The organism is Roseivirga misakiensis (assembly GCF_001747105.1).
Lineage (GTDB): Bacteria > Bacteroidota > Bacteroidia > Cytophagales > Cyclobacteriaceae > Roseivirga > Roseivirga misakiensis.
Genome location: NZ_MDGQ01000004.1, coordinates 57,672 through 288,357 on the forward strand (window position 1 = coordinate 57,672; position 230,686 = coordinate 288,357).

The 230,686-nt window shown below is 40.1% G+C and carries 209 protein-coding genes, 3 tRNA genes, 1 pseudogene and 1 riboswitch (2 of these 214 only partly in view); of the genes and pseudogenes, 111 read left to right on the plus strand and 102 right to left on the minus strand.

All coding sequences use genetic code 11. The features are described from left to right. From BFP71_RS06195 to BFP71_RS06210, 4 genes are all read right to left on the minus strand, one after another. Positions 1 to 1,104, minus strand: the 5' portion of a protein-coding gene (locus BFP71_RS06195; protein WP_069834627.1) for an efflux RND transporter periplasmic adaptor subunit. 648 nt of this gene lie to the left of the window's left edge; only the first 1,104 of its 1,752 coding nucleotides appear in the window; it begins with the start codon at positions 1,102 to 1,104; its stop codon lies beyond the left edge, outside the window. Next, the gene (locus BFP71_RS06200; protein ID WP_069834628.1) at positions 1,101 to 2,339 is read right to left on the minus strand and encodes a TolC family protein; all 1,239 of its coding nucleotides are present in this window, start codon (positions 2,337 to 2,339) and stop codon (positions 1,101 to 1,103) included. Before BFP71_RS06200 ends, BFP71_RS06195 begins: the two co-directional genes overlap by 4 nt. Then, positions 2,336 to 6,091 carry an efflux RND transporter permease subunit gene (locus tag BFP71_RS06205; protein ID WP_069834629.1) on the minus strand — a complete coding sequence of 1,252 codons (3,756 nt, stop codon included), beginning with the start codon at positions 6,089 to 6,091 and terminating at the stop codon, positions 2,336 to 2,338. Before BFP71_RS06205 ends, BFP71_RS06200 begins: the two co-directional genes overlap by 4 nt. Before the next feature lie 147 nt (positions 6,092 to 6,238). Then, positions 6,239 to 6,649 carry an HYC_CC_PP family protein gene (locus BFP71_RS06210; RefSeq protein WP_141719698.1) on the minus strand — a complete coding sequence of 137 codons (411 nt, stop codon included), beginning with the start codon at positions 6,647 to 6,649 and terminating at the stop codon, positions 6,239 to 6,241. 147 nt (positions 6,650 to 6,796) lie between these two features. Here BFP71_RS06210 and BFP71_RS06215 point away from each other — a divergent pair, with 147 nt between their 5' ends. The 4 genes from BFP71_RS06215 (at position 6,797) to BFP71_RS06230 (ending at position 9,612) form a co-directional block, all read left to right on the plus strand. Beyond that, positions 6,797 to 7,372, plus strand: a complete 576-nt coding sequence (locus BFP71_RS06215) for a hypothetical protein (RefSeq protein WP_069834631.1) — start codon at positions 6,797 to 6,799, stop codon at positions 7,370 to 7,372. A gap of 61 nt (positions 7,373 to 7,433) precedes the next feature. Further along, complete coding sequence (locus tag BFP71_RS06220) at positions 7,434 to 8,063, plus strand: ABC transporter ATP-binding protein (protein ID WP_069834632.1); 630 nt, start codon at positions 7,434 to 7,436, stop codon at positions 8,061 to 8,063. Further along, complete coding sequence (locus BFP71_RS06225; protein WP_069834633.1) at positions 8,060 to 9,154, plus strand: hypothetical protein; 1,095 nt, start codon at positions 8,060 to 8,062, stop codon at positions 9,152 to 9,154. Before BFP71_RS06220 ends, BFP71_RS06225 begins: the two co-directional genes overlap by 4 nt. 80 nt (positions 9,155 to 9,234) lie before the next feature. After that, positions 9,235 to 9,612 carry a glyoxalase superfamily protein gene (locus tag BFP71_RS06230; RefSeq protein WP_069834634.1) on the plus strand — a complete coding sequence of 126 codons (378 nt, stop codon included), beginning with the start codon at positions 9,235 to 9,237 and terminating at the stop codon, positions 9,610 to 9,612. A 12-nt stretch (positions 9,613 to 9,624) separates the two neighbouring features. Here the strand turns inward: BFP71_RS06230 and BFP71_RS06235 are convergent, their stop codons facing one another. Next, positions 9,625 to 10,521 (minus strand): DUF72 domain-containing protein, encoded by an 897-nt coding sequence (locus BFP71_RS06235; RefSeq protein WP_069834635.1) that lies wholly within the window; start codon positions 10,519 to 10,521, stop codon positions 9,625 to 9,627. A gap of 209 nt (positions 10,522 to 10,730) precedes the next feature. On the opposite strand from BFP71_RS06235, the gene BFP71_RS06240 reads away from it, so the two are divergent. From BFP71_RS06240 to BFP71_RS06260, 5 genes are all read left to right on the plus strand, one after another. Continuing rightward, a complete protein-coding gene (locus BFP71_RS06240) occupies positions 10,731 to 11,471 on the plus strand; it encodes a lysophospholipid acyltransferase family protein (RefSeq protein ID WP_141719699.1) in 741 nt (246 codons plus the stop codon). Positions 11,472 to 11,525: 54 nt separating this feature from the next. Then, the gene (locus BFP71_RS06245) at positions 11,526 to 12,674 is read left to right on the plus strand and encodes a hypothetical protein (protein WP_069834637.1); all 1,149 of its coding nucleotides are present in this window, start codon (positions 11,526 to 11,528) and stop codon (positions 12,672 to 12,674) included. Positions 12,675 to 12,774: 100 nt separating this feature from the next. Continuing rightward, a complete protein-coding gene (locus BFP71_RS06250; protein WP_069834638.1) occupies positions 12,775 to 13,770 on the plus strand; it encodes a hypothetical protein in 996 nt (331 codons plus the stop codon). A gap of 65 nt (positions 13,771 to 13,835) precedes the next feature. Next, positions 13,836 to 14,600, plus strand: coding sequence for a hypothetical protein (locus BFP71_RS06255; protein WP_069834639.1), 765 nt, complete (start codon positions 13,836 to 13,838; stop codon positions 14,598 to 14,600). Positions 14,601 to 14,687: 87 nt separating this feature from the next. Continuing rightward, positions 14,688 to 17,486 carry a T9SS type A sorting domain-containing protein gene (locus BFP71_RS06260; RefSeq protein ID WP_069834640.1) on the plus strand — a complete coding sequence of 933 codons (2,799 nt, stop codon included), beginning with the start codon at positions 14,688 to 14,690 and terminating at the stop codon, positions 17,484 to 17,486. A gap of 93 nt (positions 17,487 to 17,579) precedes the next feature. On the opposite strand, the gene BFP71_RS06265 is transcribed toward BFP71_RS06260, so the two are convergent. From BFP71_RS06265 to BFP71_RS06290, 6 genes are all read right to left on the minus strand, one after another. Next, complete coding sequence (locus BFP71_RS06265) at positions 17,580 to 18,956, minus strand: pyridoxal-phosphate dependent enzyme (RefSeq protein WP_069834641.1); 1,377 nt, start codon at positions 18,954 to 18,956, stop codon at positions 17,580 to 17,582. A gap of 163 nt (positions 18,957 to 19,119) precedes the next feature. Further along, positions 19,120 to 20,094, minus strand: coding sequence for an alpha/beta hydrolase (locus tag BFP71_RS06270; protein ID WP_069834642.1), 975 nt, complete (start codon positions 20,092 to 20,094; stop codon positions 19,120 to 19,122). A 6-nt stretch (positions 20,095 to 20,100) separates the two neighbouring features. Next, positions 20,101 to 21,027 carry an aspartate carbamoyltransferase catalytic subunit gene (locus tag BFP71_RS06275; RefSeq protein WP_069834643.1) on the minus strand — a complete coding sequence of 309 codons (927 nt, stop codon included), beginning with the start codon at positions 21,025 to 21,027 and terminating at the stop codon, positions 20,101 to 20,103. Further along, positions 21,028 to 21,579, minus strand: a complete 552-nt coding sequence (gene pyrR / locus BFP71_RS06280) for a bifunctional pyr operon transcriptional regulator/uracil phosphoribosyltransferase PyrR (RefSeq protein ID WP_069834644.1) — start codon at positions 21,577 to 21,579, stop codon at positions 21,028 to 21,030. A 53-nt stretch (positions 21,580 to 21,632) separates the two neighbouring features. Further along, entirely contained in the window at positions 21,633 to 23,225 is a 1,593-nt protein-coding gene (locus BFP71_RS06285) for a hypothetical protein (protein ID WP_069834645.1), read from the minus strand. After that, positions 23,222 to 23,629, minus strand: coding sequence for an EVE domain-containing protein (locus BFP71_RS06290; RefSeq protein WP_069834646.1), 408 nt, complete (start codon positions 23,627 to 23,629; stop codon positions 23,222 to 23,224). Before BFP71_RS06290 ends, BFP71_RS06285 begins: the two co-directional genes overlap by 4 nt. 95 nt (positions 23,630 to 23,724) lie before the next feature. On the opposite strand from BFP71_RS06290, the gene polX reads away from it, so the two are divergent. From polX to BFP71_RS06305, 3 genes are read left to right on the plus strand one after another with little or no spacing between them, the layout of a single operon-like run. Further along, positions 23,725 to 25,437 (plus strand): DNA polymerase/3'-5' exonuclease PolX, encoded by a 1,713-nt coding sequence (polX, locus tag BFP71_RS06295; protein ID WP_069834647.1) that lies wholly within the window; start codon positions 23,725 to 23,727, stop codon positions 25,435 to 25,437. Beyond that, the gene (locus BFP71_RS06300; protein ID WP_069834648.1) at positions 25,430 to 26,443 is read left to right on the plus strand and encodes a glycosyltransferase family 9 protein; all 1,014 of its coding nucleotides are present in this window, start codon (positions 25,430 to 25,432) and stop codon (positions 26,441 to 26,443) included. Before polX ends, BFP71_RS06300 begins: the two co-directional genes overlap by 8 nt. After that, positions 26,440 to 26,709, plus strand: a complete 270-nt coding sequence (locus BFP71_RS06305; protein WP_069834649.1) for a hypothetical protein — start codon at positions 26,440 to 26,442, stop codon at positions 26,707 to 26,709. The genes BFP71_RS06300 and BFP71_RS06305 overlap by 4 nt, the downstream gene beginning before the upstream one ends. On the opposite strand, the gene BFP71_RS06310 is transcribed toward BFP71_RS06305, so the two are convergent. From BFP71_RS06310 to BFP71_RS06360, 11 genes are all read right to left on the minus strand, one after another. Then, on the minus strand, positions 26,706 to 27,644 hold the full coding sequence (locus BFP71_RS06310; protein WP_069834650.1) for a M23 family metallopeptidase: 939 nt from the start codon (positions 27,642 to 27,644) through the stop codon (positions 26,706 to 26,708). The genes BFP71_RS06305 and BFP71_RS06310 overlap by 4 nt on opposite strands. A 12-nt stretch (positions 27,645 to 27,656) precedes the next feature. Beyond that, the gene (locus BFP71_RS06315; RefSeq protein WP_069834651.1) at positions 27,657 to 28,598 is read right to left on the minus strand and encodes a peptidoglycan DD-metalloendopeptidase family protein; all 942 of its coding nucleotides are present in this window, start codon (positions 28,596 to 28,598) and stop codon (positions 27,657 to 27,659) included. Positions 28,599 to 28,674: 76 nt separating this feature from the next. After that, positions 28,675 to 30,009, minus strand: a complete 1,335-nt coding sequence (gene argH / locus BFP71_RS06320; protein WP_069834652.1) for an argininosuccinate lyase — start codon at positions 30,007 to 30,009, stop codon at positions 28,675 to 28,677. Positions 30,010 to 30,051: 42 nt separating this feature from the next. Then, complete coding sequence (locus BFP71_RS06325) at positions 30,052 to 31,113, minus strand: M20 family metallo-hydrolase (protein ID WP_088124916.1); 1,062 nt, start codon at positions 31,111 to 31,113, stop codon at positions 30,052 to 30,054. Beyond that, positions 31,113 to 31,901: an acetylglutamate kinase gene (gene argB / locus BFP71_RS06330; RefSeq protein ID WP_069834653.1), complete on the minus strand. Its 789-nt coding sequence runs from the start codon at positions 31,899 to 31,901 to the stop codon at positions 31,113 to 31,115. Before argB ends, BFP71_RS06325 begins: the two co-directional genes overlap by 1 nt. Next, positions 31,898 to 32,839, minus strand: coding sequence for an N-acetylornithine carbamoyltransferase (locus BFP71_RS06335; protein WP_069834654.1), 942 nt, complete (start codon positions 32,837 to 32,839; stop codon positions 31,898 to 31,900). Before BFP71_RS06335 ends, argB begins: the two co-directional genes overlap by 4 nt. Further along, on the minus strand, positions 32,836 to 33,957 hold the full coding sequence (locus BFP71_RS06340) for an aspartate aminotransferase family protein (RefSeq protein ID WP_069834655.1): 1,122 nt from the start codon (positions 33,955 to 33,957) through the stop codon (positions 32,836 to 32,838). The genes BFP71_RS06335 and BFP71_RS06340 overlap by 4 nt, the downstream gene beginning before the upstream one ends. Further along, on the minus strand, positions 33,957 to 34,910 hold the full coding sequence (argC, locus tag BFP71_RS06345; protein WP_069834656.1) for an N-acetyl-gamma-glutamyl-phosphate reductase: 954 nt from the start codon (positions 34,908 to 34,910) through the stop codon (positions 33,957 to 33,959). The genes BFP71_RS06340 and argC overlap by 1 nt, the downstream gene beginning before the upstream one ends. Further along, on the minus strand, positions 34,907 to 36,103 hold the full coding sequence (locus tag BFP71_RS06350; protein WP_069834657.1) for an argininosuccinate synthase: 1,197 nt from the start codon (positions 36,101 to 36,103) through the stop codon (positions 34,907 to 34,909). Before BFP71_RS06350 ends, argC begins: the two co-directional genes overlap by 4 nt. Next, on the minus strand, positions 36,093 to 36,770 hold the full coding sequence (locus BFP71_RS06355) for a GNAT family N-acetyltransferase (protein WP_069834889.1): 678 nt from the start codon (positions 36,768 to 36,770) through the stop codon (positions 36,093 to 36,095). The genes BFP71_RS06350 and BFP71_RS06355 overlap by 11 nt, the downstream gene beginning before the upstream one ends. A 389-nt stretch (positions 36,771 to 37,159) precedes the next feature. Next, on the minus strand, positions 37,160 to 38,266 hold the full coding sequence (locus BFP71_RS06360) for a TolB family protein (protein WP_069834658.1): 1,107 nt from the start codon (positions 38,264 to 38,266) through the stop codon (positions 37,160 to 37,162). Between the two features lie 68 nt (positions 38,267 to 38,334). On the opposite strand from BFP71_RS06360, the gene BFP71_RS06365 reads away from it, so the two are divergent. The 7 genes from BFP71_RS06365 (at position 38,335) to BFP71_RS06395 (ending at position 43,438) form a co-directional block, all read left to right on the plus strand. Next, positions 38,335 to 39,579, plus strand: coding sequence for a M20/M25/M40 family metallo-hydrolase (locus tag BFP71_RS06365; RefSeq protein ID WP_069834659.1), 1,245 nt, complete (start codon positions 38,335 to 38,337; stop codon positions 39,577 to 39,579). Next, on the plus strand, positions 39,576 to 39,890 hold the full coding sequence (locus BFP71_RS06370; RefSeq protein WP_069834660.1) for a potassium channel family protein: 315 nt from the start codon (positions 39,576 to 39,578) through the stop codon (positions 39,888 to 39,890). The genes BFP71_RS06365 and BFP71_RS06370 overlap by 4 nt, the downstream gene beginning before the upstream one ends. 100 nt (positions 39,891 to 39,990) lie before the next feature. Then, positions 39,991 to 40,743, plus strand: a complete 753-nt coding sequence (locus tag BFP71_RS06375; protein WP_069834661.1) for a glucose 1-dehydrogenase — start codon at positions 39,991 to 39,993, stop codon at positions 40,741 to 40,743. A 98-nt stretch (positions 40,744 to 40,841) separates the two neighbouring features. Next, positions 40,842 to 41,423 (plus strand): TetR/AcrR family transcriptional regulator, encoded by a 582-nt coding sequence (locus BFP71_RS06380; RefSeq protein WP_069834662.1) that lies wholly within the window; start codon positions 40,842 to 40,844, stop codon positions 41,421 to 41,423. Between the two features lie 62 nt (positions 41,424 to 41,485). Then, positions 41,486 to 42,451: a YpdA family putative bacillithiol disulfide reductase gene (locus BFP71_RS06385; RefSeq protein ID WP_069834663.1), complete on the plus strand. Its 966-nt coding sequence runs from the start codon at positions 41,486 to 41,488 to the stop codon at positions 42,449 to 42,451. A gap of 54 nt (positions 42,452 to 42,505) precedes the next feature. Further along, the gene (locus tag BFP71_RS06390; RefSeq protein WP_141719700.1) at positions 42,506 to 42,793 is read left to right on the plus strand and encodes a hypothetical protein; all 288 of its coding nucleotides are present in this window, start codon (positions 42,506 to 42,508) and stop codon (positions 42,791 to 42,793) included. Then, positions 42,794 to 43,438 carry an ATP-binding cassette domain-containing protein gene (locus tag BFP71_RS06395; protein ID WP_069834665.1) on the plus strand — a complete coding sequence of 215 codons (645 nt, stop codon included), beginning with the start codon at positions 42,794 to 42,796 and terminating at the stop codon, positions 43,436 to 43,438. A gap of 34 nt (positions 43,439 to 43,472) precedes the next feature. On the opposite strand, the gene BFP71_RS06400 is transcribed toward BFP71_RS06395, so the two are convergent. Then, complete coding sequence (locus BFP71_RS06400; protein ID WP_069834666.1) at positions 43,473 to 44,030, minus strand: thioredoxin family protein; 558 nt, start codon at positions 44,028 to 44,030, stop codon at positions 43,473 to 43,475. Between the two features lie 189 nt (positions 44,031 to 44,219). Here BFP71_RS06400 and BFP71_RS06405 point away from each other — a divergent pair, with 189 nt between their 5' ends. The 6 genes from BFP71_RS06405 to BFP71_RS06430 all read left to right on the plus strand — a co-directional run bounded on the left by BFP71_RS06405 (position 44,220) and on the right by BFP71_RS06430 (position 48,769). Further along, positions 44,220 to 44,753 (plus strand): Spy/CpxP family protein refolding chaperone, encoded by a 534-nt coding sequence (locus BFP71_RS06405; RefSeq protein WP_069834667.1) that lies wholly within the window; start codon positions 44,220 to 44,222, stop codon positions 44,751 to 44,753. A gap of 85 nt (positions 44,754 to 44,838) precedes the next feature. Next, a complete protein-coding gene (locus BFP71_RS06410) occupies positions 44,839 to 45,420 on the plus strand; it encodes an RNA polymerase sigma factor (protein ID WP_069834668.1) in 582 nt (193 codons plus the stop codon). 47 nt (positions 45,421 to 45,467) lie between these two features. Beyond that, positions 45,468 to 45,800, plus strand: coding sequence for a hypothetical protein (locus tag BFP71_RS06415; protein ID WP_069834669.1), 333 nt, complete (start codon positions 45,468 to 45,470; stop codon positions 45,798 to 45,800). 1 nt (position 45,801) lies between these two features. Beyond that, positions 45,802 to 46,329, plus strand: a complete 528-nt coding sequence (locus tag BFP71_RS06420) for a Spy/CpxP family protein refolding chaperone (protein WP_069834670.1) — start codon at positions 45,802 to 45,804, stop codon at positions 46,327 to 46,329. A 52-nt stretch (positions 46,330 to 46,381) separates the two neighbouring features. Next, positions 46,382 to 47,533, plus strand: a complete 1,152-nt coding sequence (locus BFP71_RS06425) for a cytochrome-c peroxidase (protein WP_069834671.1) — start codon at positions 46,382 to 46,384, stop codon at positions 47,531 to 47,533. Positions 47,534 to 47,623: 90 nt separating this feature from the next. Continuing rightward, on the plus strand, positions 47,624 to 48,769 hold the full coding sequence (locus BFP71_RS06430; RefSeq protein WP_069834672.1) for an amidohydrolase: 1,146 nt from the start codon (positions 47,624 to 47,626) through the stop codon (positions 48,767 to 48,769). A gap of 68 nt (positions 48,770 to 48,837) precedes the next feature. Here the strand turns inward: BFP71_RS06430 and BFP71_RS06435 are convergent, their stop codons facing one another. From BFP71_RS06435 to BFP71_RS06445, 3 genes are all read right to left on the minus strand, one after another. Next, positions 48,838 to 51,402, minus strand: a complete 2,565-nt coding sequence (locus tag BFP71_RS06435) for an ATP-dependent Clp protease ATP-binding subunit (protein ID WP_069834673.1) — start codon at positions 51,400 to 51,402, stop codon at positions 48,838 to 48,840. Between the two features lie 96 nt (positions 51,403 to 51,498). Beyond that, positions 51,499 to 52,134 carry a WbqC family protein gene (locus BFP71_RS06440; RefSeq protein ID WP_069834674.1) on the minus strand — a complete coding sequence of 212 codons (636 nt, stop codon included), beginning with the start codon at positions 52,132 to 52,134 and terminating at the stop codon, positions 51,499 to 51,501. Then, positions 52,134 to 52,757: an L-threonylcarbamoyladenylate synthase gene (locus BFP71_RS06445; RefSeq protein ID WP_069834675.1), complete on the minus strand. Its 624-nt coding sequence runs from the start codon at positions 52,755 to 52,757 to the stop codon at positions 52,134 to 52,136. Before BFP71_RS06445 ends, BFP71_RS06440 begins: the two co-directional genes overlap by 1 nt. A 51-nt stretch (positions 52,758 to 52,808) precedes the next feature. Here BFP71_RS06445 and mltG point away from each other — a divergent pair, with 51 nt between their 5' ends. The 5 genes from mltG to BFP71_RS06470 all read left to right on the plus strand — a co-directional run bounded on the left by mltG (position 52,809) and on the right by BFP71_RS06470 (position 55,435). After that, a complete protein-coding gene (gene mltG, locus BFP71_RS06450) occupies positions 52,809 to 53,843 on the plus strand; it encodes an endolytic transglycosylase MltG (RefSeq protein WP_069834676.1) in 1,035 nt (344 codons plus the stop codon). Between the two features lie 2 nt (positions 53,844 to 53,845). Beyond that, a complete protein-coding gene (locus BFP71_RS06455; protein ID WP_069834677.1) occupies positions 53,846 to 54,253 on the plus strand; it encodes an acyl-CoA thioesterase in 408 nt (135 codons plus the stop codon). Further along, positions 54,250 to 55,197: a YihY/virulence factor BrkB family protein gene (locus BFP71_RS06460; protein ID WP_069834678.1), complete on the plus strand. Its 948-nt coding sequence runs from the start codon at positions 54,250 to 54,252 to the stop codon at positions 55,195 to 55,197. The genes BFP71_RS06455 and BFP71_RS06460 overlap by 4 nt, the downstream gene beginning before the upstream one ends. Positions 55,198 to 55,266: 69 nt before the next feature. Next, positions 55,267 to 55,351 (plus strand) — tRNA-Ser (locus BFP71_RS06465). Positions 55,352 to 55,363: 12 nt separating this feature from the next. Next, positions 55,364 to 55,435, plus strand: a tRNA-Glu gene (locus tag BFP71_RS06470). 639 nt (positions 55,436 to 56,074) lie between these two features. On the opposite strand, the gene BFP71_RS06480 is transcribed toward BFP71_RS06470, so the two are convergent. The 3 genes from BFP71_RS06480 to BFP71_RS06490 are packed head-to-tail and all read right to left on the minus strand — an operon-like array spanning position 56,075 to position 60,254. After that, positions 56,075 to 57,235: a TlpA disulfide reductase family protein gene (locus tag BFP71_RS06480; protein ID WP_069834680.1), complete on the minus strand. Its 1,161-nt coding sequence runs from the start codon at positions 57,233 to 57,235 to the stop codon at positions 56,075 to 56,077. A gap of 58 nt (positions 57,236 to 57,293) precedes the next feature. After that, a complete protein-coding gene (locus BFP71_RS06485) occupies positions 57,294 to 59,906 on the minus strand; it encodes an ABC transporter permease (RefSeq protein WP_088124918.1) in 2,613 nt (870 codons plus the stop codon). A 9-nt stretch (positions 59,907 to 59,915) separates the two neighbouring features. Then, the gene (locus tag BFP71_RS06490) at positions 59,916 to 60,254 is read right to left on the minus strand and encodes a PadR family transcriptional regulator (RefSeq protein WP_069834682.1); all 339 of its coding nucleotides are present in this window, start codon (positions 60,252 to 60,254) and stop codon (positions 59,916 to 59,918) included. Positions 60,255 to 60,541: 287 nt separating this feature from the next. On the opposite strand from BFP71_RS06490, the gene BFP71_RS06495 reads away from it, so the two are divergent. Beyond that, positions 60,542 to 62,902 (plus strand): ABC transporter permease, encoded by a 2,361-nt coding sequence (locus BFP71_RS06495; RefSeq protein ID WP_069834683.1) that lies wholly within the window; start codon positions 60,542 to 60,544, stop codon positions 62,900 to 62,902. A 401-nt stretch (positions 62,903 to 63,303) separates the two neighbouring features. Here the strand turns inward: BFP71_RS06495 and BFP71_RS06500 are convergent, their stop codons facing one another. The 7 genes from BFP71_RS06500 to BFP71_RS06530 all read right to left on the minus strand — a co-directional run bounded on the left by BFP71_RS06500 (position 63,304) and on the right by BFP71_RS06530 (position 69,243). Beyond that, positions 63,304 to 64,323, minus strand: coding sequence for a YHS domain-containing (seleno)protein (locus BFP71_RS06500; RefSeq protein ID WP_141719701.1), 1,020 nt, complete (start codon positions 64,321 to 64,323; stop codon positions 63,304 to 63,306). A gap of 76 nt (positions 64,324 to 64,399) precedes the next feature. Further along, positions 64,400 to 65,500, minus strand: a complete 1,101-nt coding sequence (locus BFP71_RS06505; RefSeq protein ID WP_141719702.1) for a helix-turn-helix domain-containing protein — start codon at positions 65,498 to 65,500, stop codon at positions 64,400 to 64,402. A 13-nt stretch (positions 65,501 to 65,513) separates the two neighbouring features. Further along, positions 65,514 to 65,981 carry a Cif family virulence factor gene (locus BFP71_RS06510; protein WP_069834686.1) on the minus strand — a complete coding sequence of 156 codons (468 nt, stop codon included), beginning with the start codon at positions 65,979 to 65,981 and terminating at the stop codon, positions 65,514 to 65,516. 65 nt (positions 65,982 to 66,046) lie between these two features. Continuing rightward, entirely contained in the window at positions 66,047 to 66,748 is a 702-nt protein-coding gene (locus tag BFP71_RS06515; protein WP_176723330.1) for a head GIN domain-containing protein, read from the minus strand. A gap of 111 nt (positions 66,749 to 66,859) precedes the next feature. Then, complete coding sequence (locus BFP71_RS06520) at positions 66,860 to 67,543, minus strand: Crp/Fnr family transcriptional regulator (protein ID WP_069834688.1); 684 nt, start codon at positions 67,541 to 67,543, stop codon at positions 66,860 to 66,862. A gap of 3 nt (positions 67,544 to 67,546) precedes the next feature. Further along, positions 67,547 to 68,170, minus strand: coding sequence for a LysE family translocator (locus BFP71_RS06525; RefSeq protein ID WP_069834689.1), 624 nt, complete (start codon positions 68,168 to 68,170; stop codon positions 67,547 to 67,549). Continuing rightward, the gene (locus BFP71_RS06530; protein ID WP_088124919.1) at positions 68,167 to 69,243 is read right to left on the minus strand and encodes an ATP-grasp domain-containing protein; all 1,077 of its coding nucleotides are present in this window, start codon (positions 69,241 to 69,243) and stop codon (positions 68,167 to 68,169) included. The genes BFP71_RS06525 and BFP71_RS06530 overlap by 4 nt, the downstream gene beginning before the upstream one ends. Before the next feature lie 338 nt (positions 69,244 to 69,581). Between BFP71_RS06530 and BFP71_RS06535 the strand changes: the two genes are divergently transcribed. Then, entirely contained in the window at positions 69,582 to 70,400 is an 819-nt protein-coding gene (locus BFP71_RS06535; RefSeq protein ID WP_069834691.1) for a hypothetical protein, read from the plus strand. Here BFP71_RS06535 and BFP71_RS06540 read toward each other — a convergent pair. Beyond that, positions 70,397 to 72,271, minus strand: coding sequence for a sigma-54 interaction domain-containing protein (locus BFP71_RS06540; RefSeq protein ID WP_069834692.1), 1,875 nt, complete (start codon positions 72,269 to 72,271; stop codon positions 70,397 to 70,399). The two genes, BFP71_RS06535 and BFP71_RS06540, sit on opposite strands and share 4 nt — an antisense overlap. Before the next feature lie 134 nt (positions 72,272 to 72,405). Between BFP71_RS06540 and BFP71_RS06545 the strand changes: the two genes are divergently transcribed. From BFP71_RS06545 to BFP71_RS06555, 3 genes are all read left to right on the plus strand, one after another. Further along, the gene (locus BFP71_RS06545) at positions 72,406 to 72,882 is read left to right on the plus strand and encodes a YHS domain-containing (seleno)protein (RefSeq protein ID WP_069834890.1); all 477 of its coding nucleotides are present in this window, start codon (positions 72,406 to 72,408) and stop codon (positions 72,880 to 72,882) included. A 78-nt stretch (positions 72,883 to 72,960) separates the two neighbouring features. Further along, positions 72,961 to 73,476 carry a hypothetical protein gene (locus BFP71_RS06550; RefSeq protein ID WP_069834693.1) on the plus strand — a complete coding sequence of 172 codons (516 nt, stop codon included), beginning with the start codon at positions 72,961 to 72,963 and terminating at the stop codon, positions 73,474 to 73,476. Further along, the gene (locus tag BFP71_RS06555; protein WP_069834694.1) at positions 73,464 to 74,165 is read left to right on the plus strand and encodes an NRDE family protein; all 702 of its coding nucleotides are present in this window, start codon (positions 73,464 to 73,466) and stop codon (positions 74,163 to 74,165) included. Before BFP71_RS06550 ends, BFP71_RS06555 begins: the two co-directional genes overlap by 13 nt. A 34-nt stretch (positions 74,166 to 74,199) precedes the next feature. Here BFP71_RS06555 and amaB read toward each other — a convergent pair whose 3' ends face one another. From amaB to BFP71_RS06570, 3 genes are all read right to left on the minus strand, one after another. Beyond that, positions 74,200 to 75,750 (minus strand): L-piperidine-6-carboxylate dehydrogenase, encoded by a 1,551-nt coding sequence (gene amaB, locus BFP71_RS06560; RefSeq protein WP_069834695.1) that lies wholly within the window; start codon positions 75,748 to 75,750, stop codon positions 74,200 to 74,202. Positions 75,751 to 75,893: 143 nt separating this feature from the next. Further along, positions 75,894 to 77,342, minus strand: coding sequence for a trypsin-like peptidase domain-containing protein (locus tag BFP71_RS06565; RefSeq protein ID WP_245701824.1), 1,449 nt, complete (start codon positions 77,340 to 77,342; stop codon positions 75,894 to 75,896). A 147-nt stretch (positions 77,343 to 77,489) separates the two neighbouring features. Further along, a complete protein-coding gene (locus BFP71_RS06570; RefSeq protein ID WP_069834696.1) occupies positions 77,490 to 77,915 on the minus strand; it encodes an Hsp20/alpha crystallin family protein in 426 nt (141 codons plus the stop codon). A gap of 204 nt (positions 77,916 to 78,119) precedes the next feature. On the opposite strand from BFP71_RS06570, the gene BFP71_RS06575 reads away from it, so the two are divergent. From BFP71_RS06575 to BFP71_RS06600, 6 genes are all read left to right on the plus strand, one after another. After that, a complete protein-coding gene (locus tag BFP71_RS06575; protein WP_069834697.1) occupies positions 78,120 to 79,373 on the plus strand; it encodes an NRAMP family divalent metal transporter in 1,254 nt (417 codons plus the stop codon). A 200-nt stretch (positions 79,374 to 79,573) separates the two neighbouring features. Then, positions 79,574 to 79,647, plus strand: a tRNA-Asn gene (locus tag BFP71_RS06580). A 764-nt stretch (positions 79,648 to 80,411) separates the two neighbouring features. Continuing rightward, positions 80,412 to 81,029 (plus strand): hypothetical protein, encoded by a 618-nt coding sequence (locus tag BFP71_RS06585; protein WP_069834698.1) that lies wholly within the window; start codon positions 80,412 to 80,414, stop codon positions 81,027 to 81,029. 85 nt (positions 81,030 to 81,114) lie between these two features. Next, positions 81,115 to 81,417: a hypothetical protein gene (locus BFP71_RS06590; protein ID WP_069834699.1), complete on the plus strand. Its 303-nt coding sequence runs from the start codon at positions 81,115 to 81,117 to the stop codon at positions 81,415 to 81,417. A gap of 117 nt (positions 81,418 to 81,534) precedes the next feature. Then, positions 81,535 to 82,170, plus strand: a complete 636-nt coding sequence (locus BFP71_RS06595; protein ID WP_069834700.1) for a hypothetical protein — start codon at positions 81,535 to 81,537, stop codon at positions 82,168 to 82,170. Positions 82,171 to 82,640: 470 nt separating this feature from the next. Beyond that, positions 82,641 to 83,627 (plus strand): aldo/keto reductase, encoded by a 987-nt coding sequence (locus BFP71_RS06600; RefSeq protein ID WP_069834701.1) that lies wholly within the window; start codon positions 82,641 to 82,643, stop codon positions 83,625 to 83,627. A gap of 66 nt (positions 83,628 to 83,693) precedes the next feature. On the opposite strand, the gene BFP71_RS06605 is transcribed toward BFP71_RS06600, so the two are convergent. Continuing rightward, the gene (locus BFP71_RS06605) at positions 83,694 to 84,572 is read right to left on the minus strand and encodes a UDP-2,3-diacylglucosamine diphosphatase (protein WP_069834702.1); all 879 of its coding nucleotides are present in this window, start codon (positions 84,570 to 84,572) and stop codon (positions 83,694 to 83,696) included. A 266-nt stretch (positions 84,573 to 84,838) separates the two neighbouring features. After that, entirely contained in the window at positions 84,839 to 85,165 is a 327-nt protein-coding gene (locus tag BFP71_RS06610; RefSeq protein ID WP_069834703.1) for a hypothetical protein, read from the minus strand. A gap of 491 nt (positions 85,166 to 85,656) precedes the next feature. On the opposite strand from BFP71_RS06610, the gene BFP71_RS06615 reads away from it, so the two are divergent. The 3 genes from BFP71_RS06615 to BFP71_RS19135 all read left to right on the plus strand — a co-directional run bounded on the left by BFP71_RS06615 (position 85,657) and on the right by BFP71_RS19135 (position 91,374). Next, positions 85,657 to 88,578, plus strand: a complete 2,922-nt coding sequence (locus tag BFP71_RS06615; RefSeq protein ID WP_069834704.1) for a sensor histidine kinase — start codon at positions 85,657 to 85,659, stop codon at positions 88,576 to 88,578. Positions 88,579 to 88,620: 42 nt separating this feature from the next. Then, positions 88,621 to 89,274, plus strand: a complete 654-nt coding sequence (locus BFP71_RS06620; protein WP_069834705.1) for a response regulator — start codon at positions 88,621 to 88,623, stop codon at positions 89,272 to 89,274. 120 nt (positions 89,275 to 89,394) lie between these two features. Beyond that, entirely contained in the window at positions 89,395 to 91,374 is a 1,980-nt protein-coding gene (locus tag BFP71_RS19135) for an NHL domain-containing protein (RefSeq protein ID WP_088124920.1), read from the plus strand. 181 nt (positions 91,375 to 91,555) lie between these two features. On the opposite strand, the gene BFP71_RS06630 is transcribed toward BFP71_RS19135, so the two are convergent. The 14 genes from BFP71_RS06630 to BFP71_RS06700 form a co-directional block, all read right to left on the minus strand. Further along, positions 91,556 to 92,218, minus strand: coding sequence for a hypothetical protein (locus tag BFP71_RS06630; RefSeq protein WP_069834706.1), 663 nt, complete (start codon positions 92,216 to 92,218; stop codon positions 91,556 to 91,558). Between the two features lie 212 nt (positions 92,219 to 92,430). Continuing rightward, the gene (locus BFP71_RS06635) at positions 92,431 to 92,682 is read right to left on the minus strand and encodes an Imm32 family immunity protein (protein ID WP_222843471.1); all 252 of its coding nucleotides are present in this window, start codon (positions 92,680 to 92,682) and stop codon (positions 92,431 to 92,433) included. Between the two features lie 99 nt (positions 92,683 to 92,781). Further along, entirely contained in the window at positions 92,782 to 93,171 is a 390-nt protein-coding gene (locus tag BFP71_RS06640) for a DUF7674 family protein (protein ID WP_069834708.1), read from the minus strand. Between the two features lie 70 nt (positions 93,172 to 93,241). After that, positions 93,242 to 93,457 (minus strand): hypothetical protein, encoded by a 216-nt coding sequence (locus tag BFP71_RS06645; RefSeq protein WP_069834709.1) that lies wholly within the window; start codon positions 93,455 to 93,457, stop codon positions 93,242 to 93,244. A gap of 146 nt (positions 93,458 to 93,603) precedes the next feature. Beyond that, complete coding sequence (locus BFP71_RS06650; protein WP_069834710.1) at positions 93,604 to 93,996, minus strand: hypothetical protein; 393 nt, start codon at positions 93,994 to 93,996, stop codon at positions 93,604 to 93,606. Positions 93,997 to 95,070: 1,074 nt separating this feature from the next. Then, complete coding sequence (locus tag BFP71_RS06660; RefSeq protein ID WP_069834712.1) at positions 95,071 to 95,550, minus strand: hypothetical protein; 480 nt, start codon at positions 95,548 to 95,550, stop codon at positions 95,071 to 95,073. A gap of 402 nt (positions 95,551 to 95,952) precedes the next feature. Continuing rightward, positions 95,953 to 96,387: a hypothetical protein gene (locus BFP71_RS06665; RefSeq protein WP_069834713.1), complete on the minus strand. Its 435-nt coding sequence runs from the start codon at positions 96,385 to 96,387 to the stop codon at positions 95,953 to 95,955. A gap of 608 nt (positions 96,388 to 96,995) precedes the next feature. Then, positions 96,996 to 97,427 carry a hypothetical protein gene (locus BFP71_RS06670; protein ID WP_141719703.1) on the minus strand — a complete coding sequence of 144 codons (432 nt, stop codon included), beginning with the start codon at positions 97,425 to 97,427 and terminating at the stop codon, positions 96,996 to 96,998. A 13-nt stretch (positions 97,428 to 97,440) separates the two neighbouring features. Then, the gene (locus BFP71_RS06675) at positions 97,441 to 102,129 is read right to left on the minus strand and encodes a DUF6443 domain-containing protein (RefSeq protein WP_069834715.1); all 4,689 of its coding nucleotides are present in this window, start codon (positions 102,127 to 102,129) and stop codon (positions 97,441 to 97,443) included. Next, a complete protein-coding gene (locus tag BFP71_RS06680) occupies positions 102,129 to 105,374 on the minus strand; it encodes an RHS repeat domain-containing protein (RefSeq protein ID WP_069834716.1) in 3,246 nt (1,081 codons plus the stop codon). The genes BFP71_RS06675 and BFP71_RS06680 overlap by 1 nt, the downstream gene beginning before the upstream one ends. A gap of 18 nt (positions 105,375 to 105,392) precedes the next feature. Next, positions 105,393 to 106,676 (minus strand): GumC domain-containing protein, encoded by a 1,284-nt coding sequence (locus tag BFP71_RS06685; protein WP_141719704.1) that lies wholly within the window; start codon positions 106,674 to 106,676, stop codon positions 105,393 to 105,395. 17 nt (positions 106,677 to 106,693) lie between these two features. Next, positions 106,694 to 107,410, minus strand: a complete 717-nt coding sequence (locus BFP71_RS06690; RefSeq protein ID WP_069834718.1) for a hypothetical protein — start codon at positions 107,408 to 107,410, stop codon at positions 106,694 to 106,696. Between the two features lie 443 nt (positions 107,411 to 107,853). Continuing rightward, positions 107,854 to 108,963, minus strand: a complete 1,110-nt coding sequence (locus BFP71_RS06695) for a helix-turn-helix domain-containing protein (protein ID WP_069834719.1) — start codon at positions 108,961 to 108,963, stop codon at positions 107,854 to 107,856. Positions 108,964 to 108,991: 28 nt separating this feature from the next. Continuing rightward, a complete protein-coding gene (locus BFP71_RS06700) occupies positions 108,992 to 109,681 on the minus strand; it encodes a hypothetical protein (RefSeq protein WP_141719705.1) in 690 nt (229 codons plus the stop codon). Positions 109,682 to 109,907: 226 nt separating this feature from the next. Here BFP71_RS06700 and BFP71_RS06705 point away from each other — a divergent pair, with 226 nt between their 5' ends. Next, positions 109,908 to 110,738 carry a toxin-antitoxin system YwqK family antitoxin gene (locus tag BFP71_RS06705; protein WP_069834721.1) on the plus strand — a complete coding sequence of 277 codons (831 nt, stop codon included), beginning with the start codon at positions 109,908 to 109,910 and terminating at the stop codon, positions 110,736 to 110,738. Here the strand turns inward: BFP71_RS06705 and BFP71_RS06710 are convergent. Next, positions 110,732 to 111,076 carry a YraN family protein gene (locus BFP71_RS06710; RefSeq protein ID WP_069834722.1) on the minus strand — a complete coding sequence of 115 codons (345 nt, stop codon included), beginning with the start codon at positions 111,074 to 111,076 and terminating at the stop codon, positions 110,732 to 110,734. The two genes, BFP71_RS06705 and BFP71_RS06710, sit on opposite strands and share 7 nt — an antisense overlap. 73 nt (positions 111,077 to 111,149) lie before the next feature. Here BFP71_RS06710 and pgi point away from each other — a divergent pair, with 73 nt between their 5' ends. The 11 genes from pgi to BFP71_RS06765 all read left to right on the plus strand — a co-directional run bounded on the left by pgi (position 111,150) and on the right by BFP71_RS06765 (position 121,862). Further along, entirely contained in the window at positions 111,150 to 112,802 is a 1,653-nt protein-coding gene (gene pgi, locus BFP71_RS06715) for a glucose-6-phosphate isomerase (protein ID WP_069834723.1), read from the plus strand. After that, complete coding sequence (locus BFP71_RS06720) at positions 112,802 to 113,791, plus strand: type I phosphomannose isomerase catalytic subunit (RefSeq protein ID WP_069834724.1); 990 nt, start codon at positions 112,802 to 112,804, stop codon at positions 113,789 to 113,791. Before pgi ends, BFP71_RS06720 begins: the two co-directional genes overlap by 1 nt. Positions 113,792 to 113,805: 14 nt before the next feature. Further along, positions 113,806 to 113,994 carry a hypothetical protein gene (locus BFP71_RS06725; RefSeq protein ID WP_069834725.1) on the plus strand — a complete coding sequence of 63 codons (189 nt, stop codon included), beginning with the start codon at positions 113,806 to 113,808 and terminating at the stop codon, positions 113,992 to 113,994. Positions 113,995 to 114,029: 35 nt separating this feature from the next. Then, complete coding sequence (gene lipB, locus BFP71_RS06730) at positions 114,030 to 114,764, plus strand: lipoyl(octanoyl) transferase LipB (protein ID WP_069834726.1); 735 nt, start codon at positions 114,030 to 114,032, stop codon at positions 114,762 to 114,764. Continuing rightward, positions 114,754 to 115,884, plus strand: a complete 1,131-nt coding sequence (locus BFP71_RS06735) for a glycoside hydrolase family 113 (protein ID WP_069834727.1) — start codon at positions 114,754 to 114,756, stop codon at positions 115,882 to 115,884. The genes lipB and BFP71_RS06735 overlap by 11 nt, the downstream gene beginning before the upstream one ends. Before the next feature lie 23 nt (positions 115,885 to 115,907). Next, positions 115,908 to 116,306, plus strand: a complete 399-nt coding sequence (locus tag BFP71_RS06740) for a hypothetical protein (protein ID WP_069834728.1) — start codon at positions 115,908 to 115,910, stop codon at positions 116,304 to 116,306. A gap of 38 nt (positions 116,307 to 116,344) precedes the next feature. Further along, positions 116,345 to 117,052, plus strand: a complete 708-nt coding sequence (locus BFP71_RS06745) for a 3'-5' exonuclease (protein WP_069834729.1) — start codon at positions 116,345 to 116,347, stop codon at positions 117,050 to 117,052. A gap of 68 nt (positions 117,053 to 117,120) precedes the next feature. Then, the gene (gene rnr / locus BFP71_RS06750) at positions 117,121 to 119,286 is read left to right on the plus strand and encodes a ribonuclease R (protein WP_069834730.1); all 2,166 of its coding nucleotides are present in this window, start codon (positions 117,121 to 117,123) and stop codon (positions 119,284 to 119,286) included. Beyond that, positions 119,276 to 120,250: a polyprenyl synthetase family protein gene (locus BFP71_RS06755; protein WP_069834731.1), complete on the plus strand. Its 975-nt coding sequence runs from the start codon at positions 119,276 to 119,278 to the stop codon at positions 120,248 to 120,250. Before rnr ends, BFP71_RS06755 begins: the two co-directional genes overlap by 11 nt. Then, positions 120,251 to 120,856, plus strand: coding sequence for a rhomboid family intramembrane serine protease (locus BFP71_RS06760; protein WP_069834732.1), 606 nt, complete (start codon positions 120,251 to 120,253; stop codon positions 120,854 to 120,856). Positions 120,857 to 120,992: 136 nt separating this feature from the next. Further along, the gene (locus BFP71_RS06765; protein WP_069834733.1) at positions 120,993 to 121,862 is read left to right on the plus strand and encodes a hypothetical protein; all 870 of its coding nucleotides are present in this window, start codon (positions 120,993 to 120,995) and stop codon (positions 121,860 to 121,862) included. 62 nt (positions 121,863 to 121,924) lie between these two features. Here the strand turns inward: BFP71_RS06765 and rpmA are convergent, their stop codons facing one another. Together rpmA and rplU are read right to left on the minus strand one after the other, a co-directional pair. Next, positions 121,925 to 122,203, minus strand: a complete 279-nt coding sequence (gene rpmA, locus BFP71_RS06770) for a 50S ribosomal protein L27 (protein ID WP_069834734.1) — start codon at positions 122,201 to 122,203, stop codon at positions 121,925 to 121,927. A 111-nt stretch (positions 122,204 to 122,314) separates the two neighbouring features. Beyond that, positions 122,315 to 122,617 (minus strand): annotated as a pseudogene (gene rplU, locus BFP71_RS06775) (50S ribosomal protein L21); the annotation flags it as partial. Between the two features lie 472 nt (positions 122,618 to 123,089). Here rplU and BFP71_RS06780 point away from each other — a divergent pair. After that, the gene (locus BFP71_RS06780; protein ID WP_069834735.1) at positions 123,090 to 124,094 is read left to right on the plus strand and encodes a ribonucleotide-diphosphate reductase subunit beta; all 1,005 of its coding nucleotides are present in this window, start codon (positions 123,090 to 123,092) and stop codon (positions 124,092 to 124,094) included. Between the two features lie 34 nt (positions 124,095 to 124,128). Further along, complete coding sequence (locus BFP71_RS06785) at positions 124,129 to 126,498, plus strand: ribonucleoside-diphosphate reductase subunit alpha (protein WP_069834736.1); 2,370 nt, start codon at positions 124,129 to 124,131, stop codon at positions 126,496 to 126,498. Between the two features lie 71 nt (positions 126,499 to 126,569). On the opposite strand, the gene BFP71_RS06790 is transcribed toward BFP71_RS06785, so the two are convergent. The 5 genes from BFP71_RS06790 to BFP71_RS06810 form a co-directional block, all read right to left on the minus strand. Beyond that, positions 126,570 to 127,457, minus strand: a complete 888-nt coding sequence (locus tag BFP71_RS06790) for a cation diffusion facilitator family transporter (protein WP_069834737.1) — start codon at positions 127,455 to 127,457, stop codon at positions 126,570 to 126,572. 57 nt (positions 127,458 to 127,514) lie between these two features. Then, positions 127,515 to 128,750 (minus strand): DUF4221 family protein, encoded by a 1,236-nt coding sequence (locus BFP71_RS06795; protein ID WP_069834738.1) that lies wholly within the window; start codon positions 128,748 to 128,750, stop codon positions 127,515 to 127,517. A 78-nt stretch (positions 128,751 to 128,828) separates the two neighbouring features. Continuing rightward, positions 128,829 to 130,073 carry a DUF4221 family protein gene (locus BFP71_RS06800; RefSeq protein WP_069834739.1) on the minus strand — a complete coding sequence of 415 codons (1,245 nt, stop codon included), beginning with the start codon at positions 130,071 to 130,073 and terminating at the stop codon, positions 128,829 to 128,831. Between the two features lie 76 nt (positions 130,074 to 130,149). Then, positions 130,150 to 130,896: a ZIP family metal transporter gene (locus tag BFP71_RS06805; RefSeq protein WP_069834740.1), complete on the minus strand. Its 747-nt coding sequence runs from the start codon at positions 130,894 to 130,896 to the stop codon at positions 130,150 to 130,152. 80 nt (positions 130,897 to 130,976) lie between these two features. Then, positions 130,977 to 132,002 (minus strand): FAD:protein FMN transferase, encoded by a 1,026-nt coding sequence (locus tag BFP71_RS06810; RefSeq protein ID WP_069834741.1) that lies wholly within the window; start codon positions 132,000 to 132,002, stop codon positions 130,977 to 130,979. Between the two features lie 119 nt (positions 132,003 to 132,121). Here BFP71_RS06810 and ruvB point away from each other — a divergent pair, with 119 nt between their 5' ends. The 7 genes from ruvB to pfkA all read left to right on the plus strand — a co-directional run bounded on the left by ruvB (position 132,122) and on the right by pfkA (position 140,195). Beyond that, a complete protein-coding gene (gene ruvB, locus BFP71_RS06815; RefSeq protein WP_069834742.1) occupies positions 132,122 to 133,150 on the plus strand; it encodes a Holliday junction branch migration DNA helicase RuvB in 1,029 nt (342 codons plus the stop codon). After that, on the plus strand, positions 133,150 to 134,085 hold the full coding sequence (gene queG / locus BFP71_RS06820; RefSeq protein WP_069834743.1) for a tRNA epoxyqueuosine(34) reductase QueG: 936 nt from the start codon (positions 133,150 to 133,152) through the stop codon (positions 134,083 to 134,085). The genes ruvB and queG overlap by 1 nt, the downstream gene beginning before the upstream one ends. Before the next feature lie 416 nt (positions 134,086 to 134,501). Further along, positions 134,502 to 135,905: a BatD family protein gene (locus BFP71_RS06830; RefSeq protein ID WP_245701825.1), complete on the plus strand. Its 1,404-nt coding sequence runs from the start codon at positions 134,502 to 134,504 to the stop codon at positions 135,903 to 135,905. Positions 135,906 to 135,952: 47 nt separating this feature from the next. After that, on the plus strand, positions 135,953 to 137,029 hold the full coding sequence (gene aroC / locus BFP71_RS06835; protein ID WP_069834746.1) for a chorismate synthase: 1,077 nt from the start codon (positions 135,953 to 135,955) through the stop codon (positions 137,027 to 137,029). Between the two features lie 20 nt (positions 137,030 to 137,049). After that, complete coding sequence (locus BFP71_RS06840; RefSeq protein ID WP_069834747.1) at positions 137,050 to 138,444, plus strand: dicarboxylate/amino acid:cation symporter; 1,395 nt, start codon at positions 137,050 to 137,052, stop codon at positions 138,442 to 138,444. 47 nt (positions 138,445 to 138,491) lie between these two features. Further along, positions 138,492 to 139,061, plus strand: coding sequence for a NifU family protein (locus tag BFP71_RS06845; protein ID WP_069834748.1), 570 nt, complete (start codon positions 138,492 to 138,494; stop codon positions 139,059 to 139,061). 150 nt (positions 139,062 to 139,211) lie between these two features. After that, positions 139,212 to 140,195, plus strand: coding sequence for a 6-phosphofructokinase (gene pfkA / locus BFP71_RS06850; RefSeq protein WP_069834749.1), 984 nt, complete (start codon positions 139,212 to 139,214; stop codon positions 140,193 to 140,195). Positions 140,196 to 140,241: 46 nt separating this feature from the next. On the opposite strand, the gene fbaA is transcribed toward pfkA, so the two are convergent. Further along, positions 140,242 to 141,306 carry a class II fructose-bisphosphate aldolase gene (gene fbaA, locus BFP71_RS06855; protein ID WP_069834750.1) on the minus strand — a complete coding sequence of 355 codons (1,065 nt, stop codon included), beginning with the start codon at positions 141,304 to 141,306 and terminating at the stop codon, positions 140,242 to 140,244. 434 nt (positions 141,307 to 141,740) lie between these two features. Between fbaA and BFP71_RS06860 the strand changes: the two genes are divergently transcribed. From BFP71_RS06860 to BFP71_RS06905, 10 genes are all read left to right on the plus strand, one after another. Continuing rightward, on the plus strand, positions 141,741 to 142,766 hold the full coding sequence (locus BFP71_RS06860) for a LacI family DNA-binding transcriptional regulator (protein WP_069834751.1): 1,026 nt from the start codon (positions 141,741 to 141,743) through the stop codon (positions 142,764 to 142,766). 160 nt (positions 142,767 to 142,926) lie between these two features. Beyond that, entirely contained in the window at positions 142,927 to 145,332 is a 2,406-nt protein-coding gene (locus BFP71_RS06865; RefSeq protein WP_069834752.1) for a glycoside hydrolase family 31 protein, read from the plus strand. Positions 145,333 to 145,340: 8 nt separating this feature from the next. Beyond that, positions 145,341 to 146,699 carry an alpha-amylase family glycosyl hydrolase gene (locus tag BFP71_RS06870; protein ID WP_069834893.1) on the plus strand — a complete coding sequence of 453 codons (1,359 nt, stop codon included), beginning with the start codon at positions 145,341 to 145,343 and terminating at the stop codon, positions 146,697 to 146,699. A 6-nt stretch (positions 146,700 to 146,705) separates the two neighbouring features. Next, a complete protein-coding gene (locus tag BFP71_RS06875) occupies positions 146,706 to 148,190 on the plus strand; it encodes an MFS transporter (protein ID WP_069834753.1) in 1,485 nt (494 codons plus the stop codon). 78 nt (positions 148,191 to 148,268) lie between these two features. Next, entirely contained in the window at positions 148,269 to 149,738 is a 1,470-nt protein-coding gene (locus BFP71_RS06880; RefSeq protein ID WP_069834754.1) for a M20/M25/M40 family metallo-hydrolase, read from the plus strand. Positions 149,739 to 149,742: 4 nt separating this feature from the next. Beyond that, on the plus strand, positions 149,743 to 150,489 hold the full coding sequence (locus BFP71_RS06885) for a sulfite exporter TauE/SafE family protein (RefSeq protein ID WP_069834894.1): 747 nt from the start codon (positions 149,743 to 149,745) through the stop codon (positions 150,487 to 150,489). 64 nt (positions 150,490 to 150,553) lie between these two features. Beyond that, positions 150,554 to 151,135, plus strand: coding sequence for a Crp/Fnr family transcriptional regulator (locus BFP71_RS06890; protein WP_069834755.1), 582 nt, complete (start codon positions 150,554 to 150,556; stop codon positions 151,133 to 151,135). Between the two features lie 67 nt (positions 151,136 to 151,202). Continuing rightward, a complete protein-coding gene (locus BFP71_RS06895; protein ID WP_069834756.1) occupies positions 151,203 to 151,781 on the plus strand; it encodes a DinB family protein in 579 nt (192 codons plus the stop codon). A gap of 22 nt (positions 151,782 to 151,803) precedes the next feature. Then, positions 151,804 to 152,010: a hypothetical protein gene (locus tag BFP71_RS06900; protein WP_069834757.1), complete on the plus strand. Its 207-nt coding sequence runs from the start codon at positions 151,804 to 151,806 to the stop codon at positions 152,008 to 152,010. 109 nt (positions 152,011 to 152,119) lie between these two features. Beyond that, a complete protein-coding gene (locus tag BFP71_RS06905) occupies positions 152,120 to 152,953 on the plus strand; it encodes an endonuclease/exonuclease/phosphatase family protein (RefSeq protein WP_069834758.1) in 834 nt (277 codons plus the stop codon). Here the strand turns inward: BFP71_RS06905 and BFP71_RS06910 are convergent. Together BFP71_RS06910 and dusB are read right to left on the minus strand one after the other, a co-directional pair. Beyond that, positions 152,946 to 153,833 (minus strand): DMT family transporter, encoded by an 888-nt coding sequence (locus tag BFP71_RS06910; RefSeq protein ID WP_069834759.1) that lies wholly within the window; start codon positions 153,831 to 153,833, stop codon positions 152,946 to 152,948. The two genes, BFP71_RS06905 and BFP71_RS06910, sit on opposite strands and share 8 nt — an antisense overlap. Positions 153,834 to 153,888: 55 nt before the next feature. Then, on the minus strand, positions 153,889 to 154,884 hold the full coding sequence (gene dusB / locus BFP71_RS06915; protein WP_069834760.1) for a tRNA dihydrouridine synthase DusB: 996 nt from the start codon (positions 154,882 to 154,884) through the stop codon (positions 153,889 to 153,891). A 35-nt stretch (positions 154,885 to 154,919) separates the two neighbouring features. Between dusB and BFP71_RS06920 the strand changes: the two genes are divergently transcribed. The 5 genes from BFP71_RS06920 (at position 154,920) to BFP71_RS06940 (ending at position 158,992) form a co-directional block, all read left to right on the plus strand. Further along, complete coding sequence (locus BFP71_RS06920; RefSeq protein WP_069834761.1) at positions 154,920 to 155,870, plus strand: CPBP family intramembrane glutamic endopeptidase; 951 nt, start codon at positions 154,920 to 154,922, stop codon at positions 155,868 to 155,870. After that, positions 155,863 to 156,075: a hypothetical protein gene (locus BFP71_RS06925; protein ID WP_069834762.1), complete on the plus strand. Its 213-nt coding sequence runs from the start codon at positions 155,863 to 155,865 to the stop codon at positions 156,073 to 156,075. Before BFP71_RS06920 ends, BFP71_RS06925 begins: the two co-directional genes overlap by 8 nt. Then, on the plus strand, positions 156,068 to 156,880 hold the full coding sequence (locus BFP71_RS06930; RefSeq protein ID WP_069834763.1) for a phosphatidate cytidylyltransferase: 813 nt from the start codon (positions 156,068 to 156,070) through the stop codon (positions 156,878 to 156,880). Before BFP71_RS06925 ends, BFP71_RS06930 begins: the two co-directional genes overlap by 8 nt. A 159-nt stretch (positions 156,881 to 157,039) precedes the next feature. Then, complete coding sequence (locus BFP71_RS06935) at positions 157,040 to 158,317, plus strand: Glu/Leu/Phe/Val family dehydrogenase (RefSeq protein ID WP_069834764.1); 1,278 nt, start codon at positions 157,040 to 157,042, stop codon at positions 158,315 to 158,317. 12 nt (positions 158,318 to 158,329) lie between these two features. After that, the gene (locus BFP71_RS06940; RefSeq protein ID WP_069834895.1) at positions 158,330 to 158,992 is read left to right on the plus strand and encodes a phosphatidylserine decarboxylase family protein; all 663 of its coding nucleotides are present in this window, start codon (positions 158,330 to 158,332) and stop codon (positions 158,990 to 158,992) included. Here the strand turns inward: BFP71_RS06940 and BFP71_RS06945 are convergent. Together BFP71_RS06945 and ribD are read right to left on the minus strand one after the other, a co-directional pair. Further along, entirely contained in the window at positions 158,984 to 159,466 is a 483-nt protein-coding gene (locus BFP71_RS06945; protein WP_069834765.1) for a GAF domain-containing protein, read from the minus strand. The two genes, BFP71_RS06940 and BFP71_RS06945, sit on opposite strands and share 9 nt — an antisense overlap. A 10-nt stretch (positions 159,467 to 159,476) precedes the next feature. Next, on the minus strand, positions 159,477 to 160,523 hold the full coding sequence (gene ribD, locus BFP71_RS06950) for a bifunctional diaminohydroxyphosphoribosylaminopyrimidine deaminase/5-amino-6-(5-phosphoribosylamino)uracil reductase RibD (protein ID WP_069834766.1): 1,047 nt from the start codon (positions 160,521 to 160,523) through the stop codon (positions 159,477 to 159,479). A gap of 59 nt (positions 160,524 to 160,582) precedes the next feature. Between ribD and prmC the strand changes: the two genes are divergently transcribed. The 4 genes from prmC (at position 160,583) to BFP71_RS06970 (ending at position 164,282) form a co-directional block, all read left to right on the plus strand. Then, complete coding sequence (gene prmC, locus BFP71_RS06955; protein ID WP_069834767.1) at positions 160,583 to 161,431, plus strand: peptide chain release factor N(5)-glutamine methyltransferase; 849 nt, start codon at positions 160,583 to 160,585, stop codon at positions 161,429 to 161,431. 4 nt (positions 161,432 to 161,435) lie between these two features. Continuing rightward, on the plus strand, positions 161,436 to 162,119 hold the full coding sequence (locus BFP71_RS06960; protein ID WP_069834768.1) for an alpha/beta fold hydrolase: 684 nt from the start codon (positions 161,436 to 161,438) through the stop codon (positions 162,117 to 162,119). Positions 162,120 to 162,213: 94 nt separating this feature from the next. Beyond that, complete coding sequence (locus BFP71_RS06965; RefSeq protein WP_069834769.1) at positions 162,214 to 162,582, plus strand: BlaI/MecI/CopY family transcriptional regulator; 369 nt, start codon at positions 162,214 to 162,216, stop codon at positions 162,580 to 162,582. Further along, positions 162,582 to 164,282, plus strand: a complete 1,701-nt coding sequence (locus BFP71_RS06970) for a M56 family metallopeptidase (RefSeq protein WP_069834770.1) — start codon at positions 162,582 to 162,584, stop codon at positions 164,280 to 164,282. The genes BFP71_RS06965 and BFP71_RS06970 overlap by 1 nt, the downstream gene beginning before the upstream one ends. Before the next feature lie 61 nt (positions 164,283 to 164,343). On the opposite strand, the gene BFP71_RS06975 is transcribed toward BFP71_RS06970, so the two are convergent. The 5 genes from BFP71_RS06975 to pnuC form a co-directional block, all read right to left on the minus strand. Beyond that, entirely contained in the window at positions 164,344 to 164,991 is a 648-nt protein-coding gene (locus BFP71_RS06975; RefSeq protein ID WP_069834771.1) for a hypothetical protein, read from the minus strand. A gap of 2 nt (positions 164,992 to 164,993) precedes the next feature. Beyond that, positions 164,994 to 165,992, minus strand: coding sequence for an ROK family protein (locus BFP71_RS06980; protein WP_069834772.1), 999 nt, complete (start codon positions 165,990 to 165,992; stop codon positions 164,994 to 164,996). A gap of 279 nt (positions 165,993 to 166,271) precedes the next feature. Then, entirely contained in the window at positions 166,272 to 168,890 is a 2,619-nt protein-coding gene (locus BFP71_RS06985; RefSeq protein WP_069834773.1) for a TonB-dependent receptor, read from the minus strand. A 51-nt stretch (positions 168,891 to 168,941) separates the two neighbouring features. Further along, positions 168,942 to 169,056, minus strand: a riboswitch (TPP riboswitch). A 28-nt stretch (positions 169,057 to 169,084) separates the two neighbouring features. Next, positions 169,085 to 169,594 carry an AAA family ATPase gene (locus BFP71_RS06990; protein WP_069834774.1) on the minus strand — a complete coding sequence of 170 codons (510 nt, stop codon included), beginning with the start codon at positions 169,592 to 169,594 and terminating at the stop codon, positions 169,085 to 169,087. Further along, positions 169,594 to 170,262, minus strand: coding sequence for a nicotinamide riboside transporter PnuC (gene pnuC / locus BFP71_RS06995; protein ID WP_141719706.1), 669 nt, complete (start codon positions 170,260 to 170,262; stop codon positions 169,594 to 169,596). The genes BFP71_RS06990 and pnuC overlap by 1 nt, the downstream gene beginning before the upstream one ends. Before the next feature lie 15 nt (positions 170,263 to 170,277). Between pnuC and BFP71_RS07000 the strand changes: the two genes are divergently transcribed. The 5 genes from BFP71_RS07000 (at position 170,278) to BFP71_RS07020 (ending at position 174,905) form a co-directional block, all read left to right on the plus strand. Further along, positions 170,278 to 170,805, plus strand: coding sequence for a thioredoxin family protein (locus BFP71_RS07000; RefSeq protein ID WP_088124924.1), 528 nt, complete (start codon positions 170,278 to 170,280; stop codon positions 170,803 to 170,805). 1 nt (position 170,806) lies between these two features. After that, on the plus strand, positions 170,807 to 171,973 hold the full coding sequence (locus BFP71_RS07005) for an aminotransferase class V-fold PLP-dependent enzyme (RefSeq protein ID WP_069834776.1): 1,167 nt from the start codon (positions 170,807 to 170,809) through the stop codon (positions 171,971 to 171,973). Next, positions 171,966 to 172,379 carry a DoxX family protein gene (locus BFP71_RS07010; protein WP_069834777.1) on the plus strand — a complete coding sequence of 138 codons (414 nt, stop codon included), beginning with the start codon at positions 171,966 to 171,968 and terminating at the stop codon, positions 172,377 to 172,379. Before BFP71_RS07005 ends, BFP71_RS07010 begins: the two co-directional genes overlap by 8 nt. A gap of 128 nt (positions 172,380 to 172,507) precedes the next feature. Further along, a complete protein-coding gene (gene guaB / locus BFP71_RS07015; RefSeq protein ID WP_069834778.1) occupies positions 172,508 to 173,977 on the plus strand; it encodes an IMP dehydrogenase in 1,470 nt (489 codons plus the stop codon). A 43-nt stretch (positions 173,978 to 174,020) separates the two neighbouring features. Next, complete coding sequence (locus BFP71_RS07020; RefSeq protein ID WP_069834779.1) at positions 174,021 to 174,905, plus strand: succinylglutamate desuccinylase/aspartoacylase family protein; 885 nt, start codon at positions 174,021 to 174,023, stop codon at positions 174,903 to 174,905. 84 nt (positions 174,906 to 174,989) lie between these two features. On the opposite strand, the gene secDF is transcribed toward BFP71_RS07020, so the two are convergent. The 7 genes from secDF to BFP71_RS07055 all read right to left on the minus strand — a co-directional run bounded on the left by secDF (position 174,990) and on the right by BFP71_RS07055 (position 182,147). Beyond that, a complete protein-coding gene (gene secDF / locus BFP71_RS07025) occupies positions 174,990 to 178,022 on the minus strand; it encodes a protein translocase subunit SecDF (protein ID WP_069834780.1) in 3,033 nt (1,010 codons plus the stop codon). A gap of 93 nt (positions 178,023 to 178,115) precedes the next feature. Continuing rightward, positions 178,116 to 178,481: a hypothetical protein gene (locus BFP71_RS07030; protein ID WP_069834781.1), complete on the minus strand. Its 366-nt coding sequence runs from the start codon at positions 178,479 to 178,481 to the stop codon at positions 178,116 to 178,118. A gap of 37 nt (positions 178,482 to 178,518) precedes the next feature. Beyond that, positions 178,519 to 179,145, minus strand: a complete 627-nt coding sequence (locus tag BFP71_RS07035; protein ID WP_069834782.1) for a uridine kinase family protein — start codon at positions 179,143 to 179,145, stop codon at positions 178,519 to 178,521. A 25-nt stretch (positions 179,146 to 179,170) separates the two neighbouring features. Beyond that, positions 179,171 to 179,746, minus strand: a complete 576-nt coding sequence (rdgB, locus tag BFP71_RS07040; RefSeq protein ID WP_069834783.1) for an RdgB/HAM1 family non-canonical purine NTP pyrophosphatase — start codon at positions 179,744 to 179,746, stop codon at positions 179,171 to 179,173. Between the two features lie 20 nt (positions 179,747 to 179,766). Next, the gene (locus tag BFP71_RS07045; RefSeq protein ID WP_069834784.1) at positions 179,767 to 180,252 is read right to left on the minus strand and encodes an FKBP-type peptidyl-prolyl cis-trans isomerase; all 486 of its coding nucleotides are present in this window, start codon (positions 180,250 to 180,252) and stop codon (positions 179,767 to 179,769) included. Next, on the minus strand, positions 180,253 to 181,125 hold the full coding sequence (locus tag BFP71_RS07050) for an FKBP-type peptidyl-prolyl cis-trans isomerase (protein ID WP_088124925.1): 873 nt from the start codon (positions 181,123 to 181,125) through the stop codon (positions 180,253 to 180,255). It lies immediately after the preceding gene. Beyond that, positions 181,122 to 182,147: a DHH family phosphoesterase gene (locus BFP71_RS07055; protein WP_069834786.1), complete on the minus strand. Its 1,026-nt coding sequence runs from the start codon at positions 182,145 to 182,147 to the stop codon at positions 181,122 to 181,124. Before BFP71_RS07055 ends, BFP71_RS07050 begins: the two co-directional genes overlap by 4 nt. Positions 182,148 to 182,339: 192 nt before the next feature. Here BFP71_RS07055 and BFP71_RS07060 point away from each other — a divergent pair, with 192 nt between their 5' ends. Next, positions 182,340 to 182,759, plus strand: a complete 420-nt coding sequence (locus BFP71_RS07060; protein ID WP_069834787.1) for a nucleoside-diphosphate kinase — start codon at positions 182,340 to 182,342, stop codon at positions 182,757 to 182,759. Between the two features lie 65 nt (positions 182,760 to 182,824). On the opposite strand, the gene BFP71_RS07065 is transcribed toward BFP71_RS07060, so the two are convergent. From BFP71_RS07065 to BFP71_RS07075, 3 genes are read right to left on the minus strand one after another with little or no spacing between them, the layout of a single operon-like run. After that, on the minus strand, positions 182,825 to 184,288 hold the full coding sequence (locus BFP71_RS07065; protein WP_069834788.1) for a carboxypeptidase-like regulatory domain-containing protein: 1,464 nt from the start codon (positions 184,286 to 184,288) through the stop codon (positions 182,825 to 182,827). Positions 184,289 to 184,329: 41 nt separating this feature from the next. Continuing rightward, complete coding sequence (locus BFP71_RS07070) at positions 184,330 to 185,364, minus strand: lysylphosphatidylglycerol synthase domain-containing protein (protein WP_088124926.1); 1,035 nt, start codon at positions 185,362 to 185,364, stop codon at positions 184,330 to 184,332. 5 nt (positions 185,365 to 185,369) lie between these two features. Then, positions 185,370 to 186,119, minus strand: a complete 750-nt coding sequence (locus BFP71_RS07075) for a segregation and condensation protein A (protein ID WP_069834897.1) — start codon at positions 186,117 to 186,119, stop codon at positions 185,370 to 185,372. 149 nt (positions 186,120 to 186,268) lie between these two features. Between BFP71_RS07075 and dxs the strand changes: the two genes are divergently transcribed. Further along, positions 186,269 to 188,203 carry a 1-deoxy-D-xylulose-5-phosphate synthase gene (dxs, locus tag BFP71_RS07080; protein WP_069834790.1) on the plus strand — a complete coding sequence of 645 codons (1,935 nt, stop codon included), beginning with the start codon at positions 186,269 to 186,271 and terminating at the stop codon, positions 188,201 to 188,203. A 226-nt stretch (positions 188,204 to 188,429) separates the two neighbouring features. On the opposite strand, the gene trxA is transcribed toward dxs, so the two are convergent. Beyond that, entirely contained in the window at positions 188,430 to 188,729 is a 300-nt protein-coding gene (trxA, locus tag BFP71_RS07090; RefSeq protein ID WP_069834898.1) for a thioredoxin, read from the minus strand. A gap of 82 nt (positions 188,730 to 188,811) precedes the next feature. Here trxA and BFP71_RS07095 point away from each other — a divergent pair, with 82 nt between their 5' ends. Both BFP71_RS07095 and BFP71_RS07100 read left to right on the plus strand, forming a co-directional pair. Then, positions 188,812 to 189,600, plus strand: coding sequence for a sterol desaturase family protein (locus BFP71_RS07095; protein WP_069834899.1), 789 nt, complete (start codon positions 188,812 to 188,814; stop codon positions 189,598 to 189,600). A gap of 115 nt (positions 189,601 to 189,715) precedes the next feature. After that, a complete protein-coding gene (locus BFP71_RS07100) occupies positions 189,716 to 190,333 on the plus strand; it encodes a hypothetical protein (protein ID WP_069834792.1) in 618 nt (205 codons plus the stop codon). A 63-nt stretch (positions 190,334 to 190,396) separates the two neighbouring features. Here BFP71_RS07100 and BFP71_RS07105 read toward each other — a convergent pair whose 3' ends face one another. The 4 genes from BFP71_RS07105 to BFP71_RS07120 form a co-directional block, all read right to left on the minus strand. Further along, entirely contained in the window at positions 190,397 to 192,805 is a 2,409-nt protein-coding gene (locus BFP71_RS07105; protein WP_069834793.1) for an ABC transporter permease, read from the minus strand. 500 nt (positions 192,806 to 193,305) lie between these two features. Then, a complete protein-coding gene (locus tag BFP71_RS07110; RefSeq protein WP_069834794.1) occupies positions 193,306 to 194,748 on the minus strand; it encodes an aldehyde dehydrogenase in 1,443 nt (480 codons plus the stop codon). Position 194,749: 1 nt separating this feature from the next. Beyond that, on the minus strand, positions 194,750 to 195,730 hold the full coding sequence (locus tag BFP71_RS07115; RefSeq protein ID WP_069834795.1) for a dipeptidase: 981 nt from the start codon (positions 195,728 to 195,730) through the stop codon (positions 194,750 to 194,752). A gap of 3 nt (positions 195,731 to 195,733) precedes the next feature. Further along, positions 195,734 to 196,522: an SDR family oxidoreductase gene (locus BFP71_RS07120; RefSeq protein WP_069834796.1), complete on the minus strand. Its 789-nt coding sequence runs from the start codon at positions 196,520 to 196,522 to the stop codon at positions 195,734 to 195,736. A gap of 90 nt (positions 196,523 to 196,612) precedes the next feature. On the opposite strand from BFP71_RS07120, the gene BFP71_RS07125 reads away from it, so the two are divergent. From BFP71_RS07125 to BFP71_RS07155, 7 genes are all read left to right on the plus strand, one after another. Then, positions 196,613 to 197,143, plus strand: a complete 531-nt coding sequence (locus BFP71_RS07125) for a 3-hydroxyanthranilate 3,4-dioxygenase (protein ID WP_069834797.1) — start codon at positions 196,613 to 196,615, stop codon at positions 197,141 to 197,143. A gap of 69 nt (positions 197,144 to 197,212) precedes the next feature. Next, complete coding sequence (locus BFP71_RS07130) at positions 197,213 to 197,578, plus strand: four helix bundle protein (protein WP_069834798.1); 366 nt, start codon at positions 197,213 to 197,215, stop codon at positions 197,576 to 197,578. An 11-nt stretch (positions 197,579 to 197,589) separates the two neighbouring features. Next, positions 197,590 to 198,606: an amidohydrolase family protein gene (locus tag BFP71_RS07135; protein WP_069834799.1), complete on the plus strand. Its 1,017-nt coding sequence runs from the start codon at positions 197,590 to 197,592 to the stop codon at positions 198,604 to 198,606. After that, positions 198,606 to 199,100, plus strand: coding sequence for a methylated-DNA--[protein]-cysteine S-methyltransferase (locus BFP71_RS07140; protein WP_069834800.1), 495 nt, complete (start codon positions 198,606 to 198,608; stop codon positions 199,098 to 199,100). Before BFP71_RS07135 ends, BFP71_RS07140 begins: the two co-directional genes overlap by 1 nt. Further along, the gene (kynU, locus tag BFP71_RS07145) at positions 199,100 to 200,377 is read left to right on the plus strand and encodes a kynureninase (RefSeq protein ID WP_069834801.1); all 1,278 of its coding nucleotides are present in this window, start codon (positions 199,100 to 199,102) and stop codon (positions 200,375 to 200,377) included. The genes BFP71_RS07140 and kynU overlap by 1 nt, the downstream gene beginning before the upstream one ends. A 2-nt stretch (positions 200,378 to 200,379) precedes the next feature. Next, entirely contained in the window at positions 200,380 to 201,702 is a 1,323-nt protein-coding gene (locus tag BFP71_RS07150; protein ID WP_069834802.1) for an FAD-dependent oxidoreductase, read from the plus strand. 13 nt (positions 201,703 to 201,715) lie between these two features. Then, a complete protein-coding gene (locus tag BFP71_RS07155; protein WP_141719707.1) occupies positions 201,716 to 202,306 on the plus strand; it encodes a hypothetical protein in 591 nt (196 codons plus the stop codon). On the opposite strand, the gene BFP71_RS07160 is transcribed toward BFP71_RS07155, so the two are convergent. Further along, positions 202,303 to 203,178, minus strand: coding sequence for a helix-turn-helix domain-containing protein (locus BFP71_RS07160; protein ID WP_069834804.1), 876 nt, complete (start codon positions 203,176 to 203,178; stop codon positions 202,303 to 202,305). The two genes, BFP71_RS07155 and BFP71_RS07160, sit on opposite strands and share 4 nt — an antisense overlap. Positions 203,179 to 203,340: 162 nt before the next feature. On the opposite strand from BFP71_RS07160, the gene BFP71_RS07165 reads away from it, so the two are divergent. The 5 genes from BFP71_RS07165 to crtD all read left to right on the plus strand — a co-directional run bounded on the left by BFP71_RS07165 (position 203,341) and on the right by crtD (position 209,812). Next, positions 203,341 to 204,255: a dihydrodipicolinate synthase family protein gene (locus tag BFP71_RS07165; protein WP_069834805.1), complete on the plus strand. Its 915-nt coding sequence runs from the start codon at positions 203,341 to 203,343 to the stop codon at positions 204,253 to 204,255. A gap of 2 nt (positions 204,256 to 204,257) precedes the next feature. Beyond that, positions 204,258 to 205,844, plus strand: a complete 1,587-nt coding sequence (locus BFP71_RS07170) for an aldehyde dehydrogenase (NADP(+)) (protein WP_069834806.1) — start codon at positions 204,258 to 204,260, stop codon at positions 205,842 to 205,844. Between the two features lie 21 nt (positions 205,845 to 205,865). After that, the gene (locus BFP71_RS07175) at positions 205,866 to 206,864 is read left to right on the plus strand and encodes a 4-hydroxyproline epimerase (protein ID WP_069834807.1); all 999 of its coding nucleotides are present in this window, start codon (positions 205,866 to 205,868) and stop codon (positions 206,862 to 206,864) included. A gap of 4 nt (positions 206,865 to 206,868) precedes the next feature. Beyond that, positions 206,869 to 208,119 (plus strand): NAD(P)/FAD-dependent oxidoreductase, encoded by a 1,251-nt coding sequence (locus tag BFP71_RS07180; RefSeq protein WP_069834808.1) that lies wholly within the window; start codon positions 206,869 to 206,871, stop codon positions 208,117 to 208,119. Between the two features lie 229 nt (positions 208,120 to 208,348). After that, the gene (gene crtD / locus BFP71_RS07185) at positions 208,349 to 209,812 is read left to right on the plus strand and encodes a 1-hydroxycarotenoid 3,4-desaturase CrtD (RefSeq protein WP_069834809.1); all 1,464 of its coding nucleotides are present in this window, start codon (positions 208,349 to 208,351) and stop codon (positions 209,810 to 209,812) included. A gap of 1 nt (position 209,813) precedes the next feature. On the opposite strand, the gene BFP71_RS07190 is transcribed toward crtD, so the two are convergent. From BFP71_RS07190 to BFP71_RS07205, 4 genes are all read right to left on the minus strand, one after another. After that, complete coding sequence (locus tag BFP71_RS07190; protein ID WP_176723332.1) at positions 209,814 to 211,226, minus strand: MltF family protein; 1,413 nt, start codon at positions 211,224 to 211,226, stop codon at positions 209,814 to 209,816. Positions 211,227 to 211,354: 128 nt separating this feature from the next. Beyond that, complete coding sequence (locus BFP71_RS07195) at positions 211,355 to 211,693, minus strand: hypothetical protein (RefSeq protein WP_141719708.1); 339 nt, start codon at positions 211,691 to 211,693, stop codon at positions 211,355 to 211,357. A 105-nt stretch (positions 211,694 to 211,798) separates the two neighbouring features. Beyond that, positions 211,799 to 212,581 carry an alpha/beta fold hydrolase gene (locus tag BFP71_RS07200; RefSeq protein ID WP_069834812.1) on the minus strand — a complete coding sequence of 261 codons (783 nt, stop codon included), beginning with the start codon at positions 212,579 to 212,581 and terminating at the stop codon, positions 211,799 to 211,801. A 121-nt stretch (positions 212,582 to 212,702) separates the two neighbouring features. Beyond that, entirely contained in the window at positions 212,703 to 215,927 is a 3,225-nt protein-coding gene (locus BFP71_RS07205) for a TonB-dependent receptor (RefSeq protein WP_069834900.1), read from the minus strand. A 424-nt stretch (positions 215,928 to 216,351) separates the two neighbouring features. Between BFP71_RS07205 and BFP71_RS07210 the strand changes: the two genes are divergently transcribed. Together BFP71_RS07210 and BFP71_RS07215 are read left to right on the plus strand one after the other, a co-directional pair. Continuing rightward, entirely contained in the window at positions 216,352 to 218,916 is a 2,565-nt protein-coding gene (locus BFP71_RS07210; RefSeq protein ID WP_069834813.1) for a M14 family metallopeptidase, read from the plus strand. Between the two features lie 84 nt (positions 218,917 to 219,000). Then, positions 219,001 to 219,510: a hypothetical protein gene (locus BFP71_RS07215; protein ID WP_069834814.1), complete on the plus strand. Its 510-nt coding sequence runs from the start codon at positions 219,001 to 219,003 to the stop codon at positions 219,508 to 219,510. Between the two features lie 2 nt (positions 219,511 to 219,512). On the opposite strand, the gene deoC is transcribed toward BFP71_RS07215, so the two are convergent. The 8 genes from deoC to BFP71_RS07255 form a co-directional block, all read right to left on the minus strand. Beyond that, complete coding sequence (gene deoC, locus BFP71_RS07220; protein WP_069834815.1) at positions 219,513 to 220,166, minus strand: deoxyribose-phosphate aldolase; 654 nt, start codon at positions 220,164 to 220,166, stop codon at positions 219,513 to 219,515. Next, complete coding sequence (locus BFP71_RS07225) at positions 220,156 to 221,370, minus strand: NAD(P)-dependent oxidoreductase (protein ID WP_069834816.1); 1,215 nt, start codon at positions 221,368 to 221,370, stop codon at positions 220,156 to 220,158. The genes deoC and BFP71_RS07225 overlap by 11 nt, the downstream gene beginning before the upstream one ends. A gap of 35 nt (positions 221,371 to 221,405) precedes the next feature. Beyond that, positions 221,406 to 222,503, minus strand: coding sequence for a glycerate kinase family protein (locus tag BFP71_RS07230; protein ID WP_069834817.1), 1,098 nt, complete (start codon positions 222,501 to 222,503; stop codon positions 221,406 to 221,408). A 3-nt stretch (positions 222,504 to 222,506) separates the two neighbouring features. Next, complete coding sequence (locus BFP71_RS07235; RefSeq protein ID WP_069834818.1) at positions 222,507 to 224,063, minus strand: sodium:solute symporter; 1,557 nt, start codon at positions 224,061 to 224,063, stop codon at positions 222,507 to 222,509. Continuing rightward, positions 224,060 to 225,391: an MGH1-like glycoside hydrolase domain-containing protein gene (locus BFP71_RS07240; protein ID WP_069834819.1), complete on the minus strand. Its 1,332-nt coding sequence runs from the start codon at positions 225,389 to 225,391 to the stop codon at positions 224,060 to 224,062. The genes BFP71_RS07235 and BFP71_RS07240 overlap by 4 nt, the downstream gene beginning before the upstream one ends. A gap of 109 nt (positions 225,392 to 225,500) precedes the next feature. Next, positions 225,501 to 226,109: a GyrI-like domain-containing protein gene (locus BFP71_RS07245; protein WP_088124927.1), complete on the minus strand. Its 609-nt coding sequence runs from the start codon at positions 226,107 to 226,109 to the stop codon at positions 225,501 to 225,503. Further along, on the minus strand, positions 226,106 to 226,423 hold the full coding sequence (locus BFP71_RS07250) for an antibiotic biosynthesis monooxygenase family protein (protein WP_069834820.1): 318 nt from the start codon (positions 226,421 to 226,423) through the stop codon (positions 226,106 to 226,108). The genes BFP71_RS07245 and BFP71_RS07250 overlap by 4 nt, the downstream gene beginning before the upstream one ends. A 79-nt stretch (positions 226,424 to 226,502) precedes the next feature. Further along, positions 226,503 to 227,450 (minus strand): helix-turn-helix transcriptional regulator, encoded by a 948-nt coding sequence (locus BFP71_RS07255; protein ID WP_069834821.1) that lies wholly within the window; start codon positions 227,448 to 227,450, stop codon positions 226,503 to 226,505. A 47-nt stretch (positions 227,451 to 227,497) separates the two neighbouring features. On the opposite strand from BFP71_RS07255, the gene BFP71_RS07260 reads away from it, so the two are divergent. The 4 genes in view from BFP71_RS07260 to BFP71_RS07275 are tightly spaced (at most 58 nt apart) and all read left to right on the plus strand, a layout consistent with a single transcriptional unit that may run on beyond the window. Continuing rightward, entirely contained in the window at positions 227,498 to 228,079 is a 582-nt protein-coding gene (locus tag BFP71_RS07260; RefSeq protein WP_069834822.1) for a methyltransferase family protein, read from the plus strand. A 5-nt stretch (positions 228,080 to 228,084) separates the two neighbouring features. Next, positions 228,085 to 228,285 carry a hypothetical protein gene (locus tag BFP71_RS07265; protein WP_069834823.1) on the plus strand — a complete coding sequence of 67 codons (201 nt, stop codon included), beginning with the start codon at positions 228,085 to 228,087 and terminating at the stop codon, positions 228,283 to 228,285. 58 nt (positions 228,286 to 228,343) lie between these two features. Next, positions 228,344 to 230,608, plus strand: a complete 2,265-nt coding sequence (locus BFP71_RS07270) for a CRTAC1 family protein (protein WP_069834824.1) — start codon at positions 228,344 to 228,346, stop codon at positions 230,606 to 230,608. Next, positions 230,601 to 230,686, plus strand: partial view of a VCBS repeat-containing protein gene (locus BFP71_RS07275; RefSeq protein ID WP_176723333.1) — the 5' end (the start) only. The gene runs 3,178 nt beyond the window's last position; only the first 86 of its 3,264 coding nucleotides appear in the window; it begins with the start codon at positions 230,601 to 230,603; its stop codon lies beyond the right edge, outside the window. The genes BFP71_RS07270 and BFP71_RS07275 overlap by 8 nt, the downstream gene beginning before the upstream one ends.

Here is a 230,686-nt window from a genome sequence, read left to right on the forward strand (position 1 = left end):
GGTATCGCCATTAGACTCCCCTAGCGTCACTTCTCTTAATTGAAAACCAGATTCATCTGGGATTTTCACATAAACAATGGATCGTTTGCCAGTCCACAAAACAGCCGATTTTGGAACTTGAAGTCCATCATCTATTCCAGCAAAAATGGTTGCTTCAATGAACATATCGGGCTTCAATTTCTGATTCCGATTTGAAACGTCTGCCCGAACCTCGACGATTCTACTTTTAGGGTCTACATTTGGAGAAATAAACGAAATGGTTCCTACATATTCCTCATTACTTCTTGATGTTGTGAATCTTACTTTCTGACCTACTGATACGGTATTCAAGTCACGTTCATATACCTCAAAAACTGCCCATAATGACGATAAATCGGTGACTTCCATTAAACCACCTCCTTCATGCAGGTGTGTACCATTATTCACAATCTTTTTGGTCACTACACCGCTATAATCAGAGAGCAAATCAAAGTTTCGTAACGGTTCACTGGACTTTTCTATTTCCATTATTTGATCCATAGAAAGTTTCCAATGATGAAGCTTTTTCCTAGCCGCATCTAATAAAACGGGATTAGAATCAGCCAACTTTTTTGCCGCAATCAATTCTTCTTGAGCCGTAACCAATTCAGGAGAATATATAGAAGCTACCTTTTCTCCTTTTTCAACAACGTCACCTTCAAAACCTTTGTACAATGCTTCCACCCGACCTTTGAAATGCGTGGTTTGCAAATTCACTAACCGATCGTCAACCTTGATTTTACCATTCAGGCGAATTGCTGATGCTGTTTTTGACGAGCCTATAACCGCAGTTTGAATATTAGCAAGCTGCATCGCCGCATTCGACATTTTCAAAATGGTTGGGTCACCCGATTCCTCATTTGAGGCAGGAATTAAATCCATTCCACAAAAAGGGCAAGACCCAGCTTCCGACTGACGAACTTGTGGGTGCATGGAACATGTCCACAGACCATTTTCATCTTCTGTATGCCGATGACTCGCCTCTTGCACTTCCGGTCCTTTGTTTCCAAACAAAAGTGCGCCAGCCGTCACACCTATTACAAGTGTCACGCCTATAGTTAGTAGTATACTCTTGTTAAGTTTCATTTGATTTGATTTAAAGTCTGTGATGTTAAATAACTCTTTTTGAAAGCTGCTTTTTCAAGTTGGGCCTTCGCATTAATTTGAGCTAACTGAAGTTGTAGCAATCGTTGTTGTGTGGTCAGAAGCGTCTCAAAATCTTGATTATTATTTGAGTATTCACTTGTCAGCACGCTGAGTAGGGCTTGGACCTTTTCAATTTCAGATTGATATTGATCTAGAGATCTCTTTGCTGATGCTTCCTCAAACGCAACGCTATTCCATTCGTTTTTCAGCTCATTCTTTACGGCAGTAAATTCTGCTTCAAAACTCTCACGTTTTAAAACAGCTTCTTTCTTGAAAGCCCTGTTCTTCTTACCAAAAATGGGCAAGCTCATGGAAATGGTCGGTAATAGAATGTCTTTACCATTGTCTGCCAGGTTTATACCAGAGCGCTTACTTACAAAACCATATTCCAAGCCTAGCCCTATATTCGGCTTTCGCTTTAAATCAGCTAAAACCTCGGCATCTTGCATCGATTGAATATTGGCCTTAATAGCAAGCAACCTCGGTTGATTAAGAAGTTCACGCTGCAAAGCATCATCCTTCGGATTTTCACTTTTCAACATGTCCGTAGTTACCGGGCTTTCCGGTGGTCGGTTGAGTAAGGTGTTAAAATCACTAAGCAAAACACCTTCTTTCAGTTTAGCGATGTCAAGATCAGTTTCTGCATTCTCAATCCTAATCTGCACTCTTATAAGATCGGCCAGCGAAACCAAATTAGCTTCATATTTCGTCTTAGTGACGGGTTCGTAAGACCTTAAAATGTCCAAATTCGAGCTCATGATTTTGAGCTCTTGTCTTATCACATAGATTTCCAACCATTTAGATTGGACTTGTAAGAAAAGCTTGCTCTTAACCTCTTGGAAAGCTTCAAACTCGGCTTTTGCTACATTTGCTGCAGCACTTTCTCTTGCTTTGAGCGTTCCCATCCAAGGAAACATTTGAGCCACCGCCAACCTAAATCTCTGCGTACCAACTCTGGTTTCCACAGGGGAAATAAAGTAGCCAAAAGTAACTGAGGGATCAGGTAAACTCCCTGTCTGATTCACTTTTTCCAAGGCGGCCAAATACATCTTGAATTTAGCCTCTAGCCTCGGGCTCTCCTCAGCGGCAATTCTCAAATAGTCATTAAGACTTGTTTGTGCATAATTCAGCGTCGCACAGACCATCAATATGATTATGTAGTTAAGTCTTCTCATGATTCTTCAGTCGTAACGGGCTTGGCATATTTCAACTTATTCTCTTGATGAAAGGCATAGAGCACTGGCACAACAAAAAGCGTGATGAGTGCTACTGCCATACCTCCAAATATTGGTACGGCCATCGGGATCATTACATCGGCACCTCTTCCTGTCGATGTCAAAATCGGGAGTAAGGCCAGAAGGGTAGTTGCCGTGGTCATAAGGCATGGTTTGACTCTTTTCTTACCAGCCTCAATGATGTTTGCTTTAATGGATTCTCTATCGTACTTACCACCTGGTTTAAATGACTGTTTTAGATAAGTGGCCATTAAAACACCGTCGTCCGTGGCAATTCCAAAAAGCGCGATAAAGCCAACCCAAACCGCTACACTAAGGTTTATACTCGATACTTGAAAAAGCGATCGCATATTGGTACCAAACAAATCGATGTCGAGAAATCCTGTCCTGCCGTAGAGCCATAGCATGATAAAACCACCCCCGAAAGCAACCGCAACGCCACTAAATACCATAAGCGAGACAGATATTGATTTAAATTGGAAATAAAGGATCAGAAATATTAAAACGAGTACAATTGGAATGACCAAGCTTAGCCTTTTTTGGGCTCTTACTTGATTTTGATAATTCCCAACAAATTCGAACGATACACCTTCTGGTACGGTCAACTGACCTGTTTGTATTAATCCATCTAAATAGTCTTGCGCCTCATTGACCACTTGGGTTTCTGACCTTCCCTCCACTTTGTCGAAAATGACGTAGCCAATCAAAAAGGTATCTTCACTTTTGATTACTTGAGGCCCTCTTTCATAGTTTACTGATACCAATTCACTGAGTGGAATAGTGCTGCCCGACTTTATTGGAATCAGAATATTTTCAATAGCGCTTGGACTATCCCTAAGCTCTCTTGGATAACGTACGCGAATTGGATACCGCTCTCGCCCTTCGATCGTCTGGCTTAAAGCCATGCCACCTACCGCCACTTGAATGTATTCTTGAACCGTCTTAACACTTAGGCCATATCGCGCCAAAGCCTCACGATTTAAATCCAGATTCAAATATGGTTTACCAACAATGCGCTCTGCAAAAACTGATTCTTCCTTCACCTCTGGCACTTGCTTAAGCAATGACTCCAACTGTATGCCGAAGGATTCGATAGTTGCCAGATCAGGACCTTTCACCTTAATCCCCATTGGCGCACGCATACCTGTTTGAAGCATGACGAGTCTGGTTTCTATCGGTTGGAGTTTTGGTGCCGAAGTAACGCCAGGAATACGGGTTACTTTCAAAATCTCATTCCAAATATCATCTGGTGATTGTATTTCGTCGCGCCACTGCCGGTAATACTCCCCATTGCTATCTTCAATCAAATGGCCATCAGCATCTCGGGCAAATTCACCACCTGACCTCTTAAACCTGACCCGTCTACCATTCTCGTCTGTTTTATACTCTGACTTATAATTGATCAGGTTCTCGTACATAGAAATCGGTGCGGGATCTAAAGCACTTTCAGTTCGGCCCAGTTTGCCAACAACAGATTCTACCTCTGGAATAGCTGTAACGGCCATATCCAGCATTTTTAGTACCTCCCGATTCTGTTGAATCCCTGCATGAGGCATAGAAGTTGGCATTAATAAAAATGCACCTTCTCCGAGCGAGGGCATAAATTCTTGTCCTATTCCTGGAAATGTTTTAGCCAACTGTTCATATGGCTTTGAGGCTTTTATACTATCGCCTAAAGTATTTGGCAGAAATGAAAAGACGCGGTCAAATCCCATCCAGATGGTCGTGCCTAACAATACGATAGCGATTGGAAAGGCCAAAAACAACAACCTATTCTCTAAACACCAATTCAGTAGTAAGGGGTAAACTTTGATGAATCCTAAGAAGACGGCTAGGGTAATTCCTACCACCAAAGCCACAAATATAAAGTTGGCAATACCACTTACTTGAACACCTAAGGGAAGCCATTCTTGGCTTAGAAAAACCGTGATCCCAAAAAGCGCGAACAGAACATCGCCGTGTTTCAGATATCTGGAAGTATAAGGTTTTAAGGACTGAATAACATTGGTTAACCCTATCCCGATAAGGATAATGGCCGACACCCAATAACCGAAATATAGTACCCCGAAACCTAGGACTAAAGTGATTAAATGGAGTGAAAATCGGGATTTTTTGCCCTTAGGACTGAAACCTAATACCCAATAGGCAAGTGTTGGGAGAATAACTAGCGCCACAAGAATTGCCGCAATCAAGGCGAAGGTTTTTGTATATGCCAATGGAGCAAATAGCTTCCCTTCGGCGGCCTGGAGCGTAAATACTGGAATGAAACTAATGATAGTTGTCAGTACAGCAGTAACGATGGCTGGGGCCACTTCCTTAGAGGCCTTTTGAATAGTTTCGATTAGTTTTTGCCCAGGTAAATGTTTGATGTGTCGTGTTATGTTTTCCGTTAACACAATTCCGACATCAACCATCGTTCCGATCGCGATGGCAATTCCGGATAGCGCCACAATGTTGGCATCAACTCCAAAATATCGCATGGCGATGAAACACATAAGCACTGCGATGGGCAACAGTGACGAAACTAAAATTGATGCTCTCAAATTAAGCAACATCACCAGTACCACTAAAACAGTGATGATCACCTCTAAGCTTAGGGCCTCTTCTAAGGTGCCAATCGTCTCTTTTATCAGTTGAGTTCGGTCGTAAAAAGGTACGATTGTAAGTTTCGATTGAGTACCATCGGCTAGGTATTTGGTAGGCATACCTAGACTTATTTCTTCGATTTTTGCCTTAACGTTATCGATCACCTCTAACGGATTTGACCCATACCGTGCAACAACTACTCCCCCAACGGCTTCCGCACCTGACTTGTCTAATGCACCTCGTCTGGATGCAGGCCCTAAGGCAACACGCGCCACATCTTTAATACGAATCGGTGTGTTATTATTCACACTGACCACAGAATTTTCGAGATCTTTTAAGCTTTCGACATAACCCAAACCTCGGACTAAGTATTCTACTTGATTAACCTCTAAGGTTTTTGCCCCGATGTCTTGGTTACTCTGTTTTACAGCTTTAATAACATCAGCCAAGCTCACATTATAGCCTTCCAATGCTGTTGGATCTACATCAACTTGGTATTCTTTAACAAAACCACCTACTGAGGCTACTTCCGAAACTCCAGATGCTGAAGCCAAAGCATAACGGACTGTATAATCTTGAACCGTTCTAATCTCTTGTGGGTCCCATCCCCCAGTCGGGTTTCCATCCTCATCGCGGCCCTCGATGGTATACCAAAATATCTGCCCAAGCGCCGTAGCATCGGGCCCGAGTGATGGCTGCACACCTTCCGGTAAAAGGCCTTTGGGCAGCGCATTGAGTTTTTCGAGTATTCGACTTCTACTCCAATAAAATTCTACGTCATCATTAAAAATGACATAGATGGAGGAAAACCCGAAAATTGATGAGCTCCTAACCGTTTTTACTCCTGGCACACCTAAAAGTGATGTTGTGAGTGGGTAGGTAATTTGGTCTTCTATATCCTGTGGAGATTGGCCTTCCCATTTGGTAAAAACTATTTGTTGGTTTTCGCCAATATCTGGAATGGCATCCACCGCGACCGCATCTTTAGGCAAAGGCAAAACCCATTGAAAAGGGGCTGTTGCTAATCCCCAAACCACAATGAGCAGTGTAAGGATTAGTGTTATTAGCCTGTTCTCTAAGAAGAACTTTATAATACTATTGAGCATTGATTTTCATTTACAATCCGTTTTGAAAAATTATGTCTGATTGACGTATTCAGACCTTGAGGAACGTTTGGTTAGTAATTGAAAGAGCAGAAAACGCCCTTTCGATGATATCAAATCATCTGGCATTAAGCCGCCAAAACGTTCAAATTAGGATTGTAAATCTGAAGGAATCTTCAGGGAATGGTATAGAATAAAGAGATCAGGTAATTTGATGTCAGGTGGTCCAGTATTTTGGACTTCTACCTCAACGATCGAGGAGACGATCGGCATTACCATTTCGTTGAAAATCGCTTCATTAAGTAGGAAATACTTTGTGTCTGGAGCAGTTTTCGAAGTAGTTAATTGTTGATCATCTTCGACTTTTTTAAGTATTAGCTCATCATGACAGCACCCTTCCATTTCTTGGTGCATCTCTAAACTCATCCCACAATTCTTCTCTACTTTTTTGAATAGCGCTGTTTCTTTCACACGGCCCATACACAAGTGCTGACCGACCAATATGCCAGAAGAGGCTAGTAGGTAAATTGTTGAGAATAATATGATGACGAAGCGTTTCAACCCTCCAAATATACGAGAATATAACTTAAGTGTTCTGAAACGCCATTTACAGGCCTATTTACCGTTTAAAGAAAATTCAATGATATTATTTGCAACAATATTGCACATGCACTAATATTGCATCTTGTTAAAAAACATATAACAATCATGAATTTGCATAAAAGATTAACACTCAAAGTATTAGCAATCTTTGCTATAGGTTTCGCAATCGTGTCGTGTGATAACGATGATCCAGAACCAGTGAATGAAGAAGAATTAATTACCACTGTAAACGTGACATTCACGAACACTGCCAACGCTGCGGATGTTGTGACTGCAACTTTCCAAGATTTAGATGGACCAGGCGGAAATTCACCAGTGCAATCAAACCTCACGCTTTCTGCTAACAGTACGTATACTGTAGCTATCGAATTCCTAAACGAGCAAGAAACTCCAGCTGAGGATATTACTGAAGAGGTAGCTGAAGAAGACGATGAGCACCAAGTATTTTATGTAGCCGCGTCAGGATTGAACTTTACTTACGCTTACACTGATCAGGATGGTGACGGCAACCCATTAGGTTTAGCTGGAACTGCAACTACAGGTGCTGCAAGTACTGGTGGTTTAACCATCTCGCTTATTCATGAGCCAACAAAAACTGCTGCTGGCGTAAGTGATGGTGATCCAACTAATGCTGATGGTGAAACTGACGTAGAGGTTACATTCACAACAACAATACAATAAGCTAGTTCTAGGTTTCCCTAAGGAATCTTTCTTTTAGTTATTTCCGTATGTTAGCATTTGTATGCTAGCGTTAAAATCTTTCAGAAAATCCTTTGGAGACAATCTCGTTCTAGATATTCCTGAGCTTAATTTTGCCCCGGGTATCCATTGGGTAAAAGGTAAGAACGGATCAGGAAAATCTACATTATTTAACTGTCTTGCAGGACTATCTCCCTTTACTGGTGAGGTAGTCCTGAATGACGTTAACCTCCACAAATCCCCTCAGGCATACAAATTAAGGCTAAACTATAGCCAGTCTGAGCCTACTTTCCCAGAGTTCCTTTCTGGAAGTGATCTATTAGACTACTTTGCCCAACTTAAGCAAGCGTTACCAGAACAGGTTAGTGAATTAAAGCAATCCTTGGGTATTTCAGATTACGCAGATCGACCTTCAGGCACCTATTCTAGTGGTATGCTAAAAAAAGTATCGCTTGCTATCGCTTTTCTTGGACAACCAGACTGGATCATTCTTGATGAACCGCTTATTACGCTTGATAAAGAAGCTCAGGACTTGATTGCTGAACTTATTTCAAACAATTCTCAAGCTGGCACTTCCTTCATTTTCGCCACGCATCAGGATTTCGAAAACACCAAAATCAAGGCAAACCATTCCTATGAAGTAAATAACAAGACCGTGTCTATTATTTCATGAAGGTGATCTACAAAGTTTTGATTCGAACCTTGGTTAAAGAATTCTACAAAGAGAATACTGGGTTTCTTTTACTCACCATTGGACTTGGATTCGGTTTCTTAAAAACACCAGAACACATCGCCATAGCTTCGGCACTAGCATTCAATCCAGTGTATTATTTAGTCGTATTGGGGCTTTGGCTTTTCTACACTTTCAAGGCCTATCAGTTTTGCCAGAATGCCAAGCTAAAAACTGAGAACTGGATACTTACAGAGATTATTCTTGTGAGTCCTTTCAAAAGAAAATTGATCTCATTCTATTTACAATGTCTGATTTTAGCACCAATTCTCGGTTATAGTACATTCTTAACCATGCAGGCCGCTCATTTGGGCCAATTTAGCTCAGCTATTTTTGTGGGGCTTGGTAATCTCTCTTTGCTATTGATATCAGGCATAGTACTAGATAAAACCCTCGCAAAACCAACCGACTTTAGCAGATCCATTACTTCGAATACTTGGACACGTTTTTTACCTAAGTCATATTCATTCTATTTCATACATCACCTTTTACATCGGCATGGTTTTCCATTATTACTCACCAAAATCTTCGCTATCGGGCTAATCTTTGGCGCCACCGCTATTTTCAATGTTGAAGGTGTTGATTTAAGGTATCTGAGCTTGGGTATTCTGCTAACTTCTGCTTTCAATGCAAATTTGACTTTAAAGCATAAGCAGTTCGATGTAAACAACTTAAAACTGTTTAGGAATTTACCAGTGTCGAACCTGAGCATCTTCAGCAAAGATTACTTTAGCTATTTAATCATCGCTTTACCCGAAATCCTCGTGTTACTCGGTAATAATGTCGCAACGGTACCACTACTTCATTTGGTGAAACTATCGCTTTTGCTCCCTAGCCTACTTTTGCTTCACAAAGGCGTATCCATGATATATGGTAAGGATATGGAGCAATTCATGAGGTATGTATTCTTTTTGACCGCCATCCTATTCTTTGTAATACTTGGGTATACCGATTTATTGATAATTGAAATCATATCGATAACTATAAGTGCCATTATTTACCTTAAATACTGGCACAAAGCGGAGGTAGACTAACGGACCGCCCATTTTCCACTAGCCAAAGACATCTTTAAAACTTAGGAGAAGTTTTCAGCGTACTGTAAGAAAAAAGTTAGATGTCCGAAAACAAGCCACCACTCCTTTCACATTTTGCCGCCGTTTTCCCTGTAGAAAACGTAACCGACACTTTAGCTTGGTATGAAGAAAAATTGGGGTTTACCATCGACTTCAAATGGCAAAACCCTCCTACCTATGCAGTGATTAGCAGAGAAGAGATAAAAATTCATATCACAGAAAAGGACGATGACTATAAGCCGTCCAAAGAACATACGGCCATTTATATTTTCGTTCACGATGTTGATGCACTTTTTGCTGAATTTAAAGCAGAGGGCTTGGTAAACGGGGAACTACAAAACGCAGAATATGGTATGAGAGACTTTGATTTGATAGACTTAAATGGTTTTAAGCTAAGTTTTGGTCAATCTACTCACTAAACCTAGACCAGTTTAGAACAAATCCTTCTGCCCTCCAAGTTGGTTTGGCACTGGCAAATCATAACCTAATTCCTCGTTAAGTCTATTGATGAAGTAAGCCGATAATAATGGTGATGCCTTCTCTAGATTTTGATGAACGAAGAAATAGATATTCTCAATACCTCCTGTTACGATCCATGATCTGATTCGATCGAACCAATCATCCAGCCGAGAATAATCACTCTCATGATTGGCTCCCACATATCTGATGAAGGCAGAAGGCGTGGTCAAGCGCATGTGCAATAAATCCCTTCTACCCGCAGTATCGGTGATGATATTAATAACATGATGTTTTTCCAGTAAGCTGTAAAACCGCTCTGAAACTTCGGGATCATTCAACCATTCCGTATGTCTCACCTCCACAGACAGCGGAATCCCTTTAGGAAAATTCTCGAGAAAGCGCTCAATTCGATCCCAGTTCTTAGGGGCAAAATTATTGTGCAGTTGAAGAAATACGACCCCCAGCTTATCACCAAAACCAGCCAAGCTATGACAAAACTCATCGGTATATCTACCCACATCTTCGTTGAGCCGCTTTAAATGGCTAATCATACGGTTGACTTTAGGAAAGAACTTAAAGTCATCAGGAGTCTTTTTTCGCCAATTCTCGAATTGCTCTACCCCGTAGAAATTATAAAACGTGGCATTGAGCTCTATGCTGTTAAACTGAGTGGCATAATAAGTCAGCTCATCTTTTGTCCCTCTCGGATAAAACCCTTTTAAATCTTGCCTATTCCATTTGGCACAGCCCACATAAATCTTTGGCTTGCCATCGTAGGGTGATTGCTTCAAAACTCGACTGGTAGACAAGTCATCAGGGGGTAAGGTAAAATCGACTAAAGATGGGTCTTCTACGCTGCCAAATTTCATACCTTATTCAACTGGGTGGTGTGAGAAATGTTCTTACAAATAAAAAAGCCTCGACGGATCGAGGCTTGCAAGCAAAGAGTTAGGTTTCATCCTTTTTAATGATCGAACTTAGGATGAGTCAGTCCGACCAGTTTTCATTAAATTCGAATCAAATCTAAAAAGCAGATTTACTTAAAAAAACATTTTTCGAGAATTCTTGGAAAAAGATCGTGATAGGAAAACTCTTACAATATATCTACACTGGCTGGTGCGGCATTATGTTCGCCATACCCATGATTATTTTCAGTCCTTTCATGGTTATCCCTTTGTTGATTTCACGCAAACTTGAGGGAATCACTTTCTTCTTTATCCGATGCTGGGTTTACATGTTTAGTCTTACCACAGGCATTTGGTTTATAGGCCATAACAAGAAAACAGTTGATACTTCAAAGTCATTTATCTTTTTGATAAACCATACTTCATTTCTCGACGCTTGTGCAATTCCGGTAGCTATTCCTTCGAGTTTAGTGGGACTTGGTAAGAAGGAACTATCGAAGATTCCAGTTTTTGGTTGGGTTACAAGTAGGTTTGCTATCTGGGTAGATCGATCCAGTCCTGAAAGCAGGAAAGAAGGAATCAAACGAATGAAAGACCTGCTGAGTGGCGGCACTTCTGTATTAGTTGCGCCGGAAGGCACAAGAAATAATACTGACGAAATTTTATTACCCTTTCGGCATGGCCCGTTCCGCCTAGCTATTGAATCGAACATTAATATTATTCCAGTAATTATACATCGTGCTTCTAAACTGATGAGAAGAGGAAGTTTACTCTTAAAACCAGGCGTGGTGCATTCTTATGTTTTACCTGAAGTATCCGTACAAGGGCTTACGGAAGACGATGTAGAACGATTAGCAGATGATGTTTATAAAATGATGAAAGATAAGATTGTCGCCCTCGATGAAAGCGCCTAATTTTGTTTGGCATTATTTTTTCAATAACCCTAGTACAACCAAACGATATAGCTTATGAACACGCTCTACAAAAATATATTATTAGGTGCATTAGCCCTTTGCGTAGCAGCATGTGCAACGGGTAAAAATGCCTTCGATAAGGGTAACTACAATACGGCACTCGATCGTGCAGTAAAAAGGCTACAATCAAATCCAAACAATAAGAAAGCGCAAGATGTGCTGATTGATGGCTACAGTGTTGCCTCAGAATTCCACCTTAAAAGGATTCAACAATTTAAAAGAAGTCAAAACGACTTCAAATGGGAATCTATTTATCGAGAATACACCCAATTGAATAACTACTACAGAGATATTCAAAGGTGTCCTTCATGTATGAGCTTAGTATCACCAAAAGAATATTTTACTGAGCAGGAAGAAGCCGCTTCTAGTGCCGCCGAGGTGCAAGTGACGATAGGGAAAGAAAGCTTAGCGCTAAATACTATTGAGACTGCCCGGCAAGCTTATAGTCATTTTGAAATGGCTCTACGTTTTAACAATAACATAGTAGGTATTGATTCTTTATTGACACAAGCTAGACAGATCGGTACGGTGCGTGTTTTAATCGAGCCAATCCCTATTCATTCGCGAAACTTAAAGTTGACCAACGAATATTTAGAAAATAAAATGTTCGAATACCTAGATGCTTACAGTAGAGATAGATTCGTTCAGTTTTTTAGCGCATTGGAATCGGAGCAAAGAGGTATTGAGCCAGATCACATTTTATCGTTAGATTTTGACGATTTCGTTTTAGGACAAGCCGAAATCGTTTCGAAAACTGTTGAAATCAAAAGGGATAGCGTAGTGGTAGGTGAGTACACGGACAAAGACGGTAACAAATTTGATGTTTACAACACCGTCAAGGCAGATTTTACTTCTAACGAAAAAACTCTTTACTCTGCTGGAGTCCTGAACTTTGAGATCAGAGATGCCTATACGAATAAGGTTCTGACACAGCGAAAGCTAAGAAGCGAAGACATTTGGCGACATTCTTGGGCTTCATTCAACGGAGATTCGAGAGCCCTAGATAAAGAGGAAATTCAAATGTCTAAACGTAAAGAACTTCCTCCTCCTGACCCACAGACGTTGTTTATCAGCTTCATTGACAGGGTTTACGGCCAAGTAGAGGGCAACATCAGACAATTCTATCGCAATACAGAATTATAAATAACAACCCTGAAGTATCTTTGCTTAGGCATCGTCACTTCAGGGTTTCTCTTTTTATTGCCCTTTTAGATTTTAGTATCTTTCTTAAAATCGTAGGCCAATGAAAAAGCGATTCCTCGCCCTAAATATTCTCTTCTTTACAGTTGTGGGATGCTTGTCTCCTGAGAAGAAATCAGAAAATCAGCTCCCTGACGAACTGAAAGCCAATTGGACGGCAGCACCAAACATCGACGTAGATAAAATCAATAGTGATTTGGTCGATGGTAAAAAGACAATCGATGTTGGTATATATTTCCCTTCAAATTTTGACCAGAATTTTGAAAAGGTCACGCTAGATAAAATGATGGCTAGTTTTAAAGCGGCCAAGGAAATTTATGCGCCAACTGATGTGCAGCTCAACTTACTATGGGTGAAAACTGGCCCTATAAATCCAGACTACTTTTCGATCGAATCCAACAAAGTACCCACGGTACCGAGAACCGAATATGCCAATATGTATGTGCATAGTAAAAGACACCCTTCGGTTCCAACACAAAGAACCCTTGACGCTTTCAACCACATTATTGAACCCCACAAAGACAATTCAAGAACAATTTATCTTGTGGTGCTTCAAGAGGTCTTCTATCCTTTTTTGGCCGTTGCTGAGGGGAGAAATTGGATGACTAAAGCCGTGAGAACAGGTGGTATGTCATTTCCAACCTATTCTTTCGTTAACACCCTGCCCAAGAGATTTCGTGGAGTGATGACGATTACCAACTTAAGCCGACCTGACCGCCTAAGAAGTACCATAGCCCATGAAATAGGGCATAAAGCCATGAACGTAAGCCATGAATACATGGATACTGACCCAGAGAACGAAATATTCGCCGAAGGTGGACTTATGCTTTATGGTGCTGGGGAGGAAATTCCATCAGGCGAAGCCGGTCGCTGGCATTTAGAAAGGCTTCACCTATCACCTTTCATTTATCGATTAAACAGTGATGGGCAGAAAATATGGAACGAAGACTATCGTGAAGGTGGACATTATTACGACCCTATTTATGGAGATAAAGTGCGCTACTTCGATAGCAAACCTCCGATTAAAGAAGATTGGTAAAACTGGGAGTTTCAAAAATTCAAATCAATTTCTGTTGCTGGCGAGTTAGATTACAAAATTAGATCATGACTACATCTCGCACAAAATTCTGGGCAATTGGCAATGCCCTTGTATTGGCACTCGTCATTTTTTGGAATTACTATGCCAACGCTCAGGGCATCAATGAAAATTCTGTCGGTTCACTCAGCAATCGGTACGATAATTTCTTTACGCCATCGAGCTACGCATTTTCTATTTGGGGCTTGATTTACATCGCTTTATTGATAAACGCCGTCTACCAACTACGCTCTGCTTTCGGTAAACCCGATCAAGCTTTTATCACAAAACTTAGTCCTATGCTCATTATCGCCAACCTAGCGAACGCCGCATGGATATGGTTGTGGCTAACAGAAAGAACCGCAGAAAGTGTATTGGCAATGCTTGTGATCTTAATTGCATTACTATCGGCCAGTCTTAGACTTCAAATTGGAAGAGGAAGAGCGACAATGCCGGAAAAACGCTGTGTATGGTGGCCTACATCCTTATATGCGGGGTGGATTACAGTAGCCACTGTGGCCAACATTTCTGCGTACCTAGCAAAAATAAATTGGCAAATTGGGTTTGGTGAAGTCAACTGGGCAGTAACAATGATTATTGTTGCTACAGGTATCTATAGCTTTGTTTTACAGAAAAGAAGAATGCTCACTTTTGCCTTAGTCGGCGCATGGGCAGTATTAGCAATATCCATTAAACAATGGGGCGCAGAACCCTTAATCCAGTGGGTTGCCTTAACCTGTGCCGTTGTTCTTGTGCTACAAGCACTATTGAAGAAATTTTCTTTAGCTCGCTAGCCATTGGTTTGTAACTTTAGCTTGAAAAAGCGTTAGGATAACACGAGATTCTTACTCGTGATCGTCCAAGTTTCTAAACAAGTTTTGATGAAAGCCAAAATTAGAATTCCCATCGTTGGAGCCCTACTGATACTCTGTGCATGCTTCTTTATTTTTTCTGGAAATACTGTAGATGAGCGTGAAGCTTATGAGGCATTTCTTAAAAAAGAATATGCAAAGTTCAATACTAGCCATCCCACTACTGAAGACGAAGAAGAGCGTCCAGATCAACCTGATCATGCTTATTTTTTGAACCACATTCAGACCTTAGATCCAGCAATAGGACATGTGCCACTAGATGGACTAAATGAAGCCGCTGAGGAAGTACTATCGATTAGACGCAGTGCTAACCTAGGTATGAGTATCTCAGAGACTAATTCTGATTTAGAATGGAACAATATTCCAGCAGATATTGCTGGCCGCGTGAGAGGCATAGTGATAGACCCTGTAAGACCGACAATCAATGATAGAGAAACTACCCGCCTTTGGGCTGGTTCTGTGACAGGTGGTTTATGGGTAAATGAAGATGCAGGCAATCCAGAATCTTCTTGGACGCCAGTAGATGGTCTTATGGCCAACCTTGGTGTCAGTGTAATACGCTTCGATCCTGACAACGATGATGCCATTTACGTTGGAACTGGAGAGTCTTATACAGCTGTGAATATTTATCGTGAATCATCTTCGGTCGGTAATGGTATTTGGCGATCGACAGATCACGGTGATACTTGGGAGCAACTACAATCTACTACTGACTTTCAGTATATCAACGACATTGAGATACGCATGGAAGGCGAAACCAAAGTAATTTATGCAGCCGTTGTGTCGGGGATTTATAAGGGAGCGACTTTCCAATCAACTCCTTCTGATGGGCTTTTTAGGTCTGTCGACAACGGTGATACTTGGACACAAGTTTTACCAAATATCCCGAATACTGACACACCCTATTCCCCATCAGATATCGAAGTTGATGGCATCGGCAGAATGTTTGTCGGCACCATGCGCAACAACGATCTTTTAGGTGCTGGTGTCATTCTTCATTCTGATGACGGCCTAGAATGGACAGTATTTGATGAAATTACCGAAGCGACTTTCGATCCTGCTAACCAATACTACCCTGGTAGGGTAATTATAAAGTCCGCCCCATCCGACCCTAACAGAGTTTACGCCATGATTAGTGGAGGGTTAACTGAAACAAAAACGGGCTGGATAAGAGACGCCGGGAGTAACTCTATCATAATTCAGTCTTTTGATCAAGGTGATACTTGGACACAATTTGCCTTACCAGACCCATCGCTCGGAACTTGGTCGAATATTACTTGGCATGCCGCTACGATAGCCGTAAACCCAACTGATCCGAATGACATCATAATAGGAGCTCTTAATGGTTTCAAATTGGAAAATGCTGATGGGGCATCAATTGTCAGCGGTCTAGACTGGATACCAACAAGTTTTTGGAATCCACCCAATGGTTCTAAGTATGTGCATGCCGATCAGCATGATATAATCTATGACCCCGAAAGACCTGATACGCTTTTTGTATCTACTGACGGCGGTGTGTTTATGGGTACAAATGCACAGGGAGATACTCCTGTATTTAGTGAAATCAATAAAGATTTTAATACGCTTCAATACTATACACTGGATATTTCCGACCAAAGGGGTGAGGAGTTTCTAATGGCTGGTACACAAGACAATAACACTACCCAGCTGTCTAACTCCGAAATAAGTTTTTTCCCTGGTGCTGGCGGTGATGGGGCTTACACTTTCATAGATAAGACCGAGCCAAACCTTGTGATTCATTCATCGCAGTACAATCGTTTCAATATAGTTTTTAATAGAAATGTGCCTTCTAATACGCGAACGATAGCTAACCGTAGCACAGGATTATTTATTAATCCTGCGGACTACGATTCTGATAACAACTTACTTTATGCAAATAGAATTGGCATAGACATCAACAACAATGAGAATAATACAACACCTCTTTTAAGGGTTCGTGTTGGAAATCAGAGTATCACTGAAACAATACTCAACCTTGGCGTCGAAATCAATTCCCCTATTTCTACCATTAAAGTTTCGCCTTATTCCACCTCTACAAGCTCAAACTTGTTTTTCGGAACTCAATCAGGCCGCCTTTACCGCGTATTGAATGGAGGTCAAAGTCCTTTGACGAGAGAACGAACTGGTGCCGATTTCCCGACTTCAAGTATTTCGAGCATAGATGTTGGACGCTCTGAATCAGAGTTACTAGTTACCTTTTCTAATTTTGGGGTCAACTCAGTTTGGTACTCTAGTGACGCTGGCGATACTTGGGTGTCAATCGAGGGCAACCTGCCAGATATGCCTATTAGACATGGTATTTTCAATCCACTTAATAGAGACCAAATCTACTTGGCAACTGAATTAGGCATTTGGTTCTTGGATAGAACTGAAGGTGATGGCCTTACTTGGAGGCAAGAGCAAGTTGGTATTGGTGATATCAGAGTTGATATGATTAAAATCCGTAAAAGTGACGGCTGGTTTGTAGCTGCCACACACGGAAGGGGCATTTATGAAAGTCGAATCAATGTGGACGATTTCATTACGTCAACACCAGAATTACCTGTTTTAGCAGTTGAAGCTTTTCCAAACCCTGCAACTGAAAGTTTGAGAGTTAGGCTCAACGAAAATTGGCAAGGAGAAACGAATATTACCCTTACCGATCTTCAAGGGAGAGACTTTGTTCAGCAAAAATTCTCCTCCTCAGACCTCACTGTTGACGTTTCTACACTACCAAGAGGTGTGTATCTACTCAGAGTTTGGTCCGATAGATTCAAAAGCACCACTAAAAGAATATTGCTACGGTAAGCAGCAAAAAACATGATTTGAAAAGATGAGGTTTGCTTCACCACGGCTTTTTTTAACCTGAAGTGAAGCAAAACTTACCCAAAAAAACAACGACTAGTTAGAAGTCATTGCTTTTAGAATATCGTGTTGGGTAATGATGTGTGGGTTTCTATTTTCATCCCTCACCATTACAGCCGGATTGTCCTTAGTTATCACAGAGGACAACACATCCAATGTATTATCCAAAGGAACAAACTGAAAAGGCTTATCCATCACTTCGGAAACTGGTTTTTCCTTAAGATCGGCATCACTAATCATTTGAGCCAACAGTTTAGAATCGATTAAGCTTCCCACGAAGTTGTCACCATCGGTAACTGGCAATTGAGAAATACTGTTTGACGTCATAGTCTTAATCGCATCTGAAACAGTTGCCGTGTGTGGAATGGTGGTTAAAACACCGTTGCCAGCTTGGTTTGCCAATATATCTGCAGCGGTTTCAAAATCTCTTTCCTCTACAAATCCGCGGGCATTCATCCAATCATCATTGTAGATTTTACCTAGATAACGGGTACCATGATCAGGTAGAATTACGACCATAACATCATCTTCCTTCAAGTTTTCTTTGGCCCACTCTAGTGCTCCTGCTACAGCAGAACCACAAGACCAACCGCAGAACATCCCCTCTTCTCTGGCCAGCCTTCTCGTCATGATGGCCCCATCTTTATCAGTTACCTTCACAAAGTGATCGATCACGCTGAAGTCAACATTTTTTGGTAAAATATCTTCACCTATGCCCTCAGTCAAATAAGGATAAATCTCCTTTTCGTCGAATTCTCCCGTCTCTTTATACTTCTTAAATACAGACCCGTAAGTGTCTATGCCGACAGATACAATATCTGAGTTTTGTTCTTTCAAGTATTTCGATGTCCCGCACATTGATCCACCAGTACCCACGCCTGCTGCCCAATGTGTAATCTTTCCTTCGGTATCTCTCCAAATCTCAGGACCAGTAGTTTCATAGTGCGCTTGCGCGTTTGAAGTATTGTCGTATTGATTTGGGTAGTAAGAATTTGGAATGTCTTTATTGAGTTTGGAAGCAACAGAATAATAAGACCTTGGATCATCGGGCTCAACGTTCGTCGGGCAAACAATCACTTCAGCACCCACTGCTTTCAGAATGTCTATTTTCTCTTGGGATTGCTTATCAGCGAGCGTAAAAATACACTTATAGCCTTTCGCTATTGCGCCAAGAGCAAGTCCCATTCCTGTATTTCCAGAAGTACCTTCTATGATAGTTCCACCTGGCTTAAGATCACCGCGTTTTTCGGCGTCTTCAATCATCTTCAAAGCCATTCTATCCTTCATTGAGTTACCTGGATTGAAGTACTCAACTTTTACTAAAATAGTGCCTGGAACACCCTTGTTTACTGAGTTAAGCTTGACAAGTGGCGTGTCTCCAATGGTTTGAATGATTGAATCGTAATAACGCATTTCCTTTTTCTTAATAGTTTCTGCAAATCTAGGAGTTTCTCAATCGTTTGCGCAGTACAAACCATCAAAAAACCACTTCTTCATAAAAAGGTAATGGTCTCGAATAAGTAGCTCCAGTAAGCAACGGTTAGAACATTACTGTTCTAATCTATAGTGAGAAGTTTTAATCCATTCTCAAAAAACCATCTACACGATCGGCATAGCGGTTTTTGAATTCAGGTTGTGTATAAATTTGGACATGATCAGCCCCTTTAAATAAGATTGGATACACATGCATAAGACCATCAATTTCTGCTTCCAAAATTGGTGCTGGTGTTGTGGCATCGCCATCTCCATAAAGCACTAAAGCAGGTACTTTATTGTTGGACAACAGGTATGAAAACTTCATATTTTCACTCCAGCCATCGATAACTTTATCAAATCCTTTCCACGACTCTTTAAAGATAAAGTATGGGATACCCATGTCAGCACCGGCCAAACGCGCAGTTTCTCGAATATTACTCAATGGACTGGCCAAAATAAGTTTCGAAACTTGGATACCTTCTTTTTCTTGGAGTTCGACTAAATCTGGTCTATTAATAGCAGTAGCACTCGCCATAGCACCCATTGAAAAGCCCCACAAGACAAACTCATTTTGCTGGTAAGAGTCTTTGAGCATTTTCATGCTCGCGGTAATATCTTCCGCAAACTCATAACCCATCCCTGTTTTCGCTTCATCGGATTTACCAGAATTCCTCAAATCTGGGATAAAGACATTGTAAAGTGAGTCGAGCCCTTTGTCTTTGACAATTTCTAGGTATTTCATCGCCTTGAGTCTATTGGAAGTTCTGCCGTGACTGATGATAAGCGTTTTCGAGATTTCGGGCTTCGAAGCTGGAATATACCAGCCATTCAAATTGAGGCCATCATATAGTGTTTCGAAATCAATTTCCTCAAAATCAGGAAAGCCGTAATCGGCTGGGCCACGCGCATCACCGATGGCATAATTGGCCAAATTGATCGAATCAGAGATCACATAGTCAAAAGTATGGCGGTCATAATCGGTAACCATACTGACGGTTTTAGGGATCACTAGGAAATAAAAGGCCAATACAATCACCACAATGATGACTGCGAGAATTTTAAGGAATTTCTTCATGATTTTTTATTTAGATACCGAAGCCAATAGATAAAGTACGGCCATTCGCACTGCCACACCATTTTCTACCTGATCTAAGATAATCGCATTTTCTGAATCTGCCACATCACTGTTTAATTCTACACCCCTATTGATCGGGCCGGGGTGCATAACAACGATCTCTTTATCTAAAGAATCGAGCAAAGCTTTGTTGACACCATAATAGAGAGAGTATTCTCTGAGCGATGGGAAATATTTTATATGCTGGCGCTCTAATTGAATGCGCAGGATATTCGCCACGTCACACCACTGCAATGCTTTTTTGACGTCCAATTCTACTTTTACTCCCAAGGAACTGATATATTTTGGCAGCAAGGTGTTTGGACCACAAACCATTACTTCTGCGCCCAACTTTTGGAGGGCAAAAATATTACTCAGTGCCACTCTTGAGTGAAGAATGTCTCCGATTATTGCTACTTTTTTTCCTGCCACATCGCCTAGTCTTTCACGGATCGAGTAAGTATCTAGAAGCGCTTGTGTCGGGTGTTCGTGTGTACCGTCACCTGCGTTAACAATGTTGGCATCGATATGCTTTGAGAGGAAATGAGGTGCGCCAGGGCTTGCGTGTCGCATCACTACCATGTCCACCTTCATTGATAAGATATTGTTGACAGTATCTAGAAGGGTTTCTCCTTTTTTAACTGAACTGTTGCTACTAGAGAAATTTACGATATCGGCCGAAAGCCTTTTCTCAGCGAGTTCAAAGCTTAATTTCGTTCTGGTTGAATTTTCAAAGAAGACATTGGCTATAGTGATGTCTCTAAGTGATGGTACTTTCTTAATCGGGCGATTAATTACATCCTTAAACTCATCTGCAGTTTGGAAAATAAGCTGAATATCCTCTGGTGTTAGGTTCTTTATGCCGAGAAGATGCTTCGTACTCAACTGCTCCATTTATCCTTCCTTATTTATTAGCCAAACATTGTCTTCATCCACCTTTTCGCCCTCATTTTTCCACTCCACCAATACTTTCTGGTTATCCAGTGTATTTACTTTCTTACCAATATAGTCTGGGAAAATTGGAACATGTTTAGCGTAATTTCTGACGACTAGTGCCAACAACTCAACTTTTTCTGGTCTGCCAAAAGCAGTCATGGCATCCAGTGCAGCTTTAACAGATCGGCCAGTGTAAAAAACATCATCAATCAGTATGACTTTCTTTCCTTCTATTAAGAAATCTATCTTGGTCGCATTTGCACGAACTGGACTGTCTCTTCTTCTGAAATCATCTCTGAAAAAAGTGGCGTCTAAGTAGCCTAAATTGATGTCTGTTCCGGTAAATGATTCTAGTCGCTCCTTTACCCTTTCAGCAAGAAAGATTCCTCTTGGCTGGAGGCCTAAAAGAACGGTATTCCCAAAATTCTGATGGTTTTCTATCAGTTGCTGACAGAGGCGGCCGATGGTGATGGCTAACTGTGGATGACCTAGTAAAAGCCTGTTTTGCATTTCAGGAAACAAATATAGTAAAAGGAACTGGTCATAGAAATTAAGCTCCTTTTTTAATCATCATTTGTAGGTTCAAAGTCTGGACCCACAGTAATGGCGTTAATAAAAAACACTTTGCGAATATTTGGCTTTGTTTCATCAGAACGCACATGTTGAAGCCCATATATGAGATATTTATTTCCATACCATCTAGAAATTCCGCGGTATAAGTCTCTTTCGAATTTCAACTTATCGTCATCGTAAATTAGCTCCAACTCGCTCTTATTACCTTCTTGGCTTTCTTTGTCATTAAGGTATTTTACCACCAACTCTTTGTCATGATAAAAAGCGTAAAAGCCTTTATTCTCATGCCATTGAAAAGCACCGAAATCCTCAAGGGCGCCGTCTACATTTTCTTCAATTTCAAAGCTACTATCCCATTGTACTTCACCTTTTTCGTCCAGCACAAGCGCAAAAGCATGTGTAAAATTAAAATCAGATCTTACACCACCTTGTACTGGAGTTGTTGGAATTCTACCCAATCCTTGCCCCTGAAAAGTTCCAATTCCTGTATTATTTAAGTCCGCAAACCTGCTAAATCGCGTTCGGTTTCTCCAGTAGTTATCTGTACTAACAGTCCATGGTTTGAAAAACTCTCCGGCCACGATTAGCTTTCCATCTTCTTCAATAATTTCTCTAAAAAGCGCATCTGTTTTATAACGCCATTCTCTATTGTTCTCTCGGGCACTTAGTGCCTTTTCCTTCAGCCTTGTCGCTCGTTTTTCACCAACGTGATCCAAGAAAGTCTCAAACTCACCGAAATAGTAATACTTCATGGTTTGCTTTCCAGTTCTGTCAACATGATTGACATAAATACCTGATGGATATGTACCCGTTTTTATACTGTAAAGCCCTACGATCGTCTGGGTACGGTCAATGATAGATGATGATATTCCCGACAACAGCTGGTGACCTTCCTCGGTTTCTAACTGGTAGTCTCGTACTGCATTTCCCTTGTAATCATAAGTATTGACCAAGATGGTTCGGTCCTTAGCATCATTTATTTCCGAGGCAACTACGTTGAAAGTAAGACTATCTCGGTTTATCCTTACTTCAAGCAAATCCGAGTTATTCTGATAGACATTCGGCAGTGTTCTCACATTTCCGCCAGCCAAATCATAGGCAAAAACAGCAGGTCTACTTTCTATATATCCACCGATGATTACTGTCTTTTTGATCACCTCAAATTCCTGAATGTCTAACTCTACAATTTGCTTAGGTTCGTAAGAATCTACTTTTTTATTATCCAAGTCTAAGGTGACCAGTTTAATATATCGTTGACTATTTCGATTTTGAAACAGTAAGTATGCCATACCATCTACATAGTGGTAACCTTTCAGGTAAAGCCTTCTAGAAACTTCGAAAAAGCCAGTCCAAGCTTCTTTTAAATTCTTGTCTAGGTATCTGTATTGAATATCAACGTTCTTTGCTGTACCCGGAGACATTGGTTGAACCAACAAAACACCCTTTTCTTCATTTGGAATTACAATGTGGTCTTGATTATTCCATTCATGCGGAAATTCGTAGCGAGCGATATGACCCACTTGACCATTGACTGAAAAAATGGTGAGCAGGAATAGACAAGAAAGTAAAAGGCGTTTTATCATGACTCTGAAATGGCTAATATGATGTCGAATTCTTCTTTCTTCACAGGTTGAACCGATAACCTAGAATTGTTGACCAATACCATATCTGATAAACGGGCATCTGATTTGACTTGTTCAAGTGTAACCGGGTTTTTAAGCTTGTTTTTAGGTACAAAGTCCACCACCACCCACCGATCGTCTTCCGTAGTTGGATCTTGATAAAAGTCGCTAACACATTCGGCAATCCCAACAATTGACTTCTCGTTCACGCTGTGATAAAAGAGGGCTAAGTCACCTGGTTTCATGGCCTTTATGTTATTTCTGGCTTGATAATTTCTGACGCCATCCCAATGGTCTTTACCAAGTTTTACCAAATCATCCCACGAATAGGTATTTGGTTCTGATTTTATTAGCCAGTAGTTCATAAAGACTTATTTTTAACTTTGTAACCCTGAAGTTAACGAAACGATTAGGGGATTAAAAACCCACTAAATCACTTCTCAAATCAAATTATCAAATATTGGACAACGCTACAATACTTAAACAACTGAAACTGCAGGCTGCACTTATGGAGCTTCACGATGAAAACAGTTTTAAAATTCGTGGTTATCAAAATGCAGTATTCAATCTGGACAAAAGTGATATAGAACTTGCCACACTTAACCTTCAGGAACTTGAGCAACTAGATGGTGTAGGAAAAGGTATTGCGGCAACCATTTTTCAGATTTCGACAACGGGTGTTTCAGAAGCGCTCTCTGAGTATTTAGCCTCTACACCAGAGGGCATTGTTGAGCTATTGGATATCAAAGGCATCGGTCCAAAAAAGATAAAAGTTCTATGGAGAGAATTAGGGATCGAAAGTGGCCATGAACTGAAAGAAGCCGCTAATGCTGGTTTGGTCGCCAAATTGAAAGGTTTTGGAGATAAAACTCAACAGGTAATCATTGATGCCTTAGCGTTTAAAGAGGCTAATGCCAACAAGCTTCACTATGCGAATGCTGAGGCTTTGTTGGAAGAGGTTGTAGAGAAACTATCGGCAATTACTGACATTAAAGAAGTTAAGCCAATTGGTGGGCTAAGAAGAAACCTAGAGGTAATCGATCGCTTGGAAATACTTATCTCTGGCGATGATTTTGACGATATGGAAACCGCCATAAGTGATTTACCCGAATTCAAGCAGGATTTAAAAGCTAGCGGACCGATCACTTGGCGCGGTACATACAAAGAACATTTGGTACCATGTGAATTTACGTTTACCGATCCCAGTACATTTATTAAAGACCTTTTTCTACGCTCTGCAAGTGATCAACACCTCGGCACCGCGATAGTAGATAAACAAACTTTAAGAGATATTGTAAACAGTGGCAACTTCGATACCGAACAGGCAATTTACGCTGCGGCGGGTATGGACTATGTTTTACCTGAGTTAAGAGAAGGAACCTTTGAAATAGAGGCGGCCAAAAAGGGTAATCTTCCGAAACTTGTGGAAATGACCGATTTAAAAGGCATTCTTCACAATCACTCTACTTATAGCGACGGAAAACACAGCCTAGAACAAATGGCTACTTACTGCAAGGAGCTTGGCTATGAATATCTGGGGATTTGCGATCATAGTAAATCGGCATTCTATGCTAATGGCCTCAACGAAAACCGAATTATAGAACAACATGCGGAGATCGATCGGCTGAATGAACAACTTGCTCCTTTCAAAATTCTCAAAGGAATTGAATCAGATATCCTTTACGATGGCCAGCTTGACTATGAAGATGAAGTATTGGCCAGTTTTGATTTTATAGTCGCTTCTGTTCACTCCGTATTAAAAATGAATAAACAAAAAGCGACACAAAGGCTTTTAACAGCAATTGAAAATCCATATACCACAGTTTTGGGACACCCAACAGGTCGCTTGTTATTAAGAAGAGAAGGTTATCCGATTGACCACAAGGCCGTAATTGATCATTGCGCAAAGCACAATGTAGTCATTGAGATCAATGCCAACCCATGGCGTTTAGACCTTGATTGGCGTTGGGCAAATTATGCCTTAGAACAAGGTATTATGCTTTCGATTAACCCTGATGCTCACCAGATGTCTGGTTATCACCATATGAAATATGGCCTTTTAGTCGGCAGAAAAGGTGGTTTAACAGCCGAAATGACTTTCAATGCCCTTTCATTAGAAGAGATTACCGAACACTTTAAAAACAAAAAAGCACAAGCCACCGCGCATGCCTAAAAAAGTACTCATTATTCGGTTTTCGTCCATTGGAGATATTGTCCTCACTACTCCTGTGATTAGGGTGATTAAATCTCAACTGGATGATGTTGAAGTACACTACTGTACCAAAAAGCAATATCATAGTATTCTTGAGGCCAACCCGTATATTGATAAGTTTCACTTTCTAGGGGACGATCTAAATGAACTTGCTAAAGAATTAAAGGCTGAAAAATTCGATTTCGTTGTCGATTTACACAACAACCTTAGAACGAAAATTCTCAAGGCGAAACTGAGTACAAAAAGCGAGGCTTTCCCTAAGTTAAATTGGGAGAAATGGTTAGTAGTAAATTTTAAAATCAATAAGCTACCCAACATCCATATTGTCGATCGGTACTTGGAGGCTGCTAAACCCTTAGGGGTAAAAAAGGATCTTTTGGGACTGGACTACTTTATTCCTGAAAAGGACGAGATTGAAGAAGACTGGCTACCAAAAACACATCAAAAGAGTTTTGTAGCATTTGCGATTGGCGGCCAACATGAAACTAAAAAACTCACGCTGGACCGTATGATCGAGTTGTGTGACAAAATCAACAAACCGATAATTCTACTCGGCGGCAAAGAAGATGCTGAAAATGGTGCTAAAATCGAAGCTTTCTTTGACCGAGCAGGTGAAACTGAGGAAAACCGTGAATCTATGGAGGCACTAGGTAAGAATGCCGAAATCTATAATGCTTGTGGTAAATTCAACATCAATCAGTCAGCCTCTATTATAAAAAAAGCGTCTTATGTTTTTACACATGATACTGGTATGATGCACATAGCGGCGGCTATGAACAAAAACATATTCTCTATTTGGGGAAATACCATTCCAGAATTCGGCATGTACCCGTACCAAACCAAATTCACGCTTTTAGAAAACAAGAAGATTTCCTGTCGGCCATGTTCTAAAATTGGTTACGACAAATGTCCAAAAGGGCACTTTAAGTGTATGAATGATATCATTTTTGATTTTTGGCTGCCATGAAACATAAAAGACTCCAGCTGATATCTTTTATCTTACTTGTGCTATCTGCACTTACCGAATTAAGTGAGAGCCAGGGGTGGGTAGCTTATGAAAACCCAGACTTCGTTTTTGGGCTTTCTCTTGGTTTTATACTTGTATCACTCTCTTTTAACATTAAGGTGATAAGAGCGATGGGAATACCTGAAAAAGACCTAAAGCAAAGTCGAAGACTCGCTTTTATCACCGCCGTTTATGCCTTTCTTGTATTTGCCCTCGAGCTGTTTTAACGTTTAGATTTTAAATACTTCTTTTTCTGTTTCCTAGTCATCTCTTGTGTGATCAGCTCATCATCGAACACAGCAGTATAAATTGAATTGCCTTGAAGTTCGGTTAGATTGTAGCGAAAAGTTTGAAACTTTGGGACTACGTATCCGATAGTATACCAATCATCTGAGTCCAGATTTTTATCGTACTTGTATTTCAGATATGAAATTGTCATTACAAAATGTGGCCCAAGATCATAATTAGACCCAGCTACAATCGCTAATGGTGATCCAACAACAATATCATCACCCTCTTTTACAAAGCTTGATTTATTCTTAAACAAAGAGTAAGTGGCTATTGTACCATCACGATGTTCAATTTCGATATAATTACCTCTTTTATTATAGATCAAGCTATTTCCAGTAGCAGAATCATATTGCTCAATTTCTTTAACAACCCCTGACCGAGAAGCATAAATGGTATCATTGAAAGAGGACATGAATGCAAGTCCATAAAGTTTGTCCGAAACGGTCTTTTCATCAAATAACTCTTTAAGCTCGGTAAGTTCCTTGACCTCTACCGACTTGCCAGCCTTGATAGGTAATGCATATTTTATATTTCTAATTTTAGGATTTGCTTTAGCGGCATATATTGAATAATTGAAAGAAAAGTCCTTAAATGACTCCAGTCCTTCTCTTTGCAACTTAAATAGCATTCGCTTTCCATCGCCTACGTTAGCAGCATATGGTAAACTAGTATTAGCTCTTAAACCTAATATTTTATTAAATGAGACCACTAAATGCTGATTTTCTCCAGTCGTATTATTACAATAGAAAACGTAGTCATCATTATCATCAATTACATAGTAAACATTAAAATTAAGGTGCTGTGCTTTACATGGAATTAAAAAAGAGAAGCAAAAAACTACCTGAAATACTAGTTTTAAAATGACCTTCATATACTAAACCGATTAACGTTTAGATTTTAAGTATTTCTTTTTCTGTTTCCTAGACATGTCTTGAGTAATTAAATCATCATTCAGTACGGCTGTATAGGTATAGTTGCCTTGAAGCTCCCTAACTCCCTCTTTCGCTGTACTAAACTTTGGTTTGATGTAATGGTAGGAGTACCACTCATTAGATTTGAGTGCTTTAGAGTAAGTAAATTTCAAATAGCGTATACTCAACCTAAAATTTGGTCCCATTTGATAGTTCTCACCTGTAAGCAAAGCTAAAGGCGCCCCTGCCAAAACCTCATCTCCTTCTTCAACCATGGCTGATTTGCTTTTAAAAATATCATAACTGGCAATGGTTCCATCAGCATGTTTTATGGTCAAGTAGTTTTTGGTTTTGGAAAAAACCACATTTTGCCCCTCAGTATCTTGATCTTGAACTATCTCTTGAACCATGCCACCACGAACAGCGCGAATAGTATCGCCTTCGTTTCCAGTAAAAGCCAAACCGTAATAAATATTTTCAGCAGATGCACCACCAAAAGAAAGTCTCGCATCAGTTAATTTCTTCACGGAAACAGTTTTGCCGGGATCTACTGGCAAAACATAATCTACCTTCTTGATTTTTGGATTAGCAACCCCAGGGTGCGTGTAATATTCAAACTGGAAAGTAGCACCACTTGTCAGCTCATCTCTTTTCATTCTCAAGAGCTTACTCCTGCCAGGCCCAATATTTACTGCTGGCGGGTTAGCTAAGGAAGAAGTATAACCAACCAAATCAGTAAAAATGACCACAACATGCCGATCTTCTCCCGTCGGGTTATTGGCATAGATAATATAGTCTTCTGGATTATTTCTATCCTGCTCTCGAGTCAATCTTACTCTGGGTTGAGCATTGATCGTGTTGTGACCAAAAGTGATAATAAGACTTAGGGCGACGATTTTAAAAAGTATTCTCATTGTAGATGCTGTAAAAACATCCAATCTACATAAACAGCGGTAAAAGACAATATTTAATAATAATATTTATTAAATATTACGATGAGACTAACTGCTTTATCCTAGTATTCCATACAGCAAAGTTGAATTGTTCAACCACCGTTTCCTTCAAGCTTTGAATCTCGTCTAAGTTCAATTGTCCAATACTACCTTCATGGGAGTGATTCACGAGTTTTTGAGGGTTGAATTCTCCTTTTTCAATCGCAAGGCCCACTTGTTTGTAAGCGTCTCGAAATGGCACACCGCTCAACACCAACTTATTCGTTTCCTCTACGCTGAAGAGATATTTGTATTTGTCCTTATCAACTAGGCCAGTACTGATAACTACTTTTTGAAGCATAAAATCGCACATAAATAAGCAGTCTTTCAAATCCTGAATTGCCGGAAAAAGGACTTCCTTAATCAGTTGCATTTCTCTATGGTACCCGACGGGTAAATTCGCAGTTAACAAAGCAATATCATTGGGGAGCGCTTGAATTCGATTACACTTACCCCGCATTAATTCAAATACGTCTGGGTTTTTCTTATGAGGCATAATACTCGACCCCGTTGTCAGCTCATCTGGAAAGGAAAGAAAACCAAAGTCTTGCCCCATATACAAACAGACATCCATGGCAAATTTAGAAAGCGAACCAGCGACTGCCGCCATACCAGTAGCTAAAGACTTTTCGGCTTTTCCGCGCCCCATCATGGCATAAACCACGTTATAATTCAAATCTTCGAAGCCTAATAAATCTGTTGTCAAACGACGGTTTAATGGGAATGATGATCCGTAACCCGCCCCAGAACCCAGCGGGTTTTTATTGACGATTTTATAGGCAGCATGAAGCACGTGTAAGTCATCGACCAAGCTTTCGGCATAGGCGCCAAACCAAAGGCCGAAAGAAGATGGCATAGCTACTTGCATATGGGTATACCCAGGCATTAAAGTTTCCTTATGCCGATCGCTCAGCAAAAGTAAACGATCAAAAAGTGTCGAAACTCCATGGGTTATTTCTTGGATTTCCTGCCGCATAAATAGCTTCAGATCAACTAAAACTTGATCGTTTCGTGACCTGCCACTATGGATCTTCTTGCCCACATCACCTAAACGATCGGTCAGCAAAAGCTCGATTTGAGAATGTATATCTTCAACACCAGACTGAATTTCAAAATCACCGTCCGCTATATCTTGATAAATGGACTTCAATTCTTTATGAATCAGTGCTTTCTCTTGTTGCTCTAATAAACCAATCGAAGCCAACATTTCGGTGTGTGCCAATGAGCCTAGCACATCATAAGGCGCCAATTGAATATCAAATTCCAAGTCTCGACCGACGGTATAGCGTTCTACAATTTCAGAGACATTTGTTTCTTTTTGCCAGAGTTTCATAACGATTTTTCAATGGTTTAATCAGTTTGCGATCGGTAGGTTCTAAAGTAGTTTGTCCAGAATTTTAATGTAGTCTTTAATTCCGTTTTCAATTTCAGACAAGTAAATATATTCATCAGCGGTGTGCGATCTTGCCGAGTCGCCAGGCCCCAGTTTCAAAGACGGAAAGGGCATTAAAGCTTGATCGGAAAGTGTAGGCGATCCATAAGTTTGTTTGCCCAGTTCAAGACCCGCTTTTACAATGGGATGATTCTTTGGAATACCAGATGGATTTAGCCGAGTGGACCTTGGTTTTACAGTGCTACTTACGTTTTCCTCAATGATTTTGAGCGTTTCTAGGTTAGACAAAATATCCGTAGTCCGAACATCCACCACAAATTTGCATTCATCAGGTACTACATTGTGCTGTTTTCCTGCTTCTATGACCGTAACGCTCATTTTAATAGGCCCCAGAGTCTCAGATATCTCCTCAAATTCATGAGTTTTAAACCAATCAATATCTTCAATGGCCTTGTAAATTGCATTTTTTCCTTCATTTCTGGCGGCATGCCCTGATTTTCCCTTGGCCACACAGTCCAACACCATCAACCCCTTTTCAGCAATGGCCAAATTCATTTGTGTGGGTTCTCCAACTATCGCAAAATCAATCGCTGGTAAATGGGGCACAAGATTTTCTATACCTCCTTTTCCTGAGATTTCTTCCTCCGCTGAGGCGGCTAAAATCAGATTGTAAGCCAAATTCGGTTTGGCATAATAATTCAAGAAGGTGGCTATTAAAGAAACCAAACAGCCTCCTGCATCATTACTTCCTAAACCGTATAACTTTTCGTCTTCTATTTTCGCGTCAAAGGGGTCATTTGTATACCCACTGTTGGGCTTCACTGTATCGTGATGCGAGTTGAGTAAAATGGTCGGTTTATTGGGGTCAAAATTTAAATTCTTGGCCCATATGTTGTTTCCAACTCTATCAACTGCAACTGCTTTCTTGCTCAAGAAATCACTAATAATATCAGCAGTTTGATCTTCTTCTTTACTAAAAGACGGTGTTTTAATAAGTGCTTTCAGTAGGTCAACTGCCTCGATCGTTAATGCATCCATTGCCATCAATTTATGGTGATTTTAGTTCCTAATTCACCAAGTAACAAGGCTTTTAGCGACTGAAATGAACCGATTTTAACTTGGTGAACTCCACCTTCAAGTGCATTGAAGGCATTGTCTAGTTTCGGGATCATCCCTGCATGAATTGTACCCTCACTTTTCAGCTTATCGTACCGATCTCTGTATAAAACCTTAATAACTATTTTCTTTCCAAAGTCTTCCAAAACGCCGTTTTGTTCAAAGCAGTAAATCAAATTTACTCGGTAGTTTTCAGCCATAGCCACGCCTAAGATACTCGCAATAGTATCAGCATTTGTATTAAGTAAATTACCCTGCTTGTCATGGGTCAATGGGCAAAAAACCGGTGTCAATTCGGCTTCAATCAACTTAGACAAAGTGGATACGCCAACATCCTCCTTTGTCACATCTCCTACAAAACCATAATCCACTTGTGAAACGGGTCTTTTGACCGCCGACATTACATTGGCGTCTGCACCCGTCAATCCTATGGCATTTTCTGATCTTGCTTGCAGTTGGGCTACAATATTTTTATTGACCAAACCACCATAAACCATGATCACTAGTTCTAAAGTTGGTGCATCCGTAATTCTTCGTCCATCAATGAGTTTAGGGGTTATTCCCAATCGCTCTCCAAAATCGGATGCCACTTTACCTCCACCGTGAACTAGTATTTTCGGGCTAGGTACATCGGTAAAAGCATCCAGAAAAGATGCAAGGGCTTCGTGGTCATCAATCACCTTACCCCCGACTTTGACTATTGTTAACTCCTTCATTTTAAAAGTTCGTTTAAAATGGACTGCGCTGCATAAACTCGGTTCTCAGCTTGTTCTAAATGAATGGCATTTTTGCTATCGAGTACTTCATCCTTAATCACCAAACCTCTTCTCACTGGCAAACAGTGCATTACCTTGGCATTATTCGTAAGTGACAATTGTTTTTGACCGAAAGTCCATTTTTCATCCTGAGATAATACTTGGCCGTAATGCTCATAAGATGACCAGTTTTTAACATAGACAAAATCTGCACCTTCCAAAGCCTCAGCTTGATCATGAAAAACCGAAACTCCATTGCTAAATTCAGGTGCCAGATCATAACCTGCTGGGTTAGCAATAGAAAAATCTACGTCTGCTTGGATCATCCATTCAGCAAATGAGTTTGGCACCGCTTGAGGCAAGGCTTTCACGTGAGGTGCCCAGGTCAGAACCACCTTTGGTTTATGCGAATGGGGCCATTGTTCTTGAATGGTCATCAAGTCCGCTAAGCTTTGTAAAGGATGTCTTGTGCCACTTTCCAAACTCACTACCGGAATACCTGCGTATTTGATGAAAGACTGAAGGAGTATTTCAGCATAGTCCTCTGACCGATCGGTCAAACCGGGAAAAGTTCTAACACCTAGAATATCAAAATATCTGCCCATCACCGCCGCGGCTTCTCGAATATGTTCTGCCTTATCGCCATTCATGACTACGCCATCATTGAATTCTAAGGCCCAACCATCCTTACCAATGTCCAATACAATAGCCTCAGCCCCTAAATTCTGGGCAGCAACTTGTGTACTTAACCTTGTTCTAAGACTCGGATTCAAAAAAACTAAGCCCACTTTTTTCCCTTTTCCGAGCTCGGATTGGAACGGATTATTTTTGAATAAAATAGCCTGTTCGACTAACTGATCAACGTTTTGGACATCTGCTATGCTCGTAAAATGCTTCATAATTCTTTCTTTAAAGCATCAAAAAACTGATCTAGTTCTTCCTGTGTTACGGCTAAAGAAGGCAGTAAACGAAGAGTTTGTTTGTCTGCGGCAGAACCAGTAAAAATGTGATGCTCAAAAAGCAGCTTTTTTCTAAGTTCAGCTACAGGAAAGTCGAAAGCTGCACCGACCATTAAGCCTTTTCCACGAATTTCCTTGACAGCATTGATATCCCCTAATTGCTCAACTATATATGCTCCCATTTCTGTGGCATTTTTCATTAGCCCCTCTTCGGCAAGTACCTCAAGCACCGACAACCCTGCTGCGCAGGCCAGATGGTTACCTCCGAAAGTAGTCCCTAACATACCATGCCATGGCTCTAGTTTAGGGTTAATCAGCACACTCGCCACTGGAAACCCATTACCCATACCCTTTGCTAGGGTGATAATATCTGGTCTAATATTAGCGTATTGATGGGCGAAAAACTTACCTGTTCTTCCCGCCCCAGATTGTACTTCATCCAGAATAAAAACTGCATCGTGTTGCTCGCATAAGTCCTGAGCTTTTTGAAGGAATTGACTCGTTGCTTCAAAAAGCCCCGCCACCCCCTGAATTGGTTCGATGATAAAACCAGCCACCTCGTCGTTAAAGGCTAATTCAAGTGCCTCACAATCATTTAATGGTACAAATTCTACTTCGTGATCGGCATTATATGGCGCAATAATTTTCGGGTTGTGAGTAGCAGCCACTGCACCAGAAGTTCGCCCATGAAAAGCATTTTCCACGGCAATAATTTTCTTTCTCCCCGTGTGAAAGGAAGCCAGTTTCAAAGCATTCTCGTTGGCCTCAGCTCCAGTGCTGCATAGAAATAAGTTATAGTCATAGTAGCCCGAAATCTGGCCTAGTTTCAAGGCCAATTCACCTTGCAAACTGTTCTGAACTGCATTGGAGTAAAAACCGATTTTGTTAAGCTGCTCGGTGACGTTTTTAACATAGGTCGGATGACTATGACCTATTGATATTACGGCATGACCACCATATAAATCCAGATATTCGGCTCCATTTTTATCCCAAAGTTTAGATCCCAGCGCTTTGACGGGTTCTATCGGGTAAAGTGGGTATACATCAAACATTTCCATCAGAAAGCCCCTCCTTTTAATTTCAGCCCAGTAGTCTCTTCCAAACCAAACATCAAATTCATGTTTTGAACAGCTTGGCCAGACGCTCCTTTCAACAAATTATCAATTACCGACTGGATCATTAAATATCCGTTGTGCATGGTTAGGTTAACGAAACATTTGTTGGTGTTGACAACTTGTTTGACATCTAAAGGTCGCTCGCTCACGCTAACAAATGGATGATCTTGATAGTACTCTTTATATACTCTGATCGCTTCTGCCAATGGCCACTCGCAGTACTGATAAGCGGTGACAAGGATTCCTCGCGTAAAATTTCCACGATAAGGAATGAAATTTAATGGCTGATCGAACCAAGGTTGATATTGCATCAAACTCTTCGTCACTTCTGCCATATGCTGATGGTTGAAAGCTTTGTAAGTAGATACATTACTATCTCGCCAGCTAAAATGAGTCGTTTGAGACGGCTGAAAACCCGCTCCTGTCGATCCTGTGATTCCCGAAATATGAACTTCTTTCAAGGCCCCATTATGGGCTAGAGGAAGCAGCGCCAATTGAATTGCCGTAGCGAAACAACCTGGGTTCGCGACATAATTTGCGGATTGAATCGACTCTTTATTTAATTCAGGTAGGCCATAAACCTTGTCATTATCTAATCGGAAATCCTGGCTCAAATCTATCACTTTGACGTGAGCTGGTATTGAATGCTGACTTATGAATTCTGAGGATGCACCATGCCCCATACAGAGAAAAAGAACATCTATTTGAAAATTTAAATCAGCGGAGAAAGTCAATTCTATCTCTCCAAGAAGATCAGGGTGCACAGTATGAAGCTTTTCACCCGCTTGGCTTCTGCTTTGAACAAAAATGATTTCTACTGACGGATGATTGAGCAGCAATCGAACAAGTTCTCCACCAGTATAGCCTGCCCCTCCTATTATTCCTACTTTAATCATGAGTCTCCATTTACTTGGTGATAAATCGCATTTTGATTACCAAAGATTTTGGCAAACCCTTTGACATCATCTCCCGACCATGTCTTGTTCATTTCACCATAGTGACCAAACTTAGCGGACATTAAATCGTGATCAGATTCTATTCCATTTACTTGATAGCGATAAGGTAAAAGGGTCATAAATACTTTCCCTGTGACATTCTGCTGTGTGCTATCCATCATAGCCTCCATGTCGCGCATTACTGGATCCATAAATTGGCCTTCGTGAAGCCAGTTGCCGTAGAAAGCAGCGATTTGGTCTTTCCAATAAATCTGCCACTTGGTTAACACGTGTTTTTCTAAAGCTTGATGAGCTTTTATAGTGAGCAACGCCGCCGCCGCTTCAAAACCAACGCGTCCTTTTATACCAATGATAGTATCTCCTACATGGATATCTCGGCCTATTCCAAAAGGTCCAGCGAGGGTTTCTAAGTATTGGATAGCCTCATGTGATTTGTCAAAACGCTTCTCATTCACTGTTTTTAGTTCCCCATTTTCAAAGCCAAGCGTTAGCTCCTCGGCTTTGTCTTTGGTGACTTGGGTCGGAAAAGCACTTTCTGGCAAGTATCCATTCGACGTTAAAGTTTCCTTTCCGCCAACTGACGTACCCCACAACCCTTTATTGATAGAGTAAGCAGCTTTTTCAAAGTCCATCTCCACACCTTTCGTTTTAAGATATGCTATTTCCTCCTCTCTGGATAGCTGTAAATCACGGATGGGCGTGATGATTTCGGCTTCAGGTAGAAAGCTTTGAAAAATCATGTCAAAACGAACCTGATCATTTCCTGCACCGGTACTACCATGCGCTATATAATCGGCATTCAGAGATTTTGCATGTTTGGCAATGGCGATCGCTTGACTTACCCTTTCGGCACTTACAGACAGTGGGTAGGTGCTGTTCTTTAAGATATTCCCATAAATCAAGTATTTAACTACACTTTGATAGTAATTCTCAGTCTCTTCAACCGTAGTATGACTTTTTACTCCCAGTTCGTAGGCTCTTTTCTCCACTTCTACCAATTCATCTTTTGTGAAGCCACCTGTGTTGACCAATACGGAATGAACTTCTAGACCTTTGTCGTCTTTTAGATATTTTACGCAGTAGGATGTATCTAGTCCGCCACTATAGGCCAATACGACTTTCTTATTTTCCATTTTTATTCTTTTTTGCTTCTCGTTTGAGTAAGACTGTTTTCTTAAATTTTAACCAGCGTTCAAAGAGCTTTAAATCTTTATCTAACTCTCTACCCTTCCATTGGGTGCGCTTCGGTTTTTGATCTTTTTCCCATGCAGGGTTGTACAACATCGCTGTGCAAATGCAGTTTTGCCGCTTCTTGGCTGTAAGAATATCAAAATTGATACAGCTTTGGCAACCCTTCCAGAACTCTTCATCTTGAGTTAACTCTCCGTAAACGACGGGCTTATAACCTAGTTCTGAGTTAATCTTCAAAACAGCTGCTCCTGTTGTTAAGCCGAAAATTTTGGCCTTAGGATACTTTTTCCCCGATAGCTTGAAAGTGGCTTCCTTGATTTTTTTCGCCAGACCCGCCCCTCGAAACTTTTGAGATACGATTAGGCCTGAATTGGCAACAAATTGACCGTGGCTCCAAACTTCGATGTAACAGAAACCTGCCCATTCGCCGCTTTTTGTAGTCGCTATAATGGCTTTGCCTTCCTCGATCTTCTTAGATACATATTCAGGCGTTCGTTTCGCGATACCCGTACCACGTACTTTGGCCGAATCAGCGATCTCTTGTACGATCTCTTGGGCATAGCCTACATCCGATAATTCGGCTGCTCTAATGATGAATTGTTTTTTCATTTTAGAATAATCACCATTCAAAATATTCGGCTGAAAAGTCATGCCAATACTTTGACTTTAGTTGTTAATTATGAGTAATAAATACGATCTGGGGAATTGATGACCACCACATAGGCGGTCGAAATGATATAGGCGCTTAGCGCCTCCTGTTCCTTGCCCTAAGTACAATAGCTTCCATGGCTACTTGAGATAGCGCTAGGGTTGGGTAATATGTAGAAGCTGCTGCTTGCATTTCCTTATTGAGACAACAAAGGAAGTGAAAAGTTTATAAATGGCAAACTTGAGGATTAGAATCAGTCGTTTTTTAAACGATCCACCCGACTATTACCTTCTAACTGTCAAGTTGAAAACAGTAAGAATCGACTATACAGAACTTTAACTAATTGGTTTTATCCCCCAATCCACTCGGCTACGAATAGGTTAGTATCTCTACCACCGCCGTTATTTCTATTGGATGAGAATACAATATGCTTACCGTCATTCGAGAAAACTGGGAAAGCATCGAAGGTTTCGTCTCTGGTGATTCGGGTTAACCCAGTGCCATCAATGTTGATCATATAGAGATTGAAAGGGAATCCTCTTGTCGCCGTGTGATTTGAAGCGAAGATAATTTTCTCACCAGATGGATGGAAAAATGGTGCCCAGTTGGCTTGCCCTAAATCTGTCAATTTTCTTAAATCAGAACCGTCGGCATTACAGATATAGAGCTCCATATCTGTAGGCATCACCAAACCTTCTTTCAACAAGTCTTGATATACCTTTATGTCCTCATCAGTCTTTGGTCTAGAAGACCTGAAGATTAATTTAGAACCATCAGGAGAGAAAAAAGCGCCTCCATCATAGCCAAGTTCATTGGTAATTTGCTTAACGTCAGAACCATCTACATTCATTGTGAATAATTCTAGATCGCCAGTTCTCATGGAAGTAAAGACGATTTTATCACCTTGCGGAGATACAGTAGCTTCCGCGTCATAACCTTCATTTGTGGTCAATTGGTCGATGATATTACCGTCTAAGTCGGCAGTGAAAATATCGTAATCGGGATAAATCGGCCATACATACTTACCATCTTCTCGACGTTCAGGAACAGCAGGGCAGTTTTTATCACCCAAATGAGTAGATCCATAAACAATGGTCTTGTTATCGGCCAAAAAGTAAGAACATGTTGTTCTGCCTAAGCCTGTGCTTACCATTTGCGGTTTATTATTCTTTAAATCATCATTTCTCCAATCGGTGATAAACATTTGATCACACCCTACACCCCACTCTGCGTAGTCCGACTGAAATACCAAGTGCTTATCATCGAAGCTCCAATAAGCCTCTGCATTATTTCCACCAAACGTCAACTGTTTTATGTTTTTTAGGTATTTCATTTCTTCAGGGTGAAGCAACAATGAATCCTGTTTAGACCTAGGTTCGACTACATTCGTCTCTTCCGTTTTTTGCGCCCCACAACCGAAAACCAAAAGGATGAGAAAAACTGATATATATCGCATTGAATTAATGATTCGTTGAATAATGGCGCGAAGATAAGGATTATTATCTTTGTGCTAAAGTTTCAAATATGAAGAATCTCCTTCCTTTTCTCGCCATTTTGACCATTACGTTTTGTGCCATCTCATGCACAGATTTTACGACTGATCGTGAGATTGTAGCTGGCCTTACGGAAGACATAAATTTCCTAGCCGATGATGCCTTGGAGGGTAGAGCGATTGGTACTGCCGGTGAAGTAAAAGCCGCTAATTATATCGCAAAGGCTTTTGAAGAAATTGGTCTGGATCCTAAAGGTACCGATGGTTATTTACAACCGTTTACCGTGAAAAAGGCAACTAATCCGCATGAGCAAGCAGTGATTGGTTCGACGGGTGACGGTGTTACAGGTCATAATGTGGCAGGGTTTATTGATAATAGTGCTGCTTTTACCATTGTCATAGGTGCCCATTTCGATCACTTGGGATATGGAGAAGAGGGTTCTCTTTTTAGAGGAGAGCCTGCTATTCATAATGGTGCGGATGACAATGCCAGTGGCACAGCCGCTGTTATAGAGTTGGCTAAGATCCTGAAAGCGAAACGGAGTAACTACAATTTCTTGTTTTTGGCTTTTTCAGGAGAAGAAAACGGATTATGGGGATCGAACTACTTCTCTAAAAATTCTACTGTAAGCCTGGACAGCATTAACTACATGATCAATATGGACATGGTCGGTAGGATGAATGAGGAAAAAACCTTAGCGATTAACGGCACAGGAACAAGCCCTGCCTGGACTGAAGTTTTGGATAAAGTCAATACGGATAGCTTAAAATTAGTTACTTCAGAATCTGGAGTTGGCCCATCAGATCATACCTCATTTTACCTACAAGATGTACCCGTGTTACATTTCTTTACTGGGCAACATGAAGACTATCACAAACCAACCGATGATGCCGATAAAATTAATTACAAAGGCCTGACTTTCGTGATTCGCTATATAGAACGCTTAATTGATGCGCTTGATGACAACGACAAACTTGCCTTCACAAAGACACAAGATAGCTCAGGTGACTCGCCAAGGTTTACCGTATCGCTTGGAGTAGTACCTGATTACCTTTATGACGGATCAGGCATGAGAATCGATGGTGTGACTGACGGTAAGCCTGCCGCTGAAGCTGGCATGAAAAAAGGAGATATTGTGGTAAAACTAGGTGACTCGACTATTGTAGATATGATGAGCTACATGCGCGCTTTAAGTGGCTTTGCATCCGGTCAACAGACTGTAGTGGAATACAAAAGAGGCGACGAGCTCAAAGCGGCAGAAATAAAATTTAAATGATATTTATCCGCACCTTACTGCTCTTTTTAAAGGACCGCGAATACAGAGGTTTGCTTATGGCTTCCGCCTTTATCGTGACTGTAGGTACAGTGGTATATCATTATGTTGAGGGCTGGAACTGGCTAGACTCGCTTTACTTTTCAGTGATCGCCTTAACGACTATCGGCTTCGGAGATTTTGCTCCCCAAACAGACCTCGGAAAGGCGTTTACTATTGTTTATATCATCGTTGGGGTAGGATTGATACTAGCTTTTATCAATACAGTCTACCTTCATTTTAGCCGTTTCCGATCAAATAACGACGAAAAATAAATTTTTCTCAATCTTTTTAGTCAGCATTGAACTCTTTTTTAGAATGAACGTTCTATTATTGAAATTATAATTCTGGAACAATCATTCTAAAAACAAAATAATGACAAAATTAAACAACAAAGTAGCCGTAATCACGGGCGGAAGTACAGGCATAGGTCTAGCAACAGCTAAAACATTCCTTGCCGAAGGTGCAAAAGTGGTCATCACTGGAAGAACACAAGAAACACTTGACGCGGCAGTGGCGGAAGTCAACAATGACAACCTAACTGCGATTCAATCAGATACTTCCAAATTAGATGAAATCGATACACTAGCAGCCCAGGTAAAAGAACAGTTTGGTACTATCGATATTCTTTTTGCTAATGCAGGTATCGCTTGGTTTGCTCCTATAGATCAAGTGGATGAAGCTTTCTTCGATGCACACTTTAATACAAATGTTAAAGGACTATTTTTCACAATCCAAAAACTACTCCCAATCTTCAATGATGGCGGATCAATCGTGTTAAACGCTTCTGCCGTGGTGCATAAAGGCTTTGAAAACGGAAGTGTTTACTCTGCTACAAAGGGTGCTGTGAGAAATTTAGCTCGTACAATTTCGACAGACTTGGCACCAAGAAACATCCGTGTGAATGTAGTAAGCCCTGGACCTATCGAAACACCGATTTATGGAAAGATGGGAATGTCTGAGGAGCAATTAGCTGGTATGGCTGAAGGCTTTGCAGCAATGGTACCGATGAAAAGATTTGGTGCTTCTGATGAAGTAGCTAAAGCTGTGCTTTTCTTAGCGTCAGATGACTCATCTTATGTTTTAGGGGAAGAAATATTAGTTGATGGCGGGATAGCAACGATCTAAGTTGCTAATTCTGGAACGTTCAGTTAAATTTAAAATGAAATGGTTGTCTTGGCATGAAGCATTAGTCGAGATAACCATTTCTAAAAGAAATTGAGACCATGGCTAGGACCAAAAATTTTGTTGAAAGTGAAGCGCTAGATAAAGCACTTGACCTGTTTTGGCAAAAGGGTTTTCATGCTACTTCTATCCAAGACTTGGTGAACCATTTGGGCATAAATCGCGCTAGCATTTATGATACTTGGGGCGACAAACATGGTCTTTATCTAGAAACACTTAAGCAATACCGAAGACATTCTTCAGGTCAATTTCTCGAGAAGTTACGCTCTCAAAAAACGGCTAAAGAAATCGTCCGAGACTTCTTGACTGATATAGTTGAAGACTCTTCTCAAGACGAGCTTAAGCGTGGTTGTTATTTGTCAAATTCCGCTACAGAACTTGCCTACTGTGATGAAAATGTAAACCATATGTTTACTGACAATCGCATGAAAATGGAAGCTGTTTTGAATGAGTTGATCAAAGAAGGGCAAGAAGCCGGAGAGTTTTCGACCAAACATAGTAGTGAATCATTCGCACGATTTATTTTCAATACCGCTGGGGGGCTTCGGCTTTTGGCCAAAGGCGAAATTTCTAAAGAAGAAATGGCCGATGTGGTAGATGTCGCAATTTCTGCCCTAAACTGAGTTATTTTAGGAACCAATTCTTTACTTTTTGCTTTATTAGGGCAACAAAAATTTAGTGCGATTTGAAATACGATGTTGTAATCATAGGTGGCGGGCCAATTGGGCTGAATTGTGCAATTGAAGCCAAAAAGGCAAATCTTAGCTACATCATTCTGGAGAAAGGAGTATTGGTTAATTCGCTCTACAATTTTCCAACCAACATGACCTTCTTTTCCACCTCTAATCTCTTAGAAATTGGAGATGTACCTTTTATCGCCCATGGGGATAAACCTACGCGGAGAGAGTCTTTGGAGTATTTTCGAAGAGTTCAAGAAAGCTGGGACCTACAAGTTAGCCTCTATACCGAGGTGACTGGTATGACTTCGAGCGACGATGGTTATTTGATTCAAACAACAAAAGGCGTATTTGAGGGCAAAAATGTTGTGGTCGCGACTGGCTTTTATGATACACCGCGAATGCTAGATATACCTGGTGAAGACTTACCGAAAGTTAAACACTATTATGACGACCCTCATCCATATGTTGATCAGAAAGTGGTGGTTATAGGAGCGGCCAACTCTGCTTGTGATGTAGCTCTGGAAACCTATTATAAGGGTGCCGAAGTGACCATGGTAATTCGAGAGTCAGAGATATATCCAAAAGTCAAATATTGGATTCGCCCTAATATAGAAAACCGCATTAAAGCCGGTGAAATTAAAGCATACTTCAATAGTACCGTGGAAGAAATAAAGGCCACTGAAGTTATAATAAATACACCTGAAGGACGGATTACTTTACCCAATGATTTTGTCCTATCGATGACTGGTTATAAACCTAACTATACCCTTTTTGATAGGCTAGGATTACATATTTCCGATGATGGTCATAAAACCCCAATTCACGATGAAAAAACTCTTGAGACACCTCTGAAGGGAGTTTACGTGGCAGGGGTAATCAACGCAGGCTTACAAACTAGCAAGTTATTTATAGAGAATACGAGACAGCATTCGGCGACTATAATGGAGTCAATCTTAAAATCAATGCACTAGCGCTAAGATGGCTTAATTTTTGAGTCAAATCGGGCTCAACTGAAGTTATCACTTGTGCTACTTAAGCTCTCCTTACTCTTTTACCGCAAAATGTATGGCCTATTTCTACCCATGCATCTAATCCTATACTATTATCGGTTTGGAGAAGCAATAGAACTCTCGTTTGGAATCGTCTTGGTGATAAAAGCGGTACAATTCCTTTCGATAGGTTTGTATTATGAATACCTGGGTGCGAAAAAGCTTACTTTTTACAAAAATGTCGGCGTTTCGCCCAAATCCATCTTCTGTGTCACTTTTCTGATCGATTTTATACCCACACTACCCACCTTAAACCTATTCTAAATGAAATTAGAAGTTGATGGAGTATTTTTTGAGGTTAATGGGAAGACAATTTTATCTGACATCTATCTAGACCTTAAAGTAGGCGAAGTTGTCGGGTTACTGGGTAGAAATGGTTCAGGTAAAACAACTCTTTTTGACTTAATCTTTGGTGCCAGAAAAGCCGATGACATGTCAGTGAGAATAGATGGTAGACCTTACAAAAAACCATTTAAAAACCAACTGCTGCAATACTTACCCCAATACGGCTACCTTCCTAATTTCTTAACAATCTCTTCGGCATTCGAATTTATGGGGATCACATATAAAGCGATAGAAGGCCTCTCTGATTGTTCCCCGAAAACGAAAATCGGTCATTTATCTTTCGGTCAGAAGAGACTCGTTGAAATTCAGTTACTGCTTGAATCAAAATCGACGTTTGTCCTACTCGATGAACCATTTTCAGGGTTGTCGCCTTTGAGCATAGAAATAATAAGTGCCAAAATCGAGTCGGAAAAAGACAAAAAGGGCATCTTCATTACAGACCATATGTATGGCGAAATCCTCTCGATAAGCGATAGGCTGATGGTGATGGAATCTGGAACTTTGAAACAGATTGAAAAAGATCCTACAGCGCTTGAATTTGCTGGTTACTTATCATCAACTTAATTAGATGCAGGTCGGGCGGCTAGTATCTTTAAACTCAAGCGATCCATTTAATATTGCAACCCATACTAGGTACCTGTGGCGCAGAAACAGGATTTCCTGATAATATTTCGTCCAAGGCCATTCTCATATCCTTGCCGGTGATCGGCTTTCCATTCCCTGGTCTAGCATCGTCTAATTGGCCTCGATAAACACAATTCAAGTCTCCCTCGAAAATATAGAAATCGGGCGTACAAGCTGCATCGTAGGCCTTTGCCACTGCCTGGCTTTCATCATATAGATAGGGAAAACCATAACCTACCCTTTTGGCCTCAATTTTCATCAGGTCTGGCGCATCTTGAGGGTAGTTGACTACATCGTTTGAGCTTATGGCAATGAAAGTAACCCCTTGCTTTTCATAATCACGGGCTAAAGCCACGATCCCCTCGTCTACATGCTTTACAAAAGGACAGTGATTACAAATAAACATAATCACGGTAGCCTTATCGGATTTCAATTGATCTAAGCTTAGTGTTTTTCCAGAGATCGTATCAGGTAACTGAAAACTAGGAGCCTTTGTGCCGAGAGGCATCATATTGGAGAGCGTTCTTGCCATATCAATTCTATGCTGAGTCAAGTAAAGATGGCTGGCAAATCATAAAAGACAAAGAAGAACGTCTAAAAACGGCAATAAATCGAAGCTTCTCGACTTTAACATCCTTTAACAAATCCACCCACAAGTTTTTGTACGGCATGCACATCTAACAAGGCAAAACAGAAATTAAAAATCATAAAAATTAAAGTCATGAAAACTCAAAAGTTAAAAAGATACGGTTTTGCATTAGCGACATTATTATTCCTAGGTACTACGGCACAGGCCCAAAGATTTCAGTCTAACGATAGACCTGAGCATCCTCCGCAAGAAATGGTCAAAGGACAAAAGCCTGGTAAGGGACAAGAGCAGGGACATAAAGGCCCGAAAATTCCTAACCTGACGGAGGAGCAAAAGGAGCAACTACATTCATTTCGATTAGAAAGCGAAAAAACCTCTTTACCAATTAGAAATGAGGTGGCAGAAAAGGAAGCCAGACTAAAAACCTTAGTCACAGCCGAATCTTACAATGAAAAGGCGGTAAATAAAGTGATCGAAGAGATTAGCGAGCTTAAAACCAGTCTAATGAAGTTGAAAGTTGCCGAAGGTCAGAAAGTAAAGAGCATTCTTACAGAAGAGCAGTTGGTCATTTTTAATAATCAAATAGCTGAAGGTCCTAAACAAGGGAAGGGAAAAGATGCTGGTCAGAAAGGTGGAGCACGCAGAGGACCAAACCATGGTAGATAACAGTCACATTTCCGAATAGTCATACAATCAATTACATTAGAGTAGCCTCATTTGGAGGCTACCCTTTTTTATTTCACAAGCAACATTGTCTGATCAAGATCTAATTCTAGCACTACAACAAAGATCCGAAAATGCATTTCGGACTTTAGTCGGTCAATATCAGGATCGGGTATATAATACTTGTCTAGGACTGTTGCAGAATGCTGAAGAAGCTGAGGAAGCCGCACAGGACGTATTTATAGAAGTTTATAAATCTGTGCCCAAATTTCGTGGTGATGCAAAGCTTTCCACATGGATTTATCGGATTGCTACTACAAAATCACTTGAGGTCATCAGGAAACGTAAAACACAAAAGAGATTTGCGTTTTTACAATCACTTACCGGTGGGGATCAAGATTATGAGAACACAAAAAGTGCGACTTTTAATCATCCAGGAGTAATTCTCGAAAATAAAGAACACGCCGAAACCTTATTTAAGGCGATCAAAGAATTACCAGATAGTCAGCGCATAGCTTTCACCTTACACAAAGTAGAAGGTCTTCCTTATCAAGAAATTGCTGAGGTATTAGAAACAAGTGTTTCGTCAGTAGAATCACTCATGTTTAGGGCTAGAAAAAATTTACAGAAGAAACTTAAAAGCTATTACGAAAAAAATTTGATGACTTAGCGCAAGTTAAATCATTGAAAGGCATCTAATTTCAAAGAAACCAAGATATGAAATCAGAAAAAGACATAGAGGAAAAAATAAATTTGACATTAAATAGTCTTGAGGGGTTGGGTAAAGCAGAGGCAAGTCCGTTTTTCTATAGCAAGCTGGAAGCAAGGATGCAAGACGAGCTAACTTCTTCTATTGGCAGGTTTGCTTTTATTGGAAACCTTAGAATGAGCGTGGCTGTGCTCGGTCTGATTCTGATTTTAAATTTTGCGAGCTTATTTTTACTCAGCAGTTCAAGTCAGGATACCTTTGAAGGAGAATCAGATATATCACTTGTATCTCAGGATTATTTTTCTGGTTCTGATGACTACGATTATCTAAATAGCTACTAAGATGAATCGCTTGAAAACAAATAAATATATAGGCGGGGTAGTCATAGCATTAGCTATTTTAAACGTCGTTTTGTTATCATTTCTTTGGGTAGGGCATCAAGAGATTCAAAAAACCAGACCAGAAAATGGGCTGAAAGTCTTAGAAGAGCGACTCAATTTAACTGACGAACAAAAGGAACAAGTAAAAAGCCTCCGTGATGTTCATTTTGAAGAAATTCAAAAATTCAGAAGAGCTTCTCAAGAAGCCAGACAAGAACTCCATAACCTTTGGGGATCTGACCACTCGCAGGATAAGGTTGACGTACTGACAAAACGCTTAGGCGAATTGCAAGTATCCCAAGAAAAAGCTACCTACGATCACTTTGCTCAAATAAGAGCACTCTGTTCACCCGAACAACAAGCAACTTTTGATAAACTAATCAAAGATGTGTTGCGACAGGGTAGTCAGGGCGGTCCACGGAATGGCCAGAGGCCTTTTCCAAATGATCGAGGTCGAGGAGGCCCACCTCCGCCAAGAGACGGACGATAGACGCTAATCGGTATTTCCATAGCCAGTTTGCAAAAACTAAAAATCACAGGTTATGAAGAAGTACATATTTTTATTGAGCGTAGCGCTTATTGTTTTTAGCTGCGACAACTCTGATGAAATCACAGAAATTGAAGAAGATATTAACCAAGATATCTCAGATGTAGTAGATCTACCCAGCACATTTTTTAACTACGCCAATCCAGATTTGCCAAATCATTTCACTAATGGAGAAGTTAGAGGAATTGATAATACTCCAAACGACAATCCAGTAACAGATGAGGGAGCAACTCTTGGAAGAGTTCTCTTTTACGACAAATTGCTTTCAGCGAATAACACCATCGCGTGTGCCTCCTGCCATTTACAGGAAAACGGATTTTCAGATCCTGATGCCTTTAGCACCGGTTTTGAAGGTGGCTTAACTGGCAGAAACTCTATGGGGCTGGCTAATGCAAGATATTATGATAATGGAAGATTTTTCTGGGATGAAAGAGCTAGCTCATTAGAAGAACAAGTCTTAATGCCAATCCAAGATCAGGTGGAAATGGGCCTAACGCTCAACGAACTTGTGAGCAGAATTCAAGAGGCAGACTATTATCAACCGCTTTTTCAAGAGGCTTTCGGCACGACTGAAGTTACTACCGATAGGATCGCATCCGCCATGGCACAATTCGTCCGGTCGATGGTTTCTTTTGAAGCCAGATATGACGAGGGGCTAATTGCTGCAAATGGAAACGAAAACGCGGATTTTGGTAATTTCTCTGAGCTTGAAAACTTGGGTAAACGGCTATTTTTTAGTGCAAGAACTCAGTGTTCCAATTGTCATGAAACTGCAACTTTTAGTGGAGATGCGGCGAGAAATAATGGACTTGACGCTACGCTTACTGACTTAGGTGTAGGTGGCGACAACGGCAATAATAATGATAATGGAAAGTTCAAGGTAAACTCTTTAAGAAACATTGCCGTCACAGGGCCATTCATGCACGATGGACGATTTGGTACACTCCGAGAAGTTGTAGAATTCTACAACAACGGCATTCAAAATAGTCCCAACCTTGACAGAAGGTTAAGAGGAAATAACGGTACGCCACGCAGGATGAACCTAAATGGTCAGGAGATAGACGCTTTGATTGCTTTTTTGAATACACTTACTGATAATTCCTTCCTATCAGATGACAAGTTCAGCAATCCATTCGTTAATCAGTAAAAGCATTGTAGTTCATATACTATATATTTTGGTTGAAGAAAAGGAGTTCATACGGGACTCCTTTTTGCATTTATATGCTATCTTATAATTGTGTTAAAGTCACAAGATTTTCAAACGCTTAAGTCGCTGAGGTTGGCATTACATCAGCATCCTGAACTTTCTGGTCAGGAAAAACACACCAGCGAAACGATCTTAAATTTTCTAAACAGCTATAGTCCATCGGAAGTATTGACTAATCTGGGTGGTTATGGTCTAGCGGCAATTTGGGAAGGGAGTGAAGATGGACCAACCGTTTTAATCAGGGCAGAATTAGATGCCTTACCGATTCAAGAGTCTAACTCATTTGCACATCGATCGACAAAAAAAGATGTATCGCATAAATGCGGTCATGATGGCCATATGGCGATCCTATGCGGTCTTGCTATGCAATTTCAAGCATCACCTTTATCAAAAGGACGCATGGTATTACTCTTTCAACCGGCCGAAGAAACTGGACAAGGTGCAAAAGCAGTGATAGCCGATGAAAAATTTAGAAATATCAACCCAGACTTTGCTTTTGCACTGCACAATCTTCCCAAGCACGATATGGGCACAGTTTATTGTAAAAATGGCTCCTTCTGTGCGGCGTCTACTGGGTTAAAAATCGTTTATCAAGGAAAAACAGCCCACGCAAGTCAACCCGAAACAGGTAATAATCCAGCTGTGGCTGCCGCTCAATTGGTCCATTGCTTGGAGCGCATCATTGAAACAAATGATTTTACCAAAAAGACCTTAATCACCCTCACTCATGCCCAAATAGGAGAAAAAAGTTTTGGGGTTTCGGCGGGTCGTGCGGAGACTTGGCTCACTTTGCGAGCTTTCGAAAAGCACGATTTCGATTTATTGCTCACCCTGGTTACACGAGAAGCCGAACTGATTGGGAAACGGTATGGGCTTGATGTATCATTGAGCCATCATGAGTCCTTTGAAGTCACCGAAAATGATTATCAAAGTGTCGAAATGGTTAAAAAGGCAGCTTTGAATCTCGCCATTCGTTATGTTGAGATGACAGAGCCGAACCCTTGGTCGGAAGACTTTGGATGCTACCTCCAAAACTGCCAAGGCGCGATATTTGGGCTGGGTTCTGGTCACGAAACACCAGATTTACATAATCCTGATTATGATTTCCCTGATGAGTTAATCGAACAGGGTGTTCGCATGTTCTGGCAATTACTAAATGATATTACTTCAACTTGATCAGTCTGGCTAAAACAAAAAAGCCGTACCCAAAATGGATACGGCTTTAGTATACTATATGTAATCATCTACTTATCTGTAGAATCTTCTTCCTTCTTCTTTTTAGAACCTCTTTTCTTTTTCACTTTTAGCGTCAGTTGATCTGACTTTCCATCGTGATCAGCATTCAAGGTATCTCCTTCATTGATATCTCCCTTCAGAATTTCTTCAGCGATCTGGTCTTCCAGATATTTCTGAATTGCTCTGTTCAATGGTCTTGCCCCGTATTGCGGGTCAAAGCCTTTGTCGGACAAGAAATCTTTGGCTTTATCGGTCAAAGTAACTTTATAGCCCATTGCCTCCACGCGATCAAGAAGCTTACCAAGTGAAATGTCAATAATTTTATGGATATCTTCTCTTCCTAACGAGTTGAAAATAATCACATCATCTAAACGATTTAGGAATTCAGGGCTGAAAGTCTTCTTTAAAGCCTTCTGAATTGTATCCTTCATCATTTGTTCTTCACCGTCGCGCTTAGTTTGCGTACTGAATCCGATACCTGAACCGAAATCTTTCAAGTCACGTACCCCGATGTTCGAAGTCATGATAATGATCGTATTTCTAAAGTCAACTCTTCTACCCAAACCATCGGTTAGGATACCATCATCCAATACCTGTAACAAAATATTGAATACATCTGGGTGAGCCTTCTCAATCTCATCTAGTAATACGACAGAATAAGGCTTTCTTCTTACTTTTTCGGTGAGCTGACCGCCTTCTTCATAACCTACATATCCCGGAGGCGCTCCTACCAATCTCGATACAGAGAATTTCTCCATATACTCACTCATATCAATTCTCACAAGAGAATCTTCTTTATCGAATAGATAGGTTGAAAGCACTTTGGCTAATTCTGTTTTCCCGACACCAGTTGGCCCAAGGAAAACGAATGTTCCAATTGGTTTTGCTGGATCTTTTAACCCAACTCGTGTTCTTTGAATCGCCTTAGTCAATTTGGCAATGGCTTCATCCTGACCGATTACTCTACCATTTAGTTGCTCACCCATGCCAACAAGTTTGGCTTGTTCTTTTTGTGCGACACGCTTCGTAGGAATCCCAGTCATCATTGCAATTACCTCTGCCACGTTATCTTCGTCAACAGTATATCGCTTCAGCTTACTTTCCTCTTCCCACTTAGCCTTGGCAGTACTCAATTGATCTATCAGCTTTTTCTCACTGTCTCTTAACTGAGCTGCTTCTTCATACTTTTGGCTTTTCACCACACGATTCTTCTCTTTCTTGATATCCTCGATGGCCTCTTCCAGCTTAACAATTTCGTCTGGAACGTGGATATTGTTGATATGAACTCTAGCTCCCGCCTCATCCAAAACATCGATCGCCTTGTCTGGTAAAAATCGATCAGAAATGTATCGATCAGAAAGTTTCACACAGGACTCAATGGCGTCAGCAGTATAGCTTACGTGGTGGTGTTCCTCGTACTTTTCCTTAATATTTTCAAGAATTTGAACGGTTTCCTCTGGTGTAGTCGGATCGACCATTACCTGCTGGAACCTTCTCGCTAAAGCACCATCCTTTTCGATATACTGTCTGTATTCATCCAAAGTAGTCGCACCAATACATTGAATTTCGCCCCTAGCTAGTGCTGGTTTGAACATATTTGAAGCATCGAGTGACCCTGATGCGCCACCAGCACCTACAATGGTGTGAAGCTCGTCAATAAAGAGAATAACTTCTGGCGATTTCTCAAGTTCATTCATGACCGCTTTCATGCGCTCCTCGAACTGACCTCTATACTTAGTACCAGCTACTAAAGAAGCTAAATCAAGCGTCACTACTCTTTTTCCAAAAAGGACACGAGATACTTTCTTTTGGATAATGCGTAAAGCCAAACCTTCAGCAATTGCACTTTTACCCACACCTGGTTCACCGATTAGGATTGGGTTATTCTTTTTACGACGTGAAAGAATTTGTCCAACACGCTCAATTTCTTTTTCTCGTCCAACGATCGGGTCGAGTTTACCATCCTCAGCATATTTAGTCAGGTCTCTACCGAAATTATCTAAAACAGGTGTTCTAGATTTCTCTCCACCTTTGCCTGAAGGCCTATCCGATCCCCCGCCTGAGCCGCCACTACTTCCAAACATTTTAGAAGAATCACCTTCTGGATCATCTGTATCTGAAGAGGCTAATGGGTTGTCAGTCTGGTATTCTAGCATTTCTTTTACTACTTCATAGTTTACGTCAAATTTCTCGAGAATCTGTGTGGCAATATTATCCTCATCCCTCAAAATGGAGAGTAATAAGTGCTCAGTTCCAATCAATTGACTTTTAAAAATTTTTGCTTCTAAATAGGTGATTTTTAGCACCTTTTCAGATTGTCTGGTTAAAGGAATATTGGCCAAGTTCTTCACATTGTGATTAGCCGTTCCTTTTGTTGCGCGTTCTATTGCTTCTCTAAGTTCTTCTAAAGAAGTACCTAGTTTTTTTAGGATGCTTACAGCAACACCTTCTCCTTCACGAATCATCCCTAGTAAAAGATGTTCGGTCCCGATGTAGTCATGCCCCAAACGAAGGGCTTCTTCCCTACTTAATGAGATAACTTCCTTTACTCTATTTGAAAATTTTGCTTCCATTTATTGCCTTTCTCAGTGACCCAAATTAAGCATTAAGCCACAATTTCAATATAACAAGATTATATCTTATGATCTACTAGAAACGTAATCAAAAACCTATTTGTTCACTAATCCAGCACCTGACTGATATAAAATATCCAATGCGTCGGGGCCAGTACAAAACAGCAAATCTAAGATGCTCACGTTGGGTACAAAGTCTTTGCCAAAGATCTGATGGTAAGGTTCTGGCCGAAACCATGCCAAGGTGTCCAGTGATTTTTTAGGATGGATGAGCGATCTCATGTCCATAATGTCATCTGAAGGCGATTTCTGGTACATATCAGTCTTCACAATCTCTACCTTTGTTCTCAGTAGTTTAAGACATAATGTCAGGAGCGTCTGATTAAAGTCAAAGAGCCTTTCGGGTGTCCTTTCGAACTCATCCTTGATATACTCTCCGTAAAAATCAAAAAACGGTGCTTTTCCATAAGCCGATTGAATAGCACGCCAGTGATTGTTCATCCACTTTTGCTTGTAGTCTATAGCCAAATCTGTAATTAAGATTTTTCGCCCACCGTGATGAACCGGTATACTTAGCGACTGGACTTTATTTGCCCCGACGATATGGCATCTATTTCTATAAGACTGCTTTTCAAAATGCTCTTGGGTTTCTAGAAAAACGACATCTGCCCGAACTATTAGGGAGAAATAAGCAATTGAAGGAAGGTACTGTGATTCTATTAATACTTTCATCAAAGCAAATCATCAAAGTCGCCCAACCCAGACCGAACGAGTTCAAGTTCATCATGAGAACAATCGACAACGGTAGACCCGACGTTGCCACCGTAGCCACCATCAATCACAACATCCACCAAGTTGCGATACTTTTCAAAGATCAATTCTGGGTCGGTTGAATACTCCAGCACTTCATCCTCATCATGAATAGAGGTTGTGATGATAGGATTGCCCAAATGCCTGACGATCTCTCGGGGAATATTATTATCGGGCACACGAATACCCACGGTTTTCTTTTTAGCATTCAGCACTTTTGGCACTTTATTACTGGCGTTCAATATAAATGTGAATGGACCTGGCAAAACCTTTTTCATCACCTTAAATATTGGAGTGCTCAATCTTTTCGTGTAAGCTGAAATTTCGCTTAAGTCGTAGCAGATAAATGATAAAGCCTGTGGTTTGGTGTTTTTGATTTGACAGACTCTTTGAACAGCCTTCACATTACCAAAATCGCATCCAATTCCATAGACAGTATCGGTGGGGTAAATGATCACACCACCCGACCGCAATACATCGACGATCTTATCTATTTTATCGATCTCAGGATTTTCCTCGTAAAGCTTGATGAATTCTGCTTCCATGACAATGACTAGACATCGAAGTTATGACAAATTGACTATTTTTGTGCCCTTATGCAGAAAAGAAAGCGTTTTATGATCGGTTTGGTGATCTTCTCGGTGATCCTCACCTCCTTCTCGTTCTACTTCTATCAAGTATTCTACGGCAGTAATATTCTGAGAGAAGGATCGGCGACGGCGATCTTAATTGACAATGACGATACCTTCGATTCGCTTCGCAATAAAGCATACGATCGTAAAATAGTAGACGATATTTTATCCTTTAGTTTCGTATCGAAAGTTTTAGGTTATCAAGACAACATAAAGCCTGGTTTATACCTTTTTGAACCCGAAATGACAAACCTAGCCATCGTTCGTAGACTGAGAGCTGGTGATCAGATACCGATTGACCTCACTTTTAACAACATTCGCTTTAAAGAACAGCTTGCCGATAAAATTGCGGAAAGTACCGGAATCAATAGATCGGAATTCTTATCGCTATTGAATAATGAGGCATATATCAATGAGCTAGGGTTTACCAAAGAGACGATCATGGCCATGTTCATCCCTAACACTTATGAGGTTTACTGGACCATATCAGCAAAAGGTCTTTTTTCTCGAATGCAAAAGGAGTTCGAGAAATTCTGGAATGCCGATAGAAAAGCGAAAGCTGAAGCTTTGGGGCTGACACCAGTAGAGGTGTCGACTTTAGCAGCTATTGTTCAAGACGAGTGCTCTATTCAAAGTGAAAGCCCTAAAATAGCAGGACTTTACGTAAACAGAATCAAGGAAAATATGCTCCTACAGGCTGACCCGACGGTTAAATTTGCGCTAGGAGATTTTACTATCCAACGTGTATTGACTGCCGATACTAGAATTGATAGCCCATACAACACTTATAAGTATCGAGGACTTCCTCCTGGGCCGATTAACTTACCAACCATCAAGTCCTTGGATGCGGTTCTGAATTACGAAAAGCATGACTATCTTTATATGTGTGCCAAAGAGGATTTCTCTGGTTATCACCGTTTTGCTAAAACGTTGACAGAACACAATAGAAACGCACGTCTTTTTCAACAAGAGATGAATAGAAGAAAGATATATCGCTAACTATGTATAGTGCCTCTACCCAAATTAGGGTAAGATATGCCGAAACTGACCAAATGTCTTATGTATACTATGGCAACTATGCCATGTACTATGAGGTGGGCAGGGTTGAAGCGTTGCGCCAATTGGGGTTTGAGTATAAAAGGTTAGAAGAACAAGGGGTCATGATGCCTGTTCATGACCTTGAATGTAAATACCTAGCGCCCGCCAAATACGATGAGCTACTGACTGTGAAGGTCATCATCAAAGAGTTACCAAAAGTCAGAATGATCTTTGAGTATGAAGTCAGCAATGAAGTGGGCGAATTGGTAAACCGCGGTAAAACAACGTTGGTTTTTATTAACATGGAAACGAACCGTCCGTGTAGAGCTCCAGAGGAATTAACTGATGTCTTAATGCCTTATTTCAAATGAAACGGAAATTTCTAGCACTCATACTAGAAAACCCGCTTTACTTAAAGCTAGTAGACCTTTTACAACATATAAAAGTTGGGAAAGCCAAGGTTGGTCTATACGACGCTATAATGATTTTTATACAGAAGCTGAGTAACGATAGGTTATTAGCCCGAGCCAATGGCGTGGCGTTTAGTTTTACTATGGCCATATTTCCAGCTATTATATTCTTATTTACCTTAACGCCTTACATACAGAATTTCTTCCCAGACGTCACAAATGATGAAATCATTGGTTTTCTGGAAAACATACTACCCGAAAACTTATACGCTGCTGCCGATTCTACAATTCATGACATTATCAATAAACAACGTGGTGGATTACTCTCCTTTGGTTTTGTGCTAACGTTGATTTTATCTACCAATGGCATGAATTCGCTCATGAGTGCCTTCAATGCCAGCTATAAGACCAAAGAAACGCGTGGTTTTTTAAAAATGAGATTTATTGCCACTGTTCTAATATTCATTTTAGCCTTATCGGTTTTAATCTCTGTAGGCTTACTAGTGGTTGGTCAACAGCTTCTTGAAAGCAACAGTGCAAGGGAGCTCATTCAGGAGAAAATTTCGATTGATATACTGATCGTTCTCCGATTTCTGGCCTTATATATTGTCTTTCAAGTAGCTATTTCGAGCATCTATTACTTAGCGCCAGCCGTACATAAAAGGTGGCACTTTATGAGTGTTGGTTCAGTTTTTTCAACCTTCGCCATTATCATCGCTTTTTTCGGTTTCTCCTTCTATATCAACAATTTTGGTACTTATAACCGCCTTTACGGATCTATTGGAGTACTATTGGTATTAATGGTGCTGTTGTTTATAATTTCCCTAATTCTATTGGTGGGATTCGAAATGAATGCGGCTTTCGACAAAGCGAAAACGAAAAAATTAGAGATAGAAAAAATTTAATTGAGCCCTACGGCTTGCACAAAAAAAAAGTCCCATTATCTTTGCAGACCCAAACGGAAGATCACACACAGAGGCGTGGCAGAGTGGTCGAATGCGGTGGTCTTGAAAACCATTGTACCGCGAGGTACCGGGGGTTCGAATCCCTCCGCCTCTGCATATAAAGAATGGTCCGTTCGTCTAGGGGTTAGGACGCCAGGTTTTCATCCTGGTAACAGGGGTTCGATTCCCCTACGGACTACTTTAAGGAGCTCAGCTTAATGCTGAGCTTTTTTTATGTCCTATGGGGGCTTACACTACAGGCTGGCCCTTCGCTATATTCTTCCGCTGGAAGAATCTTTAACGCTTAGTCCTCCTACGGACTACTTTAAGGAGCTCAGCTTAATGCTGAGCTTTTTTTATGTCCTATGGGGGCTTACACTACAGGCTGGCCCTTCGCTATATTCTTCCGCTGGAAGAATCTTTAACGCTTAGTCCTCCTACGGACTACTTTAAGGAGCTCAGCTTTATGCTGAGCTTTTTTTTGTGCCCTAGGGGGCTTACCCTCCAGGCTGGCCCTTCGCTATATTCTTCCGCTGGAAGAATCTTTAACGCTTAGTCCTCCTACGGACTACTTTAAATGAGCTCAGCTTAATGCTGAGCTTTTTTTATGTCCTATGGGGGCTTACACTACAGGCTGGCCCTTCGCTATATTCTTCCGCTGGAAGAATCTTTAACGCTTAGTCCTCCTACGGACTACTTTAAATGAGCTCAGCTTAATGCTGAGCTTTTTTTATGCCCTTAGCGAAAAAACATTTAAGAGTAAAAAGTAAATGCTCCACCTACACCCAAAAAGGAAGTAAATGGAGCATCATTAGTAAATAAATATCCGTTGAAAGATCTATTGTTTCTCGCTATAAATCGTCTTGAGCTTATTCAGAAGTGCTTCCCCCTTTAAGTTCTTCTCGATTACTTTCCCACTCGGGTCAACCAAAAAGTTTGTTGGGATAAGGAGTACATTATAATCTGTCGATGTTTGCTGAACATTATTATCTATTACATCTTTCCAGATGATACCGTCCTTCTTTGAAGCTTTGGCCCAAGGCTCTTTATTGACATCTGTTGACACACTTATAATTTCAAACCCCTTCTTACTATAATCTTTATAGATAGGGACTAAATTTCTGTTCTCGACTCTGCACGGCCCGCACCAACTAGCCCAAAAATCTATAAGAACATATTGGCCTTTAAAATCAGACAGTTTGACCTTATCACCTGCCAAACTTGTTAACTCAAAGTCAGGTGCTATTTTACCTATTTTGACTTGATTTGCATTAATCCTAGCTTCTATAGACTTGGCTAACGGAAGTTTTTTCAAACCCTCATCAATTACCTGAAAGTATTTCGCAACTTCTCTAGGCTTCATCAAAGGCATAGCATTGCGTAAGCTTACCAAGCTGTAATAGTCAGATGGGTTTTCTTCTAGTAATTTCAATGCAATTTCATGAGGCTTCCAATTCACTTTTTGCACTTCAGCTGTGATTGAATCAAATTCTGCTGATTTTGGATCTCTCTGATATGCTTCCAGCTGTTTTGCTAATAATACATCTGCTTCTCTATAGAATGGTTCTACCATATCCATATGGTCTCTATACTGACGCAGTACCGGACCACCCTCTATTTTGCTGTATTTCACTTCACCTTTTTCGCCAATTATTTCAATGTCTTTATCCTCTATATAGAAGACTGTAAATTCATTTTGGTGAAGTTCAACTTCCAGATTTTCAATGTAAAGCCCTACTAAAAGCGTATCTCTTGTATTTGTAGTAATACTAAATTTTTCATTTTTGAAAACGGCCGTCGCCAAGACCTTACCCGTTGAACCATGGGCTAGGGTCACTTTCGTGTTATCCGCAAAACCTTTGATAGTACCTTTAATGGTTATCTCTTTTGCTTGATCGTTTGAGGAAGACAGGCGGCCTTCAACGATAACACCTTGACCATACGATATTGAGATTAACGAAAAGATTAAAGCAATGAATATGAATAACTTCTTTTTCATGATCGTCTTTTTATTGGAATTGTTTGAACAAATTTTGAATGGTGATTTGAAGAAGAAATCACTCGTGTCTTAATGCATGTACAGGATTTCTGTTAGCGGCATTATAGGATTGGCCGATTACTGTTAAAACTGCCAGCATCATTGCCACAGAACCTGCCCCTACAAAGAGCCACCAAGTGAGTGGTGTTCTATTGGCAAAGTTTGAGAGCCATTCTACCATGGCATACCAAGAAATAGGCAGTGCAATTAAAAATGCTAGAGATACCCACTTTATGAAATTACCACTGAGAAGCCTCATTATCTGAAAAGTACTGGCGCCCGTAACCTTTCTGATACCAATTTCCTTTGTGCGCTTTTGGGTATCGTAAATCGCAAAAGTAAAAAGGCCGATAGAACTAAGAATTATGGCAACTACAGTGAATAACAAGAAGATTTGAGATTGCTTTTTTTCATAGTTGTAATGATTGTTGATGGTATCGTCTAGAATGGTATAAGAGAAAAACTTTCCTGGATATAAATCCTGAAATACGGACGTTATCTCTTGGGTAGTTTTCTCAAAATTCAACTCATTAATCTTAAAGGTGAATTCCGCTGATGATTCGCCTCCATCAAGCCATAAAACCAAAGGTTCGATTTTTCTGGATAGATGTTCGTAATGAAAGTCTTTCACCACACCAATGATCTCCCATGGTTCATTTTGACCACTCAGTGGACCAGATCCGTTGAGCCGAGCACCATTAACGCTTTCAATTCCCCAGTATTTCATAGCCGCTTCGTTTACTACCACCCTTTTAGTCATATAATTATCTAGAGAATCGGTAAAGAATCTACCCTCTACTAATTCTATCCCAAGTGTATTTACCAAGCCAGCATCTACATGTAGCATGCTTATCTGCTCAAATTCAAATTCACTATTCGCTAATTTCCAGAGATAGTCATTGATCTCTTTGTTCATCGGTAGCCTTGATTGAGTAAAGCTTTCTATACCTGGTATTGCTGACAATTGGTCCTTGAAGCTCTCATACTTTTGTTCTTGACTTTGAAGCCTTTTACTAAAATCCTCGTGGTCGCCTTGGAATACAACCAGATCAAAGACCTTGGCGCTAATCACATTTGAAGAATCAAACCCAAGCTCTTTGTTTTGCATGAACTTGAACTGTTTAAATACCACTCCAGTGGCCATTATCAAAATGATAGATAGTGTGTACTGTATAGTTGTGAGTATTTTGCCCGAATAGACTTTTTTAGATTGGATTGTTCCATCAATCAGACTTTTATTCGATTGAAAGCTCCTTGGCCGAAGTAAGGAAAGGATTGAAGCGATCAAGATGAAAATGATACAGCCAAGCGCGATTATTCCAAGTTCTTCATACCATCGAAAATGCAGCGTGAGATTAAGGAAAGAAGAGTATTTTTTCGCTACCAGCTCAAAGAGTCCAAAAGTTATGAGGGTACTCGCCAAGAAATAGATAAATCTGGATGTAGCAACCTCTAAATAGTTATCTACTTTTCTGGCACCATGAATCTGCTTGATTGCATTCGACTTACCCTGCGACAACAAGAAAGTCATTTGCATGTTTGTGAAGTTGAGACAACTGATAATCAGTATAATACCAGCCACCAACAACATGACTTGGATGTAAAACAAGTCACCTGTTTTTGAGAATAGGATATAATTCAATGGCTGTTCAAAGTAGTTATCACTAAATGCCGCTACTGAAAAATTATATCTCCTTAACTGACGGTTACCCTCCTTAATTTCTTTCAGTTTATCATTAAAATCGGCTTTGTCGAATGTGTTATTGGTCAAAAGCATGTTGATACCGCCAATGGCCCAAAGTTCTTGCGAATGTCTTGGAATTACATAGTCAAAATTGATCGTACTATTAGAAGGAATATCCTCCATAATGGCGGCTACTTGATATAGCCCATACTGCCCCACTTTTACAGGTTTACCAATGGGGTCAACATCATTAAAAATTTTCGTGGCAAATGAGGCTGTGAGAATAATATCGGTAGGATTCTGCAAAGGTTTATATTCATCTCCAACCTGTAGTTTAAAATCAAATATTTCAAAAAACACACTGTCGGTAACAATGCCTACAGTTCGATAGTCAACATTATCATATTCAATAGCCGTACGTTCTGGACGAATAGAAATTATGGTTGTGGTTTTTTCTATTTCAGGAAATTGACTGTAGTCTACATTCAAGAATTCTGCTAGATCAAATGGCCGTAAATTATCATTGGCACTTTGCTGAATAACAGGCATATAGATCTTATCGTAGTTGGAGTGAAACTGATCCGTAGTAAGTTCAGACTCAACCCATAAAAAAATCATGAAGCTACTGAGCACACCTAAAACCAAACTAGTCAAGCTGGCCAGCGTAATCAGTGTATTCTTTCTTAATAATCGGCTGCTGTATTTATAATGCATCCCTAACGAACTGAAAGGCATTTTCTGACTTGAGTTTAGTGACCTTACAATCCCTGGCCTGAATAATAGAAGTATATCCATATTCAGTTTTCGCTTAGCGTATCGTTCATTACGTCGCTCCGATCGGGCTGCATATCGCTCAAATAGATCTCCCTCAATATCATCTACATATTCAGGATCGCAGAACCACCTGAAGAATTTGAGCAATCTGGAAGTTGGGTTAGTATCTTTCACCTTTTCGCCTTATTTCCCAACATATTGAAGCGCGACATCAGGGATAGCATCCCATAGCTGCATCCTTTGTTCCCTTGTTTGTCTAATGGTATTTTTACCAAGGTGAGTTACCGAATAGTACCGCTTCTTTCGACCACCTCTTACTGCGGAACTTTCTCCAAGTTCAGATTGTAAATAGCCCTTTTTCTCTAGGCGCTTTAATACTACCTGCAATGCTCCAAGGCTTACTCCTCTTTCAAGCCTTTTTTCTATTTCCTCAATAATCGAAAACCCATAAGCGTTTCCGTGCAGGATAGCGACCGTCAGCATGACGATTTCTTCGAATTCTCCTAAGTGATGTTTTCCCATAATTTTCTTTATACCTTAAATGTAGTTTAAATAGTTTCAAACATGCAAGACTTTTCTACCTTATTTGTAGTATTAATCGAAAAATGTCGAATTTAGGGCTTAATAAAGGCTAACATCAACCAAGAATTTTGTTCGAATACGATCGAATGGCTGACCGCAAGCGTTCAGAATTCAATTGATTTGGACATGTTATTTATTATAAACCGTTACTGAAGGCGCTCAATGAAGATTTACTATTTTGGTACTTTGTTTGAATAAGAGCAACAAGCGTTGGCAAAAATCTTTACATGCTTAAGAACTACTTCAAAATTGCATTTCGGAACCTAGTCAAAAGAAAAGTCACCACTTTTGTAAACCTTGTTGGCCTGGGCATCGGCATTACGCTTACAATTCTCCTTATTCTCTACGCTAACTACGAACTGGAGTACGACACTTTCCATAAATCACCAGAAAATACTTATCGGCTTTTAAGAACCGAAGACCTCGGAGACAATAGTCAAATTGTGGCCAAGACAAATCCAAGAATTATGCTTTCTGTAAAGGAGGAGTTTTCTGAGATTGTAAATACCACGCTCATTTTTAAGCATTGGGATATTCCGTTACTCGGTGATGTTGATAATGGTTTCTATGAGGAAGATTTCATTTTTGCAGACTCGTCCTTTTTCGATGTCTTCGGGTACGAATTAATAATGGGTGATGTAGAAACCGCCTTGGTTGAACCAAACTCAATCATTCTGACGGAAACTATGGCCGAAAAGTACTTTGGTGCAGAAAACCCAATTGGTCGAACCATCAGATACCAGCTCCAATATAGTTTAAAGGTTACTGGTGTGGTAAAAGATAAAGGTAAGATTGGCTCGCATTTCGACTTTGACTTTTTGGCCTCTATGCCGACTTTACGGCAGGTGATGAACTATAGCATACTCAGCGGTAGCTACAATGGTTTCTACAGTTATATACAACTCCTACCCGGTACGGATATCAATACATTTAACCAGAAATATCAGCTTTGGCTTGCAGATCGATTCCCTGATGAAAGAATAGACTTTCAACCACTCCTAGATATCCATTTACATTCATCCGCAATTTCTGAAATAGAACCCCAAAGCGATATCCTTTTTGTTCGGGTCGTATTGATTATTGCGATCGTCGTGATCATTTTAGCCACTATAAACTATATAAACTCTGCTGTTTCAACCTCTATTGAGCGATTAAAGGAAATGGGAGTCAGGATGGTTTCGGGAGCTTTTGGCCCTCAAATACACCTGCAGTTTATCTTTGAATCTATTCTTACAATCGGTATTGCCATTATTGCGGCCTTTTTCGCACTGTATTTTCTTATTCGGCCTTTCAACGAATTACTCGAAACCAACTTGGTCTTGGACCCATTCAGTCAATGGGATGTTTGGCTAATAATTGCAGGACTTATCCTTACCACTGCCATTATTTCTGGAATTGCGCCTGCAGTCGTTATTCTTAGAATGAAACTTACCGATGTATTGCTCAATGTAGTTACGATCGGCAAAATTGGGTACCTAAGAAAAGGACTCATGGTGTTTCAATTCGTAATCTCCGTTATCCTGATCGTCGGTGCCTTTACCATTAACAGGCAAGCAGCTTATGTAAAAACAAAAGACCTTGGCTTTGATCGTGAAGGCGTAATGGTGATCCCTATCCGCGATATGGGAATTCATACTCGTTTCGAAAGTTTTAAAGACAAAGCACTTTCAGTAGCTGGTGTAACCTCAGTTTCTAGGGGGAATTCAATTCCAGGAAGACCGTATGGTTCCGAGTATTACAGACCCGATCCTGCGAGTCCTGACTCCATATTGATGAATATTGCCGAAATAGGTGATGATTACTTTGAAACACTTGGCATTAGACTCTTAACGGGAATTGAATTTGAGTTTTTGAAAAGTACCGATATCAAGCCGATAGTTGTCAATCAAACCGTTATTTCAGCCTTTGAGCTAGACAACCCAACTGACGCGCTGGGAAGAAACATCTTTAATATGGGTAAAAAGTATACGATCGTTGGCGTGGTTCAGGACTTTAATTACGAAACACTTCACAACCGTATTCAACCACTCGTTATTCACCCAGGAGAAGCTATGGAAGATTTTATGGTTGTTCGCTACGCAGGATCAATCGCCGAAAATGTTTCTAGTCGGATAGCCGATTATTGGTATCTAAACTCTTATGAACAGCCATTTCGACAATCCAGCCTTACAGAAGATATGGCCACCTTATATAAGGGAGAAAAAGTCTGGGGCGATATTGGAAATATTTCTATGCTGGCCTCCATCGTGATCGGTGCACTGGGCGTTTTTGGCCTTGTTTCATTGGTAGTTCAAAAAAGGTTCAAGGAAATGGGGCTGAGAAAAGTATTTGGTGCCTCACACCAAAATATTATCGGCATTATCTACAGTGAATTCTTTTCTATTCTTGGCCTGACTTTACTGGTGTCAGTACCCAGTGGATATTACCTCTCGCAGTTATGGTTGCAAGATTTTGCCTACCGAATCAATGTACCCGTAGATGCCTTCGTTTTTGCCTTGGCCCTACTTGCTTCTGTGACTTGCCTAGCAGTTTTATTCCATACTTTACGGGCACTTTCTAAAAACCCGATCAATGCTTTGAGCGATTAAAGTAGGGTTTAAATCAATCCAAGCGTACTATTTACGTCAGAGGTATAAGTCACTAATTTTCTTTTTGAATTTTTAAGTTTTTTTAGCCTAATGCCTTGGATAATGCAATCGATTGCATAATTTTGCGTCAGACGAAACGAAAGAATAAGACTGACAGTTTTTTAAACGTTAGATTTTCAAAGTAATAAAGTAATGGAGGAGTTAAAGACAGCTCGTGTATCGAATGAATCTGCTAAAGAGGTTAAAACGCATTCGAGCATTGGCAGCAATTCACACGGTTCCCGGAATTTCAATCACCAGCGCGTTTCAGTGAGAGATATTATAGAGAACCATTACCGTAAAGGTAAGTAGGAGAACGCCCCGCAAGGGGCGTTTTTTTTTGCTCTCCACATTATGTGTGCTTAATGGTGTCTCTTCGCGCTGACAAGACCAGTATTCTCTTTCCAGGTTTTTCCATTATCCCATGACCAATGGGCACTCCATTCGAAACTATCTTCGGTCTTTGTTTTAAATACTATCTTCTGTAAGATCATATTTCCATTCATATCAGTGGTTTCCATTTGCCCTTCCAAATGTCCTACACCAACAAATTTTGCTGTCATTAACCATGTAGCGGATCTTGGTTGATTTATTGGAATGTAAGTCATATGCCATTCCTTATTAACCACATCATATCCTCTGATCGCTGGCCCGTTAGTAGTTCCTGCATAAGAAAGCGGTGTACCAAGAAAGTCATCTTCAACACCGTAGCCATCATAACCGTAAGCGATAGTCCAGTCTCCTGTAAAAGCTGATTTATTCACGCCTGCTGTGTCCAACCACCAACTTGCATTGGCATCCCACCGCCCTAAGAAAGGAACCCAGTCTAAATTCTCCATTCTAGCCATTGGGTTTAAACCTGGGGGTAACCCATCGTACATTTCTCCAAACCTCACGCGGCTCTCCCAAAACTTGTTAGCACGGGTCAGAACTGCTTCTTGATCCCCAGCCTCGAATATTTGTTTAAAGTCTTGCCTAGGACTCTTCGCAAAAAAGTAGAGCTTACCATTTATTATTTTGAAATTCTGAGGATCGGATTTAAGCCGAGTAGGCGGAAAACCACCTGCCTCATCTATACCCATGATGTACGTACACCAACCACCGAATGCTGGCAAGTATTTTTCAGGGTCTTTTTCGAAAACAGCTTGATTAGCTTCAGTCGTAAATTGATAAACAACCTCCTTATATATAGACTGAAAGGATTTAGAACCAGCGACCGCCTTGTCATCCGAATGGTAGGCAACTACATCATTTCCAGACGCGGCTAGATTATTTTCATCGATATTATAATACCAACGAGGACCTGATTGTGCATTCAACAACATTGTTGAAGCGTAAAATACGAACAGAAGTATGATTGAAGATTTAAGAATTCGTTTCATCAGTTTTTTCGTCAATTATACTGATGTCAATTCCTAAAAAAGGCCTTCAGGCGAGCCTATGGGTAAACTATGATCATTATTTACTTAATAAAGCGTTTGTCGCCCCCATATTCGAGGCAAAATATTGACTGGGTGTTTGACCCTTTGACTTCTTAAATGCCTTATTAAAATTTGCCTTAGTATTAAATCCAACTTCTGTGGCAATTCCAATGAATGTAAGGTGACCAAAGTCATCGCTTTCTACGCGTCTTATAAATTCGTTGATCCGATATTCATTTACCCACTCTGCGAAACCTTTGTTAAAGGCTCTGTTAATCACTTCACTCAATTGAGTTTTGTTGAGGTTTACTTCTTTACCCAATTTCTCAAGGGTCAGAGTAGAGTCTAAAAAGAACGCTTCTTCTTTCATGGCGCTTTCCAGTTTATACGACCATTTATTTAACTCAACATCGGTAAGACTAGACTTTGAATATTTTGTTTCCAATAGCGGCTTACTAAAAACTGTGGTGCTGGTAAGGGCTTGGTAAGATATTGCTATCGCGCCTGATGACAGTAAGAGAAAAGCTATCTGATAACCGTAATTCGTTATCCAATAATATTCTGGCCAAAACGTAGCAACTAAAAATGTAGCTAACCAGCAGAAAATTATAATGGCATTAAACACCAAAACGGTTTTTAAAATACCATATGAATCCTTTTTCGCGCTCCTGTTCATCCATGCTTTAAATGCAAAAACCAAGTAGGCGACGCTACTTAATATACTCACTACATAGAAGAGCGTGTAAAAAGAATTATTCACTCCACTTCCTTCCAATTCTATAACCTCTGCTGCAGTGAAAGGAAGTACTTTTAAACTATAGCGGATTAAAAATAATACAGCAGGTAAAAAATGGAGCCAATAATACCTGTGATCGATTCTGAGCTTTAAAGCAGACCTGACAAATCCATAGAAAATCGGTCCAAATAATAGAATGGTAACGTCGCTCAATAATAACCATTTGACCCATTCCGAATAGAATGCGGGGGAGTACCCTAATCGCAATACTAAGCCAACGGAAATAAGCAAAAGCAACGATAGCAAGAAACCGTGTTCCCTTCTATACTTCTTGATCAGTACAATACTCAAGAGCAAAGACTGTGTTAAGCCAATAAGGAGCGTTATAGAAAACCAGTTCAATTTCAGGTGTCTTTTATCCTCCTACACAGTTTTCCTTTCGGTTGGTGTCCACTAGGTGAAAAACCTTCCACCCTTGCTCGGTTCTGAAAAGTTGAAAAATATTAACTCCACAATGAGAGAACTTCTCGCCAAGATAGAACTTAAAGGGAACCCAAGCCGATGCCATATCACCATCAATTTGAATCGGCCCAAACACAATGCGTTCATCCCAGACTAGGTCATGCGGTGTTCCTACTGCTTTTAAGAAATTCTTAAAGTCATTGTTGACGACTCGAGAACCATTTGGGGATACTTTCTGAACTCTTTGAAAAATGACTTTATCGGTAAAAACAGAATGCACCATTGCGCTATCTCCCGCCCGCATGCCGTCGAACATGGTCATAATGGCCTTTTTGATATCGGCTGCATCGTCTTGAGCTTGTGCCTTAAAACTAAAAAAGAAGAGCCCAATTAGGGCTCCGATTAAGATTCTATTCTTCATGATCAAAGCTTTATACACTCAAAGCTAAAATTAATCAGATAACTATTCTTGTCTATTCTGGCTATTTATCTAGCTCGACGAACTTGACCACCAGTATTTGAACGCACATCTGCGCGAGGTCTTCCTCTATAACTTACTGTTCCGCCTGTATTAGCATTAGCCCTCAAACGGTCAGTTGCATTTACTCTTACGTCTGCTCCCGTGTTAGCCTTAGCATACACTTCTTCAGCTTCTACATCATAAGCGTAAATTGTTCCACCGGTCGATGCTTTGGCTTCTACTTCTTGTGCCTCTCCTGTGATTTCTACTCTTCCAGAAGTACTCGCACTAATATTCAAGTAAGTCACTTCTGCTTTAACCTCCACGCTGCCCGAAGTACTGGTTTGAATCGTCAATTCTTTCCCTTTAATCATATCTTCAAATATGACCTCAGCACTAGTAGATGCTGCAATTTCCTCTATCTCTTCAGTGTAAGTAAGATATGCCTTGATGATACGGCGGTTATTTCTTCTAGAATAACTATTTCGTCTCAGTTGAACTATCAAACGATCGCCGCGCACTTCTGTAATAACACGGTCGAGATCAATTCTATCTACATCGAGTTCGATGCTATTGGTATTTCCTTTTTTGGCAATTAGCTCAATGCCTTCCGTTACTTTTATTTCTGTAAACCTCCTGAGGTCCCGAGTTTCTTTGTCTTGGGCAAAGCCGAGCGTCGCTATAAAAAATAAGATTAGTGTGATTTGAGTTTTGAAGTTGTTTTTCATATCCATGACCTTTTAATATTACCAATAGACATCAAATTTTTCGATTGGGTTGCATCAACAAAAAAAGACCGCCATTGAATGACGGTCTTTCTAAAGATTATTTTTTTAATTCTAAGCTGCTAAAGCTCCAATATTCGGAATTGTAATTAAGCTACGGCTATAAAGAATCGTTCCTTCCTCTTTCAACTCATTAATCAACGTGGTAACCGTTTGTCTGGAAGAACTTATTAGACTAGCAATCTCATTGTGAGTCAGGTAATTTTTAATCACCAAACCATCATCGGCAGGTTTACCTTCTTTGTGTGCCCAGTCCACTAGGAAACTCTTCAATCTTGCTTTTACATCCTTAAATACAAGGTTAGCATATCGATGCTCTAATTTTCTAAGCTTCTCTCCCATTTTTTTAGAGAAAGAAAGGGCAAGACTTGGATGTTTTTCCATCAGCTTTTCAAATTCTTCCATCGTAAACGTGCAAAGGATAACTTCGCTAGAGAGAATTTCAGCAAATTCTTGGCTCGGTAGCATTGATGTGATTGGAATTTCTCCAAAAAGATCGCCCGTAAGGATAATGTCTTTGATCATTTCATTTCCAAGTCCATCTACTTCACTAATCTTAATCTTTCCGTTGATCAGGAAGTAAAGTCTCTTAGACTCATCATTCGCAAAATGAATCGTTTGACTCTTTTTCATTCTCACAAAACGTGAGATTGAACATAAATCGTGAATTTGTTCTTTACTGAGGTTGGCAAAGAGATCATAGTTTCTCAAGTACCAGTATTTTATTTCTTTCTGCATGAATCATAAGTTTATTACCAATTGAATCAGTGCCATGGCGATTAATATTCCGCCTAACACCTTATTATAGTTTTTCGTCAACTTTTTGAAGATGAAATCCCGATTCCTGGTAGTAAGCTCGGCGACAAGCCACTGCAGTAGAAATGCGCCAAGTGCCGTTCCAACAACGAAAGCCACTTGAGCAGGTATTGTATTATTTTCTAAAATAGAATTGCTTCTAAGAAACGTAATGATGAAAAGCCAATAAGGATAAAGTTGTGGGTTGAGCAATCCGAAAGTGGCGCCTAACCAGAGTTCTTTTCCTTGTTTGTCTAATTTACTATTCTGTTTTGTTGAGGCCTTTTGTCGAAACAAATAGACCCCGAAAATAAGCAGGATTCCAACTGTCAAATACTTGAGATAGTCGTCGAGTCCTTCGTACTGTGAAATAAAATTTGAACTGCCAATGGCTAATCCACAATACAATAACTCGGGTAAACTACCACCAAGACCAAAAATGATGGCTGCTTTCTTATTCTTATGAAGTGCCGTATGGATAGTCCCCATATTTACCGGCCCTAATTGCAATGATGCCACAAAACTGATGACTGTAGCGACTGTTAGCGCTTCAATTACTGTCCAAATCATTTGGCAGAAGCGGTTTTAGTAGCACTTAACTCATTTTGTGATATTTCATCTGATGAAAAATGAGTTCTTAGCAGTCTGAACATTTCCCAAAAAGGCGTGACTTTGGCCCCTTGCTTCATATTTTCGATGCTCACTAAACATGAAGTTTTCATGCTTAGCATCGTGTCTTTGTAAGCGCGAAACAAGTTGAATTTTGGATCGTAGATATGACCAGGCTCTGAAGTAACTCCATTGAGCTCTAGAATTTTAATATTCTGTCCTTCATATAGGTCTTCTATAGAACTTACTTTTAAGTCAAACCTGCCAAAATTAAAGCCATCCACATCAGCCGATATTTGATCGAATACTTTGACCAATTTATCATTGATCAAATGCTGACCACTTAGAAATTTTGTGCCTAAACAATGGTTACCAATCGGTTGTAAATTTTTATAAACACCATTGGGTAAAACATCATCTAAATGACTTCCAAATTTCTCTTCCAGAGCGGGCATCTGAAGTTTAGCGCGTTCACTTTTTTGTAATAAAGCTCTAATACTTGTGGTGCCATCCCCTGTTACACCCAAAAATTCTTTTTGTACAATTGAGGTAATATTGCTTGTATTACTGATCGGCAACTTATGATACAGTACACCGAGCTCAACATCAAAATCAACGAATTCTTGGACGATAAAGTCCTGATGGTTTTGGGTAATGTAATGTTCAAGGTCTTGTTGGCTATCCAACTTTTCCACTTCTGATCCACGTTCACCAACATCGGGTTTGATAATCATTGGAAAGGTCAATCCAGCTTTTTCAATTCCATCTACAACTTCCGTCAAGCCAGTGTTGGCCTTAAAGAAAAGAGTAGTTGGTTTATATTTCGGATTAATCTTTTCTAAGATGTCTATTTTGGATTCTCCAAAAACACCTCCATGAATGATTCCAGGATTTGCAGCAGTAAAGTAGGTCAATGATTTTGCCCTAATCGCTAAATAAATCCAGTAAGGCACTAATGGCATAAAAAAGAGCCAAAAGGGCCAGTATTCATAGTAGATTATCTTAACCAGAAAAAGTGGTAATCTATGTCTCATAAACAAAATCGAAAGATAATCAACGCCTGAACATAAACTTAGTTTTGTCAAGAATAAGTGTTAACCAACACTTTGTCACTCTGCCGTCTACAGAAGCGTCTTCTTCATGACAACTAGCATGCCAATACGAAATTTAACCATTTAACTAATTGATATTCATACCATTATGAAATATAATCAAGCAATTTGTTTGTAATTTAATTACTATATATCGTGATTTTCCTAATTATTCAGGAATTGTGATATTTGACCTAACCATTGCTTATTAGATTAATTGGACTACTTTTTGATCACAAAACTCTGAACCTTATTTTTTTCACGAAATATCAGGAATTAACATGAAAACAACATTCTTCACTTTTTGCCTAATCGTATTCTTCGTACACAGCGGTTTTTCCCAAACCGAAGAAGAAAAAGTAAATCAATCGGTCATCATTACACTCATGGATAAATCAGAAATAACTGGTGAACTCATCAGCGAAAATGACCAAGAAATTGTAATTGAAAGCAACAGCCTTGGGCTACTCACTTTTCAAAGAGCTGAAATCAGAAAAATCATCTACCTCAATGCAGATGGAAAGCTGCCAAACCCTAATCCAACTAGGTATTTTATTGGCCAATCTGCTTACAATTTAGAAAAGGGTGAAGGTTATTATCAAAACATCTATGGCTTGGTCAACCTGGTCAGTTTCGGCATTACAGATCGATTTAGCGTCTTAGCAGGTACAGAGATCATTTCTTTATTTAATGGAGCACCAATCTTATTAACCAACTTGAAATATGGCTTTCCCATCGCTAAAAATCTTCGCGCAGCGGCATCATTTACCTATATAACATCAGGTGGCGAGTTCGCGGGAGACCTAAACCTTGGGTCATTAAACGCACTTTTGACTTACGGAAATACAGAACACAACGTAACACTCGGAACTGGTTATGCACTTGCCAATGGAGAAATTAACAATACAAGCATACTCACCATTGGCGGAATGACAAGACTAACTAATCGGCTGGCATTCGTTTCAGAAAACTATGTTTTAATGGGCGAAAACGACGCGTTGCTCTCGGGAGGAGTACGGTACATTGCCAAGAAACTAACAGTGGACCTGCTTATTTTCCAAGGTGGATTTCCAGCTATTGATATTGTCCTAAAATTCTAGCCGGAGATACCTCTCTTAATTTGTAATCGCTTCATACGAGATTCAAGGGTTGTAGGCTTCATACCCAGTATTTTGGCTGCACCCTTTTCTCCACTTACCCGCCATGCCGTCTTTTGGAGCACACTGATAATATATTTCCGCTCGAATTCGTGTAACGTATCAAAATCACTGGTAATTGTCTGTGATTCTGTGCGCGGAATCCAATCGCCGAGTTCTAAAGCCCGACCACTACTTAATATCACAGAGCGTTCGATTACATTTTCCAATTCTCTGATATTTCCTGGCCAGTGATAACCTTGCAAGGAATTAATCACTCGCTTAGGGATAGAAACTATCTTCTTACCAATTTTTGCAGAAAAGCGATTTACAAAATGTCTTGTAAGTAATGGAATATCTTCCTTTCGTTCTCTTAAAGGCATACTATATAACGGAAAGACATTTAACCTGTAGAAAAGATCTGCCCGAAAACTACCCTCTTCAACCTCTTTTTGTAAATCACGATTGGTGGCCGCAATCACGCGGACATCTACCTTGATTGTGTTAGTACTTCCAAGCCGATCAAATTCGCCCTCTTGTAGCGCACGCAATAACTTTGACTGTAGCTCCAAGGGAAGTTCACCGATTTCATCTAAAAAGAGCGTGCCACCATCAGCCAATTCAAACCGACCTATTTTCTTGGCAATCGCCCCGGTAAAAGCACCTTTTTCATGTCCGAATAACTCACTTTCAATCAGATTAGCAGGTAGCACCGCACAATTCACCTTTACCAGTGGCCGATCACTTCGTTTACTGATATTATGTATCGCACGAGCGAGCAATTCTTTACCAGTACCCGATTCTCCCAAAATAAGTACCGTCGCATCAGTAGTCGCCACCTGCTCTGACGATGAAAGTACCGACCTGAACTTGGCACTCTGTGTAATGATCTCTTGGAAGTTGTGCTCGAATTTTATTTCCTCTTGTAAATAGGTATTCTCCGCTTCCAGCCGATCTTTTAGACTTTCGACTTCTTTTGCGGCTTCAATCAATTTTTGATTGGCAATTTTTCTTTCAATTTCTACCGCAGCACGGTCTGAAAACAGCTTTAATATTTCTATTTCCTCATCAGACAACATCAACTTCGCGTCATGAAATATCCCGATATGACCAATACAATCATTTTCTGATGAGAGTATCGGCACCCCAAAATATCCTTCAACGCCATCTTCCCTTTGAAACTTTTTATTGACATCCGTTTCAATTAACCAGGCATCAGAGTTATCCACTACAAATTGGCATGGCGTACCGACCGTATCGTATTCAATATTTTCCTGAAGCCTGCCCTCTTTATAATAAGCGAGCGTTCTTAGCCGTGCCTTAGAACTGTCTGTGCATTCAGTTACAATGGTCATTTGCACCTCAAGCGATCGGCTAATGTTTTCCACCAAGGCTACAAAAAAGTCTCCTCCTAGGGTATCGGAAGTAGTTTCAGAAACAGACCTTAGTAGTCTCTCTTTTCGTTTTCTCTCCGTGATATCTAAAATAAAACTGACATTGTAGGCCTTGCCTTCAAATTCTAAATGGTTCACAAATATTTCGACTGGTATTTCGGTACCATCCTTCCGTAAATGTGTTGATTCAAGTCGTACTTTCTTTTCCTTTTTCGATCGTTCCCAAAGCTCGGCAAAGGATTTACTATCGAAGTTTGGGTTAATGTCAGTAATATTTAAGGCTTTGAACTCTTTGGCAGAATAGCCATACAAAACCTGAGCTGTTTCATTCGCAAACTGAAGTCTACCCGACTCATCCATCCAAAAAATAGAGGCAAGCGCTCGTTCTACTGTAAACTCAGAGAGTTTGGTGTAGTCTATAGACGGTTCCAAGTCTTTCATAATTCACGAAATATCGTAATATTATAGGAGAAATTGGATGTCAAAGAATTGTTTATGAAATGTCAGGGAGGCGCGCTTCTCTTGCATCCGAAAAATTTTTATCCCGTAAGAACCCTGAAACCAAAAGTTTAATCATGCGACGTTCGCTTACACTTTCAATACTGAGCTTATCTTTTTTCATGGTGGCACTTTCTGCCAAGGCTCAAAATCAATCTTACGACACAAAGCACTATAACCTGAAAAAAGGTTTGGCCATTCAAGGTTATGACCCAGTAGCATACTTTACAGAAAACAAGGCCGTGGAAGGTGATGAGAAGATTTCTGTCAAAATTAATGGCGTTACTTATTATTTCTCATCGGAAGCCAACAAGCAGTTATTCGTTAAGTCGCCAAGTAAATATGAACCCGAATATGGAGGGTATTGTGCTTATGCAATGGCCACTGGTGATAAAGTGAGGATCGATCCTGAAACTTTCAAAATCGTCGATAACAAACTCTATCTTTTCTATAATTTTCGTTTTACCAATACACTAAAATCTTGGAACAAGGACGAGTCTAATTTATTGCCAAAAGCAGAGCGTGAATGGGGTAAAATTATTGGTGGCAAATGATTTGAACACCTCCACCGCAAAATCTTAAATTATTATTACTTACATTTGGCCTTATTATCTGTTAAAAAACAACACTAGATGCAATTAAAGGAGGTTTCGGCTCGAATTTTAGATCAGATAATTCAGGTCACCAAACAGTTAGAAGATCAAGCGTTTAGACAGCCTCTAAAAGTTTTATCTGACAACACCATTGGAAAGCATGTTAGACACATCATTGAATTTTACGATTTAATGATTCTAGGCATCAATTCAGGTGAAGTGAATTACGATCAAAGAAGCCACGACAGGGTCATCGAAGAAAATCGCCTTCTTGCGATCGAAAAGATGAACTCTCTGAAAATTGAAATTGAAAAGATCTCTGGTGACAGCACGCTGACGCTTAAGGCAAATTATAATGCCGATAAAGATGATCCTTTCAGAATTGTTACTTCCTACTACAGAGAGTTGCAATACAACATAGAGCATGCTATCCACCACATGGCCATCATTAAAATCGCCATTAAGAGTGAATTCCCAAGTGTAGAAATTCCTGACGGTTTTGGCATCGCATATTCCACCATCAAATACGAGAAGGATAAAACATGTGCACGGTAACTTTTTTACCCAAGGGTAAAACTGGTTATGTACTAACTTCTAATCGAGACGAAACGCCAAAACGAGCTGCTTTGGCACCTCAGGGCTACTCGATAGGCAATACCACTGTCTACTTTCCAAAAGACCCATTAGCAGGAGGCACTTGGATAGCCACAGATAAGAAAAGGTTTACGCTCTGCCTACTCAATGGCGGTTTCGAAAAACACAAACACCAACCTCCTTACAGGCTTAGCAGAGGACAAATGGTGCTTCAGTTTTTTGAAACGAACAATTTAGAGTCATTTCAAAGCCAGTTTGAATTTGAAGGTATGGAACCCTTCACATTGGTGATTGTTGAATCTAAACAGGACGCATGCAAACTAGATCAGCTGGTTTGGGATGGCCACCAATTACATGCAAAGTCGTTGGACCAAAATCAGAATCATATCTGGTCATCTAGCACGCTTTATCCCGAGCCAGTCCGAGCCGAGCGTAGCTCATGGTTTTCGCTTTGGGTAGAGGAAAGAAAAGATTTTCTACAGGACGAAATTATGCTTTTTCATAAGTCTGGAGGCAAAGGTGACGCATGGAACGACTTTGTAATGAATCGAGATGAAGTAGTGAAAACCGTTAGTATTACTTCAATAGAAAAGACAGATAATGATTTCAACCTTATTTATGAAGACCTCATAAAAGAAAAGGTGTCCTAAGACACCCTCTCCAATTCCATTTTTGATTTTATTCTTATAAGTCAAACTTAATTCCTTGGGCTAAAGGTAGTTCGGTAGTATAATTCAGGGTATTCGTTTGTCTTCTCATATAGGCTTTCCAAGCATCTGAACCTGACTCTCTACCACCCCCAGTTTCTTTCTCGCCACCAAAGGCTCCACCAATTTCGGCACCTGAAGTACCAATATTAACGTTGGCAATTCCACAATCAGAACCAGAAGCAGAAAGGAAATAATGTGCTTCCTGTACACTGTTAGTCATAATAGCCGACGATAGGCCTTGTGCCACGCCGTTTTGCAAGTCTATCGCATTTTGCACATCTCCTTCGTATTTCAGCAAATATAAAATCGGGGCAAAGGTTTCGGCCTGAACAATCTCAAACTCGTTGTTCGCTTCTACTATACAAGGTTTTACATAGCAGCCGCTCTCATATCCTTCACCTTCTAAAACGCCACCTTCAACGATAACATTACCACCTTCTGTTTTCACCTTACCAATAGCAGCAAGATAGCTATTCACAGCATCCTTATCGATAAGCGGACCTACATGGTTATTTTCATCCAACGGATTTCCAATACGCAATTGACCATAAGCATCAACTAAGGCTTGCTTTACTTTATCATAAATAGATTCGTGAATAATCAGTCTTCTTGTAGAAGTACATCGCTGGCCAGCAGTCCCAACTGCTCCAAAGACACTTCCAATAACCGTCATGCGTAAGTCTGCCTCAGGCGAAATAATAATCGCGTTGTTACCACCCAGTTCTAGGATTGATTTACCCAAACGCTCGGCCACAGCTTTACCCACAATCTTACCCATTCTGATAGATCCCGTGGCAGAAACCAATGGCACTCGACCATCTGCGGTCATCATTTCTCCTACTGTATAATCTCCATTAATCATGCATGATATTCCTTCTGGTAGATTATTGTCTTTCAATACCTCAGCAATAATATTTTGACAAGCCACACCACATAAAGGTGTCTTTTCTGAAGGTTTCCAAATACAAACATCACCGCAAATCCATGCTATAGCTGTATTCCAAGCCCAAACGGCCACTGGGAAATTGAAAGCAGAGATAATCCCTACAATTCCGAGTGGATGCCACTGCTCCTGCATATGGTGTCCGGGACGTTCTGATTTTATCGTCAAACCGTGCAATTGACGGGACAATCCAACAGCAAAGTCGCAGATATCAATCATCTCCTGTACCTCACCAAGACCTTCTTGAAACGACTTGCCCATTTCATATGACACTAGCTTACCCAATGCATCCTTATTTGCTCTTAACTTCTCTCCAAACTGGCGAACAATCTCTCCGCGGTGGGGGGCTGGCATATCTCGCCACATTTTAAATGCACCTTGAGCCGTTGTCACAACTTGCTCATATTCTGCCGCAGTAGTAGCCGTAACTGATCCAATCAAGTGACCATCTACAGGAGAATATGATGAAATCTCCGTTCCAGACCCTAATGTTTCCAGGCCAGTCGAAGTCCCATGATTACTTGATTTAACACCTAATTTGTTAAGTGCATCAGCCATGCCGAAGTCTTGCTGAATTTCCATTTTCTATTCGTTTTAATTTCCACCTCATAGTTACGGCTATTTTAGATGGAGTGCAAAAGCGGCAATCAGATTTATACCTTGAGATGAACCCATAAAAAAACCTCACAAGGTGAGGTTCAATTTCTTAGGAATTATGGCAAGTCTTACCAATCAATTTTAAAGTACTCCTTCTCCCCTTCGGGATATTTACCCATGACGTAAAAATCTCTCTTTTTACTATCTAATAGGCTCTGGAACTGCTCTAAATCAGTGATATCCCGATCGCCAACTTTAGTAATTACAAAATTCTCTTTGAGACCAGCTTTTTTCCAAGCGCCATCTCCAAGTTCTAACAGTTGAACACCTCCTTCAACTCTCAGCGCATATTTTAATCGGTCAGACAAGCCTGCAAAAGTGGCTCCTTCTACCTTATAAGTAAACTTAATTTCTTCAGGATCTCTTGTGATCAATTCAATCTTTTCTTTGAGCGTAAGGTTTGCCTCTTTTTTAAGTCCATCTCTTTTGAATTGAACCAAAATCTCATCACCAGGTCTTTTTCTAGCCACAAATTCTTGCAACTCACTCGTTGTTCTTATTGGTCGTTCATCAATCCCTACGATCACATCATTATCCTTAATCCCCGCTTTGTCAGCAGCACCTCCAGGACTTACACCCCTGATCAAAACACCCGATAATTCCGTCGTTCCGCGACCATCGGCATCCATAATTTGGACACCAAGCAAACCTCTTTTCACCTCGCCAAACTCTAAAAGGTCGTCCATTACTTTTTTGACTAAAATGGAAGGTACGGCGAATGAATATCCGCTAAAAGTACCCGTGTTCGTAGCAATGGCCGTGTTGATACCAATCAGTCCTCCATCTAGATTGACCAAAGCACCTCCACTATTACCACGGTTAACAACGGCATCCGTTTGGATGAAAGATTCAATTCCATATTGATTTCTCTGCCCGCTGATCAGGTTGATATTTCGGGCCTTAGCGCTGACAATTCCAGCAGTAACTGTATTATTTAAATCGAATGGGTTTCCGACGGCCAACACCCACTCACCAATTTCAACTTGGTCGGAATCACCGAATTCTACAAAGTCTAGATCACCTGCTGCCTTAATTTTAATGAGTGCTAGATCAGTATCTTCATCTACTCCTATCAACTCTGCCTCAATTCTTCTATTATCGTCAAGTCTTACTTCCAACTCATCAGCATCTTCTACCACGTGATAATTTGTAGCGATATATCCATCAGGTGAAATAATTACCCCTGAACCAGTAGATTGTCTCACACGACCTCTTCTTCCCAATAACTTAGACCATGATCTTGAACCACTAGAAGGTTTTGATGTATTTGTAATGTGAACTACTGCGGGAACAGCAGCACGAGATGCCTTGATAAAATTAATCCCTTCTGGTACTATGTAGTCTTTGGGAGACTCGTCAATTTTATTAAAAGAGGTGGTAACGGTAGAACTTAGCCCAGCATTGTTATTTATGCCCATTTGGCCATCAGTCATAACGTTCATTCCAATAAGAACGACCAATCCGCCAAGACAGGAAGAAGCCAGCAAAGCCAGGAAGAATTGTTTTTTACTTATCATAGCAGAAGTGTTAACGTTGGAATTCTAACGCTCAATAAAGCTGTGGTGTTCTAATATATTTAAAATATGGTCTGATTTAACGGGATTTAACAAAAAAATAGGGCTACCATCTCTGGTAGCCCCTTAATCAACCTCAACAACACTAACCTACTTCACGGTTATCTTCGAAACTATTCTTTTACTTTCATCTTTCGGCACAACTACATTTAGAATGCCATTGTTATAAGATGCTTCAATTTTTGATTCTTCTACGCTATCTGGTAATTGAAAAGACTTTTTAAAAGTTCCATACTGTGTTTGAACAGCATAAAAATTTCTCTCTTTATCTTCTTTCACGAATTTCCTTTCCCCACTGATAGTCAGAAGACCATCCCTTAAATCGATGTTAATATCTTTCTTATCTAAGCCCGGTACTGCCAATTGAATCTCAAAAGCCTTGTCGGACTCGGCTATATCTACACGAGGTGTAAAAGATGCCGTCGTTTGGTCAGTTGACTCATTTAAGAAACGATCGAAAAACCGATCTATTGTCAATGGTGATGTCCAGTCTGAATTTCTACGTACTAAGTTCATGTCTTTATTTTTTTAGTTTTTAATTCTTTTTCCTCCTCTATTATTCAAAATCATACCATCGCAAAAAATGAAAGAAACACTGTCTTTTTGTCTTGATTTTGATTAGATGCAGAAATTTTTGCGTCATATTGACAGTATTCATGCGCAAATTTGTCGTATGAGATGATCGAATGATTCTCTATTTTAGCTGGCGATCATTAGCGAATGTCGTCGAATCGAAAAAACTTAATAAAAGCTCTAGGTCCAGGGATTCTTTTTGCCAGTACATGTATTGGTGTTTCACACTTAGTCCAATCGACGCGAGCGGGAGCAGATTTCGGTTATGGACTAGTAGCGTTTATTATCCTCGCTTTACTTTTCAAATACCCATTCTTCGAATTTGGCTCTAGATACACTGCTGCTACAAAAAAGAGCTTATTGGAAGGCTATCTTGCCGAAGGTAAGTGGGTGCTTTGGATCTATTTTATATTAAGCCTTTTCTCGATGTTTACCGTAACCGCTGCAGTAACATTTGTGACGGCGGGAATGTTTAACAACCTCACTGGCCTCACCCTCGACCCCACCTATGTATCTGGGCTGATCTTACTTTTCTGTACAGTGGTTTTGGCGATAGGAAAATATGGCTTGTTAGACGCCATGCTTAAAATTGTTGGGGCTGTATTATTGGTATCAACGCTTGTTGCCTTTTTCGCATCAATAGCCAAAGGAAGAGTAACTCCAGTAGAAGGTTTTATCCCGCCAGAAATCACAGAAAGAAGTAGCCTCATCTTTATTATCGCTTTAATGGGCTGGATGCCTACAGCCGTAGATCTTTCCACATGGAATAGCCTCTGGGCAGTGGAACGCATGAAACAAATTGGTTACACCCCAAAATTAAAAGCCATACTATTTGATTTTAATTTTGGCTATCTCGTCACCGCCGTGCTCGCCATCTGCTTTCTAACTTTGGGTGCTAATGTAATGTACGGCACAGACGTCGAGCTTTCAGGAAATTCCACGACCTTTTCCGATCAGGTAGTCACACTATTTACGAGTGCGCTGGGTGACTGGGCCTATTTGATTATTGCCACTGCTGCATTTAGCGCCATGTTTAGTACAACTATTACCGTTGTCGATGGATTTGGGAGGGCCATGGGCGAAACTGTACGCTTATTGTTCTTTAAAGAAGCCGACTCAAAACGAACATATAATGGCATGATGGTTACGGTGAGTGTAATTTCATTCCTATTTATTCTATTGCTTGCTGCTAACCTGAAAGACCTTGTAGACCTTGCCACAATTATATCTTTCTTGATTGCCCCGGTGATTGCTTTAATCAATTATCGAGTAATCACCTCAAAACAAATTACGGAGGAATTCAGACCAAATCAACGGCTATTAGGGCTAGCCAAAACGGGCATTGTATTCCTCTCGGCCTTCGCGATCGTTTATGTGATCGTTTATTTTTTCATGGGGTAAAAAAATGTCAAAAAAGATATTGGATTAGTTGAATACAACTACTAATATTGCACTCCGTTTTGAACGCAAGACGGCTAAAAAACATAAAATTCCTCCTTACCTGCCTGTCGGCAGACAGGGTTCAGTAACTGAGCTTTTGTTTATTCAGAATTGAATCAATGAGATTCTAAAAGGTAATGAAGATAAGTGTTGGAATACTTTCCTCCTTAGCTCAGTTGGTTAGAGCATCTGACTGTTAATCAGAGGGTCCTTGGTTCGAGCCCAAGAGGAGGAGCTTAAAAGACAGCCAGTTACGAAAGTGACTGGCTTTTTTTATAATCTATCCGCACTTTTTCCACATTACAAAGTATTTGACTGAGCTGGATATCAGCTTGGCTCGGTTTAAAAACATGACTTTGAACTCCTCTACAAAGCCAACTTGTGCGTCATTCCAATTTCCTCGAAAAAGCTCTTCAGAATGTCGAGAACATGTCACTACTTCGCAGTCAATAAGATCAATGTTAGGATAAATAGGACAGTGTGATTTCTGCAACTTCGGGTTTCTTATAGAAGTACTCCAAGCTCTGATCTGAATAGGTTATTTTGTTGACCAAGGACTTTTGAATTGCCATTAGACATGGATTTTCTCCTTTAGTTATGTTTTGATTGTTGGGCGAGACCAAAACAGTAGCATTAAAAAGAAAGGCTATGACTCACATGCATTATTAGCGGATAGCGTCATTGACTCTTTCTATGACTCTTTTAAGTCTACCTACTCGAGTAGAAGTCATATAAAAAAAGAGCTGACCAGAAATATGGACACGGTATAGTATGATGAACAAATTACCTCGCGCCTATAAATTTAGATCAAAAGATAATTGCAAATCAAAAAATGCTTTACCTTAAAAATATTAACTCGTTCAATATCAGTTATTTATAAATAAAACTACTAAAAATCTTTGTTTTTTTTCTGATTTTTTATCTCAACCTCTCATCTATTTACGTAATAGATATGTAGTCTTTCTGGGAAACTGCGGTGTCTAACTTAACTGGTGAATTATGGAATTGCTAACTGATGAAGAAATTAAGAAGTGTACAAGAATGATGTATACAAACGTTTACAAAATTGTAGAAGCCAAAACTGCATACGCTGATGAAGCTCATATGTTAACACAGGATATTTTACAGGATACTTGGATCAAATACACAATCAATGAGTCAAAGTATTCTGATAGAGACAAGAATCACCTCATTAATACGATAGTGAAAATGGCCTTTTACACTGCATGTGATGAGTTGAGAAGGAGAAGTCGATATACAAGAGTTTCCTTCGAAACAATTATGTCAGGTATTTATGGTGATCTTTTTATTGACACCTATGCAATCAAAATGGATCAACTCTCTCGTTTTACTGGGTCCGTACACTGTATTGTTTCTGCAGAGGAGTTGTTCGAAGAAATGCTAGCTTGCTTTCCTGATTCAAGAGAAAGAGCTATCACCAGGATAGAATTAAGGTCTTCGGCCGAGAATAGAGAGGAAAAGTACGACTTATATAACCTAAAGTATAAGAACAACCTTGGCCCAATAAGCAGAAGCTACTTTTATAAGCTTTTGCCATTAGTTAGAAGTAAAGCGGAGAAATACGTACTAACTCTCCTTCAAGAAAAAGGAATATAGTAAACTAAGAAAGAGGGTCCATTTGGGCCCTTAATTATAGAAGTCAAGTAGTACTTGACGTATTGGAAATTAAACTGTAAAAATTATGTCACATAAAAATAATCCTACTATGAGTCAAAATGACGAACTCGTTGAGAACGAGAAGGAAATACTAAAAGGAAACCATGAAGGTGAAAAATTGGATAATCATCTGGAAGAGCTGATGACGGACATCCGAAACTTAGATAAAGCGTATGACAGCATCGATATGAAAGTCAATGCTGAGTTCTTTGCTAAACATGCCGAAGCTAACCATGAAAAGATTCTCAAAGAGAATCCAGAAATACTTGACAATTTTGACGAAGACAAATTTCTCAAACAGATTAAAAGTTTAAAAAACACACTTTAATACCCTCCATTACATTCACTTTATTAAAAGATGCCCTTAATAGGGCATTTTTTGTTATTTGTATCTCACTTGACATAAATAAGATGTAATAGTATTAGAACCTTAAAACTTTGCATCATGATTTTAGATTTAGACCCTAAAAATGTCAAAAGGACGATATTCATTATTTCTGTGATAATTGCTGCTTACACGAGTAGTTTCATAAACAACCCTAGTATTGGAACTTATTGGCAAACACTAATTCAGCTAGCGATTTTTGGAAGCTTCGGACTGAGCACAAAATTTATAGTAAAATCACTTCTTGGGGAAGATACTTGGTTCAGGCGCATTCTACTTGGAGTTCATGACATATACGGATTCTGGGTAGATTGTATAAAGGATCAGAACGGAGAAGTAGTATATGTATGCATGAATGAAATAAAATTCATTGACAAATATCCTTATGTTTTGTGCTACTCTAGTAGATATAATTTAGATGGGAATAAGGTTGAAGACATCATCTTGGATGATTGGAAGTTCATAGGTGATAGCCGTTATGAACTTAAAAACGGAGTTATAATTTTCAGCTCACGAGGAGATTGTAGAAACTCCTTTACGTTTAAATTTAACATTAACGAAGAGCCAGTGGTGTGCGATGGGTATAAGATCACTAATAGTTACAATATAAGTGAATTAAAATCTGATAAGAATTCAAGAAAGATGGAAGCCAAATTAATCCGAGATTACATTGAAAATTTTCGAACACAAAGTTGACAGGTAATTGGAATTATCGCATTAGGCTACATAATGAAATGTTGATTCAAATTTAAGTGAAGACATGGTAAGATCCGCCAGCCAGAGCATACTAGTCATGGTAAAAGTTGTGCTAAATCGTTGATTTTAATGGTGCCGCTTAAGAGACTTGAACTATTACAAAAAATGTCACTCGCTTTACCAAATCATTCTTTAAAAGCTTAATCAGTAAATCCAATTATCACGTTGTGTCATAGAATACAACTAGTTTTAGAGAAAGGCCCGACTTACAAGGAATAAGACATTCATTTGGGAGAATGATTAGATGTTTTACAAATCAGGCCTTACTGAAAATCAAAAGACCCTGCAAAAAGTAAGGAGCTATACATTAGCTTACAAACAATTATAAAAATCCTCTACCGTCTATCAGGAATCCTAACAAATAAAGGCTTCTTTGGTATCAAATTAGTAGTCTTAAAACGCGCTAAATCATGAATTACAGAACTCTCGGTAAAACAAACTTTAATATCTCTGAAATATCAATAGGTACATGGCAGGTCGGCGGCAAATGGGGGTCTGGCTTCGATAATAACCTTGCTGATCGCTTATTGAATTCGGCCATTGATGCAGGGGTAAATTTCATAGATACCGCAGATGTATATGAAGCAGGTCTCAGCGAAAAAGCAGTTGGCCGCGTAGTTAAACAACGAAGCGAACAAATTTTTGTCGCTACTAAATGTGGTCGGCAAATTAATCCGCATGTGAGCGAAAACTACACTCCCGCTGCACTCACCAAATACGTAGAAGAAAGCCTGAATCGTACAGGTTTGGAAAGACTGGACCTTATCCAACTGCACTGCCCTCCTACTGACGTGTATTATCGGCCCGAAATCTTCGAAACTTTTGAAAGACTGAAAGAGCAAGGTAAGATTGCACATCTCGGAGTTAGTGTAGAGAAGGTAGAAGAAGCATTGAAAGCTATAGAGTTTGAGAATGTATCTACTGTTCAGATCATCTTTAATGTACTCCGCCAAAGACCTTCAGATTTATTCTTTCAAGAAGCACAAAAAAAGAATGTGGGTATCATTGTAAGAGTACCACTTGCAAGCGGACTTCTTACGGGTAAATTTTCAAATCAAACCCATTTCGACGCCAATGATCACCGCAACTTTAACCGTAAGGGTGAAGCTTTCGATAAGGGTGAAACCTTTTCGGGAATTGATTACAACCTTGGCTTACAGGCTGTCGACGAGCTTAAGCAACTTTTTCCTAGCGAAGAAAACCTAGCGCCAAGAGCACTTCAATGGATTCTGGCTCACCCAGAAGTAAGCTGCATCATACCTGGTGCCTCAAATGAAGCCCATATCACTTCAAATCTTTCTACATTCAAATTGCCTGACCTTACTCAAGATCAGCTTGATAAGATCAATGATATTTACGGCCGCTTGATCAAACCCGAAGTTCACCATCTTTGGTAAGATAATTCTTAGCGAATGCTTTTAATGAGAAGACGAAATCTCAATATCTGTCTAGGAGTAATTTCATCATTGCTTGGTCATCATCTCCTTGAGCATATTGGTGTATAGCTCTTTAGGCGACTCAGCAGACATGTATTCCAAATCATTTTTATCCACCGTTTTGGGTTCATCAAAATACTCAAAATCATGATCATGGTAATGGAAGATGGACCACTTCCCCTTGTGGTATTCAAGGGACGTTAGATTTTCAACCCAGTCACCTGAGTTAAGATAAACGACGGACCCTTTCGGTGTGTTATAGGTTTTGATTTCAGGATGATGGATATGTCCGCAAATGACATAGTCATAACCATTATCGGCAGCGATATTAGTAGATGTTTCTTCAAATTGGTTAATGAATTTAACAGCACTTTTCACGCTATTCTTCACTCTTTTGGAAAGTGAGAAACGATCCTTCCCAAGAAATTGTGCAAAAATATTTACTACCCTATTCAAGACGATCAGAAAATCGTAACCAATCGCACCAACCTTAGTCAGCCATCGAGAATGTTGCATGGCGAAATCGAAAATATCCCCGCGAAAAATCCATGCTTTTTTACCTTTGATGGTGATAACTTTTTTATTCTGAATCTCGAAGTTACCTACCTTAAAGCCTTCAAATTTCCGAAGCATTTCGTCATGATTCCCTGTGATATAAGTGATTCTAACTCCCTTCGATAGCCATTTAAAGAATTGACTAACAACTTTCATGTGGCTCTTTGGCCAATATCTTTTACTGAATTGCCAGATATCAATAATATCTCCATTCAGTATTACCTCTTTTGGCTCAATACTCTTTAAATATTTATTCAGCTCCTTGGCTTGACAGCCAAATGTCCCTAAATGGATATCAGACAAAATCAAAAGGTCAATTTTCCTTTTTGCTTTTGATTTAAATTCAGTCATACTCGAACTATCGACTTAAGCATTTGTGAGTAGTGATACAATACGCTGACTTAAGCTAGTACATTAGTATTAACTGATAATGTTTTAACTGTTACGTCATCATTGTATTCAATAGTTGCCTAGTCTTCACCATAGGAACCAAATTGATCAAGGAAGGTGGATAGATAGAAAGACAACCTACAGGACAGGGTTGACAAACACCTCTGGAGACACTCGTGAGTATAGTAAAATAGGCTTAGAATGGCCTAATTCAATATTTGTTTAGTTTATTCGTAATTATCATTTTCAGATAAGTAGTCTACATCTGAATGATCTTCTTCGTATTGTTCGCGAACATTGGAGCGTAGATTCCCATCTTCATCGAAATCGCTGTCTTCATCTACAAGTCGCTCTGCTTTAGCTTTAGTCATTCTCACTAAATAGATCTTTTCCAATGTTTCAAACCGTAGAGCACTTACGATTTCCCCTTTAGCATTGGTAAATGTTATCAGATGATCTACATAGCCTTCAGGGTACACAAGTTTAATTTGTTCCTGCAATTCAGCACTCAATTTTTCATAGTCCTGGATTACTCTGAGTTTGGAGCCTACCATAAGATTTTTGTTAAAATTTAAGCAATTAGTCTAAATTAAAAGTAAAAAAGGACTGACGTATTCAGACCAACTATCTTGACTGAAGTAAGTGCATGAAGCAATTTACCGACACTTAAATATATCAATGCCAAGTTCAAATACTTACAATCTTGTGTGAAGTTCATGTTAACAGTTTCTTGTTACATTTTAGTTGAAACATGATTACTTATATTCAAGAGAGCTTTATTTGAATTGATAGGATTTTGGTTTTGCTTCAGTGGTCGGATCAGTTGCTTCGCTGTACCGAACTAATTTTCTATCAAAAGAAAGCCTTTGATCTGCCACAAGATAATGGACTAATTACCTCCAAAACTGTCCCTCTTTCTATCCAGGCTTAGTGTTTTTTTTAGAAACCTATAGGCAAATAGGTTTTGAGTAAAAGGGGCTGGCTTGATAAAATGTGTATTCGTTTTTAGTAATTTGTCCATCCGACAAAACACTACGAATACCCCATGCTCCTCTCTCTGCTTCTAGGCTTGTTTCAGCTAGTTCAGCAAGACCTTCCAACACCTCAGGTCATTAATACGCAGAATGGATTGTCTAATAATATCGTGTACGAGACTTATCAGGATAAAAGTGGGTACTTATGGATTGCCACTGACAATGGCCTGAACCGATACGATGGCTATGACTTCAAAACATTCTATTACAATAGCGAGGACAGTACCACAATATCGAGCAACATTGTCAGGACCGTTTTAGAAGATTCCACTGGAAATCTTTGGGTTGGGACCTTTGACGGACTTAACCTTTATAACCCGAAAACGGAAAGTTTTAGGCGGTTCAAAAACGATAAAAACATCCCTAATGGCCGATTGGACATACAACACATGACAATCGATGGAAAGGGTAAAATTTGGATAAATTCCCTGAGGACAATTGGTTGGTTTGATACAAATACGCTTGAGTTCGGATTTACAGACCCTAACTACCCCGCCTCCACGATGGCAGTGGACAACATGGACCGCGTTTGGTCATCTTCCAAAACTGGCACAATCGATCTGATAGAGGCAGACGGTAAAGGTTTTATTCAAAAAGCCGCTTTCCATATTACCAAAAAACAACCGCTCTATTGGGGAGTTTACTCTGAGACGCTATGGGTGAATGAAATCAATTTTCAAGATAAACTAAACGTTAAAACATCGGTTTTACCAAAGCTTCCTAATGCAGCTTTTGCGCGCGAACTTCTTGAAACAGATTCTAATACGCTATGGATTGGGACTGAAATAGGGCTTTTTATCTATAAAAAGAGAGAAGACCAACTCACCGAGATAAAATTGGGAAATGCGACAACGCTTACTTCTGCCATTCGCAGCATTGACATGGATAAAAATGGGGGAATTTGGGTAGGAACCCTAGGTGGGCTGTTCCACTTCGATGCTTTCCAAAAACCCTTTAATCATTTAGACATTGTTCGGGGTGCTGGAGATGTAATCATGGGTTTGGAGGAAATCGATGGGAAGATTTATACAAATGCCCTTGGGAACGGGCTCTATGAATATGACCTCCGCACAGGTAATAGCCGAAAACTTAGTTTCAAAGGCAATCCGCCGGTAGGCTTTGACTTTATTTGGTCAATAAAATCTGTTCCAGAATCGAATTATCCCCTTTGGCTAGCCACCGACGCAGGTTTGCTCCTTTATAACCCAGAAAATGGCCTTTGGAAAGACTCGAAACTGCACGTCTCAAATAAACCTATTAACCCATCCTTTTCTATTTATCTAACCGATCGCGATTTCAATTGGGTAAGTGCACAAGAAGGGGTGCATCAGGTTCGAAAAAAAGACGGAAAAATCTTAAAGACCCTACCGCTATTTGACTACACTAAAGAATCAATCATTCAAGACCTTACACAAATAGGTAGTCAATTATTCATTGCTACCGAAGGGGTCGGTACGATAATCTATAATGTAAAAACTGAGGCGATCAGCCGACTTTCGGACGTAGTTCCAGACGCTACAAGTATTGCTTCCACTCCTACTTGGCAACTCTTTAAAGACGACAAAACACTCTGGTTAGCGACAAATCGTGGGCTATTCAGCTACCATACGATTAGTGGAGCGTTTAACAGTTTCAATGAACATTCTTCTCTCAACAATCGGATAATTTTTAGCATTGAAAAAGACGAAAACGATGTCTTTTGGATGGGAACAGAAAGAGGCCTCATCAGTTACGATCGGCGTAGCGAAACTGTTTACAACTACAAGAAGAATGACGGCTTAGAGAATATCGAATTCAACAGGAAGTCGGTGAAAAAATCGACTGATGGCATTTTGTACTTTGGGGGGGTGAATGGCATCACAGTTTTCGACCCAAATCGCATTCAGCAAAATACAGTCATCCCTAAAGTGTATATCAAAAATTTGGCGGTCACGACGAAAGATTCCACTTATAATCTACCCATTAACGATCTAGAAAGTGTGGTTTTACCATGGAATGGAAATACGATTCAATTAGAATTTGTAGCCATAAACTTCACTAATCCTGATCAAAACCAATACAAACATCAATTAGTGGGGTATGACCCAGATTGGGTTAAACAGGAAAACTCAAGGCTAGCTCGATATGTGAGGCTTCCGCCGGGATCTTATGAATTTAATGTTTTGGGAGCCAACAACGATGGCTTGTGGAACCCTATTCCGGCGCAGTTTTCCATTGAAATTTTACCCCCTTTTTGGCAAACTTGGTGGTTTAGGACGCTTGTCTTACTCACAATTATCACTATGCTATGGGCCCTTTACCGATATCGTGTAAAAAAGCTGCTTGAAGTTGAGCGAATGCGACTTAGGATTGCAGGAGATTTGCACGATGAAGTCGGAAGTGGTTTGAGTGGCATTGCCTTAACTGGAGACTTGCTGCAAAGACAGCTTCAGAATGGTGGTGCAAAACCTGAATTAGTGGAAAGAATTACTAAAAACGCCAGAAATCTTGCCTCTTCACTTGATGCAATTGTCTGGTTGATTGACCCCAATAAAGAAAGTCTTGGGGATCTACTTATCAAAACGCGAGCGGTGGGATCTGAACTTTTAAATCAGCCGATATTGGAAGTAGACGATCGGCTTAGCGATAATGATAGGTTGAAACCTTTAAGTGCAGATCAAAAGAGGCACTTGTTTTTATTCATGAAGGAAGGGTTTAACAATATTGCAAAACACGCCAAAGCAAAACAGGTGTCATTAACGGTTGAATCAAGGGAAAATGAATTGCACTTGAGGCTGTCAGATAATGGTGTGGGCTTTGACACTTCTCTAATTGATCCGGGGCATGGACTCGGAAGTCTTTCAAATAGGGCCGAGCTTCTAAAGGCTGAATTTTCGATCAAATCTACTTTAGGTAAAGGCACTGAAATTGGGCTTAAAATGAAATTACCGTAATTGCGGTATAGCACATCCATCGAATAACCTGTTTATTGGGCCATGCTTGAAAATGAAAGAAAAAACGTCTGGATAGTAGAAGATGACCTCGTTTTCAGAGAATCACTAATCGATTTAATCAATGATGAACCGTCTTTGAATTTGACGTTAGTGGCGGGCTCTATTGAAGAAGCATTCGAAAGTTTCAACCTACCTGAAAGTCCAGATGTTATTCTCGAAGATATCGGTTTACCAGGTATGTCAGGCATAGAAGCCATCGCGCATTACAAAGCTCGGTATCCATCTGTGGCCATCGTTATGTTGACGATTTTTGATGATGATGAGCGTGTATTTGAGGCTATAAAATCGGGAGCCGACGGTTACTTAATGAAAAGAACCCCAGGCGATCAAATTCTATCGGGCATTCAAGATGTATTAGCCGGTGGCGCTCCTATATCGCCAGGCATTGCCAAAAAAATGATGCAGATGTTGGCCAACGGGCAGACCTTTTCTAAAAATAAGGAGGCGCTACTGACCAAAAGAGAGGTTACAATTCTTGAGCATTTGGTTAAAGGGCAAACGATCGACCAAATCGGTGAAGTACTATTTATCAGTAGGCACACCGTGGACACTCACACCAAAAATATTTACCGAAAGCTGCAAGTACACAATCGTAGTACACTGACTGCAAAAGCGATCAAAGAAGGCCTTATTTAAGCGAAATTCAATCATTTCCTTAAAAATACCCCGAACACGGTATGGTGCTTATGCTATACAACTCCTCATATTTGGGTCATCTGAAAACACAAAAACTGTATCAAAACAAACCCTGCTAGGATGAACCGAATCACTAAGAAGTATTGCCTATTTTTATTTTTTTGCTTAGCCATTGTCGCTTGTGGTGATGATGAAGAACCGAATACGGCGCCATCTATCAATGCGCAAACTTTTAATGCATCGGAGGCCACTGCTGTAGGAGACGTTATTGGTACTGTTGTGGCCAGCGATCCTCAAGGTGATGATCTTAGTTTTAGCATTAGCACTAACGATAACAACCTATTTACCATCACTGCAGGTGATGCGTCCACCACTGGTGGGCAATTACTGCTTAATACTGGTCAAAACTTAGATTTTGAAACGGCTACAACTCATAGTATCGTAGTGAGTGTAAGTGATGGACAGCTCACCTCGACGGCAACTATTACAATTAATGTGATCGACGTAGATGAGAATACTATGCCTACGATTACGGCTCAATCATTCACTGTGGCCGAAGACATAAGTGATACTACACCTATAGGAACAGTCACTGCTACTGATGCTGAAGGTGATGCACTAACGTTTAGTATAACTTCTAATGACGATGACCTCTTTGAAATTACCACTGCAGGTGAAATTAGCCTTGCCGCAGGAGCCAACCTAGATTTTGAATCTAAGACGTCACACGATATCACTGTCACGGTTTCCGATGGCAGCTTAACCGCATCCGCCACAATAACCATTTCTGTAACAGATGTAGCCGAAAATACTGCGCCGACCATTGCAGACCAATCATTTACTGTAGCAGAGGATATCACGTCAATCACCACAATTGGTTCGATTGTAGCCTCGGACGCGGAAGGTGATAATATTTCATTTAATATAACGGCCAATGACAACGGGCTATTTAGAATTATTGATGGTGGTGAGCTTCGCCTAGCAATCAATCAAACACTAGATTTTGAAACAGCAACGAGTCATAGCATTACCGTAGAAGCCACGGATGGTGGTTTGAGCAATTCGGCTACCATTACCATTAATGTGACTGATGTTGATGAATCTGATCCTGCAGCGCAGTATACTGTGAGTACCTTGGCTGGAGGAACTCAGGGTTTTCAAGACGGTCAAGGTTCAGCCGCTCAATTTGATAACCCGAATGGAGTAGCGGTTGATGCAAATGGCAACGTTTATGTGGCAGATTCAGGAAACAAAAGGATTAGGAAGATCGACCCGAACGGCAATGTCACAACTATAGCTGGTACCGGTGCAGAAGGAAACAATGATGGTGCAGCAGCCCAAGCAACTTTCACTTTCCCAGATCGACTGGACTACAAAGACGGCAATGTTTATGTCTCTGATACGGAAACTATACGAGTGATTGATAATAGTTTGAATGTGACTACACTTACTGGTAAAATTAGTACCAGAGACGATCCCACCGTTTTTAGAGATGGCACATTGGCTCAGGCGCGCTTTCGAAATAACAAAGGCATCACCATCGATGCTGCTGGTAACATCTTTGTGGCAGATCAAGGGAATCATAGAATTCGAAAAATCGATAATTCAGGCAATGTCACCACGCTAGCCGGCAGCAGCCAAGGTAATTCTGATGGCATGGGTACGTCTGCAAGGTTCAGAAACCCAACCGGAGTAGCAGTGGATGCCAATGGGAATGTATTCGTTGTGGATAGTAGCAACGACAGAATTCGAAAAATTGATCCATCTGGCAATGTGACCACTTTTGCTGGCACGAGCGAAAATTTCGCCGATGGCCAAGGAACAAGTGCTGCCTTCAATACACCAACAGGAATTGCTATCGATTCAGATGGAAATCTGTACGTCACAGACACCAATAATGTAGCGATTAGAAAGATCGACCCTGATGGTAATGTAATTACCATTGCAGGTGCTCGTGGAGTAGGTGTTGGAGACAAAGATGGCACTGGTGATGTGGCCCAATTTGACCTAGCTTCAGGTATAGCGGTTGATGCCAACGGCGTGATTTACGTGGCGGACCCTAGGAATCATAAAATCAGGAAAATCGTTTTTAACGATTAGGTTACTTCGATATCGCTGGTTGTGATATAAAAAGGGAGCTTTACAATTGTCAAGCTCCCTTTTTCATTAAAACATTTTCTATAAAGTATAGAAAAGACCTCTTCCCGAAGCTTAGGGAGAAGACTTCTTTGACCTTTAATATATTTTGTAAAACTGACACATAGATTCGTTACTCGATTTTTCAATTAGGCCCAATACTAAATGGCAACCTTACTTTTTCTCCCTTTTTTGAATAAATTATTACATCTCCTCTTAATGATAGATCCTTGAAGTTTTTATTTTTAGTTATTTTAAAATAGCCATATCCCTGATCGTTAACATCTATTTGAATTGTATCCGTCTTTGTAATCATTTCAATGGATGGATTGAACAATTCATCAAAGGCTGTAATCGCTATATTAAATTCAACATCAGACTCCGTTTCTTTCACTATAAAAGCCTTCGCTCTCAACGAATTAAAGGTTGTTGAAACTTGTGCATCTGAAACTAATTTATCTAGAACTAGAAGCTTATTTAATAAGATGAATAATTGGAAGTCGTTATTTTTCTTGACTTTTAAAGGGGTAACATCAAGCCTACTTGTAATATCTACCAACTGTCTATTTATAAATTCTAGATCCTGACTATTAGATAAAGCGCTAAAGGCACTATCAACTTCCCAATATGGAATAGACATATTATCGTAGTTCAGCAGGGAATGTCTAAAATTAGACTTTAGATATTTTAACCTATCATCAATTCTATCCTCTAAGTAAACTATAGCTTCATCATTATCAGAGTCTAAACCACAACCAGAAAGAAGTAGGAAGCAAATTAAACTCAAAAGACAAATGGAATTTTTCATTCTATGTTATTGACTTAGCAATTACAAATCAGCTTTTCGTTCTACAATATCCCAACCCTTTATAAGGTACGTATATCTAGCAATTTTTTAGGCGCACACTATTATGACATATGTCAATGACACCTTTCTAATAGCTGTCAAGCAGAAATAATTAGGGTTAATCATAAAAAAGCCCTCTCGCGAAGGCTTCTAAAAGAAACAACTGAAGCTAGTTAGGATTTTTCGATAATCAGTTCACAGGACCCTTCCTCTAATTCAGAAAAGCTATCATAGTGTATATGATAACCACAAGAGATTTTATCTTGTGATAGATTGAGAAGGTGGTTTGCCATAGAAATTAAACCATCTCTATTCGCTTTAATAACTATTGTACCATCATTAATTCTCGTCTCTATTTGAAAATCACCTTCCCATCTCAATGTTATTCCAGATTCGGGTTTATAATCTGGAACCTGAATTTTCATTTCCATGATCTCAATTTAACAACAAAAAAGCCCTCTTCCTGAAACTTTGGGAGAAGGCTTCTTTATGCTTTGTTTTATGTTAATAGATAATTGTTGGGATTACTCAGACCCTCCATTGTTCAATAAAGAGTTAGCTATATACTCCTCATGCCCCTTCTCAAGTAATGTTCTAGCCTTATTATTTAACAATGGGCTGATTTCATCAAGTACTTGTCTAGGTTCATCATAAAGAGGATTAAATAATTCTATAGTTATTACATCTTCAGTTCTATGACCTCCCTTTGTCAAACAGAGGTTAACAAATTTTGCTACTCTAATTATTAAAGATTGGTCCTTGAATCTATCAATAAAGAATGAATAGAATTCTCCTAATATCAAATATGGTCCATCATCCTCTTCAAAAGAAGGTTTGAATTCAGGAAAGCTACTTAAGAGCTTTGCAATCAGAAGGCCATAAAAATCATCTTTTTTAATTACAGGGTAATGCATTCTGTATATCTCTTAGAAATTGTTCACTATTTCTCTATGTAATTGAAAGAACTACCATCTCTCATTACCTTTATTTCAGTGTTTTTAAAGGAAGTTCTCCGTTATTCTTTACCTTTTGAATTGCTTCAAGCCAATACTCCCAAAAAGCTGGATCTGCTGGCTTGCCAGATTCAATGTACTCCCCTCCACTCAAAATATCGGTCAAGTCCTTTGAACCAGTGAGTTCAAAATAATATTCTAGCATATAGAGCATTGCTTCATAACCTTCTCTCTCTGTTATCATCATATCAAGATTTACTAATTTCCTTTAGATTTCAAATAATACTGAAGTAATATTGACACTGCTCAACAGAAAAGCCCTCTTGCCGAAACTTCGGAGAAGGCTTTTAAAATCTATATTCTCATTGGCAAATCAGATACCTTGGGAAGGTACTAATTAGAGTAGAATTTAAGATTAGCTGGTAATTCATCCCACCCACTTTTAGGTATTTCATTTACTTTTTCTCTTAACCTCAAATCAGGTCTAATTTCACCGTACTTACCATCATTCCTTTCTGCATATTCTACAATATACATCATGCCAACCTCTGGTTTTAATTCAAAACTCTTCAAACTAAGTGTTCCTTCATATTCAATACCATTAACAGAATATAAAAATACAGCAGAAGTGCCTAACCTAACTGGAGTAAAGTATCCCGTAATTTCACCAACGGTATAATCTTTTTTTTGAGTCTTCAAAAAATATTTCCACGTTGGATACCCAATCAGAAACAGTACAATTACTATAAGGTACAGCTTCTCTCTTTTCACATTCTTTTTACTCATTGATTTTGCTGTTTAAATCCCTGAACACCCATACTAGTCATAACTTAATTACATGACAGCAAAAAAGCCCCCCCTTTCGAAGTCTTTTTATATAATAATGTTAGGATTGAAAAATGTTTTTATAATTTCCAATTAATGGGTTGGGCAATATATCTATTCTCAGTTTACATCATTTCAGGTATTATATTATTTATTGCAGGTATCAAATACTTGTTCAAAAAAGATAGTGAGAAACCAGCGATGTCATTTTTGGTCTTTGGAATTGGCCTGACAATATGGGGTATTGTCAAGTTGATGCAATTACTATAATGAGTAAACCATCATATTCATCAAAAAATGATCGGTATATTTATTCTACTTTGGAAGAACTAAAAGACATATCAATCAATGTAATCTCTGATTTTATCTCCTTCATTTTAGGCGGTCTTTTTACACATGTTTTTCTAAATAATTTCTGTATTTATAGCGTTCTCGGATATAAAAAAACCTAGGCTCTCTGAATGCAACACTTAGCCATACATTTGATCAATAAAATGTTTAATAAAACAACATATTGTTGATTTTAGTATGTCAATTACATACCTGTGTAGAAACTGGTAAGCTGAAATAATTAAGGTGAATTAGTAAAAAAAGCCCTCTTTTGAAGGCTTTTAAAATCTATATCCTATCTGCAAATCAGATACTTTGGGGCACTATTGGTACTCTAAGTAATTGGATTCACCTTTTCTGGTTAATTATCAATAACTGCTTTAATACAAGCTCTCCAGTCAGGTCCTCATACTTATCCAAATTCATTGTATAAATTAAACCAACTAAATCCTCAAATGACTTAACCCTGTTTATGACATGCGGCGCGAAAAAGCTGCTAAACAACACTCTCAGTAACACCGCAGGAGCTGCAATAATTATGATTATACTTGGTATGATGATAACATCTAATCCTGAAAAGAGTAAATCCACCCGTTGATACAAAAAGGCAAATACTTGTTCAAAAAAGATAGTGACAAACCAGCAATAACCTTTTTAGTACTTGGTATAGGACTGATTATTTGGGGTGCTATGCGTATCATTAATCTATTCCCCATGCCAGACCTCTAACGTCGAACTAATGTCCCAAGCGTCATCTAATTTTCGAGCATTAACTAAAATACCTTTACTGCATGTTTTACCACAAAAGATAATCATATAAAAAACGACCTGATCGTAGGTGCTATTATATGAGAAATTCGATAAGGATAAAATCCCAAAAAACTTCTCACTATCAGCAGAACTCAAGTTGTTTATCACATTGGGATTTGTTTCAAATATGAAAGGTGAATTTATCGCTTCAATGTCAATTGCCGATCTATTGATAGAATAATTCTCAATTAGCTGTTCATTCAAGCCTTTTGTCCACTCAGAGTCGACTTCAACATTTTCAAGAAATTTTATATGCATCTCATCCCCATAAAGACTAATTGTGTCAAATGCAATAATTTGATTACTATCAATTTCGAATTCATATACCGCATTCAACAACTCAACATGGATTGTATTGAATATTTTTGAATTCAACTTTTTTAGATTCTGAGGTTGACTCGTACTACAAGAGAAAACAGAAATCAATAGACAACAGGCTATTATTATTTTCAATTACGCTTTTTTCAATTTCTACAAAAATATCACTTGATAAGCATTCAATAAGAGGATCAGGTATAATGATATGATAACTTCTATTGACTCCAGAAACAATTAATTCCTTTGTTATTGTCATACTATTTTCAAAAACACCCTGTACCGCTTTGCTGTAGAATATATGAACCTATAGACTCATCAACAATCTTTTCTTTAATAGGATTCTGGTGAATTATATGCTACACTTCAAGTGTAGCTTCAAACCAGTACTCACAGTAAGTGAGAACAAGGCAGTTAGCAACTGCTCTTAAAAGCATGACCATGTTTCAACCTAATTAATAGCTAATCAAACTCTGGAAACTTACTATACCCTCTTTCCTTAAAATCATTCTTAAACTTTCTGAATTCCGTAATACCTAACTGTGTTTGTTCAACAATATATCCCTTGAAAACCTTCGGCTCCGACCTAGCTAAATAATAAGATTTAATATAAAGCGTATCACCTGAGAGCTTGTAGTAGATAGTAGCATCATCTATGCTGAAGATATAGTTCTCATTCGGATCTGGCTCAAACTCCTCCTTAGCATCATTCGATACAATGGTAAGATTATAATCACCAGTAATACCCCAGTTGACATTCTTTAGGTACAAACCCTCACTAAGCTCTTTAAGCGTATAAACTGGCGAAAAGTCATCTTCTACCTTCGAAAAGAATTGGTACAAAAACCCTATTACAAGAGCAAGAGTTAAAGCGGCGATAAATAAAATACGTTTCATTTCTTTTTTGTCTATTTACCACGTTTACTGTTAAATCCAACTGATAACTGTACAAGTAATATAGTAGTCCGCAATTGGATTATTAACCTTTTGCTTCTCACATATAAAAGAATTTAGTGAATTATAACCTACACTTCAAGTGTAGCAAAAGACCATTACTCACCGCAAGTGAGAACTAGGGGAAGGTATTGTCAGGCTAATCCATTTACTATGATATGTTGTCATAATTTAATCAAAAGAATCATCTGTATATTTACTACACTTTGGAAGAGCTAAAGGACATATCAATCAATGTAATCTCTGATTTTATCTCCTTCCTTTTAGGTGGTGTCTTCACCTATGCCTTTTTTAAAAAACCTAATTGGTAATAATTATGCCATATTGTGACATAATTATTCACACTGTTTGGACATTGATGTCACATGATGCTCACAAATGCCTATTTCAATCACTTTCATTAGGCATCAGTGTTTTTATTTCAATCACTTAAAATTCAATCTATCCTTCATTATTGAGCAACAAAAAACCCTCCGAAGAGGGCTTTTTACCTGAATGTTCTGTGTAATTACAGCAGCCACTAAATGTGAGCGCTAGAGGGTACCTTAGCATTACTTGTTACTTGGGGTCAAATAGTAGTTGGGTAGATTTCCTTGCATTCTAGTTTCGACATCAAAGAGGGTTTTTCGAGCATCTATGGCTACCACTCCATTTTTATCATTTCTTAGCCCTCCTAAAAAAGTCAAGTAACATCTGGTATTATATTCCTTCACGATTTTCTTCCCTTTAGTAAAAACTACATAAGTCTCTCCATCTGGAACAACTTCGCAATCACAATCAAAACCTATAATTTTCTCAATCTCATCTGGATAACTCCAACTACCAAAGAAATATAATTTATCCCACTCAAAGTCAAACACCTCCTTTAAATCAACTTCGCATGGTTTATCTACACCACACCTTTCTTCAAAAAATGGATCTGATATCTCGCAGAACTCATCTCCACAAGATGCAACTGTCATAATAAATACAACCGTTATCAAGATCGAAAGTTTACTATTTCTTTTCATCCTTATCATCATCTTCTTTTTTAGGGTTCATTTTCTCTAAATCCTCCTTGCTAAAGCCTCCCTCAGTCAATCCATTTATTACTTTTTGAGCACTATTAAATTGGCCTTGGGTAATCTTTTGTCTACTGATTTTAACAGTCCCATCTTCTCCAACAGCAGCAACCCAAAGACCTTCATTCAGGAATGTGTTTAGAACTTCATTTGCAAGACCTTTAGCATCCAAACCTTCATTATTCTTTGAAATTTCTCTTCCAATTGTGTTATTGAGTAGATCGACTATGTTATCGGCCAACAGGGCATCTCCTTTAAAATCAGCATCCATATTGATGCTCGTGGAGTTATTGATTTTAATTCCCTCATGTGAGTTTGTTAAATCTCTTGCCGTCTCCGAACCAAATTGTGAAGTGATATTAGCTGACCATAGAGCGTGCCTAAAAGCATTTCTTTCTGAACCTATACCTACTGATAAATTATCCCCAGATGCTGCATGTCTTGCAATTCTAGCTGATACCGAAGAGATATTAGTTGATCCTGATTTAAACTTCCCTACCTGCCTTGCTGCTTTTGAATGCTTAATATATGCGCCAGCAGTAGCCAGTTTTTCACTAAAGCCACTTGAGGCACTAGTTCTTTCTCGTCCATTAACCCTCCATCTCTGCAAACCCCACAAATCAATACTCCCAACTGGTTCATTTTCCGCATAGTTATAAGGGGAAACATGAGCAAATTGATCAGCAATAGGGTCTAATGATGGAAAGCGGCCAAGCTGTGAATCGTATATTCTTGCTCCATAATGATACCAACCTAGATTAAAGTCATTATCAAGCTCTTTTCCATTATACTTAAACTGATTGGGTTTGCTTAATGGTGCGGTGGAAGATAAAGCAGCTATTGAGAGTCCAAAGGGATAGTAATGATCTTCTTGTAAGATCGATCCCTTGTGATGCGTCACCTTAATATCATCAAAATAGGTATTCTGATTTTGATTACTCTCATTGCTTACCCAAATGTAGATATACCCCTTCTGGGTGATATTCACATTATTTAAAGATAGTAAATGCTTAGCATATGTAACGCTACTCACGCGCCTATGGCCTGACGACACCCTATTAAAGTTGGCATCGAACACAATATAATTTAGGAAAGCGAAAGGCGTGGTACTGCCAGAACCTCCACCACCTGTTAAGTAGCCACTTACCCCATTAAACACACTGTTAGTCTGGGTATATAGCTCATTTCCAGCTCCCGCCGGTACAAATGCGTTCACTAGCGCTGTTACCAAAGCAGATGAACTAATACGGCTCGTTCCAGAGCTAATTCCTCCTTGGTTAAAAGCCCAAGCTTCCATATCTATTTCATCACCTGGCATCACATCTAGCATAATGGCGGCTCCCACACGATTATAAGAAATCTGGCCGTTTGTTCGGCTCACTTCATTACAGCTTGTACAACCATCATCGCCGAGCGTGCTTTGGTTCGCAGATGAATAAGTATAGCGGGTTTCATCCAAGCCAAAGAACAATTGTTCTTCAAAGGCCGCTATATTATTACCCTGATTATCATTTTCGGACTCCATAGTGGCTTTATATACTATGGCCGGGGCAGATTCTGTCGTGAATGTAGATCGCGCATTACCTAGGTGATCTCGTATCACGTAGTCATAGGCCAAATTCCCTTGATCGTTCTTCCGCACACGACCTTCTTCATGTGCAAAATGCTGCAAGTTGTTATTCTGGTAAATAAATCCACCTACATAATCAGTGGTGACAACAGTTCCGTTGTCGTTAGTGATTTTCTGTAGTTTAACACCACTGGCATCATATCTATAGCTGATGGTTCGTCCACTACCCATGTTTACATACTCGGGCAGGTTAAAACGATTGTAGGTTATGTCACTCGTTATACCCTTGTTATAATCACGCAGCATATTGCCACTGGCATCATATCTAAACTCACTGGTGCTATTATAATTGTCCATAAAATCACCAATATTTCCTTTTACGCCCGTATCGGTAACTTCAATAAGCTTGTTGCCTATGTCGCCATTGTTGTAGTCGTAGTTTAGGTTATCGATGTATTTGGCGGAATTAAGTACCCTTCCTCTTCTTCTTAGCGTTTGAATATTTCCGTTAGGGTCATAGGTAACATTATCTACCGTATAGTCATTGTCATAGGTGTTATTCGAGAGGTTATCGTAGCTAGCCAGCGTCATACGGTTACTCTTATCGTAAGCATATTCATAACGTTTCAAGTGACTATCACCTACCGATCGCCACTCAATCTCGGCAATGTTTCCATTAAACATATCAGTGGCTTGAGAGGCATCATTGTACTTGAGCTTCATGGCAAAGTAGTCACTGCCCAAGCTGCTCGGGTTATTGATTTGTTTTAGCCAACCACGAATATTATAAGTATGGTCTACATACTGCTTATAATTACCTAGTGCTTTTTGCGAAAGTTGGCCTAACGCATTGTACGTGTTACGTACTATAGTCTGGTAGCCACTCTCTTGGTTTACATTTCTATGATAGACATAAGTCAGTCTTCCCGCGTGATCATAAGTCATCTGTTTAATCACCCTTATCTCACTAAAATCATCTGCACTAGGGTTTTTATGGTGAATGTAGGAACGAACAACTTTGCCAGAAAAATCATATTTGTTGGTGACTATATCTTCTCCCCCTTTATGGTTTACCGATCGGATTTGGATCAGACGCCCTTTCCTATCGTAGAAATTGACTGACTCAGTCCAAGTACTCTGACCGATCATTTTGGTTTTTGTACCTGTCACTTGGCCATCGGTAAAAGCAAAAGAAGCTGGTGTTTCACCATAAGTACCACCACTTAAAGCACTGTTATAACTACTTGAAAATGTTTTAGAGGTAAAGCTATAGTCATCATAATAAGTGACTGATTCTATATTGAAGCTACTTAAACTGGTAAACACTTTCACATAGTAGTTGTGGTATAAGCCATAGCCAGACGCAGAGGTTTTTCGTACCTCGAAATAGCTGTCGTTGCTATTGACAGTGCTTTGTAATGAACTTCTGGAAGTGGAACCATTGTAAGTTCCTGTCATCACAGGTCGGCCTAAATAGTCGTACTTTGTAAATACCCATTTACTATTGGTTGTTTGGGCTCCGTCCCTACTTAAGACCAGCCTATCTTGCTGATCGTAAACCATTTCGGATTTATTGGCGCCAGGTACCTTTTTAACTATCAATCGGTTTCTATGATCGTAATAATAATGGAAAAGTAACTCATTGGATTCTGTGCTATTAATGCTCCAATCATTAGAAATTCTGCTCACTGCCTTTGGTGGAATCACCGTTTTCAGATTGTTGTAGATATCATATACGTAATAAGTACTTAACCACCCCGTATGATTGCTACTTGGGCTAGAGGCATCTTGAACCTTCTTTAAGATCATTCTTCCTAAAAAGTCCGTATACTCCAAAACCCTGCTTCCTTGTTCATCAGTAGTTTCCACTACCGATAACTTATTGGCTGAATAATACCCAGCGTAGGTTGGCACAGAAGTTTCACCTGATCCAGCATTCCACCGGACCACGTATTCGCTACTTGTATTTGTGCGATAATTCATGGAAACACCACGATTACTACCAGTCCATGGTTGACCAGGTGCCATTTGCTTAGTAGGTCGGTTGCCTGGTGAGCCATCCACTAAAGTCTTAGAATAGGCATAACCATCATCAGTACTACCATATTGGCTCAAGTAGAAGGTGTTTCGTTCGCTGGTTTTGTTGGTTTTATATGTCCCGTTATTACCAGTTGATTTAAAAGGCAGCCATTGCTGTAAGTTTCTTCCTAAGTCATCATACTCACTGGTGGTTACTAAATCTCTCTGGTCAGGTGTAGCCCTCCAGTCTATACTTTGAATACCCCTACCCAAACCATCACTGTAAGAAGTATTTCGCAAAACCTCTGCCGGTGTACTTTGCGAAATGGCACTCGATAGAGACGTATGTCCAGGCTCTTGAACAGTATAACTCTTCACGTAATTAAGCATCGGAGCACCTCCGCCACAATTATTTACGGTAGCGGTTGCTGCAATTCTGGCGCTTTCGCAAGATGAGTTATAAGCAGCAGCGTATACCGTTTTAGAAACAGTACCATTGTGTGTATAAGTAGAACCTGTAGATAAAAGTGTCCCTCCAGAACTCGCGCTATACCACCGCACTGTGGTATTGGCCGATAGCACAATATTGGTATTCGGGCAGCCAGAGTTTGAAGTCGTTGTTGGTGCCGAAGGACCATTAATAGTAATACTCAGCATACCTGGCAGCGTTGTACTCCCAACAATTTCAGCAATCAAAGAGCCAGAAGAGCTACTGCCCCAGTTTACAGTTGCCATTGTATTGTTGGAACTAGTGATAGTGCCACCGAATGCTTCCCAAGTAACAGTTCCGCTACCCCCTGAAAGCGTATAGGTATGTGTAGTGCCACAGGTTACATTTGTTGTACCAGAAATGGTAAGGCTACCGCCCGGACCACCTGGGCCACCGGGACCTCCAGGACCTTGGGCAGATAAGGAAAAACAAAGCACGCTTAGTAGTAACAAAGACATGCTGAATACTCTATTCAAATTACTGGTTAATTGGTATTTTGTATGATTAAAGCCTATCATGATTTTCTTATTTACTGTGTGCGACATTAGTTAGAGGTAGTTGCTTGGTACTTATACTGATAAGCTTGTAACACCTTGCCATCCAGATCTTTGACAAGTTCCAGGCGACCAAATTTGTCGTATTGGTATTTCACCGCTATATGATTAGCATCAACCTGAGAAGTCACCCCGTACATGGGCGAGTAGGTATAGGTTGTCATTTGTGCATCAGCCGGGTAAATCCTGACTTCATCGATGTAGGCACTACCCCCAATCGTGATAGAACTTACACCCGAAAATGTTTTTTCGTAATAACGCCAACCGTTAGCATTTAAGAAGGTGCCAGAACTCGAAATGGTCGAACCGTTTACATAAACAGTACCACTTTTCGCGTAGTAACTAACCCTATACGTGATTCCACTACTAAGACCGGTTTTTTGAATTGACCCTGTAGACAAACGGTAATATTTGGTACCAGAAGGTGCATTGGCGTCGGTGTAGCTTGGGCCAGAGTATAAAAGATTTCCATGCCCATTTTGCTCAAAACTGGAGTAACCAATGTGGCTATTGCTGGTCGCCCCCACTACTTGAGCGGTTGGCAACTGATTATCATAGCCGTATATATAGCGTTGTTGTGCACCGCCATCTTTCGACACACCAAGCAAATTACCATGGCTATCATATTGATGAAAAGTAACTCTCGTTTCCAAGCTACCTGTCCCTTTGGCTGCCTCGATACTTGAAGGCAAGTAATAACCACTATAATTACCAAAATTGGTTCTAGTAGTGGATAGCTTTGTACTCCCCCTGTATTGTTCTTGCTGCACCACAGTACCTAACATATTTTTGCTACTTACCATAGCATTTAAATTGTTCCTTTCAGTGGTGGTCAATCCTGATAGACTCGATTGGTCATAAGGATAATAGTATCGCGTCTCATGTGTATTGTTTTCGCTATCCTTAGTCTGAGTCCTTGATACTTGAAAACGATTTGTTGATAAATCATCCCAGAAATTGGTCGTCTCCGTTGTAAATTGAGTAGAGTTGCTTCCTAAATTATAAGTTTTAGTAATTGTCTTCTGTAAATCAACTCGACCAGAATAGATGCGGTAACGTTTGAAATGGTTGTGAACACCTGGTTTCCAAATAGCACCCTCTACTGAAGTGAAATTGAAAGGATAGTTCGCAGAAACTGTATTAGATGGGAAGTATGTATTTGTATCAAAAGGCTCCAGATTGCTACTAGGTGCTTCGTAAGTTCCCGCATAGATATTTTCGACCTCCTTTACTTTATGGTAGGTACTTCCTGTCCATCGATAATCAATCTGTTTAGTGAGCAAGCCACGAATGTAATCTCTTGAATCTACCCTTGGATAAGGAAAGCTTCTGCCGGTAGTAACATTTCCTAAGGTCAGAAAACTTTCACCGTTCAGTGGAAAGTAGTAATAACCATCATAAAAATCACTGTAATCGTCAGCTGTGGTAAAGTAATACTCAGTTTTACCATTGTTTGAAGAACCTATCGTACGAACAGTAACCTTACCGTAGCCAACTTCAGCACCATTTGTTGTCATCAGCGGTTGCGTAGAAGGAATAGTTCTTCTATAACCATTAGGTATCATATTTACATTTGGCGCAGAAGTAGACAAATTGAGTACTTCCTGACCACCATACTTCGGTTCATTGACTACATAACCAGTCGAATTGGACGACCCATTATCACCGTTAAGATTATAATAATATTCTCTTCTGACATCATTGGAAGCATCAATACCATCATGATCAACAATAGCATCGACGCGAAGGCCTCCAACATTTTTATTAGAACTAGAAGATGGGTCATACGCCACATGTCCTTCAAAGGTAAATGCCGTATGCCCTCCTGTAGGATAGGTTACTTTGGTGAGTACACCCGCCTGTGCATGAGATGCACTCGGATCTCTATCGGCGGTACCCATGGAGGCTGTTCTCAGAATTGACCAACCATCGTAATAAGATACAGTTTGGAAAGGTTCTGGACTGGTATTTCCAGTTTTACCATTATAGTAACCCCAATGATCTTGCGCAAAAGAGTATCTACTCGGAAGGTAATAATTTGTATTGTATGTAAATACATGACCAGGATTACTTGTCACGCCATCATTTCCAAATTCCTTAACCTCATCTAACCTAAGCCTTCTTTCAAAATCACCGGTGTTCAGCCCTTGAAAAGTTATATTCGTTGTTGAAGAATTGATGGATGCAGTTCCTGTAGGTGTAAAATAGCTGTAGTAAAACTGAAACTTCTTTACCAAGACATTATTCTCATCTTTCACCTCAATATTGTCTAAACGGTAATCATTTAAATGGTCTTGACGCTTTACCGTCGAGCGATTGAAGAGTATTTTTCCATGATCAAAACTGATTTCCTTAATTCTTTTGGCCTCCGTATAACTCCATGATTTCCGCATGTGCTGTGGTCCAAACCATACACCCAAAGGCAATTCGCTAAGCGGGTAGTAGCTAACATTTTTCAATTGATTGGTTGTTCCACTCCAGTCATGGTAAGTAAGGGTCATGAGCGAATATCCATCTTGATTTTTTACTTGCGTCAAGTACCAGCTACTCGTGTAGTAACTAATTGCGGCTTGGTTTTCTCCGACTTCAAAAGATTTACTTCTTTCCTGTTCTGCAAAAACATAAACAGTACCGCTGGCACTGGTGATTTCGAATCGTGTCACAACATTACCAGCAAAGATTGGAGTAATCTTCGCGTTAGATTTTACTTTTTCAACAACTTGTTTTGACTTGTTGATATAAAATGTACCACTCATGCCCCCCGCATTGTAGTTGTACTCATCTGGTTCTGCATCAAGGTCACCATCAGCATAATCTTGATAAAGGGCAATAGTAGAACTACTCAAATTGGGCAGCGCTGCTAGGGCTTGATACCCTCCACCTAAATCATCAGCTCTACCTCTAACAGTTCTAGAAACCACACCGCCAGCATTCAGGCTCCAACCAAGACCTACCCATGGGGCTATTTGTTCTACTTTAATTCCGCCAAAGCCAGAATAAGATAAACTGACAGGAAGACTGTAGCCTTTTGAACTGGCCGTATGAATGGGAATAGAAAGAGAAGGGGAGCCAGTATAGAAGTTAACTCCGGTATTTCCATAACCAACAATCGACGCCGCCTCTGGTGATGGAGGAATTACATTCGGCATTTCTTGGCCTAGCATTGGAACTACTGAAAGCGCACTCATAGCTAAAATCAGTGTGCTTTTAAGAAAATTCTTGAAAACGGTTTTCATATAAGTGTGTTAGTGTGATTAGTTATTTCGATTGTTGAAAAACAGACCAAATCGAACTACCAGTGGATTATTATACTGGCTATTCGGCTGATTTAAGTCATATAAAATGGCAAAGCGCGCTACGGTCTTTTTGCCTAAAGATTGGTTTTTACCTAAACCAATGAGCGCTGTGGATCGCCAAGGTATCGACCCTGGGAACTCATTGTTATTAATAGATTCTCTGTGTGAAGTTTCTCCTTTATACCCCTCAAAGGCTCCCTCTATGAAAAAGCCTTTCCAGATTGAAAAATCTAGGTAGGTGCGATACCCCCAGCCGAGAGAACTTAAATCTATCTCATCTAATGCGGTACCAAGATTTGATCTGTAAGAAAGACCGACACCTAACTCTAATTTAGGACTTATAGCAACTCCTAAATTCAAGGCAATATCTAAAGAGGCAGGACGATCTCTATTGAGAGAAAAATTACCTCCGTAAACAAGTCTTTCGGCCAATGAGAAAGAAGGTGATTCACCATCTAAAAACTCTAAAGCGTCTCCCTCGGTAAAGTCTGAATATTTTTGCTTGAGTTGTTCGACTTCAGAAGTCGCAGAAGCCAATTTTTCAGTAATCAATTGACCAATCTCTTCTTCGGTTCCGCCAAATCGATCTTGCAAAACTTCTTTGATAAATTCTCCAGTTTGAAAATTCTGAGCGTTATCTCTCAATGAAGATGCCTCTAAAGCTTTACCATTCAAATATTCCTCCTTTAATGCCTTTACTGTTGGATGATTCGATATGTAACTTTCAAGCGATTTGTCCAGATTCTGAATCTTGGTTTTGTATTGATTAACAATTCCCAAATACTCCTCCTTTTTCGCCAACAGAGATTCAGGAATCTCAATGCCATTGGTCTGTTTCAAATCTTCTAGCCAATGTTGGTTAGATTCGAATAGGTCGAGTTCGACTTTGAGCTCCTCTATTTGCTTGTTCAGAAGAATGGCTTCTTCTTGACCCATGGCAAATTCGTACTCAGATTGTAATTCATTAAGTTCTTCCCGAAGTGGTGATATTTGACCAAGACTATCTAACACCTTAAGGCTATCGATAGACCCAGCATTTTTGCTAGCAATAGAATCTTTGCTCAGACTGCCTTTTTGATCCAAGACCAACAAATCTCTACCGAGTTCAGTGTTGACTTTTCTCATTTTACTCAACAACCGATTCAATACCTTAGTCTTTGGTTTCCAATCTGGCACAGATTGACCAAGTAAAGGTGGACTAGCGATAGTCACCAAAAGAAAAGTAACTAACAAGTACTTCATCAAATGAGACACTCGACTCATTGACGGCTAGTAAAGAAACTGTTGCTGACCCTTATACCTAGTTCTACATTACTGAGGATATAAGTTTCATCAAATTCGTTACCGTTTGGCATGGTAACCTTAATATTCTGTCGCATGGGTAGGGTTACTCCATCAACAGTTTCGTAACCTTTGAAATTAGTTACTGTAACTTTCTTTTTACCATTATTTCTTGTTACAACTTCCCTGTGGCGGACTGGCAGCCAAGTCTCAGAATCAATCCATAGTATAGATTTCTTGTTCCCCTCCTCTGATTTTATTCTCACTAAGTTTCTGCCAGCTTCAGTTGTTCTTTCTTCAAAAGTGGCTCCCTCATCTAGGTCTAGAATTTTTAACAAACCCTTAATTAAATGTTGTCTGTTAAGATTCTTTTTTGTCTGAGTCGAAGTGATTTCTTTGGTATTAAACCCAACTTCCATCATATAGGACGAACCATTCCTAATAAGTGACAACTGTCCGCTCTCTTGTTGGATATCCGCTCGGATTTTGTTGTTGCCTTTTGCAGTCACGCGAACGCTTTGAGAACCGTCCTGGTGCTTTTGAATAAGGTCAAACTGAATAGTTTTCTTCTCCTCTAGTACTTCAGTACCAAGAGCCTGGTTTGTCTGACTTAATATATCAGCAATGGTTTGAGCTTTTAAAACAGCACTTGCCGCTAACATAGCTATGAACAAAGTCAACTTCCTCGTCATCATTAATCGTTTTGGTTGATAGAAAAGTGTAAGTGTCTAAATATCATCCCACCTATTAAGGTTATTTGGGACTAATATTTCCACACTGAAGTAAACATAAATATATTTTTTAATTTTTCATCTTTTAAATATGATTTAAGTCTGTTTATAGTATTAATTTATTATTATCAATTTTATTTTTAAACTGTATAAACTGTATTTATGTATTTGAAACACATATATGTGTATTTCAAATACATACAGATGCTTAAAATCATCAACACACTTTAACTACTTTTTATATAAGGCGAATGCCCTTATGGGCTCAATACTATTATCTCAAGAGAAAAGAATGATGGGAATCAGGAGACGTAAAGAAAGAATGCCAACAAAATGCATTTGAAATAGCGCGTCATCCCGACTTCTATTGGATGGTTGTTTGAGTAAGAAGGATTTTTAGACAATGATTAACCCAGCTTCTCCGTAAAATACTGCCTCGGAGATGTCCCCATTATCTTTTTGAATGACTTATTGAAGGTGGTTTTGGAATTAAAACCTGCCTCTTGTGCTAAACCGAAGAAAGTAAGTGTTTTAGCTTTTTCGGTACTTGCTAATGCAATGAACTCTTTGATTCGGAAATAATTCACATACTCGAAAAAGTTCATACCAATCTGCTCATTGAGTAAGCGCGCTACATCAGGACTATTGACTCCGAGCATTTCAGCAAGATCTGCCTTCATTAAATTTCTGTTGAGATAAGGCTTTTTCTCAGTCATGACTTTTTCAAGCTTAGTCTTTAACATCTCCAGTTCAGTTAGCGACAGTTTCGACTGAATATACTTCTTGGGAGTCATCAAATGCCCTACCTTAAAAATCGATGGCTCCTTAATGTTGTAATAAGAAATAAACAGAATTATATAGGCAATGGCAAGCCAGATAAATGGACGAACCTCACGTTCTAGCCAGCTTTGTCCAAAGGCTCCAACAAGGTAAATGGTCAGCCAAACTAACAAACAAGCACCAACAGAAACCAGGAAGCTTTTAAGAAAACGTAACTTGACGGCAAAACTCAACTCATCCATAGTTGAACGAGTAAAGTCTCGATATAATCTAACGCTCAGTGCCCAATAGCATCCGTTGACTAAAAGTCCAGCACCCATAAATATCACAACAGCCCAATACAATTGTCCATTTTGCAACCTTTCTTGAATCAGCGCAGAAGACGAAAACATGTAATAACTTGAAAAAACGATCGCATAGACGAATGCTGGTAAATAATGGACTAAATCTGCCTTACTCAATCGCTTCACCGTTAGTGAATACCTTGTAAAAAGGTATACCGTTGGCCCGAACAAAAAGGTCGCATATTCCGATAAAGCGATCAGACGGTAGGTTCCTCCAAATAAACCCAAAGCATATAAAGTTCTTCCAAGCAAACCGATAAACAGCACTACTAAAAGAACAACCAGGTAAGGGTTGATATTCGTTCTAGCTTTTGATGAAAAAGCATAAATTCCGAGCAGGAATACGCATTGCAAAAAGCCGAAATACACCAATTGGTTTAATAGGATATCCATACCGCTGATCAAATTAAAGGAAAGAAGATTACTTAATGGCAAACTGATTTACATGTTTCACCCCCTCGTGAGACATCGCTAAATTTTTTCTGCGAAAAGCCTCAAAAGCTTCCTTGTTTTCCCATGATGTAATGGTCAGATAATCGGGATTGTAGTTGTAACCGAATGGTGAAGTACCCCCTGACAATTCAAGAACTACATTTCCGCCAGACGCCTTTGCTGTTTTTAACCATTGATCGTTAAACTTTTTAAACGCACTACCCTTATCAGCCCAGTAGGCGGTCATTACATTATATTTTCCCAAATCCATTTTCACCGTTCGATCCTCTTTCACCTCCCAATAGGTTAGAGAAAAAGTACTCCAAATCTGCCTTCGCATTTCATGAAAATCAGGGACTTTGTCCGTAATTTCAGTAGTGAAATTCACACGTTTCAGATAGTTTTTCCATTTACCAATGATGATCGTCTTAGGCCAATAGTTGCCCTGGAATGGGACCTCATCCACCTTAAACCCTTTTTGCGGCACATAGCCAAAAGCTTGAGCTTCACTCACAGCCGAAGCAAAATATTTATTGAGTATTTCCCCAGATTCAGGCACTTGATTGAATAATATAATATCGAAAGCCTCCCCTTTCTTTAGATCATAAGTCCTCTCCTGTCCTCTTGTCTGAAAAGAAAATGTGAGCATTAGGCAAGCCAAAAAATAATAGTGTTTCATAAGTTTTTTTGACAATGTTACGGTGCTGAAAGATCAGTGTCGATAAATTTCAATGGCAAGAAGTACGCGTACGGTATTTGTACTTATCTGTCTACTAAAAAGCCTTTTTACATGCCGATCGATGATGCCACTAGCCTTCCGTAAACTGAGAATTACTTCGATAAATTCAGGAGCTTTTGCGTCAAGCGTATAATTTCTCAGCTCAATATTTCGTTACTTTGCTGCGATGAGAAAGTCACTTCTCCTTTTATTGATATTTACCCTCTTCGGTACACTTGGCTTAGCTCAAACCAAGAAGCAAAAGAAAAACAAGTCCAAAGAAGAGACAGAAAAACCTAACATCCGTTACGAAAAAGGGATTGTGGATACGATTCCCGATGCTGAGCTCAAAAAGAAAAAGAATTATTATTTCGGGGCACGAACGCGTAAAGCCTACACCCGAATAGACGGCCAAACGAATACCACCTTCGAGATTTTTAATGTCTTGCGAGGACCAGCCAAAGTGGATAACTACGTCAGAAACATTTACTATCACGACTTTAAGAAGGGACAAATCATAAAAGTTGAAGGTCGAGGCCAAACGCTCAATAGAGTATTACATGGCCCTTATAAAATGACGGTCGATGACATTGTGGTCGCTGAGGGCATGTACTATTATGGTAGCAAACACGGCACATGGCTTTATCAAAAAAGAGACTCAACGCTTTATGCCAAAGAGCACTTTCATAAAGGCTGGTTCAAAGATTCCAAAATCACTTATTATGACGAAGTCCAAAAGACCAAGATCAAAGAGGTAATCCCCTATCAATACGGAAAAAAAGAGGGCGAATATTATCTCTTTTTTGAAAGTGGAAATGTAGCGGTAAGAGGAAGGTACGTGTTTGATAAAAAAGTCGGTCTTTGGGATGAATTCCACAATCTACCAGGGGTGGTCAGGTATAAGAAACAAATTCAATACCCAGAACAGTTCTATTTAAAGGACTTTAAACCTTATGTCAAGATCGAATGGAATAGAAACTCAACTGTTGTCTATAGGTCTGAAGACGAGAATCAATAAAAAGCATCTTTAATGTGAAAAGTCTCTGATTCATCTTTATTAAGGATTACACTAACTACATCAAAACGAATATCACCCAACCAATTCGATTGAGTCAAGTATTCTTCTGCCCCTGAATTAATTGCGATTTGCTGCGATTCCGAAACGAAAGTCTCGGGTTGACCAAAGGCTCGGCTGGTTCTTGTCTTCACCTCCACAAATATCAAAAGCCCTTCCCCGTTACAAATAATGTCTATTTCGGAACGCTTAAAACGATAGTTTCTTGAGATAATTTCGTAACCAATCTCCTCTAGAAAATCACAGGCAATATCCTCTCCTTTTTTACCAAACGTTTGCATTGATATGAAACTGACCTTCCTTAATTTAGGCAATATTATCAGCTAAATTCACTCCCAAATCAAACTAAAACCGATGCTTCCTTCAACCAACCCCACAAAAACTTCCAGCTGGCAAAAATTAGTCGACCATCATGATAAGATGAAAGACGTGCACATGAAGGACCTTTTTCAAGAAGACCAAGATCGATTCAAGAAGTTCTCCTTGCAATTCAATGATATTTTAGTCGACTTTTCGAAGAATATAATTACTGATGAAACATTGGCTTTGTTGAAATCTTTAGCTCAAGACTGTAAAGTAAAAGCCGCGATTGAAGCCATGTTTAATGGTGAGGAGATCAATCAAACTGAAGGAAGAGCAGTATTACACACGGCTTTACGTAACCGATCGAATAGACCAATTTTAGTCGATCGAGTAGATGTAATGCCGCAAGTGAATATGGCCTTGGCTAAAATGAAATCCTTTGCCAATAAAATTACAGGTGGCGAATGGCTGGGATATACCAACAACCCTATCACCACTATTGTAAACATTGGGATCGGAGGGTCAGACTTGGGCCCAGTAATGGTCGTTGAAGCACTAAAACCATACGCAACTCATGGTATAACCTCACATTTCGTGTCAAATGTAGATGGAAGTCACATAGCAGAAGTATTAAAGCACGTAAATGCGGAAGAGACGCTATTCATGATTGCCTCCAAAACATTTACAACGCAAGAGACCATGACCAACGCCCATACAGCTAGGGAATGGTTTTTATCTCAGGGTGCCAAAGAAGCTGATATTGCCAAACACTTCGTTGCCCTATCAACCAATGCTGAATCAGTCAAAGCTTTCGGCATTGACGAGAATAATATGTTCGAATTTTGGGACTGGGTTGGTGGTCGATATTCACTTTGGTCTTCTATCGGCCTTTCAATTGCCTGCACCATTGGCTTCGATAACTTTGAAGAACTCCTGGAAGGGGCCTTTGAAATGGATGAGCATTTTCAAACAACCTCACTCGACGAAAATCTTCCTGTTTTATTGGCATTAATAGGCATATGGTATGGCAACTTCTTTGGTAGCGAATCAGAAGCAATTCTCCCATATGATCAGTATATGCATCGTTTCGCTGCCTATTTCCAACAAGGAAATATGGAAAGCAATGGAAAATTTGTCGACAGAAATGGAGATAAAGTAAGCTATCAAACAGGCCCTGTAGTTTGGGGCGAGCCTGGCACAAACGGACAGCATGCTTTCTACCAATTGATCCACCAAGGGACCAAACTCATTCCATGTGATTTTATGGCACCAGCAATAAGTCACAACCAAATTGGCGATCACCACGAAAAATTATTATCGAATTTCTTTGCCCAAACAGAGGCTCTGATGATGGGGAAATCAAGAGAAGAAGTGGAAAAAGAGCTTTCGGCTCAAGGCAAGTCAGCAGATGAAATTAAGGCTATAGCCCCTTTCAAAGTATTCGAAGGAAATCGCCCAACCAATAGCATTCTGTTTAAAAAGCTTACCCCAAAAGTATTAGGTAGTCTTGTCGCTATGTATGAGCATAAAATCTTTGTTCAGGGGGTAATTTGGAATATCTTTAGCTTCGATCAGTGGGGCGTAGAACTTGGCAAAGTCTTGGCCAAAAAGATACTTCCTGAGCTGAATCATAATGAGGAAATTGCTGAACATGATGCTTCAACAAATGGACTCATTAATACCTACAAAGCAATGCGAAACTAATGAGCCAAAAGAATTACCTATATCCTCTCAAGTTCGATACTATTTTCAAAGAAAAAATTTGGGGTGGCACTAAGATTAAAGACGTACTTCAAAAAGATTTTTCACCCTTAAAAAACTGCGGGGAAACTTGGGAAATCTCTGGAGTTCCTGGCAACCTCTCTGTGGTATCAGAAGGTAATTTAAAAGGTAACACTCTTCCGGACTTAATCGATACTTATAAAGAAGAGCTCGTTGGGTCAAAAGTTTATGAGCAATATGGAAATGAGTTTCCATTGCTCGTTAAGTTCATTGACGCTGCTCAAGATTTATCTATACAGGTGCATCCTGATGATAAACTTGCCAAAGCGCGACACAACTCTCTTGGAAAGTCTGAAATGTGGTATGTTTTTCAGGCCGATAAAGGTGCAAAATTGATTAGTGGATTCAACAAAAACACAAATCAAGAAGAATACCTTGAACACCTCAATAGCGGTAGACTAACCGAAATCCTAAATGAAGAGGAAGTGGAAGCTGGTGACTGTTTTTATCTACCAGCGGGTCGGGTACACACGATCGGTAAAGGTTTATTGCTTGCTGAAATCCAACAATCCTCAGACGTCACCTATCGCATCTACGATTTCGACCGAGTAGATGATGAAGGCAATAAGCGAGAACTACATACTGAAGAAGCACTAGACGCACTAGACTATAAGTACTATTCGGATTATAAAACTCCGTACCAAAAAAGCGTAAACGAAGCAGTACCTTTGGTAGAGTCACAGTACTTTCAAACCAACTTACTGGACTTTTCAACAGGTATCATTCGAGAGCATTATGAGAGAGACTCCTTTGTCATCTATACCTGCGTAGCTGGGGAAGCCGAAATCAGCACACAGGGTCATAATGCAAAAATTTGTATGGGAAATGCTGTTTTAGTACCAAAAAAGTTTCCTGAAGTTCATATACGCACCAAATCAGGTTTTAAAATGTTGGAAACTTTCATGCCATAGTCTATTTTTGATTCATGGCTGGAAAGAAGAATATGAAGAGCTTCTCCGCCACGTTCTTGAATACAAAGGATAACAGCGTGGTTAGAAAAGAGTTTCTAGCGCGAAATCACACTTCTGCCCTACGTAAAGCAAATAGACAAATAACGAAATACGTTCGTGTACTGTCTGTTGAACGCGTAGGAGAACAGGAGAAACTAGCCTAACTTAGCGTGTGTATGTGGCTGTGAACGCGTAAGACATGAGTATTCATATTAATAAGACAGTTGAAGTAATAGACCTAGGTACTGATGATTACAAGTGTGTATGGGATTATCAGGAATCGGTGTTTAAAAAAACGGTTGATCGCAAGATTTTAAACCGCAAAATTGAGCACCCTGAAGAAAGGCTGACGACGGACAACTATCTTATTTTTTGTCAACACCCTCATGTTTATACTCTTGGGAAGAGTGGATCTATAGAGAATTTGCTCCTTGATGAACAAGGACTGAAAGATCACTATGCTCAATTTTATCGGATTAATAGAGGCGGTGATATCACTTATCACGGTCCAGGGCAACTTGTTGCCTATCCAATCTTAGACTTAGACAACTTTTTTAATGACATTCACAAGTATTTAAGACTGCTTGAAGAAGCCGTTATCCTAACCCTAAATGATTTCGGAATCTCAGCGGGAAGAATTGATGGACTCACTGGTGTGTGGATCGATTTCGAAAAAGGAGCTCAAGAACCTCGAAAGATTTGTGCGATGGGCGTTAAGTCTAGCAGATGGGTGACAATGCACGGCCTAGCACTCAACGTAAATACCGATCTTTCCTATTTTGAGCATATTGTACCCTGCGGGATAGACGACAAAGCAGTGACTTCCATGAACAAAGAGCTTGGTGAATACGTAGATATGTCGGAAGTTCAAATTAAACTGACCAACCACCTGTCTGAGGTCTTTGGAATGCACATTAAACCCCATGAAGTCTAAAAAACTCTATTCATACCTAATACCTTTGATTTTGGTTCTTGGGGTAGTAAGTCTATTTGGACTTAAGGATCAATTAGGGAATAATAGCGGTGGTATTGTTATAGAAACTCACGATAAACACCGAGGTGTATGCTGGGTAGGGAGTTCAACCGTGGTAGACTCAGCCACCATGAAAGCACTAGCAGAGAAGCATGTCAATTGGATTTCTCAGACCCCATTTGGCTGGCAAAGCGGTCATGATAATCCGTCCATTGGAAGTAACCGAAGAATGGAAGACCAAAGCCGTGTTTGGTGGGGAGAAAGAGACGCTGGACTGAAAACCACAACGCAATTAGCAAAGACATACGGCATTAATACCATTCTAAAGCCGCACATATGGCTCAGAGATAAAGAAGGAAAGTGGCGGGGAGAAATCGCTATGAACTCGGAAGAAGATTGGCAAAAGTGGTTTAAGGACTATGAAGAGTTCATCCTACATTATGCTCAAGTGGCTGAGGAATCGCAAATGGAAATGCTCTGTATTGGTACCGAACTTCATCAAACTTGTGTAGAAAGAGAACAAGATTGGCGTGCACTGATCAAAAAGATTAGAGCGGTCTACTCTGGTAAGCTTACTTATGCGGCAAATTTCTCAAATGAGTACGAAGATGTGGCGTTTTGGGATGAACTCGACTATATCGGCATTCAAGCTTATTTTCCATTGACAGATCACAATAGCCCTACGTTAGAAGAGGTGCGAAAAGGTTGGCAACCTCACCTAACCAAACTAGAATCGTTCTCCAATAAGTACGACAAGCCCATTTTATTCACAGAAGCAGGTTACAAAAGCACTTTAAATTCAGGTATTGAGCCTTGGGAATGGCCTCAACGTTTGAGTAGAGAAGAAAGAGAAACCATTTATTCAGAAGAGACCCAAGCCACGCTTTATGAGGCCATGTTCCGAGAAGTTTTTGACCAACCATATATAGCTGGAATACACCTGTGGAAGTGGTACCCGAATTACTCCAAACCAGCAGATAAATCGTCGAACAGGCGAAGATTTTATGACATCGACTTTACACCACAAGGCAAAAAAGCTGAAGAAGTAATGATCGATTGGTATGGAAAATTTGGTCAATAGAGCGTTTTGACTTTATCTAATCCATGAAAAAAGATATCCATATCCCTGAAGTTACTGGCGTTAAAATTTGCATAGCAAAGAGCACTAATCCACTTGGTGAAAGTGAATGGCATGTATACATGGTTAATCGAAATCTGATCGAATTAACCAATGTCATGATTGTTTCGAAAGGCTATGAGAGCTTGGAGAAAGATGCTAGAAAAACATCGACACTTAGACACCTTGTTGGAACAATCGAGCAGCAAAGCGTTGCAAAAGTTGAACCCATTAGTCCGGAAGTATTCTCTTTTTATAATGAATTCTGGGTAAGCTATTACATTGTGAATGAGATGTTTGACAAGAAATTTGTAATCGCTCCATTTCAAGAATTCGAGTTGGAAGAAATTGAAGAACTAGAACTACTCGGTAAAACAGCTACTTGATTCAGCGTGTTTATTGTTGTATATTTTACAATAAACACATGCTAAATTTATATAATATATTGTTTCTTGATATCGAAACAGTAGCCACATCGCCTCAATTCGAGAATCTTTCTGATCGCTTCAAAACCTTATGGGAAAAGAAAGCCAAGTTCTTAGACAAAAGCGGATTGCTTACCCCAGCCGATCTTTATCAACAGGCAGGTATTTATGCTGAATTTGGAAAAATAGTAAGCATTGCTGTAGGTTACTTTACAAAAGAGGACAATCCAAAACTCAGAATTAAAGCCTTTTCAAACGATAACGAGAAAGACCTGCTAAAAGAATTTAGTTCGCTCATCTCCCAGAAATTTGATAGTGAATCCTTAAGACTCTGTGCCCACAATGGAAAAGAATTTGACTTCCCCTACCTCAGCAGGAGACTTATCATAAATAATCTCCCAGTACCAGAAGTGTTGAGTCTGAGTGGAAAAAAGCCGTGGGAAATCAAACACCTAGACACCATGGAGATGTGGAAATTTGGTGATTATAAACACTTTACTTCACTGGAATTACTTGCCGCCATCCTGAATATTGAAAGTAGTAAAGACGATATCGACGGTAGTCAAGTCAATGAAGTTTATTATGGCGAAAATGACTTAGAAAGGATCAGTGAATATTGTAAACGAGACGTAGTCGTCCTTGCTCAAGTATTTCTCCGACTCAATCAAATGCCAACATTACCCAAGGAAAGAATCACACTACTTTAAAGTCGAAGTGCATAGACACATTACTCTTTTTTATTTCTATTTTTAGATCATACGATACAAACCAATTAATGGGCCGAAAACGAAAATCTAAACCGCCTCATAAAGCCTCAAAAGGGAACCCAAAAAAAATTGAGCCGGTCATTCTTAACTTCTTGTCACAAAACTCTGGCCGCGGTTATCAAATCAAACAAATTTTAAAGTCTGTAGGTGTAAGAGACGCCAAATCAAAAGCCCTTGTAACCGAAGCCATCTTTAGACTAGAGGATAAAGGGGCTATAAAAAAACTCAGAAATGGTGCATTTACTGTAGACGTAGATTTAAGCCCAATTATCGCTACAATCGATAGTGTAAATCCACGATTTGCCTATGCCGTTTTAGCCAATTCTGAAGGAAGTGAGGATGTGTGGATTTCTGCCAATGACCTGAATGGCGCCATGGATGACGATAAAGTAAAAATCGTCATCAAACCAGGAAAGCATGGTAAACATCAAGAAGGCAAAGTCATTGAAATTCTTGAGCGAAATAGAGAAGAGTTTGTAGGTAGACTGGAAATGTCTACGCGATATGGTTTCGTGATTCCTGATTTTAAAAAGATGTTTCACGATGTCTACGTGCGATACGAAGACTTAAACGGCGCTAAACACAACGATAAAGTCATTGTTCAGATCACTCAATGGCCCGATCGCAATAAAAAGCCAGAAGGAGTCATTACCAGAGTCTTGGGTAAAGCTGGTGAGCACAACGCCGAAATTCACTCGATCATCGCTGAATTTGGGCTACCGCTTGAATTTCCAGAAGGGCTTGAAGCAGAAGCTGAGACTATTTCAGACAAAATATCAAGCAAAGAAATTGTGAAAAGAAAAGACTTTAGAAAAGTACCCACATTCACGATAGACCCTGTGGACGCTAAGGACTTTGACGATGCACTTTCGATCAAGAAACTAGACAATGGAAATACGGAAGTGGGTGTACATATAGCTGATGTAACGCACTACGTTCAACCAGAAACTAGCCTAGAAAAAGAGGCTGTGGAAAGAGCCACTTCCGTGTATTTAGTGGACAGAACAATTCCTATGCTTCCGGAAAGGCTATCGAATGGACTTTGCTCTTTAAGACCAGAGGAAGAAAAACTTACTTTTTCGGCCGTTTTTGAATTAGACGATGCAGGCGAAATTCAAAAAGAATGGTTTGGAAGAACAATTATCTATTCGGATAGACGATTTGCTTATGAAGACGCTCAAGAACGTCTCGAAAACCAAGAAGGTGATTACTTTGAAGAAATTACCGCACTTGACGTTTTAGCTAAAAAGCTCAGGAAAAAGAGATTTAGTAACGGCGCTGTAAACTTCGAAACAGTAGAAGTGAAATTTAAACTTGACGAAAAAGGCACTCCACTTGGTGTAATTCCGAAAGAGCGGAAAGATGCCCACATGCTAATCGAAGAGTTTATGCTTTTGGCCAATAAACGCGTGGCAGAGTTCATTTATAACAAGTTTAAACAAGCTAACCCTTTAACCTTTGTTTACCGATCGCATGATAACCCAGACCCAGAAAAACTGGACACGTTTTCGAATTTTGCCAGACGCTTTGGCCATCAAATGGACTTTGACAAAAAAGGGGTTTCCAAATCGTTAAACGGTCTCATTGAGAATATTGAGGGAACGCCTGAGCAGAATGTGCTACAGCAACTAGCCATTCGGACAATGGCAAAAGCCAAATACACCACCGAACCCAAAGGCCACTTTGGGTTAGCATTTCCACACTATACCCATTTCACATCCCCAATTCGGCGATATCCTGACATGATGGTCCACCGGTTACTACAGCACTACCTAGATGGCGGGAAGTCAGTGGACAAAGAAGCCTATGAGGAACTTTGTGTTCATGCCTCGGAGCGCGAAAAGAGAGCCGCTGATGCTGAGCGTGCATCAATAAAGTATAAGCAGGTCGAATTCATGTCTCTTGTAGAGCAAAAGGCCTTTGCAGGAATCGTGAGTGGAGTCACTGAGTGGGGAGTATATGTAGAAATAACAGAAACCAAATGTGAGGGCATGGTCCGGATAGCGGATCTAGACGACGATTTCTATGAATATGATGAACAAAACTACCGGGTTATTGGTAGAAGAAACAAACGAATGATCAGTCTCGGTGATGAAGTCTTTGTAAGGGTAAAAGCTACAGACATCGATAGACGAACGATTGATCTAATATTTACAGAAGAAGATGACGAGTAAACTTCAAGAGCTCCTTGACGATATAAATGAAAAGCTTAAAACAGTAGAGTACGGTGCAAAACCAAATGAGCTTTACGATCCAATAACGTATATAATGTCTCTTGGGGGGAAAAGACTGAGACCTCTACTCGTTATTTTGGCCTACAGACTATTCAAAGAGGATCACGAAACTATCCTCAACCAAGCCTTGGCCGTTGAAGTATTCCACAATTTCACACTCGTTCATGACGATATCATGGACAACGCTCCTATCAGACGCGGAAAACCAACAGTTCATGAAAAATGGAATCAAAGTACCGCCATTCTTTCAGGGGATGTAATGATGGTAAGAGCTTATGATATGCTTTTAGGTAAACAAGAGAATTTATCCCAGATCATAAGAGATTTCAATGAATGTGCGGCTGGTGTATGCGAAGGCCAACAGCTAGACATGAACTTCGAAGCATTACCAACGGTAGATGAAGCGGAGTATATCAACATGATTAGGCTAAAGACCGCAGTCTTGCTCGGATTCAGTCTAAAATTGGGTGCCATGCTGGCTGGAGCACCAGATCAAGAAGCACAAGCACTTTATGATTTTGGCGTAGACATTGGCATAGGATTTCAGTTGAAAGATGACCTCTTAGATGTTTATGCAGATCAAGAAAAATTTGGCAAACAAGTGGGGGGCGATATCCTTTCAAATAAGAAGACCTTTTTGCTCCTAAAAGCACTTGAACTATCCAATGAAAAACAATCCCAGCAACTACAACATTGGATTAATTTGACTGAATTCGAACCTGCCGAGAAAGTGGCCGCTGTAAAAAGTGTCTATGCGGAAATAGGAATCAAAGAATTGACCCTCGACAAAATGAACGAGTATTTCCAAAGCGGTTTTAAAGCGCTGGAAAAAATAGAGGTTGCAGAAGAAAGAAAAGAGCTCCTAATTGAGTTCACAAACTATTTGATCAATCGAGATAAATAAATGGAAGTTACTTACGGCCTGATGATCGCGATAGGTGCCATTACCTATTATGCTTGGCAGCGTCCGGAGATACATCAAAAATTGATGTTAAACACCCATGCAACCTTCCATCAACGCCAGTTAGAACGGTTAATTACTTCAGGTTTTGTGCACAATAATGGCATTCACCTGTTTATGAACTTATTCACCTTATACTTTTTTGGAGGTGCTATAGAAGAGATTTTCAATGCTTATTTCGGATCCTCAGGTAATTTCTTGTATGTACTACTCTTCTTGAGTGCGGTAGCCGTTGCCAATCTTCCGACATTATTTAAGCAAAAAAACAACCCAAATTATAATTCGCTCGGCGCATCTGGAGGGGTATCAGCACTGGTATTAGCTTTTATACTATTCGATCCACTTCAGGAACTTTGCCTTTATGGACTCTTATGCCTTCCGGGCTATATTCTTGGCGCACTTTTTATTGCATACTCCATTGTTATGGGTAAAAGAGGAGGAGATAATATCAACCACGATGCTCATCTTTTTGGTGCATTGTACGGTGTAGTTTTCGTACTGATTCTGAAGCCTTCGACCCTCGAAACCTTTATCAGTACACTATTCTAAACCCTTAGTTCCTTGTAGTTCATTAATACCAAAAACCAGAATTGGGGCCCTAATTTTTCAATAATCTATATATAATTTATTAAAGTTCTATTATATCATAAATTGTAATTAAATTCCTCGATAATCATAGTTCTCGATGAATAAAAAGATCACATTAGCCGTTTTAACCTTTATATTATTTAGCATTTACTCAGTTGCTTCAGCCCAAGAAGACCATAAAAAGGAGTCAATCAAAAAGATCAGCCTTCTTGATTCACTTAATACACAAGGCATGAAGCTCTATCGACAAAACTTTGGTAAAAATGTAAGACCATCGGCATTATCCATTAGGTCAAGAGTAGAGGGTCTAGTGATATACGAAGTATCGGTAAGTGACAAGGGAGAAGTTTCTGTTAGGTTTATGACTAAACTTAATGACGACATTGAACAAACCGTGAGTAAATTTATTTTGAGCTCGGTAAACAACTGGGTAAATATTGGCAAAGCATATAAAGTGTATCAGCCAATTGCGATTGGAGTAGGCGAATATAATATAGGTCAAATTATGGGAATGGTAGATGGATTTCCATCGTCTTTTGAAGCTCCATTTCTTCCTGTATTGACAAGAAATACAATTATCAGCAAGACTGTTGTGAGAAGGAGTATAACGCTAGATAAAAACGATTCTCGTACACCCGAAGAAGCTATTAAAGAACTAAGAGAAGAGGAACTTAGAAAAGACCCGAATAGGGTAATGTCGCGTTCAGGCAAGAACATGAGATTATCAGAACCTGGCGAAACAACAAAAGCCTACAATAAACTGCTGAAAAAACTAGAAACTTATTTGGCAAAGAAAAAAGGTAAAAAAGCCTACCTCACTATAAATAAGTTGATCAGGTTTAACCCGTTTAATAAAACCCTTATCCAACAAAGGCGCCGACTTGAAAAAGAATTAGGGAAAGATGAATTCAGGACCTATGACCTGTTGTGGCTTCAAGCCATGGCTCAAATAGAGCAGATTGATTAAACACAAAAACCCTAACCTCTTTCGAGATTAGGGTTTCAAATCTTATAATGGAGAAACTTAAATTAAGCCTCTGCAGTTTCTTGGTTTTCGAAAGGTAGAACAGAAACATAAGATCTGTCTTTTCTTCCTTTTTTGAACTCTACAACACCGTGCGTCAAAGCAAAAAGTGTATGGTCTTTACCCATTCCAACATTTTTACCAGGGTGATGCTTAGTACCTCTTTGTCTTACAATGATGTTACCAGCGATAGCCGCTTGACCACCATAAATTTTCACGCCCAGTCGTTTCGATTCTGATTCACGACCGTTGTTAGAACTACCTGCTCCTTTTTTATGTGCCATGGTATTTAAATTTTAATTCCGAAGGGACTATCCTTCTTCAGTGGTTTCAGTTTTTTTCGTTTCAGCTTTCTTGGCCTTTTTAGCTGGTGCCTTTTTTGCACCCCCAGAACCAATCGACTCGATTAATACTTTTGTAAAGTTTTGACGGTGGCCATTCTTAACTTTATAGCCTTTCCTTCTCTTCTTCTTAAAGACAATTACTTTGTCTCCTTTTACATGACCGATAATCTTACCAGACACCTTAGCACCCTTCACAGTTGGGGTACCTACTTCAACTTTACCTTCATTGTCGACTAACATTACGTTATCGAACTCTACGGAAGCGCCTTCTTCGCCCTCCATTAATGGAGCATAAACGAACTGGTCTTGCGTTACTTTGAACTGCTTTCCTGCTATATCTACTATTGCGTACATTTTGAACGGTTTTTCAAAAACGGACTGCAAAGGTAATAGAATGTTTGCGAAAAACAAACCAAACTAAAAGCATAAATGCAAGAGAAATCTCAATATTAAATTTTCACTTTTTTTTGCCCCTTCATACGCCGAAAAAAAGGATAAGTTTTAATCTAAACTGCACCTTGTATTACACTTAATAGCAGCTACTTAACAGCTATTTTTAACTTCATGTAAAACAGAAAACAACTAAAGATTTAGCGTTGATTTTTCACCTAGTTTTTGTAATATTTGTCAAAGGTTACGACCCCAATAAACAACCTATCCTCTGGTCGAAGTCTAACTCATAAGAGTGTCAAGACTTTAGCTAGAAACTCTTAAAACATTTAGAGATTTCCTCGAAGGTTTTCCTTCGATTATGTGTGTTTATGTGAAGAAGAACACTTCTTCCACGTGACTTATTATTGTACGACCCCAATAACTGAAGATTAACATGAGTGAATTGACGACGACTGCCACGCAGGAGCCCCTATTGAAGGAGAACAAAAATCGTTTTGTTCTTTTCCCTATTCAACACGATGACATTTGGCAGTATTATAAGAAGGCAGAAGCCAGTATTTGGACCGCTGAAGAAATTGACCTTCACCAAGACCTTACCGATTGGAATGATAAGCTTACTGAAGATGAGAAATACTTTATCAAACACATTCTTGCCTTCTTTGCCGCTTCTGACGGAATTGTAAATGAAAATCTGGCAGAAAACTTCGTAAACGAAGTTCAGTACACAGAAGCAAAATTCTTTTATGGTTTCCAGATTATGATGGAAAACATACACTCAGAAACTTACTCCTTATTAATAGATACCTACATTAAAAACCCTCAAGAAGCCAACGAGCTCTTTAATGCAATCGAAACTTTCGATGCAATTAAGAAAAAGGCGGAGTGGGCACTAAAATGGATCGAATCTCCATCTTTTGCTGAAAGACTTATCGCTTTTGCTGCAGTAGAGGGAATTTTCTTCTCGGGTAGTTTCTGTTCTATCTTCTGGTTGAAAAAGAGAGGCCTTATGCCAGGTTTAACCTTCTCAAACGAGTTAATCTCAAGAGATGAAGGCTTACACTGTGATTTTGCTGTTCACCTTCACAACGAACACTTGATCAATAAGGTACCACAAGAGCGCATCAAAGAAATCATTCTCGATGCACTAGATATCGAAAGAGAGTTTATTACAGAGTCATTACCAGTTAGATTGATCGGTATGAATTCTGACCTTATGGCTCAGTACCTAGAGTTTGTAACGGATAGACTACTTGTTGAGCTTGGTTGTGAAAAGGTTTACAATTCAACCAACCCATTCGATTTCATGGAAATGATATCGTTGCAAGGTAAAACCAACTTCTTCGAAAAGAGAGTTGGCGATTACCAAAAAGCAGGAGTTATGAAGGATAAAGATGATACATCGGATGCCCGATCATTATCTTTTGATGCCGACTTCTAAGAAAATATTTAATACCCCCAAACCCCAATAAAAAATGTTAGTAATAAAAAGAGATGGCAGACGCGAGTCTGTCAAATTCGACAAAATCACCGCTCGGGTCGAAAAACTCTCCTACGGCTTAGATTCCAACTTCGTAGAACCAATCGATGTTGCTAAAAAAGTTATAGAAGGTCTTTTTGATGGTGTAAGTACACCAGAACTCGACAACCTAGCAGCAGAAATTGCTGCAACAATGACCGTTCGCCACCCAGATTATGCTAAACTAGCCGCTAGGATAGCCATATCTAACCTGCACAAAACGACGAGTAAATCTTTCTCCAACACCATGAAAAGGCTTTACACTTATGTAGACCCTAAGACTGGTGAAAATGCACCTTTAATTTCCAAAGAAACTTACGGTGTAGTAAAGAAAAACGCAGCGGCACTAGACTCTACAATCATATACGATCGTGACTTTAGCTATGACTACTTCGGCTTCAAGACACTAGAGCGTTCATACCTAATGAAACTCGATGGTAAAATCGTTGAGCGTCCACAGCACATGCTTATGCGTGTAGCAGTTGGTATTCATGGAGACGACCTAGATAAAGTAGTAGAAACTTACAATCTACTTTCTGAAAAGTGGTTTACGCACGCTACGCCTACCCTATTTAACGCAGGTACACCAAAACCACAACTATCATCTTGTTTCCTATTAACAATGAAAGATGACAGTATCGATGGTATTTACGATACGCTAAAACAATGCGCAAAAATATCGCAATCTGCAGGCGGTATTGGACTAAGCATTCATAACGTTCGTGCTAAAGGATCATACATTAAAGGAACTGGCGGAGTTTCTAATGGTATCGTTCCAATGTTAAGAAACTTTGACATGACAGCCCGTTATGTCGATCAAGGTGGAGGGAAGAGAAAAGGATCTTTCGCGATGTACATGGAACCATGGCATGCCGATATCTTTGATTTCCTTGATTTAAAGAAAAATCACGGTAAAGAAGAATTAAGAGCGAGAGATTTATTCTACGCACTTTGGATTCCAGACTTATTCATGAAGCGTGTAGAGGCTAACGAGGATTGGACTTTATTATGTCCTAACGAATGCCCAGGCCTATCAGACGTTTATGGTGAAGAGTTTGAAAAGCTTTATGAAAAATATGAGCGTGAAGGTAAAGGTCGTCAAACAGTAAAAGCACAAGACCTATGGTTTGAAGTGCTAGAAGCTCAGATCGAGACTGGAACACCTTATATGCTTTATAAAGATGCGGCAAACAAAAAGTCGAATCAGAAAAACTTGGGTACCATTAAGTCATCTAACCTGTGTACTGAAATAATTGAGTACACCGCACCAGATGAAGTTGCTGTATGTAACCTTGCTTCAATTGCATTACCGATGTATGTAAACGAAGAAAAGGGAGAGTACGATTTCCAAAGACTATATGATGTTACTTATGTAGCTACCATGAACCTAAACAAGGTAATTGATGTAAACTATTACCCTGTTCCGGAAGCTGAGAATTCTAACATGCGCCACAGGCCTATCGGACTAGGTGTACAAGGCTTAGCAGATGCATTTATTTTAATGCGTATGCCATTTGATTCAGAAGAGGCTAGAAAGTTAAACAAAGATATCTTTGAGACCATCTACTTCGCGGCAATGACTGCATCTAAAGACTTAGCTAAAGTAGAAGGCCCTTACGAAACGTTCAAAGGTTCTCCAGTATCTAAAGGCATCTTCCAATACGATATGTGGGGTGTAACGCCAGATTCTGGTAAATGGGATTGGGATTCATTGAAGAAAGAGGTGAAGAAACATGGTGTGAGAAACTCATTGTTAGTAGCGCCAATGCCAACAGCATCTACCTCTCAAATCCTAGGAAATAATGAGTGTTTTGAGCCATATACGTCGAATATTTATACAAGACGTACACTTTCGGGAGAGTTTGTAATTGTAAACAAGCACTTGATGAAAGACCTAATCAAATTAGGCTTATGGAACGGCGATATGAAGAACAAACTAATTGCTGCGCAAGGTTCAGTTCAGGATATCCCAGATATTCCAGAAGAAATAAAAGCTTTGTATAAAACAGTTTGGGAGATATCTCAGAAAGCAATTATTGAGATGTCTGCTGACAGAGGGGCTTACATTTGTCAGTCGCAAAGCTTAAATATACATATCCAAGATCCAAACTTCGGTAAGTTAACTTCTATGCATTTCTATGCTTGGAAGAAAGGATTGAAAACGGGTATGTATTACTTGAGATCAAAGGCAGCCACAAGTGCCATTCAGTTCACTGTTGATAAGGCCGCGGCAAGCGCCCCTACTGCAGCACAACTGGAGCAAAAAGCCGCTGATATGGCTTGCTCACTAGATGATCCTGATTCTTGTGAGGCATGTGGAAGTTAGTATAATTGGGGTTAATTATTGCTAACAGTAAACCCTGACCAATTGGTCAGGGTTTTTTTATACCCCATAGCTCAACAGCCTTCACACTCTTCGCCATCCTCTTCAAACTCGAGGGTTGAGTGCTTAATATTCAGATCGGCTAAAAGCAGCTTCGCTTTAGATTTAATTTCCGTTAATTCTCTCAAAGAATAAACCTTATCTAATACCACATGCGCTGATAGCACATGATACTCTCCATCCATAGACCAGACATGACAATCATGGATATCAATAATTTCGGGTATCGATTTTAACCCATCGTGAATAGCTGGAATATCAACATCGGCAGGTGTAGTCTGTAAGATGATTGAGAAACTCTTTTTTAAGTTAGCGATGACATTATAGATAATAAAAACACCTATCAAAACAGACAAAAGCGGATCGATAAACTGCCAATCGAAATACATGATTAACAAACTGCCTAACAGTACAGTTAACCAACCCAAAACATCTTCTAACAAGTGTAATCGAATCACTCTTTCGTTCATCGACTTACCCTTTTTGAGTCTAAGGACTGCCGCACCATTTACGATCACTCCAAAAATGGCAATAATCAGCATTCCCTGATCATCTACCTCTCCAGGATTAAAAACCTGTGGTGCTGCTTGGCTAATTATAATGACCGAACCAACCAATAAAATACCTGCATTAATAATTGCCCCGAGCAGTGAAAAGCGTTTATAACCGTAAGTGTACTTTTGATTACTATCTTTTGTATCTGATAGATGCTGGAAATACCAAGACAGGCCAATACTTATACTATCCCCCAAATCGTGCAAGGCATCCGATAAGATTGCCAAACTTCCTGTGAGCAAGCCACCAATAAACTCAATAATTGTAAAAGAGAAATTGAGAAAAAAAGCAACCTTCAGGTTCTTAGATCCATGGCTATGCTCCGCATGGTGGTGGTGATGGCCCATACCCTAAGATAAGATTATTCTCAGCGCAACAGGGCTTCAATTAAACGAAGTTCTTATTTATCGGTTTATTTTGAACAACCTAAACTGCACCTCATCCTCATTTTCTTGATCCAAAACTCTAAAATGGATGCCCTCATCACTAACAAATGAACTTGTACTCGACCGTAATTTTAATTCTATTTCATCAACTGGTAAGTCAGTATATGTCAATTTATAAGTATCTAGATCGACCAATATTAGCGTTGCCTTAAAAACATTAGGAACCGCCCTTTCACTTTCTTCAGTAAACTTGGGCTTGGCACCATGATAAAAAACTCGGTAAATAAATTTACCGTCTGGTGATATTAAAGTATTCTCATGATATGGTGGCTGCCGAGGGTTTTCGAAATAGTTAAAACCATCTTTTATTTTATCCTGTATTAAAAGGGATGAGTAGGCTGAATAAGCCGCAGCTTGGACTTCGGGTACACCAGCATAAACTGTTCTTATTAATTCACCATCTCGTTTAAAGACATAAAGACTATCTGACAATGGTGTAGTGCCGTATAAATGCTGGTCGTTACTAACAAAATGGATGGGGATTTCAGAAGCAAATTCTCCTCTTTTTCTACGTTCTTTTTTTATCTCTGTTACTTCATCAAAATTATTGATCAGCATTTTCGTCTGAATAAATTCATCAACGCCTTGATTTGACTCAAAATCAAACATTACCCGTTCATAATCTTCGCCTGTTCTGTTAAAGAGTGTCATAGTCATATCGATTCGACCATTTTCAAACTTGGAGACATTGTCAAAATGAAGTATTGGAACATCAGAAGAGATTACTGTTATTCCATTTTTTTGCCTACTACCAGCTGTCCTTTTAGTCAGTATTTCTGCCTGACTGTTTACCAACCGCACACCTCGGCTAGTTTTAATGAAGATTGAATCCATGGTATGAAAAAAGAATTCATGGCCGCCTTGAATCGCATTGGGACCAACCTTTTTTAAACTGATCTTACGAAACAAACTAGACGTCTGGTAATCATACATGTATATAGCATGAGCGTGCCTACCATAAAATACTAGATACTCTTTACCATCAATTTTTGATGATTTTAAACCTTGGAAGTTTAAAAAATCAGCTTCATTGTCCAGTGAGAATTTTTTTATTCCACCATCAACAATTGTGATTGAAGCATTTTCCAGATCGGAATTCTCTCTTTCAATATTATCACGCTTTCCACACGCACAAACAATGAAGAAACAAAGCAATAAAATGCAGCGAGTTTGGTGAAGAAGTTTTGCTTTCATAATGAATAGACTTTCCAGAGAAAAACACTCACTATTAATTTAGTTAAAAAAATTAAATCGCATGATGCGATAAACCTGCTACCTATTTAATTGAAATAGCCTAAACTGTACCTCATCTTCATTGTCTTGATCCAGAACTCTAAAATGGATACCTCTATTTGTTACGAAAACGTGTCGATTCATTGGTATGCCCAACTCGAGTTCAGCAACTGGTAAGTCATAATAAATGAGTTCCTCAGTTTCCAAATCAAGCACGATTAAAGTGGCACCTGTAACTTCTGGTTTTGGTCTATCCGATCCCTCCACAATCTTTGGCTTTGTCTCATGATAAAGAACCCTATAGATAAATTTACCATCAGGCGACATCAAAGTATTCTTAAACTGAGGGTCTTGCTTAGGATTCTCAATAGCCTGCATTCCATTTTTGAAGCGTTCAATTGACCTAACATTGGCGTAAGAGGCATAATCCGCAACCTCGATATCAGGAACACCTGCATAAATCCTTTTCACAAGTTCTCCATCACGAAAGGCATAAATAGTATCGGAGATCAGGTGACTCGCAAACAAGTACTGATCATTCTTAGAGAAAAACCTTTTATTATTCATCGTAAGTTTTCCTTGTTTGCTTCTTTCCGTCTTCACTCGTTTTACCTCATCATAATCACTAAAAATTAATTCCGAAGCTAAAAATTCATCCTCTAGCCGATCATTCTCAAAATCAAAAATGACCCTTTCCTTAGACTTGACTTGATACAGTATGAATTCTGTTGGTAAAGAGATTTCTCCATTATTATAAGTAGAGGCAAAATCGAAATTTGGCTTAGGACTGTCAAACCTCGGTATCTCATCCTTATTACCCAACTTTTTCTTTTGAAGCACCTCGCCATTGCTATCGATTAAGTATATCCCAAATGGAAGTCCATTAAAAAATATTGAATCCATCGTGTGATAGAAATAGGAAAAAACAAATTGAGTTTGAACCGCATTAGGGCCTTCTTTGTCCATTTCAGTTTTCTTTACTAACTCACCAGTAACGGCATCATATAAATAAATGGCATGCGCGTTTCTTGAATAAAAAGTTACTAAATCTTTATTGTTGAGATTGATTCCTCGTAGTTGCTGTAGTAATTGAAAATTAGCTTCAAGATCTAGTTTCAGTGTTACTATACCACCATCAACTATCTTAAGTTGAACCTCCTCTTCAGGTTGATCGGTCTCCGTAGCGATAGCACCATCGGACTTCTTATTTGAACATGAAAAAATGGATGCTAATAAAAGGAATACTAATCCTAGAAACGAAATTCTTGATTTTGCCGCGTTCATTGACCTTTCTATTTTACCTGAAGTAAAAAACGTCAAAAAGGAATTACAAAACTAAAAAGTTAATTATAGTTAATCATTAGAAGCCCAGCTGCGCCACTACAGCTGCCGAAGCGCCAAGAATTGAAATAGAGAAGCGTTTCCAATCCAGTTTATGATGTGGGTCTGACTCTATGAAAATAGTCGTGGAGATTTGAAGGAAACTACCCGCCACGATTGCAAAAAAGATAATTAAATAGCTATCTGGGAACCAATCCGAGTGCCCAAAAAATTCAGAAAAGAACAAACCTAATGGAGAGGCTAATGCGAATACTAACAAGAGCAAGACTGCCTTTTTTGTATTCTTTAACTGTGCCACTAGCAAGGCCATTAAGGCAAAAGCAGCAGGAATTTTATGCATTACAATTCCCAAAAGTATTTTTGGTGAACTACCATGACTATAAACCGAATCAGGGCTATGATTCGAATGAATAGAATCTGTCATAATGCTACCTTCCAAAAAAGAGTGTAGCCCAAGCGCAATCAAGAGAGAAGAAATTGAGTAGCCACCATGCTTGTGCACATGACCATGCTCCACGCCGTTAGAAAAGTTTTCTAGTACTTTTTGCAAGAAAAAACCAATTAGAATGTACAATCCGAGGCTAAAAGGATTCTCATCGCTCAGAAACAAATCTGGGATGATATGAATCACCGTCATTGAAAAAAGATAGGCACCAGCAAAAACAAGGAAATAGCTTATTCGCTGCTCACTAAAAGACTTTGTTCTGGTCAAAAGTAACCCAGGTATGGCTACACTTAAGAACAATATGAGCGCGTTAATTATCATTTTGAATTGCCAATTTTTGCAACAGGATTGCAAATATCGGAAAGAAAATGATTTTTAACTAAGAAAGGTTCCAAACGCACCTAAGAATCTCCGACGATTTTTTCCTTTAGTCCTGGCGATACATAGGTCACCAAGTCTTCATTCTCATCAGCATAAATAAAGTAAGCCTCTAAAGACGGGTCACTTTCAATCAGTGAAATACTCTCTTCAAGGCCCAGAACCATGCAGGCAGTGGCATACCCATCGGCGAGCATACAGCTAGGTGCCAAAACTATAGCGCTCAGCAAAGTTTGCATTTTGGGAAATCCAGTCACTGGATTGATCGTATGCGCAACCTTTTCTCCATTATCCAAGACTCTAAAGTTTCTGTAATTCCCTGAAGCTGCTAAACCTTTATCATCTAAATAAATGGCATCAAACAAATTGCCACGTCTAGTTTCGTCAGGTACCTCAATACCAATTTTCCAAATAGTCCCTTCCAGATTTCTACCCTTCGCTCTGACTTCCCCACCGATTTCTACCATATAATTATTGATTCCGACTGAAGCCAACCAATCGGCCACAACATCGATAGCCTGGCCTTTGGCAATTGCGGAAAAGTTCAGCTTTACTTCAGGAATCATTTTCTTGGCTCCATTCTGATCGAATGCTATCTTTTCAAAACCGACCAAAGATTTCAGAGAATCGACTTTTGCAGAGTCCAAAATCAGGGTTTTACCATCCCCGAAGCCCCAAGCGTCAATCAATAAGCCAATGGTAGGGTCAAAAGCGCCTTCAGAAGCCTTAAAAACCTGACGACTAGCCTCTAAGACCTGGTAGAAATATGGAGAATTAAAAGAAACCTCTCCTGTTTGGTTGAAAGTTGAAATTTCAGAGTCCGGTATATAGGTAGAAAGCGATTGATTAAAGTCACGCAGGAGCGAATCTATTTCCTTTTTGAAGCTTCTATTTTTAGCGTCTAAATATTTGATGTTGTAACCAATAGTCCCCATGGTGATACCTTTTACATATACCTCCTTGGGCTGACCTTCGCGATACTTCCAAACTACAAAGATCGCGATCATCAATACCAACAAATAAACTCTAGATCTAGTATTCTTATCCATAGCCAATTAATTACTGTAAAGATAGCTCAAAAGTGGGCGCTGTACACACACGGAATATTAAACTTGCTCTAAGAAAGCATCATCCCTTTGAATCTTTTATCTTGTAAAAAAATTCTAGCATGCGTGAGGATTACTTGAGTGCGAGCGATGACGACTTAAATCCTATTGAAAAGGACATTGATAGAGCTTTAAGACCCTTAAGTTTTGACGATTTTACTGGGCAACAGAAGATTGTCGATAACGTGAAGGTCTTTGTAGAGGCTGCTAAACAAAGAGCCGAACCGTTGGATCATGTACTACTTCATGGCCCTCCAGGTCTCGGAAAAACAACACTATCTCACATCATTGCCAACGAATTAGGGTCTGAAATCAAAGTAACTTCAGGACCAGTACTTGATAAGCCAAGTGATTTGGCAGGATTGCTCACCAACCTTGAAGAGGGCGATGTACTCTTCATAGACGAAATCCATCGGCTTAACCCAATCGTTGAGGAATACCTTTACTCGGCTATGGAAGACTACAAAATCGACATTATGCTCGATTCTGGACCCAATGCTAGAACAGTCCAAATTAGTTTGAATCCGTTTACCCTTATTGGCGCCACAACGCGATCTGGTTTATTAACGTCTCCACTTCGGGCACGATTCGGGATCAATGCTAGGCTAGAATATTACGACTCTAAACTTTTGACGCTCATCGTCGAGCGATCCTCTGATATTCTAAACACTCCTATAAAAGAAAATGCGGCATTTGAAATTGCGCGCAGAAGCAGGGGCACTCCTAGAATAGCGAATAACCTATTAAGAAGAACGCGAGATTTCGCCCAGATAAAAGGCACTGGAACTATTACATTGGAAATTAGCCAATTAGCCTTGGATGCCTTGGATGTAGACTCTCATGGTTTGGACGAAATGGACAACCGCATTCTTTCTACGATCATAGAAAAATTCAAAGGTGGTCCAGTTGGGATATCGACCATTGCTACAGCCGTAAGCGAAGAAGCAGAAACTATTGAAGAGGTATATGAGCCATTCTTAATTCAGGAAGGATTTCTGAAAAGAACCTCTCGCGGAAGAGAAGCCACAGACTTGGCCTACGACCATTTGAAATTGAAAAGACCTGGAAATACGGGGACGCTATTTGGTTAATGAACAACCAAATTTCAAATAATACCCGCTTAGTAAAAGCCACAGCCCAAAAACTCGGTTTTGATTTTTGTGGGATTTCAAAGGCGGAGTTTCTTGCTGAAGAAGCACCAAGGCTTGAAAACTGGCTAAAACGTGGTGCTCACGGAAAAATGAGCTACATGGAAAACCACTTCGATAAGCGCCTTGATCCGACTAAACTAGTACCCGGTGCCAAAAGTGTGGTTTCCTTACTTTACAATTACTACCCAGAATCAGATTTATCGGCCGAGGAGCCCTCTAATTATAAAATAGCTAAATATGCCTATGGTACGGACTACCATTTTGTGATTAAGGATAAGCTCAAAACCTTTCTACAAGAGTTGAATTCAGAAATTGGAGCCATTGATGGGCGGGTTTTCGTAGATTCGGCACCAGTAATGGAGCGACAATGGGCGGAAAAATCGGGACTGGGCTGGATTGGCAAGAACACTCTTTTGATCAATAAAAATCAAGGCAGTTTCTTTTTTCTAGCTGAATTAATAATCGATCTGGAACTGGAAGTAGATGGCCCAATTAAGGATTATTGCGGCACCTGTACCAAATGCATAGATTCCTGTCCTACAGATGCTATTACACCCTATGAACTAGATGCGAGTAAATGTATTTCTTACCTCACCATAGAGCTAAAGGATAATATCCCGCAAGAGTTTGAAAATAAAATGGAAGGTTGGGCCTTTGGCTGTGACATCTGTCAGGATGTATGCCCATGGAATCGCTTTTCAAAAAAGCATTCTGAGCCAGCATTTTCTCCGAAAAAGGAGCTGATTGAATTATTTAACAATAATTGGCAAGATTTAACAGATGAAGTTTTTAGGGTGGTTTTTAAAGGATCGGCTGTGAAAAGAACGAAAATGAGTGGTCTAAAAAGGAACTTAGACTTCCTTAAAAAAAGTTAAGCCCATCATTTCTGACGGGCTGGTTTAATGATCTGGTTATGGCGCTAACACGAATTGACGGTCTATAATGGGCCCATAAACCTGCCCAAAATGAGTGTAACACCAGTTTTTAAGCTCTTTCAACTCATCTTCAACGAGTGACTTGATTGCTTTTCTTAACTCTCTCTCAAATAATCTTTTGTCAAAACTAACCTTTGAGAGGATAAGCTTGAAATACTCCAACATGTTAAGAACTTTTAGGGTTATGTATCTAATATCCGGTTAAGGACGTACCATTGATACGAACGAATTACACCAATGGTTATTCTCTTTTAAAAATGAATCTATCTTTGACATAGATTTTCAAAAGGAACTGAAAATAAGAAATAATAATGAGAAAGTCCAGCCATATTTTATCAACCTTACTAATGGTATTCATGACCTTGCCTGTCTTGCAAGCACAAGAGTTATCGGTACAATTAGGCAAGGATGAGGTAGGGCTCAATGAGCTTTTTACGATTACGGTTACACTACAAAACGGTAGCATAAAGAGCTACTCAGATTTCCCAGATATTGAAGGGTTTGCGAAGCGTGGCGTTTCTTCAAGTAGCAAAACCAATATCGTTAATGGACAAATTTCTTCCTCACAGAGTATTATTCAACGCTACCTACCTTTAGAGGAAGGAACCTATACGCTCCCTGATTTTAGTCTTGAGGTAAACGGAAAGACAGTTAGTTCCAAGGGAAAGCCCATTAAGATCGGTCCGCCGGTACAAAGAAATACTCGAAGAGGTAGACGCGACCCTTTTGGAAACCTTTTTGGCAGAGATGAACGCGGTGCCAGCACAACAGAATTTGTAGATGTTAAAGAAGACGCATTCTTAGCCTTAGTTACAGATAAAGACGAAGTGTATGTGGGCGAAGGCTTTACAGCAACCTTTGCCTTTTACGTAGCCGATGCCAACCGAGCCCCTCTTCAATTTTATGAAGCAGGGAAGCAATTGTCAAACATTCTGAAAGATCTAAAACCAGAAAACTGCTGGGAAGAGAATTTTAACATCGAAAACATCTATGGTGAAAAAGTAAACATCAATGGAAAAACTTACACGCGTTATAAGATTTACCAAGCAGCATTTTTCCCGCTAAACCTAGAGCCCGTTGTTTTCCCATCAGTACCTTTTGAAATGATAAAATATCGGGTGGCTAAATCTCCATCTTTCTTTGGCAGAGATCGGCAGGAAGATTTCAAAACTTTCAACACCACCGAAAAAGTCGTAAAAGTGAAGGCTTTACCTCCTCACCCACTCAAAGATGCGGTTGCGGTCGGTGAGTTTGAGTTGGATGAGAAAGTTGATAAGAACACTGTGGCCACTGGTGAAAGCTTTGAGTACAACTTCAATATTTATGGAGAAGGAAATATTTCTAGTATTCCTGATTTAAAAATACCTTCTACCAAGGATATCGATATTTACCCGCCGAACATTAGCCAAGACGTGAACAAAGGTGGAGGACGCGTTACAGGATCAAAAAAGTATAGCTATTATGGTATACCAAATGAGCCTGGATCATACGACCTAGAAGATTACTTCAGCTGGGTTTACTTTGACCCAAAGAAAGGCGTTTATGACACGCTTAGATCGGAAGTCAAATTGACCGTGACCGGGGAAAGCAAAAAGAACGTTTCTATTTCTTCTAGTGACTTGGGTTCTTTTTATGACAATATCGATTTGGCAGGAAACAAACTCCAGAAGCTAAAAGAGGATAATGCAGCTCAAATTATTGCCAATATTCTAATTATCGCTATGTTAGTAGCCGCTGGATTTATGTTCTTCAAGAAATAGGTTATTCCCTATCCGAAGAATCAAAATCTGGGGTAAAAATCTCAAAAATGGGGAGCTCTTTCGGTAAGATTTTCAAAATTCATACCTATGGCGAAAGTCATGGTCCAGCACTTGGTGTCGTTATAGAAGGTTGTCCCGCAGGACTTAACATCGATGAGTCTTTTATTCAAGCCGAATTAGATCGACGTAAACCAGGTCAGTCAAAAATCACCACCCAACGACGGGAAGCAGATGGTTTTGAAATACTCTCTGGCGTTTTTGAAGGAAAATCTACGGGCACACCCATCAGCATACTGATCAGAAATCAAGATCAAAAGAGTAAAGACTATTCTCACATTGCTGATAAATTTCGTCCATCACACGCAGACTATACATTTCAGGCCAAATATGGCATAAGAGATTATCGTGGTGGTGGAAGAAGTTCTGCTAGAGAAACAGTAGCACGAGTTGCCGCAGGTGCTATCGCTAAGCTTTTACTTCAGCATTATGGTATTACCTGCCAATCCTACGTCTCTCAAGTAGGAGCCCTAAAATTAGAAAAAGATTACACTGAACTGGACCTTAGTAAAACTGAAGACAACATCTTAAGGTGTCCTGATCCAGAAATAGCTGAGGCAATGATTTCCCTTATTGATGAAACCAGAAAAAACCGAGATACCATCGGTGGAATTATTACGGGGGTAATCAAGGGCACACCTGCGGGATTAGGAGAGCCTGTTTTTGATAAACTACATGCCGAACTTGGCAAAGCTATGCTGAGCATCAATGCAGTGAAGGGTTTTGAGTATGGAAGTGGTTTTGAAGGCGTCAAACTAAACGGCTCTGAGCACAACGATGCCTTTTATAAAGAAGGAGAAGAAGTAAAAACTCGGACCAACCATTCTGGTGGTGTACAAGGAGGTATATCCAACGGCCAAGATATTTACTTTAATGTCGCCTTCAAGCCAGTCGCGACGATAATGATGGACCAAGAAAGCATCAATGAAGACGGAGACAGCGTTACAGTCTCAGGAAAAGGCCGTCACGATCCTTGTGTAGTACCTAGAGCTGTGCCTATCGTTGAAGCAATGTCAGCTTTGGTTATTGCCGATTATTTGCTAATTAGCAAGGCTAATCGATTGTAATTAAATCCAATTTCTCAGTTATGAAAAAACTTCCGCTTCATGTAAAAATCATGATTGGACTCCTTGCCGGTATCATTTGGGCATTCGCTTCAAGTGCTTTAGGCTGGAATCAGTTCACCATCGACTGGATCGATCCATTCGGTCAGATATTCATACGAATGCTGAAATACATAGCTGTGCCATTGGTACTATTTTCAATCATTAGCGGTATTTCTGGTCTAAAAGACATGTCCAAACTAGGCCGAATGGGCGGAAAAACCCTCGGTTTCTATTTAGTGACAACGGTAACTGCCGTAGGTATAGGGTTACTCTTGGTAAACATAATTCAACCAGGCGCTTTAGTCGATGAAGATTCCAGAATAAAGAATCGATTAAGCTATGAAAGTTGGGCCAATTCTAATGGCGTAGAGATTCTAGATGGGAAAAACTTTACGAATGATCCAACTTACTCGAGTTACGATCGCGCAGCAGAAATGACCGAGGAGCAAAAGAAAATGGTAGCCGATAAACAAGCGGCGGCGATGGCCAATAAGGATGCTGGACCGATGAAGTTCTTGATCGATATGGTGCCTCAAAACATTGTAACGTCTCTGGGAAATGATAAACTGATGCTACAGGTGATCTTCTTTGGCATCTTCTTCGGTATATGTATGGCTGCTTTACCCGATGAAAAAGTAGCAGGCCTTTCGTCCTTTATCAATGGTGCCAATGAGGTATTTCTCAAAATGGTTGACTATGTAATGAAAGCCGCACCGTTTTTCGTTTTCTGTTTGCTTGCCGGAGTTGTTGCGAAAATGGCTGATACTCCAGCAGAAGTGATCGAAATATTTAAAGGACTCGCTACGTATTCGGTAACGCTAACCATCGGTTTACTTTTCCTCATTTTTGTATTCTATCCAATGATTGTTCGACTATTCGTGAAGTCATTGAAGTATAAAAAATTCTTTAAGAAAATCAGCCCAGCTCAATTAATGGCTTTTTCTACCAGTTCAAGTGCCGCTGCACTGCCTGTTACCATGGAGTGTGTTGAAGATAACTTGGGTGTATCTAAAAACGTGTCGAGTTTTGTATTGCCGATTGGTGCTACAGTGAATATGGACGGAACAAGCTTGTACCAGGCCGTTGCGGTAGTATTTATGGCTCAACTCCATATGGTTGATTTAAGCGTGACCCAACAGTTAACCATTGTATTAACAGCTACACTGGCCTCAATTGGTAGTGCCGCAGTACCGAGCGCAGGTTTGGTAATGATGGTAGTTGTACTTCAATCGGTAGGGCTAAACCCAGCTTGGATCGCTATTATTTTCCCAGTTGATAGAATACTCGATATGCTCAGAACTGTAGTGAATGTTACGGGTGATGCTACTGTGGCTACAATAGTGGCAAAAACTGAAGGAGAATTATCGGAAGACTAAGAACTTATCGGCTACCTTTGTAGTTAAGTAATTCAAAATTCAGAAAAATGAGAGCTGTTAGTATATACATGGAAGCCAACCCCAATCCAAACTCCATGAAGTTCGTAGCGAATTTTATGTTGTTACAGGATGGCATTAGCTTCGATTATCCCAATGTAACTGCTGCTGCCGACTCTCCTTTGGCACAAGCATTATTTGAGTTACCACATGTAGAACGTGTCTTTTACATGAGCAACTTTGTAACGGTAACAAAAGCTGAAGGAGTAGATTGGATTGAAATCCAGGATGGCATCAGGGATTTAATCAAAGGTTATTTAGAGCAAGAAAAACCACTCATTTTAGAGGAGTTGGACAAAGACCCTCTCTTTGACGAAAATGACTCTGAAGTGGTGAAAAAGATAAAAGGAATCCTAGATGAGTACATCAGACCAGCCGTTGAGCAAGATGGTGGAGCGATCGGCTTTGCATCTTTTGAAGAAGGGGTTGTGAAAGTAAACTTACAAGGTTCTTGTAGCGGTTGCCCTGCATCTGCTGTCACCTTAAAATCAGGAATTGAAAACCTCTTAAAAAGAATGCTACCAAATGATGTTACTGAGGTAGTTGCCGAAGGCGTTTAAACCTGGTCATAAAGCATTAAGAAGCCACTCTATTTCATTGATAGAGTGGTTTTTTTATGTTACCTATCAAACGATTGCATAACAATCAAAGAAACAATCAGACGCACTTCAGATTCAAAACCTTAAATTTGATTAATTACTCAACTGACTATGGCTTCGACTATCAAGAGAATCGGCGTTTTAACTTCCGGAGGTGATGCCCCAGGCATGAATGCAGCGGTAAGAGCTGTTGTAAGAGCCTGTATCTATTATGACATCGAAGTTTTTGGTGTTTATAAGGGTTATGATGGCTTGATAAATGCCAATATCAAGCAACTCTATGTGCGTTCGGTGTCCAATATTCTAAGCAGAGGTGGTACCTTTTTATTGACCGCAAGAAGCGAGGAATTCCGTACGAAAGAGGGCCGCGAAAAAGCTTACGAAAACTTTAAGAAATTCGATTTAGATGCCTTAGTCGTGATTGGTGGCGATGGTTCTTTTACTGGAGCCAACATATTCAGCCAAGAGTTTGACGTTCCTGTGATCGGCATTCCTGGAACTATTGACAATGATTTAGCAGGTACAGATTTTACCATTGGCTTCGATACGGCTTGTAATACGGCTCGTGAGGCTATCGATAAAATTAGAGATACAGCATCTTCTCATGAGCGCCTTTTCTTTGTAGAAGTTATGGGCAGAGATGCGGGTTTTATTGCTGTTAACTCCGCTATTGGTGGTGGTGCAGTGGCAATGGTCGTCCCTGAACACAACTGGACAATTGATGCGCTGATCAAGCGATTAAGAAAAGGGGCTGCCAATAAAAAAGCATCCAACGTTGTGGTCATTGCCGAAGGCTGCCAATTGGGCAATGCCTACGAAGTGGCCGATGCAGTTAAAAAGGAGTTGGGCTATTTTGATATCAGAGTAACCGTATTAGGCCACTTACAAAGAGGCGGCTCGCCTACCACTATGGACAGAGTACTAGCCAGTAGGCTCGGTGTTGCTGCGGTTGAAGGACTCCGACATGGAGAATCTAAAGTAATGGTGGGTATGATAAACAATGAAATTGCCTATACCCCAATCGGTCAAGCGATAAAAACAGAAAAACGCCTCGGTGCCGAGGAATTTAGAATCGCTAAGATTCTATCGATATAAAAAAAGGAGGCCAAAGCCTCCTTTCTATTTTAAAATCTGATTGATCTTAATTTCTGTTCATAGCATTCAATTCCTCAAATGCCTGTTCCAATCTTTTCACGATACTTTCTTCGCCTTTTCTTAACCAAACTCTCGGATCGTAATACTTCTTGTTTGGTGCATCTTCGCTTTCAGGGTTACCGATCTGTGCTTGAAGGTAGCCCTTCTTGTCGTTGTAATAAGCATGAATACCATCCCAACAAGCCCACTGAATATCGGTATCGATATTCATCTTAATAGAACCATAAGAAGTAGCTTCAGCAATCTTTTCTGGTTCAGAACCAGACCCACCGTGGAATACAAAGAATACTGGCTTTTCTTCCGTACCAAATTTTTCCTGAATGTAAACCTGCGAATCTTTTAGAATTGATGGCCTTAGTTCTACATTTCCTGGCTTGTAAACCCCGTGAACATTACCAAAAGAGGCAGCAACAGTAAAGATATCTCCTACTTGTCTCAAAGCATCCCATGCTTGAGCTACTTCCTCTGGCTGAGTATACAGTCTGTCAGAATCTACATCAGTATTGTCTACACCATCTTCTTCACCACCAGTAATTCCAAGCTCAATTTCGATACCCATTTCCATGGCATTCATTCGCTTAAAGTACTCACAGCTTATTTCAATATTTTCTTCTAGGGTCTCTTCAGAAAGGTCGAGCATATGTGTACTAAACAAAGGCTGACCGTTCTTTTTGTAAAAAGCTTCACCCGCATCGAGCAAACCGTCAATCCATGGAAGTAATTTTTTGGCTGCATGATCGGTATGTAAGATTACTGGAACACCATAATGTTCAGCCATTTGATGTACATGCATGGCGCCTGAAATAGCACCTTGAATAGAGGCATTATAATCTGTATTATCCAACGACTTCCCAGCGTAAAAAGCAGCTCCACTTACCGAAAACTGAATCATTACTGGCGAATTCACCTTTTTTGCCACTTCCAATACCGAGTTAATGGTATTAGTACCAATCACATTGATTGCTGGCATTGCAAATTCGTTTTCCTTAGCGTAGTTGAGGCAGTCTTTAAGCTCTTGACCATAAAGTACACCGCTTCTGAATTTTCCCATGTTATATCTAGTGTTTGAGATTCTAATTTGTTTGCAAAGAAAAGAAAATTTCCGTTTCCAAAATATAGCGTAGCAATGCAATTACCGAAGGGCCTAAAACATGTATAGCGCAACGAGTTGCGCTATACATTAAGTAAACTATAATAGAAATGGAGGAAATTACTGACAACAACTGAAATAGGGCTGATGATTTTAAGAACAAAAGCCTATTTGTACTTGTTGACTGAATGAAAGTAGTGATTTAAAAAATAATTATCAATCTAAGTGCCTTAGCACCAGTATACTACGCCAATATTGCAATCGATTGAAACAGCCAATACTCTCGATATGGGTATAAAAAATAATTTTTAAAATATTTTGTAAATCATGGCATAGTCAAAAGATATGGGCATATTTAAAATCAGTTTCAATAGATTATTCCAGAGGCAGCAATCATGAAAAGTGGGCAGGTAACGATCAAGGATATAGCGAAGGAATTGAACATTTCATGTTCGACAGTTTCAAGAGCTTTAAAGGATTTTCCCGGCATCAGCCCTACCACGCGTAAATCGGTCGTTGAACTAGCCAAAAAGTATAATTATCGCCCAAATGCGATTGCCCTAAGCCTAAGAAATCAAAAAACCAACGTCATCGGCGTGGTAATTCCTGAAACCGTCCATTTTTTCTTTTCAACAGTCATTAGCGGTATAGAAGATGCGGCCATGAAAGAAGGGTATAATGTGATGATATGCCAGTCTAACGAAAAGTACGAAAGAGAAGCAGACAGCATAGACGCATTAATGGGCGCCAGAGTAGATGGTCTTCTAGTTTCTATTTCCAGAGAAACGGCTGATTTAGCCCATTTGAAGAAAGTAGTTGACGAAGGAACACCGATGGTATTTTTCGATCGGTTAGTAGAAGGAATGAATGCATCGAGCGTAATTGTGGACGATTACCAAGGTGCCTATGACGCTGTAGAACATTTGATCAAACAAGGTTGCAAGCATATTGTACACCTATCTGGTCCTGATAATCTTATCATCGCTAGAAAAAGAAAAGAGGGATATCTTTCTGCCCTAGAAGATTACCAAATCCCTTTCACGGAAGAATACATAGTAGAGTGCCGCAATGGGTCTGAAATTGAAGCAGAAAAGGCCATGTCAGATTTGCTCAAGAGTAGTATTAAGATCGATGGCGTATTTGCCAACAATGATTTAGCAGGATTGGGCGCCATTAGTGCGGTAAAAAAGGCAGGAAAATCAATTCCGAAAGACATTGCCATAGTCGGTTTTAGCAACTGGCAATTTTCTTCATTGATCAACCCAGGACTTTCTAGTATTTCTCAACCAGGCTATGAAATGGGCTGTGAAGCTGCCAAGCTAATTTTAGAAGAAATTAACGCGAAAGAAAAGGGCAAAAGTCAGATCAAAATCCTTGATACTGAGCTAATCGTGCGAGATTCATCCAAGCGCTTACATTAATTCCAGAAATATCTTTTGCATTGCAAACGTTTGATTTGCATTGAATAGAAGAAAGCCACTTTCTACCCACCTTATGGCGGTATATGGGTTTATTTGCTGCACTTTTTTAGCTAATATAGAAGTCGCTTAGTCAAGTAAATAATACGGGAATACACCATTCATGAACTTCAAGAACGAATCCATCAGTGCCATAACTGAGCTATCGGTAAAAGAAAATATAGCAAGCGGAAAAGCAGGCAAATACAGCTTCAAACTCACAGCTTACACCCCGAAAATCATACGCGTACAAGTATCGAAATATGAGGTTTTCGAAGAGTATCCTTTTTCGGTAGTTCTTGAGCCACAGCAACCAGCGGTTAAAACGACTGAAAATGAATCCCACCTAGATTTTAACACTGAACATATTCACGCAAAAGTTCAAAAGAACCCTTTCAGACTAAGCTTTTATAATAATTCTGGTGATTTACTCAATGCAGATGATCCAAGTTTTGGTGTGAGTTGGTTAGGGGAAGAAGTCACAAACTACAAAGCCCTTGCTTCTGACGAAATATTTCTCGGTATGGGTGAAAAAGGCGGGGGATTGAATCGAAGAGGTTCGTCTTTTGACAATTGGAACTCCGACGCCTTTGGGTTTAATAATGACACCGACCCACTTTATGTTTCTACTCCTTTTTTCATTGGCGTAAGAGAAGGAAAACCGTATGGAATATTTCTGGACAATACGCACAAATCACACTTCAATTTTGGTACATCAAACAATGATCGTTTTAGCTACTTCAGCGCCGAAAGTGGTGATTTAAATTATTATTTCATTCAAGGCGATCACGTAAATGAAGTCATTACAGAGTATACAAAGCTGACAGGTGCCATGCATATGCCGCCCAAATGGAGCCTTGGTTTTCAGCAATGTAGATACAGCTATTATCCCGATCATGAAGTCTACAACGTAGCCGATACATTTAGAGAAAAGCAGATTCCTGCTGATGTGATCTACCTAGATATACACTACATGAAGGACTATATGGCCTTCACTTTTGACAATGAAAGGTTTCCAAACCCAAAGGCACTCATTGATAAACTGACTTCACAAGGTTTTAAAGTAGTTGTCATTTTAGATCCAGGAATCGCTACTAAAAAAGGCTATGGTACATACGATCGTGGAGTCGAAAAAGACGTCTTTATCAAATACCCAGATGGAACACCATTTGAGGCAAGCGTTTGGCCTGGAAATAGCCACTTTACAGATTTTACTTCGAAAAAAGGTAGAGACTGGTGGGCAGACGAATTGAAGTTCTATACTGATCTAGGATTAGAAGGCTTTTGGAATGACATGAACGAACCAGCTTGTTGGGGTCAAGACATTCCTAACATGATCGAGTTCGATTATGACGGTCAGGAAGTGAGCCATAAGAAAGCGAGGAATGTTTACGGCTTTCAAATGGTAAGAGCGACTTTCGAAGGCGCCAAAAAACACATCGGCAACAAGCGACCTTTCACGCTAACACGGTCAGGTTTTTCGGGCGTTCAACGCTACTCAGCCGTCTGGACGGGCGACAATGTTGCCGGAGATGACCATATGCTACTTGGCGTAAGACTCGTCAATAGTTTGGGAATGGCCGGCGTGCCTGTAGCTGGCTATGACGTAGGTGGATTTGTAGACGAAAGCAGTCCGCAATTATTTGCCCGATGGCTTGCCGTAGCTACTTTTGCCCCATTCTTTAGGGTGCACAGCATGGTCAATGTAAGAGACTCAGAACCTTGGGCCTATGGCGAAGAGGTGGAAGAAATTGCTAGAAATTACATCAACCTTAGGTATAAAATGATGCCATACCTTTATAGTTTGTTCTTTAAGGCGCATCAAAATGGCACACCTATAAACAAATCACTCGCGGTAGATTATACCAATGATCATGAGATTTACCATGGAAATGCACAGAACGAATTCACACTGGGCGACTGGTTATTAGTTTGCCCAACGACAACCACGCAAGAATATGCCAAAATTTATATTCCTGAAGGTAATTGGTATCGGTTTTTCACCGACGAAGTAGTAGCTGGTGGTCAGCATTATGTGGTTGAAACGAGCATGGAAGATTTGCCAGTTTACGCGAAAGAAGGAGCCATTATACCTTTGCAAAACGTGGTACAAAACACCAAAGAAGTGCATGATGGGGAATTAAAGTTGCACGTCTACTTCGGTCATGTAAAAAGCAGCCAGAATTATTTTGAAGACGACGGTGAAACTTACGCTTTTGAAGATGGCAATTATTACAAACGAGATATCAACTTCGATGGCGAGCAAAATTCGCTGGTTCTAGATGATAAAGAAGGAGCCTTTACCTCTACCTTCAAAAACCTGAAGGTTTACTTGCATGGGTTTGAAGCGACCGAATTTGAAATCAATGGAGTAGCTGCTTCATTGCAGCAAGAAGATATTAGATTGATCGATCCAATCACTGAATTTGATCCACTTCCTCAACGAGATAAAAAGGATTACCTGATCCGAGGAGTCAAATTCTTAACAACAGAATTTATAGATTCAGAAATTAGAATAAAATGGAGTTAAACATGAAAATGAAAAACTACTTGGCTTTAGGGCTACTAAGCCTTTTTCTTTTTTCCTGTGGTAGCGAGAAAAAAGAACCTGTTGAAGAGGTTGCTAAAATCGCCAGCAACGTAAAACACCCGGAATGGAGTAAAGATGCTGTGATCTATGAGGTAAATATTCGCCAGCATACACAAGAAGGCACTTTCAATGCATTCGCAAAAGACATTCCTCGGTTAAAGAAAATGGGTATAGACATTCTTTGGTTGATGCCGATCCACCCAATTGGTGAAAAGAATAGAAAAGGAACCGAAGGTAGCTACTATGCTGTGAAAGATTATAAGGCCATTAATCCAGCTTTTGGAACGGAGGAGGACTTTAGGAATTTGGTAAAAACGGCGCATGATAATGGGATGAAAGTCTTAATTGATTGGGTAGCCAATCACACGGCTTGGGACCATGTTTGGACTGAGACAAATCCTGAGTTCTATACTAAAAATGAAGCAGGTGAATTTATGCCACCTGTAGAGGACTGGGAAGACGTAATTGATCTAGATTACTCTAATAATGAATTGAGAGCCGCCATGACCGATGCCCTGAAATACTGGGTGGCAGAATTCGATATTGATGGTTACCGATGCGATGTAGCTGGTATGGTGCCTACTGACTTTTGGAATGGCATAAGGCAACAACTCGATGAAATTAAACCCGTCTTTATGCTCGCCGAAGGTGAAGAAACCGAGCTGCATGTCGATGCGTTTGACATGACCTATTCGTGGGAATTAATGCACCTTATGCGCAAAGTAGCTGCTGGTGAAGAAGATTTACAGGCCATAAAAGATATGTATGCGCGAGACTTTGCGCGCTACCCTGAAGGCTATTACAAAATGAACATAATCACCAATCATGACGAAAATAGTTGGAATGGTACGGCTGAAGAATTCTTCGGAGAAGCACAAGAGGCTTGGTTCATTTTTGCAGCGACCACTTACGGTATGCCTCTGGTTTATTCTGGCCAAGAGGCGAATAATACAAAACGGCTTAAATTCTTCGAAAAAGACCCAATCGATTGGTCTGGGGGCTACAAATTCAGTTCTATTTATACCGCGCTTTTCAATGGAAAAACTCGAAATCCGGCACTTTGGAATGGCGATTTCGGTGGCACGCTAGAATGGGTAAAAACTACAGCTGATGATAAGATTCTTGCCTTTAAAAGAGTAAAAGGAGATAGAATGGTGCTCTCAATCATCAACTTCAGCGATGAAAAAGTAGAATTTGAAATAGATCAAGAATATCTGGCTATGCAGCGAATCTTTGGCGGTGGTGCAATTACAGTGACTAAGGAACAAGTGATAGCCCCTTACCGATACAAAGTCTACACTAAATAAATCCATATGAATAAGAAGCCTCGTCTTAGTTTTTTACAAATCTGGAACATGAGTTTCGGATTTCTGGGTATACAAATGGGCTTTGCACTGCAAAATGCCAATACCTCCAGAATATTTGAAACCTTAGGTGCAGACACCGAAAACTTGGCTGTTTATTGGCTCGCAGCCCCCATTACTGGGTTAATTATGCAGCCAATTATCGGTTATTATTCTGATCGGACTTGGAGCCCCAAATGGGGAAGACGACGGCCTTACTTTGCCTTTGGAGCAATTGCAGCCACTATAGCCCTATTTCTAATGCCTAACTCTCATACATTATGGATGGCAGTTGGTGTTTTATGGATAATGGATGCCTCCATCAACGTTACTATGGAGCCTTTTCGTGCTTTTGTTGGTGACTTACTTCCCGACGAGCAACGGACTTCTGGTTTTGCCATGCAAAGCTTTTTTATTGGTATTGGTGCTTTAGTGGCCTCTTTCATGCCTTGGATTTTTACCAACTGGTTTAACATTCCAAATACCGATCCCGACGGCGGGATTCCTCCTTCAGTCAAGTATGCTTTTTATGTTGGTGGTATTATGTACCTGATCACGGTACTATGGACGGTTTTCACCACAAAAGAGTACCCACCGGAAGAAGATGAGCACCACGATGTACCCGCAATGGATGCTAGCGAAGAAGGAACTTATGTTGCCAAATTCAATCGCGTGGGTTTAATTCTTCTCAGTATTGGTATCGCATTTTCGCTTTTCGTCTACTTCATGGAAATCGATGTGAAACTCCACATCCTAGGCGGTGGCTTTGCCTTCTTTGGATTAATTCATTTGTTGGGCAGTCGATTGGTTCATGTAAAGAAAACCTCCACAGCGCTCGTACATATTGTCAAAGACTTTAACTCAATGCCAAATACTATGATTCAATTGGCAGTTGTTCAGTTCTTTTCATGGTTTGCCCTATTTTCAATGTGGATTTTCTGTACGCCAGCTGTCACCTCGCACATTTATGGAACTACAGATACAGCTAGTGCAGCCTATAATGAGGGGGCCAATATGGTCAGCAACCTTTTTGGTGGCTATAATGGAATTGCCGCTATCGCTGCCATTTTTATTCCTCTAATTGCTAGGAAAACGAGTCGAAAAATGACCCATCTCATTGCGCTTTGTTGTGGGGGAATTGGTCTAATTTCAATTTATTTCATTTCAGAACCCCAAATGCTATGGCTCAGTATGATTGGCGTGGGAATAGCTTGGGCCAGTATCCTTTCCGTACCATATGCCATCCTGTCTGGAGCACTTCCGTCTGATAAAATGGGTTACTACATGGGTGTTTTTAACTTTTTTGTGGTGATACCACAAATTGTAGCAGCGTCATTGTTAGGCTTCATTTTAAATACTTTTCTAGGTGGTCAAACAGTATTAATACTAGTAGTAGGTGGGGTATCTATGATATTGTCAGGATTCTTAACACTTCGAGTAAAAGACACACAATAGGTAATCATTCAAGGAATCAATATTAAAGCAGCTCAACAGCTGCTTTTTCTTTTTATATTAAAAGTTTGAATCCGACTCATGAAGAAACCATTATTAGTAACTGCTCTATTTGGTATTTTGCTTTTAGCATCCACCACGCAAAACCAGCCTTTAAGTACTGTTTTCGAAAAGATCAACCAAGAGGTGCTCGCCAATTCCAAGGCTTATGAGACACTGAAAGAAGCTACCGCTACAATAGGCCATCGCTTAACAGGATCAGCAAATGGCGCCAAAGCGGAGGAGTTCACCTACAACCTTTTAAAGTCATATGGCTTTGAAAATACTAAATATGCCCCGTTTGAAGTAGAGACTTGGATGCGTGGAGATATTGAGGTGCAAATTGGAGACCTCAATAAAAACGGTTTAGAAACTTACTCAGCTGTAAGCCTTGCCCACTCTCCAGTATCTGCCAATGTTGAGCTCGAAATCGTTGATATGGGTAATGGTTTGGAAGCCGATTATGCGGCAAAGCCTAATGCGGTAAAAGGCAAAATAGCGCTTGTTTATATCGGTATACTACCAAACTCACCAAAGGGGACTTCTAACCTCCACCGTTCTGAAAAAACAGCACTCGCTACTGAAAATGGTGCAAAAGGAATCATCATTATTAACCAAGTTGATGGTGGTGTTTTACTTACAGGCACCGCATCGGTCACCGGAGGACTCATCGAAATTCCTGCTGTTTGTATTGGTAAAGAAGATGGCTTAGCGCTCAAAGAGGAGTTGAAAAATCAACGAAAGCGAGCAAAAATTCAAATGACAAACACTTCTGACCAGATTAAAGCACGAAATGTAATTGCCACTATAGAAGGCTCTGAGTTTCCGAACGAAAAGATCATAGTCGGTGGGCACTTGGATTCTTGGGACCTTGCATCAGGGGCAATTGACAATGGGATTGGTTCTTTCGCCGTGCTAGATATGGCCCGAACGTTCAAGGCATTGAATTTGAAGCCCAAAAGAACCGTTGAGTTTATCATGTTTATGGGCGAGGAACAAGGCCTACTTGGATCGCGGGCTTATGTAGACGCCGCATTGAAAGATGGCTCAATTGATCAAATAAAGTATGTCATGAACCAAGACATGTCGGGTAATCCGGTTGGGTTTAACGCTGGAGGAAGACCAGAAGCAGAGGCTTTCTTTGCTGAAGTAGGTTCTCAGATAAAAGCGATAGATTCTGTGGCTTTCAAAAACTCGAATAGGAATAGTGCGGGATTGCATAGCGATCATCAGTCGTTTATGATCCAAGGAGTGCCTTATGTTGCGCCAAACTCCAACCTAGACAGATCGATTTACGGTTGCTATCACTCAGATTGCGATGATTTTAACCTTGTCAATGAAGAGCACATACGTAATAACGTCAGGTTTTCATCAATGATGCTGTATGCATTGGCCAACGCCGAGACCATTCCTGCAAAAAGATTGTCTGATGCTGAAACCAAGGCATTTTTAGAGGGGAATGGTTTAAAATTAAAGCTCCAAATCGGTGGAGATTGGCGCTGGGACAACTAAAACTTTGGACCTTTTAGATTTACTTATTCTTTTCGGTATCGGCCTCTTGGCTGGAGTAATCAACACGCTTGCAGGTGGCGGATCACTGCTAACACTTCCCATTTTAATATTTATGGGCCTCCCTCCCGTTGTAGCCAATGCCACGAATAGGATTGGGATTTTTTTCAATGGGATTTTCGCTATTCAAGGCTTTAGAAGTAAAGGTGCCACAATCGATCGGTATGGCATTGGTCTGGGAATCGCCGCTTTTTTTGGGGCCATCTTGGGGTCTTACATTGCCATTGAGGTTAAAGGAGAAACATTCAACAAAATCCTCGCAGGCGTTATCGTCCTTATTGTAGCTTATATGCTTTTCGGAAAAAAGAATACAGCCTCGGTAGAAGAAAGAACGGATCGAAAAACACAAATCATCGGTCTGATCACTTTCTTTTTTATCGGAATTTATGGCGGCTTCATCCAGGCCGGCGTTGGCTATCTTATCATGGCCGCGCTAACATTTGTCAACAGATTTTCTTTACTCAAAACCAATATCATTAAGGTAATTATCGTGCCTATTTACACGATCGCGTCGATCGGTATTTTTATCTACAACGATTTAATTAATTGGGAACTGGGCCTTGCCTTAGCTGTGGGAAGTTCCTTTGGAGGCTGGTTAACAAGCCGATGGAGTACCAAAATAGAGGAGAAATACGTTCGATATTTCGTGATGTTCACGGCGATCGGCTTTGCAATAAAACTCTCATTCTTTTAAGCCGTACTAAAAGTTATTCTTTTCACTAGATTCAAATTGAATCAAAGCCTTTTTACCTTACAATATGGATGAGCTAGTCGACGGACTGAAACAATCATTTTACAATTACATTTCCCCTTCGGAATCCGATATCTCGAAATTTGTAGCCCCATGGACTCATTTCGAGACAGAGAAAAACTCCATCATTACTAAAGTGGGGCAAGTTGAGCCTTATTTTTACTATATCCATAAAGGCTTGGTTCGGGGGTACTTTTTGAAAGAAGGCGTGGAATATAATATGGGCTTTTCGTATGATGGAGAATACAGTGGGGTTTACGACTCATTTATTACGCAACAACCTTCTACTTGGACACTCGAATCAATTACTGATACTCGCGGGTTAAAAATTACTTACAGTGACTTGATGTTGCTGCTGGACGAACATAAGTTAATGGAGCGGTGGATGAGATTATTTTATCAAAAAGTGCTTGTGGGCTTCGGTATATTTACGAAAAGCATTCTAGCCGATACGGCAGAAGAAAGATATAGTCGATTAATAAAACAGAGCCCTCATGTGTTGCAAATGATCCCCCAGAAACACTTAGCTTCCTATTTAGGTATGACCCCGGAAACATTTTCTAGGATGAGAAAAAGGGTAAGAGATTAATTTCTTGATACAGATCAATTTGCGAGAGAAAAACAATTTAGAACTTTGGAGTACAAACTGAAATATCATGGTCATAACATCAAAAGAACACATATCTAATTCAAAAAAAGGCGTCGATAACTTGCTCTATGAGGTCAGATCGTTACTGGAAGACGTTGATGAAAGAAGCCTCAATATGCCTGAGAACATCAATAAGTGGAGCATTCTACAATGCTTAAAGCATATGTCTTTTGCGATAGAGGTTTACAATAAGAACATTAAGGAGGCTCTTGACTCGGGTCGGCACAAGGTACCTGCCCCAAATTTTAAGTCTCATTGGAAAGGAGATATGTTTACTAAAATGATCTCCCCTAAGCCTAATGGGGAGGTTTCTCGTCCAATGCGCACGTTCAGCTCCATGAACCCTGTTCAGATATTGAATCCTGAAATTGTTGTGAATGAGTTTTTTACGCTATACGAGGAATTTGGGGCATTAATTGAACGTTCAGCCGAATACAACTTGAATAGCATAAAAATCAATACCGCTTTAGGCCCATTGGTAAAGCTAAGACTAGGCGATGCCTATAGGTTTGTTATCGGTCATGCGGAAAGGCATTTGGTCCAACTTAAAAGAATTAAGGCCAGTCTAAATCAAGTCGCTGCTTAATTGACTAAATTGAACAGCGTTTATGTCATCGGCAGAAAAAAACAAATCAGAAGAAGAAGAGGAATCTTACCCTAGGCGAAGGGGTTTCGGCAGTATTGGTACTGGCATAGCCATAGGTGTCGGGATTGGTGTCGCTATAGATAACATTGCTATAGGAGCAAGTGTCGGCATCGCGATGGGAATTGGATTCGAACTGATCAATAGAAAAAGGAGAGATAGCCAAACCTAAGCTTTGTAAGCTGGCCTTTCCATACCTCAAAAGCATTCTAAAACCTTGTCACTATCAAAATCAAGTCTTAACTGGTTGAATAAGAAGGGTTAATTTTGCATTTTTGAGCGTGCGTCTATTATTCACATCCATACTTTTCTTTCTAATAATCCTTGGGCCTCAAAGTCAAGCCCAAGAAACTGTGGAAGTAGTGTCCTTTAACATTCGTTACGGTACTCCTGGAGATGGTGTTAATAAATGGAAAAGTCGTCGTGATCGAGTTTTCAGCATATTTAAAAAATATCGCGATGGCATTATTGCTACACAGGAAGCATTGCCCTTACAGATAGAGCAAATTCTAGATCAAGTGCCGCAATTAGACGTAGTTTATAGATCTAGAACAGAAAAAGATGGCGCTGGGGAATCGAATGCCATTTTCTACAACAAGAAAAAATGGAAACTTATAGATCACGAAACTTTCTGGCTATCGAATACACCTAGCCAACCGGCTTCTAAAAGTTGGGGGAATACTCTCCCGAGAATCAGCACAATGGTTGTTTTTGAGAACATAGCCACTGGCAAACAAGTCAAAATCTTGAACACTCACCTCGATCGTCAATCTAATAATAGTCGCATTAGGAGTGTAGAGCTAATTCTAAGAAAACTAATGACCGAGTCAGAAGAAATGCCGAAGATATTACTCGGTGATTTTAATACCCGAGTGGAAGACAATATCATCTCTAGAGTAAAGGAATTTTTCGATGATACTTATACTGGTGACGAACTTGAAGGCTGCACATTTCACGGCTGGAATGGTGGCAGCCACTGTTCAAGAATAGATTATATTTTCTACGAAAACTCGCCGAATTTATCTTTAGTCGATTTTAAAATAGATCGGTGGAAAAGTAAGCAGCTTTACCCTTCAGATCACTATCCTCTGGTAGCTACTTTCAAGCTCAACTAGCTTTCTTTTTTCTGTTCGTTATAAAAACTCCTAGCAGTATTGCGCCCATACCGCCTATCTGACCGGAAGTAAGCGTTTCTCCATCCAATAAACCCCATGCTATGGCTACAATAGGAATTAGGTATGTCACCATGCTAGTGAAAATTGGCGTGGTGATCTGAACTAGTCGATTGAATAATATCAGAGCAATGGATGTACTCATAACACCGAGTAAACTGATATACCCTAGCGCATCCCAAGCACCGGGTGTTGTTGAGAGTTTGGTCGTAAAATCGGTGCCAAAAAACAGATAAGCTGCTGCTAAAGGTCCCACAAGCAAAATACTGACTCCCGTGATGACTACTGCATTCAAATCGGCCAGATAATATTTGATGAAATTCAAATTTAGGCCATAACACATGGTGGCCAACACTATGAAAACTGCATAGATATTAAAGCTGGACAAACCGGCATTGCTCCCTGCGGTCAGCAGTATGGCAGTCCCTAAAAAGGCCAGAAATATGCCCAAATACATCGTTTTTTGAAACTTCTGCTTGAAGAACACCGCACCGACAATCAAAACGAAAATCGGTGTCAAACCATTCATAACTCCAGTAACACCACTATCTAATTGGGTTTGACCAAGTGCAAAAAGAAATGCTGGAATAAAGCTACCGAGTAGTCCAATGCCAAATAGTAATTTGATGTGTCTTTTGGATAGTTTTCTGAGTTTAGGGACACTCAACGGAAGCAGAAATATACAAGCCGCTAAAATTCTCAGTGCACCAACTTCTCCCGCATTATAAACCGCTAAACCTCGCTTGATCAAAATAAAAGATGAACCCCACACAAGGGCCAAAATGATAAGAATTGTCCAAGCAAGAACCCTAGTGTTTTTCATGATTAGTCGAAAAAATGTGACAGCAATATTTCAATTGTCCTTAGCCAACAAGAAATTAAACCAAAGCGTTCACTCCGTCGAAAACCACTGAGATTTCATCGAGTAGATCAAAAATTTCTTGCGGATTTTGTGACTCTACAAGTTTGGTTCTATAAGGTTTGAAATCACGGAATCCTCTGAAATAATTCGTGTAATGCCTTCTCATTTCAAAGATACCTTGGCGCTCACCCTTCCACTCTAAACTGAAAGAAAGGTGCTTTTTTGCCACCGCTACTCTTTCTGTGAGCGAAGGTGGTGCAAGAGTCTCACCCGTGTTCATGAAATGCTTTATTTCATTAAATATCCACGGATATCCAATGGAAGCACGTCCGATCATGATGCCATCTACCCCATAGGTATTCTTATACTCTAGTGCCTTTTGAGGTGAATCTATATCACCATTACCAAAAATTGGTATATGTATGTCAGGGTGATTTTTCACTTCCCTAATCATTGTCCAATCTGCCTCACCTTTATACATCTGCTGTCGCGTACGGCCATGTATCGATAAAGCTTGGATACCTACATCCTGCAATCTTTTCGCCACCTCAACAATTTGGATGGTGCTATCATCCCAACCCAATCGCGTCTTCACAGTCACTGGTAGGCTAACTTGCTTCACTATTTCATCTGTCATTTGTTGCATTTTGGGTAAATCCAACAAAATTCCAGCACCAGCACCTTTGCATGCTACCTTTTTCACTGGGCAGCCGTAGTTTATATCTACTATTTCCGGGTTTGCTCCCTCAGCGATTTCCGCTGCTTGACGCATAGATTCTATTTTATCTCCAAAAATCTGAATCCCAATCGGGCGCTCATAATCATAAATATCCAGTTTCTGGACACTCTTGTGCGCATTCCTGATCAGCCCTTCTGAAGAAATAAATTCTGTATACATCAAATCAGCACCGTTTTCTTTGCATACCGCTCTAAATGGAGGATCACTCACATCTTCCATCGGTGCTAATAATAATGGGAAGTCTCCCAGCTCTATGTTTCCTATCTTAACCAAACCCTATTCGAAAATTCGCGTAAATTTACGCGATTATGGCGAGAATCGACAAGGGAATAGACCTTACAGGAGGAAGAACTGAATTATCCTCTTTTTTAATCGTGCTGGGCTTCGTAATGATTGGCTTTTTTGTTGGCCAATTCGTTGGTGCAATAGCCGCAATAGTCTTTGCGCTCATTAATGGTGCGCCGGCTGAAGTATTAACAGAAAATCCAAACGCTTTATATGACTATTTAGGATTAGGAGAGGTTCTCACTACACAAGCTTCATATACCCTATTCTTTACGTTTATCACGCCATATGTGTACATAAGGGCTATTGCTCGTAAAAATCTCAATGCTTTATCAAACGAAAGTGGGGTACAGTTGCCACTTGTTTTGGCTACCGTAGTTGGTACATTCTGTTTTCTATTCTTAAACGCATATTTCATCGAGTGGAATGCCAATATCAAGTTCCCAGAATTTATGTCTGGCTTTGAAGATTGGGCGCGCGATCTAGAAGATCAGCTGGCAGAGTCGACAGAAAAATTCACCAACTTTCAAAATTTCACACAGTTCCTATTCGGTTTTGTAGTGATCGCCATATTACCTGGAATTGGAGAAGAGCTTCTTTTTAGAGGTGTCTTACAGAATAGTTTACACCGCTGGACAAAAAATGCCCATGTTGCCATTTGGGTTTCAGCCTTTATTTTCGGTGCCATTCATTTACAATTTTATGGTTTAGTGCCACGTATGCTACTGGGAGCCGTTTTCGGATATCTCTACTTTTGGTCTGGCAATATTTGGTATCCAATCATCTCTCATATCGCAAATAATGGGTTTGCCGTAATTGCGGTCTATTATTCACAAGTAGATGATACCGCTCCAAACTTAGATGATACAGAGGCCTTTCCGATTGGGCTGCAGATCGGTGGTTCGTTGATCTTTTTTGCTTTTATGTTCTTCTTTAGAAATCACTACATTAAACAAAAAGAGACTATTGAGTAGCTGGCAAACCGTATTTAAGAGTCCTAGTTGGCATCAAGCTGAAATAGTGAAAGATATATTGGTGAATTCTGGGCTTCAAGCTATCGTTTTTAATAAGCAAGATCATGCCTATAAACTTGGGATGGTCACCGTAATGGTAAACCCGGATTCAGTAATGCCGGCTATAAAGATTATCTCTGAAGAAATAAATTTCGATAATGAATAATTTAGCCACTCGCGCAATTACCGCACTTATTGGAGTAGCTATTATTATCGGAGCGATCGTTTATGACTATAGATCATTTGCTCTTGTATTTCTACTAATCGCGATTCTAGCGTTGAACGAATTTTATGGGTTGTTGAAATCAAGTGGTGCCCGACCTTTTAGAATATGGGGGCTAATACTCGGGTTAGTACTTTATTTACTCACTTTTGCCAACTGGACAGATGATTTGATCAAGGAATATTTATACGCAATTCCTGTTATGATTGGCTCCCTATTTATACTTCCGCTCTTGAGAAGTGACAAACAGAACAAGGCAAATTCAGTTGGACTTTCCATTTTGGGCGTACTCTATATAGCCATACCTTTTTGCCTAGTCATACCGATCGCTTTTATAGATGGCACCTTTAGTTACCAGTTAATCTTAGGTATTTTATTCGCTCAATGGGCAAACGATACTGGGGCATATTTTACTGGAAAAAGCATCGGGAAAACAAAACTTTACGAAAGCATATCGCCCAATAAGACTTGGGAAGGAGCCATTGGCGGCCTGTTTACAGCGATCGGTATACTTGCAATTTTTGGGATATACTTCGATCAGTTAAGTAGTATTGAGTGGATTGGTCTTGCAGTGGTCGTTAGCGTTTTTGGTACTATTGGCGACCTTGTAGAATCTTATTTTAAAAGGAAATTAGCGATCAAAGATTCTGGGAGTACTTTACCAGGTCATGGAGGATTTTTAGATCGTTTTGATGGACTAATTTTAGCACTACCTTTCGCTTTTATCTATCTACTGATCATCCAGTGAAACATCTTATCCTTCTATCAGTTAAACACTTAGTCAATTAATAAGTAAAGTGATCAATAGGAAGCTGTATTAACTGAAATTGAAATCGTTTGTATAGTAGATAATTAGATAAAAAAATACTTAATTTTGGCTCAGACTTAAATCAACAATAAGTTCCCTATGGGTTACATTGAACCGGCTCCGATAAAGGACAAGGCAAATCCTTTCGAGTCAATGATGTCTAGATTTAATATTGCGACTGAAGCACTAGGTTTAGACGAGCAAGTTTACAACGTTTTAAAATCTCCCTCCAAACAAGTTTCTGTTTCACTTCCTGTCACCATGGACGACGGGTCTATCAAAGTATTTGAAGGTCACCGTGTGATCCATTCGAATATTTTAGGTCCCTCTAAAGGCGGTGTTCGCTATGCGATGGATGTTAATATAGACGAGGTTAAAGCTCTTGCTGCTTGGATGACTTGGAAATGTGCGGTAGTCGATATTCCTTATGGAGGTGCTAAAGGTGGCATTAAGTGTAATCCTAGAGAAATGTCTGCTGGTGAAATCGAAAGGTTAACCAGAGCTTACACGCAGTCAATGACAGGTGTATTTGGACCTGACAGAGACATTCCTGCTCCAGACATGGGAACTGGTCCTAGAGAAATGGCTTGGATGATGGATGAATACTCCAGGTCCATGGGAACGACAGTTAACGCTGTTGTAACTGGAAAGCCTCTTGTATTAGGTGGTTCTTTGGGAAGAGTTGAAGCAACTGGCCGTGGAGTGATGGTTTCCGCGCTTGCAGCCATGGAAAAATTGAAAATCAACCCTTATCACGCTTCTATAGCTGTGCAAGGGTTCGGTAATGTAGGTTCTTATGCTGCTCTACTCCTAACTGAGCGCGGTTGTAGTATTACGGCAATCAGTGATATTTCAGGAGCTTACCATAACGACAATGGCATTGATATCCGAAGTGCTATCGATTATAGAAATTCTAATAACGGGACTCTTGAAGGCTTCGATGGTGCGGAATTAATGGAAGATCCGAACGAGCTACTTACACTTGATGTAGACGTTTTAGTACCAGCAGCCGTAGAAGATGTTATCCATTCAGGTAATGTCGACAATGTGAAAGCAAAACTGATTGTTGAGGGTGCCAATGGGCCTACTTCTGCTGAGGCAGATGACATTATCAATAAAAAAGGAATAATGGTAGCCCCAGATATTCTGGCTAACGCAGGGGGGGTGACCGTTTCTTACTTTGAATGGGTACAAAACAGGCTAGGTTACAAATGGACCAGAGAGCGTGTAAACAGAAGATCGGACAGGATTATGAAAGATGCCTTCGATAAAGTTTATGGAGCATCTCTAAAATATAAAGTACCTATGCGAATTGCTGCTTATATTGTGGCGATTGACAAAGTCTCCGAGACTTACAAGTTCAGAGGTGGCTACTAATAGAGACTAATGATTAAAATTCATAAAGAGGGAAGAGTACTATTATTAGTACTCTTTCTTGTTCTAATAGCTTCCTTAACTGGCCTTCTTTATCTCGTAGAAGTTTCACAAGAAGTATTTTGGGCTGTCATTGGATTCGAATCCCTTGTTTTCCTTTTCTTCTTACAATTCTTCCGCAATCCCAAGCGAAAAACGGTACTCAACGATAAGTTGGTCATCGCACCAGCCGATGGAAAAGTGGTAGTGGTAGAAAACACACCCGAAAATGAATACTTTAAAGGTGAGGAACGAATTCAGGTTTCAATATTCATGTCTCCTTTAAATGTTCATGTGAACCGAAACCCAGTCACAGGACTCATCAAGTATTTCAAATATCACCCTGGAAAATACCTATTTGCTTGGCACCCCAAATCAAGCACCGAAAATGAGCGAACATCCGTCGTCTATGAAATTCATAAAGGTGTAGAAATCTTGGTGAGGCAGATTGCAGGAGCTGCCGCAAGGCGGATTAAATGGTACATAGATGAAAACCAAAGCGTGATTCAGGGTAAAGAATTCGGCTTTATCAAATTTGGCTCACGGGTAGACTTATTTCTACCTGTTGGAACAAAAATAAACGTTCAAAAAGGCCAAAAAACGGTTGGTGGTCAGACAGTAATTGCGGAATTAGATTAGTTTTTCTACTATTCTCATTAATCGTTCTAAATGTGCTCGATCAATATCATCGAAATCATTTAGGGCATCAGAATCAACGTCTAGAATTAACTCGACTTTCCCATCTTTGAAAGCAGGCAATACAATTTCCGATTTGGAATCAGAACTACACGCAATATGACCAGGGAACTCATCAACATTATCCACTAAAATAGTTTCTCCCTGATCCCAACTTGTACCACAAACACCCTTTCCCTTCATAATTCTGGTACAAGCAATAGGTCCTTGAAAAGGCCCAAGCACAAGTTGATCTTCTTTTACTAGATAAAACCCTACCCAGAAAAAGTCCATCCCGTACTTAAGCGCAGCAGCAATATTTGCTAGGTTAGCCGTTAAATCAGGCTCGCCTGTTACAAGCGCTTCTATTTGCGGAATTAGCGTTTCGTATTTCTCTGCTTTAGTCCCGCTATCCTTAATGATTAATTCTTCTGCCATAATGTTTAAGCTAACTTTTTAGTAATTCAGAAGGTTCCGAGTTTCGGTAAAAATCCAAAGTATCTTCTTCGATGGGTATCGTTTTAAAACTCTTTCTATTAATGATCGGTGCCTTTATACCCGATGTAAAGGTCTTCGGTGCGGTAAAAACACGAGCTTCGTCCCAAAGGTTAAGGTTGATAAACGAGTCTAACAACCCACTTCCACCTTCTATGATTATCGATTGAATTTTTCTATCGTTCAAATCCCTCAATATAAAGTTGACGTAGTCCGAACTATCCACTTTGATGTAGGATAGGTTAGTGGCCTCGTGATCCTCTAATTCATTATAAACCAGTGTTGGCTGTTGGCCATCAAATAGATTCAGGTCTTTAGAAAGCTGCAATTTCTTATCTATGACCACACGGACAGGATCTTTGCCCTCCCAGCCCCTAACATTCAATCTGGGGTTATCATATTTAGCGGTGTTCGTACCCACCATAATGGCGTCTTCATGCGCTCGCCATTGATGTACTAATGCGCGAGATGCAGAACCGCTAATCCATTTAGAATCAAAGTTATCGCGGGCTACGAAACCATCGGCAGTTTGTGCCCATTTTAAAATCACATAAGGCCTTTTCTTTTCAAGGGCCGTAAAAAACCTGATGTTCATCGCCCTACATTCCTCTTCCAGTATCCCAACCTCAACCGCTATTCCGGCTTCTTTCATTTTCGCGATGCCTTGCCCACCGACCAAAGGATTATTATCTACCGTACCGATGACGACTTGTTTTAGACCTTTACTTATGAGTAAATCGGCACAAGGTGGAGTCTTTCCATGGTGGGAGCACGGTTCGAGGGTAACGAAAGCAGTTGCCTCAGGCAATATCTTTTCATTTTCCACACTTCTTATAGCCATTACTTCTGCATGCGCTTGTCCATAAGGTTGGGTAAAACCTTCTCCGATAATCTGGTCATTATGCACAATGACACACCCCACCATCGGATTAGGACTGGTAGTCCCTCGACCAAGTTCAGCGAGCTCAAGAGCCCTGCGCATGTATTTTATCTTGTCCATGTAGATAATTGGCCTTGCAAGTTAGGCAAAGGCGGGAATTAATTCACTTATTTTGTGTGATGCAAAAGGCGAAATCAAAAAACCTTTTATTAGAAATTCAAGAGCGATTAGAAGCCATTTATGGAGATCGGGAGAGTCTGTCCATAGCCAAGCATTATTTGCTCGATCGCCATGATGTTAATGCCATTGATTTAACCCTCAACAAAGAAATAACCTTTCTAGCGGCTCAGTTTGAAAATGACCTTAACGCTTTATCAAAAGGCGTACCTTATCAGCATGTAGTAGGTTTTACATATTTCCTTAACCATAAATTTGAAACCAACGCCAATGCATTAATTCCTCGGCCAGAAACTGAGGAACTCGTAGACTGGATCATTAAAGGTAGCCTAACTCCTAATCCAGTCATTCTAGACATCGGTACTGGTACTGGTTGTATACCTATTAGCCTTAAACTTGCCTTAGCGAATAGCTCTTGCACTGGTTTTGATGTGTCCTTAGAAGCTTTGGAGCTTGCCCTAAAAAATGCCAAAAATCTGCGTGCCGAAGTTAACTTCGAAAGTCACGATATTCTTCAAGAGGATTTGAAACAAGGTGAATATGACATTATTGTGAGCAACCCGCCTTATATACCTCAAATGGAGAAATCGAATATGCATGAAAACGTAACTGCTCATGAACCGGAGATAGCGCTTTTCGTGCCTGATAACGATCCCTTGCTATTCTATCGAAACATTGCCGAAAAGTCGCTCTTTGGTTTGAAAAAAGGTGGCCATCTCTATTTCGAGATTCATGAGAATTATGGCCTCAAGACACAAAAACTATTGGTAGACCTGGGTTATTCAGCAGTTACGTTGAAAAAAGATCTTCAGGGAAAGGATAGAATGATAAGCGCACAAAAATCAAGTTAATACGATGAAAGAGCCCTTAATACTACTTCATGGAGCAATCGGAGGAATAACGACGCTTGAGGGTCTAAAGAACGCCATGGAGCTTCATTTTGATATTTACAGTTTCAACTTTTCCGGGCATGGGAAGGCCGAGTTTTCTAGTAAAGGCTTTGGTATTGAAGTCTTTGCCGATGAATTATCTGAATTTATCAGGGAAAACAACTTGATCAAACCCAAAATATTTGGGTACAGCATGGGAGGTTATGTGGCACTTTTTCTGGCATCAACCCAACCCAGTTTAATCGGTAAAATTGCTACGCTGGGTACTAAATTCAATTGGAATCCGCAAAGCGCAGCTTTAGAATCTTCTCGCCTGGAGCCTGAAGTCATGAAAGAAAAAATTCCAGCCTATACCGATTATTTAATCAAGACACACGGCTATAAATGGGATGAACTAGTCATAAAAACGGCCCAAATGATGGTAGAACTTGGAGATTTCCCTCTTTTAAGTTCAGCTCAGTTAGAAAAAATAGAATGTGATGTGCGCATTATGAGAGGCGATCAGGACACAATGGTAGCGGCGGAAGAATCACAAAATGCTGCAAGAGGCATTTCAGCGGCAAGTTATTTTGAATTGCCCAATACAAAACACCCTATCGAAAAAGTAGACGGTAGCTTACTAGCCAAAGAACTCTTAAGCTTCTTTTAAGTCACTTCTGACCTTGATTTCTACTATTTTATTAGAAGTTCTACTATCTGTATAGTTTTTCTACTATATTTATAGTAGACATAATTTAATCCTTATGAAAGAACTGACTAAGGCAGAAGAAAAGGTGATGCAAATTCTCTGGGGGCTTGAAAAGGCTTTTACAAGAGAAATACTAGAGCAGTTTCATGCTGACAAACCGAGCTATACTACCGTAGCCACTGTGCTTTCGGTATTGGAACAAAAAGGATTTGTGGCCAATGAAATGCTCGGTAACAGCAAAAGATATTACCCGCTAATTAGCAAAGCCAAGTATAGTGACTTTGCCATGTCCAATGTGATGGGGAAGTATTTTGAAGGATCACTAAGTCGAGTCGTTTCTTTCTTTGCCGATCGTGAAAAGCTAGACATTAACGAGCTAGATGCTATTATTAGAATTCTGGAAGAGAAAAAAGAGGAGGACTAATGCTAACCGATCTATTTATTTGGAGCCTTAAGGTAAGCTTATTCTTTACCTTGATCTATGGAAGCTACTGGCTGCTTTTTAGAAATAATACACGTTTTCAGTTTCGTAGAACAGTGCTACTCCTGAGCCTTGTTATAGCTTCGGTGATTCCGCTATTGAAAATTGAAATTCCAATTAGCGAACAGCACCCATTACATGTTTCTATCCCTGAAATTCAGCCTCTTTCTAATCAAAAACCTGCACTAGATCCTCCATTTGAAAATACAATAGTGGAATTGGCTCCTACTACCAAATCAACAATCTATTGGCCAGAGATTCTGATCACCATTTACGCCATCGGTCTTTTGGCCTCACTTACCCTAATGCTTATTGAGTTATTCAGACTTGCCTATTGGTACTATATGGGTGCTCGTCGAAGGGATATTCAAAGCAATGTTATAACGCATAAAAACATTAAATACCCTTTTTCTTTCTGGAAATGGATTTTTGTTCCTCAAGGAACAGATTATGACCAAGAGATTTGGGACATCATAGAAAAACACGAAAGCGCACATTTAACCCAAGGTCACTCTTTAGACATGGTTTTCTGTGGTATTTCTCAGTGCCTGCTATGGTACAACCCGATTATACATTTGTTCCAAAAGGAACTCAAGGGAAATCATGAAGCCCTTGCCGATCGGCATGTGCTTAAATTCACTGACTTTAATACCTACGCAAAGGCACTTTTATCTGTGAGTGTTAATGCAAATGCCATGTCTTTAGGACATTCTTTCGCCCTTGTTTCCACACTCTCGAAAAGACTGAAAATCATGAAACGTAAAAAAACACGCTTTGCCAAAACGGTGTCGTCCACCCTATTTTTAGTACTGCTAACGCTAACAATTGGTAGCATAAATGCACTACACGGGCAGGAAACTGAGGAACAAGCTCGGGCAAAAGTCGCCGAAAAAATGAGCAGAGGTGCATTTAGCTTTTTGTACTTTAATAAGCTTACCGTCAAACATGAAAAGATACTTAATAAGCTCAAAGCCGATAACCCTGGCAAAGTGATTTCCTTTCGATATTTAGCCAACGATAGATACCAAGAATACTTAGCGGCATATCAACCAGATCAAGAAACACTGTTTTTTGATAGATTAACAGAATCAGAGCAGGAAGAAATTTTTAGGATTGCCAAACAGGATACTACGCTCAAGAACATAACCTTCAAGTCAGATTTGACCTCTAAATATTCCTTTGGGTTTGACGACTTTGTGAAATTTGGAGAAGAGGCTGTAAAGACCAAAAACAAGTACATTGTAATGTATGAGTCACTCCCTAAAAAGATGATTTCAGACCAACCTATTTATGAGGCCTCCCAAGTAGATAAACTTCCAGAACCGATCGGAGGACTCTTGAATTTCGAAAAATCCATTGCCTTGGATGCTGAACTCCCCAAAGACATTGATAAAACGCTCTTGCCAAAAACCATTGACTATGTATTGGTTGTGAATGGAGGCAATAACATTTCAGAACTTAATTTAATCACAGACATTAAGGAGGACAATGAAGAAATCGATAAGATTTATAAGTTCATGGGTACGCTTCACAATGAAATATTAGAAAAGATCAGAGCTTATTATCCTTGGAAAAGAGGCATAAAGGATGGCAAAGAAGTAAGGGTTAGAATAAAAATTGCCATCCCAACTCGATATATGTAGCACAAAATCTACTGTCGAATTATGCCATGGTCAGCTCTTAAATGGGCTGACTATTTTTATTTCAGTGATAAATATCCGTCTGCACATCTTCTACAACCCAGAGCGGTTTATTATTTGTCCAGAGCTTTACTTTTCCGCTAACCTGAGAGGTTAATTCTATCGGTTCTAGTAAAATCTCGTTTTGCCAGTCTGCAAAAAATCCCTCTGAACTAAAGAAAGTATTTTGAGCAACTGGATGTATCCCAAATAAACGCCCAGCCGTTACCCACTTTTCAAATTTCCCATGAGGTTCAAAAACCCACTTTTTATCATTGTAATAAATGACGGTGTCGATTGTTTCTATGTATTCTTTAGCCAAATCTAAGGCGCGAGAATCATAGAGTTTAGCTACCACATTTACAGCTGTATGCTTTTGGTCGTTTAAAAATATATAGGCGCAACTCAATAAGTCGGGAGACTCAAAACCTAACAATTGGACAGGTGATTGAGGTTTAAGCTTGGGTTTTAATTCCTCAATATCATCAAACTGAGCAACGACAACATCTATTTTGATGCCCCAAGTCAAAACCTCATTTAAGGCATATTTTGTGACAATAATAGTTGGGCTCCACTCCAGCAGTAAATCGATAAACTCAGTGCTTAGCGAAGTAGCATCGTCAATTAGAAGTGCAGGTTCCTGCTCGTCTCTTACAATATGGTGTGATGACATAACTAAATGGCACGTGCCTGTTGTGGCACTTGAATTGCCCCATTTTGCACAATTTCGCTCCAAACAAGCGCACTTGCACCTAAAACGGCTGCATTTCTATCCATTAATTCTGACAAGCGAATGTTAATCTTACCCTTATAGCCAGGATAAAGATATTCGTTGAAAGATTTCATTGTAGGTTTTACCAAAATATCTCCTGCTTTTGCCAAGCCGCCAAAAAGGAATATAGCTTCTGGGCTTGTCACTGCTGCTGCGTCTGCGAGTTTTAATCCAAGAATATCTGAAGTGTACTCATAAGCCTCCAGTGCGATAGGATCGCCCGCCAGTGCCATTTCAGTAATCTTTTTTGCCGTAAGCGATTCATAGGTATAAGAACGTAGCGGCGTTTCATCGTTATTGGTAGCCAAGAGTTTAAAGACAGTTCTTTTGATACCCGAAGCGGAAGCATAAGTCTCCAAACATCCACGTTTACCGCAGTTACATTCTCTACCATCAGGGTAAACGTTGGTATGCCCAAGTTCTCCTGCTAACCCATCGTGGCCATAAATAAGCTTTCCTCTAGTCACAAGTCCAGACCCTAAGCCTGTTCCTAAAGTCACGACTATAAAGTCGTTCAAATCCTTCGCCCCTCCGAAAACTTTTTCACCAATAGCCGCAGCATTCGCATCGTTTGTCAAGACCATCGGTAAATCATAATAGGCCTTGAACATATCGATAAATGGCACTATACCCTTCCAATTTAGGTTAGGTGCATGTTCGATCGTCCCTTTATAGTAATTACCGTTTGGTGCACCGATACCGATACCCAAAATTTCGAAAGATTCGTGAACTTGATTCAGACCATCGTTGATGGCCGTGCTCAAAGCGTCTAAAAAAGGTTTGATTTCTAAATGGGTATAGGTCGGTATGGAGCCTTCCATTAAGACGTTTCCGTCAACGTCGCTCAAACCAAATTTGGTGAACGTTCCTCCTATATCTATACCAATTGCTGTTTCCCTCATGGCTCTTTTTGTCGGGATCAGATATTTCTAACTCCTAATTACTAGCCTAAAAACGTATTAAAGGGTCATTTTTAGGCAACTAGAACGAATATCCACAATCTGTAGCCATAAACTCTTACAAGGGTTTCAATATCTCTGTAAACGATTGCATAAATCGAGGCAACGTTAAAACTAAAAGCATAATTATTAGCCTGAGATAGCCTGGTGGGTATAATGGGAGAAGAAAAAGTAAAAAGAGTAGCCTCCCTTTAATTGGAAAACTACTCTTTCTAAATAGGTTTAAAATGACAATCCTACTGACAACAAGAAGTTGGTACCAGCTTGCGGATAAAAGTAATTCTCTCTGACTTCAAAGTTCGCTCCACCGAAGTACCCGAAAGTGTATCCGTTTGACTCATACTCGTGATTAAGGATATTATTAACCAATAAATTCACAGAAACCGTCTTAATCAACTCCGTGGTAAAACTATAGTTTACCCGTAAATCATTGACGAAGAAGGCATCAATCTTACGATTATCATTGGAAGTGTTATCCAAAAATTGCTCCCCCACATATTTCGATAATAGGCTTACTTCTAAACCTAAAGTCGGTCTGAAGGCCAATTGGCTACCAGCCACTATGCTTGGCGAGAAACTAATATCAGTATCTTCAAACGTAGTTCGTACCTCATTGAATTCGTCAAATGCAGGCCCAAAATCGAATATGATTTCATCAAAAGATTGAATTCTATTTTGGCTAAAAGCCACGTTTCCAGACCAGAAAAGTCCTTTAGTCAATCTGGTGGTACCAGAAAGTTCTATTCCCATTCGATAACTATCAGGTACGTTGGTTCTAATTCCTGCACCAACGTCATTTACTTCTCCTGTGAGTACCAACTGATTTTTGTAGTCCATTAAATAACCGTTAATCTCAATAGCACCGTTAGCCGTTTGACGCTTATAGCCGATCTCTAGGTTATTGAGTGTTTCGTGTTCTGGGTTAACTCCAGGGGCTGCATCTATAATATCAGACCTATTTGGCTCCTTGTTACCCACTGCAAAAGATGCATAAAGATTTGACGAGCCGTTCAGCTGATAGATTGCACCAAGTTTTGGATTGAAAAAGTTAAATTCTCTATCAAAATCTATCGGTCTAAGGTCATTATCTATTCCTACACCGGTGTAATCGACTCTTCGGTATTGTAAATCACCAAAGAGATTTAGTTTACCATTAGCTTGATAGTTCATCTTAAAGTAAGAGTTGAAATCAAACTTCTCTGAACGACTCTCATAATACCGTTCTCTTATGTCGTTATCTCCAGCAAACCTTGCCCAAATAACTTCACCAAAGTGATCGCCGATGTACTCATTAATTGATCCCCCAAACGTCGCATCAATCTTTCCAGAAGAATAATTCAGGTCATAGACAATACCGTAAAAGTCGTTGTCAAGCCACCTTCTTCTAATCAAGTCCGTTTGAGTTCTTTGAGCAATAGCCTCAACGATTACATTGTTAGCTCCGTCTCTTAATGTATCTCCAGCACTATTCAGGACAGGATTAAAAACAAACTCTGGGTCGTTCTCAAAATTGTTAAGAAAGTCAGAGTTGAAATACCCAAATTCAGAATTTACTCCGTCACTCGACAAAGTATCTCTTTGATACACAATGTTGTCGAAACCATAATCTGAATAATCGTCGCCTGTGCGAAACTCCTCGAAAAACCCTGCACCCTTAGTATAGTGAGCGGATACATTTAAGTTCCATTCGCTATTAAAACTATGATTTACGTGCAATTGATAGTGATCTTGTCCGTAGTCATCCACTTGATTGTCATACTCGTAAAAGTTATAGCTACGGCCAGAATTCCTCAAGTTTTCTGCTTGAGCAGGTGTAAATCCGTTATTCGCGATAACCGCCTCAATTCCTGCGGCATCATTTCTAAGTCGAGCCTCAGGCGTACCATACCAGCTCTGGTACGTTACCTCCGCACCACCAAACGTAATGAATTTAACACTCGTGTTTTTGCCAAAATAGCCCCCTGATAAGTAATAGGATTGTAGATCTGAAGAGGCTCTATCGACAAAACCGTCAGATGTAATCTGTGATAAACGACCTTCAAAAGCCCATTTGTCTTTTAGTAATCCTGTAGAAAATATCGCATTGTATTTCTGGGTATTGAATGACCCTACACTCGTATTCACCTCAGCTCTTGCTTCTTGGCTTAGGCCATTGGTCAAAATATTGATCGAACCCCCAAAAGCTCCAGCGCCATTGGTTGATGTTCCCACGCCTCGTTGTACTTGAATATCTGCCGCAGAAGTAGCAAAGTCTGGTGTGTTTACCCAGAAAACTCCCTGCGATTCGGAATCATTAACCGGAATACCATTAATTGTGACATTAATTCTGGTCGGATCGCTACCCCTAATTCTAATACCTGTATAGCCAATTCCAGCGCCGGCATCAGAGGTCGTTACGACAGAAGGCGTCCAGTTCAATAGAAAAGGTAAATCTTGTCCTAAGTTCTGTTTTCTAATCTCTTCGGCACTCACATTCGTGTAAGTAGTTGGTGTTTTCTCGGTTGCCCGAGTACCAGTTACGATCACATCATCTAAACTGGTAGTACTGACTTCAAGCGCGATAGATAAATCTAAATTACCGTTAAGATCAATCACATTTTCATAGCGTTTAAAGCCAACCATGTAGGCGATAAGTTTGTACTTACCAGCCTTCAAGTCATTAAAGGAAAACTCACCCTTGGCATTGGTTGGCTGCCCGAAAGTCGTTTCGAAAAGCACCACGCTTACGCCTTGCAAGACCTCGCCATTGGTAGCATCCTTTACTGTTCCTTTGATGGTGTATTGTGCAAATACACTCCATCCCGTCAGCAACAGGGCTGACATCATTACTAATTTTCTCATTACTTAATTTAAAATGGTCAAACTTGGAAGTGCTAAAGGGGAGCACTCCCTACAATTGTTTAACATACCTCCCTGCGGCAGCATTATCTGCATCAGGTTCAATGGGTATAATCTCAGCCTGTATTTAATCTCGACTAGTCGAGTAAAGGCACCCCCTATTGCGTGCAAAGTTAATGATCAAAAGTAGATTTCCACTAAATGACTTCACTTATGGCTTTAATAGATTGCCGAAGTCTGTACTCTGGTGAACCTTGAACTACCTTAAAGCTTACGTTCGCTTCGACTAGCTCTTGGTGATATATATCAAATAAACGGCCTCTATCATTCGGGCTTTCCCTTAATGGATCATCCTCGTAGGGAATATCTGGCGACGTAAGTAGATAAAAATCAGCCAAATTCATTTGCAGTAATTGGAGAATGAAGGGATCACAATTACCGTACTTAAATTCACTCCAAACTTTTATCACAAAGAGATCAGTATCTAAAATCAGCCTTTCATTGGCTCGTTTCCGATAGATCTTTTCACTTTCAAGTTGCCCTTTAGCGATCGTAAGCAAGTCTTCTTGTCGATAAGGTCGGCCTAAATCCGTCAGGAATTCCCTTGAATACTCTGGCACACTCACGGTACCATAATATGTGGCCAGGGTTTGGGCCAACGTCGATTTTCCAGTGCTTTCTGGACCAACAATAGCGATAGTGATCATTAGCTATTCAGTGTCATTGTTTTTTTCCAGGCACGATAACCCGCGATCGCCATACCGATGTATATGAAATACAAGAGCGAATAAAAATATAGTTCTTTATAAAAATAAATGCCCGTTGCCAATACGTTGACCACAAACCAATAATACCAGTTGTCGATTTTTTTTCTAGCCGTAAGCCACATGCCTGTAACACTCAAAATTGAGGTTGTACTATCCCAATATGGTAAAGCTGGCGGTTCTACCCCTTCGAACTGACTAGGTATAGCGAGGAGTAATTTTCCGAATACAAAAACGCCTACAATAGTCAGTACAAACATGATCAGCATTTGCTGTGTACTCGAATGGGTAATAATGACTTCCTTTTTGGTGGTATCCTTTGGCCTACTCCAATACACCCAACCATAAATATTTAGCACTAGAAAGAAGATGTGCAGCAAAAAATCGCCATACAATCTGGCCTGCCAGAAAACCACAAACGAGACTAATACGTAAAGGATGCCGAATGGCCAAGTCCAAATACTCTCCTTAATGAGAAAGTAAACGGCAAGTAAACCAAAGAGGAATCCGGCAATTCCCCACAAGTCCATGCTTAGCGCCGTAGATACAATTTGATCCCAAATCTCGTTGAACTGCATAGCGCCAAAGATATGATTAATTGATATATTCACTCAGAAGAATTTAATATGGAAATGTACAAAGCGGTGATCATTCTAGTGATTTTGATGGTCATCTTCCCATTGGCTACATCTGCACAAGAAACCAGCTATAATTTAGAAACCGAAAGTATTTCTAAAAGAGTAGATAAAATCCTAAATGGGCCTATTACCAAGGAAGGGCTAAAGAAAATGCCGTATAAGGTATGGTTCAACACCAACTATAAAACCTACATAGTTGATACAAAAACCCTAAAAAACATCAAGAGACGTAAGCTAAAAGACTTAAAGATTCTTGCTTTTATGGGTACTTGGTGCCACGACAGCAATCGCGAGATCCCTAGACTGATCAGAGTTTGTGAAGAATTGGGAATAGCCGATCAGCTTGAACTATATGCATTAGACGTAGATAAGACAAGCGTGGCAGGAAGAGAAAGTGGTTTTAACATAAGGAAAACTCCCACCATAATCTTTATGCTAGAAGGAAAAGAGATTGCCCGGATTTTAGAAGAACCAAAGGTATCTTTTGAACAAGACCTTGAAAAAATATTGAAGTAAGATGATCACCAATCAAAAGCATTTATTCAACCTTCCCGACGACATTACCTATTTGAACTGTAGCTATATGTCGCCCATGCTCAAATCTGTTGCACAAATTGGGGTAGAGGCCATTTATTCGAAAGACGATCCAAGTACGAATAAACCAGAAGACTTCTTCAATAATACAAGCGGACTGCGAGCGCAATTTGCCCAACTTATTGACGCCCCATCTGAGCGATCTTGTGCGATTACACCATCCGTTTCCTACGCCCTAGCAAATGTGGCCAAAAACCTTAAAGCTGGAAAAGGTGATAACATCGTCATCGCAGACGAACAATTCCCGAGTAATTTCTATGCGTGGGATACTTTGTCCAAAGAGAAAGGGATAGCATTGAAGGTGGTTTCAGCGCCAGACTTAACCACAGGGAGAGGTCAAAAATGGAATGAACTGATATTAGAAGCCATTGATAGTAACACAAAAATGGTGGCTACTGGCCATGTACACTGGGCCGATGGAACCAAATTTGATTTGAAGGCTATCCGAAAACGTGCCGATGAAGTAGGGGCCATACTCGTTATTGATGGTACGCAATCTATTGGGGCACTTCCCTTTAGTGTAAAAGAATTTAGACCTGATGCCGTGGTAGCAGCTGGCTACAAGTGGATGATGGGGCCGTATGCCTCTGGCGTATCTTATTTTGGCGAGTATTTTCAAGACGGCTCTCCCATCGAGAATAACTGGATGAATAGGCTCAATAGTGAGGATTTTGGTAACCTCATTAATTACCAAGAGCAATATCAGCCTGGGTCTATCAGATACGAGGTCGGAGAAAGTGCCAATTTTATTTTGACCCCAATGCTGACAAAAGCCATTGCTCAAGTAAATGAATGGGGACAGGAAAATATTCAGGATTACTGTCGAGAAATGACCACACCTTATATCAATGAATTGGTTAATCTGGGTGTAATCATAGAAGATAGTAGTTTCAGAGGCGAGCACCTATTCGGCTTACGACTACCTGACCACATGGACATGGAAGATATGAAACGTAGGTTTGCCGAGCAGCGGATATTTGTGTCCATCAGAGGAAATTCCATTCGAATCTCGCCGAATGTCTACAATGATGCGTCCGACTTGGAAAGATTAGTAGATACTTTCAAGGTTTTGGATCATTCACATGCTTAATCATACAGTAGTTGCCTTTTTTGCAAGGGTCTTACTTGGCGTTATATTTTTAATGCAGGGGATTGGTAAGGTCTTCACTTGGGGTCTCGACGGTGTTTATAATAGCTTTAAACCCTACGAAGATACATTTCTACCCAAATTCTCGATTGTATTTGCAGCTTACTACACGTCATATGCGGAGCTTATCTGCGGCGCCTTGCTCATTATAGGACTTTTTAAAAACTATGCCCTTTATGCGCTGGCCTTGGTACTTCTAATCGTATCATTTGGACATGGTTTAACCTCCCCAATCTGGGATATGAGCCACGTGATGTGGCGTAGTATGCTGCTAATTTTCTTGTTGGTGATTCCGCAAGAATGGGATAAGTGGCAAATAGAAAGCCTTATCCGAAAAGAAAAATCTTAGTCTTTTAATCATTTCGCGGCTAGCAACATTCAAGGCTAAACCGATACAAATTATTTCGGCAACAAGGTTTTTAAGATTCGAATCATCTACGTACTTTTGTCCCGCAAATAATAAAACAATTATTTGCCATGCCCCAAGATCAATCCAAATTCCTTTTCGAAGCACTCACCTACGACGATGTGCTTCTTCTCCCAGCTTATTCAGAAGTTTTACCAAGAGATACTAACACAAAAACGTGGTTAACTAAGAATATTCAACTGAATATTCCATTAGTATCAGCCGCCATGGATACTGTTACTGAGCACAAATTGGCTATTGCCATGGCGCTAGAAGGTGGACTTGGCTTCATTCATAAAAACATGACTGTGGAGCAACAAGCCTTACAAGTTAGAAAGGTAAAGCGTTCTCAAAGTGGAATGATCCTGGACCCAGTCACTTTGCATGTAGATAGCACTGCTATGGAAGCTGAGCGTATGATGCGCGAAAATAAAATTGGCGGAATTCCAGTAGTAGATGGTGATGGCGTCTTGATTGGTATAGTGACTAACCGCGACATGCGCTTTATCAAAAACATGAAAAAGCCTGTTCGGGAAATCATGACTAAAGAAAACCTTATCACGGGCAAAATGGGGATTAGTCTTGATGACGCTGAAGGAGTTCTTCAAGAATATAAAATTGAAAAACTTCCGATCACGGATGAAAACGGGAAGTTAACAGGGTTGATTACTTATAAAGATATTCTTAAGAATCGAGATAGGCCTAATGCCTGTAAAGATCAGTTTGGCAGGTTAAGAGTAGGTGCTGCGGTAGGTGTAACACCTGATATTGAAGATAGAATTGCTGCCCTAATCAAGGCTGGTGTAGACGTCGTAAGTATCGACACAGCGCACGGCCATTCTAAAGGGGTAATTGATACAGCCAAAAAAATTAAAGCTGCTTATCCAGACTTAGATGTTATCGTTGGTAATGTTGCCACTGCGGAAGCCGCAAAAGCTCTAGTGGAAGCTGGCGCTGATGCGATTAAGGTAGGTGTAGGACCCGGTAGTATTTGTACAACAAGAATTATTGCAGGCGTAGGAATGCCACAGCTTTCTGCGGTATATGAATGTGCCAAAGCCGTTAAAGGTTCTGGTGTTCCAATTATTGCTGATGGCGGTATTCGCTATTCCGGCGATGTTGTGAAGGCAATTGCTGGCGGTGCTAGTACTATTATGATTGGCTCATTGTTAGCTGGTTCTGAAGAGGCACCAGGAGAAGTTATCCTATACGAAGGCCGAAAGTTTAAGTCTTACAGAGGAATGGGTTCTGTTGAAGCCATGGAAGATGGTTCTAAAGACCGTTACTTCCAAGATGCCGAAGACGACATTAAGAAATTAGTGCCAGAAGGAATCGTCGGTCGCGTGCCTTTCAAAGGTTTAGTACAAGAAGTACTGTATCAGTTGGTTGGCGGACTACAAGCTGGTATGGGTTACTGTGGTGCTGGAACCATAGAAAAAATGCAAGAAGCCAAGTTTGTAAAAATCACTGGAGCAGGAGCCAAAGAAAGCCATCCACACGATATTTTCATTACTAGAGAAGCGCCTAACTACAGCCGATAAATTCATAGATAGCAGCTGTCAAAAAGTGTACGCAAGCCATTAAATGAGAAGAATAATTGAGTCGAAAAGCGGTGTCAGTAACGAAGTATTAATCATATTGATTGGTAGCATTCATGGCAACGAGAAAGAAGGTGTCAAAGCTATAGAGAGAACCTTCAAAAGACTTAATAGCGGTAGTTTCGAAATCAATGGAAAGGTTATTGGAATTGCCGGAAATTTGAAGGCCATTCAGGAGCAAAAACGCTTTATTGACCATGATTTGAACCGTTGCTGGACGGATGAGCACATTCAAAAATGCTTATCCAATACTGGTAAATTAGTCAACGAAGACAAAGAGCTTGTAGAACTGTACCACCTGATTAATGAAGTGATTTCAGAAGATTATCAGCAGAAATATGTTATTGATTTGCATACAACTTCAGCTGATAATGGCAATTTCTTAGTCTATCCAGGAAAAGTCGACGATTCTACAATAGCCAAACAGTTAGGTCTCCCGATGATCACCAATTTGGACGATTACTTGGAAGGCACGACACTCTTGAAGTATTACTCTTCGGATGATGTTGTTTCATTTGCCTTCGAAGGCGGACAAATAGGCTCAGCCAAAGCGATTGATATTCATGCCGAGGGAATTTGGCAATTACTCCAGCTTTCGGGCATAATTCCACTGACAGATCAGCCAAAACCACTCATTGATCCAAGCGAAAATCTACCTTCTTTACTCCGAGTTATTTACCGACATGGAGTTAAAATTAATGATGGTTTTAAAATGAATGAAGGCTTTGAGAGTTTCCAGTCGGTTCAGAAAGGTGAACCATTAGCTACAGACAAAAACGGCTCGATATGCGCTCCCGTTGATGGTCGAATTTTCATGCCACTTTATCAGTCTGCTGGTGATGACGGATTCTTCATCGTAGAAGAAATCTGATATGCTCAGTCAAAAAAAATTAGCCAAAAAAAAGAAGCCCCTCAGATATCTGAAGGGCTTCTTTTTATAAATGATTAAGGATTATTACCCTTGCTGTGCAGTCGCTTCTGCTTTGGCGGATGCTCTTGCTCTCGCCGCTTCTTTTTCCTTATCAGCAGCTGCACCTAAAGTTTTCTTAGTCAAGTCAACTACAATTGGTGTTGCCACAAAAACTGAAGAGTAAGTACCTACAAGGATACCAATCAATAAGGCAAAAGAGAAGCCTCTTAACACCTCACCACCAAAGATGAACAATACAAGTACCACAATTAAAGTGGTCATTGATGTGATTAATGTTCTACTAATGGTTGAATTGATAGACTCATTGAATGTACCAATTAAGTCCTTCGATCCTTTCAATTGTAAGTTTTCACGAATACGGTCAAATACTACCACGGTATCATTTATGGAGTAACCAATGATAGTTAATAGGGCTGCAATGAATACTTGGTCGATTTCGAAACTGATACCAAACCATCCGATAATTGCGAAAGCAGAAAGCACAATAAACGCATCATGTACCAAGGCTACAATCGCACCAAGAGAGAACTGCCATCTACGGAATCGGATAAGGATGTATAGGAATATCGCGATAATCGCTAAACCGAAAGATTGGTAAGAGGACTTCTTAATGTCATCGGCAATAGTAGCACCAACTTTAGAAGAACCTACAATTGTAAACTCACCTCCATCTGGTTCTAACTTGCCATCAACGAAAGTTTTACCCGTAGCCGAAGCTAATCCAGCTACTAATGCACCTCTTACTTCATCATCTGCAGCAGTAGATTCCTCCTCCACTTTGTAAGATGTTGTAATCTTAAGCACATTACTTGAATTGTATTCCTTCACTTCAACTCCCGACTCACTAAAAGTACCAGTAGCAAGGGCCGCCTTCATTTCTGATGCCACCATCGGCTCGTCAAAGTTCACTACGTATGATCTACCTCCTTTAAAGTCTACACCTAATCTTAGGCTACTTGTTGTTAGGGCTACAATACCCACACCAATCACGATAGTAGAAATCATATAAGCCAATCGACGTTTTGCTAAGAAATCGAAGTTGATATTTCTTAACCAACCTTTCGAGAATGGCGTTTCGAAGGAAATTTTACTGTCATTACCTTTCTTAGTCATGTAGGTTACGATCACTCTCGTGATGAAAACCGCTGAGAAGAAAGAACAGATAATACCGATCATTAAGGTGACAGCAAATCCTTTTACAGGACCTTGACCTAATGAATAAAGGATAACACCCGTCAAGAATGTTGTCACGTTCGCATCTATAATAGAGCTGTATGCCTTTTTATAACCAGAACTAATCGCTTGGAGCATCGGCACCCCATTTCTTAATTCTTCCCTGATTCTTTCAAATATCAGTACGTTGGCATCAATTGACATACCGATCGTTAATACAATACCTGCAATACCAGGAAGTGTTAATGCAGCACCAAGGTTGGCCAAGATTCCCATGATAAAGAATACGTTGAACAACAAAGCGACATTGGCAACCACACCACCTTTAGCGTAGTAAGCAATCATAAACACTACCACAATCAGTAACCCTACTAGAATAGATGAGATACCTTGTTTCTGCGCTTCAATACCCAGCGTAGGTCCTACTACGGCCTCTTCTACAATTCTGGTGGGTGCAGGAAGTGAACCTGCTTTTAGAATATTTGATAAATCATCGGCTTCTTCTGGTGTGAAGTTTCCACTGATTTGAGAGTTACCATTAGCAATCTCTTGATTTACATTTGGCGCAGTATAAACATAGTTATCTAGTACAATCGCGATTTGTCTATTGATATTAGCACCAGTTAAATTTTTCCATTTCTTAGACCCTAGTGCGTTCATTTGCATGCTTACAGCAGGTCTTGCTCTCTCATCTAAGCTTTGGCGTGCATCAGTGATAACTTCACCAGTCAAAGGCGCTTCGCCTCGAGTAGACTTGATTGCATAAAGTTGAAGGATTTCAGAGTTTTCCTCCTCAGCTTTTACACTCCACTTAAATGAAAGGTTATTCGGAATCAGCTGGGCAATTTTCTCGTTTTTCAGGATTGTATTAATCTTTCCAGTGTCCGCCATGTTGTAGTAGAACCCGGCAAGACCTTGATAATTCTGTCTTAATGAAATAAAGCTTGAAACACCAGGTGTTTGCGTAGCCGTAGAGTCATTAGACAAGCTATCCGCTTGTTGAGCAAGTTGTGCTTCAAGGGTATTATCGGCATCGCCATCGGCTGGCTTTAATTCTGTGCTTAAATCAGTAGTAGCAACCGTTGCTGCTTCTTTCTCTAATTTTAATAACTCATCGTTAATAATTCTCAAAGTAGAATTAATCTCCTGCTCTCTGTATACCTCCCAAAACTCAAGTTTTGCAACACCCTGAAGTAGTTTTCTCACCCTTTGTGGGTTATCTACACCTGGAAGCTCAATTTGAATTCTACCAGTACCTTGAAGTCGCTGGATATTTGGTTGAGAAGTACCAAAACGGTCAACTCTTGTTCTTAAAATTTGGAAAGCACGATCAATCGATTGATCAACTTCTTCTCCAATGAGGCTCATTACCTCGTCGTTTGAAGATTCAAATGTGATCTTTCCTTTGTTAGCCGCATTAGCGAAGATATTGCTTAGTCTTCCACCTGGGCTTAATTCGTTGTAGGCATCTTGGAATAAAGATGTGAACGGCGCTTGGCTATTTCTTTGACGCTCTAGCGCTAAGTCGATCGCTTTAAGAAAATCTGGGTCTTGACTGTTTCCAGAAAGTCCCTTAATTATTTCTACTGGCGATACTTCTAGCGTAACGTGCATACCGCCTTGAAGGTCAAGTCCAAGGTTTAATTCGATATCCTTGATTTCTTTGTAAGTAAACTCTGCACCTAAAATATTCAGTACAGGTTCCATCCAAATAGAATCAAGGTATGCTTGCTTCTTTGTTTGATCAATTACCCCATTTTCGTCTGTAGAGTATTCAATCGCATCTGCTTGAATACCTCTAGAATAGAAGGTAATAGACAAGTAGTACAAGCAGAGCATTGTAATAATGACGGTCAGAAAGACAATCGTATTCTTATTTTTCATTAGTGATATATAGATTATTCAAAAAGATTTTAACTGTATTGGCGCCGTGAAAGCGCTAAGCGTGCGGTTCCTGACAGAACCAATGTGGCCTAACTATGGCGCGTTAGGGGATTGTATATTCCGAAATAAGGTTCGGTAATGTGGGGAATCGTGCAGGGAAATTTCAGGAAGAAAAACTCTTTTCTCTTCTTTTTCTCGAATCACTTCTCCGATAAAAACAGCTTGAAAAGGCTCAATTTGAAGAATATTAGCAGGTAATAATACCTGAGTAGTCAATGAATAAACTACATCCTGATCTGGCTTGTCATTGCTTTCCTCTTCTGTAGATTCAATTTGTTCGCATATCTGCGTACAATGGTAATCCACAATTTCTTGCGACACCACAAACACCGCCACTAAAATCCCCATCAGGAAGAAAAGTGATTTTTTGATATTCGATATTTGAATCGGGCTTTTCATTCAGCGGCACGAATTTACTAAATCGATCGAAGAAACATCACTGTTGCTCGATTATTTTGCTGTCAATGAGGCTTCTAATGACCATTAATGCCTTGTCAAAGTCCTTGTTGTTCGGTACCACTAAGTCGGCCTCCTCCTTGTAAGGCGCAATGTATTTATGGTAAGAAGGCATAATATGATTCTCGTATTTGTAAAGAACGTCATCTGCATCATAACCTCTTTCTTCTCTATCTCGCTTGAGCCTTCTTTGTAGTTTGATGTAATCTTTCGCGTCGATAAATACTTTGAGATCGATAAGTTCAGAAATCTTCTGGTAATGAAATATAAAAATTCCCTCGACCAAGATGACTGGTGCCGATTTTCGAACTAGTTTTTGGGGTTCTACATCCGGATTATTGAAGGTATATTCGAGCTTTTCTACGGCTTTACCTTCGCTTAAAGCGCGTAAATCACTCGCAAAATGCTCATAATCGATCGATTCAGGCCGATCGAAATTCAACTCGCCGTTCTTATCAACCAATTGGTATTCTCTTGGCCGGTAGTAATCATCTTGCGAAATGCAAGTCACATATCGACCATCAAACCCACTGAGTAGCTCTTTTAAGAATCGAGTCTTACCAGAACCACTACCCCCTGTTATACCAATTATGAATGGTTTCTCCATGGTGCAAAAATAGAAAGCTTAGAGATTAATTTAGCGCATTTAAATGTTGAGCCAGCTTTTCGACTGATCTTTTTCTGTGGCTCATAGTATTCTTAATATCAGCAGAAAGCTGGGCGAAAGTACGATCATAGCCTTCTGGAATGAAAATAGGGTCATAGCCGAATCCATCCACACCCGTCATCTCGGGGGCAATATGGCCTTTTATGATGCCTTCGAATTGCTTAACCCCAGAGGTATCGATGTAGGTTACCACCGCTCTGAATTGTGCTTGGCGATCGGCATGTCCATTGAGTTCTTCTAGAACCTTAGCCATATTTTTAGGCGCGTTTCTATCTCCCGCATAATGTGCCGTATGTACACCAGGCCTTCCCGCTAAACTTTGGACTTCTAATCCTGAGTCATCAGAGAAAATTGGCATTTGAAATCGTTCGTAAAGATATTCTGCCTTTTCAAGTGAATTTTCTTCCAAAGTCTCGTGGGTCTCAGGCAATTCTCCTTCAAATCCAATGTCCTTGAGGGAAACTATCTCAAACCGATCACCAAGTATCTGGCGGACCTCTTCCAGTTTGTGCGCGTTATTAGTCGCAAAACAGAGTTTCATGGTAAAGTGTCTATTAAAGCTTAGAAGCGGATGTCCGTCACTCGAACTTCAAAGAGTAGCACCGAGTTTGGCGGAATAAGTAAGCCTTGTCTGTTGGTGCCGTAGCCCAAACGTGATGGAATTAAAAAGGTAGCGACAGAGCCAACTTTCAGTTTTCTTAAACCGATATCCCATCCCTGGATCACGTTTCCTCGCCCAATAACTACAGAAAATGCGTCTCCTCCCTCAGAGGTGTCAAATTGAGTTCCATCTAAAAGGGTCCCCGTGTAGTGCACAAAAACTGTAGCGCCAAAGTCAGGATTATCGCCCGTTCCTTCTTGCTGAATGATGTAGCGAAGACCGCTCTCCTCGTCTACTTCCGCCGTTAGATTGTTTTCCGCCAAGTAATCGTTAATCAAGGCAATATCAATTTCTAGTTGCTCTGCTTCATCAAATACATTATCCGAATCACATGAAACGGAGCACAGAACAATTACTGCTGTAAAAATGTATGCTAATCTCTTCATTTACTTAATGTCTACTAGTTCAATATCAAAAACCAAAACAGTGTTAGGCGGTACCTCAGCACCTTTCCCTCTGGTATCGTAACCGTATGCCGAAGGTACAAATAATGTGCCTCTTGCTCCTTTACTAAACTTTTGAAGCCCAATATTCCATCCCTGAATTATGCCTCTAGTGCCAAGCTCGAAACCATACGGCACATAGGTTCTTCTATCGCTGTACTGATTATTGGCTCTGGCTACGTCTTCTCGACTTGTATCAACCACGAAACCATCTAACCTCGTGAGCGTGTAGTTTACAAAAACATTGTCTCCAGGCTTTGGAAACTGGCCATCTCCTTCTTGCGAAATTACATAATAGACGCCTTCTTCAGTGGAATTGGCTTCTAAATTATTCTTAACGATGTAATCATTAATTAATTTCTCATCTGTTTCCGCTTGTTCTTTAGTAAGTCGCTCTAGAATGATCGATTCGTTCTCGATTTCGTCCACTCTGATGTTCCAAGTAACTAGTCTACTGGTATCCATTCTTGGAGACATCGGCATTTGGATCATTCGCCCGTATTCTCCCAAAGACATTTGGACCTGGACACTATCGCCTGCACCACATAGATTTAGTGCTTCGCTAAGCTTAGGCGGAGTACCTGTATAGGGGTTTAGATAAATTCCGTCTTTACTTGACTCATAAATGAGAGAATCTCCCAAATAATGGCTCATTTTTACTTTCATTAAGTCTCCGACCTTCGGCTTTTCTCCTTCAAGTTGATCGACATATCGAAAACCTAAGCCTGATTCTAGCTGTGTGAATTCGGGTGTCTTATTACAGCCAAAAATGACGCCTAAGACCAATAAAAAACAGCACGTTAACCTCCTACTCATACCTTTTTGTATTCTTCTTGCAAGCCTTCTTTATACTCTTCGATAGCCGTTTTAAATAAATCTACCGCTTCGGCAAGTGATGTTTCCACTTTGCCTCCGGCAGCATTTCTATGGCCTCCTCCGTTGAAGAATCTGCCAGCCATTTCGTTGGCCGGAAATTCACCAATTGATCGAAGAGAAATTTTTATACCGTCGTCTGCTTCTTTAAACAATGCAGCGAGGGTAATACCCTCAATAGATAGGGCATAATTTACTAAACCTTCAGTGTCTCCTGTTTTTGAGTTGTACTGCCTTAGCTCCTCTTGTGAAAGAGCGAAAAAAGCAACACGTTTATCCATGAGCACCTCCAGATTTTGGTTGAGTGCATAACCCAAGAATCGTAAACGGTCTACAGAATTCTTATCATAGATGTTCTTTGAAATTCTGCTATTGTCTGCACCATGTGCGATAAGTTTAGAAACTACTTCATGCACATTTTGAGTCGTGTTTGGGTGTCTGAATCCACCAGTATCTGTGAGAATTCCAGCATAAAGGCATTCGGCTATATCCTTATCTATAAGATTTTCATCTCCCAAGGCTATAATAAGCTCATAACACAACTCACAAGTAGCAGCCGCACCTGTATTCCACAATCGGAAGTCTGCAAAATCTTCTGGATCTAGGTGATGGTCCACATTAATTTTAAAGCCTTTAGCCGACCTCACCATTTCACCGAGTACATTGATTCGGCTTAAGACAGAAAAGTCGAGTGTCATAATTATGTCGGCCTTTTCCATCAATTCCTCGCATTTGGCATGTGCCTCGTCCGAGTAAATTAGAACATCATCGTTGCCTTTCATCCAATGAAGAAAAGCTGGGTATTCAGAAGGTGTAATTACTTGTACTCGATGCCCTTTTTTGATCAGGTAGTTGGCCATACCTAGGGAAGATCCCAAGGCGTCGGCATCAGGTTTATGATGCGTTGTAATTACTATTTTGCTCGGATTGTTGAGCTGGGTTTTTAGTAAGTCTATATCTTCCATGCAACAGTTGCGACCGAAGCCGATTGTCAAAGAATCGGCAAAGTTGTCAAGAAATCACATACCAAACAATCAAAGGCTTATTGATTATCAGAATATTAAGTCATCGAAAGATTCATATTAGAGCCATATCATTTTTAAAATTATCCCCTATTTTTGCGCTCGAATTTTAAAAAAGGAACTATATATAAAGTTATGGCAACTAACAGAACATTCACAATGATTAAGCCTGATGCAGTAGCAGACGGCAACATTGGAGGGATCTTAAAAATGATCGAAGAAGCGGGTTTTAAAATCATTGCAATGAAATATACTAGACTGACTAATGAGTTGGCTGGTAAATTCTATGAAGTGCATAAAGAAAGACCTTTTTATGGTGAGCTTGTAGAGTACATGTCTTCTGGACCTATTGTGGCTGCAATTCTTGAAAAAGACAACGCGGTTGAAGACTTCAGAACTTTAATTGGTGCTACTAATCCAGCAGACGCTGCTGAAGGAACTATTCGTAAAATATATGCTAAGTCGATTGGAGAAAACGCCGTTCACGGTTCTGACTCTGACGAAAACGCGGCTATCGAAGGAAACTTCTATTTCTCTATGTCTGAGAGATTCTAAGTTTTCGAGAATTGAATTTAAAGCGGCTTATGGCCGCTTTTTTTATGCCCAAAACTTAGCCAAACCTAATTTTTGGTACCAGCGGCCAATTGAAACTGTGATTCTAGACTTGTTTCCATTGATAGATTCGACCTGATTGGGTCTGAAATTTTAGCTACTGGATACTTTTTCTCATAACCTTCCCAAAAAGAAGCGTTATAGTGCTGATTGTAGTCGAACAATACATTAGTCCAAACATTAACAAAGCTTTTGCTTAACGGTACGTTCGAGATTTCAGAGATTGGTTCAGTTACGGTAATTTCCGCAATTGATGAATAGGGTGTAGTCGTATTCAATTCTTCATCTATGAAGATAAACTCATGCTTTCTAGAAACCTTATCGACTTGCCATTTTCCATCATTCTCTTTATAAACGATGTTTACTTGGTAACCAAAGTGTTTAAGAGCTTGAGACTTGAAACTACAAATATGCCTTCTGAAATCATTCTCAACTCCAAGTGAGATAGATTTGACGGCGAGACTTTCTTTATCAATCCTAATTGACCCACTCAAGATATCTGACCGCATAATTCTCTTATTTGATGTTCTCATAGAAGCAACCTTCGCCACACTTAGCGCGGGTCTCTTCGGTCTGAAATTTATCAAGTAATCCCAGTCACCTTCCTCATTAGGAACCTCAAGGAGGTCATAAATGTATTTTCCGAAATGACTTTTTCGCAAGAATAAATCAAGGTCTAAGATCAAGTCTTTGTCCAGCGTGCTCAGTGGACCACCTTCACTATTAGCCAATACACCATGCTTTGATTGGTCTATATTACGACGAGATTCGTGAATCAAGACAGTATTATCAGTTGTAGGGATATGCCCAAAATGATCATGAAACCTATTGTTTGCATAAACCTCCTCGTAAAAATCGTCTACACTACCCATCATAATGCCCTCAGCGCTGTTGCCTAGTGGCACTATAGACCAATAGCCGGCTTTACTCTTACTTGGCTTCCCGCTGTAGCCCTTTTGTGTAAAGGTCACTGCGGCATCAACAAAACGTATATCTAGTCCATTTTCGGTCACTCTTTCTCGATAATAGGCATCATAAGTAAAAGACTCTGTTCTATAGTTAATTGGAATTCGAGATATGACCTCCTTCAATAAATCCTTTGGCTTTAGCTTATTATCGTCCGACACTAATACTGCTCCTAAATCGATAGCCTCTCTTGCCAATTCAATCTGATTGTTTTCTTCGCTGGACAAACTGCTGACGTCAATTTCCAAAGCCTGATACCCCAGACATCTAACTATTAATGTGCTTTCCGATTCTTGTTCTCCTACGTTTAGGCTGAACTCTCCCATTTCATCGGCAATGGTGCCTTGATTAACTCCCTTCAGTTTAATAGTCGCAAATGGTATGACTTGTCCACTCTCTTTTTCCCTAATTACTCCTTTTATCGTTCGTACACTTTGAGCAAAGAGATCGGTCTGTAACAAGCCAAAGAAAACTAACAGGAAATAGAATTTGGTAAGGGGTCTCATTTTTAAAAAAATCAAGTTTTTGCCTTGACTAGTGTGACAACTTAAGATTTAGCTCCCCTTATCCATTTAGGTAAAATCAACGCGCCGATCAATAGGTAGGGATAATAGCTTAACAATCGCCAGATGAGCAAACATATAAAAGTGTAGTCCTTTAGATAGTCCTCGAAAAACAACGGAAATATAAGTTCTGCCGCACCTGCATTTCCCGGAGCAGGCGAGACAAGCAAGACGATCCACATGATTAAATGCCTTCCAAGTAAAATACCCTGATCCATTAAAGTTGGCTCCGCGAAACCCGAAACTAATCCGTTCAGCACACTATATTTTAGTATCCAAACTAGATAGGTTATGCCCAAAATCGTCAGCCAAAACTTTACAGATTTCCCTTTCAGAATTTGAGAAACTAGCAACAAGTCATCAGCCTGCTTTAAAACTGTTAGACGCCATTTTTTAAGCCATTTCAGATTCATTACCCAAGCAGTTAATCTTCTGATCGCTTTTGGAAAAAGTAATACCGCCGAGAGCATAAAAGAGGTATAGACGGCGATTAAAGCATAACTGAGCCAAAATAAAGACCTAATACTTTGGCCCAAGTTATTTGTCGCTGCTGTGCTATCGGGTAAAACAGCACCATTGGAAATGAGTATGGCTAAAGGTGATGCGGTGAGAAAAAAGAGATTATCGAAAGTGGCTAACAGTAAAGTATAAGCCAGCGCTGTACCAAACGAGAGCTTTTCCCTAAACATAATGTAAACGAGCACCCCTGTGGCGCCTAAAACGGGCGGTGTAACAGCTATGGCAAACTCCCACAAAAAGATGATCCGAATGGCGCTTGCCCAAAACACAGACTTCTTGGACAAAAACTTTAGCCTCGCCATGTTCACGAGGTCTTTTGATAGCAACACAAAGACGCTTACTACCAAGGCAATGGGACTTATATCCTTGATAAGGCCTAGAGTTTCGACATTGAGGCGATCATCGGTAATGGCAAGTGCCACTACTATACCAAGGCCAATAATGACAGGTATCCAGACACTACGAACATTTAATGTTTTCAGTGCCTTTTCAGAATCCATAAGAATTAATCAACGAGTTCTTCTTCGATCTTCTCAATCCAAAAATTATTGAATCCTTCACCCAAATGCATGGTAATCTGGCGCATTTGAAGAAGATCTAAAATGGATAGGAAGTTGAAAATTACAACGATCTTTTCTGGAGCTAGTGCAATAAGCTCGGTAAATGAAAGACGCGGAGTTTCTATCAGTCGGTTCAATACATAGGCTCGCTGAGTAGCAATGGTATATGGATATTGTACCACTTTGTGCGTCGGTTTATTGAGTTCGTATTCATGACGCTCCAAAACTTTTTGGAATACCTTTAATAGCTTGTATAAGTCAATATCCTGAAGTTCGGATTCAACATTATTGGTCTCCGCTAGCTTCTTTAACTCCTTTACAACATTCCCTCGTCTTTCCTTCAACAAGCGATCACCCTCCATTTGACTCAGCTCCTCGATGACAGACTTGTACTTTTTGTATTCCAATAAATGCTTGACCAATTCTTCACGTGGATCAATTTCCTCTCCTGTTTCGTCCAAAACAGGCCTTGGCAACAAGAGCTTGGCCTTAATCCGCATGAGTGTAGCCGCAACTAAAATAAATTCGCTCGCGACCTCCACATTCATTTTTTCTAAATGCTGTAAGTAGTCTAGAAAGTCTTTTGTGATTTTATTGATCGGAATATCATGAATGTCCAGTTCATCTCTTTGAATGAAGAAAAGAAGGAGATCAAAGGGGCCTTCGAAAAGTGGAAGTTTTATCTCGAAACTCAAGGATAAAGAACTGATTTCAATCAAATATATAGAGAATGGACAAATCTCTCATTTCGACCCAAAATTATTTTTAATTTTGTGCACAGATATAAAACTATGTCAAACATTCGACACTCAAGTGTTGTTGTTTAGGCACTAGTTCAGAAAAAATGTTAATACAGCCCGGACCTCTTCTCTCTAAAATTGATTCTCCAGCAGATTTAAAGGAATTAGACCAAGCACAACTTGTTGAGGTTTGTGATGAACTCCGTCAATTTATTGTAGATAATGTCTCTGTTTACGGAGGTCATTTCGGGGCATCGTTGGGCGTAGTTGAATTGACCGTCGCGTTACATTACATTTTCGATACACCAAAAGATCAATTGGTTTGGGACGTAGGTCATCAGGCTTATGGACACAAAATTTTAACCGGTAGAAGAGACAACTTCCACACAAATCGTATCTACAAAGGACTTTCTGGATTTCCGAAAAGAAAAGAGAGCAATTACGATACTTTTGGTGTAGGGCACTCCTCTACATCTATTTCCGCTGCATTGGGTATGGCTATCGCTAACCAGTACAAGAAGGATGACAGACAGCATATTGCCGTAATTGGCGATGGTGCCATGACGGGAGGGTTGGCTTTCGAGGGAATGAATCACGCTGGTGTTTCAAATTCGAATTTGCTGATTATCCTGAACGATAATTGCATGTCGATTGATCCTAATGTAGGGGCATTAAAAGATTACCTCACTGACGTAACTACCTCACATACTTACAATCGCGTAAAGGACGATGTATGGAAGTTACTGAGTAAGTTCTCCAAGTTCGGTAAAAGCGCCCAAGAGGTTGTTTCAAAGGTTGAAAACTCGATTAAGTCGCTCCTATTAAAGCAGAGTAATCTCTTCGAGTCATTGAACCTAAGATATTTTGGACCGGTAGATGGGCATGACGTTCACCATTTAACCAATGTGCTGAACGACTTAAAAGATATTCCTGGCCCTAAAATTCTTCACTGCGTTACTGTTAAAGGTAAAGGCTATAAACCTGCCGAAGAGGGAAATGCTACAAAATGGCATGCACCTGGTAAGTTTGACAAGGTCACTGGTGAAGTCTTCAAAAAAGTACCAGACGCGCCTCAAGCACCTAAATATCAAGATGTCTTTGGTCATACGCTCGTTGAGTTGGCTGAAAAAAACAAAAAAATAATGGGGATTACCCCAGCCATGCCTTCTGGTTCTTCCATGAACATAATGATGAAGGCTATGCCAGACCGCGCTTTTGATGTCGGTATTGCTGAGCAACACGCCGTTACTTTTTCTGCAGGACTAGCTACGCAAGGTCTAATGCCTTTCTGTAACATCTACAGCACGTTTATGCAGCGTGCGTTTGATCAAGTGGTTCATGATGTTTGTACGCAAAACTTAACGGTCAATTTCTGCTTGGATAGAGCTGGTTTTGCCGGCGCTGATGGACCTACTCATCATGGTGCCTATGATATTGCTTACATGCGATGTATCCCGAATATGATCGTGGCTGCACCGATGAACGAGGCAGAACTCAGGAATCTGATGTACACTGCACAATTACCTCGAGATGGCCAAGCATTTACTATCCGTTACCCAAGAGGGCAAGGTGTAATGCCAGATTGGCGAACTGATATGCAAAAAGTAGCTATCGGAACGGGCAGAAAAATATCTGACGGTGAAGATGTAGCCATCTTAACCATTGGTCATATTGGAAATTATGCCATCGATGCAAAAGCCAAGCTTGCAGAAGAAGGTTTAGTCCCGGCACATTACGACATGAGGTTCGTGAAACCGCTTGATGAGGAGCTATTGCATGATATTTTCAGAAACTTCAAGAAAGTGGTGACTGTTGAAGATGGCTGTATTATGGGTGGGTTCGGCTCTGCTGTACTTGAATTTATGGCCGAAAATGGCTACGGTGCTCAAGTGGTAAGACTTGGAATTCCAGATGACTTTATAGAGCATGGTACACAAGAGCAGTTACATGCCGAATGTGGGTTCGATGCCGAGCATATTGCCTTGAAAGTCCGCGAAATGGTGGGTGCAAAAACACCGAGCAGCACTTCTGCTAATTAATATCTTCTTTTCAGAGAAAACTTTCTTCTTTTCCTTTGCGATAGCTTGAGGTAAATCAAGGACCCTACTATTGGTATAAACAGCAACAGCAACAGGCTAAGGAGCCTCTCTAAAGCGCTCCCGTCACGCTTTACAAATACGTACATCGCATAAGCCAATACAAGAATGTGCACTATCATGAGTAACTGATAAGGCAGTAAAGAACTATCTGCTAGAAAGAAATCCATTAAGACGCTTTTTCTATCATATTGGTCAAGTCTCTTTTTGTCAATACGCCTGCCCTGTTTTCAAGGATTTTTCCATTCTTAAATAGGATCAAGGTCGGTATACTTCGTACACCAAAACGCTGCGCTATGGGTTGGTTTTTATCAACATCGATTTTTATGACCTTGACCTTATCACCCATTTCTTGGGCCACCTCTTTTAGAACTGGCGCCATCATTTGACAAGGCCCACACCAATCCGCATAGAAATCTACAAGTACGGGTGTTTCCTGATCTACGAGTTGCTCAAACTTTCCTTTCATTACTTTAAAATTATGCATTCTTAAAACCTACTATTTGTTTTAATTGTTCCCTATTTTCGACAAGCTTTATTTCAAGCCAGACATGAACGAATACGACTTTACCGATCCACTAACATTTTTGGCTTTGACAGGGCTAATGTTTTTAATGGTCGTGTTTAGGTACACCCTAGTTGCAGGAATTTTTTATGTCATATTCTACATAATCGACCCGAAGAGCTTTCGCAATCGCAAGGTCCATAAGCCAACAAAAGACAAGAAACAGTACCGAAGAGAAATACTTTGGTCCACCTTAACCTCACTATTTTTTGCAGTGGCTGGTGCTGGCATGGTAGTACTCTGGCAAAAAGGATATACTGCTATTTATGAAGATGTAAATGACTATGGTTGGTGGTGGTTGCCCGTTAGCTTTCTAATTGCTGCTTTAATCCATGAAACGTACTACTACTGGCTTCACAGATGGATGCATAAGCCGCAAGTTTATCGATTGATTCATAAAGTCCATCATGACAGCCATATTACATCACCATGGACATCCTTCTCTTTTCATCCTGGTGAAGGCATACTCCAATCAGTGATCATACCAGTAGTCATTTTGTTCTTACCGATGCATTACTGGACAATCGTCACGTTACTCACTTTTATGACGTTAACAAGTGCTATCAATCATTCTAATGTAGAAATCTACCCGAAGGGGTTCCATAAACATTGGCTAGGTAAATGGATGATTGGAGCAACTCATCACAGCCTACATCATACTCAGTATCGTTTTAATTTCGGTCTGTATTTTACCTTTTGGGACAAGTGGATGAATACAGAAAGTGATAAATACCCCAAAGACTTCGAGAGGCATACCAACTCAAGTAATTCATAGAGATCGAAAAGTATTTGTTTCTAAAAAGAGAATATATTTAATTTGTTAAAATCCAACGAGTAGTTTTAGGTCGTATTTGGATTAAAACAGGTCTTAAATCTCAAAAGAAACAATTATGAAATTTATAAAATTAATATCAATTACGGTACTAAGTCTTGGGTTGTTCGGTCACAATCCAAAGCACGACGCGATCATTCTTACAGCAGAAGGTGGGGCGGTTAGCTCAATGACCACTGAGTACTATCAAAGGCGAGCAACAAACGATCATCAACTGGATACTCCTGATGGAGGTAAGCTTACTTTGTTCACCGTCCAAACGAATAGAAGACAAACAGACATCGTGCTTTCTAAAACCAACCCTCAAGGCAACGAAGAATGGGTGAAATACTATGGTGGTAAGGGATACGATTACGCCAGTGACTTAATCGCTACCCGCGATGGCGGTTATCTCATCTTGGGTGAGACTAGCTCCTATGGTAATGGCAACAATGATATCTACCTGGTAAAAATAACTGAACTCGGTGTGAAGCAATGGCAAAACACCTTTGGTGATAGATACAATGAGTATGGCAAATCTGTGCGGGAGACTGAATACGGGTATTATATTTCTGGCACCCGCCAAGATTGTAGTGCTGACTCAGACGATCCTACACCCGATTGTCTTACCTTAAAACTGATCATAAAAACTGACCAAAAAGGTAAGGAACTCTATAAAGGAGATGTAGCTAAATAAAACACAAAGACTGGAGAGCGCATTTGTACTCTCCAGTCTTTTGTTTTAGCATCATAACGTAAGCTACTCATAGCGTAATGAATCCACCGGATTGGCTCTTGCAGCTCTCGCCGTTTGAAAGCTAACGGTGGCCAAAGCGATTAACATGACCAAAGCAGATGGTACGGCAAATATGTACCAGTACAGATCAATCCTAAAGGCAAAGCCACTCAGCCATTGGTTCATTCCATAGTAAGACAATGGAATGGCTAAAAGCACGGCCACTAGGATCAATTTCAAAAAATCGACTGACAGCAGTTTTAAAATACTCGGAACGGATGCCCCCAAAACTTTTCTCACACCGATCTCTTTTATCCTTTTTGAAGTCATAAAGGCGGCAAGTCCGAATAAGCCCAAACATGCCACTAAAATCGCAAGCCCCGAGAAAATAGTGAATACACTTCCGAACTGGCGATCAGCTGCATATTGTTCTTCAAAACTGTCATCTAAGAAAAAGTACTCAAAAGGATTTCCAGGAAAAAACTCTAACCATTTCTCCTCAGCCAATTGAATTACTTGTTGTGTATTAGCAGCATTATATTTGATCGAATAGTAGTTATTCGCATTTGGAATAAGTCTGAAGATTAATTTATCATAATCTTCTTTGAGAGAATTATGATGGTAGTCTTCCAACACTCCGATCACCGTGTAGATATTTCCCCAAAAGAATATTCGCTGATTTAGTGCATCCTCAGGGCTCTCAAAACCAAAATCCTTAACAGCCGATCGAGAAAAGAGGATTTTCGATTCTTCATCGCCAAACTCCTCAGAGAAGGTTCTACCCGCAATAATTTTAAGATCGAAAGTTTCTACATACTCATAGCCAAAACCAAGGACTCTATACTGTTTCCCTTCGCTATCAGGAGCTCCTTCTCTTCTAATTCCTCCGGCATTCCAACCAACCTCTCGCCCTGGAACAACGGTACTAACAACTACATTTTCAATGTTCGCATTGGCCTCCAAAACATCATTAAAAGCTGTTAATTTCTCCGAGTATGTGGAATCTAGTACAAGTGGTCCATTGATCACAAGGGTCTGGTTTATATCGACCCCTAAGTCTTGATTTCTCATATAAGAAATCTGTTCGTAAACTGTATATGTTCCAATGATTAATCCAATGGATGCCATAAACTGAAAAACCACTAAGCCTTTGCGTAACCAAGCACCCCCAGAATTACTCATACTTCCGCCTTTCAAAGTATCAATGGGCTTGTAAGAGGAAAGCACAAATGCCGGATACATTCCTGATAAGAAGGTTCCTACCAAAAACAACGTGGCCAACCCGATCCAAAAACCTTGTTGAGTGAATAATGCTAAAGTCATTGGCTGATCTGCCAATCTAGAAAAGCTCGGTATTACTAAAACTACGATGCCAAAGGCAAGGGCAACCGCAAATAGATTGATCAATAAGGACTCTGTTAAGAACTGACGAATTAATTGACCCTTCTGAGAACCTAAAACTTTTCTCAAACCTACTTCACGAGCGCGCTCCATCGATTTCGCTGTGGCCAGATTAACGTAGTTTACCCACGCGATCAGTATGATAAAAAATGAAATACCTAACAACGCATAAACAGAATCTCCATCGCCGTTTACTTCTGCTTCACCAATGAAGTTTGAGTATAAATGAATATCGCGCATAGGCTGTAGCTCAAAATCCATCCACGTATCAGCATTACGCATTTCCTCTCCCCATCTTTCATCAATAAACTTGTCGATTTTTGCCGTAAATTCTTCAGGGTCTGTCCCTTCAGTGAGCTCTATATAATTGAAATACCCATCCCAATACCAAACTGTATTTAAGTTACCATCTTCATCATTAGCCTCTTGATTTGCCCATGAAACCAAAATATCGAATTTGAAATGTGTGTTATCCGGTGCATCAGCAAAAACAGCGGCAATATTAACAGACTGCTCTCGGTTAAACATAAGGGATTGGCCTACTACATCCGTTCTGCCGAAATACCGCTTTGCTGTTGATGCTGATATAGCAATAGTATTCAACTCTGTTAAGGCCGTTTCTGGGTTACCGTGGAGAATTTCCTTACCAAAAATTTGAAATACATCTTGATTTGCGAAATAGATTCGTTCCTCTTTAAACTCTACATCACCCTGAGACAAGACTCCACCTGTTCGTGTCAAACGGGCAAATCGCTCTACTTCAGGAAATGCTTCATTCAAAATATGCCCAATAGAAACTACACCACTTGCCCATTCAGTACTTAATTGACCTTGGTTGTATCTATTCGTTTTTAGCCGATAAATCTGATCCGCCTTTTCGTTGAAGTCTTCGTAACTCAGTTCGTAATTGACGTATTGAAGGATTAATAAACTAGCCGCGATTCCGAGCGCAAGACCAGTGACGTTAATCAAAGAGAAAACTCTGTTTTTTAACAGTGACCGAAATGCCACTTTAAGGTTGTTTTTGAACATGGTGGTTGTTTTGTTGTGATACTTGGTTTTGACGCCGTGGTTACAAGAAACGATGAACTAAATCATTATCGTATAAATCTTGATAACATGATATTAAGCAAAACAGATCGTAAATCATTCAGAATCAATGTTAAAGGATACAAATGATCAAAAAAATAACCAGCTGTCTGGCTGGTTAATCATTCTTATCTTTTTCAGTAGGTATAAAATAAAAGAGTCACTCCCGTTGGAGCGACTCCCTTTCACCTAAACACCTGGGTAACTAACTACTCATAGCGAACCTTTCGGTTCCTACACCCAGACTTATCTTAAATTTGCCGGGCGGCAAACATATTTCTTTGTTAAAAAAGGAAACTCCTCTCCCCTCTTGAATATCAAATTTAGTAGTATTTTTAATTAAATAAAATTTAACAAATCAATAATTTTCAAAACTTTAACCCAAGCTCCGTCAATCTAGCTTTAATGCGCTCAAAACCTGTTTTTTGCTGTATGAATCCAATTTAAAGTTGAATACATACATTCTTCTTTTCACTGAAAAAGTCCAATACTTCCCAGCCTCCTTCCCTTCCGACGCCACTTTTCTTGACCCCTCCGAATGGCGTTCTTAAGTCTCTATGGAGCCAGCAATTCACCCATACTATACCCGATTCTAATTGATTACTCATACGGTTAGCAGTTTTCAAATTGTTGGTCCAAACTGTCGCTGAGAGCCCATAAACGGTACTATTAGCCATCATAAGCACCTCCTCTACCGTGTCAAAAGGAGTCAAAGTGACCACCGGACCAAAAATCTCCTCTTGGTTGGTTCGGCAGTCAAAAGAGAGGCCCTCAAACACGGTGGGAGCAACGTAATATCCATTGGACAATTCCCCGTTTAACCTCACCTGATAACCTCCGGTTAACACACGTCCCCCTTCCTCTTTTCCGAGCTCTATATAGCTCAAAACTTTCTTCATGTGCCCTTCGGATACAACAGCACCAAGGTTAGTTTTTGCATCCGAAGGATCGCCGATCTGCAACTGTTCTACTTTTTTCACGAAGGCGTCTTTGAACTTCTCATAAATCGAGCGTTCCACAAAAATTCGAGATCCACACAAACAAATTTGACCTTGATTGGCAAAACTCGAGTGCACAGATGTCTTCAAAGCCTCCTCAAAGTCACAATCTGCGAATATGATATTCGGATTCTTACCTCCTAGTTCTAAAGACAGCTTTTTGAACATTGGCGCGGCAGTAGCGGCGATTCTTTTACCAGTAGCCGTACCTCCTGTAAAAGATATGGCCTTTATTTCAGGGTGTTCTGTGATGGCCTGACCTGCATCTGGCCCATTTCCATGGATAATATTCAAAACCCCTGATGGCAACCCAGCCACTATACATAGCTCCGAAAGCAGAAAAGCAGTCATTGGAGTAATCTCTGAAGGCTTAGCAATTACCGTATTCCCTGCTGCTAGTGCAGGAGCAATCTTCCATGTAAACAAGTAAAGGGGCAAGTTCCAAGGAGATATACAACCCACTACGCCGATGGGGCTACGTAAAGTAAAATTCATCGCCTGTCCGTCAGATTCATGCGCTTCAGTAGATTCATGTAATATAGCTGTTGCAAAAAACCGAAAATTCGCTGAGGCGCGCGGTATATCTACTCTACTGGCAAGTTTTAAGGGCTTACCGTTGTCCTTAGATTCTGCCGCTGCTAGTTTATTGTGATTCTGATCGATGAGATCGGCAATTCTGAGTAATAATTTGGATCGATCTGAGCGGCTAGTAGCGGACCAGGTTGGAAAAGCTGCCGAAGCAGCATCAACGGCTGCCTGTACGTCAGCAGCGCCTGAGTCAGGTATTTTACTGTAAACTTCGCCTACGGCAGGATTGTAATTATCAAAAGACAAGCCGCTTTGCGCATCAACTAATTCTCCATTGATATAATTGCGAATAATTTCCATGCTATTTCCAATTTGAAGCGATGAATTGTTCTACGTTTTGATGAGCCAATTTAGTTTTTTGAGCGTCAGTTAAAGCATTTGAAAGCTCAGCTAAGATCTCTTGATACTTGGCAGCGTTTTCATGTTGAGGAAAGTAAAAAGGATGCCTGGATGGATCTGGAAAATCTCCTGTATAAAAGAAATCGGCTCCAAAAGCCATGGAATTCTCGCCTCCGGAAAGCTCGAAACCATATTTTATGTGATCTAGCAGCGCTTCTGGCCGATCGTTATCCAAAAAGGCCCTCAAAAAATTCATACCAATTAAGCCTCCTCTATCCACAATCTCTTGCGCATTTTCTCTTGTAAGATTTCTTGGGTGATCCCAGATATCCCTAAAATTTGAGTGGCTCGCCAACACCGGAACATCCAAACTCTTTTTGACCGTATAATCCAGAATATCATGGGCTAACGCATCGGAAGTATGCGATAAATCAACGGCAATTTGCCTTCCAGACATGTATTCCAATAGTACCTCACCATCGGGCTTTAAACCAGCTGTTGCATAATTGCCACCACCAAACCTGTTTTCGGCATGATGGGTAAAACTGATATAGAATAGCCTTTCTACATTCTCAAGAATCGTTTCTAAATTCTTAAAAGCATTATCCAAAGGCTCATCCTCATTACACAAACCCGATGCGCTTTCCAATGAAGCAACTATTCCAATTCCCTCATCCCTTGACTTAAAACCTGCTGTTGCTTGGTAAAAGCTATCCGAATAGTCGCTAAATAACTCTTTGTAAAGGGCAGATTGTGCCAACCCATTTCTTGCACTAGCCTCCTCGACAGCCGTATAAACGGCCATGACTTGCATAGCGACTTTTCCCTCTTTTAAAAAAGGTAATCCCGCTCCAAAAGCGCGACTGTCTGCTCGAGCATTCGAGTTCATCAAAAGATAAACCAGTAAGTCACAGTGTAGATCTATAATTGGGAATTTGCTCATAGCTTACAAGCTGCCAGTTCTTCCGCCATCCACTGGCAAATTGACTCCATTTATGTATGAAGCGGCTGGTGTGCATAAAAAAGCAGCTGCAGCGGCCACTTCATAGGCTTCGGCAAAGCGATTTGCAGGCACACTAGCTTTCATAGCTTGTTCTACTTCTGCTACGCTTTTTCCCGTTTTGTTTGCCTTATTTTCTATGATTGAACTTAGTCGCTGAGTAGCCGTGGCTCCTGGTAGTACATTATTTACCGTAATGCCAAACTGACCAAGTTCGTTGGCTAAAGTCTTGGACCAATTCGCTACGGCACCCCGAATCGTATTAGAAACACCCAGTCCATTCAAAGGTATTTTAACCGAAGTACTAATGATGTTAACAATTCGTCCATAACCTGCGGATTTCATTGCTGGAGTAATGGCCTGTGCCAATATCTGATTACAAACAAGGTGCTGGTTAAAAGCAATTCGGAATTCATCAATACCAGCTTCAATCGCCTGCCCACCTGGAGGGCCTCCGGTATTGTTAATCAATATGTGGTACGCATTCCCTTGGCCAAGGTGATCAGTGACACACTGTTTTAGTAAGTCGGGTTTCGAAAAATCGGCAACCAAAATTTGATGTGATTGACCATCTTCGACAGTCAAATTACTTTTTACTGCTTCAAGGCTTTCTTCATTTCTAGCACATAAAGTCACATCTGCACCCAAAGCAGCTAATTCTTCAGCAGTAGCACGGCCTATTCCCTGAGTACTACCACAAACGAAGGCCTTCTTTCCTTTTAAATTAAGATCCATAGGTTTAAGCGTATCAATCAAAGTTATGAAAATCGAAGAGAGTCCTATGGCGATTTTCGTTAAATTAGAGGCAAGCTAAATAGAAGGAAAATGGGTATTAGGAAACCGTTCAACCTGAACAAATGGATCGAGGATAATCGCGATTTATTGAAACCACCTGTCGGAAATAAAAACCTTTATCCAGAAGGTACGGACTACATTGTAATGATTGTTGCAGGCCCCAACGCACGAAAAGATTATCATTACAACGAGACAGAAGAACTTTTCTATCAACTGGAAGGAGAAATAACAGTCAGAATTCAAGAAGATGGCAAAGCGGTAGATATTGACTTAGGTCCTGGCGATATGTACCTCCACCCGCCGAAAGTCCCACACTCTCCTATGCGCAAAGAAGGCTCAATTGGTTTAGTGATTGAACGAGTTCGCAAACCAGAGCATACCGATGGCCTCATGTGGTTTTGTGATAAGTGCAACAACAAATTGCATGACACATATTTCCCATTAACTAATATTGAAAAAGACTTTCTTCCAAGGTTTAAAGAGTTCTATGCTTCAGAAGAACTTCGAACGTGCAAAAACTGCGGTCACAAGATGGAAACCGACCCACGATTTGTAAAATAACACCCGCTATTGGAGATTGGTCATTAGTTATTGGTCAATTTCGACTAAAGCATACAATACACACATATTATGAAACTCGAAGAATTGAGAATATATCAACGTGCAAATGAGATCTCTGATGAAATATGGCATCTGGTCACAAAAATGAGCTATTTCGAAAAAGATACTATCGGGAAACAACTTGCAAGAAGTGCTGACTCCATTAGTGCAAACATAGCTGAAGGATATGGTAGATTTTTCTACAAAGAAAACAGGCAGTTTTGCTTTTACTCCCGAGGTTCTTTAACAGAAACCCAAAACTGGCTGGGAAAATGTAATCGCCGACAGATCATAGATTCAGCCTTGTATAAAAAACTAGATGACCAGTTAAATGATCTACATAAATCGTTAAATGCATATATCAAAACTCTTGGGGAAACTGCAAATGACAATTGACAAGTTAGCAAATGACTAAATTAAAGATCGACATGCATACCCATATCATACCTGAGCATCTGCCCAAATGGACAGATAAATTCGGATATGGTGACTTTATTCATCTGCACCATCACAAAGAGGGCGCTGCTATGATGATGAAAGGGTCAAAATTCTTCAGAGAGATCCAGGCTAATTGTTGGCACCCTGAGTTAAGAATAGAAGAGTATGCCACCCATGGTACGCAGGTTCAAGTTGTGAGCACTATTCCGGTGATGTTTTCTTATGATGCAAAACCTAAAGATGCACTTGAAGTTTCTCAATTTTTGAATGATCACATTGCCGATCTCTGTCAAAAATTCCCAAAGCACTATATCGGTTTGGCGACCATCCCAATGCAGGATGAGGAGCTTGCTATTCAAGAACTTGAACGATGCAAAAACGAATTGCATCTACCTGGAATTCAAATTGGTTCAAACATTAATGACAAAAACCTGAGTAGCCCCCGCTTTTTCCCAATCTTCGAAGCATGTGAAAGGTTAGGAATGGCTGTGATGATACACCCATGGAATATGATGGGCTTCCATAGTATGGAAAAATATTGGCTCCCGTGGTTAGTAGGTATGCCAGCCGAAACCTCTCGCGCCGCCTGCTCATTAATTTTCGGTGGTGTGCTAGAAAGACTTCCAAAACTACGCGTAAACTTTTCACACGCAGGAGGATCATTTCTACCGACACTGGGTCGCGTTGAACATGGATTTAATTGTCGACCGGACCTAGTGGCAATCGATAATCCAATAAACCCACGAGAATATGTCGGTAAGTTTTGGATCGATTGTATCACCCACGATCCACATTTACTGAAGTATGTTTTGGAAATGCAGGGATCGAAAAGAATAACTTTAGGCTCTGATTACCCATTTCCACTTGGCGACCTAGAAATCGGAGCATACATTGAAGAAATGGGGCTTTCAAATGAAATAGTTGAAGATATTTTTTGCAATGCTACGTTGGAATGGCTAGATCTGCCGATCAGTAAATTTGAATAATGAAGAACACTGCAATCACCTATATGGACTCCCCGTTGGGCAGAATAAAAATTATTGGCGATGCTGATGCCATTAAAATGGTCAGTTTCATCGATAGAGAAGAACGAGAATCGGAAGGGGTAATTCCTTTGACGGTGAGAAATTGCAAAAAGCAATTGAAGGAATATTTCGAAGGAAAGCGAAAAGAATTCAACGTCCCACTAGACCCAGACGGCACAGCGTTTCAAAAAGAAGTATGGCAAAGCCTTTTGTCAATTCCTTTCGGCAAAACATCAACCTATGCCAAGCAATCCAAGATACTCGGAGATATAAAGAAAATTCGCGCTGTTGGATCAGCCAACGGAAAAAACCCGATAGCAGTGATCATACCTTGTCATCGTGTTATTGGTACTGACGGTAGCCTTACTGGCTATGCAGGAGGATTGGATAAAAAAGAATGGCTATTACGGCATGAAAAAAGTATGCCTGGCCAAAATCAAACCAGCATGTTTTAATGAATTTTGAGAACAGTCTTTCATTTGCTCAAGAACTCGATTTACGAGACCCCCTAAAGTCTTACCGCGACCTATTTCATATCCCGAAGGTGAACGGTAGACCTGCCCTATACTTCACCGGAAACTCACTGGGGCTTCAGCCTAAAACGGCTCGCTCATTTATAGAGCAAGAAATGAAAGATTGGGAGATGTATGCCGTAGAGGGGCATTTCAAGGATAGCAAAAGACCTTGGATGTACTATCACAAATTCCTGAAGGATTCACTGGCGAAATTAGTTGGCGCTAAACCAATCGAAGTCGTTTCAATGAATCAATTGACGGTAAATCTTCACTTGTTGATGGTTTCTTTTTATCGGCCTACAGAGAGACGATTTAAGATCATTGCTGAAGCGGGTGCGTTTCCTTCAGATCAATATATGTTCGAGACACAGATAAAACACCATGGTCTAAACCCCGATGACACCTTAATCGAACTGAAACCTCGGCAAGGAGAACATAATTTAAGAACCGAAGATATTTTAAAAACGATAGCCGAAACTGGGGATGAATTAGCACTGGTACTATTAAGTGGCGTTCAATACTATACTGGGCAGCTTTTTGATATTAAATCAATCACTAAAAAAGGCCAAGAAGTCGGGGCAAAAGTAGGCTGGGATTTGGCTCATGCCATGGGTAATGTACCTCTTTCGTTACATGATTGGGGTGTCGATTTTGCCACTTGGTGTAGCTATAAGTATTTAAATAGCGGGCCAGGAAATGTATCAGGAGTATTTGTGCACGAAAGGTATGCGCACGATTCAAATTTACCTCGTTTTGCAGGCTGGTGGGGCCAGGAAGAATCTACTCGCTTTCAAATGACCAAAGGCTTTAAACCAATGACTGGAGCGGATGGCTGGCAACTAAGTAATGTCAACGTACTGTCCAGTGCGGCTCATTTGGCCTCTTTAGAAATTTTTGATAAGGTTGGCGTAAACGCTTTACGAGAAAAGAGTCTTTTACTGACTGGCTACATGGAGTTCTTGATTAATGAATTGAGTGGTGAGGAGAATATCTTCGAAATCATTACTCCAAAAGACCCTGAAAGTCGAGGTTGTCAGTTATCGATTTTCTGTCATAAAAATGGTAAGATGCTCTTCGATGCCTTGTCATCCGAAGGTGTAATCTCCGATTGGCGCGAACCGAACGTTATTAGGGTGGCGCCTGTCCCATTATATAACACCTTCGAAGACGTTTATCACTTTGCGAGAATCCTCAAAGAACATATCCAAAAAATGTAAGCATGGATAAAGCACAACAAAAAATCAGCATTCTAGGAGCAGGCCTTGTGGGATCACTCCTTTCTATATCACTTGCTAAAAAAGGGTATGATGTAACGATTTTTGAAAGGCGACCTGATATGAGAAAAGCAGGTGCTATTGGCGGACGATCCATCAACTTAGCCTTGAGTAATAGAGGGTTAAAAGCACTTGAAAATGTAGGGCTAAAAGACAAAATTCAAGAAAGCTGTATCCCCATGCCTGGTCGAATGATACACGATTTAAAGGGCAATTTGGACTTTCAGCCGTATGGCAAAGAAGGTGAGTTTATCAATTCAGTCTCTCGAGGCGGCTTAAACTGGCTTTTAATGAATGAAGCTGAGGCCGTTGGAGTTCAAATCATGTTCGACCATCGGTGTATAGATGTAGATTTTGATACGGCCACCGCAGTTTTCGATAATGGAAAGTCTATAGAAGCGGATTTTCTTTTCGGTGGAGATGGTGCATTTTCCGCATTGAGAAATGCCATGCAGAAAACAGATCGCTTCAATTTTTCGCAAGAATATATCTCTGCTGGATATAAGGAGTTGACCATGCCTCCTGCACCAGACGGTGACTTTGCGATTGATCCAAATGCCCTACATATTTGGCCTAGAGGTGAATACATGTTGATCGCTTTACCAAATCTTGATAAAAGCTTTACGTGTACCCTATTCTTCCCATTTGAGGGAGAAACAAGCTTTGCGTCGATCAAAACTGAGGCTGATGTAGAGGCATTTTTTAATGACAAGTTCAAAGACGCGGTTCCGCTAATTCCCAATCTGAAAACAGAATATTTCGAAAACCCCACATCCAGTTTGATCACTGTTCGGTGCAGTCCTTGGGTTAAAGGTAAAACCGCTTTAATTGGCGACGCAGCGCATGCTATAGTACCATTCTATGGCCAAGGAATGAACTCAGGTTTTGAAGACTGTTATGTTTTCGATCAGCTTTTAGAAAAGTATGGCGAAATAAGCGATGCCTTATTAAATGAATATCAGGAACTCCGAATACCTGACGGAAATGCCATTGCAGATTTGGCTTTATACAACTTCATAGAAATGCGAGATAAAGTCGCGGACGAAAAGTTTGTACTCCAAAAGAAAATCGAGAAAAAACTTAATGAGTTATATCCAGACAAATGGATACCACTTTATTCTATGGTGACTTTTAGTGACTTACGCTACTCAGAGGCAATTGCAAGAGGAAAAAAGCAACAAGAAGTAATGAATGAAGTGCTTTCAAGACCAGATATAGAAAAGCATTGGGATAGTATGAACTTTAAAGCTATCATTGATCAAGTATAACTTTTCTTCTTGTATGGCTAGATTAATCAGTATTACAGCAGTTCTATTTTGCCTAACGTTTCAATTATCAATCGCGCAAAGCGTCTACATGAGACCTGACCAAAATGGATTTTCAATAGGTTTAGGACAAGCTAGCTCAGACTTAGTCGCGAATAAAATTTATTCTGCTTCTGCCATGTTTACAACTGGTGGTCGATTCGATTATGGCCTTTTGTACAGCACCTTTGACAACCCACCTGTCTTCGGATTTGGGGCTAGGGTCGACACCTTTACACCAAACATTAATTACTTACTCGTAAAGACTGAAACTGGTACAAATTTAGGTGCTGGAGTTGGTTATAATTTCGCCTTAAACACTGTTGATGTCAACGATTTCGTTTTGAGCGCTAGTCTGTCGCAGCGAATAGGAGACATTAGTCGGTTCAATGTGCTACCTTTTTTCGCAGTATCTACAACCAACGGAAACACCGGATCATCTTTAGGAATAAGTTTCGTACTACCAGGAAAGAACTACTTTGTAGTCTCCCCTAGTTTAGTCAGTGCCAATGACAACACAAACTTTGCCATAGAGCTGGGATATATTTTTGCCAAAGACAAGAATTAAGTTTTAGATATAGCCGATTGGTTTATATAGGCTCTTGGTGAAACACCCACCACATTTTTAAACCTTCTATTAAAATTACTAAGGTTATTAAAGCCGCAATTATAGGCAACCTGAGCGATCGGTGTTGATTTGTCCGATAACATTTTACAGGCTTCGCTGACTCTATATTCAGTAAGAAAATCAAGATAAGTTTTTCGTGTATGCTGCTTAAAATATCGGCAAAAAGCGGTTTTGGATAAGTTTGCTAAAGCCGCAACCTCCTCTAACTGAATAGGTCGAGTATACTCTTTTATTGTGAAATTAAATATGTCGTTTAATCGCTTTCCTTCAGTAGCATTCACCTCTTTGGACGGTAGGTGTCTTGAAAGGAGTTCATAGTTCCTTGCTTGCATCAATTGCTTCAACACCTGAAGCAGGGCGATAATCCGATCCATACCGTCTGCGCGAAACAACTCCCTTATTGCTGCGGTAATCGGTATTAAATCAGGCCCTGTAAACTTTACCCCTCTTTCGAGGTTACGAATAAAAATCGCTAATGTCCTGGCTTCGGGTAGCTCCAGGAAGTTTTTTCCTAAAGTATTCTCATCAAAAAAGAAAGTCAGAGCTTTTGCTGCGCGATCAGTTGGTTGCGTGTAATAAATCTTGTCATTTCTAAATACATGTGGCGCATTGGCACCAATAACAAAGACATCGCCAGGGGCAAAACTTCCTAAGTAATCACCATGTATAAGTGTTCCATGACTTCTCTCGATTAGTGTCACTTGTATTTCAGGGTGCTGATGAAGTGTATCATAGAAATGAAACTCCTCGTCAACCTGAGTATGAATTGAGCTTTGCTCCGTCTTTGGAATTTTAAATGGTAAAGCCTTCAATGGTATGATCTAATCAATTTATCAATTCAAATTTAACCATTCGTGATAATATCATATTAGTATTGGCTAATATTTGAAGATAGTATTCTGACTTATCCATATACTTTTACTAAATCTTACGGCCATTCCCAGAATTGGGAATACAGATTAACAAGAATCAATATGAAAGTAAATTGGGAAGGGGTTTACCCAGCGGTCACGACAAAGTTTACCGCCGATGATCAGTTAGATTTAGAAATGTTTGAGACTAATATTCAGGCGCAATTATCGGCTGGGGTAGATGGCATAATACTAGGAGGAACGCTCGGTGAAGCAAGTTCTCTCATGGAAGATGAAAAAGATACGCTTGTAAAAACAGCCACGGAAATTTGTAACGGGCAAGTTCCTGTCGTGATGAATATAGCTGAACAAACCACAAAAGGAGCGATTTTGGCAGCCGAAAAAGCACAGAAAAACGGTGCAAGCGGACTTATGATGCTCCCTCCCATGCGCTACAAAGCAGACGATCGAGAAACGGTTACTTACTATAAAGCAGTCGCCAATTCTACTGATTTACCGATCATGGTTTACAATAATCCAGTTGACTATAAGATCGAGGTGACGCTAGACATGTTTGAAGAGCTGATTGCCTGTGAAAATATTCGGGCTGTTAAAGAATCTACACGAGATATTTCTAACATCACCAGAATGATTAATCGCTTCGGCGATAGAATCAAAATTCTATCTGGTGTCGATACCCTAGCACTGGAAAGTATGTTTATGGGCGCTGGAGGCTGGGTAGCTGGGTTGGTTTGTGCTTTCCCAAAAGAAACGGTTGCTATATACAGGTTAAAGAAAGCAGGCTGCTACGAAGAAGCACTGGAGATCTACAGATGGTTTCTTCCGCTTTTAGAACTGGATATTAATGCGAAACTAGTCCAAAACATCAAATTGGCGGAAGTCGCCACGGGAATTGGTACAGAGCATGTAAGAGCCCCAAGATTGCCGCTATATGGCGATGAAAGGGAACGAGTTTTACGTATTATTGAAGAGGGTTTAGCGACTAGACCAGAACTACCAGATTACTTAAATCTATAATCATGATCACAGGCAAAAATTACATTGGAAGTAGAGCTACAGCCGATGGTAGCCAAATACTAAAAGCATACAACCCAACCGATGGCTCTGTATTTCAAGAAGAATTTATCGCTGCTACACCACAAGAAATAGATGATGCCGTTAACCTGGCACAAAGAGCGTTCGCTTCTTATAAAGCCGTTTCGTATGAAAAAAGAGCACAGTTTTTAGAGACTATTGCCGAGGAGATTATGGCTATTGGCGATAATCTGTTAGAACGAGCCAGTGGAGAGTCGGGCCTTCCCCTGGGTCGCTTTCAAGGAGAAAGAGGACGTACCTGCAATCAGTTGAAAATGTTTGCCAACGTACTTAGAGAAGGTTCATGGTTAGGAGCAAACATCGATACTGCTATTCCCGACCGCCAACCGATTCCTAAAGTTGATTTAAGAAAAATGCATGTTCCAATTGGTCCAGTGGCTGTTTTTGGTGCTAGTAATTTTCCATTAGCTTTTTCCACGGCAGGTGGAGATACAGCATCGGCTTTGGCAGCAGGAAACCCTGTTATAGTGAAGGGGCACGAAGCACATTTGGGTACAAATGACTTGGTAACCCAAGCAGTACTTAGCGCAGTAGAGAAATGTGATATGCCAGATGGCGTCTTTTCCATGGTCAATGGCGGTATTTCGGTTGGTCAGCAAATAGTAAAACATCCAAAAGTTAAGGCAGTTGGGTTTACTGGCTCAGTCAAGGGTGGTCGAGCCATATTTGACATGGCCAATCAAAGGCCAGAACCAATTCCAGTGTATGCAGAAATGGGCAGTACTAACCCTTGTTTCCTCATGCCAGACAAACTATCTGGCGACCCTGTAGGCCTCGGCAATACCTTTGCCAACTCAGTAGCGCTGGGTGTTGGTCAGTTCTGTACTAGCCCAGGTCTGTTAATCGGGATCCAGTCAAGCGCCCTGGATGAATTCACGGATACATTAAGTAAAAGCCTGGCAGAAAAAGAGGCGGTTACGATGCTGAATGAAAAAATAGCCACCAGTTACTACACCCATAGAGGTGCAGTTATAGAGCAGACTGGCGTTGAAGAAATAGGTGATAGCACTAATCCAGGTTCCAATAAAGGTAAACCGCTGACTGCCAAAGTGAATGCCAAGACTTTTTTAAAAAACCCAATCTTACATGAAGAGATTTTTGGCCCCTTCACAATCGTAGTTATTTGCGAAGACACCAATGAAATGTTGGCTGTGGCAAATGCACTTCACGGGCAATTAACTGGTACAATGGTGGCCACAGACAGTGATATTGAAAAGTATGCTGATATAGTAGAAGCCCTAAGCACAAAAGTTGGAAGACTGTTGTTTAATGGAGTGCCAACTGGGGTAGAAGTTTGCCATTCTATGCAGCACGGCGGACCTTACCCTGCCTCCACAGATCAAAGAACCACTTCAGTAGGAACTGCAGCTATTTCAAGATTTGTGCGTCCGATTGCTTATCAAAACTGGCCAGATCACTTACTTCCAGAAGCACTTAAAAACAGCAACCCACTACAAATTTGGCGAACCATAAATGGTGAATTGACTAAAGACGAAATCCGTAATTCATAAATACATTAAACCATAAAAACTTTGAATAAACGATTCTTTTGTATTGACGGACATACTTGCGGAAACCCTGTGAGACTTGTTGCTGGTGGAGGCCCATTACTTTCAGGCGCCAACATGAGTGAGAAAAGACAGCACTTTATACGTGAATATGACTGGATTCGAAAAGGACTCATGTTTGAACCTCGAGGACACGATATGATGTCTGGATCGATACTTTACCCTCCAAGTGACTCGAATAACGATATCGGAGTGCTTTATATCGAAACAAGTGGCTGTTTGCCCATGTGTGGACATGGAACTATCGGTACGGTTACTTTTATGCTGGAAGAAGGTTTGGTTGTACCAAAAGTAAAAGGAAAACTAAGGCTCGAAACGCCTGCTGGCTTAGTAAAAATAGATTATGAGCAGGAGGGTGAAAAAGTGACATCCGTCAAACTCACCAATATCCCCTCCTATTTAGCCGCAAGAAATATAACTGTGGAGTGTCCTGATTTCGGCACGTTACAAGTCGATGTGGCCTACGGTGGTAACTTTTACGCCATTATTGATCCACAGGATGGTTATAATGACATGGCGGATTACAGCGCACTTGAATTAATTGGTTGGAGTAGAGCCATTAGAGATTATATGAACAATAATTTCAGCTTTGTTCACCCCAATGACGAGACTATCAAAGGTATGAGCCATTTAATGTGGACAGGAAAACCGACTAAAAAAGACTCTACCGCAAGGAATGCGGTCTTTTATGGTGAAAAGGCTATTGACAGATCACCGTGTGGAACAGGAACTTCAGCACGCATGGCGCAATGGGCTGCTCAAGGGAAACTCGAAAAAGGAGATGAGTTTGTTCATGAAAGCATCATCGGGAGTCAATTTATTGGCAAAGTGGAAGATACTTCTATGGTTGGTGATTTTGATGCCATTGTGCCGAGCATCAAAGGCTGGGCTCGAATTACCGGGCATAATAACATAATCATCGACGATGAAGATCCGTATGCCCATGGGTTTTCCGTAATATAAAAGGATGAGTAAAAAAGTTGTTATTGTTGGGGCTGGAATTGTTGGTTTAAGTACTGCTTATTACTTGAACAAGGAGGGAGTTGATGTTACCGTTATAGATGGTACGGACGGAAATGACAACTGTTCCTATGGCAATGCTGGCTATGTTTCTCCAAGCCATATTATTCCATTAGCATCGCCTGGAATCATTAACCAAGGCTTGAAATGGATGTTGGATAGCAAAAGTCCTTTCTACATCCAACCTAAATTTAGTCGAGACTTATTAACCTGGGGCTGGTTATTCAAAAAAGCTTCAACCAACAAAAGAGTAAAGGCTGCCATTCCTGTTTTAAATACCCTGACGACCAAAAGTCAGTCACTCTATGAGCAAATCATCGAAGAGGAGGGTATAGAAGCAGGCTATCAAAAGCCAGGGCTATTGATGGTTTGCCAAACGAAAGAGGCTTTAAAACACGAAATTGACTTAGTAGAGATAGCAAACCAATATGGTTTGGAAGCCAGTGTGGTCAACAAAGCAGAAACTGAAAAGCTTGACCCTAATGTCCAATATGATATGGCTGGCGCGGTCTATTTTGGCTGCGACGGATGGATGACTCCCCAAGTATTCATGGATAAATTCAAAGCGCTACTCGTAAAGCGCGGTGTAAAGTTAGACTTCAATACAGACCTACAAGCCGTTAATTCAAAAGGAGGAAAAGTAACTGAGTTTATCACAGATAAGAAAAATTATCAGGCCGATCAATTTGTCATTGCGGCTGGCTCTTGGTCACCCACAATCCTAAAATGGTTAAATCTAAGGCTCCCATTGCAACCTGGGAAAGGCTATAGTTTCACCATCGAAAACCCACCGGTATCGCCTAAACTTCCATCAATTCTAGTGGAGGCACGCGTAGCAACAACACCAATGCTGAATGGATTTCGCGTGGCAGGCACGATGGAAATCACAGGATTAAATCACGATATTAATGAACGCAGAGTTCAAGGTATCATCAAGTCTTTGAAGAGCGCAATTCCTGAATATCAAACATACAATTTTGAGGAAATTAAGCCATGGGCTGGACTTAGACCCTGCACACCTGATGGGTTACCCTATATAGGTCAGGTCAAGTCAATAGAAAACTTATATCTGGGAACAGGGCATGCGATGCTAGGCTGGACACTCGGACCAATAACTGGTAAACTACTGACTCAGAACATTTTAAGTCAATCAGCCGAGATTAAATCCAATTTGCTCAACGTCGATAGATATTTCTAACAAATACTCTAATCTTAGTCAAGATTCTTTATATTTTTGACAGCTAATTTGCTCTAGAAACTGAAGGATCAAACACAATTCGTGACCAATTACATTTATTTGTATCCAAATAACAGTTTTTTATACCTAAAAACTCAAAACCATTTGTAAAAGTGATTGAGTTGAGCGAATTTCCAAATTGTTAAGAAGGCTTAACATACTGACTGACTGAATAAACATACTGACAAAAATGAGCAAATCAGCGATTGTGATTGGCTCTGGAGTTGGAGGTCTAGCCGCAGCAATTCGGCTGGCCAAAAAAGGGTACGTTGTATCTGTATTTGAAGCTAATGATTACCCTGGTGGTAAACTAACGGAAGTTAGATTAGGAAAATATAGATTCGATGCTGGCCCTTCGTTATTAACATTACCAGAGCACATAACAGACCTATTCGATCTTCACCAGATTGAAGTAGCTGATTATTTCCAATACAATAAGCTCGAAACCACTTGTGAATATTTTTATCCAGACGGTACAAGATTCACAGCTTGGTCCGATCGAGCAAAAATCATCAAAGAATTCGAGGAAAAGCTCGGTGAGCCGAAAGCAAATGTCGAGGCGAGTCTTGAACAAAGCGCTTTGCTATATAATAAGTTAGCTCCAGTTTTTATGGAGAAATCCCTTCATAAATCCAGTACTTGGCTTGGGGGAAAAGCTTTTCAGGCATTTGGCAAACTTTCAAAGTTCAACTTTAATAAAAGTATGAATCAAGCCAATGAAGGGCTTTTTAAAAATGAGAAAACGGTACAACTTTTTAATCGGTATGCTACATACAATGGCTCCGACCCTTATCAAACGCCAGCTACATTCAATATCATTCCCCATTTAGAGTTTGGTTTAGGCGCTTACTTTCCTGAAAAAGGAATGCACAATATCACTGAAAGTTTGTACCAACTCGCAAAGAAAGTCGGAGTACAATTCCACTTTAATAGGCCGGTGAAAAACATTGTTGTATTTGAAGGTCAGGCCAAAGGAGTAAATACAGAAATGGGCTTCCATAAATCGGATGTTGTTGTCTCCAACATGGACATGGTAGCAACCTATAAGAAACTACTTAAGGACCAGTTCCAACCTAAAAAATTACTTTCCCAACCAAAGTCTAGCTCAGCCCTAATTTTTTACTGGGGTATTAAAAAGGATTTCAAACAACTAGACTTGCACAATATATTCTTCTCAGGAAACTACAAGAAAGAGTTCGAGCATATCTTTAAGCTGGGTGATATTTATGACGATCCAACAGTCTATATCAACATATCAAGCACTCAGAATCCTTCTGATGCTCCAGAAGGTTGTCAGAATTGGTTCACCATGATCAATGTTCCAAATAATCAAGGGCAGAATTGGGATGAACTGATTGCAAAAGCGCGTAAAAACATCATTAAGAAACTATCTGAAATGCTTCATGAGGATATAGAAGCGCTCATTGAAGTTGAAGATATCCTTGACCCTCGAACGATTGAATCCAGAACTAGTTCTGTTGGAGGAGCACTTTATGGCAACAGTTCTAATAACAAATACGCTGCTTTTTTAAGGCACCCCAACTTTTCTAAGAAGATCAAACATTTATACTTCTGTGGCGGCAGTGTTCACCCAGGTGGAGGTATTCCTTTAAGCATTCTTTCTGCGAAAATCGCTATTGATAACCTCAAATAGACTATTTAGAATCGATGACAAAAGTCGAATCATTTGGTATTTCGGGAGATCTGTAGAACTGCAAGTATTGATCGTATCGGTGTAAAATTTCCCTTACATACTTGACTGGTTCTTCACCACGGCAATAGCCGTAAGTAACTACAGGGTCTTTATAGTATTGTGGTTTCGATTTGAGTACCAAATATTCGGCAACATTGTCATCCCATTTAAAAGGGTCGGATCCAAATTTTTTGGCCAACTTCATTGCGTCTCTTACATGCCCCTGCCCTACATTATATGAACCTAAAACAAATTTTATGCGCTCCTCCTTATCGCTGATATCATCTTCCCAATAGTCCATTAACCATCTTAAATGCTCCACGCCCGCTTTCACATTTTCTTCGGGGTCAAAAACATCGTCAACCTCATATTCCTCCACAACATTGGTAGTCAACTGCATTAACCCTTGTGCACCTACCCATGATTCGGATTTAGGGTCAAATTTAGACTCCTGAAAAATAATAGAGGTCAATAAGAGCCAATCCATTTCCAACATTTCAGATGCCTCCTTAATCAAGTCATCATATGGCGATATTTTCTCCTTGGACCACGAAGAGTAAGCACTTTTTACTCGAATATTTTGTGATTTCCTGCTCTTGAAATACCGATTATAGATGACATAAAAGTCTGGTGACTTTTTCATATCAACCAACCAATCGTCAACGACACTTTTTAAGTCTGTAGCATTCTTTCTAACGGCCCAAGCTATCTTTTGGGGAAAGCTAATAGGCGTTTCTACATCAATGCTCGGGTAATAAGACTCATTGATCAAGGCGACATCCTCATCGGCAACCGTATAGTCTATTTTACCATCCAACACATCTCGAATTAGCATTTCAGTATCAACTGCACCTTTCACCTCCACAACATTTATGTTTTCCCCAATCTCATCAGACAGATTATTTAGCCGATCTGTAAAAGACGAGCCTTTCCTTACATAAACTGTTTTACCACCTAAATCAATAGGGTTCCTTATCAAAGTCTCCTCGATTTCATGGAGCTTTAATTGACGCCAGTTTTCTGGCTTTCTTTGTACTAAAACTTGGGAAACATTGTTATGCGGTTCGGTAAAAGCAAAGCGCTCGCTCCGCTCTTTCGTAACTGCCAAATGGTAGGCCATAATATCGGCATTCCCACTATTAAGCATGTTAAAAGCACCTTGGATGTCAGCCGTAATCTGAACGTCTAATTCAACTTTCAGATAGTCTGCAAGTCTGCTAAGAAGCTCATATTCATAACCAATCGGTTTACCACGATAAATGAAATAACCTGTCGTACTGTTATCCACCACTGCAATGAGGCTTCCTCTTTCACGAATCTTATCTAGATCAAAATCTACAGCAGGAATATCAGGCCCGACCTCTGCTCGAACCATATCAGAGGATTTCTCTCTTCGACAATTTAGAGCAGTGAAACAGATGAAAAATGTGACGATACATAATCGACAAATACGTCGAATTCGAGTAGCAGTCATGTCAGAATATAGTCAACATGACTAGAATTTCAAAGGATGTAAACCGCGAAGACCACTATATATGCTGGTAGAGCAATGACGCCTAGAATTCCTATGGCTATATAAAACAACTTATATCTCTTCAAACGTGATGGCTCAATTTTAAGCAGATCATCTTTTAAAAGAGAAACATTATATGCGATTGGTTTCTTAAAATAGACTTTTGACAAGTTGAACGTTATCAATACTGAAATAAATAGAAGGAAATGAGCCAGACTTGAATTTTCTACATCTCGACCATAATAAATTACCTTTAAAACTATCGAGTAAAAGACCACGTTCACGAAGAAACTAAAATAGATAACTAGCCTTTCTACCACGGCCTTCATGATATCATCATGATTTAATGATGATTCCCACGAAAAGACCAATTTTACGATTGTCTTTGATATCATCACTAAATCAAATACCCTGAAATCAAGCTAAAATTAAAGTTAGGCGTTATTAGCAATGAAATTAATGGCTCTTTCATTAAAGAATTCTGGCTGCTCAACATTGCAGACATGACCACAGTTTGGAACCACCTGAAGCGTAGATGTGGTATGCGTTTTTACCAGTTTCATTACTTGTGGGAGAAACATATAATCTTCGTCCCCCATGAGGTATAGCGTAGGCAACTTCGTGTCATTCTCATTGAAATAACGAAGTAAGGGGTTAATCTTGTAGGTCAACCCGAACCAACGAACAAACTCGTTTTGACAAAGTTTTTTTGCCTGATTGGCAAATAGAACCCGTGATTCTTGGTTCCGCTTTCTTGGCATAATAATCCAGGCAAAGAATTTATATAACCACATATATGGAATGAACTTCTTTGTAGCATTGCCCAGAGCAACCAACATTTTCGACCGAACGTTTAGTCTTGTCACAGCCCCACCCATCACCAAAGATTTCACACGGTTAGGCGCTATATCACATATGGTTCGCATTAGAATTGTCCCGAGAGATATTCCTACGAAATGTGATTTCTCTATTTCAAGGTGATCTAAAACTTCAACCACATCTTGCGAAATATTTTCAAAGTTGTATTCATTCGAAAAATATCTTTCAAACACTTCTTGAGACTTTCCGTGCCCCCTTAAGTCAATCAAAAGGACATTAAAATGATCCTTAAAATCTTTTACTTGCTTATACCAGATGGACGAACTACCACCTGCTCCATGAATGAATGTGACCCATTCTTTGGAGGATTCGTGTTCGTATGTTTTGTAATAAAGCATAGTGGTAACTGCAAATGTAACAAGTTTCGTAAAATAAGGTTTGAAAAACTCTTTTGCTATAAAATCAAAGCCCCCTCATGATTTGTATCATGAGGGGGCTTATTATGAAATTCAGTAGTGATTAGTTACCACCGAAGGTATATCTGATACCAATTTGACCTTGCCATCTAGAGCTAATCAAACCAGAGTCATCGATGTTTCCATCAGAAGGATCGTTTCCGTCAACACCGTCAAAAGTGAATGTTGGAGTAGTTCCGTCAGCTTGGAAACCTTCGAAGTTTAACAACTGGAAGTTTTGAGGTACAAAGTATCTTCTACCCCAATCTCTATTTAACAAGTTACCGAAGTTGTAGATGTCTGCAGTAAGTTGAAGCGTGTGCTTCTTACCACCTGCGTTGATCTCAAACTCTTGTAATAATCTTAAATCAAAGATGTTAGTAAATGGCTCTCTGTTTCTGTTTCTTTCAGCGTACTGGCCTCTTCTTGTGCTTAAGTAAGGATCATTTACGATGAATGAGTTCAGTGCAGCCCATTGCTCACCTGCAGTTCCAGCACTAGCATCATCAACTAAGTTGATATCACTAGCATTTAATGGAACATAAATCAATGTTCTTTCTCTAGAATCTTCACTAGTTAAGTTTCCATTATCATTATAGATGTAAGAGAATGGAGAACCAGAACGACCTTCATATACAAGTCCGATTTGTGTAGCAAAACCTTTTGCATATTCAAACCTGTAAGAAGCTTGCGCAATTACTCTATGTCCTTGAGAGAAATCAGATCTTCTTAACTGCTGATCAAAGTTTCTTCCACCAATAGAGTGTAAACCTCTCCATTGAGAAGAGTTCTGAGAAGATGTACCATCAAATACAGAGAATGCATCTCCATAAGAGTAAGAAATACTTCCTTGGAAACCGTTAGTCATTGGCATAGTCAATGTACCAGAGAAGTTGTAAGCATAACCTCTACCAGTATTACCAGTTACTGAGATTCTACCATAGTTATTTGATTGTACTACTTCATCTCTTCTATTGTATATAGGTCTGTTATCACCAGTTCCTGTTAAGTTACCTACAGACTGTCCAACGTTTACGTTTTGAACGCTAATCGCATAAATAGTCTTAGTCCAAAGTGCGTCTAAAGAGAAGATCCATCCATTAGAAAGTCTCTTATCAGCTGCTAAGTTGAATTTAGCTACTTGAGGAACTCTGAAATCTTCAATGAACAAATCGATGTTACCAGACTGTACAGTTGGATCAATTACACCAGGTTGGTTGTTAACGTCAGGTCTGAAGATAGCGTCGAAGTCGTTCTCATCAACAAAACCTAAGTTTTGGCCATTGTTGTTGTATGCACCGCCTGGCCATACTAGAGGAACTCTTGAAGTAAATACACCTGCACCACCTCTTAATTGAAGTGATCTGTCACCATTTACATCCCAGTTAAAACCAAATCTCGGAGAGAAAGTAGCTCTTGAGTTAATAAAATTACCAACAGCTGCACCTTGTAAATCGTAACCTTCTGCTTCTATTTCAGGAATTGCTAGTGTATTGAAAGTACTGTTTGTAGGTGTTTCATCGAAATAAGGAAGATCCATTCTTAAACCTAAAGTCAATTTCAAGTCATCATTCACTTGGAATTCATCTTGAACATAAGCACCAATCATACCTGAATTAAAGATAGCTGCTGCTGCAGAACCGTCACCAGTAATATTATCTACGTTAGAGAAGTTTCTAGCGTAATCAGTAGCAGGCTGGTCTGTTAAGAAATCGTTTAAAGTGTTATAAGAGTACTGTCCAAAGTTCTGAGCAATAAACAAGTTCTCAACTGAGTAGAATTCAGCGTTAAGCCCTACTACAAAAGTATGACGACCTTTATAAATTTCTAAGTTGTTGTTGATAGTGAAGCCACTAGTTTCTAACAAGTTAGCAGAAGAGAAAGGCTCAGCACCAAATCTGATAGAACCTTGTCCATCTGAAATATTCACTGTAGGGAAGTCTTGTCCTGTTGCGTCTCTATCGTCAGATACACCTATGTAACCAACAGTCAATTTGTTAGACATATTAGATCCGAATGAACTTGAAAGTTCTAATGAAAGTGAATTTGTCTTAGATAAGAAAGACTCAGATCTATTGTAGAAGTTTAGTGTTCTATTACTAGATCTTACACCTTCGATATTATCTGCCTCAACATAAGAGTAACGAGCAGATAATTTGTGATTCTGGTTAATGTTATAGTCAATCTTAGCAGTGAATTTATCTGAATCTAATACTACTGGGTTACCGCTTAAAGTACCTGGGGTGTAACCATAACCGTTCAATTTGCTAACCAACTGATCAATCTGAGCTTGCGTTGCATCTCCATCATAATCTGCGAAATCAAATGGCTGAGGAGTTTCGTCTCTCTGCTGCTCAACATTTACAAAGTAGAATAATTTGTCTTTGATGATCGGTCCACCAACTCTTACACCGTAAGTTTCAGCGCTAAAGTCATCAAGTCTTTCTCTTGTTCCTTCACCATCTCTTGGAGTTCTACCCGCTAAACCTTCATTTCTGAAAAAGTAGTATGCAGAACCTTCAATTTCGTTAGAACCTGATCTTGTCACAGCGTTAATTGCACCACCTGCGAAACCAGATACTCTTACGTCGAAAGGAGCTACCTGAATTTGGAACTGCTCAATCGCATCAATAGAGATCGGAGATACACCAGTTTGACCACCGTTTGTACCTGAACCAGCAAGACCAAAAATATCATTGTTAATCGCACCGTCAATATAGATTGAGTTTAAACGGTTGTTTTGTCCACCAATTGAAATTGAGAAACCGTCGTTACCTTCGTCTAGCGTTGCTTGTGGTGTAAATCTCGCAAAGTCACCGATAGCTCGAGCAACAGTTGGAGTAGAATTGATTTGCTCAATACCAACAACCGTTTCAGAACCAGTTCTGTTACCATCGAAAACGCCGCCTCTTTCAGCTACTACTTCAACGCCTTCCAAAGTCACAGACGACTCAGTTAATTTAGCGTTGATTTTGAAAGCCTGACCTAAAGTCAAGAATACGTTTTCTTGCTTAAACTCCTTATAACCAATAAAAGTCACAGTCACTGTGTAAGGACCACCAACTCTCATGTTTGGAATTCTGTAATACCCATCACTGCTTGTGATGTTACCATAGCGAGTTCCGCTTGGCGTGTGCACGGCCACAACAGTTGCACCCGGTAAAGTTTCACCGTTTACATCTGTTACTCTTCCGTTAATAGAAGAGGTAGTTGTACCTTGACCATATGCTACGTTAATTACTAATAGCATTAATCCAGTCAAGAGTAACTGAAGTAATTGTCTTTTCATAAAAGATGATTTAAAGTAGATTAGATGTTTATTCATAGTCGTGGATTAACACGCATTTTACACCACAAATGTAATTCTTATCAAGGTTGAGGGTATTTTCCAAATGTTATGATTAAGATACATTTGGCGTTTACCTTTAACCTTTTCTTAACATACCATTAGAGCATTTTTCAAAAATGGTTTTTTGCAGAATTATCTCTGTGATTTTCATTTTATCGCAGTTTGTAACTATATAAAAATCAGACATATGCCTCAGATAATTTTATACAAAACACTATCTAAAACTATCTGTCAAACTGTATACAAATGTAAACTTAACTTTACCAACAAAAAAGGCCTTTCTGACCAATTCAATGCAACCGTTTTATAATTTTCAATAAGGACTCGGAATCCGTATATTGCCTTCTTTGCCAACCCACTGTTTATGATAAATAAAAGGCTACAGGTATTACTAATAGGTTTATTGTTTGCGTTAAACACGTTAAATGCACAGGACTTAAAACTCGATTATTACCTTCCAGATAATGTTCAATACAACCCTGATATTCCTACCCCAAAATCAGTCATTGGTCATGAAGTTGGTGAGTGGCACATAACACATGACAAGCTGGTCATGTACATGAAAGCGGTCGCTGCTGCTTCAGAACGCATTACTATTGAGGAAATTGGTACCACACATGAAGGTAGAACTCAACTACTGCTCACTGTAACACATCCAATTAACCACATAGGAATTGATAAAATAAGAAGTGACCATTCTTGGCTCACATACCCAAACGAAGCGGATAAATTTGATGTCAAAAAAATGCCTGCCGTAGTCTATATGGGCTACAGCATCCATGGAAATGAACCAAGCGGGTCGAATGCTTCGATGCTTATGGCCTATTACATGGCTGCTGCGCAAGGTCCAGAAATAGATAATGCCCTCAGAAATACCGTGGTTTTAATAGACCCTTCATTTAACCCAGATGGACTTACGAGGTTTTCTACCTGGGCTAATATGCATAAAAGTAAAAACGTAAACCCCGATCCAAACGACAGGGAATACAGAGAGGTCTGGCCTGGCGGTAGAACAAATCATTATTGGTTTGACCTGAATAGAGACTGGCTACCTGTTCAGCAACCAGAATCACGCAATAGGATTACGAAATATCATCAGTGGAAACCCAATATTTTAACCGATCACCATGAAATGGGTACTAACTCTACCTTTTTCTTCCAACCCGGTGTACCCTCAAGAACCCATCCACTCACACCGAAATTGAATCAAGAAATGACGGGTAAAATCGGTGAATACCATGCAAAAGCACTAGATAGCATTGGCTCCCTTTACTACACTAAAGAGGGTTATGATGATTTCTATTATGGTAAAGGATCGACTTTCCCAGATATAAATGGCGGCATGGGAATACTTTTTGAACAAGCCAGTTCTAGAGGTCATGCGCAAGAAAGCGCTAATGGTATTTTAAGATTCCCTTTTACTGTAAGAAACCAGTTTACCACCTCCCTATCCACTTGGTCTGCTGCTGTGGCCATGCGTGTTGAATTACTGGAATACCAAAAAGATTTCTATAAACGTGCTTTGAGAGAAGCTGATGGCGATAGCCATAAAGCATACATTTTCAAAGCCGAAAAAGATCCAGCAAGAACCTATCATTTGGCAGAAATCCTTGCCAGACAGGAAATTGACTTCTACCGACCCTCTAGAAGAATCAGACTTGATGGCGAAGAATATATGCCTGACAATAGCTACATCATTCCTCTCAAACAGCGCAATTATAAAATCATTAAGGCGATGTTTGAGCAAAGGACCACGTTTGAAGACAGCCTATTCTACGATATTTCTGGGTGGACTTACCCAATGGCCTTTAACATGGAATACCATGAAATGTCAAGCCGAGATTATGGAAGAAACCAATTGGGCGAAAAGGTGGATATCCTACCATTTCCGAAAGGGGAAATAATTGGTGGCCAGAGCAACTATGCTTATGCATTTGAGTGGCACGGATATTATGCACCTAGGGCAGCCAACAAGCTTCTTTCCAAAGGGGTAAGACTGAAAGTATCGACAAATAAGTTTACTGACGAGAACAAAAAAGAGTTTGATCGCGGTACCATCCTTATTCCAGTAGCTGGTCAGTCCGTCTCTAGTTTCGATCTATTCGAGATGATGAAAAAAATAGTAGATACTGATGCTTTAGACATATATGCTTTAAATACCGGGCTTACTGGCGGTGTATCATTAGGTAGTAATTCTTTTGTGACATTGGAAAAGCCTGAAGTGGCGCTCGTCGTAGAAGCGGGTAGCTCAAGTGATATCGGGGAAGTTTGGCACCTCTTAGATACGCGGATGAATATGCTTGCTACAAAGCTTCAAGCAAATCGACTAGGTTCCAATGCAATCGACAGATATAATAGCATTGTCATCACTGGGAGTCTCAACCTGAGTGAAGGCGCTATGAATAACCTCAAAAGATGGATTAGGAATGGCGGAACCTTAATCGGGACTGGTTCAGCAGTAGGCTGGATGTCACGGAATAAACTCACCAACTTAAAAACCATTAGAGCCGAGGCACCAAGTGCAGAAGAAATTAGCTATGATCAGATTACAAACTACGTCAGGGGGCAAAATATACCGGGTGGTGTGTACATGTCAGAATTAGACCTTTCTCACCCAATGAGCTTTGGGTACTACAATGAAAATCTGCCGACCTTCAGAAGAGGTAATACGATTATAGAGCCATCTGAGAGTAAATTTGCTAACCCTGGAAAATACACCGATAGCCCGTTGATTAGCGGATGGATTAGCGATGCCAATTTAGAAACACTAAAAGGTACTTCTACCATACGAGTAAGTGCCCTGGGAAGTGGCCGAATTGTCTCATTGGTAGACAATCCAAATTTTAGGGCCTTTTGGTATGGCACCAATAAGCTGATGATGAACGCAATTTTCTTTGGTAGACTGGTCAATCGAGTATCAGCTCAATAAATAAAGGCTTATTGGTCAAATATGATTGACATTGAGTTTATACTGTATCGATCGATTTATTTATCTTTGTAAAAATTTTCGCAATTGTCAGATCGCCTTTTTCTTTTAGACAAAAATTACATCCTGAAGCAGGTTCAGTCGGATTTAAGATTGAAGCTTCAGAATAAGTTGATTGATTTAATCAAAGAAGGTTACTATGCGGTTTTTAATCCGCTTAGACTATCTGATAGCACCACTGATTTGATCGATAATTATGTAGCGGCTAACCAAAGCTATTTTGATGAGCTTTATGACGTAGTTGCAGGCATTTATCGCTTCCAAATTGGAGATAACCAGTTGGAATTTCTATTTGATGGAAGTAGCCATTACGACAAATATGTAATTGACTGGGAAGAGGCCTTTATAAACTATATGAATGAGCTTTGTACGAAGAAGAATTTCGTATTAGCAGGATTAGAACTCACTGTCTTCCACAAGCCTGAAAATAGAATAGAATTAGCCCAAAATCGGATGAAAGTTAGCATTTTCGATCATTTCGGTTTGAAAATCTATAAATACAAGGGAATTCAAGCCTTGAAAGATAAAACGGCTTAATACTAAGAATTTAGGGCCTTCATAATCTCCAACCCAGATGAAGTTCCCAACCTATCAGCGCCAGCAGCTATCATCTCTTTAGCCGACACCAAATCTCTTATTCCACCCGATGCCTTGACCCCAACATTTGATGGAGCATTTTTCCGCATTAAAGAAACATGATGTGCAGTAGCACCGTGGGTAGAAAAACCTGTGGATGTCTTCACAAAATCTGCCCCGGCTTGAGCGCAAAGTTGTGTTGCACTGATGACTTCATTGTCCGATAAATAAGAGGTCTCTATGATTACCTTCATCATGCAGCCGGCTTCATGAATAAGTTGAGCACATTTTGCCAACTCAATCTTAGCCCAAGGCATTCCTGCTTTAAAAGCCGATATATTCATAACAATATCCAACTCATTGGCTCCATTATTAATGGCTTTATCAATTTCGAGTAGCTTGGATTCTGTCATCTGATAACCCAAGGGAAAGCCAATTACAGTGACCAATTGAATATCCGTTGGTGCCAATTCTCTTGCCGCTCTTTTTACCCAAAACGGCGGCAAACAAACGCCAACAAATTCATTTGAAATAGCTTCTTGTACCAAGTTGTCGACCTCCTTATCGGTGATCGTAGGCTTTAAGTTTGTATGTTCTATGTAGCGGTTAATTTCCATTTACATAGTCTTGCAAGTAACTGTAGCGTTCGGTCAGTTTACCATTTTCGGTAATCGATGCACGCTTGATTATATCATCTACATCTTCGCCAATTAAATTAGGCAGAATGTGGTTTAAGAATTCTTTACCAAAATCTTCTGATGCATTTCTAGGTAATTCACATGGCAAATTGTCCACGGCCATCACCGTAATATTTCCCTCATCGGAATATGGCGCCTCGACACGATCATTACTAGGGTTATAATCGTAAACTGGGTTATCAATCGTTGCGGGCTGTTTTGTGGAAGGAATAGAACCCTCTATATCACAGGTTATGTCCGCAATCACACGTACTTTAAAATCTGACTGAACAATATCTTCTTTAGTGAAAAGCACTGGCGCTTTTGGGTCCCAGAAAGCGCCAGCTATGATCACATCTGCCTTTTGAGCATAGGGTAAAAATGCAGACTCATATTGACTAGGGTCCTTATAAAATTCGTCTCGGTCAAAATTACCATTACCGATTCTTCTGTTGTAATCGCGCGTATTCAGTTGCGTATAAACTGGGCCGTTGAAGTATTCATTGACAAATTCGGCTGGACTTACTTTTCTTATTCCCATACCATTAAGCACTTCCATAGCTCCCTTAGAAACACGACCTCCACCTGTCACCACTATTTTCACGGGTGGCAAATTCACTTTGACATATTCCGTTTTCATGTCATCTAAATCGAAGCACTCGTGCGCGGGACGTAGATGAAACAAGTTGTAGCGCTTACCAAAAGTTAAAATCCCATTGTATGCACCCACGATTCCTGCATAACGACCAAAAGCGATCAAGCGCTGACCATTTTGATTCGTCAAACACTCCCAATCTATTAAGCGGATATTTTTCTTAAGTATTTCTTGAAGTAATCCTCTGTTATACTCTTGCTTCTTGATGGTATGCGAAAAGAAAAAGTGCGTTTTTCCTGCCGAAAGCATAGAAAGTGGCACTTCTTTTACCCCTAGAATGATTTCACAATCGCTCACATCATCAACAAGATGAGCACCAGCAGCGGCATATTCTTCATCTTTAAAACAACGAATATCGCTGCGTTGACATTTGACATGAATATTTGGATGTTTTGTAAGGATTTCTTTGACCTGTTCTGGCGTCAATGGAACCCGATGGTCTACCGGAATTTTCCCTTCCTTTATTATGCCGATACTAATTGCTGTCATACTGCAAAAGTAATTAATTCGGCTGATTGGAATGCCTAAACGAAGTCACTAATCATCTGAAAAGCCAGTGTTTCGAGGTATTGCGATGCGTTCGTCATGGCGTCATCAATATTTTGTGCCAAATCACTGATTTGCAGTATCATTTCAGAACTGCCAAGTGCATTATCCGATTCAAAAACACCACATAATATACCGATCGGTATATTATTATTTTTCCCAAACTGAATAACGCCCGAAACGACCTTGCCTTCACTAGTTTGGTTATCCATTTTACCTTCTCCGGTTATAATCAGATCGGCATCTTTAGCATATTCAAAGAAGTCGACAACATCCATAATGGCTTCAATTCCTGAGACTAGTTCGGCTTTTAGGAAACTCATTGCGCCATAGCCCAATCCGCCCGCAGCACCAGCACCCGGGTGTAACTCGTGTCCATTTTCCAGAATTGACGCTAAGTTTGCTAGGCCAGCGTCTAGCTTTTCAATTGCAATTTCATTTGCCCCTTTTTGAGCACCATAAACATAAGATGCCCCGTTGCTTCCCGTCAATACATTCTGAACATCTGATAAAACTGTAAACTTTACATTTTCGATCCTTTGGTCAGCTTTGCTAGGGTCAACTTGGGTCAATCTGTTTAGTGAACCTCCAGCAACTTTCGAAGCCATCCCATCTTTTGTTATGAATTGAAATCCAAGGGCTTCTGCCATACCAGCTCCCCCATCATTCGTAGCGCTTCCACCAATCAGCAAATATATTTCTGTTACATTTTGCCCAAGTGCATGTGCGATTAGTTCACCCGTACCAAAGGAAGAGGTATTCAACGGGTTTCTTTCATGGTCTTTTAAGAGTTGTAACCCAGAAGCTTTAGACATTTCTATGAATGCCCTAGTCTGATCCTTTAAATAGTAAGTAGATATCGGTCGGAACAGTGGGTCATTTACAACGAGATTTATCCGCTCTAGTGACATATGTTGTTCTAAAAGGTCGAGTGTACCTTCCCCACCGTCAGCTAGAGGTAATTTTACAACATCAATGTCTTTAGAATAACGTTTTATGCCCTTTTCAATGGCATTACATACTTCGTTAGCTGAAAGGGAACCTTTAAACTTATCAGGGCAAACAAGAACTTGCATCTTTTAGAATAAGTAAGGAAAGACTACCGAAATTAAGACGATCAAAACGAAGAAAGCGATCAGTACATAAACACTCTTTTGTTTGAAATTGATCGGCTCGATTGACATTTGCTCACCCGAAGTATTGGGTTTTAAAACGCTAACCACATAAGCTACTATAAACGCCACTATGGCTCCAATTGCGTTCCACCAAAACCAAAAAATCTCTGGAACTGCCAGCCACATATATACATTTAGCGCAACTCCTGTCAATAAACCAACATTTGCTCCAATGCCATTGATCTTTTTTACAAGAATTGCGGCCACGAAAATAGCGAGTATTGGTCCGAAGGAGACTGAACCAACTTTGTTAATGGCTTCAATTACAGTATCAGCAATATCACCCACAAAAAAGGCTACAACTACACAAACCCCGCCCCAAAAGAGTGCGGTAATTTTAGAGAGCTTCATGTACTGTCGCTCATCCAAGTTTTTGCCGCGAGCAAATAAATCTTCCACTGAAGCCGCACTTAGGGAATTAATGGCTGAACTTAAAGAGGACATTGCTGCTGAGAAAATCGCCACGATCAGAATACCAATAACTCCATTTGGAAGATAATCTCTGATAAAAATTGGAATCATTCTATCAGGTGTATCGCTCGGAATTAAGGAAATAAAATCGGTTTGGGACAACGCGAGCGTTCCTATCACTAACCCCATAATACAGTATGCTAGCGTGATTGGGAAGCGCATAAGACCATTAGCCAGAAGGGTTTGCTTCATGGTTTTATCGCTACTCGCTGATAGCAGCCGTTGTACTTGACTTTGGTCTGTTCCATAATAAGAGGCATACAGAAAAAACCCTCCGACCAACATGGGCCAAAAACCGAACTGATCACCACTAAAGCCAAAGGATGAAAAGTCAACTGCCGTCAAACGTTCTGTATCGACTTTATCTAAGAAACTTCCCCAACCGCCTAGGTAATGAAGTCCAAAACCAAAGCAGACAATGATACCTATAAATAGTATGATCATCTGAAGCATATCGCCATAGACTACGGCCTTCATACCACCTTGCAAAGAATAGATAATGGTGACAATACCGATTAAAACAATGCTTTGCCACATGGGTATTTCCATGACGCTTTCTAGAATTATTGCTACCGTATAGATCATAACGCCGGTACCAAATGCCCGGCTCACTTGAAATACAATGCTTAATAAGACACGCGTACTCGCGTCGAAACGGCGTTCTAGGAACTCATAAACGCTTACTATTCCTGATTTATAGAAAGTGGGCACCAAAACTACCATTAAGAAAATCATAGCAAGTGGCACGGCAAACTCGTAGGTCAGCCATATCATTCCTCCACCCTCTTTCAGGCCTACGAACGCCGGAGCAGAAATAAAACTAACAGCCGACAGCTGTGTGGCCGCTGTACTCATGGCTAAAGGAAACCAGCCAAAACTTCTGCCTCCTAAGTAATAGTCATTTTTGTCGGATTGATTTTTAAAACGGTAACCTAAGTACAGAAAGCCGCCTATGTAGAGGATGATAATAGCGTAATCGAGGATGTTCATGAATCAGCAATAAAGTCTAATACGACCGCTGCAGTCCATGAAAAATGGTTTCCTCCATAACCATGCTTCAACTGATCTGCGACAGACTTTCTGGGGTCGAAATATTCGTGAAAACCTAAGTTATCAACTAATTCTAAAAAATCCGACTTTACTTGATTTGCGGTTTCCTTGAAATCATAACGCGCCAACCCTTGATGGACTAGCCAATTCATTTGAGGCCAAATTGGCCCTTTCCAATACCTCCGCGCGTCAAAGATGTTGTGATCTGGATCGAAACTTGGCATGACTCGAAAGCCATCCGGTCGGTTGGCTATTGATGTGATGTAGTCATTCAAAATCGATGCTCGATTATCAGAAGGAATTCCTGCATAAAGCGATGTAAAAGCGCCTATTTCTTTTAGTGCAATATGCCGATCGTTTTGTAAATCGTAGGGCGCATAGCTTAGTAGCGATTCAACCCACAGCTTTTGGTCAAAAGTAATCTTGCTTTGAGCATTCCACTCTTCTACTTCTTTAGTATCCAAGCCAAGTTTCGAACCAAGTTTTATCAAAGCCTCATTTGAGCGTATCAGCATGGCATTGAAGAGGGTGTCTTGCACTAAGAATGGGCAATCTTTTGCAATTTCTTTTCCATCATATTGATGTCTTTTCCCCAACTCCATCAGATAAACATAGATATCATAATCTTTATCTGAGGGTCGTTCAGATGGATCTGCCTTTAGGTTGTCGTAGCGTTTATAAGGGGGGATATCTCCGGGTTTGATTTGAATAGTCTTTACCAAATCATCCCAAAGTGGTGAATTATCTCTTCCCGATGCCCAAGGGTGAAATATAAAAGCGAGCCCCTCTTTATTTGGGTCGCGGTACTCATAAAAATATCGGTGAAGGTTCAGGATTTTGGGGTAAAAGGCGGTCACAAAGTCTTTTACTTCTTCATTTCCAGGGTGCAAATTGAATATCTGCTCCAAAATAAAGCCATGCACAGGTGGCTGAGTGATTCCTGAGGTTCCTACATGTCTTGGGGCGATGGCCACTTTTTTTGATTCCCAATAGGACGGCCCTGGGAAATATCCTTCTCGCTTTTTGCTATGAAAAACAATATGTGGCAACATACCATTTGCCCATTGGCCTTCAAAGAGACTTTTTAATTCGCGCATAGCACGACTTACATCGAAATGTGCAAACCCCATGGCCACAAATCCAGAATCCCAATTCCATTGATATGGATACAAGTTGGCGCTGGGTACTGTGTACCTCCCATCCCAAGTATTATCATTTAGGATTTGGCTGGCCTGATTAAAAAGTTTTTCTTGGTTTTCTATGGACATGAAAGTCTGATGTAAGTGTTTGAGGCAGGTGAAAATACTCATCCATAGAGGAAATAAAAATACCAAAGCCGTATGCTTTGGTATTTATCATGAAGTTATGCTTCGGTTCTTATCTAATGGCGTAGCGCAAAATAGTTTTTAGCTTTTCTTTAGCTGTTTTGCGTGGATCGCTTAAATAAATCTCATGGTGATAGCCAGCGATTTGATATCCCTCTCTTTCTATGAATTCATACAACTTCTCTAAGGTCTCTGCCTCTTGATCATAAGACCCTATGTGTAAAACCTGTGCAGATAGCCCCTCATGAATTTCTTCGAAAACATAGTCATGTTCATTGGTGGCTTTTCCTGCTGCAATCAATTGGTTTAAGGCTAAATCAAATTCTGTTTTCCCAACAAAATCAGGCATCCTGAACATAATTTTCCAATGCCAGTCTTGTCGTGGTGTATCTTCAAATGGTAATTCGCCAGTTACCCACCAAAAGCCCTCCATTTTAGGCACTACGAAATCTAAATCATTCGCCTTACTAATAAACTTAATATGATAGGCTAGTCCATAAATTTCCTCTACCGAGCTTATGAATTTTTGATCTTCTGGCGCACAGACTCCAGATATTGTGATGTAATTATAAGGCTCGAGGTTGACTATTTTGGGTTTAGTCGTTGCTTTATAGTACTCTGGGTATGCCTGTTGTAAGTTTAGCTTTTCTAATGTCATCATGATATTGGTGTTAAGTGATCAAAAAATTCTACTTTGTCGATAGCCGCGATCATATTTGAAAAATCCCCTGCCTTGGTTCTCCTTTGCCATTCGGCTGCCGAGGCCTTTGCGGAATCCATATCCTCCCAAACCACTATATCTACTAAATGACCATCATTCGTATTGGCCAACAAGCATTCATGGGCTATAAAGCCACTTTGGCTGGATAAAAATGTTCTTAATTCTGGAAGTACTACGGTACTATACTCTTGAAGGTGTTCGGCTTTTACTGTGTAATGAACCAGTTCCTTTACCGTTGTTTTGTTGTTGCTCATTTTGCTATTGTTGATTTACAAAAGCAATTTCTAGCAGTATAGTGACAACCCTATGTCAGTAGGTTTTTTGAAGAAAAAATTATTTGTAGTGTTTGTTGAGTTCGTCGACGAGGTTCAGCAAGATGGGTTTAAGGCTTTCTGGTGAAACCACTTCGACTGCATTTCCAAAGGAAATAAGCCACCGGGCGAAGTACTCTAACCCAGGAACTAGAAATTTCATTTGAATACGGCCTTCCTTTTCATACTCGCTTACAAAACCTTGATAATATTTTTGAGTAGAAATAAATCTAGCCACTTGTGCATCAATACTAATTTCGACTTCAGAGAGTTCATTACCTCTTAAAATCTCTTCCATAAAACTTTCTACTCTTGTAGGCGTGGTTTCAAAGGTTTCTTCTAGCATTTGAAGTTTTACCAATCGATCGACACGAAAATCTCGTGGTGCTTGCCTCAGGCGACAAAAAGCTAGGAGATGCCAATGACCTCCGTAAAAAGTAAGACCGATCGGTTCCACTTGTCGCACATTAAAATCGCCCGTGTAATTCGAAAAATATTTAAACTCTAAAACACATTGGTCTACTAGGGCTCTTTGTATGGTAGCCAAAAAATTATTCGGAAAATCTTCACTTTCCATTTGTGGAATACTGGCTACTCGGATTTGAGATTCGAGTTTTTCTAAACCTTCTTTTTCGTTGGACTTCAAAACGCTTTTAATTTTAAACATGGCCTCTTGGAAATGCTGCTTGATGGATTTGTCTGTTTGGCGTTCAATAAGTTTTGAACCAATGACCAGTGCATTGGCTTCTTCGGAAGTGAACATTACTGGCGGCAAGTGATAGCCCTCCATTATAAAGTAACCTTTACCAGCTTCTGCGCCCAATGGCACACCTGCCTCCTCCAAAGACCGTACATCTCTATAAACCGTTCTTAAGCTTATATCAAACCGATTCGCAATCTCTTGTGCAGTGACAACTTTCTTAGATTGTAAGTGGACTAAAATAGCAGTAAGGCGGTCTATCCGATTCATTTCTCTATGATTGATTAAACATAAAAAATATCCTTATCATTGCGAATATGTGGTTAGATCATCTGGTCTTATTTTTAGGCTGGGGGTTATTTTACTCCCTTCACAGCATCTTACTTATGGAGAAGGTGAAAAGTCGTATTGGCCTTAAGCCGAGGACTTATCGTTTGCTTTACAATTTGCTGTCCTTCATACTGATGGTGGCTGTTTTATTTATTGGTGCCATTATTCCTAGTCCATTAATCATTAAGCCTACGCCAATGGCATTTTATATTGGTCTGATGTTAAGTACAGTGGGTATTTTCGTGATTAAGAGGGCTTTTAGAAACTACAGCACTGGTGCCTTCCTAGGATTTAAAAAAGAGAGCGAACATCCAACGTTAAATGTCGAAGGTCTTCAAAGCAAAGTTAGGCATCCGTTATACACCGGTACTATTATGATTTTTGTCGGGTATCTTATCTACAACCCTCTACTTTCTAGCGCAGTTACTTTGCTAGCATTAATCATCTACTTACCGATCGGTATACGACTTGAAGAACAAAAACTGATAGATAAGTTCGGGGATGAATACCAAACTTATAAACGAAATGTCCCCGCTATTTTCCCAAGGATCACATTTTTCAAAAACTAGATTTCATGGGACACAAAATCACTGGTTGGGTTGCGCTCCTAGGCCTTATTTTGGTCATAACTTCATTCATTTTAAAAACGCTTTCCGTTATTGATTTGGGCATTAGAAGTATCATTATGATATGTGGTTTCACATTAATGCTTTTAGGCACTTTATGGCGAGTAGTTTTAGAGATGAATGACGACGGACAAAGTGGTAATCCTTAACTCATTAGCGGCTAGTTGGAAACGGCCTCTCGTCTAAAAATTATTTATATTTGTACGCATGAGGGGAAGGTTTTTTATTTTGATTTTAGCCACATTATTACTGGCTTATTCTTGTGGATCAGAAGCTGTCAAAAAAGAGGCTAGTGAGAATCAATACATGATCGACCTCCTCGATGAACAACACGGGAAAGTAAATCCTCTTGATCTTCAATACTATTACAATACCAAAAGAGCCAATGCTTATGATTCTATGAGAAAAGCAAAGGGCCCTGCCTCCTCTGACTATATGCTTCTCACCTATTGGTACTTTAGAGAGACGCTCAACAGCGGTAATACTGAAAAAGCCATACTTGGAATAGAGGATTTCAAAAAAGAGTTAGCGGCGAAGAATAAAACCCTAAGCGCTCAAGATGAATCCTTCTTTAATAGACTTTTGGCCGTGTCATACATCAGACTAGGCGAACAAGAAAATTGTATCATCAATCACAGTTCGGCCTCGTGTATTTTACCTATCCAAGCCGATGGCATCCATACCAAAACGCAGGGCTCGGAAAAGGCCATTGAGGTATTGGAAGACATGCTAAAAAAGTCACCAAATGACTTAGAACTAAGGTGGCTTTTAAATATATCTTATCAAACCCTAGGACGCTACCCTGATGATGTGCCTACCGAACATCTTATTCCAATAGAATCTTTCAGTGCTCAAAATGACTTGGATATACCGAGGTTTACGGATATGGCACCCAATTTAGGTGTAGCAACCAGAGGTTTAGCAGGAGGATCTATTACAGAAGACTTCAATAATGATGGCCTTTTGGATGTTCTAGTAACATCTAGTGGTTTTACTGAAAGTGACCAAATGAGATATTACGTTAACAATGGTAAAGGGGGCTTTGACGATATGACAAGCACCGCAGGCTTAGATGGATTAGTTGGCGGTCTAAATTGCGTTCAGACTGACTATAACAACGACGGGTTTGTAGATATTTTTGTAATGCGCGGAGGTTGGTTCGGAGAATGGGGTAAACACCCAAACTCTCTGCTAAGAAACAACGGTGACAATACTTTTACGGATGTTACTAAAGAAGCTGGAATTTTGTCCTTTAACCCAACTCAAACCTCTGTTTGGGCCGACTTTAATAACGACGGCTGGGTCGATGTATTCATTGGAAACGAGACGAATGTCGATAGGAGGAATTTAACTCGAGACAGTAAATTTAAAATTCACGAGGCCGAATTCTACTTAAACAAGAAAGATGGAACATTCGCCAACATTGCCTCTTCTATCGGGCTCAGGTTTACAAGCTTAATCAAAGGAGCAACTGCCATAGACGCCAACAACGATAATCTTATGGACCTGTATGTTTCAATTATGGGTGGTCAAAATAAGTTACTGATCAATCAGGGTGACTTGAAATTTAAAGATGAAACGATCGCCTACAATGCGCCTGAACCATTTGTGAGCTTCCCTGTCGGCTCCTTCGATTATAATAATGACGGCTTCGAGGATTTATTCATATGTGGCTATAGCACTAGTAACAATACGCTTTCTTATGAAACAGCTTACGAGTTACTCGGCAATAGACCATCGGCTGCTTTGCCCAAACTTTACAGGAATAATGGCGACGGCTCTTTTACTGATGTTACAAAAGAGGCAAAAATGAATCACTCCATTTACGGCATGGGCTTTAATTATGGTGACTTAGATAACGATGGCTTTTTAGATATCTACTTCGGTACTGGAGACCCAAGTTTTGAGAGCATTATCCCAAATAGAATGTTCAAAAATATTGATGGTAAATACTTTGAAGAAGTAACGTTTCAAGGTGGCTTTTCAAACATTCAAAAAGGACATGGTATTAGCTGGGCTGATATGGATAACGACGGCGATCAAGACATATATATTACTATGGGGGGTGCCCATGAAGGCGATGTATATCAGAACCTGCTCTTGGTAAATCCGATGAGTGAGAATAACTGGATTAACATTCAACTTGTCGGAGAAACGTCAAATAAGAAGGCGATTGGTGCTAAGGTTCACATTGTAACTTCCAATCAGCAACACATTTACAGAACAGTTTCTAGTGGTGCCAGCTTTGGTGGCAATAGTTACGACCTAGAAATTGGCCTTGGTAATGCAAACCAGATCGACCTTATTGAGGTGACCTGGCCATCAACAGGTAAAACACAAACTTTCAATAAAATTGAAATAAATACACACGTGAAAATCATGGAATCAGGTTCAACTATTGAAAAAAGAACTGTGCCAAAGATTAACTTCGCTATGGATGCTAATATGGTAAGTCAACATGAGCATGAATAAAACTAATTCAGCAATACTTTTATTTTTGGGATTTATCCTCATGATCACTTCTTGTGGTGGCGGGGAAGAAACGCTCTT

Coding starts and splice junctions, on each gene's coding strand:
- amaB (WP_069834695.1), bottom strand. CDS start 75,750: ATGGAAATTCAGCAAGACTTCGGCATGGCTGATGCACTTAACAAATTA.
- BFP71_RS06990 (WP_069834774.1), bottom strand. CDS start 169,594: ATGATCACTATCGCTATTGTTGGTCCAGAAAGCACTGGAAAATCGACG.
- BFP71_RS06245 (WP_069834637.1), top strand. CDS start 11,526: ATGAACACGCTCTACAAAAATATATTATTAGGTGCATTAGCCCTTTGC.
- BFP71_RS06650 (WP_069834710.1), bottom strand. CDS start 93,996: ATGAGTAAAAAGAATGTGAAAAGAGAGAAGCTGTACCTTATAGTAATT.
- secDF (WP_069834780.1), bottom strand. CDS start 178,022: ATGAAAAATAAGAATACGATTGTCTTTCTGACCGTCATTATTACAATG.
- BFP71_RS06830 (WP_245701825.1), top strand. CDS start 134,502: ATGACCTTGCCTGTCTTGCAAGCACAAGAGTTATCGGTACAATTAGGC.
- BFP71_RS07020 (WP_069834779.1), top strand. CDS start 174,021: ATGAGAAGAATAATTGAGTCGAAAAGCGGTGTCAGTAACGAAGTATTA.
- BFP71_RS06550 (WP_069834693.1), top strand. CDS start 72,961: ATGCAATTAAAGGAGGTTTCGGCTCGAATTTTAGATCAGATAATTCAG.
- BFP71_RS06620 (WP_069834705.1), top strand. CDS start 88,621: ATGCTTGAAAATGAAAGAAAAAACGTCTGGATAGTAGAAGATGACCTC.
- BFP71_RS06705 (WP_069834721.1), top strand. CDS start 109,908: ATGAGAAAGTCACTTCTCCTTTTATTGATATTTACCCTCTTCGGTACA.
- BFP71_RS07195 (WP_141719708.1), bottom strand. CDS start 211,693: ATGAAGGCCGTGGTAGAAAGGCTAGTTATCTATTTTAGTTTCTTCGTG.
- BFP71_RS06980 (WP_069834772.1), bottom strand. CDS start 165,992: ATGAGGGAAACAGCAATTGGTATAGATATAGGAGGAACGTTCACCAAA.
- BFP71_RS06575 (WP_069834697.1), top strand. CDS start 78,120: ATGTCGTCGAATCGAAAAAACTTAATAAAAGCTCTAGGTCCAGGGATT.
- BFP71_RS07035 (WP_069834782.1), bottom strand. CDS start 179,145: ATGGAGAAACCATTCATAATTGGTATAACAGGGGGTAGTGGTTCTGGT.
- BFP71_RS06300 (WP_069834648.1), top strand. CDS start 25,430: ATGCCTAAAAAAGTACTCATTATTCGGTTTTCGTCCATTGGAGATATT.
- crtD (WP_069834809.1), top strand. CDS start 208,349: ATGAGCAAATCAGCGATTGTGATTGGCTCTGGAGTTGGAGGTCTAGCC.
- BFP71_RS07190 (WP_176723332.1), bottom strand. CDS start 211,226: ATGGTTCGAGCAGAGGTCGGGCCTGATATTCCTGCTGTAGATTTTGAT.
- BFP71_RS06565 (WP_245701824.1), bottom strand. CDS start 77,342: ATGATAAGTAAAAAACAATTCTTCCTGGCTTTGCTGGCTTCTTCCTGT.
- BFP71_RS06355 (WP_069834889.1), bottom strand. CDS start 36,770: ATGAAAAAACAATTCATCATTAGAGCAGCCGAATTATCGGATGTAGGC.
- BFP71_RS06510 (WP_069834686.1), bottom strand. CDS start 65,981: ATGAAGAATAGAATCTTAATCGGAGCCCTAATTGGGCTCTTCTTTTTT.
- BFP71_RS06700 (WP_141719705.1), bottom strand. CDS start 109,681: ATGAAACACTATTATTTTTTGGCTTGCCTAATGCTCACATTTTCTTTT.
- argH (WP_069834652.1), bottom strand. CDS start 30,009: ATGAAACTCTGGCAAAAAGAAACAAATGTCTCTGAAATTGTAGAACGC.
- BFP71_RS06305 (WP_069834649.1), top strand. CDS start 26,440: ATGAAACATAAAAGACTCCAGCTGATATCTTTTATCTTACTTGTGCTA.
- mltG (WP_069834676.1), top strand. CDS start 52,809: ATGCAGAAAAGAAAGCGTTTTATGATCGGTTTGGTGATCTTCTCGGTG.
- BFP71_RS06860 (WP_069834751.1), top strand. CDS start 141,741: ATGAAAAGTGGGCAGGTAACGATCAAGGATATAGCGAAGGAATTGAAC.
- BFP71_RS07010 (WP_069834777.1), top strand. CDS start 171,966: ATGCTTAATCATACAGTAGTTGCCTTTTTTGCAAGGGTCTTACTTGGC.
- BFP71_RS06530 (WP_088124919.1), bottom strand. CDS start 69,243: ATGAGACATAGATTACCACTTTTTCTGGTTAAGATAATCTACTATGAA.
- BFP71_RS06260 (WP_069834640.1), top strand. CDS start 14,688: ATGAAAGCCAAAATTAGAATTCCCATCGTTGGAGCCCTACTGATACTC.
- BFP71_RS06220 (WP_069834632.1), top strand. CDS start 7,434: ATGCTAGCGTTAAAATCTTTCAGAAAATCCTTTGGAGACAATCTCGTT.
- BFP71_RS06515 (WP_176723330.1), bottom strand. CDS start 66,748: ATGAAAAACAACTTCAAAACTCAAATCACACTAATCTTATTTTTTATA.
- BFP71_RS07110 (WP_069834794.1), bottom strand. CDS start 194,748: ATGGAAATTATTCGCAATTATATCAATGGAGAATTAGTTGATGCGCAA.
- BFP71_RS06690 (WP_069834718.1), bottom strand. CDS start 107,410: ATGATGACGAGGAAGTTGACTTTGTTCATAGCTATGTTAGCGGCAAGT.
- BFP71_RS07055 (WP_069834786.1), bottom strand. CDS start 182,147: ATGGAAGATATAGACTTACTAAAAACCCAGCTCAACAATCCGAGCAAA.
- kynU (WP_069834801.1), top strand. CDS start 199,100: ATGAATTTTGAGAACAGTCTTTCATTTGCTCAAGAACTCGATTTACGA.
- pyrR (WP_069834644.1), bottom strand. CDS start 21,579: ATGCAAAACAGGCTTTTACTAGGTCATCCACAGTTAGCCATCACCATC.
- BFP71_RS07235 (WP_069834818.1), bottom strand. CDS start 224,063: ATGAACATCCTCGATTACGCTATTATCATCCTCTACATAGGCGGCTTT.
- BFP71_RS06325 (WP_088124916.1), bottom strand. CDS start 31,113: ATGGCAATGGATGCATTAACGATCGAGGCAGTTGACCTACTGAAAGCA.
- BFP71_RS06640 (WP_069834708.1), bottom strand. CDS start 93,171: ATGCATTACCCTGTAATTAAAAAAGATGATTTTTATGGCCTTCTGATT.
- BFP71_RS07155 (WP_141719707.1), top strand. CDS start 201,716: ATGGCTAGATTAATCAGTATTACAGCAGTTCTATTTTGCCTAACGTTT.
- BFP71_RS06570 (WP_069834696.1), bottom strand. CDS start 77,915: ATGAACTTAGTACGTAGAAATTCAGACTGGACATCACCATTGACAATA.
- BFP71_RS06520 (WP_069834688.1), bottom strand. CDS start 67,543: ATGCAGAAAGAAATAAAATACTGGTACTTGAGAAACTATGATCTCTTT.
- BFP71_RS06590 (WP_069834699.1), top strand. CDS start 81,115: ATGTCACATAAAAATAATCCTACTATGAGTCAAAATGACGAACTCGTT.
- BFP71_RS07065 (WP_069834788.1), bottom strand. CDS start 184,288: ATGAGACCCCTTACCAAATTCTATTTCCTGTTAGTTTTCTTTGGCTTG.
- BFP71_RS06255 (WP_069834639.1), top strand. CDS start 13,836: ATGACTACATCTCGCACAAAATTCTGGGCAATTGGCAATGCCCTTGTA.
- BFP71_RS06595 (WP_069834700.1), top strand. CDS start 81,535: ATGATTTTAGATTTAGACCCTAAAAATGTCAAAAGGACGATATTCATT.
- BFP71_RS06360 (WP_069834658.1), bottom strand. CDS start 38,266: ATGCGATATATATCAGTTTTTCTCATCCTTTTGGTTTTCGGTTGTGGG.
- BFP71_RS07115 (WP_069834795.1), bottom strand. CDS start 195,730: ATGAGCAAATTCCCAATTATAGATCTACACTGTGACTTACTGGTTTAT.
- BFP71_RS06480 (WP_069834680.1), bottom strand. CDS start 57,235: ATGAAAAAGAAGTTATTCATATTCATTGCTTTAATCTTTTCGTTAATC.
- BFP71_RS06455 (WP_069834677.1), top strand. CDS start 53,846: ATGTATAGTGCCTCTACCCAAATTAGGGTAAGATATGCCGAAACTGAC.
- BFP71_RS06985 (WP_069834773.1), bottom strand. CDS start 168,890: ATGAGAAAATTAGTAATGATGTCAGCCCTGTTGCTGACGGGATGGAGT.
- BFP71_RS06265 (WP_069834641.1), bottom strand. CDS start 18,956: ATGCGTTATTACGATTCAATCATTCAAACCATTGGAGACACGCCACTT.
- BFP71_RS06350 (WP_069834657.1), bottom strand. CDS start 36,103: ATGGAAAATAAGAAAGTCGTATTGGCCTATAGTGGCGGACTAGATACA.
- pfkA (WP_069834749.1), top strand. CDS start 139,212: ATGGCTTCGACTATCAAGAGAATCGGCGTTTTAACTTCCGGAGGTGAT.
- BFP71_RS06960 (WP_069834768.1), top strand. CDS start 161,436: ATGAAAGAGCCCTTAATACTACTTCATGGAGCAATCGGAGGAATAACG.
- BFP71_RS06760 (WP_069834732.1), top strand. CDS start 120,251: ATGGAAGTTACTTACGGCCTGATGATCGCGATAGGTGCCATTACCTAT.
- BFP71_RS06415 (WP_069834669.1), top strand. CDS start 45,468: ATGAAATCAGAAAAAGACATAGAGGAAAAAATAAATTTGACATTAAAT.
- BFP71_RS06845 (WP_069834748.1), top strand. CDS start 138,492: ATGAGAGCTGTTAGTATATACATGGAAGCCAACCCCAATCCAAACTCC.
- rpmA (WP_069834734.1), bottom strand. CDS start 122,203: ATGGCACATAAAAAAGGAGCAGGTAGTTCTAACAACGGTCGTGAATCA.
- BFP71_RS06740 (WP_069834728.1), top strand. CDS start 115,908: ATGAAAAAAGATATCCATATCCCTGAAGTTACTGGCGTTAAAATTTGC.
- BFP71_RS06680 (WP_069834716.1), bottom strand. CDS start 105,374: ATGAAAACCGTTTTCAAGAATTTTCTTAAAAGCACACTGATTTTAGCT.
- deoC (WP_069834815.1), bottom strand. CDS start 220,166: ATGGAAATTAACCGCTACATAGAACATACAAACTTAAAGCCTACGATC.
- BFP71_RS06200 (WP_069834628.1), bottom strand. CDS start 2,339: ATGAGAAGACTTAACTACATAATCATATTGATGGTCTGTGCGACGCTG.
- BFP71_RS06615 (WP_069834704.1), top strand. CDS start 85,657: ATGCTCCTCTCTCTGCTTCTAGGCTTGTTTCAGCTAGTTCAGCAAGAC.
- BFP71_RS06900 (WP_069834757.1), top strand. CDS start 151,804: ATGTCATCGGCAGAAAAAAACAAATCAGAAGAAGAAGAGGAATCTTAC.
- BFP71_RS06800 (WP_069834739.1), bottom strand. CDS start 130,073: ATGAACGCGGCAAAATCAAGAATTTCGTTTCTAGGATTAGTATTCCTT.
- BFP71_RS06645 (WP_069834709.1), bottom strand. CDS start 93,457: ATGATGATAACAGAGAGAGAAGGTTATGAAGCAATGCTCTATATGCTA.
- BFP71_RS06215 (WP_069834631.1), top strand. CDS start 6,797: ATGAATTTGCATAAAAGATTAACACTCAAAGTATTAGCAATCTTTGCT.
- BFP71_RS06380 (WP_069834662.1), top strand. CDS start 40,842: ATGGCTAGGACCAAAAATTTTGTTGAAAGTGAAGCGCTAGATAAAGCA.
- BFP71_RS06425 (WP_069834671.1), top strand. CDS start 46,382: ATGAAGAAGTACATATTTTTATTGAGCGTAGCGCTTATTGTTTTTAGC.
- BFP71_RS07240 (WP_069834819.1), bottom strand. CDS start 225,391: ATGTCCATAGAAAACCAAGAAAAACTTTTTAATCAGGCCAGCCAAATC.
- BFP71_RS19135 (WP_088124920.1), top strand. CDS start 89,395: ATGAACCGAATCACTAAGAAGTATTGCCTATTTTTATTTTTTTGCTTA.
- BFP71_RS06965 (WP_069834769.1), top strand. CDS start 162,214: ATGAAAGAACTGACTAAGGCAGAAGAAAAGGTGATGCAAATTCTCTGG.
- BFP71_RS06890 (WP_069834755.1), top strand. CDS start 150,554: ATGGATGAGCTAGTCGACGGACTGAAACAATCATTTTACAATTACATT.
- BFP71_RS06585 (WP_069834698.1), top strand. CDS start 80,412: ATGGAATTGCTAACTGATGAAGAAATTAAGAAGTGTACAAGAATGATG.
- dxs (WP_069834790.1), top strand. CDS start 186,269: ATGTTAATACAGCCCGGACCTCTTCTCTCTAAAATTGATTCTCCAGCA.
- BFP71_RS06440 (WP_069834674.1), bottom strand. CDS start 52,134: ATGAAAGTATTAATAGAATCACAGTACCTTCCTTCAATTGCTTATTTC.
- BFP71_RS06970 (WP_069834770.1), top strand. CDS start 162,582: ATGCTAACCGATCTATTTATTTGGAGCCTTAAGGTAAGCTTATTCTTT.
- BFP71_RS06365 (WP_069834659.1), top strand. CDS start 38,335: ATGAAGAATCTCCTTCCTTTTCTCGCCATTTTGACCATTACGTTTTGT.
- BFP71_RS06545 (WP_069834890.1), top strand. CDS start 72,406: ATGCGACGTTCGCTTACACTTTCAATACTGAGCTTATCTTTTTTCATG.
- BFP71_RS06285 (WP_069834645.1), bottom strand. CDS start 23,225: ATGATAAAACGCCTTTTACTTTCTTGTCTATTCCTGCTCACCATTTTT.
- prmC (WP_069834767.1), top strand. CDS start 160,583: ATGCAAAAGGCGAAATCAAAAAACCTTTTATTAGAAATTCAAGAGCGA.
- BFP71_RS06250 (WP_069834638.1), top strand. CDS start 12,775: ATGAAAAAGCGATTCCTCGCCCTAAATATTCTCTTCTTTACAGTTGTG.
- BFP71_RS06710 (WP_069834722.1), bottom strand. CDS start 111,076: ATGCAAACGTTTGGTAAAAAAGGAGAGGATATTGCCTGTGATTTTCTA.
- BFP71_RS06310 (WP_069834650.1), bottom strand. CDS start 27,644: ATGAAGGTCATTTTAAAACTAGTATTTCAGGTAGTTTTTTGCTTCTCT.
- BFP71_RS06790 (WP_069834737.1), bottom strand. CDS start 127,457: ATGGGCCATCACCACCACCATGCGGAGCATAGCCATGGATCTAAGAAC.
- BFP71_RS06780 (WP_069834735.1), top strand. CDS start 123,090: ATGAGTGAATTGACGACGACTGCCACGCAGGAGCCCCTATTGAAGGAG.
- BFP71_RS06540 (WP_069834692.1), bottom strand. CDS start 72,271: ATGAAAGACTTGGAACCGTCTATAGACTACACCAAACTCTCTGAGTTT.
- BFP71_RS07120 (WP_069834796.1), bottom strand. CDS start 196,522: ATGGATCTTAATTTAAAAGGAAAGAAGGCCTTCGTTTGTGGTAGTACT.
- ribD (WP_069834766.1), bottom strand. CDS start 160,523: ATGGACAAGATAAAATACATGCGCAGGGCTCTTGAGCTCGCTGAACTT.
- BFP71_RS07060 (WP_069834787.1), top strand. CDS start 182,340: ATGGCAACTAACAGAACATTCACAATGATTAAGCCTGATGCAGTAGCA.
- BFP71_RS06205 (WP_069834629.1), bottom strand. CDS start 6,091: ATGCTCAATAGTATTATAAAGTTCTTCTTAGAGAACAGGCTAATAACA.
- BFP71_RS06805 (WP_069834740.1), bottom strand. CDS start 130,896: ATGATAATTAACGCGCTCATATTGTTCTTAAGTGTAGCCATACCTGGG.
- trxA (WP_069834898.1), bottom strand. CDS start 188,729: ATGAAAGGAAAGTTTGAGCAACTCGTAGATCAGGAAACACCCGTACTT.
- BFP71_RS07245 (WP_088124927.1), bottom strand. CDS start 226,109: ATGATGACATTAGAAAAGCTAAACTTACAACAGGCATACCCAGAGTAC.
- BFP71_RS06745 (WP_069834729.1), top strand. CDS start 116,345: ATGCTAAATTTATATAATATATTGTTTCTTGATATCGAAACAGTAGCC.
- BFP71_RS07095 (WP_069834899.1), top strand. CDS start 188,812: ATGAACGAATACGACTTTACCGATCCACTAACATTTTTGGCTTTGACA.
- BFP71_RS06735 (WP_069834727.1), top strand. CDS start 114,754: ATGAAGTCTAAAAAACTCTATTCATACCTAATACCTTTGATTTTGGTT.
- BFP71_RS07170 (WP_069834806.1), top strand. CDS start 204,258: ATGATCACAGGCAAAAATTACATTGGAAGTAGAGCTACAGCCGATGGT.
- BFP71_RS06610 (WP_069834703.1), bottom strand. CDS start 85,165: ATGGTAGGCTCCAAACTCAGAGTAATCCAGGACTATGAAAAATTGAGT.
- BFP71_RS06810 (WP_069834741.1), bottom strand. CDS start 132,002: ATGGATAAGAATACTAGATCTAGAGTTTATTTGTTGGTATTGATGATC.
- BFP71_RS06460 (WP_069834678.1), top strand. CDS start 54,250: ATGAAACGGAAATTTCTAGCACTCATACTAGAAAACCCGCTTTACTTA.
- BFP71_RS06535 (WP_069834691.1), top strand. CDS start 69,582: ATGAAAACAACATTCTTCACTTTTTGCCTAATCGTATTCTTCGTACAC.
- rdgB (WP_069834783.1), bottom strand. CDS start 179,746: ATGAAACTCTGTTTTGCGACTAATAACGCGCACAAACTGGAAGAGGTC.
- BFP71_RS06370 (WP_069834660.1), top strand. CDS start 39,576: ATGATATTTATCCGCACCTTACTGCTCTTTTTAAAGGACCGCGAATAC.
- queG (WP_069834743.1), top strand. CDS start 133,150: ATGAACAACCAAATTTCAAATAATACCCGCTTAGTAAAAGCCACAGCC.
- BFP71_RS06635 (WP_222843471.1), bottom strand. CDS start 92,682: ATGAAAATTCAGGTTCCAGATTATAAACCCGAATCTGGAATAACATTG.
- BFP71_RS06755 (WP_069834731.1), top strand. CDS start 119,276: ATGACGAGTAAACTTCAAGAGCTCCTTGACGATATAAATGAAAAGCTT.
- guaB (WP_069834778.1), top strand. CDS start 172,508: ATGCCCCAAGATCAATCCAAATTCCTTTTCGAAGCACTCACCTACGAC.
- BFP71_RS06720 (WP_069834724.1), top strand. CDS start 112,802: ATGAGCCAAAAGAATTACCTATATCCTCTCAAGTTCGATACTATTTTC.
- BFP71_RS06270 (WP_069834642.1), bottom strand. CDS start 20,094: ATGAAGAAATTCCTTAAAATTCTCGCAGTCATCATTGTGGTGATTGTA.
- BFP71_RS07140 (WP_069834800.1), top strand. CDS start 198,606: ATGAAGAACACTGCAATCACCTATATGGACTCCCCGTTGGGCAGAATA.
- BFP71_RS06795 (WP_069834738.1), bottom strand. CDS start 128,750: ATGAAAGCAAAACTTCTTCACCAAACTCGCTGCATTTTATTGCTTTGT.
- BFP71_RS06315 (WP_069834651.1), bottom strand. CDS start 28,598: ATGAGAATACTTTTTAAAATCGTCGCCCTAAGTCTTATTATCACTTTT.
- BFP71_RS06605 (WP_069834702.1), bottom strand. CDS start 84,572: ATGACTGAATTTAAATCAAAAGCAAAAAGGAAAATTGACCTTTTGATT.
- BFP71_RS06600 (WP_069834701.1), top strand. CDS start 82,641: ATGAATTACAGAACTCTCGGTAAAACAAACTTTAATATCTCTGAAATA.
- BFP71_RS06420 (WP_069834670.1), top strand. CDS start 45,802: ATGAATCGCTTGAAAACAAATAAATATATAGGCGGGGTAGTCATAGCA.
- BFP71_RS06235 (WP_069834635.1), bottom strand. CDS start 10,521: ATGAAATTTGGCAGCGTAGAAGACCCATCTTTAGTCGATTTTACCTTA.
- BFP71_RS07150 (WP_069834802.1), top strand. CDS start 200,380: ATGGATAAAGCACAACAAAAAATCAGCATTCTAGGAGCAGGCCTTGTG.
- BFP71_RS07030 (WP_069834781.1), bottom strand. CDS start 178,481: ATGAAAAGCCCGATTCAAATATCGAATATCAAAAAATCACTTTTCTTC.
- BFP71_RS06920 (WP_069834761.1), top strand. CDS start 154,920: ATGGCGAGAATCGACAAGGGAATAGACCTTACAGGAGGAAGAACTGAA.
- BFP71_RS07205 (WP_069834900.1), bottom strand. CDS start 215,927: ATGAAAAGACAATTACTTCAGTTACTCTTGACTGGATTAATGCTATTA.
- BFP71_RS06910 (WP_069834759.1), bottom strand. CDS start 153,833: ATGAAAAACACTAGGGTTCTTGCTTGGACAATTCTTATCATTTTGGCC.
- BFP71_RS07100 (WP_069834792.1), top strand. CDS start 189,716: ATGAAATTTATAAAATTAATATCAATTACGGTACTAAGTCTTGGGTTG.
- BFP71_RS06725 (WP_069834725.1), top strand. CDS start 113,806: ATGGCTGGAAAGAAGAATATGAAGAGCTTCTCCGCCACGTTCTTGAAT.
- BFP71_RS06335 (WP_069834654.1), bottom strand. CDS start 32,839: ATGAAGCATTTTACGAGCATAGCAGATGTCCAAAACGTTGATCAGTTA.
- BFP71_RS06630 (WP_069834706.1), bottom strand. CDS start 92,218: ATGAAAAATTCCATTTGTCTTTTGAGTTTAATTTGCTTCCTACTTCTT.
- BFP71_RS06495 (WP_069834683.1), top strand. CDS start 60,542: ATGCTTAAGAACTACTTCAAAATTGCATTTCGGAACCTAGTCAAAAGA.
- lipB (WP_069834726.1), top strand. CDS start 114,030: ATGAGTATTCATATTAATAAGACAGTTGAAGTAATAGACCTAGGTACT.
- pgi (WP_069834723.1), top strand. CDS start 111,150: ATGCTTCCTTCAACCAACCCCACAAAAACTTCCAGCTGGCAAAAATTA.
- BFP71_RS07255 (WP_069834821.1), bottom strand. CDS start 227,450: ATGAATCGGATAGACCGCCTTACTGCTATTTTAGTCCACTTACAATCT.
- BFP71_RS07225 (WP_069834816.1), bottom strand. CDS start 221,370: ATGACAGCAATTAGTATCGGCATAATAAAGGAAGGGAAAATTCCGGTA.
- BFP71_RS06840 (WP_069834747.1), top strand. CDS start 137,050: ATGAAAAAACTTCCGCTTCATGTAAAAATCATGATTGGACTCCTTGCC.
- BFP71_RS06500 (WP_141719701.1), bottom strand. CDS start 64,323: ATGAAACGAATTCTTAAATCTTCAATCATACTTCTGTTCGTATTTTAC.
- BFP71_RS06865 (WP_069834752.1), top strand. CDS start 142,927: ATGAACTTCAAGAACGAATCCATCAGTGCCATAACTGAGCTATCGGTA.
- BFP71_RS06400 (WP_069834666.1), bottom strand. CDS start 44,030: ATGGCAAGAACGCTCTCCAATATGATGCCTCTCGGCACAAAGGCTCCT.
- aroC (WP_069834746.1), top strand. CDS start 135,953: ATGGGGAGCTCTTTCGGTAAGATTTTCAAAATTCATACCTATGGCGAA.
- BFP71_RS06555 (WP_069834694.1), top strand. CDS start 73,464: ATGTGCACGGTAACTTTTTTACCCAAGGGTAAAACTGGTTATGTACTA.
- BFP71_RS07105 (WP_069834793.1), bottom strand. CDS start 192,805: ATGTTCAAAAACAACCTTAAAGTGGCATTTCGGTCACTGTTAAAAAAC.
- BFP71_RS07005 (WP_069834776.1), top strand. CDS start 170,807: ATGATCACCAATCAAAAGCATTTATTCAACCTTCCCGACGACATTACC.
- BFP71_RS06395 (WP_069834665.1), top strand. CDS start 42,794: ATGAAATTAGAAGTTGATGGAGTATTTTTTGAGGTTAATGGGAAGACA.
- BFP71_RS06525 (WP_069834689.1), bottom strand. CDS start 68,170: ATGATTTGGACAGTAATTGAAGCGCTAACAGTCGCTACAGTCATCAGT.
- BFP71_RS07265 (WP_069834823.1), top strand. CDS start 228,085: ATGGGACACAAAATCACTGGTTGGGTTGCGCTCCTAGGCCTTATTTTG.
- BFP71_RS06945 (WP_069834765.1), bottom strand. CDS start 159,466: ATGGCAGAAGAATTAATCATTAAGGATAGCGGGACTAAAGCAGAGAAA.
- BFP71_RS07210 (WP_069834813.1), top strand. CDS start 216,352: ATGATAAATAAAAGGCTACAGGTATTACTAATAGGTTTATTGTTTGCG.
- BFP71_RS06275 (WP_069834643.1), bottom strand. CDS start 21,027: ATGGAGCAGTTGAGTACGAAGCATCTTCTCGGCATAAAGAACCTAACA.
- BFP71_RS07000 (WP_088124924.1), top strand. CDS start 170,278: ATGGAAATGTACAAAGCGGTGATCATTCTAGTGATTTTGATGGTCATC.
- argB (WP_069834653.1), bottom strand. CDS start 31,901: ATGAAGGAGTTAACAATAGTCAAAGTCGGGGGTAAGGTGATTGATGAC.
- BFP71_RS06880 (WP_069834754.1), top strand. CDS start 148,269: ATGAAGAAACCATTATTAGTAACTGCTCTATTTGGTATTTTGCTTTTA.
- BFP71_RS06975 (WP_069834771.1), bottom strand. CDS start 164,991: ATGTCATCACACCATATTGTAAGAGACGAGCAGGAACCTGCACTTCTA.
- BFP71_RS07135 (WP_069834799.1), top strand. CDS start 197,590: ATGACTAAATTAAAGATCGACATGCATACCCATATCATACCTGAGCAT.
- BFP71_RS07270 (WP_069834824.1), top strand. CDS start 228,344: ATGAGGGGAAGGTTTTTTATTTTGATTTTAGCCACATTATTACTGGCT.
- BFP71_RS06405 (WP_069834667.1), top strand. CDS start 44,220: ATGAAAACTCAAAAGTTAAAAAGATACGGTTTTGCATTAGCGACATTA.
- BFP71_RS06435 (WP_069834673.1), bottom strand. CDS start 51,402: ATGGAAGCAAAATTTTCAAATAGAGTAAAGGAAGTTATCTCATTAAGT.
- BFP71_RS06930 (WP_069834763.1), top strand. CDS start 156,068: ATGAATAATTTAGCCACTCGCGCAATTACCGCACTTATTGGAGTAGCT.
- BFP71_RS06490 (WP_069834682.1), bottom strand. CDS start 60,254: ATGGGAAAACATCACTTAGGAGAATTCGAAGAAATCGTCATGCTGACG.
- BFP71_RS06665 (WP_069834713.1), bottom strand. CDS start 96,387: ATGAAACGTATTTTATTTATCGCCGCTTTAACTCTTGCTCTTGTAATA.
- BFP71_RS06875 (WP_069834753.1), top strand. CDS start 146,706: ATGAATAAGAAGCCTCGTCTTAGTTTTTTACAAATCTGGAACATGAGT.
- BFP71_RS07250 (WP_069834820.1), bottom strand. CDS start 226,423: ATGAGCAACAACAAAACAACGGTAAAGGAACTGGTTCATTACACAGTA.
- BFP71_RS07230 (WP_069834817.1), bottom strand. CDS start 222,503: ATGCAAGTTCTTGTTTGCCCTGATAAGTTTAAAGGTTCCCTTTCAGCT.
- BFP71_RS06695 (WP_069834719.1), bottom strand. CDS start 108,963: ATGGATATCCTATTAAACCAATTGGTGTATTTCGGCTTTTTGCAATGC.
- BFP71_RS06935 (WP_069834764.1), top strand. CDS start 157,040: ATGGGTTACATTGAACCGGCTCCGATAAAGGACAAGGCAAATCCTTTC.
- BFP71_RS06685 (WP_141719704.1), bottom strand. CDS start 106,676: ATGAAGTACTTGTTAGTTACTTTTCTTTTGGTGACTATCGCTAGTCCA.
- BFP71_RS07050 (WP_088124925.1), bottom strand. CDS start 181,125: ATGAGTAGGAGGTTAACGTGCTGTTTTTTATTGGTCTTAGGCGTCATT.
- BFP71_RS06290 (WP_069834646.1), bottom strand. CDS start 23,629: ATGAACTACTGGCTAATAAAATCAGAACCAAATACCTATTCGTGGGAT.
- BFP71_RS06375 (WP_069834661.1), top strand. CDS start 39,991: ATGACAAAATTAAACAACAAAGTAGCCGTAATCACGGGCGGAAGTACA.
- BFP71_RS07260 (WP_069834822.1), top strand. CDS start 227,498: ATGTGGTTAGATCATCTGGTCTTATTTTTAGGCTGGGGGTTATTTTAC.
- argC (WP_069834656.1), bottom strand. CDS start 34,910: ATGATTAAAGTAGGAATAATAGGAGGGGCAGGCTATACTGGTGGAGAA.
- BFP71_RS06895 (WP_069834756.1), top strand. CDS start 151,203: ATGGTCATAACATCAAAAGAACACATATCTAATTCAAAAAAAGGCGTC.
- rnr (WP_069834730.1), top strand. CDS start 117,121: ATGGGCCGAAAACGAAAATCTAAACCGCCTCATAAAGCCTCAAAAGGG.
- BFP71_RS07130 (WP_069834798.1), top strand. CDS start 197,213: ATGAAACTCGAAGAATTGAGAATATATCAACGTGCAAATGAGATCTCT.
- BFP71_RS07165 (WP_069834805.1), top strand. CDS start 203,341: ATGAAAGTAAATTGGGAAGGGGTTTACCCAGCGGTCACGACAAAGTTT.
- BFP71_RS06445 (WP_069834675.1), bottom strand. CDS start 52,757: ATGGAAGCAGAATTCATCAAGCTTTACGAGGAAAATCCTGAGATCGAT.
- BFP71_RS06765 (WP_069834733.1), top strand. CDS start 120,993: ATGAATAAAAAGATCACATTAGCCGTTTTAACCTTTATATTATTTAGC.
- BFP71_RS06230 (WP_069834634.1), top strand. CDS start 9,235: ATGTCCGAAAACAAGCCACCACTCCTTTCACATTTTGCCGCCGTTTTC.
- BFP71_RS06225 (WP_069834633.1), top strand. CDS start 8,060: ATGAAGGTGATCTACAAAGTTTTGATTCGAACCTTGGTTAAAGAATTC.
- BFP71_RS07200 (WP_069834812.1), bottom strand. CDS start 212,581: ATGCTTTATTACAAAACATACGAACACGAATCCTCCAAAGAATGGGTC.
- BFP71_RS07045 (WP_069834784.1), bottom strand. CDS start 180,252: ATGAAGAGATTAGCATACATTTTTACAGCAGTAATTGTTCTGTGCTCC.
- BFP71_RS06340 (WP_069834655.1), bottom strand. CDS start 33,957: ATGGAAATGTTTGATGTATACCCACTTTACCCGATAGAACCCGTCAAA.
- BFP71_RS06870 (WP_069834893.1), top strand. CDS start 145,341: ATGAAAAACTACTTGGCTTTAGGGCTACTAAGCCTTTTTCTTTTTTCC.
- BFP71_RS07180 (WP_069834808.1), top strand. CDS start 206,869: ATGAGTAAAAAAGTTGTTATTGTTGGGGCTGGAATTGTTGGTTTAAGT.
- BFP71_RS06675 (WP_069834715.1), bottom strand. CDS start 102,129: ATGTCGCACACAGTAAATAAGAAAATCATGATAGGCTTTAATCATACA.
- ruvB (WP_069834742.1), top strand. CDS start 132,122: ATGCGTGAGGATTACTTGAGTGCGAGCGATGACGACTTAAATCCTATT.
- BFP71_RS07125 (WP_069834797.1), top strand. CDS start 196,613: ATGGGTATTAGGAAACCGTTCAACCTGAACAAATGGATCGAGGATAAT.
- BFP71_RS06785 (WP_069834736.1), top strand. CDS start 124,129: ATGTTAGTAATAAAAAGAGATGGCAGACGCGAGTCTGTCAAATTCGAC.
- BFP71_RS07070 (WP_088124926.1), bottom strand. CDS start 185,364: ATGGATTCTGAAAAGGCACTGAAAACATTAAATGTTCGTAGTGTCTGG.
- fbaA (WP_069834750.1), bottom strand. CDS start 141,306: ATGGGAAAATTCAGAAGCGGTGTACTTTATGGTCAAGAGCTTAAAGAC.